The organism is Calorimonas adulescens (assembly GCF_008274215.1).
Taxonomy (GTDB): Bacteria; Bacillota; Thermoanaerobacteria; order Thermoanaerobacterales; family UBA4877; genus Calorimonas; species Calorimonas adulescens.
The window spans coordinates 1-230,686 of record NZ_VTPS01000001.1 but is presented as its reverse complement, the minus strand read 5'-3'; the positions used below and the strand labels follow the sequence as shown (position 1 = coordinate 230,686).

The following is a 230,686-nucleotide window of genomic DNA, read 5'->3' as shown; positions in this document are numbered from 1 at the left end:
AAATCAAAGGTTCAGCTATGCCAGGTTGAACGGTCAGAGGCTCAGTATTACAGGCAGCTCTGGACACACAACTTCGTAGGCTCCTCTGCTCCTATAAATATAGCGGTCCTCATTGACGGGAAAATTGCCGGTGTATTTGGACTTGATAAGTCGGCTCTCACGATGGGAGCTTTCGGTACACAGGTAAGCAATGCGGTATTCCTCATGTATGGAATGACCGTTCCCCATAAAGAGTACCGGCTTAACAGACTATTGACAATGCTGGCACAGAATGAAGACTTCATCCTTAGCCTATGCACTGACCTTGAAAAAGAAAAGGCAAAGACACTGAAAACAGTACAAATGACCAAATATCCGGAAGCAAAGGAAATGAGGGGAATCATGAAGCTTACCAAGAAGGTTCCGGATAAGAAGTACGGATTCAGGCTTACCTATGAATCTGACCTGGTCAAGAGAAACGAAAAAGAAACTCTTAAAGAGTGGTTATGGAGGGAAGAAAGATGGAAGAAGCAACGAGCAAAATCCAAGTCGATAAGTTAGCCGACCTGGGTTCCGGCCTTATTATAGCAAAAGTAAAGATAGCCAACATCAAGGAACAGGACATCAACGCCAGAATAATGAAGCCGGAGATGTTCAAGCAGTTGGTTGACAATATAAAAAAGAGGGGGCAACTTGAAAGCCTCCCTTTGTGCGTTTTGGTCGGAGATAAGATTGAAATTATATCGGGACATCACAGAATACGTGCGGCACGTGAAGCTGGCATGGATGAAGTTGTAGTCATACTGGATATCAGCGGCTTAAGCCGTTCTCAAATAGCAGCAAAACAGATTGCCCATAATGCCATTTCCGGATTCGATGACCAGTCAACACTCAAGGAGATAGTGAAGCTTATTGAGGATGTGGATGACATGCTTGAAAGCTACATCGGCAAAGAAATTCTCGAACAACCGATGGCGGAACTTGAGAAGCTCTTGTCTCCGAAGGTTGAGTTTGACTGGAGGAACATAACATTTACGTTCTTGCCTCACCAGTTAAAAGATCTGGAAAAGCTTATTGCCGCACTGGAAAGCACAAAACCGGACTTTATAGGGGTTGCTCCTATCGAAGAACATAAGCCTTTCATGGAAGCAATCAACAAGTACCAGAAGTTTGCCAATGTCAAAAATACCGGTTCTGCTATTCATGCAATGATACGATGCACTGAGCAGATGTTTGAGGACATTGGATACGAGGAAAGCCAGGAATGGGTACAGCTTACTTCAATATTCGGCAGCAGTGCTGTTCCTAAAGAAGCAGCAGATGTTATCTCGGAAGCTGTCAAAAAGATGTGTGAGGAAGGGATTGTCGGCCAGAAAAACAAGTGGCAGGCTATTGAGTATTGGGCTGCTGATTTTCTTGCCGGAAGGTAGGTGATATAGATGGCTGCACCTAAGAAATACAATCCGAAATATCACGATGCCTGGGCATGGTCACTTGCCATGAAGGGATGTGACAACAAGGAAATAGCTGAGGCGATGGGGGTATCGGTCAGGACAATTCTCAGATGGTCCAAAACAACCGATGCTAACGGAAACGAAGTTCTCACATCGTTCGGCGAAGCGTTGCAGGAAGGGAAGGATGCAGCAGATGCCAAAGTTGAAAAGAAGCTTTACGAAAGGGCACTCGGATATGATGTCGAAGAATCGGAGAACGTTGTTGATATAGACACTAACGGAAATATCAAACCGGTTAGGAGAAAAACAACCAAGAAGCACGTTCCTCCGGACACGATGGCAATTATGTACTGGCTCAATAATCGCAGACGAGGAGAATGGTCTCAGAAGCAGGATGTGAACATAAGCACGGACAATGGAGAGGATGTGGTAATCTACATGCCTGCGAATGGGCGTGATAGTGATGGCTAATAACGTCCGAATACTGAAACCGCAGGAGGGGCCGCAGGAGGCGTTTTTATCGTCCTCTGCTGACATAGTGATATACGGAGGTGCTGCTGGAGGAGGAAAGACCTACGGGTTACTGCTTGAGCCACTGAGACACAAAAACAACCCAAAGTATGGCGCAGTAATCTTCCGAAGAAATGCAATCCAGGTAACGATTGAAGGAGGTTTACTTGACGAGAGCCGTGAAATCTACGCTGGAATCAGAGGAGCGGAACTCAGGATGTCCCCGCGTCCGACGTGGATTTTCAACGGTGGTGCGAAAGTTGGATTTGCCCACATTGAAAGCGACGATGACCTCCCAAAATGGCAGGGAGCCCAGATATGCTATATCGGATTTGATGAGCTCACGCACTTCACTGAGCACCAGTTTTTCTATATGCTCATACGTAACCGTTCGACGTGCGGCGTAAAACCGTATATCCGAGCGACATGTAACCCAGATGCGGATAGTTGGGTGGCTAAGTTCATTGAATGGTGGATAGACCAAGACACCGGATACCCTATTCCAGAACGCTCAGGTGTCATTCGCTGGTTCATCCGAAGAAATGAGGTAGTCACATGGGCAAACACAAAAGAAGAGCTCTGGGAACGCTTCAATCTGGTTACACCGGAAGAACGCAGAGAGCCAAAGTCGGTCACATTCATTGTCAGCACAGTCTACGATAACAAGATACTGTTGGAAAAAGACCCGTCGTACCTTGCTAACCTTAAAGCCCAGTCCCTCATCGAGAGAGAACGTATGCTCCACGGCAACTGGAAGATAAAACCGGCTGCCGGATTGTTCTTTAAGCGAACGCAAGTCAATATGATACCAGCCATACCGGAGGATGTTGTCAGATGGGTTAGAGCATGGGACCTTGCGGCGACCACTGATGAGGAGAGCAAGGAGTCGGCCTTCACAGCGGGAGTTCTTATAGGGAAACGAAAAAATGGACGATATGTAGTAGCTGATGTAATCAATGAACGAATGTCGGCATCAGATGTTAGGACTACCATAAAGAACACGGCGACAACAGACCTTGTTCGTTTCAAGAGGGTTCGGATTAGACTTCCGCAGGACCCAGGACAGGCAGGAAAAGAACAGGCGCAAAGCTACATCAAGTTCCTCGCTGGATTCGACGTTACTGCAATACCGGAATCCGGAAACAAAGAGGTACGTGCGGAACCGATGGCGGCTCAATGGCAAGCCGGAAATTTCGACGTGGTTGTTGGGGATTGGAACGAAATCTATTTCAACCAGCTTGAAAGTTTTCCTGCCAGTAAGTTTAAAGACATGGTTGATGCCAGCAGCTCAGCTTTTGCAGAGCTTGAACTTGAAAATGTATTCAACCTTAACAGCCTAATTACTTAAAGCGAGGTGAGAAAGTGAACGATTATAATGCTCGTAAAATAGCGCAGATGCAAAGATTGGAAAGAGGGAGGCAAATAATTGCCGGTAAGGTTGACAGAGCGGACAGCGCATACCGAAGAGATGGATATGTCAATCTACTTAACAAGTACGGTACTGCGCAGGACAATACGACGGCATACTTTTTTGAGGGAGAGCCGACAGTACCGGATATGGACCTTGCCAGGCACTATGAAGGCGAAGGACTTTTCGCTAAAATTATTGACACGCCCGCAGAAGAGGCTGTGAAGCACGGGTTTGAGCTTGGCATCAACAATCCGGAAATAGAAAGTTTTATCACAGATAGTCTTGACGAGCTGGATTGGGAGGAAAAAGCAGCTACAGCTATCAAGTGGGCTCGGCTTTACGGGGGAAGCCTCATAGTCATGCTCATTGATGATGGAAGGGGGTTGGAGCAGCCATTAGAATGGAAAAACATTCGTAGCATTGATGAGCTGAGAGTGTACGAAAGGGCTGTAGTACAACCGGACTATACCAACATCTACAATTACGACCCGAAGGACCCAGCACGAAGGACGACATCAAAATTCGGAATGCCGGAGTATTACCATGTTTTTAGTGCATACGGCACGTTTACAGTCCACGAAAGCAGGTGCTTGATATTCCGGAACGGCATTCTGCCAGAATACATCACTCAGTCGTATTATCGGTTCTGGGGAATACCGGAATATATAAGAATCAAGAGAGCACTGAGGGAGACAATAACAGCCCATGGAGATGCAGTAAAACTGCTTGAACGTTCAGTACAGGCAATCTACAAGATGAAGAACCTGGCTCAACTCCTTGCCACAAGCGACGGAGAAGACCAGGTTCTTAAGCGTTTGCAGGTAATCGACATGGCACGTGGCATTCTTAACAGCATATCGATTGACGCTGAGGGAGAAGACTACAGCTTTCAGACGTTCCAACTTTCAGGAGTAAAAGATGTAATAGACTCAACCTGCAACATGCTTTCGGCACTTACCAGCATACCACAGACAATCTTGTTCGGACGTTCCCCTGCTGGACAGAACAGCACAGGCGAGAGTGACCTGGAAAACTACTACAACTACGTCGAGAGGATACAGAAGCTAATGCTCAGGGGTAACCTAAAGACATTGATTGATGTTATTCTCAAAGCTGGACTTGCAGGCGGCAAAATACCTGAAATACCTGACTACAAGCTAAAGTTCTCGCCATTATGGAGCATGAGCGACTCTGAGCAGGCTACAGTAGAAAGCACAAAAGCTCAGACCAGTTACACCAAAGCCCAAACAGCACAACTATACGTTGACATGGGAGCACTTGACCCATCAGAGGTAAGGGCAGGACTTGCTAAGACTGAAGAATTTAACGTTGAAGACTTGCTTGACGAACAAGACATTGAAGATGAAGACTGGGGATTGGCGGGTAATGTTCAAGAACAGTTTGGAGCCGAAGGAGAAAAAGGGCCACTTTATGTCCCGACAGATATGTTTGTGGAAAATGTGGAACAGCCCAATATGGATGAATCGGCGTGTACTTCTGCTGCAACCCTGGTAGTGAAAGATGGCGAGATACTCATTGGCAGAAGAAGGGACGGAACCGGATGGTGTGGTCCGGGGGGTGGCATTGAAGATGGCGAAACGCCGGAACAGGCAGCAAGGAGGGAGCTGAGCGAAGAGTTTGGGATAAAAGCAAATGAAATGATACCTGTCGGAGTGATGAACGGTTTACCGGAAAGATACGGAGTGCCGTTCATTTTCTTATGTACGGACTATGACGGAATCCCGAAATGTGACGGTAAGGAAATGGAGGATGCAAGGTTCTGCAAACTTGATGAGTTGCCTGAATTTCATTTGTTCCCACCGTTCATAGGGTCGTTGGAAATGCTGTTAAAGGAAATGAGAAAAAGCAAGATGGCTTTTGATGAAGAGGAGAAATGGATAACCATGAAAGGAACTCATGTTCTTATAGGAGAGGAGGGGACTATTAAAGGAGGGCCTCCCAACCTGGTAGGGAAAGAACATAAACCTAAACAGTCTCAAAATACAAACAACACGGCATCGAAGACACCAAGGAAAATGTATGATGTTGACAAGCCAGAAATAACAGACAAGGACAAAAAAGCTTTGAAGAAAAAGTATAAACAGCAAGAGTTATATGATAAAATGATGAAAGAATATGTTGAGGACAAAAATACTGATGAGATTGCCAAAGAAAAGTTTGGGCCAAATCAAATGACCACGAGCGAATTTGTCCAAAAAGCAAAGGAAGCCACTAAAGAATATAGCGAACAGGAAAGAATGATTGATGCTGCATTTACTGCTGACGCTGCCACCTCTATTAGCGTAAACGCTCAAGCTATAAATGCTAAAATTAGGCAGGGAATTGAGCTTACAAATGAAGAGAAGGCAGTGGTGAATCAAATATCAACATTAGCGAAGCCATTAGGGAAAGATACTGACCTATATAGGATGGTTGGTAAGGGTTATATATCATCTTTAATTGGCTCAGAAGAAGAATACGCAGTAAATCCTTACACCGGAGCCAATATCAATATTTTAAGCGAAAGTTCAAAGAAGGCAGCATTATCATTACAAGGAAAGACCATAGTCAATAATGCACTACAATCAACAGCACCTGGTGTTCATAGTTTTTTTGAGAATAGGGATGTTGCAGTAAAAATAAAAGTGCCAAAAGATATACCTGTTTATATGACAACCAACATCTCAGAGGGCGAAATCGTAATTCCTCCAAACGCTAAAATGAAAATAACAAAGGTTGATATCATACCAAACACTAAACCAATAGAACTTCCAAGGTGGCAAACAGGAAGAGATATTGACCCTAAATCAGACTGGAGAAAAGAAGGCTCACCTGGGATAGGAGGAACAACGTGGAGAGAAATAAACAAAGGAATTACATTTAGCACGGCAACATTTCCTAAAAAACATGGTGTTGGTGATGATTTTGGAGTATATGTTGAAATGGAGTTGATTGGGTATGAGTAATTCGAAAATCATGAGGACATGTTGCGATTTATGCGGCGCGCAGAAAATGTTTCTACAACAAACCGAACAGGGGCACGAAGTGTGCGAATTGTGCGGATGGGTACAGAATGACCATTATTTCCGATACCCTAATGAAGATATTTTAAACAGACCGTACACATCGTTAAACTATTACAGGTTTCTGCACATACTCAAGCAATTTGCTGAAAGCATAGGGTCCAGTGCCTACAATAGATTTAAGGCACCCAAAGCTATTTATGATGTATGGATTAGGAAACATCCTGAATTAAACGGACAATACAACATGAGCGAGTTCAAATTAACCAAACCAGATAAAGACTTGTTCCTTTCTAAAGAGGATTGTTGGGACGAAGACGACGAAGAAGCTGATTAAAAAGATTTATCTGATAGAAAAGTGACCGTTAACTAACGGTCACTTTTCTTGTTGGGGAAGGTGTAACAAAATGAATGACATAGCAATGAAGCAGGCGGTTCAGGCAGCAGTAAAGCCAAAATTTCGAGGCAACCAGAAGCTTAAAAGCAAAGTCCATACTTATTATCCCGAAAGCATAGAAAGAGAGTACCAGAGGGTCACAGACGCTTATATGAAGCTTGTGAAAGATGTCCTCAAGGAATATCTGCCTATGATTAAAGATGCGTTGATGCAGGAAAAAGGCAATGTACGCAAAGACGACATCAGGGACCTGGGACTCGTTGTAAAAGATGCGTTCGATGCTATGCATAAACAGCTTGAGCAAAAGACCGAATCCTTCGGATTGCGCAGGAAGCTCGAAGCCCTTGCTCATCTTACGAGGAAACTGACAATCAAAGAATGGAAAAAGGTGGTCAAACAAACTCTCGGAATTGACATCATGGATGACTACTATATGGGCGAGTTTTACCGTGAAGCTCTCAATGTATGGGTTGAGGATAACGTCAATCTCATCAAGACGATACCGAAAGACTCCCTTGGCAGAATGAAAGAAATCGTCCAGGAAGGATTTAAAGCCGGAAAGACAACGAATTCTATAGTTAAGGAGATACAACGTACCTACGGAATAGAAAAACGTCATGCAAGGCTTATAGCTCGTGACCAGACGGCCAAGCTTCACGGGCAGTTGGCAAAAGCACAGCAGACCGATGCAGGAGTAAATGAGTATACATGGAGCACTTCCGGTGACAGCCGAGTGAGAGAACGGCATAGGGAGCTGAATGGCAAAAGGTTTCGGTGGGATGACCCTCCGGTGGTTGATACCAAGACCGGCAGAAGAGCACATCCAGGCGAAGATTATCAGTGCAGATGTGTTGCGCTGCCGGTCTTTGATATAGATACAATCAATGTTCCGATTGCAAAAGGATAGGAGGTGCTGTGTGTGAAGAAATGACTTGCAAAACGAGAATCTTGGAAGAAAGGAGATTGAGACATGTCGGCAATAGCGATAGCAGCCTTGTGCAGACAGTTGATAGCAGAGGCAGAGGCAATCATCAAATATACCGAAGACATTGAAGCGACAAAAGCAATCGAAGGCGGTGCCGCTGCTCTGTTTGACGAACTGAGGCTTGATGAGCTTGAGCATATCCAGAAACTAACGCTCGAACTCACAGAAGCATTAAGCACAGGCGAAGAGGAAACTGGGGGTGAGGAATAGTGAAAGTCCCCCAATTAAGAAGGGTACTTAGACTCGACAGCATCAAGCTTGACGAAACGTATTTCACAGAAGAAGGGTATCTCATTGACCACCCGATTGTTACATCGTGTGGGATATTTGAGTACACAAATCCGGATGGAACAATCAGAAGGGAGCTAAGATTACCGGAGCATGTATTTGCTCAGAAAAGCCTGGATAGTTACGAGGGCAAGCCTATCATCATAACTCACGACGCAGGTGTCGTAGATAAAAACAATGTTGATAAGGAAATCATCGGCACAATGCTATCCAAGGGATACCAGGACGGAGACAACGTAAGAGTGAAAATAGTCATTCACGATACAGACAGGATGAAAGAGAGTGGGCTTAGAGAACTATCTCTCGGATACAACCTGACTCTTGATGAAACGCCTGGTGTCTGGAACGGTCAACCTTATGATGCCATCCAAAAAGACATCGAAATCAACCATCTTGCACTTGTAGCAAATGCCCGAGCAGGAGAGAAAGCTCGCCTGAATATTGACGGGCAAGAAACTAAATCAATTCTTAAAGGAGGTAAATCCATGAGTACAAAAACAAAAAGAAAGGACGGAGGCTCTATGACTCCAGAAGATTTCGCTGCCGCAGTTGAAGCTTTCAAGGCCAGAAGGGCAGCGAGAAATGCTGCTAAAGCAGGTAATGAAGGGACTGCATCCCAAGCAACACCTGCAAAAGACAGCGATGCAGAACCTGCCGCAGCTCCGGCAACATCTGCCGAGAAAACCATGTCCACAGATGAAACCATTCAGATGGTTAAGGACAGACGTGACAGGAGAGACCAGGAAGGAGACCCTGCTACTCCGGAAGCGGCAATGGGTATTATTGCCCAGCAGGATGAGGACATCGAAACACTGCTTGAAATCATCGAGGCTCTCAAGGCCGAAAAAGACTTTGGAGAGGCTGCACAGGCAGCAGACTGCAACAAAGATGAGGATGCGGAAGAAGGAAAGAAGGACAGCTCCGAAGACCAATCCTGCTCTCTCAATATGGATGCCGCTGATGCACTGTTCAGAACAAGACTGGAACTTGTCCGTATCGGAGACCGCTTGAACATCGATGGAATAGAGAACATGCCAATCATTGATGCAAAGAAGGCCATCATCAAAGCGGTTAATCCTCAAATGAGGCTCGACGGAAAAGGAAAGGCATATATCAACGCAGCCTTTGACCTGGCAAAGGAAACCCTCAATGCCAGAAAGGATACCAATTATCAGCGTTCTCAGATGTTCAATGCTGATAGCGCAAGACCGAATAGAAATGAAATCGGAATGTCTGCCGCAGAGAAGGCAAGAGCCAGGATGATTGAAAGAAAACAGAATGGAGGTAATAGGTAATGAGCGCACAAACAAGTTATGGGTTTGCAACTCCAAAAGGTGTGGCCGGTGGTCTTTTAGACATTGCGCCATATTCCATTGACACCCGTGTCAACAATGAAGCTGCTGCTGACTCCCTTAAATATGGAATGGGAGTCGTGCAGGGGGATACCGCTGGAGTCGGTGTAAGAAAACCGATAAGCACAGATACAGCAGCAGTATTCGAGGGCATAGTCATGACTGGGTTCAGCAACCAGCAGACTATCGAAGGAGACGTAAACATCCTGCCCAACCAGAGTGTAGGTATTCTCCGTTATGGAAAAGCGTGGGCAAGAATCAAAGCTGGAGATACCCCTGCATATGGTGGAAAACTCTATCTGATTATCAACGGAGCTGATGCAGGATTGTTTACTACTACATCGAGTGTCGACACCATTGAAGTCAAAGGAAGATTTATAGGCACCAAGGGCTCTGGTGATATAGCTCCTGTTGAGCTGTTCAACCAGGCTCAAGCCTAAGAAGGAGGAGGACGAACAATATGAGCTATAACGCACAAATGCCATCTACAGGTTACTCTGTAGCAGACTATGAAGCTCTTATGAGCTCCACTATTCCTGCTGCCCTTGTCGGGGTTCAGGGAATGAGATTTGACAGTGCCGAGGATGCGTCCGTATTCTTCGCTCGTGAGCTTGACTATATCAAGAGCCAGTCTTACGACGTAGAATATCCGGAGTTCACCGCACTTTCGATTTTCCCAATTTCCAGTGAAGTTAATCCTGGAGCTGAGACGGTAACTTACTACAGCTACGATAAAACCGGTATGGCTAAGATTATCAGCAACTATGCCACCGACTTACCGAGAGCTGACGCAAAAGGAAAACCGACTACAGCTATTATTAAGTCAATCGGAGCAAGCTACGGATATTCCGTACAGGAGATGAGAGCAAGCCGTATGGCGGGGAAATCCCTCGACGTAAGAAAAGCAGAAGCTACACGTTACCAGATTGACTATCTGAACAATAAGATTGCGTGGGCAGGGGACGAAGAAACGGGCTTAATCGGCGTCCTGTCTGCCGGAAACAACATCCCGTTCTACACCATTCCGGCAAACGGAGAAGGAAGCTCCACTCTGTGGAAGAACAAGACTGCTGCTCAGATTCTCGCCGATATAAACGGAATGCAGGCTCAGGTAGCCAAGAACACCAAGAACGTAGAAAGGCCGGATACATTGGTTCTCCCTGCTGACGTGTACATTGACATTTCAACCAGGCAGATAGACAATACCGGTTACACCATCAAGAGGTTTGTTCTTGAAAACGCTCCATACCTGAAAGAAATCGTTCCTGCTGCCGAATTGCAGTCTGATGCAACCGATACTAACCCATACGCACCGCAGGCAGTTGCATTGCTGTTCAAGAAGGACCCGAGGAAAATTACTATCGAGAATCCACTGCCCTTCTATCAGTATCCTTTACAGCCGCAAGGGCTTGAGGTTATCGTTCCCTGCGAAGCAAGAACAGCCGGAGCGATTATCTACTATCCTCTGTCCCTGTTGATTGCACTGGGAATATAAGAAAGGAGAATGACGCATGAAGGTTACGAACAATTCAGTTAAGATAATCAACATCGGAGAGCTGTCTGTTTTGCCTGGAGCAACTGAAATAGTACCCAAAGATTTCGTCGGCAACCCCGTGCTTAAGTTTTTGGAAAAGCGCGGGGATATTGCTCTTTTCGATGAAGAAGCTGCTGCTAAAGAAGCGGAAGAAGCTAAAGCGAGAGCAGAGGCCGAAGCAAAACTGAAAGCAGAAGCAGAGGCAAAAGCTAAAGCGGAAGAAGCCAAAGCTAAAGCAGCAGATGCAGCGAAAGCAAAGGCAGCCGAGGGGAATACGACTCAGAAGAAGGCGTAAGGAGGGGTGACAAATGACCCCTATTGAAGTCTTGAGGCTTTTGGCACCGGAGTTTTCCTCAATAAGCGATGAAGTTATCACTCAATGGATTGAACTCTTTACGCCTTTTGTAAGCGCAAAACGGTTTGGGGATACCTACAACCAAGCCCTTGCCTTATTAACGGCACATAAGCTGAAAATGGCAGGCTATGGCGACAACACAAACGGAACCATCGGGGACACCCTTCGAGTTGGCTCATACTCGGAGGGTGAAACCTCGATTGGGTATACGGTCAACCAGGGAACAAACCTTCTCAACGATGCGGAGTTGACACTCACAACATACGGTCTGCAATATCTTTCATTGCGCAGGGCAAGGATAATACCTATAGTCTCGGCAGGTGAGGCATAGCATGGCAGGAAAAGCAAAAGACCGCTGGACGGCTGAGGGGAAGAAATTCAAAGCTGAAATAGAAAAACTCAAAAAGTTACAGGTAAGGATAGGATACCAGCAGGGTGATGTGATAACTGAGGATGGAGTTGACATGCTTGACATTGCCATGTGGAATGAGCTGGGAACTATCAATGCACCATCGAGGCCGTTTTTGAGAAAGAGTGTTGACGAAAACGCAGACAAAATAAATTCCTTCTGCAAGGCGCAATTGCAAAGGCTGACAAAAGGTGAAACGGCAGAAGAAATACTTAAGCAAATCGGGGTATTCTCTAAGGGGCTTGTGCAGGAGAAAATCGTTGATGGCGAATTTGAGCCAAATGCTCCGTCTACCATCAGACGAAAGAAATCCGACAAGCCTCTTATTGATACCGGCCTCATGAGGAAATCTGTAAACTATATAATCGTTGAGAAAGGAGGTAGGAAATGAACATCTGGAAGAAACAGTACACAATGCGAAGATACCAAGCGCAAAAGGTTGGCAGAAAAGGATATGTCACCACGGGATATGAGGATATACCGGTAATGCTCAATGTTCAGCCTTTAAGCAACGACGAGCTGGAGGTTATTCCGGAAGGTTCTCGTTCCGTTAAAAGGATAAAATGTTTCGGCGATTTTCCGTTTGCCACAGCAAATCAGAAGACCGGAGTTCAAGCTGACAGACTTTTCTTTGAAGGGAAGTGGTATGAGTGCGAGATGTCCGTTCTCTGGGATCATACGCCGTTAAAGCATTACCGTTCACAGTTTGTGCAGGTATCAGAAGCAGAACCGGATAATGCCGTAGAACCTCCATCCCAGGATGGTGGTAGCTCATGAATCTAAGGACGCTGAGGGATAACCTGTATGAGATAGTAAAGCAGTATTTTGAAGGGGCAACGGTAGTATGGGCAGAGCAGCATATGGTTAAGCCTACATTGCCCCTAATAACGCTTAAAACGGGCTCATTATCGTTGACAACATTTCCTATCGCGGAAGATATAAACGGCGTTCCTACTGGCTATTATCCATCCAGAGTGACGCTTGAGATTAACCTCTATACTAAAGGAGCTCCGGTGGAAATGGAACCAGGGGAAGTTGGGGCAACGGAAAACACGGCAGTAAATGATTTGATGGATTTTTTGAGATATATCAATTCTCAGTATGTAACAGACCTTTGTGAAAGCCTCGACATTGCTATAACTCCAAACGGACCTGTCCAAGATGTCACTGCATTGCTTAACGATACCATGTATCAGTACAGAGCAATGCTGGAACTGAATGTAGATTTTATGCAAGTAGCAAAGGGATATGCTGGAATCATACCCGAGGAAGGTGAATGGACTCAAACACCAAGTGGAGGAGGAACAGAGGTGCTCCTCAACAAAGAAACCGGATACTTTGAAAAAGTAATCATCGAAAAGGAGGATATATGATATGAGCAATCTTAGCGACATAGTAAATGTGCAGATTGATGTACGCACACCTGTCGTAGATAGCGCAAGCTTCGATACAATGCTCATTGTGGGGCCTGGACCAGCTAATACTTCGGCTCCTGGATATGAACCGCCACCGGATGTCGGAGTGTATACTTCTCTTAAAGAGGTTACGGACGCTGGATGGGTAGCATCTGGAGAAAGTGCAGACCCAATCGGCTTGGCAGCAGTTGCGGCATTCTCACAAAGCCCACAGCCTGCAAAAATCTATATTGCTGTCCAGAAAAAAGTCGGAGAAACGCTGGAGCCGGTAACGACAACTCTTGACAGGGCACTTAATTACCCTGGATGGTATGCAGTCGCTCCTGCCGGTATAGCAGAAACTGACTTCCAGGCAATAGCAACATGGGTCGAAGCAAACGAAAAGCTGTTTGCATACACCACGATGGCAACCATCAATCCTGTAGATTTGACGCTGTACCGCAGTTTTGGAATCTATGGCAAAACATCTACGGGCGCAACATCCACGCCGGAAAGCAACAAATATGCTCATGTGGCATGGCTTGCAAAATGTCTTGCTTATGATGCAGGTTCCGAAACCTGGGCTTTGAAGACGTTGGCGACAATCTCGCCGTCCACGCTCAGCGGTACTGAAATGAACGAACTTAAGGCACAGAAAATTAATTACTACGTGACCTACGCCGGAAGGAATGTAACACAGCTCGGTCAGACGTGTGCAGGTGAGTGGATTGATGTAATCAGGTTCAGGGACTGGTTAAAGAACGATATGCAGTTGAGGGTTTTCAACCTGCTCGTGCTCAATCCGAAAATCCCGTATACCAATGCCGGAATCTCACTTGTTCAGAACCAGATGCTTGCATCGCTCAAGCAGGGTCAGGCCAACGGCGGCATTGCCGAAGATGAGTTTGATGAAGACGGAAATGTAATTGTAGGTTATACAGTTACTGTTCCAAATGCAGCAAATATAAGCGACACAGACAAAGCTTCGAGGATATTAAGCAGGTGCAAGTTCACGGCACGACTGGCCGGAGCTATACATGTAGCAAATATCCAAGGTTCTCTCGTTTACTAAGGAGGTGTGAACAATGGGGACTGTAAAGACTTATAGCAGCAGACAGGTAATGATTGCCTTTGGGAATCACTCCGTATCAGGGTACGCCGATGACAGCTTTGTTACCATCGAAGCAAAGGGCGACGGAGTAATGTCTAAGACCGGATGCGACGGAGAAATTGCCAGGGCAATTGACCCTAACGACCAGTACAGTATAAAAGTTGTTGTGCTACAGACCTCTCCTACCAATAAGTTTCTCCAGGATAAATATACCCTGGACAAAAAGACTGGAAACGGAACCTTCCCTGTCCTTATAAAGGACCTGAAAGGCGGTACGCTTTTCTCGTGCGATGAAGCATGGGTAACAAAGCCTGCCAGCAGGGTATATGGGAAGGACACAAATAACCGTGAGTGGACCATAGAAACTGGCGCAGGAGAGCTGAAAGAAGGATAAAGGAGGTTAAACGATGAAACAGTTTGAACCAAAACAGGTGACGATAGGCGGGAATGTGTTTTACATCTTTCCGTTCCCTGCATTTAAGGCCAGCAATCTTAGTGGCGAGCTTGCGGCTCTTGCCATACCGCTGCTCGGAAGCCTTGCTCCCTTCTTGGGAGTAAAGAAGCCGGACGGTTCAGAAACCAGCCTCCTTGATATAGATGTTGAAGATGCAGCCCCTGCGATTGCAGGGGCTTTCAACTCTATTTCAGGGGATAAAGTTGAAAGCTTAATGAAGAAACTTCTCATAACCGGAAAGAACATTACCGTAGAGCTTGAAGACGGAGAAGAACCGCAAAGACTCACCGAGGACCTGGCGAATGAACTTTTCTGCGGTGAAGTGCAGAATATGTTCATCCTTGCATTTGAGGTTATCAGAGTCAACTTTGCAGGTTTTTTCAGGAAGCTCGGCGGCCAATCTGGTGCGGTCGTCGAGAAATTTATGAAACAGATGAAATAAGCAAATATGGAAAGCTTGATGTAAGCCAGTTTACTGAGCTTGAACTGAGGATGTATACCCTCATAAAAGCAAGGCTGGCATCAAAGTATGAACTTGAAACATGCTATACGCTGGATGAGGCATTGAAGCTCTACGCACTGCACAGGATGGATTTGGACATAGAATACGGGAAGACGATGGAATTGAGAGAAGGGAGGTAGCCTATGGTTATAAGAGATATTGCTATTCTTTTCGGATATGAAGTTGACAAGAAAACCGAAAACGCCGCAGAAAACAGCATCAAAGGGCTTAAAGATATGGCTACCAAACTGCTTGGAGCCATCGGAATAGGGTTTTCACTTGTTCAACTTAACGCCATTGCCGAAGAGTTCAATGGTATTAACGACCAGATACGGAATGCTACGAAGCAGCTTGGAAACCAGGAAGAGATACAGCAGAAAATTCTTAAGGCGGCGAACGATACAAGGTCCTCCTACGCAGATATGGCAAACGTGGTAAGCACCCTTATACAAAGTGACCGTTCACTATTTGGGTCGGTTGAGGAAGCTACAGAGTTTGCTACACTGACAACAAAACTCTTTAAGACTGCCGGTAAAAGCAACGAAGAAGTCAAGTCATTGCAGGAGGCACTTAATAAATCGTTCGCAAAAGGGATAGTGGATTCGGAAACGCTCAACCGGCTATACGAAAGAGCTCCGGAGGCCATAAACCTGATATCAAAAAGTCTCGGTGTAGCAAAGGAAAAACTTGCTGATATGGCAAGCAAAGGAACCTTCACTGTAGCAGACTTGAAAAAAGCCTTTATATCCAATGCGGACGAAATAAACGCCGGATTTGAAACACTGGATTTCAGCATTTCGGATGCTCTTCTGAACATTCGGAACCAGTGGGGGCTTTGGGTTGACAGCATGAACAGTTCCCTTGGATTAAGTCAAACAATCGGAAGATTCATGGTCCGTTCTTTCACACAGATAATGGAGGTTCTGAAAAAGGCAACGACATTCGTTGAAAGACTTGCTGACCGTGTAGGAGGGTTTGATAATCTGCTCAAGCTGGTAGCAGTAACGGCGGCAGCGATATTTGTAGCACTCAATGCACAGAAAATCCTTGCATTCCTGCAAACGTTCGGGAAACTATTAACGGGAATCAACTTCAAGATGCTTGCTATAGTAGCAGTCATTGTAGCAGTGTTCCTCATTATCGACGACTTCATAAATTTCATGAAGGGCAATGACAGTGTTATAGGGAAGCTTCTCGAAAAAGCCGGAGTAGACACAGAAAAAGTAAGGCAAACCATCATCGCAGCATGGGAAAGCATCAAGTCATTCTTGCTTGCTGCCTGGGATTTCATTAAACAAATAGCCTCAACGATATGGGGAGGGTTGAAAGATTTCTGGGCACAAAACGGCGATGAAATAAAATCTACCCTGCTTGCAGTATGGGATGCTATTAAATCAACCCTGGGTGCATTATGGGAAGCGTTGAAGGCTATTGCCATAGCAGTATTTGGAGCACTGCAAGATTTCTGGAACCAGTGGGGCGACCAGATTACAGCCCAGTTTGAAATATTGTGGAACTTCTTAAGCAGCCTGGTTATGAGTTTTCTTACGGTAATAAGAGGTATAGCAGAATTCATCGCAGGTGTATTTACCGGAGACTGGGAAAAAGCCTGGAATGGAATAAAGACCATCTTTGAAGGAGTATGGAACAGCATACAGGCTTTCTTCGTGTATATCTGGGATACCATTTACAACTGGTTTGGAGAAAAGATTGACGCAATCGTTGCGAAGGTTACGGGATTTGTAGACGCAATCAAGCAAAAGATACAGGCGGTGAAAGACTTCTTCGGAGGGATAGGCGATGCAATAGGCAAGTTCTTCGGAGGAGGAGACATGAAAGCGACGGTATCTGCTTCTACTGCTGGTGCAGCAGCCGGTGGAGGGAACAGAACCAGCAATGTCAATCAGAATGTAAACATTACAAACAATTTCAACGGCGGCGATGTCTCTGCTCAAAAAGCTGGTGCTAAGGCTATGAGCAAATCTGCCTATGACGCAACAAGCTATATGGCCCGTGGATTGGCATATGGGAGGTGAGGAAGATGAGAGCCACAAGACCAGCAAGCATCAATGGGATTGAATTTGATGTGCTCATAAACCAGACAACAACCTATGAAGCAGACATCCCAGAATATCCGACAGAGAAGGGGTATTCTGTTGAGGATACAATCATCTTGAAGCCGTTGCTGATTGATTTAACCATCTTCCTTACCGATACTCCCGTTACATGGGCAAAAAGATTCGGCAAAAACAGAAACCGTGTAAAGGCCGTTACAGAAGAATTGAAAAGGCTGTATTTCAATAAGCAACCGGTTACTTTCACAACGAGTGAAGGTACATGGAAGAACATGGGTATAGTCAGCATCACGATACCAAAAACTGCCGAGACAGGATACGCCTGCGAGATACCGATTAAGCTCAAGCAGATAAGAGTTACGGAAGCCAAAACGGTAGCAATCCAGGCTTCCTACGGGAAAAGCGGGGCTACCGGAGCCAATGCAGGGACAATCAGCTCTAAGAATGCTACAAATTCCACAAACAAGTCCGAACAAAAAAAAGACTCGAAAAAAGCCGCATCGATTCTATATGGTTTAGCTGATTCAGCTAAGCTGTTTGGTTAGAGGGGGTGTTTTTGATGATGCAATACATTACGCCTCCGGACCTCAATGATAGTTTCTCCAGGGTTGTTCTTGGAGGAAAAGAGTATTTGCTCCGGTTTACCTATAACGACACATTCGGATACTGGTCCTTTGGAATTTACGACCTGGAGGAAACCCCTATCGTGGCGATGACAAAGATTGTGCCCAACTCGCCGCTGACATTCTTTTATGAAAACAGAGACCTGCCTTCCGGAGTTTTTGGAGTAATAACAGACCTTGAAAAGGTTGGGAGAAACGACTTCATTAACGGGAAGGCCGTTTTTGTGTTTATACCCTACGAGGACCTAAAGGAATAGGAGGTGGAGCATGAATAACTTTGATAGGCAATATAGGTTTTCGGCTGGAGTACCTGGAAGGCCAGGCTTTGAAGTTGGCTCCACCGACTTTCCGCATAAAACAGCCCTTCATATCAGTTTTTCTATAGAGAAGTCAGATTTGGAGAGTGCAAACACAGGAAAGATTACGCTTTGGAACTTATCTCCAGCACAGCTTGCCACATTAAATCTCAAGGACTGTGAAGTAGTGCTTAAGGCAGGCTATGGGACGATAATGCCCCTTGCTTTTGTTGGGAATATCACCAATGTTGTTACTACTCAAGACGGTCCGGACACTATGACAGAAATTGAGGCTGTGGATAGCCGAGTAGCTTTACGTGATACCTACATCTCGGTTTCGTATGCCGGTGTTATCAACAGCAAGAAAATTATTGAAGATACTGCCGGACAAATGGGAGTGCCTGTCGTATTTTCTCCCAAAGCAAAGTTTGTTGACCTTCAAAATGGGTTCAGCTATGTAGGTGCCGCAAAAGGAGCTTTGAAAAAAGCCTGTGCTTCGAGCGGGCTTGCATGGTCATTGCAGAACGGGGTCCTGCAAGTTAAGATGCCTAATGAACCTATCAGTACGAGAGCTTTTCTTCTCAGTGCAGAAACAGGATTAATCGGAATACCTAAAAGAATTACTAAGGCATCTCAGACACCAAACGAAGGCAACAGAAATAATACAATGCAGACCGCTCAGACAGGATGGGAAGTACGATACTTCATGAACGCAGCTATCAACGTCAATGATTATGTGAGATTGGAAAGCAAGATTGCAACTGGGAATTTCCGAGTTTCAAAACTGACTATAGACGGAGACAACATCGAAGGCGAATGGACTTGCACAGCCGAATTGCTGGAGGTGAAGTAATTGCTGCAAGAATTTACAGAACAAATAGGAAGGACTATTGAAGAATTCCTTTCTGGCGTTCATACTGCGATGCCAGGAGAAATTAAAAGTTTTGACTCTGCCACATGCACGGCTGTTGTCCTACCGAAAGGACAGTTTAGGTCTCCGGATGGCAGGGTTTTTAACTATCCGGTCATATCCGGTGTTCCAGTGGTGCTGATACAGGGAGGCGGACAGGATGCTACTATTGCATTCCCGATAAAAGAGGGCGACGGATGTCTGCTTATAATCTGCGAGCAGGCCCTTGATTACTGGAGATACGGCGGTGAGACGCAGGCAGAATTGAGGCATGACCTTACCAATGCAGTAGCAATACCAGGGCTTTTTGCAAAGCCAAATGCTGCGGTTAAGGAAGCAATCGACAATGATGCAATAGTGATTAAGAAAGGGGATAGCAAAATAACCCTTTCTCAAAGCGGAATAGCCATCAGGGGCGATTTAACAGTGGAGGGTAATATAACAACTACCACAGGAAAAATAACGGCCTCACAAGGGCTCTCAGTGCTTTCCGGAGATGTAACAGCAGGAAATATCTCATTGAAGAATCATACTCATACATCATCGGAACCTGGAAGCCAGACCTCAGCACCACAGTAAAGGAGGGATGATAATTGAAAGATTTGTTGCTTGATGCTACAGGAGACCTTGCAGTATCCAGTAGCGGCGATATTTCCATTACAGACAGCGTAAGCCAAGCAGTTAAGATACGGCTGCAATGGTTTGCCGGAGAATGGGAGTTTAACGAAGAGCTCGGGATCCCTTACTTTGATGAGGTGCTTGTAAAAGGAGGAAATGACTTCCGGACCGAACAGCTCATTAGAGAGCAGATACTCAGCGTTGATGAGGTAACAGAAGTTACATCGCTTACTATTACTGCAAACAAGGCTGAGAGAACTTTAACTATTTCATTTGAGGCAAAAGCAGGCAGTGAATATATAAGTGAGGAGGTGACGGTTAATGCCTGATTACGGAGTCACTCCAGATGGTTTTGTATTGAAAAGGCTTGATACTATTATGTCTGAAATATACGAAGAGCTTAAAGAAGGCTGGGGATTTGACCCAACGGTTAATCCTCAATCATTGTTAAATGTATTCGTTACAAGCTTTGCTGATAAGATTGCGACTTTGTGGGAAGTTGGACAGGACGTATATTACTCTCAGTATCCATCGACAGCAGAAGGCATAAACCTTGACAATGCAATGCAGTTTGGAGGTTCAAAAAGAGCCAGGGCAACTAAGACATCTTATACTATCCTTTGTGAGGGCGACGATGAAACACCTATACCGACTACATGTATGATTGCATCTGATACTTTACCTGTTGTCAATTTCCTATGCGCTCAGGAATCATCAGTCATAACACGTAGGGCTTTTAACAAAGTTTCTATCAGAGTATTACAGGTTCAAGCTTCTTCGACTTATACCATCGCAATAGACGGAACGATTTACACCTACACAAGTGGAACAAACCCGACAGAATCCTCAATTCTGGAAGGTTTAGCACAAGCCATTACTGACCCTCTCTTTACAGCTACGGTACAAAATGGAGTTTTAATGCTGGAAGATACCAACAAGCTCAGGAGCAGCTCGCTGATATTATCTGAAAATCTGACAACGAAGAGCGTTTATTCTCTCATAAGCTTTTTAAGCGAGGAATACGGTAAATTTGTTCTGCCAGAAGGTTCTATTAACAAAATAGTTACGGGACCGATTGGCTTTCGGAGCTGTAGAAACGTAGGATATGCAGTCTACGGACGACTTGCAGAGACAGATGTTGAAGCGAGACAATCATATATCCAGAAAATCGCTCTCAGGTCTAATACAATGCTCGATAGTATCGTTGGTGCGATTCTTGAGAACGTAGAAGGTGTCGAAAGCGCAAAGGGGTATGAGAACGACGGAGATACTGTGGACGAAGAAGGAAGGCCGCCACATAGTATTGAGATAGTTGTCGATGGCGGAGACAGTACGGAAATAGCAGCTCAAATTCTTGCAAAAAAGGCAGGGGGAATTGGAACATTTGGTTCAGAGGAGGTTATAGTAACCGGTGTTTCCGGAGAACCCATAACAATAAGGTTTAACCGTCCTCAGTATGTCTATGTTTGGCTTAAAGTGACACTTACAATGAATTCCGCACAGCCGATGCCGCCAAATTACGCAGAGCTTACGAGAAACTCAATTCTAAGCGATGTAAAAAGCTTGAAAGCAGGAGAAAGCATTTTTACGCAGAGATTTTACGCTGGTATCTATACCAATGTAAGTGGCGTTGGATACGTTAAAATTCAAGCGTTTGCAACAACAGATGCGGAAGAAACACCAACGGCTTACGACCTGGAAAACGTTGATATTACGAGCAGACAAAAGGCGGTTATAGACAAAGACAGAATAGAGGTGGTCCTGAATGGAACGCCTTGATAGCCTTTTAGCTGACTTTCCGGAACAGTTCAGAAATAAGCACAATATAGAAGTTTTAGCAAATGCACTGGATCATCAGCTTCAAGAAGTCCTTGACATGTTCAACCAGTTACGAACTGAAAGGACATTAGACAAAGCCGTAGGGAAACAATTAGATGGTGTAGGTGATATAGTTGTTTTGAGCCGTAAAGAAGCAGGTTTGTTGTCAGGAAAAGAAATTTACTATCCAGTTATTGATGATGAACGGTACAGGAGGTTCCTGAAATATAAGGCTTTCAGAAATGTTACCAATGGAACCTACTATGACATCATGGAGGCCATGAAGAATGTCTGGGGAGTAGATGATATCTATTACTCAGAAGAACCTTCTCAACCTGCAACCATCATCCTGACAATGCCGACGATTGGTCCTGGAGGAGAACCTATTGTCCTGGGTGAAGTTCCTGCTATAAAACCTGGTGGTGTCGGAATACGATACATGTACCAAATAAAAGCGGAAGTCCAGGTTGGAAAGAATATAGCTTCATTCATCACAAACGTTCCGTTTTGCGGAACGATTTTTTGCGGGACTTATCCGAACGTTGCTACTCTTGGTGCTATCCTTGAAAAAGACGTATCTGTTGGCAGTTCTATAGCAGATTTTATCTACGAGCCAACTGAATGTGGAACCTATCCAGACATCGCTACAATTGGAGTAATTCTCACAAAGGATATTGATGTTGATGGAGCAATAGAAAACTTTCTCTATCAGCCAATGAATTGTGGTGATGAGGTTTGTGGAACCTATCCGTATTTATCTACTGTTGGCACAAATATAGAAAAGCAAGTTGATGTTGACGGAGGTGTATTAGAATACTTCTTCCAGCCGACATATTGTGGAACTGCATACTGCGGTGAATAAAGGAGGTGATTCACATGGGTTTTTGGACAAACGAGTTTCTTGCAAAACAAAGGGAAAGATGGCTCAACTCTCTTCAAAAATTTCAGTATCAGGTTTCAGGTGTCTGGTACGATGCAGAGGTAAACAGTGCTCAAATCAGCGGAAACAGTATCATCATTCTTGCTAATATTCCTAACGTTCCAGCCGTGGCTAACACGGTGACACGCATAAGAATTTATGATGACGCAGGAACATTAGCAGGTGAGCAGGAGGTGAGTATATCAAGAACAGGAGTACAAAGCATTTTAATTAAATTTAATCTACCGATACAGGAGGTGTAAAAAATGGCATACGGCAGGACATTTTGGTTGAACCATGTTGTTGACCCTGCAACCCAGCAGGTGATTCAACAGGGGACTCCTCAAGACCAGGACCGGTTTAACAACATTGAAGAAGGTGTTTTTGCCGGAGATGCGATGGCTCTTGAGGCTATACGAATGGCGAGACTTCTCAAAGACAAGACGGATGGGTTGACTGGAGAGAAAAAGACAGTGGAACTCACAAATACACAGAAATATCCGTTCAACAACAGTATTCAAACCGTATCCCTTGCTACGAGTAGGAACACTCAAGACTATACTGTCTATGCGGAAATAGTCAGCTATGAAAATGGCGGAGTTGGAAGCATAGAAATCACTGAAAAGCTGCTTAACGGATTCAAAATAGCATTTACAGGAGCTGCGTCCAGGGTTGTAGTCAATTGCTATATCCAGGGAGGTATTTAATCATGTCTTTCTGTTACACCGATACAGACAGATGTGTTTGCTGCGGTGAAATAATCCCAGAAGGAAGACAGATTTGTATAAACTGCGAGAAAGGAGTGAACGAAGAATATGGCAAACATAATCATAAAGTCCGAAGAACGAAAACAAGCCGAAGCATACGTGGCTCGCTCTTTCGGAGCAAATCCCAAAAATGCTGCTGACCGTGAGCATGTTGAATGCATTGCTGCAAGAACAGCAGAAGCCTACAAAGAATTAAGAAGAATGGAGGAAAATAGACGATGAACGTTGTTAATAAAAACGAAGGGCCGAAAATTGAGTATTCGGTTACTGGAAATATTATCAGTTTCAGAGATGAGATTATGCTTAATCTTTCAAAGTATGAAAGAGACGACACAAATCATATCGACATCTGTGCCGACAGTATGGGATGCCTGGTTTGCGGTACGGCAGCGGGACTCAGATACGTGGCTGAAATAGACATACCGGCACGGACTTATATTGAAACTCCGGTTGAAAATCCGGAAGAAGGAGAACCTGCTACGAGACTTGAACCGGTTCCCTTTGATATTGATAAATGTACTCTAACATTATGGGATTTGGAGGTGTAAAGAATGGCAAACTTTGATGATTTTAAATTGGCGGTTGAATCTCTTTCTGGAGGGAAAAATACGGTAAAACTCGACGACGTTGGGATGCCCTCAGTGCTTGTTGTTCTTCCTAAAATGTTAACTTCTGAACTATATTCAGGTGCTACATCAACAGTGCATCCTGCATTTGTACTGAATAGTACAGAAAAGGCAAAAGTAGGAGTCAGCAAATATCAAAACATCATTGTAAACAACAGAGCGTATTCACTGCCTATGCAGGACCCGAAGACCTCTATAACCTGGGATGCTGCACTTGCAGCATGCAGACAGAAAGGAAGCTCCTGGGGACTTATGCCGTTTTCTCTGTGGGGAGCAATTGCTCTTTGGAGTAAAAAGAACGGAACAATGCCACGAGGAAATAACAACTATGGTTCTGACCATGGGTATCCTCATGAAAAAGGTGTGGAGACTTACTTTGACAGTGGAGCCGGAAAGACTGGAAGGACAGCTACGGGTTCGGGACCGGCAACATGGAATCACAACTGGCTGCCGGATGGCATTGCAGACCTGAATGGAAACGTTTGGGAATGGTGTGCAGGAATGCGGCTGGTTATGGGAGAAATTCAAATCATTCCTTATGCTGACTGTATGAATGCGACTTCTGATATGGGAGAGAGCTCCACTCACTGGAAAGCTATTTTGCAGGATGGTTCGCTTGTTGCGCCAGGTACAGCCGGTACGCTTAAGCTCGATTATGTTTCAAGTAAATGGACTCTTTGCACATCAATTACCTCTCAGCTTGATTCATCAAGAGGTTGTCTTTTTAAAGATATGACCCTTGCATCTGGCGTTACATGCCCGCAGATTCTTAAAGAGCTTGGTTTATTCCCTGATGGGGCTGTTGTTGATGAAACATACGGCAACGATTACTTTTATGCTAACAATGGAGTAGCAGAGCGGTTCCCCTTTCGCGGTGGCAGCTGGGGCTACACGTCCTACGCGGGAGTCTGCTGCACGGGCTTGGGCAATCCGCGTTCGGGCGTCGGCGCGGGCGTCGGGTTCCGCTCCGCTTACTATGGAGAACTGTAAACTGTATACTGTTAAACTGAATGCGGCCGATAGGCCGCTTTACTATTTCTAAAGAAAGGAGAATAATTGACGGAAATAAATCAATTTCAGAATAATCCAGAGCAAAAACCGGATAAGAAAGCATTCGTTCTCAAAGAGAAAATAGCCGACATGATAAAGTACGGGAAACGAGCAGTGGCTCATTTTCCAAGGAGAGAACGGCAAACTGCGGATGAAATCCGGACATCTATGCTCAGGATGTATCGCCTGTCTATTGAAGTAGAGAAAAAGTATTACAAGAAGACGACGTTACAAGAGCTTGACATAGAACTGGAGGTTTTAAGACATTTTATCCGGTTAGCACAGGATAAAGACTACTACGATAAAAACTTTGCTCCACCTCTGCCTTTTAAAAAGTATGAGTATTGGAGCAGGTTGCTTGATGAAATCGGTCGTATTATTGGAGGATATATGAAATCCCTCAAATAGTACGATTATGGGGAGCAAGCCTATAGCGGTTCCCGATTCGCGGTGGCAACTGGAACAACACGTCCAACGCGGGAGTCTTCTGCACGAGCTTGGGCAATCCGCGTTCGGGCGTCAGCGCGAGCATCGGGTTCCGCTCCGCTCTGCGCCTGTATCGGAGCGATAATGGGCGTATATCTTACGGGAATGCGCACAGTGTACAGGCTCAAAGGGGCTTGCTTCCCTCCCTTTGCTCTGAACGACATGGGGAAAAGATTATATTGCCGTGAAAACGCTCATTATTGAAGCGAGGCGGAAACGTCACGCACGGCGCAAATACAAGGAGGACGCATGAAGGAAATCAAAGATAATTGTGAAGGAATGACCATGATTACAGATGTCTTTGATGATATCTGCGATTACGAAAACCTCTATAATTCATACCTGGAAGCTCGGAAGGGCAAAAGGTACCGGGATGATGTGCTGGCTTATACAGCAAACCTTGAGTCGAACCTCATTATCACTCAGAACGAGCTTTTGTGGGGAACTTACGAAGTCGGCCCATACCGGCCTTTTTATGTTACCGAGCCGAAACTTCGGCTTGTCATGGCATTGCAGTTTAAAGACAGGGTGGTCCAATGGGCAATTTATCGATGCTTGAATCCGGTTTACGACAAACTGTTCATTGAAGACAGCTATGCATGCAGAATCGGGAAAGGAACCCACAAAGCCGCCGACAGATTGCAATACTGGCTACGCCAGGTAAGCAGAAAGGAGGGGAAATGGTATTATCTTAAGCTTGATATAAGCAAATATTTTTACCGCGTTGACCACGCAATTTTGTTTGAAATCCTAAAACGGCGAATAACCGATGAAAGGCTTCTCAATCTTCTTTGGAAAGTCATAAACTGCGAGAATACGAAATTCGGTCTTCCCTCCGGAATGAATCCGGAAGAATGTACAGAGGATATGTGGCTATCGGATGTAGGTATGCCTATAGGCAACCTAACATCCCAGTTATTTGCAAACATATACCTCAACGAGCTTGACCAATATGCAAAGCACGAGTTGAAGCTCCATTACTACATTCGTTACATGGATGATGTTATTATATTGTCCAATGATAAGAAGTTCCTGAATCAAGTTAAGCACGAGATTCAGAGATTCCTTGACGAAGAGCTTCACCTTGACCTCAACAGTAAGACAGCTATACGTCCGATTACACTTGGAATTGACTTTGTTGGTTACAAAATATGGGCTACACATCGTAAGCTCAAGAAACAAACGGCGAGGCGCATCATTAGAAAGGTTAAGCACATGTGCGAAGAATTAAAATCCGGAAGACTGACGAAAGAAGAGTTTATGAGAAGCGCAGCATCTTACAAAGGGATGCTGCAACATTGCAATAGTTATGGTTTACGAAGAAAGCTCAATGAAATCTATCAAAAAGCAGAAAGGAGTGAAGCATTTGGCAATTGATTTTTTATCACTTCTCGCCCTGATGGGGATACCGTCCGCTGTTACAGGACTGTGCTTCTGGGCAATTCAAAAATCAATTACAAGGCGTGATGCCAAAAGAGACAAACAGGAGGAAGCAAGAAAAAAAAACGAGCTCTTGCTTATCAAAGGTGTTGGAGCAGCAATAGCACTCGGTGAAGCTACGGCTCAATCCATAAAACGGCTTGACAGTAAATGCAACGGAGAGATGGAAAAGGCTCTGGAGTATGCACGAGCTGTTAAGCATGAACAGAAAGATTTCCTTAATGAGCAAGGGGTTGACAATTTCCTGTGATTGGGGGTGATTATATGCGAGGCAAGAAAAGAAATCCTCCTGAGTTTTCAAAGAAAATATTCATTGGCGTGTCCATTGTAAACCTATTCGTTCTCATTTTCGCTTGCATCATGATATGGAGAACAATGGACCTCACTCCGCTAAGTTATTTAATCCCCGCAGCAGCCGCAGAGATGGCAACAGCTACGGGTTTTTATTATAACAAGGCGAAGATGGAAAACCAAATCAAGCTTAAGAAATTATACGGTGATAAATACATCCCAGACGAGGACATCGGAAATCAAAATAGTCAAGTTTGAAAGGGGAGATAGACATGAACATAACCCAGAGGCCGTCACCAAACAAATACGATGGTCGTAAAGGCTGGAAGCCTGACATGATTGTGTGCCACATTACCGAAGGAAGTTATGAAGGCGCAGTAAGCTGGCTCTGCAACCCGCAAGCTCAAGCATCGGCTCATTTCGTAGTCGCTCAGGATGGAAGAGTATCACAGCTTGTTCCACTCACGGATGGAGCATGGTGCAACGGAACCAGCACAGACGCAAGTTCGAGTGTGTACTACGGGAAAAGTACCCTTGCAGCCGTTAGAGAGCGTAAGACCAATGCCAATTATTATACCGTGAGCATCGAACATGAAGGGATATGGGCCAAGACAAAGGGTAAGCTCACGGATGCACAGCTTGCTGCTACAATTGAACTGATTAAATTTATCCGAAGCGAGGTAAAACGCATTTACGGCGTTGAAATACCGCTTGACCGTGAACATATTGTCGGGCACTATCAAATAAATCCGGTCACAAAGCCAAATTGCCCAGGCTCCGAATTTCAATTTGATGCTATCATAGCGGCATTGAAAGGCAGCGAATCCTCCACAGGAAATCAAGGCAATTCAGCATCAGGGACCGTTCTTTACAGGGTGCAGGTTGGTGCCTACGGGGTTAAAGCCAATGCCGAAAAGACACTGGAGGCTATTAAGGCTAAGGGATATGATACCATGCTTGTGCAGGTAGGAAACCTGTATAAAGTTCAGGTAGGAGCATATTCCAAGAAAGAAAATGCTGACAACATGGCTGCAAAGCTTAAGGCTGATGGCTTCGATACCTTTATTACCACCCAGGGAGGAACAACGGTCAGTGTAGAATCAGCTTCTGCATCCATAACAGTCGGTAGCAAGGTTAAGATTAAAAGCAGTGCTGCCAAGTATAGTACGGGCCAGGCAATCCCTGACTGGGTAAAAAATAACACATATACGGTGCAGCAACTCGGTGACGGAAAAGTGTTGCTCAAAGAAATAGTTAGCTGGGTGAACATCAGTGATGTTTCGCTCGTATAAAAAAGGAGGAGTGAATTGTGAACGAAATACTTACGACTTTAATTCAGGTAGTAATCATTCCGGCCATACCGGTTTTAGTTACCTTCCTCGTGAAATACTTTAAGACTAAAACAAATGAAGCAATTGCCACCATAGACAACGATACCCTGCAACAGGCTCTCTACGAGGCCGCCGATGCCGTTTATACAGCAGTAACCTACACAGCGCAGACCTATGTTGACAGCCTTAAGAAAGCAGGAACCTTTGATGCAGAAGCACAAAAGACAGCGTTTAACACAGCAAAAGAAATGGCTGTTAAACTGTTATCGCAGAAAACCAAAGAATTGCTTGAGTCGTTATACGGAGACCTCGACACCTGGCTCACTGCAAAAATTGAACAGGCCGTCAAAGAACAAAAGAGCAAGTAACAAGTTAAGCCCTCTCTTGGAGAAAATCCTTGAGGGGGCTTTATTTTTTTGCCAAAAAATCCACTATTTACAAGGCTTACGGGATTTTCGATTTTCAGAAGCTTTCAGACGTTTTGAATATAAAACTATAGGCTTGCATTATCAAGGCTTATAAAGCAACTGGGAAGCTCTCAGAGGCTTTTGCTCCTTTGCCATAAATGTAAAACTTGATAATAAAAAATTTTATAAAAAATAAATTATTTGATTGACACTTACATATTGGTAAGTTAGAATGAAGTCAAGAATTAAAACTTACCAAACGGTAAGTAGGAGGTAGTTGAAATGACAGCAACCAAAGAAATGGAGCGCAAGACTCTTGAAAAAATCAGACAGATGGTAGCAGAGCTTGGAACAGATAGCTACTTGGCAGCAGCATTCGACGGAGCCTTTGAGATAGCAGAACAGAATATTGAAAACGATTTTGGCTGTACGACTCGGTATTACATCAATGAAGTGCAAAAAGCTGAAGATGCAAAATTAGAGATGGCAAAACAGCTTAGTAGTCTTAAAGAAGCATATGAAACAGTTTTAAAAAGAGAGTCAATGTTAAAGACAAACATAGAAGAGCTTAATGAAGCGTTAATGACAGCAAAGAGAGAAGCCGCAGGATATAAAAACCAGGCTGAATCCTACAAAGTAATGATTGAAGACCTTGAGTGCGACGTTATGAAGCTGAAAGCCAAGCTGTATGACTACATGGCAGGGGAGGTGAAATAGTTGCTGAAAGAAGTACCTGGTCATGAGCACCTGGTCCACACTTGCAGACAGGGAACCGGAAAGCCGGAAGTTAACCTGCATGATGTAATGCCCTACATGGTAATAGACGGAAAACTGGTTCCTATAAAGTATTGCCCGTACTGCGGCATCAAGGTTGAAGAGGATGAAAGAAAGTAAACATGAATAGCCGATGGGCGGCGGCGAAACCGCCCAGAAAGGAGTAGAAAGATGAGTAATAGTAGATTTTACGAAGAAGAATGCCTGAAAAGGGTAAGAAAAATAGCCCAAGAGCTTGACGAGTTATCTGCAAATCCGCAAAGCAGGGATGAGCTGGAAGAACGAGCCGAAGAGTTAGAACAAGATATAGCAGATTATGAAGACAAAGATAATGGCCAGTTGACCGAAGCGGAACAAGAAGAACTTCAAGAAATGAAGGAAGAACTCGAAGCAATCCGTGAAAAACTGGATAATGGAGAAGCAACTGATTTATACAGCTACTTTGAAGATGCTCTTGATATCGAATATCATATTGGCGGTGATGGTGAGTACAGAGGTGTTGCGGTGACAATAGCAACCGGAGGACCTCATATCGAAGTTGACACCAGTGACAGAGCCGTGAAGCTCTGGTGGGGCGGCGATAAAGCACAATGGAGCATATGTGGGGATACGGCTGATGCCATCGATGAAATCTTTGAAGAACACTATCAAGCCATACGTTAATCAAGGAGGTAGTGTAAATGTATAAAGTTAGAGGCAAATACAAAGGCCATCCATGGGAGGATATTGATGAATTTGATACTTTAGAGGAAGCTATAGCCATGAGAAATGAATACCGGATTGCATTCGGACCTGACTGGCTGATAAGAGTAGAGGAGGCTGATAATTAACGAGGAGGATGAAAGATGGATAAGATTGTTTTAACCATAAAGGATACCGAGTTTCTCCTTGACTGGAGAGACAAGAACAAGGACATTGTTCGCCGGTATCCTCCGGTTTTACCGGCATGTAAGATAGATTGCACCGAGTCCGGTTATGTTATCAAAGGGTTCCGGAATGAATCGAAGATAAGGCTCTATGTAAGTCATAAGGGATTAAGTCTTGGAATGATGGAATATAGAATACGACCAGACGGACTGCTTGATTTGGTTAAGGATAGAACGGACCTGAGCAGTGAAGATAAGCAATCTGTACTCACCGTTTACTGTTCAGCAATGGCTTTTATGGCATACTGCAAAGAAACTGAGACGGAAGTCCTGGAAGAGAATGAACGAGAGAACAGCGAAGTCCACAGCCTGCGAAAAAATGTTCAGAAAAACCAAAGCAAGAAGAGTAGAAGCTCGGCATCCACAGTTTATCTCATGAAAAGCAGTAGCGGGAAAAGGCACTTTGCTGCATCCGGATATCGAAAATCTCCAAGCGGTCAGTTTACGGTCCGAGGGCATTTCCGGCATTACAAAAGCGGAAAAGTTATTTGGATAGATTCATTCATTAAAGGTTCCGGAAAAGGGAAAGATAAGGTATATAAGATTGGTAACAAAATATAGTTTTTATCAAAATACAGCCCCGTGCAAAAGTCATACGAAACTTTGAATACATAAATACCACATGATGAAAACGGGGCTGTTTAGAGGCAATTTCGGCGGTTGAAAAAGACCGCTATGTTTGTTATAATTAATTACTTGTGATAGTGCATGATGAGCATTCCTCCTGCTTCCCGTGAGCATGGGGGATGCTATGCTTATAATTTAATTGAATGGGGGATGAATAGTGTATAAAAGATCTCTAAAAAAGAGTCTTGTAAATTCAACCCTGCTTTTAGAGATATTTATAGCTTTGTTCATAATCTTGGCCATAATAATAAGTTTTACAGACCTGGCAAAATACATTTATCAGATTATTTTCTTCAATCAGGTTATATCTTATGACCTCTTAACCAACTTTTTAGGTCACGCCCTGTTGATGGCTGTGGGAGTGGAGCTCGTGGTTATGTTAATAAACCACACTCCTGGCAGCATAATTGAAGTGTTGCTTTTTGCTATTGCCAGAAAAATACTGATCAGCAGCAAGGGAATGGGTGATTTTATTTTGGGTATACTGGCAATAGCAGGTGTATTTGCTATTAGAAAATATCTTTTTGTTGAAGACATATCAGGAAGAAAGGGTACGACTTTGAGTGCCAGTACACCTATAAAAGATGTAAATAGAATTGTTGGGTTGAATCTGCCTGAGGATTATGCCAATACCATTGGCGGGCTTCTTTCACGCTATGCACAAGACCATAAGATAGACTTGCGAGAAGGGGTAAAGCTTACGATATACAATGCTAATATTGAAATTGCTAAAATGGAAGATAATTTGATAGAAAAAGTAAAAGTCACCAAGGAATTAGACGAGGAGGAATAACTATATTGGGACAGTTTAGGTATGAGTTGATAAAAGAAGAAAAGAATACCCGTGCAAGGTTGGGTAGAATTTATACACCTCACGGGGTTATTGAAACGCCTATCTTTATGCCTGTAGGCACACAGGCCACGGTTAAGGCTATGACTCCTGAAGAGCTCAAGGATATTGGTGCGCAGATAATATTGTCTAATACTTATCACCTTTACTTAAGGCCAGGCCATAACATAGTAAAAAAAGCCGGCGGACTACATAACTTTATGCATTGGGACAGGCCGATTCTTACAGACAGTGGCGGTTATCAGGTATTCAGCCTGTCAGACCTCAGGGAAATAAATGAAGAGGGGGTATATTTTAAATCCCATCTGGATGGGTCCAGGCATTTTATTGGACCGGAGAAAGCCATGGAAATAGAAAATGCTTTAGGTGCTGACATAATAATGTGTTTCGATGAGTGTGCTCCGTATCCATCAGAATGGGAATATGTAAAGAGGTCCTCGGACATGACAATTAAGTGGGCGCAAAGGTGTAAAAAAGCTCACAACAGGCCCGATGAGCAGGCACTCTTTGGGATACTCCAGGGTGGAATATATGAAGATATAAGGACAGAAAATGCGAAAAGGATGGTAGATATGGACTTCCCAGGGTACTCAATAGGTGGGTTGAGTGTTGGTGAGCCAAAAAATATAATGCTGGACATCATAGAACTGGTGGAGGAGTATATGCCCAAGGACAAACCTAGATACCTTATGGGCGTTGGCAGTCCAGACCTCCTTATAGAAGGAAGCATAAGAGGCGTTGATATGTTTGACTGTGTTTTGCCCACAAGGATAGCCCGAAATGGTACCGTCATGACTAGCCATGGCAAACTTGTTATAAGAAATGCACAGTATGCAGAAGACTTTACTCCACTTGATGATGAATGTGACTGTTATGTGTGCAAAAATTATACGAGGGCTTATATAAGACATCTTTTTAAAGCAGGCGAGATATTGGCCGCCAGGCTTGCCACTTACCACAATATATACTTTTTAATAAGGCTAATGGAGAGGATAAGGGAAGCCATAAAAAACGATTCTCTTCTGGATTTCAGGAAAGAATTCTTTGCAAAATATGGTTATGAGTTGTAAAATAGAAAAAAAGAAGGGAGGGATATTATGAACCAAACGATGGTCCTGATAATTGAGCTGGTGGTTTTCGTAGGTATATTTTATCTCCTTATCATACTGCCACAACAACAGAGGGACAAAAAGGAAAAAGAGATGTTGGCCTCGCTAACACCGGGAGACGAGATCATAACCAAAAGTGGCATTTACGGGAAAATACTCAACATTAAAGACGATGCAGTAACTATAGAGGTTGGTGCAGACAAGGTGAAACTGAAAATAGCCAAGTGGGCTGTTGGTGGTATACTAAATAAGGCGCCGTCAAAAGAGAACAAAGTGGAAAAAGAAGATAAAAAGGAAGGAAACAACCAGTAAAAGACTGCTTCGCAGTCTTTTTTCTGTGGTTATATTTTTTTATTTGAATCATATTTTGTAATATGATTAAGTGTTTAGGGGGTGGATAGTATTGGACAGAGAAATGGCGAGCTCGTTTAGAAGTGTTATCAAAAGCGTGCTTATAGGATATATAATTGCCATAATCATATTTTTAATTTACGGAATGCTACTCAGGTTCACTTCAGTTTCCGAAAGTTCCATGCCGATTGTAACAAGAGTTGTGTCGGCTGCTACCATATTTTTATCTGGCATTCTGTCAGCAAGACAGACAAGAAGCAAGGGATGGATAACCGGTGGACTGGCTGGATTTATATACACAGCACTCTTATTAGTATTTTCAATGATATTACTTAAGGAATTTCAGCCTGATACAAATTTGTTGGTAGACATTGCTGTTGGAATACTTGTGGGAACACTTGGTGGTATCTTAGGGGTAAACCTATAAACTTATTTTCTTATCAGCAAACTTATGATATAATAATGAAGAATTTAAACGTTAGGAGGGGATTGGTTTGAAACATATTAGGACTTTAAATGTACCTCAAAATAAAGTGAATATATCTGATTGTGAGGGATGTCATGCCTCGTGTCAGTCTGCATGCAAAACCTCCTGCACAGTTGCAAATCAAAAATGCCCAAAAAACTGAAAAATGGGCAGCTAAGCAGTAAATATTAGTTGATCTAATATCTACTGCTTTTTAAATTTTTTCCTGGAGGATGGGTATATATATGATTCATAGATTCAAAATTGATGGGCTAAATATAGTGCTGGATGTAAACTCTGGGTCTATTCACCTTGTAGATGATTTGACCTATGATATATTGGAACTTTATCCCAACCATATGGAGGATGAAATAGTTGAACTTTTGAAATTTAAATACGGTGAAGAAGAAATAACAGAAGCAATAAATGAGGTAAATGAGCTTGTTGAAGGTGGACAACTGTTCTCAATGGATCCCGGTATGGGTTACAGTATGAATGGCTATAAACCAGTAGTTAAGGCTTTATGCGTACATCCTGCGCATGACTGCAATTTAAAATGTGACTACTGCTTTGCGTCATCAGGAAGCTATAATCAAGATAGATGCTATATGAGTTTGGAAACAGGGAGACAGTGTGTAGATTTTCTAATAAAAAACTCAGGAAACACTAAATTGCTGGAGATAGACTTTTTTGGTGGAGAACCGTTGATGAATTTTGATGTTGTGAAAGACATGGTGTACTATGCGAAACAGAAGGGCATGGAGCATAATAAAGAATTCAGCTTTACCATAACCACAAATGCAACCCTATTAGATGATGGGGCAATAGATTTTATAAATGAGAACATGTATAATGTGGTCTTAAGTCTTGACGGCAGGAAAGAGGTCAACGATAGGTTTAGACACAATCACGCCAATGAAGGTACATATGACATTGTTTTAAAAAATATAAATAAACTATTAAGCAAAAGAGGAGACAAAGAGTACTACATAAGGGGCACATATACAAGGTGTAACCTTGATTTTACAGAGGATGTAAGAGCCATTGCCGACCTTGGTTATAAAGAGATTTCCTTGGAACCTGTAGTATCAAAAGATGAACGATTTGCATTAACGGAGGATGATCTGCCATCAATCTTTAGTGAGTATGAGAAACTTATGAGATTTTGTTTAGAAAGGGAAAGAGAGGGGAAACCTATAAACTTTTATCACTTTAATATAGACCTAAACGGTGGTCCATGTATACTCAAAAGGATAACAGGTTGCGGGGCAGGGTTTGAATACCTGGCGGTTGACCCATCAGGTAAGATATATCCCTGTCATCAGTTTGTAGGGATGGATGAATACGTTATGGGCAATATTTTTGATGGGATAAAAGATGAAAATATAGGAAAGGCGTTTCTAAACAGCAATATATATACGAAAGAAGAGTGCAGAAACTGCTGGGCAAAATTTTACTGCAGCGGCGGTTGTCATGCATCCAACATAAAGATTGGCGGCGGGCTTGATAAGACGTACAGACTGGGTTGTGAGATAACTAAAAAACGGCTGGAGTACGCAATAGCGATGCAGCTAAAGAAAATGGTAGGTGAATCTTCATGATTTTGCAGTATAATTCCAAAAAACCTGTTATCAGCCCTAAAGCTTATATATTAGAAGGTGCTACTATCATAGGCGATGTACATGTAGATGATTTTTCCAGTGTGTGGTATGGAAGTATAATAAGGGGTGACGTCAACAAGATTACCATAGGAAAATATACAAACATACAGGACGGCTGTGTGATTCACGTAAACGAAAACTCCGAAACACATATAGGGAATTATGTTACTGTTGGACATAAGGCTGTAGTTCACGGATGTACCATAGGTGATTATGTTCTTGTTGGGATGGGTGCCATAATTATAGATAATGTATCAATAGGAGATAATGTCATAATTGGTGCCGGCGCTTTAATAGCAGGGCGTAAAAGCATTCCTTCAAACTGTTTAGTGTATGGCAACCCAGCAAGGATCGTAAGGGAGCTTAATGAAGATGAGATAAGGCATATAAGAGATAGTGCTTTAAATTATAGTAAACTTGCTTTTGAACATATTGCTGCCATTAAATAATATATGTACCATGGTTAAAATAGGCAATATTTATTGAAGTTATAGAAATATTGCTGTAAAATAGTATCGGTCTATATAATTATGGAAAGGGGATTGACTGTTAATTTGTTGACGTCCCCACACAAAAGTCTTATAATGAACTTATGATTTGGAGAAAGGGGTCGTAATTAGATGAGGGTAAAAAATGCAGTAAAATTTGCCATAATTATAGCAATTATAGCTATCGTATCCTTTGTGATGTTGCAGGGTATAACTATAGGAAGCTTTAAGATTGAGCCTATCAAGAACAGTATACGCCAAGGTCTTGACCTGAAAGGCGGTGTTTATGCCATCATGGAGGCACAGGGTAATGTGACTCAGGATGACATATCAAAAGCCATTGTCGTAATAAATGACAGGGTAAATGCTTTAGGTGTTACAGAACCCATTATTGTACCTGAAGGTACAAACAGGATACGGGTTGAACTTCCCGGTGTAAGTGATCCTGAAAGTGCTATTAACTTCCTTGGACAGACAGCCCAGCTTCAGTTTATTGGTCCAGATGGGAAGATAGTTTTAACAGGTGCTGATGTAAAAGATTCAAGGGCTGTACTTGGTAAAGATGAGATGGGAGTGGAAACCCCACAGGTTACACTAAGTTTGACCCCGGATGGAGCCAAGAAGTTTGCTGATGCCACAGAAAAATATTTGAATCAACAGATTTCCATAGTCCTTGATGACAAGGTGATATCTGCTCCTGTAGTTAGGTCTAAGATTACGGGTGGCGAAGCAGTAATCACCGGCCTTGAGAATTTTGATGAGGCATCAAAGCTTGCGATTCAGATAAGGTCAGGTGCTTTGCCTGTACCCCTAAAGCCTATTGAGATAAGAACAGTGGGGCCAACTCTTGGACAGGACGCGCTTACCAAGAGCATACAGGCTGGCATATACGGGGTACTTCTTGTCATGCTATTTATGCTTGCATATTATAAATTGCCAGGATTTGTAGCAGACATAGCATTGGTGATTTATATTATAATTTCATTTATAGTTTTTGCAGCTATCAAGGTTACAATGACACTTCCAGGTATAGCCGGTGTTATACTTTCAATTGGTATGGCAGTAGATGCCAATGTAATTATCTTTGAAAGGATAAAAGAAGAGTTAAAAAATGGAAAGAGCCTCAGGGCGTCAATAGACCAGGGGTTTAGCAGGGCTTTAGTGACTGTTGTGGACTCAAATGTTACGACACTCATTGCCTGTGCTGTCCTTTTCTTCCTTGGGGAAGGGTCGATCAAAGGTTTTGCTATTACCCTTTCCATAGGTGTCCTGGCCAGCATGTTGACCGCAGTGGTCTTAATGAAATATATATTAAACACTGTCGTTGGTATGAATATTACAAAGAACCCGAAGTTATTCGGTCTATAAGGAGGCCTTGGGATGTTTGATTTTATCGGCAAGAGAAATATATTTTTTGTTATATCTCTAGTAGTAATACTGGCTGGTATAGTTGCCACATTTGTCTATGGAGTGCAGTTCGGCATTGACTTTACCGGAGGTACGATAATCCAGATAAATATAGGCAAAGAATTTAATAACAGCGATATCTATGAGATTTTAAACAAGTATAATGTTGGAAAGGATAGTTTTGTACAGCAAGCTGGGGATTATAGGCATGAGGTGATAATTAAGACTGTTGATATGCCTGATGAACAGAGACAGAGTATAATAAATGATATACTTAAAAAATATGACCTAAAGAATGATGCTATACTCTCAATAAATAAGGTAGGTCCAACCATTGGGAGCGAATTACGAAGGAATGCATTGATTGCAGTCGTCGTTACCTCTGTGGCTATGCTCATATATATTGCCATAAGGTTTGAATATAAGTTTGGCGTTGCGGCTATAATTGCATTGATACATGACCTGCTTGTGACATATGCCGTGTATGCCCTTTTTAAGATCCCGATTAACAGTTCTTTTGTTGCAGCGATGTTGACGATACTTGGTTATTCTATAAACGATACTATAGTTATATTTGACAGGATAAGAGAAAACCTCAAGAACAGCAAGAGCAAAATGACTATAGAGGAGCTTATCAACAAAAGCATAAGCCAGACAATGACAAGGTCAATAAATACAGTGCTGACCACGCTGTTTACAATTACAATACTTTATTTCATAGGTCCAAGCTCTATAAAGGAATTCGCATTGCCATTGATTGTTGGTATTGCCAGTGGTGCGTATTCTTCAATCTTTATTGCTTCACCAATATGGTACCTTTGGAAGAGAAATGAAAAGAGCGTAAAATCTACTGCGAAATCGGGTCTGAGGACCACATAAATTATGGGGGTGTAAAATATGTTAAGAGAGGCCATTCTGATGGGGCTGGGGGCTTTATATATGACCAGGGATAAGGCTGAAGAAATATCTCAGGAACTCATCAGACGCGGTGAGCTGGCTAAAGAAGAGAAAAGCGACTTCATATCAAAGTTAATGGATAATGCGGATAAGCAGAAGAACATGTTGAAGGAGAAGCTCGAAAAGGAGTTCAATGCCATGGTGAAGGAAGCAAATCTCATTACCAGAGATGAGTATGAGGAACTGCTTTCGAAGATTAATGAATTAAACATAAGATTGGCAGAACTCGAAAATAAATTTGATAAGGAGTAAAGCATTTGAAGGGTGGCTATAATACAGTAAATGAGTATTATACCACCCTTTAAAAATAGGTGATAGGATGGACATATTTAAGATACATGTAAAAAAAAGGAACTTATTAAGGTTAAGTAAGATAGTAGATACATTTGTCAAATATGGGATTTATGAGATAGCTGACCGTATCACTTACAGGATGCTACCGAGAAATAGAGCGATAGAAAAGATACCCTTTGAAAACAGAGTAAGACAGTGCTTTCAAGAACTGGGTCCAACTTTTATTAAGTTTGGCCAAATTTTAAGTACGAGAACAGATATTATACCAGAAAGGCTAGCATATGAACTTTCGCACTTGCAGGATGATGTGGAACCCTTTGAAACTGCCAAAGCATACCAGATATTTGAGGATGAGATTGGTCAGCCTTTATCAGATGTTTTTGTGAAGTTTGATCCTGTACCAATTGCTTCAGCATCGATAGGACAGGCATATAGTGCTGTTCTTAAAAATGGCAGTGAGGTGATTGTAAAAATCCAGCGTCCCGGAATTGAAGATACCATTGAGAGCGATTTAGACATCCTGTTTGAAATTGCAAGGTTTCTGGACAAGAGAGATGAGGAAGGGTCTGTTTCATATACCGAGGTGATTGAAGAAATATCAAGAAGCATAATGGGAGAACTGAATTATCTTCAGGAGGGGAGAAATACAGAAAAATTTAAGGAACTTTATAAAGATGATCCGTCTGTCTATATACCCAGGATATATTGGGATTATACCAGTAAAAAAGTTCTTACGATGGAGCGTGTTAATGGTATACCAGTAAGAGAGATAGAAAAGATAAAGGGTGCCGGGTATAATATAAGAAAGATAGCTGAGCTGGGCGCCTTTACATTTATGAAACAGGTATTTCTTTTTGGGTATTTTCACGGAGATCCACACCCCTCAAATATTTTTGTTCAATCAGATGAAAGGATAGCCTTGATCGATTTCGGGGTTGTAGGTCATCTGGATAGACATCTTATGAAATTTGTAAGAACATTATTTATGTCTTTTATACGTCAGGATGTAGATATGGTAATAGATGGGCTTGGAGAGCTGCACGCCTTAGATAGCGATACCGATTACATAGGGCTTTCGAGAGAGCTAGGCGCCATGTTTAATGAACTTTATTTAAATCCACTGGAAAATGTGCAATTGGAAGAAATTTTACACAGATTTATGAACATAATATACAAATTTCATGTTCGCTTACCGGCTGACTTTACACTCTTGGTGAAAGCACTTATAACCATTGAAGGGGTTGGGAGACAATTGGATCCCGAATTTAAACTTTCCGAGGCTGCCTCCCAGTTTTTGCTCCAAAATTTATCTGATATTTATGATTATCGGTCAATGATTAAAGAAGGATTTGATAATGTTAAGAACTCAGTATGGAATACCGTTAGGATTCCTAACCAGCTTTCAAAAATATTAAAAAAACTGGAAAATAATGACATGGATTTAAAGATCAAATTCGTTGAGACGCAGAAGATACGCAATGATATTAATTACGCTTCCAATAAGTTATCTTTAAGTGTCCTTGTGGCTGCTATGTCAATATCATCTGCCATGTTTATGCAGATAGACATTAAACCATATATTTTTGGAATGCCGTTTATAGGGTTTTTAACATTTACTATAACTGCGATTTTGGGATTCTGGTTGTTGTTCAGCACAATATTTCACAGGCCAAGATAGAGGAATTTTACGTGGGGTATCGAATTCTATTGGGAGAAGGGGGAATAAAAACGTGAAGGGTCAGTATTATATAATACTTGTCTTGATATTTGCCATTTTAGTATCTATTTTTGCAATCTCTAATGCTGCTCCAGTTGATATTAATTTCTTATACTGGCATTACACTATATCGCAGGCACTGGTAATCTTGCTGTCTGCTGCCACAGGTGCTGTTGCCATAGGGATAGTAGGGGTATTCGGGCAGGTAAGCCATGGTATTAAGGTAAGGGGTTTAAATAACAGGATTAAGAACCTTGAGAAAGAGAATGAGGAATTAAGGGTTCAGCTTCAGGGACTACAAAGAGAGATTGAGGCTGCAACCGGTAGAGATACACATGTATCAAAGGACGAAGATGAAAGCAATAACCAGACATATGGGAAAGAACATCCGAATGAAAGTTGATGTTCATCAATTAACGTTCTTGATATACTATCATTAATAGATTATAATAGTTTAGTTAAAACAAAAATTGATGTTTAGTGGGAGGTTGAAATATGGATCTTACAACTATTAAATCCATGATCAGAATTAAAGAAGATTTTCCCAAAGAAGGTATAAGCTTTAAAGATATTACACCAGTGATAAATGACGCTAAAGCTTTTAGATATGTGATAAAAAAAATGTGCGAGGACTTCTACGGCAGAGATATTGACCTTGTTGTTGGCCCTGAGGCACGGGGGTTTATTATGGGTTCGGCAATGGCGTATGAGCTGGGTACGGGATTTGTCCCGGTACGTAAACCAGGTAAACTTCCAGCCGATGTGGAGAAATATGAATATCAACTGGAATATGGCATGGACGCTCTTGAAATACATCGGGACGCAATAAGGCCTGGCCAGAGGGTGATAATAGTTGATGATCTTTTAGCTACAGGCGGAACAGTTTCAGCCACAGCCCATCTGGTAGAATCATTAGGTGGTATAGTAGAGGCATTTGTTTTTCTCATTGAGCTTACAGAGCTTGGTGGGAGAGAACGCTTGAAAAACTATGATGTAAAAAGTTTAGTGGAATATCCGGTTTAAGATGCTCTCCGCTCATAGGCATTGTGTCCAGGATAGTATGTACATAGTCTGTTTTAATATTACTAAATAATAAATCTTATTAAAAGGGTGGAAATATGTTAGATGACCTGTTATATAAAGTCATGGAGTACAACAAAAATGCAAATATAGAGCTTATTGAAAAGGCATATAACTATGCCGTAGATAAACATGCCAGTCAGATGCGTTTTTCTGGTGAACCATATATAATACATCCAACAGCGGTGGCTGAAATATTGGCTGATTTGCAAATAGATACGCCAACTATTTGTGCTGGCCTGCTCCATGATGTCATTGAAGATACGGATACTACCTATGAGCAGCTCAAAAATGAGTTTGGCAGTGAGATAGCAGACCTTGTTGATGGTGTCACTAAACTTGGCAAATTGAGCAACACTACAAAAATGGATGACCAGACAAAGAAAGAGAATAGGGACAGCTCTACAAGAGTTGAGGAACAGGCAGAAAACATGCGCAAGATGCTGTTGGCCATGTCAAAGGATATAAGGGTAATACTTATTAAACTGGCCGACAGGCTTCATAACATGAGGACGCTTAAATATATGCCTCCGGATAAGCAGAGAGAGAAAGCTCAGGAAACGCTGGAGATTTATGCCCCAATAGCGCACAGGCTTGGTATTTCCAAAATACAATGGGAGTTAGAGGATTTGTCCTTGAGATATCTTGATCCTGAGGGATATTACGACCTGGTAGAAAAAGTTGCAAAAAAAAGGGCACAGAGAGAAGAATATATAAAAAATATCATTAAAGAACTTAAGGGAAAAATGGACGAGGTTGGCATCAAAGCTACCATTGACGGTCGCCCCAAACATTTTTATAGCATATATAAAAAGATGAAAGAACAGGGTAAGAATTTTGAGCAAATATTTGACCTTACTGCTATCAGGGTGATAGTAGATACAGTTAAAGACTGCTATGGGGTACTTGGTATTGTGCACACGATGTGGAAGCCTATTCCGGGGCGATTTAAAGATTATATTGCTATGCCCAAGCCTAATATGTACCAGTCTCTCCATACAACAGTAATAGGTCCGGGCGGAGAAACTTTTGAGGTACAGATAAGGACATGGGAGATGCACAGAACAGCGGAATTTGGCATAGCAGCCCACTGGAAATATAAGGAAGGTAAAAGGAATGAGGATCAGTTCGATGAAAAACTTGCATGGTTAAGGCAACTTTTGGAGTGGCAAGGTGAGCTAAAGGATGCCAGGGAGTTTATGGAGACACTTAAGATAGACCTTTTTACTGATGAGGTCTATGTGTTTACGCCCAAGGGTGATGTCATAAACCTGCCAATTGGCTCAACACCTATAGATTTTGCTTATACGATTCATACTGATATAGGACATAAGTGTGTCGGGGCAAAGGTAAACGGCAAGCTTGTACCACTGGATTATAGGTTAAATAATGGGGATATAGTGACAATCATTACCTCGACAAGTCCTGACAGGGGTCCAAGCCGTGACTGGCTGAGTATCGTAAAAAGTTCTCAGGCAAAAAATAAGATAAAGCAGTGGTTTAAAAAGGAGAGAAGAGAAGAAAATATTGCAAGAGGTAAGGATATAATTGAGCATGAGCTTCTCAGGATACGCAGATTGAAAGATGTTTCCAATGAGGAAATATTGGAAGAAGTGGCGAAGAGGATAGGAATAAAAAGCGTGGATGACCTTTATGCTGCTATAGGATATGGTGGCCTGGCCACTTCTCAGATAATGCCGCGAATACGGGAAATATACAAAGAACGCAAGGAATTAACAAGGGGTGGTGTAGAAGAGGGCCGAACTGAGGCAAGACCTAAAAAAGAAAGAAGAGAAAAGACCGAAAACGGCATACGTGTGCCTGGTGTGGATAACATTCTTATCAGAATCGCTAAATGCTGTAGCCCTGTACCTGGAGATGAGATAATTGGCTATATCACTAAGGGAAGAGGTGTGTCTGTACACAGGGTTGATTGTCCTAATGTAAACGGTCCAAGTGTAGATAAAAGCAAGCTTATAACAGTTGATTGGGGTAGCAGAGTAACTGATACCTATCAGGCTGACATACAGGTTTATGCTATAGATAGATATGGTTTGCTTTCAGAAATTACCGGAGTGCTTTCGGATAATAAAGTTCCAGTAAAGGCCGTAAACGCCAGGACAGGTAGGGATAACAGGGCTGTGATTAACATGACCCTGGAAATAAATACGAAAGATGAACTAGAAAAGATAATGACCCGTCTTAAAGGGTTAAATGGTGTAAAGGATGTATTCAGGATAAATGCTGTTTGAGAGGTGTGGCGATGAGACTTGTTGTGCAAAGGGTAAGGTCAGGTAGTGTTGAGGTTGATGGCAGGATAGTGGGCAGCATTGGTTCGGGGATTGTGGCACTTCTTGGTATAAAAGCTGATGATACAAAAGATGATGCTGATTATCTTGCAGACAAACTAATGAATTTAAGGATTTTTGATGACAGTGAGGGTAAGATGAACCTGTCCCTCCTCGATATAAGAGGAGAACTACTTATCGTTTCACAGTTTACCCTGTATGGTGACTGCAAAAAAGGTAGGCGTCCCAATTACATGAGAGCTGCAGGAGCAGATAAGGCAAGGGAAATGTATGAGTATTTTGTAGAAAAGTGTATGGGATACGGTATAAAAGTGGAAAATGGAATATTTCAGGCAATGATGCTTGTTAAAATAGAGAACGATGGGCCTGTAACCATACTTATGGATAGTGAAAAACAGTTTTAGGAGGCTGTAGCTATGATTTTTGAAAGAGTAGCAGTCGGCATTGGTATGACCAACTGCTATATAATTGGAGATGAAGAGACGAGAGATGCCATTGTCGTAGATCCTGGGGATGAGCCGGAAAAGATATTGGATCTGATAGGCAGGACCGACAGCAACATTGTATACATTGTACTGACTCACGCCCATTATGACCACTGGGGGGCACTTAATGATATTAGGACAGAAACTGGTGTGGATAAAGTCATACTTCATAGACTTGAGGAAGAGGTCTTGGAAAATCCAGAGATGAACCTTTCGCCATGGATATCAGGACAGAGTGTCTCCATGAAAGGTGACAAATGGGTTGAAGATGGCGACATAATCAGTGTTGGTAATATGATGGTTACTGTAAGGCACACCCCTGGGCATACGCCCGGGAGTATCTCACTGATAATTGACAACAAGTGTATATGTGGCGACGCTTTATTTGCTGGTTCTGTAGGCAGGACTGATTTTCCAGGAGGATCTCCTTATGTCCTTAGAAGAACAATTGACGAGGTATTTAAAAAACTCCCAGACCAGATGGAGGTGTGGCCAGGCCATGGTCCCTCTACGACGATAGGCAAAGAAAAAAAACTGAATCTATTTATGAAATAGTGGATAATGATGATTTTTTTATTGACATTATTTAACCTATCCATTATCATATATAGTAACTCACCACATAAGAGGCAATTATTATACGTCAAATATATCAAGTTGCCGTTAAAATTTCATATTGATAAAAATGATGAACAGGAGAGTAGCAGATTGCCTCCTACAGGGAGAAAGGGTCATGACTGAGAGCCCTTTCAGGGAAAGGGAACCTGTGAAGGACACCTGGGAGTTTACAGACTGAAATTTTTTAGTAGGTCTGTACGCATAGTCTGCGTTATTTTAACTGAGATGGGTAAAACCAATCAGGGTGGCACCGCGGGTAACCCCCGTCCCTGGCATATAGTCAGGGACGGGGGTATTTATATATGATTCAGGAGGTGTTTGTAGTGCTTACCAAAGCTCCTCGTGGCACAAAGGATATACTGCCCAGAGACGTGTACAGATGGAGGTTTGTAGAGGAGAAGTTTATCGAAATATGTAGAGACTTTAATTACAAGGAAATACGGACACCAACCTTTGAGCACACGGAACTTTTTGAAAGAGGCGTTGGGGAAACAACAGATATTGTAGAAAAAGAGATGTATACCTTTATAGATAAAGGCGGCAGAAGTATAACATTAAAACCTGAAGGTACAGCACCTGTGGTAAGAGCATTTATAGAAAATAATATATATGCGGAGCAGCAACCATCAAAATTTTACTATATAATACCTGCCTTCAGGTATGAAAGGCCTCAATCAGGCAGATTGAGAGAGTTTCACCAGTTTGGCATTGAATCTTTTGGCAGCAGTGATCCTGCTATAGATGCAGAGGTTATATCACTGGCTGTAAATTTCTTCAGCAGGCTTGGCATAAATGATCTGAAACTCCATATTAACAGCGTGGGATGTCCTGAGTGCAGGAGGACATATAATGCGGCATTAAAGGAATATCTGAAACCGAAGCTTCAAGAACTTTGCACTGATTGCAGGTCCAGATATGAAAGAAACCCTATGAGGGTATTAGACTGCAAGGTGGACAGCGACAGACTGAAGAATGCGCCTATCATGCTGGATTACCTGTGTGATGATTGTAAAGCCCACTTTAATAAGCTCAAAGAATATCTTGATATACTTGGTATTGGTTATGAGATAGATCCGAGAATAGTAAGGGGGCTGGATTATTATACAAAAACGGCGTTTGAGATTATATCAGAAAACATTGGTTCACAGGGTACGGTGTGTGGAGGTGGAAGGTATGATGGACTTGTAAAGGAATGTGGAGGTCCTGATGTACCTGGTATAGGATTTGGGCTTGGAATAGAAAGGCTTTTAAGTGTGTTGGATGCTTATGGCATTAAAATACCCGAACCTAAACCTCTTGATGTCTATGTAGCGCCTGTAGGCGATGAAGTTAAAAAGACAGCCCTCAAGATTCTTTATTTTTTAAGAAATCTTGGCATTGCAGCAGAAACCGATTATATGGGTAGAAGCCTTAAAGCGCAGATGAAATATGCCGGTAAGCTTAATGCAAGGTATGCAATAGTAATAGGTGACGATGAAATAAAAAGCGGAAAAGCAGTTATTAAAAATATGTCAGATGGAACTACGACAGAGATTAATATTGACAATGAAGGACTTATAAAAGTCAAAGAAATAATAGGGGGAAGGTATAATGAGTGAGCTTCTGAGCGGGATGAAAAGGACGGATATGTGCGGTGAACTTGATTTAAAAGATTCTGGGAGAGAAGTAACACTGATGGGGTGGGTCAACAGGAGAAGGGACTTAGGAAGTCTCATATTTATTGACCTGAGAGATAGAACTGGAATTGTCCAGATTGTGTTCAATGAGGAATGGGATTCAAATCTTTTTTCAAGAGCGGGTGAATTGAGGAACGAGTTTGTTATAGCTGTATCAGGTACTGTGGTAGAAAGGGCACCGGAAGCGGTGAATGATAAGATACCTACAGGCAAGATAGAGGTAAAGGTTAAAGAACTTAAGATATTGAGCAGGTCAGAGACACCACCGTTCTTAGTGGATGACAGCACAAAAGCTGCAGATAATGTCAGGTTGAAATACAGGTATCTTGACCTCAGGAGGCCTGTAATGCAAAAGAACATTATCACAAGGCACAGGATAGCCAAGGTTGTTCGAGACTTTCTGTATGATAATGGCTTTTTAGAGATCGAAACCCCTATGCTTACCAAAAGCACACCTGAGGGTGCAAGGGACTATCTGGTTCCAAGCCGTGTGCAGCCAGGCAAGTTTTATGCTCTGCCACAATCCCCGCAGCTTTTTAAGCAGTTGCTTATGATATCAGGTTTTGATAGATATTACCAGATAGTACGGTGTTTTAGGGATGAAGACCTTAGGGCTGATAGGCAACCTGAGTTTACACAAATTGATATAGAGATGTCTTTTGTCGATATGGATGATGTGCTTAATATTAATGAGAAACTTATTGCCACTGTATTTAAAGAGATAATGGGAATAGAAATAAAACTTCCATTAAAAAGGATGAGCTATTATGAAGCTATGAGTAGATATGGTTCCGATAAACCAGATTTAAGGTTTGGCATGGAACTCTTGGAGCTGTCTGATGTCTTAAAGAATTCGTCGTTTAATGCTTTTAAAGAAGCAGTGGCCAATGGAGGGTGTATAAAAGCCATTAATGCAAAAGGATGCTCAGTTTTCGCGAGAAAAGAAATAGATAGTTTGTCCGAGGTGGCAAAGACTTATGGAGCCAAAGGCCTGTTGTGGGTGACGTATACCCATGATGGGGAGATTAAATCATCTCTCACCAAATACCTGACCAATGAAGAGCTTGATGGCATATTGAAGGTTACATCTGCAAAGCCAGGTGACCTTATATTAATTGCTGCGGGTGAATTTGAAAAGACGTGTGATGCAATGGGCCATGTTAGGCTTGAACTTGGTAACAAATTAAACATGATCGATAAGGATAAGTATGAACTACTCTGGGTAGTAGATTTTCCATTATTGGAGTGGAGTGAAGAGGAGGATAGATATGTTGCAAAACATCATCCATTTACATCCCCTAGAGATGAAGATATACCTCTATTGGATAGCGAACCAGGTAAGGTAAGGGCAAAAGCATATGATATGGTTTTGAACGGTACTGAGCTTGGAGGTGGAAGCATAAGAATACATACCAGAGAGATGCAGAAAAAAATGTTTAACATACTGGGATTTTCAGATGAAGATGCTCAAAGCAGGTTTGGATTTTTCCTTGAGGCTTTCAAATATGGTGTGCCTCCTCATGGGGGTATAGCCTATGGGTTTGACCGTATGGTTATGCTTCTTACAGGAAGTGAGAGCATAAAGGATGTCATTGCATTCCCAAAAACCCAGAATGCGTCATGTTTGTTAAGTGGAGCACCTTCCGAAGTGGATACAAAGCAGCTGGAAGAACTTCATATAAAATTAGACCTGTAAGTAGGAAACCTTTTCCCTTGAAATTATAATAAAAAGGTGTTATCATAATAAATGAAAGGTAACCCTGCAGTGTGCGGGAGTTGAGTGAGATATTGGGCCAACACCAATATAAAGGGAGCCCGGTCTCTGGCTGTGCAAACATAGGCCTCCTTAGAGTGGAAATGTGCGGCAGTCAGGAGGGCACCCACCTGTGAGAGAGCAGGTTCAACAACCACTCAATGAGCGGCACTGTGGGGAGCTTTTTTATTGACTTTTATGTTAAGAAATTATATAATCATCATAGATACCCGTAAGGGGTATTATGGGGGGTGACTTAAATGGAAGAGATGGAACATTGTCATAACACTTATTCTTATGAAGATAAAAAGGATGACCTGTTAAAAAGGCTTAGCAGGATAGAGGGACAAATTAAAGGAATACAGAATATGATTAAAGACGACAAGTACTGCGTAGATGTCCTGATACAGGTTGCAGCAGCAAAGTCTGCTTTAGAGAAGGTAGGAGCAATACTTTTAAGAAGTCATGCCATGGGTTGTGTAAAAAACGCTTTAAATACGGATAAGCAGGACGAAATGATGGATGAGCTTGTCGATACTGTCCTTAAATTTATGAAGTGAGGTGATGCATATGCTTGAGAGGGCCCGGGTAGTCAAAACTAATGGTAACATAGCAAAGATTGTGGTTGTACGGAGTGAAATGTGCGGGAGTTGCCATGCGTGCCCTGTGAGCAGGGGTGAGGACTTCTTTCTTGATGTCTACAATGAGGCTGGTGCAAAAGAAGGAGATGAGGTAGAGGTTGAGATGGAGAATAATGGCTTTTTAAGTGCCTCATTAATCCTCTATGGTATACCATTGGTTGCATTCTTCGTAGGAATTTTTGTTGGGTATTTTATTTCGCCATACCTTGGGTTTGATAAACCTAATGAGATAATAGGTGCTGTTTTTGGGTTTACATTTACAATAATTTCATATGTTGTTATCAGATTTTTTGAACCGAGATTCAAAGAGGGCAGCAGGTTTAAGCCAATTATAAAGCATGTTGTCAAATAGCGCAGAGCGCTATTTTTTTATTGACAACAATATTTTGTAAAGGGATAATTAGAATAAACAACCACATTCGGGGGACGATGTCTTAGATGAAAAGATTTTTCCTTATTCTCATGCTGATTGTTGTGTTAGCGGCTGGTTGTAGTGGTAAAAGTGGGACAGATGTCAAGCAGCCTGACAGTGAAAATAAGCAGTCTGATAATATAATCTCTGCTACAGATGACAAGGGGGATTTAAACACATATCCATCAAAGACAACTGGGATTTCAACTACACCACCGGGAAATAGGCTTTTTGCTGTAATTATTGAGAATACGCCGGCGGCCAGGCCGCAGTCAGGTCTTATAGACGCAGACATTGTTTATGAAGCACTGGCTGAGGGTGGTATAACCAGATTTCTTGCCCTATATAACAATACATATCCAGAGATTGTAGGACCGGTAAGAAGTGCAAGGCCCTATTTTGTAGCAATAGCTAAAAGCTGGGGAGCAGAATTTGTCCATGTGGGTGGGTCAGCGCAGGCATACTCAGATATAAAGCGGCTAAAACTGGGAGATTTTGACGCAATGCACATGGATAAGCCATTCTATAAAGATAAGACACGGAAAGACCCTCATGCTACTTACATATCCCTAAACAAGCTTACAGAATTCAATCCTGTGTCTGATGGGTATATCTATAACTTTAATTTTAATGATAACGGCAATACCAGAGAGGTATACTCTATTGGCATACCATACAATAAAGATTTTGATACAAAGTATATTTATGATGAAGAAACCGGACACTATATGAGGTACATAGGTGATAAAAAACATGTGGACAGGGAAAGCGGCAAACAGCTTTATGCTGATAACATAATAGTAGAGTTTCATAAACACAGGGTGCTTGATAAAGAAGGAAGGCTGGAAATTACCATGACTGGCAGTGGCAGTGCAATAATAGTAACTGGGGGCAAGGAGATTAAGGGCAGGTGGATGAGGACTGGAGAGACATCTCCGGCGAAGTATTATGATGAAAACGGCAGTGAAATAGCATTAAATCCAGGGAAGACATGGGTGAATATTGTACCTTCTGAGCTTGATATAAAAATTAAATGATGTTAACTTTTAATAATAGGTGAGGAGGAATTTATATGAGGTATATTGACATCAGAAGCGATACTGTTACACAGCCAACGCAAGCCATGAGGGACGCTATGTACAGGGCAGAGGTAGGCGATGACGTATATGGTGAAGACCCTACAGTAAATAAACTTGAGGAAATGGCTGCCGAGATAATGGGTAAGGAAGCAGCACTTTTTGTTACCAGCGGTACCCAGGGTAACCAGACAGCCGTTCTTTCACATACAAATCGTGGCGATGAAATAATATTAGAAGAGACGGCGCATATATTTACCCATGAGGTTGCAGGTACGGCATTTTTATCTGGTGTACAGGTAAAGGCCGTAAGAGGCCATAACGGAATAATGCAGGTGGAGGATATAGAAAAGGCCATAAGGCCTGAAAACATTCACTATCCTAAAACTGCCCTGATATGCCTTGAAAATACCCACAATAGGGCAGGAGGCACTGTGACACCAGTAGAACACATGAGGGATATATATGAAATGGCTCACAGGCACAATATACCAGTACACCTGGATGGTGCAAGGATATTTAATGCAGCCATATACCTTGGCGTGCCTGCAAAAGAGATTGCAAGGTATGCGGATAGCGTGCAGTTTTGTCTCTCTAAGGGGCTTTGTGCACCAGTTGGCTCTCTACTGGTGGGTTCAGAGGATTTTATAAAAAAGGCAAGGAAATACCGTAAAATGCTTGGAGGGGGTCTGAGGCAATCTGGTTTTCTTGCAGCGGCAGGTATTGTCGCACTTACGGAGATGGTAGACAGATTGGCAGAAGATCATGAAAATGCTAGAGTTTTAGCTGAAGGCCTGGCCAATATAAAGGGTATAGACATAAATATGGAAACTGTGCAGACTAACATAATAGTCTTTAGCATAGAAGGCCTTGGTATAAATGGTGACAGGTTCGCCTCCATGTTGTATGACAGAGGAATTAAAGCTAACGGGTCACCCGACTACGGTATGAGGTTTGTCACGCACAAAGATGTGACAAGGGAGGATATACAGACAGTTTTAAAGGCAGTGCAGGAGATATCGCGAGAATTAGTTGGTATTTAGGGAGGGAATATTCTTATGGACCTCTTTGAGTATTCAAGACAGAAAAATTCAAGGTCTACGATGCCATTGGCTATGAGGATGCGGCCTGACACCCTTGATGAGTTTGTTGGGCAGGGACATATACTTGGAAAAGGGAAAGTCCTGCGCAGAGCTATAGAGGCTGATAGGCTCACATCCCTTATACTTTATGGCCCTCCTGGTACGGGTAAGACGAGTCTTGCCCATATAATAGCCAATACAACTAAATCGCACTTTGAAAGGATAAATGCAGTTACATCTGGAGTAGCTGACATAAAGAGGGTTATACAGGAGGCCAGTGATAGGCTGGGAATGTATAACAAAAAGACCATTGTTTTTATTGATGAAATACATCGTTTTAATAAAGCTCAACAGGATGCTCTTTTACCTGCTGTAGAGGATGGCACAATAATACTTATTGGCGCAACCACAGAAAATCCCTATTTTGAGGTAAACAGCGCCTTGATTTCGCGCTCTCTCGTGGTGGAACTGAAAAAGCTCACAAGGGACGATATTTTAGCCATTATATTAAAGGCTATTAAGGATGAAAATAAAGGGTTGGGCAGGTCAAAAATTAAAATTGATGATGCTGCCATAAAATATCTCTGTGAGATAGCAGATGGTGATGCCAGAGTAGCACTAAATGCACTGGAACTGGCTTACCTCACAACGCCTCCCGATAGCAATGGCGTAATAAATTTGGATGTAAACACCATAGCAGACTCTGCGCAGCATAAGGTATTAAAGTACGATAAGGATGGGGATAACCATTATGATATAATATCTGCTTTTATTAAGAGTATGAGAGGTTCTGACCCCGATGCAGTCTTATACTGGTTGGCCAGGATGATAGAAGCAGGAGAAGACCCAAAATTTATTGCCAGGAGAATAATGATATGTGCATCGGAGGATGTGGGTAATGCAGACCCGAGGGCTATTATAATAGCAACTGCGGCTTCACAGGCTGTAGAAAGGATTGGGATGCCTGAAGGAAGGATTATACTGGCCCAGGCAGCCCTTTACGTGGCCTGTGCTCCAAAGAGCAATTCCACTATTATTGGTATTGATATGGCCCTTGAGGATGTAAAGAGAAGTGCAGGAGGAGAGGTACCTGCCCATCTCAAAGACGCCCACTATGATGGTGCGGGTAAATTAGGCCATGGTGTGGGGTATAAATATGCTCATGATTTCCCAAACCATTATGTAAAACAACAGTATCTGCCCAGAGGTTTTGAGGATAAGAAATATTATAATCCAACAGAGCAGGGATATGAAGCAAAAATAAAACAATGGCTTGAATTCTTAAGGTCAAACTGTTGACTATAACAAATATATATGTTATTTTTAATGTGTAATTCCGAGTATATTAGTAGGTATTTAAAGGTGGTGTTCTCATGAGATTATCGACAAAAGGTCAGTATGGCCTTCGGGCTATGTTTGAACTGGCAATAAATTATGGAGAGGGACCTTTATCGCTTAAAACAATCGCAGACAGACAGTATATATCAGAGCATTATCTTGAACAGCTTATTGCTACTCTGAGGAAAGCTGGACTGGTAAGCAGTACAAGAGGCGCACAGGGTGGATATGTACTTTCAAGATCTCCAGAAGAGATAACGGTCGGTCAGGTGATACGTGTACTGGAAGGGCCTCTGGCTCCAGTTGAATGCGTGATTGATGATGAAGAAAATGTCTGCGACAGATCGGGGTACTGCCCAACCAGGATAGTATGGAAAAAAGTAAGAGACAGCATAAATCAGGTGGTAGACTCTATAACTCTGCAAGACATGGTGGACGATTACAGAAGATTACATCCCGATGAGTCCTATATGTTTTATATATAGGTTGGTGGTATTTATATCATGATATATCTTGATAATGCTGCAACAACTAAGGTAAGGCCTGAGGTCTTAAAGGAGATGTTGCCATATTATGAGGAGTATTATGGCAATCCATCCAGCATATATTATTTTTCGGCTTCATCCAGGGATGCAATTGATAAGGCAAGGCAGAGGACTGCAAGGGCTATCAAGGCCAGGCCATCTGAAATCTTTTTTACCAGCGGCGGCAGTGAAGCCGATAACTGGGCCATAAAAGGCACAGCACTGGCATTAAGAGAAAATGGCAATCATATAATAACGACATCCATTGAACACCATGCCGTGTTAAATGCGGCTCATTTTCTTGAAGAGATGGGCTACAGGGTCACATACCTACCGGTAGATAAATATGGTATGATAAACCCCGATGATGTCAAAAATGCAATAACCAAGGACACAATCTTAATTTCTGTAATGTATGCCAATAATGAGGTTGGAACTATAGAACCCATCAAAGAGATAGGCAGGATTGCTCGTGAAAATGGTATATACTTCCACACAGATGCTGTACAGGCAGTTGGCCACATCCCTACAGATGTGGAAGAATTGATGGTAGACCTTCTCTCCATGTCGGCGCATAAGTTCTATGGGCCCAAGGGAGTTGGCGCTTTGTATATAAGGGAGGGTACGAAGATTTTTCCACTTATTCATGGTGGAAGCCAGGAGAGAAACCGCCGAGCAGGAACAGAAAACGTGCCCGGTATAGTAGGTATGGGCAAGGCTATTGAGCTTGCGGCAGAAGAAATTGAAGGCGAGTATAAAAGGGTTTCAAATATGAGGGATACATTGATAGATAGGATTATTTCATCTCTCCCCGATATCAGGTTAAACGGGCATCCTGAAAGCAGATTGCCCAACATAATAAACATTGGTGTAAATGGTGTGAGCAGTGATACTTTACTTTTGAACTTAGATATGGCAGGCATATATGTATCCGGTGGATCTGCCTGTACAGCCGGCTCGTTAGATCCATCCCATGTCCTTCTTGCTATGGGACAAACTAAAGAGGAGGCAAAGACCTCTATAAGGTTTTCACTGGGGCGGTATAATAGAATTGATGAGATTGATGAAGTGGTTGAAAAATTTACTGAATTAGTTACGAGGCTAAGAAAGAATTAAAAATACGAGGTGAGATATGGACAAGAAGAGGGTTGTGCTGGGTATGAGCGGTGGCGTAGACAGTTCTGTAGCCGCCTACCTTTTAAAGAAACATGGCTATGAAGTTATAGGTGTAACCATGCAAATATGGCCGGATATGCCGGGAGAGATAGTAGAAAGAGAGGGCGGGTGCTGTTCGCTTTCTGCTGCAGAAGATGCAAGGCGAGTCGCATCAAACCTTGGTATAAGGCACTATGTCTTGAATTTTAAGGATATTTTTAAGGGAAAGGTTATTGACTATTTTGTGGATGAATATATAAGAGGACGCACCCCGAATCCATGCATAGCCTGCAACAGGTATATAAAATTTGATGCATTAATGCAGAAGGCATTTGAGCTGGATGCCTTTTATGTGGCTACAGGGCATTATGCAAAGCTTGAATATGACGAGTCAATTGGTAGATATATAGTCAGAAAAGCAAAGGATAAAAATAAAGATCAGACATATGTCCTGTATAACCTTACTCAGTTTCAGTTGGAACATACACTGTTCCCACTGGGTAACTATGAAAAGAGCGAGATAAGGGACATTGCAAGAAGCATAGGACTTCAGGTGGCAGAGAAGCCTGACAGCCAGGAGATATGCTTCGTGGAAGACAATGATTATACTGGATTTGTAGAAAAAGAGGCGGGGCAAAGGTTAATTGAAGGGGACATAGTTGATAAGGATGGTCATATACTTGGCAGACACAAGGGCATAGCCTATTATACTATAGGCCAGAGGAAGGGTTTGGGCATTGCAGTGGGACGCCCACTGTATGTGATAGATATAGACCCTGAAAAAAATCTTGTTATTGTAGGCGATAAGGAAGACCTGATGGGTGATACCCTGATTGCTGATGACCTTAATTTTATACCATTTGATAGGCTTGATAAAGAAATTCAAGTAAATGCTAAAATACGTTACAAAAGTGAGGAGAGTCCCGCCACAATTTCCCCTTCGGAGGATGGCAATGTAATTGTAAAATTTTTCAAAAGACAGAGGGCAATCACGCCAGGCCAGGCAATTGTTTTTTACGATGGTGATATTATGGTAGGTGGAGGTACAATAATAAAAAATCTCCCTTCTCATGTATGAACTCTGCAAAATGAAGAGAAAATAATTCATATAAAAAATAAAAGGGGAAATTAGCTTGAGGCGTTTTAAGGCCCTCTGTAAGAAGGAAGTATATTCATTAAAGAGTAAAAGAATAGTAGGTAGCCTTAGAGATATTTTGGTTGATAATAAGGGGCACATGCGTTATATTGTAGTTAATACAGGCAATATTTTTAATGGCAACTGGATATATGGAATCCACAATGTCAAAAGTTTTACAAAAAATGCAATTGAGATTAAAGATGAAGCAAGGCGTGAGTTGAGAGCTGATGGTGATGCCCAATCTATTATTAATATCTTAGGTAGAATGGTAAAATCTGAGGATAAGATTGTGGGAATGGTGGAAGATGTACACCTCGACCTGCGACACAGGAGCATTATAGGGTTTGAAATAAGCAGAGGTTTTTTAATGGATGTCTGTAATGGGATGCAGATAATTCTTTTTGAGGATATTTTGTTTAAAGATGGATATATCGTTTGTCATTCCCGGAATGGGTTAGAAGTATATAAAGGCGGTATAAAAAATATAATAAATAGGGAGGGGTAAAAGATGAAGAGGATTGCCAAGGGTCTTCTTCTGGGGATGGTTGTTGGGGCAATAGCTGCTAAAAAGGTAATGCCATTGATATGCAAAAGGGAAAAGAAAAGACTTATGAGGAGAGGCAAGAGGTTATATCACAGAATAGTGGATATTATGGATTAAATTTTTTATCGGTGCATAAAAAGAATACTTTTTATGCACCTTTTTCTGATATATTTAAGACGTTTAAAACGACCTGGTGAGGAGAATATATGTGAAACACGATGTTATAAAAATAACAGCAAGATATTTAATAATCATTTTATTAATTATTTTAATATATATTTACAGAAACAATTTATTAAATGTTTTAATGCCATTTATGATAGGTGGAATAATTGCCTACCTGGTTTATCCTTTGATTAATTATCTAGAGAATAAAGGAGTGAGACGCAGCTATAGTATACTTATAATTTTTTTTGCAATTTTGATCGTAATCTTGCTGTTGTTTTTGTTTTTAACACCGCATATAACCTCAGAAATTAACGAATTCATTAGTGAACTACCCAACATCAGATACAGTGCAGAAGAAAAATTAAATGTTTTAGAGGAACGGTTAAGGTCTATACCTGGTGTAGATGAGGCAATTTCTGAATTTTATGATAGGGCAAACGAGTCATTTATAAGTCTTCTGGAGGGGCTGCCTGATAGGGTTGGTTCTATATTTTCGTCGCTTTTAAATATCATACTGGCTCCTATAATTTCTTTTTATATACTTATGGATGGTGAGAAAATATATGCAAACTTTTATCTTTTAATACCTGAAAAAGACAGGCAGACATTGGAATTTATAATGAGAGACGTTGAAGGTATTATAAATGGATATATAAGAGGCCAGTTCTATATAAACCTGTTTGTAGCGACATTTACTGCAGTGGGACTTGCTATAATAGGGGTTAAACTAGCTATAATATTGGGCATATTAACGGGTATATTAAATTTTATTCCCTATTTTGGGCCAATATTAGCTGCAATACCCACAGTCATGATGGCTTTATTAGACTCGCCTCAGAAGGCTATCTATGCCTTAATTATATATCTGGTTGTACAGCAAATAGAAAGCGGCATTTTAGCTCCCAGGATTTTAAGTGAAAATTTAGGATTGCATCCATTAATGGTTATGTTTCTCTTGCTTTTAGGTCAGGAGTTTTTCGGAATAATAGGTATGCTTGTATCAGTGCCACTGGCTGCGGTGATCAGGAGAGTGTTGATACGTTTAGCTCAGTTATAAATAAATTTGCATGTTCCACTTTTAGTCTATCCTGAAACGTTTCCCACAGCCTTTCGATACGGCCTTTAGCTTGAGGGGATCTAGCATTTATGATGGTGATGCCCAATTCACCCATAGCCCTTTCAAACTGAGTTTGATTTACTATTTTACCTTCTAACTGTTCTTCAATAGAGAGCTTGTCCTTATTAGGAGATACAAAAATAGTGTGTCTGTCAGTATAACAAGGGAGCAGCAGTGGAGTATAATACACACAAAGTAAAAAGGGTAGTACAATTAAAGTAATATTAATATTATACGACCTCATGGGGGCCTATATCTGAAAGGAGTAATGAATCAATGAGCAACAGGAAAATCTGGGGTCTTATTTTAACAATGGTTATTGTTTTTCTAATTGTGCTGACTAAGTTTGATATCGTAAAGCCAGTTAACACATTTGTTCCAAATAGGGAAGTTAAGCTAACTATTTTAGCAACTGCTGATTTGCATGGTGCGATCCCCACTAAACTTGTTGAATACGTACAAGAAGAGAGAAAAAAAGATAAAAACCTTATTCTGGTAGATGCGGGGGATTTTTTCGACTCTACTAATAGCGTATTGATGACCCAATGGTTCAGGTTGTCCGGTCCTAACTCAAACCACCAGAGAAGGACACCGCCCATCGTGCGTGAAATGGGCAAACTAGGTTATGATGCCGTGGTGCTGGGAAATCATGAGTTTGTATCTAACGACAAGGATTCTTTAGATGAGCTGGTTTTAGATTTTACCGATTATGGTATACCAGTTCTGTCAGCTAATCTATATGAGACCTCGAATTACCATGCCCACTATGTCAATCCCTATATCATTAAAGAAATCGAAACGGAACAAGGTATTGTAAAAGTAGGTATCTTGGGCCTCACTATCAAGGAGGTGGGTGAATCTAATGGCCCACGGGAGCTGAAAGACTTACTGCAATACAAAGGGACTTTGGAATTAAAGGATATCGTCCAGGAAGTCAATAGCAAGCGATGGCCTGAGTTGCTGAGGTACAACGGGGCAGACATTGTCATTGCCGTTGTCCACTCTGGTGAAGAATCACTAAAGTCAAAGGATACTGGTAACAGGATTAAAGAACTGGCTCAAAGTACGGATGGTATCGATGCTATTGTTGCCGCGCATACCCATGTTAATATACCTGAGCATAAATACAAGAATAAATCAGGGGAAACTGTTATTGTGACTCAGCCGGGGAGGTATGGAGAGTATATTTCCAAAATCAATTTTGTTTTGGTAAAAGAGAATGGCAGATGGACGGTAAAAGACAAAAGCAGCCTTACTCAGAAACCCTAAATAATTTTAAAAGTGGGGGGGTATGTTTTGCCAGACCGTTTTGAAAATGTAACTTAATAAAACAAACTTAATGGGTTATGCCTCCATGACCACATCCTCATCGGAAGGCAGGAGAAGAGGTTAAAATTTGCCCGTAAAAAGGCAAGCGGCATAAACAGTTTCCTTCCTGTAATGCAGGCACCTCCCATTTATTCCACGGTGCCTTGACAACATGGGAATGGAGAACTTTAACTGAAAACTTAAATATCAAGCCATCTTTTTGTATTTACCAAGAGATATCTCACAGAGCATCTCAAGTATGTCTTGGTCGCAGCCTTCAAATGTAACTTGCTTAAACAGACTTTGACCGTATTTATAGTAGTGGGTATCTGGTGGTGTATAAGCAGTAGACTTCCGTTCCTTTGGAGCACTATCCGCAACCTTGTTAGGCTTAATAAATAGTTCCGTTTCATAGACCGCCCCCTTGTATTCCACCTGTACTCCTGATATATGCCCAAATCATGTATATCCATTCAATAATGGTATATATTAGCAATTATTGGAAGGATAATTTACTAAAATTGTCCACAACGCAAAAAGCTTATAAATAAATTTGCATTGACAGATTTCAACATATTTTGTATAATTGAAATCACTACTAAAAGTTATGAAGAGGAAGAGTAGATAGGTGTATGACCTTTCAGAGAGGAAGCGGTTGGTGGAAGCTTCTGGCATACCTATCGAACGCCACCTCGGAGCTGCACCGGAGAACCTGCAGTAACTGGTGCCGGAAATATCCGTTAACCAATGAGAGGCCGTATGGCAAATAGGGTGGTACCACGGGAAACCTCGCCCCTAAAACGATAAAGTTTTAGGGTTTTTTTATTATTATCGAAAGGCAAAAGGAGGATTAAATTATGGAATGGATGTCAATGGACGAAATACGAGAGAAATTTTTGAGTTTTTTTGAGAGCAAAGGACACCTGAGGTTAAAAAGTTTTCCTTTAATACCACATAATGATAAAAGCCTTCTCCTGATAAATTCAGGTATGGCTCCGTTAAAACCTTATTTTACTGGCAAAGAGGTACCACCGCGCAAGAGGGTGACCACCTGTCAGAAATGTATCAGAACTCCTGATATCGAAAGGGTAGGCAAGACTGCAAGACATGCTACATTTTTTGAAATGCTGGGCAATTTTTCCTTTGGGGATTATTTTAAAGAGAGCGCAATACCGTGGGCATGGGAGTTTGCCACACAGTGGCTCAAACTTCCTGAAGATAAGCTATGGGTTACAATATATCAAAATGATGATGAGGCCTTTGAAATATGGAACAAGGTCGTTGGTGTACCTGATGAAAGAATAATAAGGATGGGAAAAGAGGACAATTTTTGGGAGATAGGATTAGGGCCATGTGGCCCATGTTCAGAGTTGTATTTTGATAGAGGGGTTGAAAAGGGATGTGGTAAACCAGACTGTGCACCGGGCTGTGACTGTGACAGATTTATGGAATTTTGGAATCTCGTCTTTACACAGTTCGACAAAGATGAGGCAGGAAACTATAACAGATTAGCCAACCCAAATATAGACACAGGTATGGGCCTTGAGAGAATGGCTGCAATAATGCAGGGAGTGGACAATATTTTTGAAGTGGATGTGGTAAAAAGGATAATGGATGATGTATTAAAGATGAGCGGCACTAAATATAATGAAGACCGCAAGAGGGATGTCAGTATAAGGGTAATAACAGATCATATAAGAGGGATAACCTTTATGATAGGTGACGGCATACTACCATCCAATGAGGGTAGAGGTTATGTGTTAAGGAGGATTTTGAGAAGGGCTGCAAGACATGGCAAACTGCTTGGATTGAATGAGCCGTTCCTTTATAAACTGGTCGATAGTGTAGCTGGGACCTACATAAGTGCATATCCAGAACTTACAGATAGACTTGATTATATTAAAGAGGTTGTTAAGCTTGAAGAGGAGAGGTTTAATGAGACTATAGACCAGGGTATAAGCAAACTTCAGGTTTATATAGATGGGCTGAAGGCAGAAGGTAAAGCAGTTTTATCAGGAGAGGATGCCTTTAAGCTTTATGATACTTACGGTTTCCCTCTCGACCTGACAAAGGAGATACTAGAGGAGCAAGGTATAGAGGTAGATGAGGAAGGCTTTAATAGAGAAATGAGTATTCAGAAGGAGAGAGCGAGAGCGAATAAGATAGAGGACAACTCACTTTGGGCTAATGATGCTCTTATGGAGGAACTAAGGGCCTACAGTACAGAATTTGTAGGATATGAAAGATTGGAGTCCAAGAGCAAGGTTCTTGCCATATTAAAAGACAGAGAACTGGTATCCAGTGCATCAGAGGGAGAAGAGGTAGGTATAATCTTAGATACAACCCCGTTTTATGCTGAAAGCGGTGGACAGGTAGGTGACAAGGGCACAATTTACAACAATAATGTAAATATTATTGTATTTGACTGTAAAAAAGTGTTAAATAAACATATCCATATCGGTAAAATAAGACGAGGAATTATCAGTGTTGGAGATGTGGTGAATGCTGAGGTGGATAAGGGCATTAGAATGAATACAGCAAGAAATCACACTGCAACACACCTGCTACACAAGGCATTGAGAGAAATACTGGGTGAACACGTACATCAGGCAGGTTCTCTTGTGACTCCGGAGTATTTAAGGTTCGATTTCTCTCATTATCAAGGGCTATCCCAGGAACAGCTTGATGAAATTGAAAGAAGGGTAAATGAAAAGATCTATGAATCCCTTCCAGTTGAAATTAGTGTGACAACTCTTGAAGAAGCTCAAAAGATTGGAGCGATGGCACTTTTCACAGAAAAATATGGTGACAGGGTAAGGATAGTAAAGGCTGGGGACTACAGTATGGAGCTCTGTGGTGGTACCCACCTGAAGAATACTTCAGAGATAGGTGTGTTCAAGATTGTTTCTGAGGGTGCGGTTGGTGCAGGACTGCGTAGGATAGAGGCTCGTACCGGACCGGGGGCTTATGAATATCTGAGCGGATATAAGAAGCTTGTATCCAGTATTGCAGATTATCTTAAGATAAATGAGAATGACTTAGAAAACAGGGTAATTGAAATGTTAAGCCTTATCAAAGATAAGGATAGAGAGATAGAAACCTTGAAACAAAAAATAATGAACATGTCTGTCGATGAATACCTTAAAGGAACTATTGATGTAAAAGGTGTAAGACTGCTGACACTTAAACTGAATTCCTATACGAATAAGGACCTTAGAGACTTAAACGACCTGCTCAAATCAAAATTAAAATCTGGCGTATTACTGTTGGCGGGTGTAGAGGATGGTAAGGTAAATCTGGTGGCAAGTGTTACACAGGATATTATTGAAAAAGGACTTAAGGCCGGGGAGATTATAAAAGAGGTCTCCGCCATACTGAATGGAAGTGGTGGAGGTAGGCCAGACATGGCACAAGGCGGTGGGAAAGACAGTTCAAGGTTAGATGAGGCATTCCTGGCGTGCCGGAGATATATAGAAGATAAGATGCAGTAAAGAGGGTGAGTACCCTCTTTACTTTTAATACAATTAAAAAGTAAAATTTTATGATATAACCCTGTCGTTTGATAGTAAAATGTGATAAAATGAAGGCAGATTGGAGGTGCTTATATATGCCGGATAATCAGGATACCATGAAATATAGTATGGAAAAAATGAAAGCGGACCAGGCCAGGGGAATATTAAGAGAGGTATACGATGCACTGAAGGAAAAAGGCTACAACCCTGTAAACCAGATTGTAGGTTATCTGCTTTCAGGAGACCCAACGTATATCACCAGTCACAAAAATGCAAGAGGTCTTATAAAAAAACTGGAGCGGGACGAGCTGGTAGAGGAGCTTGTAAAATACTATCTTCAGGTGAAGGACTAAATGATATATAATCTACTGGGCAACACGGGTATACGTGTGTCAAAGGTATGTTTCGGTTCCCTTTCTATTAGCCCTTTACAGACCTCTATTACTAAAAATGAGGCTGTAAAGGTACTCTCTTGCGCCTTCGATCATGGTGTTAACTTTATAGATACGGCAGAAATATATGATAACTATGATGTGATAGCAGAATTCATAAACAGCTATTATCCGGATGATTTAGTAATAGCTACGAAGTGTTATGCGTATACGGCTGATATGGCCGAAAAAAGCCTTATAAGGGCATTAAAGGAACTGAAACGTGAATATATAGATATTTTTTTGCTTCATGAGCAGGAGAGTATTTACACATTGAAGGGTCATGCCGAGGCTATTGAATACTTTATAAAGGCGAAGGAAAATGGCTATATCAGGGCATTTGGCATTTCAACTCATACAGTAGATGCAGTCAGAGCTGTGGCCGGTATGAATGAGATAGAGGTAATTCATCCTATAATAAATGTGGGTGGTATAGGCATTCTGGGTGGCAGCAGGGATGACATGCTCCATGCTATCCAAAGGGTGCATAGATTGGGCAAGGGCATTTATGCCATGAAGGTACTTGGAGGGGGACACCTTATTGGTGAGGCCAGGCCAGCTATTGATTTTGTAAGCTCCATTAAGGAGATAAGCTCAATCGCCATTGGTATGCAGTCAGAGGATGAGGTTATAGCAGACGTGTGCATGATTAATGGTGAAGATGTGCCCGAAGATATTTCCGCTCGCCTCAACAGGAGGGTGCGTAGACTTGTAATAGAGGAGTGGTGTGATTTGTGTGGTGCCTGCATTGATAGGTGCGTACAGGGGGCATTGAAGGTAGATGGTGATGCTGTTGTGGTTGATATGGATAGGTGTACCCTGTGCAGCTATTGTGTTGGCGCATGCCCGCATTTTTACATTAAGGTGGTGTGATTTTGAGGATACTTGGCTTAGATCTGGGGGATAAGACTATAGGCTTAGCGGTAAGCGATCCCACGGGGTTATTTTCCCAACCGGTAAAGACACTTCCACGAACGTGGACCAAAAAAGACATTGATGCTATAAAAAAGATTATTGAGGAATATTGTATAGAGAAGATAGTCATTGGACTACCCAAAAATATGAATGGTAGTCTTGGACCTCAGTCGGAAAAGAGTATGGAGTTTGCAGATGTATTGAAAAAAGAGACTGGGTTGAACGTTGACTTATGGGATGAAAGGCTTACAACTGTTGCTGCTGAGAGGGCATTATTGGAGGCCGACATGAGCAGAAAAAGGCGGAGAGAAGTGATTGACAGCATTGCTGCATCTATAATATTGCAGAGCTACCTTGACAGCAGGAAATAGAATTTTGAATAGAAATTTCAATATTGACATATATTACTATGTATTATACAATAACAATATCCTAATAAGAGTGAGGTGTAAACCAATGGAAGACGAGACCATAGTTTTGTACGATGAGAACGGTGAAGAGCAGGAGTTCGAGCTAATAGCATCACTGACCGTAGACGACAGAGATTATGTAGTTGTAAGACCGATGGAAGAAGAGGATTCTGAAGACGGTTATATATTGAGGGTGGAAAAGGATGAAAATGGTGATGACGTATTTGTAGGTGTAGAAGATGATGAAGAGTTTGATACTGTAGTTGAGGCATACAATGAACTGGTGGATGAATATGATGAAGACTATGATTATGATGATGAGGAATATGATGAAGAGTTTGACGATGAGGATGAGTTTGACGAGGATGATTTTGAAGACTATGATGATGAAGATTAGGTACTCTTTTTAGAGTACCTTTTTAATTTTATATAGTATATTATGTATATATGGATATTAATTATGTCAATATATGTATATCCGCGTGATACCTTGAAGGCGGCCGGTGTGAGAAGAGGAGACGATGGCCCTATTATATTTGAGAATGAGACTCATTGACAGCAGTTTAAATGTATGTTAATATTAAATCGAGAATGAAATTCATTTACAGGGGGCATGTTACAATGATTCTGGCCAATGCAAAGGTTGGGCAAACCGTTGAGATAGTTGATATTATGGACAGTGATGCTAAGATAAAAACATTGAGATTGGGCATAGGTGAAGGTTCAAAGATAAAATGCGTAGAAAAAATTTCCAATGGACCAGTTGTGATAAGAAGCAGAATGCAAGAACTGGCTGTTGGTAAGAAGTTAGCTGAAAAGATAGTGATAAAACCTGTGGAGTAGGAGGGGCTTTATATGAGCTGCTGTGATATTGGAGTCAAAGTGGATATCCCCGAAGGCTCAAAGGCAATTGTACTGGCTGGCAACCCGAATGTTGGTAAGTCTGTGTTCTTTAATTACCTGACCGGAGTATATGTGGATGTGTCTAATTTCCCAGGTACGACAGTAGACATAAATCATGGAAAGTATCATGATGATGTGGTACTGGATACGCCGGGTGTATACGGAGTTTCTTCTTTTAACGATGAAGAGCGTGTAGCCCGGGATGTAATATTAAATGCGGATATTGTACTTAACGTGGTAGACTCACTCCACATGGAGAGAGACCTGTTTCTGACACAGCAGATTATTGACATGGGTAAGCCCGTAATTGTGGCCTTAAATATGATGGATGAGGCAGAAGCCAATGGTATTTATATAGATGTAGCGAAATTATCTGAGATACTGGGTGTAAAAGTGATTCCAACTGTTGCGATTAAGGGGAAGGGGCTCCAAGAGGTTGCAGAGAACCTCCAGAATGCCCGTACAGGGAAAAAGACACCTGGCATTGATAAGTATATATCTGATTTTATGAGACAACATCCTTATGTTAGCGAAGAAGATGCACTGATGATTCTGGAAGATGACCATTATGTGGCAGAGGAAGCCGGCATTGATGAACTTCCGGGACTGCGGGATAAGATATATAGCCTCAGGCGCAATTATATTAACAGTATGCTAAAGGATGTCATATATGAGGATTTAAGTAAAGCTACCTTTGTAAGCAGGCTGAGCAGCTGGATGATAAGGCCGGCCACAGGGATCCCTATACTTCTCGTTGTACTTGGTATTATGTATTATCTGTTAGGTGTGGGGATAGCTCAAAAACTTGTTGGTATAACTGAAGATTACTTTATGGGAGGAATAGTGAGTCCATTTATAATAGATACAGTTTCAAGATTTGTATCACCTGATTCACTGATAGGTACGGTATTAATAGGTGAATTTGGCCTCTTGACCATGACACTAAACTATGTGGTTGGACTTTTACTGCCATTGGTTATAGGTTTTTACTTGTTTTTATCTATTCTTGAGGATTCTGGATATTTACCGAGGATTGCCACCCTGGTGGACAAGGCTCTTACAGGTATAGGGTTGAATGGTAAGGCTATAATACCTATGATACTAGGGTTTGGATGTGTTACCATGGCTACCATTACTACAAGGATACTGGGTACCAGAAGAGAGAGGGTAATAGCCACAATGCTTCTTGGATTGGCTATACCGTGTTCGGCACAGCTTGGGGTTATAGCTGGTATGATATCCAGGGTAGGTCCTGTCTACTTTTTTGTTTATGTTTTTGTAATATCTGCTGTGTTTGCAGTTGTTGGATATCTTTTGAATAAGGTCTTGCCGGGCGAATCCAGTGACCTTTTATTAGATCTTCCAACACTGAGGATGCCAGAACCGATAAATGTATTAAAGAAGACAATGGCAAAGTCCAAGACGTTTATCACAGAGGCTACCCCATTGTTTGCTTATGGTGCTATTGGCCTTAGCGTGTTGAAATACTTCCATATACTTGACTATATCATAGAGCTTATAAAACCTTTAACTGTAGGCTGGCTACAGTTGCCAAAAGAGACGGCTACAGCTTTCATAATGGGGTTTGTCAGGAGAGATTTTGGTGCAGCAGGACTTTATGCCATACCCATGACTCCAAAGCAGGTACTTGTAGCTTTAATTACCATTACTTTGTTTGTACCGTGTATTGCTGCTACCATGGTGATCTTTAAAGAGAGAAGTAGAAATGAGGGCATATTTATATGGGTGGGTAGCCTTGTTATAGCTTTTCTTGTAGGCGGTATTGTCTCCCATGTAATTATATAGAGGTGATATCATGAGAAAGTGCCCGGTTTGTGGTTTTGTCATAAAGGATGATAAGACTTTTCGTTGCCCACGCTGCAATGCAAGCCTCTTGAGCTGCTTTGGATGTACGGGTAACTGTAAAGCATGTGGTCTGGTCAAAAAATCATGAGAAATTCTCATGATTTTTTGGTATAATAGAGATATGTTAGATAAAATTTGCCAATCTGTTTTTCAAACATTATAATGAGCAGATGGCATACAAAAAGACATTAGCTTTTATTGTGAGATGTTGGAATTTTTTATTTATATCTTTCTGATTTTGGTTGACACGAAAAAACTTAAGTAATAAACTATTAACATGAGTATTTTTTCAAATATGAAGGTGATATTTTGAATATAGAGAAGAATGATGTAAAATATCAGTTGCAGGAAAGAGGTTATAAGTTAACTACACAACGGAGAGCTATATTGGATACGATAATGGAGAATAGTGACAAACATCTATCCAGTGAGGATATATATGACCTTGTACGAAAGAAATGCCCGGAAATTGGATTAGCAACTGTGTATAGAACATTACAGATTTTTGAAGAACTGGGATTAATATATAAATTGGATTTTAACGATGGGAGGGTCAGGTACGATGTATATAATGGTACCAGTGACCATCAACATCATCATCTGATATGTATAGGGTGTGGAGCCGTCATAGAGGTTGAAGAAGACCTACTGGACGATATGGAGAAACACATTACAGAGGTCAAAGATTTTGAGATTGTCGATCACAATGTAAAATTCTTTGGATACTGTAGCAAGTGCAGGTCGAAAAATCACCCTGTAGCCTGAGATACAGGGTATTTTTATATAAAAATATTTGGAGGTGGCGAATAATAGTTAAATCAGAAAATTTAAAACTAAATATTGATGGAGACGAGAGTGATGAAAGGGGAAAGAATGTGACGCATAAGACTTCTAAGATTAGGATTATACCATTGGGCGGATTAAATGAGATTGGAAAAAATATGAACGCTATCGAGTACAGGGATAAAATTCTTGTCCTTGACTGTGGGATGGCTTTCCCGGATGACGAAATGTTGGGTGTAGATATGGTCATCCCTGATATCTCATATCTCATTAAAAATGCCGACAAGGTATGTGGTGTGGTTATTACCCACGGTCATGAAGACCATATTGGCAGTCTACCATATTTTTTGAAACAGATAAATGTGCCTGTATACGGTACGAAATTAACCCTGGGGCTTATCAGTAACAAACTGAAAGAACATGGTATCTTGAAGGACACTACACTGGTAGAGGTTGGGTTTAACCAGAGGATAGATATCGGACCATTTAATGTAGAGTTTATAAGGACAGGCCATAGTATCCCTGATTCTGCTGCAATTGCAATACACACTCCAATGGGGGTGATACTTCACACGGGGGATTTTAAAATTGATTATACGCCTGTAGACGGACAGGTTGTAGACCTTGCAAGGCTTGCCCAGCTGGGCGAAGAAGGCGTACTTGTGCTTATGGCAGACAGCACCAATGTGGAAAGGCCTGGATATACCCCTTCTGAGAAAATCGTCGAAGAAACGTTCAACAGGATATTTCAATCTACAGAGAAGAGGATAATTATAGCTACATTTGCATCGAACGTTCACAGATTGCAGCAAATTTTTAATGCTGCCTTTAAATATGGTCGAAAGGTGGCCATATCAGGCAGGAGCATGGTAAACGTAGTCAGCGTTGCGAGGGAACTGGGCTATCTGGATATACCAGGGGATACCATGATTGACTTGGATGCTGTCAATGACTATGATGACGATAAGCTGGTCATTATAACTACCGGCAGCCAGGGTGAGCCAATGTCGGCACTGGCCAGGATGGCATATAACGAACACAAGGTTGTTGAGATAAGAAAGGGTGACCTCATCATCATATCTGCTTCAGCTATACCAGGCAATGAAAAGACAGTTTCAAGGATAATAAACCAACTGTTTAAACGAGGCGCAGATGTGATATATGAGCCTTTTCAGGATGTTCATGTTTCGGGACATGGTTGTCAGGAGGAAATGAAGCTATTACACCAGCTTACAAGGCCAAAGTTTTTTGTACCAGTCCATGGAGAGTACAGACATTTACGCCAGCATTCCAAACTGGCTGAGTCCCTTGGGATGCCACCAGAAAATATCTTTCTTGTGGATATTGGTACAGTGTTGGAGTTCACAAAAGATACCGGTAAAATTGCAGGCACAGTGACGGCAGGCAAGATCCTGGTGGATGGGCTTGGGGTTGGAGATGTCGGCAATATAGTATTGAGGGATAGAAAACATCTGGCGCAAGATGGCTTGATGGTGGTTGTACTGACAATTTCGAAGGAAAATGGGTCTATTGTTGCTGGCCCTGACATTATATCCCGTGGCTTTGTATATGTAAGAGAATCAGAAGATTTGATGGAAGAGGCAAGAAAAATAGTCAAGGACTCACTTGCTACTTGTGAGAAAGATGGGGTTACTGAGTGGTCAACCTTAAAATCAGTGATAAAAGATTCTTTAAGGGGATTCCTTTACGAAAAGACGATGCGTAAGCCTATGATTTTGCCAATAATAATGGAGATATAGCATTATGTTATATCTCCATTTACTGGAGGTTTCATATGAGTATCCTGAATTTTTTAACTGAATACAACATGTATTTTTACATTGTTTTTATGCTAACAGGTACGCTTCTTGGCTACTGTGGGCGTGTATCGGGTGTATTTAAAAAATATAATGGCAGGATACAGACAGTATGTCTCGGTATACTGCTTTTTGCCATAGGATATGAGATAGGAAACGATCACAGACTGCTTATGACTCTTGGCCCTATAGGGATAAAGGCTGCATTTATTTCAATTATGTCTGTTATAGGCACTGTAATTTTTATAAATATAACCGCCAGGCTTTTAGGCAGTGAGAGGGTGAGGAGCTCTTGATGTATATAATTGTTATCTGCCTGATAGGTGGCATGATATGTGGATATTTCTCAGGGATATCCTCAAGTGGTTTATCTAATCATATTGTCACACTGGGACTACTTATGTTGCTTTTCTCTGTGGGGATTGACTTTGGTAAAAACAGAGAAATCTTAAATAGTATAAAAGAGAATAGGCTTAGATTGTTTATTATACCTATGGGTACAATAATTGGTACAATTGTAGGTTCACTGGTTGCCGGCATAATATTGAGCATGCCAGTTAAAGAATCTGTGGCAGTAGGGGCAGGTTTTGGCTGGTATTCACTTTCAGGTGTGTTGATAACCCAGCTTTATAGTGTAGAGCTGGGTACAATGGCATTTATATCAAATGTGGTAAGGGAGGTTATAGCCCTTCTTATTATACCATTTGTTTCAAAATATGTAGGTAGTATGGAGGCTATAGGGATTGCAGGGGCTACTGCTATGGATACATCTTTACCTGTTATAGTTAAATATACTTCGTCGGATATGGTTATATTTTCTTTCTTGTCTGGATTAATACTCACACTGTTTGTTCCATTATTGATACCTATTATATTAAATTTTTAAAATGTACAGTACAAGGAGGGGTATAAATGAACGTATATGATTTGGCTCATCAGCTCGCAAGAGCCATGGCCGAATCTGATGAGTACAGGAGCTATGTTGAAGCAAAGAAAGCTGTAGAAGCCGATGAGACAAATTCTAATATGGTAAATGATTTTCATAAGATGGAAATGGAACTGAGTGCTAAACAGGCCATGGGCCAGCAGCTTTCTGAGGATGAAATGAAAAAAATTAATGATATGTATCAGCTGATAACATTAAATCCAACAGTTAAGGAATTTCTTGAAAAAGAAATGAGATTTTCCACCATGGTTGCAGATGTGTTTAAAATAATTAATGATGAGATTGGAGGAGTTTGAACATGAATGTTAAATACATAACAAAGGCTGCAATAATTGCTGTACTCTATATAGTCCTCACATATGTGATGGGGTTATTGAGTTTTAATCCGCTTCAGCTCAGATTGTCTGAAGGACTTACTATTTTGCCGCTTTTAGAGCCTGCAGCTATACCAGGACTTTTTATAGGTTGCCTTTTTGCGAATCTGCAAAGCCCCTTTGGAATCATAGATATATTGGGAGGTAGCCTGGTGACATTGGTTGCTGCATACCTTACGAGCAAAGCTAAAAGTTTTTGGATGGGAGCACTCCCCCCGATAATTTTAAATTCCGTTTTTGTTTCCATATGGGTAAGTTACTTTACGAAGGTACCGTATATTGTTACGATGGGTGGCATAGCCCTTGGCGAGGGTATCTCAGTAGTCCTCTTTGGCTACATTATCTACAATATATACAAAAATATAGCCCGTATCTATTTGAAATAGATATTTTTTGATATAATCAGCTTAAGGGGGGGGATGATGAATGAAGAGGAGTTTTACCCTCATTATGCTGATTTTTATAGTTGCTATGGTTTTTGGATATATTTATTATTCAATGCAGCCAGCGTCACCGAGTGATGAGTATATTGTGGTTGTTATACCTCAAAATGTTGGTATAAGAGAGATCAGCGGGATATTGAAAGAAAAAGGAATAATTCGTTCGCCGACGGCATTTGAGCTACGTGCAAGGGTTGAGGGGAAGAGCAGGGTTCTGAAGGCCGGTAAATATGTCATGAGCCCTAATATGAACTTAGACGAGATAATAGATAAACTTGAAAGAGGAGATATTGTAGATGATACTGTAAAAGTGACATTTCCTGAAGGATTTACCGTAAAAGAAATAGCCAGAAGACTTGATGATATTGGATTGGTATCTCAGGAGGATTTTCTCAAGGCTGTAGAAACATATGATATTTCAAAGTATGAGTTTTTAAAAATGATACCAGAAAACAGGCCAGTCAAACTGGAGGGATATCTTTATCCTGATACCTATACATTCAAGCTTGATGCTGACTCAGAGGATATAATCAATACCATGCTCACCAGATTTAATGTGATCTATGAAAACAATATAAAGGAAAACCTGAATGGCAGAAGCTTAGATGATATTATAAAGATTGCATCCATGATAGAGAAAGAGGCAGTTGTTGATACAGACAGGCCTAAAATAGCTTCTGTTATTTACAACAGACTCCGGAAAGGCATGAGACTCCAGATTGATGCAACGGTTCAATATGCATTGGGTAAACACAAGGAGAAGCTTTCTATAAAGGACCTGGAAATAGACTCTCCTTACAATACCTATAGGATTATTGGACTTCCGGAAGGACCAATTTCTAACCCTGGCCTGAAATCAATAACGGCTGCCTTAAAGCCAGCTGATACCAATTATATATATTACGTGGCAAAGGGGGATGGTTCTCATTATTTCACCGATGATTATAATGAATTTCTGAAGGCTAAAAACAGTTATAATTGAGTATAGTGTATTTGAATCCAGAGATGGTTGTAAAGATGGGCGTCAGGTTATGGGTTCTATTGAGGTGTATGCTGGTTGTGGCATGGAAATAAAAGATATTTTAAGGAAGGAGACTGATGATAGAAATAGATAGTGATATTATAGAATACATCAACAGAGTATCCCTTATGGATGATGATATACTCAAAGATATCAAAGGACAGATAAATGGATACTCGCCCATTATAAGGCCTGGTGTTGATCGCTTTATATGTTTTATGCTCGAGCTTAAAAGACCAAAAAGAATACTGGAGATTGGTGCTTTCGTTGGATATTCATCAATACTCATGGCAAGTTACGCTCCATGGGCTGAGGTTACATCCATAGAGGTGAATGAGAAAAATTTTGTAAGTGCCAGAGCCAATGTGGAAAAGAGTGGGTTAAAAAATATAAGACTGATTTATGGGGATGCACTTGATGTGCTTCGATTCTTAAATGAAAAATATGACTTTGTCTTTATTGATGCCTCCAAGGGGCACTACAATGAGTATCTTGACCTCTGTCTTGACCTGATAAGTAAGGATGGCATCATCATTGCTGACAATGTCCTTTTTGGAGGTCGTATAGTAAAAGAGGGGCCTGTGCCACATAAACACAGGACTATTGTGATGCGGATGCGGCAGTTTATAGACAGGATTATGAATGACAGGCAGCTATCCTCATGTATAATTCCGCTGGGAGACGGTCTGGCCGTAATAAGATACAAAGGGAGAGCGACAGATGAGAGATATTGAACTTTTAGCGCCAGCAGGAGACCTGGAAAGACTTAAGGCAGCCATATACTATGGGGCTGATGCTGTATACATAGGTGGAAAGAGGTATGGCCTTAGAGCCGGCACCAACAATTTTACAATAGATGAGATTAAAGAGGGTGTAAGGTATGCCCACGCCAGGGGGAAGAGGGTGTACCTTACTCTCAATATAATACCTCACAATGAAGACCTTGTAGGTCTCGATGAATATATAGCAGCTACACATGATTTGGGTATAGATGCCTATATAGTCTCGGATCCCGGCATATTTACACTTGTTAAAAAGGTCGCACCGAAGGCTGAAATCCACATAAGCACACAGGCCAACAACACCAACTGGATGAGTGCACTATTCTGGCATAATATGGGAGCAAAAAGGGTGGTCCTGGCAAGAGAGTTGTCTATTTCAGAGATTAAAGAGATAAGGAGAAATGTGCCGGATACTTTAGAACTGGAGGCGTTTGTCCATGGAGCAATGTGTATTTCATATTCTGGGCGCTGCCTTTTAAGCAATTTTCTAACGGGGAGAGATGCAAACAAAGGCGAGTGTACCCACCCATGCAGGTGGAAATACTATCTTGTGGAAGAAAAAAGGCAGGGTGAGTATTTTCCAGTATTTGAGGACGATAGGGGAAGCTATATAATGAACTCTAAAGACCTTTGCATGATAGAACATCTGCCGGAACTTATTGATGCAGGTGTTTCCAGCTTAAAAATTGAGGGCAGGAGCAAGGGTATCTATTATGTGGCTGTCACAGTAAATGCTTATAGAAAGGCACTGAACAGCTATATGAAAGACCTGGAAAGCTACAGATTTGATAAGAGTCTGCTGGAAGAGTTGAGTGAGGCCAGTACCAGAGATTTTACAACAGGTTTTTACTTTGGAAGGCCAGGCCCTGAAGAGCATAACTATAACAAGGATATTTGCAGGACAAGCCATGACTTTATTGGTATCATCAGAGGGTATGACAGAGATAAAAAGTTGATAAAGGTAGAACAGCGGAATAGGTTGTTTGCCAATGAGGAGGTAGAAGTGCTTACTCCACATGGGGTATACCCATTTAATACTGGGACGCTGTATGATGCGGATTTTAATGAGATTGACTGTGCCCCCCATGCTCAGCAAACAGTATGGATGAAGTCGGAAAAGGAGTTTGCTGAATTTGACGTATTAAGGAGAAAAAGAGTATAAAAATACCCCGATCGGAAACAATATGAGTAAGATCCGAGAGGGGGTTATTTTTATGCCTGTAAGGATACGTATTTTAAGAGGCTTTATGCTGGTTGGATTTGCTTTTTTGGTTTCACGACTTTTATATATTCAGGTGTTCAGAGGGCAACAATACAGAGAAATGGCTGAGAAACAGATGACTGAAGAGGTGATATTAAAGCCTCAACGTGGTTCCATTCTGGACAGAAACGGCAGGTCTTTTACGGATATTCAGGATGCAGACCTACTTGTAATGGTACCGGCCCAGATAAAAGATAAAGACCTGGCTGCAGGTATAGTATCAAAACTCTGCAGTATGGATCAGGATGAGGTGGCAACACATATAAATGATAAGGGATCTAATATACTTACATATTATATAAAGGATGTGGAACTTTTCAGTCTGATTAAGGATTCACTACCTCATGGGATTTACACATACCATGACACATTAAGATATGCGAAAAATGGCCTGGCCAGGCACTTGATCGGTTATCTGGACGGAGATGGCCAAGGCATGATGGGCATAGAAAAAGACTATAATCAAGACCTAAAGGACGCGGGTAGTACATCTATACGTATATACACAGACAGGACAAAGAGGATACTTCCAGGTATGAAGGCAGAGTTTGTCAATAAGATCAATAAGCCGAGGTTAAATGTAAAGACGACGCTGGATTATAATATACAAAGACTCGTTGAGGAAACAATGGATAAATATCAGGCGAAGGGAGCAGTAGTCGTATTAGATCCAAAAACGGGTGATATCCTGGCAATGGCAAGTAGGCCACAGTTTGACCAGAACAATGTAAGCGAAAGCCTGGAAAGTGACGATGCTCCTTTTATAAACCGGGCGTTAATTGGATATCCGCCTGGTTCTGTCTTTAAAACAATAGTTGCCGCAGCCGCTATAGAAGAAAATAAAGTAGAGGATAATGAAACATTTAACTGTACAGGCAGTATAAATGTTAATGGTACTGTATACAGGTGCTTTGAAAGAGAGGGTCATGGAGAAATAGACTTTAAGAACGCCTATGCAGAGTCATGTAATGTGGTCTTTATACAGATAGGTATGAGGATTGGAGGGGAAAATATACTGGAAATGGCTAAAAGGTTTGGTCTTGGCCAACCAGAGTCTATAGGCATATCTGTTAACCAGAGCATAAACCTGCCACAGAGGGAAGAAACGGTAGGAACGGGGATAGGAAATATCTCTTTAGGGCAGGGGAGTCTGTTGGTATCCCCATTGCAGGTGGCTGATATAACATCAACCATAGCCAATGACGGGTACAGGAATAAGCCAAAGTTAATAGATTCCATAGTGGACGATGATGGCAAAATACTGCGTAGCGTTGGAATTACCGATGGTTACAGGGTTATAGATGAAAATACAGCGAGAAAGATACAGGAAATGATGAGGCTTGTAGTATCAAACGGTACAGGCAAGAAAGCAGATGTCGGAGGTATGGTGGCCGGGAAAACAGGTACAGCAGAATTTAACAAGGGGAAAGGTATATCTCATTCATGGTTCACGGGTTTTTTCCCCTATTACAGTCCACACTATGCAATGACAGTGGTGGTAGAGGGCGGTGGTGTAGGAGGAGGTAAGGCTGCCGAGATATTCCATGATATTGCGGACTATATTATAAAAATAAACGAATAATAATTATTAGACATGCACAAATCCCTGGCTGGACACATAAAATTTTATTATCCAGTCAGGGGGTGTATCCTCGTTGATACCATTTGGGCTTTTCAGCATATTACCTTTATTTTTGATATCCTATGCTTCGGGCTATATTACCAATAATAACTCATTTCCAAAAGTGCTATCTGCAGAGGAAGAAAAACAATATCTTGAAAAAATGGAGAATGGTGATGAAGAAGCAAGAAATATACTTATAGAAAGAAACCTGCGTCTTGTGGCTCATGTAGTAAAAAAATATTCTGCCAACAATAAAGATATAGACGACCTCATATCAATCGGAACCATTGGACTGATAAAGGCTATAAACACCTATGACGAATCGAAAGGCACGAGACTTGCCACATATGCAGCACGATGTATAGATAATGAAATACTTATGGCTATAAGGTCAAACAAAAAGACTAAAAACGAGGTATATCTGCAGGACCCCATAGGAGTAGACAAAGAAGGCAATGAAATATCACTTATGGATGTACTGGGTACAGATGGTAATGAGATTGATGACAAGGTTGAAGAGAAAATGCAAATAAAAAAACTTTATGAAAAGCTTAACAAATGCCTTAAAGGAAGGGAAAAGCAGATAATAGAGCTCCGATACGGCCTTAATAATTGCGCCAGCAAGACGCAAATGGAGATAGCAAAGATGCTTGGTATATCCAGGTCATATGTTTCCAGAATAGAAAAGAAAGCTCTGATGAAACTATCAAAGGAATTGAGCAATTAGTTTCAGGGGCTTTCTTTTTTGATATAATATTAAGAGGGAGGGATATGATGATACTTTTTCCTGATGCGTACATAGATTCTATAGATGAGCTTGATATATGGCAATTAAAAGATAGGGGGATTAGAGCTCTTATAATAGATATAGACAATACCATTATAGAGTGGAATGTGACGGTACCAGACGAAAGGGCAAGAAGGGTTATAAATGAAGCAAAAGCGGCAGGCTTAAAGGTTTGTCTGCTTTCAAATGGGACAAGGAAGAGAGTGATAGATTTTGCCAATGCCCTGAATGTACCATATGTATACAATGCCGGTAAACCGCGAAAGAGTCCATATAGAAAAGCCTTAAGACTCTTGGGTGTCAAACCTGAAGAGGTTGCAGCCATAGGAGACCAGATATTTACTGATGTTTTGGGTGGTAACAGACTAGGGATGTATACCATACTGGTAAAACCAATTTCAACCAAGGAGGCGAAGTGGACAAGATTCATGAGAAAATTTGAGGGAATTGTACTGGACAGGTACAATAGACGGACATGAGAAAATTTTTTAGTAAGATAGTTAATAAATAAAGGATAATTCCAATTTATGTCGAATACATGCATATAATAGGACTAATTTCCCAAAAGGAGAAGCCATGATTAAACGAAAGCTTGGAGATATATTGCTTTTTGCTGGACTCATTACGCAAGATCAACTTAATAAAGCATTGGAAGAACAGAAAAAGACAGGGGAGAGATTAGGTGAGGTATTGACTCGCCTTAAATATGTAACCCCTGAGCAGATAATAGAGGTTCTTGAGTTTCAGTTGGGTATACCTCATGTTGAGCTCTCTCGTTTTTATATAGATCCTGATATACCAAGGCTCATATCGGAAAATTTAGCAAGAAGGCATAAACTCATACCCATAAGAAAGGATCCTGATGGCCTCTGTGTTGCTATGGCTGACCCTCTTGACATCTTTGCCATAGATGATGTCTCTATAGCTACCGGGATGAATGTAAAACCGTATATAGCTACTGAAAATGATATAGAAAAAGCCATTAACAGATATTACGGCAGACAGGAGGCTGAGAGGACAGCTCAGGATTTTAGAAAAGAGTATGGAAGCAACCATGAGGCAGTAGAGGTTTCAGAGGATGTGGTCAATGCACCTGCAGTGAGGCTTGTAAATCTCATCATAGAGCAGGGTATAGAGAGCAGGGCCAGCGATATTCATATAGAACCAACTGAGGAAGACGTCAGGATAAGATTCCGTATAGATGGGAAGCTCCACGAGATAATGAGACCTGGTAAAGACACTCTGGGGCCGATAGTTACGAGAATAAAAATAATGTCCAATCTCAATATAGCAGAGCAGAGGTTACCTCAGGACGGAAGGATAGAGACCGTAGTGAACGGTAAGAAACTGGATATAAGGGTGTCCATATTGCCGACAATCAATGGCGAAAAAGCGGTACTAAGGCTTTTAGATAAACAAAATTTTTTAATTTCGAGGGATAAACTTGGTTTAACTCAGGACGAAATGAATGTATACGCATCATTTTTAAAACACCCCCATGGAATAATACTGGTTACTGGTCCTACAGGAAGCGGCAAGACCACAACTCTGTACACCATGCTTCAGGAACTGAATAATGAAGATAAAAACATAATAACAGTAGAAGACCCTGTAGAGTATACCATAGCAGGAGTAAACCAGATACAGGTAAATGAAAAGATAGGACTTGACTTTGCCAGTGTCTTAAGGTTTGTGTTAAGACAGGACCCGGATATAATAATGGTGGGAGAAATAAGGGACAGTGAAACTGCGGAGATAGCCATAAGGGCAGCGATAACTGGACATCTCGTTCTGTCTACACTGCATACCAATGACGCTGCAGGTGCTGTCACAAGGCTTATGGACATGGGGATTGAGCCATATCTCTTATCTTCATCCCTTGTTGGGGTTATTGCCCAGAGGCTTGTAAGGACCATATGTCCGAGCTGCAAGGTTTCATATGATGCGGATGAAGCAGAGAAGAGACTCTTGGGATTACCGGAAAATACCAATTTAAAGCTATATAGAGGCAGGGGGTGTGCAGCCTGCAACAAAACAGGTTACAGAGGGAGGCAGGGAATATTTGAAATGCTTCCGATAACAAAGCAAATAAAGAGACTTATAAACATGAGGGCTTCTGACGACGAGATAAAAGCGGAAGCTATGAGAGAGGGTAACCATGCCCTGAGGGACAGTGCGAGAGAGCTTGTCTTAAAGGGGGTTACAACACTGGAAGAAATGGAAAGATTAACATATGAGGACTGATGAAGAGAATATGGAGATAGAAGAACTTTTAAGGTATATGGTTGATATAGGAGCCTCTGACCTTCACCTATCTGTAGGTATTCCGCCTGTGCTGAGAGTAAATGGTCTTTTAAAAAAGATTGATCTGCCTATATTGAGGTCTGATGATACCTTAAGGTATGCAAAAGAAATACTGGATGACAGGCAGTTTGAACTTTTAGAAGAGGTGGGGGAGATAGACCTGGCGTATTCCATTACCGGTGTGGCCAGATACAGGATAAACATATTCAGGCAGCGGGGTACATATAGCTTTGCTATAAGGCTGGTATCATTGAGGATACCTTCCATAGAAGAGCTTGGCTTGCCGCCTGTGGTAGGAGACCTGGCCATGAAGTCAAGGGGACTTATTCTGGTGACCGGCCCCACGGGCAGCGGCAAATCCACCACCTTGGCTTCAATGATAGACAGGATAAACCATGAGAGGGATGCACATATAATAACCTTAGAGGACCCCATAGAGTACCTCCACAGGCATGATAAAAGCATCATAGTACAGAGAGAAGTAGGAAGCGACACCAGATCGTTTGCCAGCGGCCTCAGGGCTGCTCTGAGAGAAGACCCGGATGTGATACTCGTAGGTGAGATGAGGGACTTAGAGACCATATCTACAGCTATAACGGCAGCAGAGACGGGTCATCTTGTCATGTCCACCCTGCATACCATAGGAGCTGCAAAGACCATAGACAGGATAATAGATGTGTTTCCACCCCATCAACAGCAGCAGATAAGGATACAGCTGGCCAATGTGCTGCAGGGCATCATATCCCAGCAGCTCTTGACAACTGCAGATGAAAAGGGAAGGGTAGTGGCTGTAGAGGTAATGATAAATACCACTGCCATATCCAACCTGATAAGGGAGGATAAGACCCATCAGATTCAGTCTATTATACAGACAGGAGCAAAGTATGGCATGATATCTATGGATAGTTCCATAGCAGAACTTTATAGAAAAGGTAAAATAAGCAAAGAAGAGGCAGTTATGTATGCAATGGAGTCAGAGAGTTTAAACAGGATTTTGTCGGTAAGTAGGTGATAGTGTGCCTTCATATGAATATAGAGCCAGGGATGAAGCTGGTAAACTTATTACAGGTATATTGGAAGGTGACAGCAGTGCTTCTGTAAAGGCGAACCTGAGGGAGAAGAAACTATACCCTGTGGATATAAAGGAAAAGATTGCAAAGAATGATGTATCTCTTACCCTATTAAAGACTAAGGTGAGAGTGAGGGATATAGCTATATTTTGCAGGCAGTTTGCTGCCCTCATAAGGGCCGGTGTGTCGGTAGTGACATGCATAGATATCTTGAGAGGGCAGACAGAGAATAAGAGGCTTAGAGATACGCTCATGGAGATATATGATGATGTGCAAAAGGGTAAGACGCTTTCTGATACCATGGGCAAATATCCTGACGTCTTTCCGCCGCTTTTAACCAACATGGTGGAAGCAGGGGAGGTCAGCGGTACTTTGGATACCATAATGGATAGGATGGCTGTGCATTTTGAAAATCAGAACAGGATAAACCAGAAGATAAGGTCAGCCCTGACATACCCCATAGTTGTTGCTTGTGTGGCCTTGGGTGTTGTTATATTCCTCATAACCTTTGTGCTTCCTACATTTATAGGACTCTTTCAGTCTGCAGGAGCTGTGCTCCCACTGCCAACCAGGATACTCATAGGCTTAAACAATATACTGCGTAGCTACTGGTATATATTAATCATCGCAGGGGGAGGTATGTATGTTGCTATTCACTCTTATGCCTCGTCGAAGGAAGGGAGAAATAGGATAGACAGATTAAAGTTGAATATCCCTATCATAGGCTCATTGAACAGGAAGATAATAACTGCCAGATTTACAAGGACACTGGGCATACTCATACAAAGCGGCGTGCCGGTGCTGCGTTCTATTGAGGTGACGGATAGGGTTATAGGCAACTCTGTAGTATCAAAGGCACTCTCTGAGGTCTCTGAAGCACTCTCTAAAGGTTCTGGCCTATCAGGACCATTGAAGGCCTCGGGTATATTCCCGCCTATGGTCTACCAGATGATAGAGGTGGGGGAAAACTCAGGTACACTGGATGATATGCTACTTCGCATTGCAGACTTTTTTGACCAGGAGGTAGAGACAGGGACTACCCAGCTCACCACTATGTTAGAACCAGCCATAATACTCTTCATGGCTATAATAATAGGCTTTATAGTAATATCTATAGCACTGCCCATGTTCCAGATGATGAACTATGTAGGATATTGAGACCAGGATAAAATTAGTGTCAGAATCAGTAACTTTTCGTAGCATTATGTATCAAACTATGGTATTATGTAATTAAGATGGTACTCGTTAATAAAATACTGGTTTTCCCGTGGAGGTGGTTTATGGAACAGTACATACAAGAATAAAGGAAACAACTTTAAAAAATAATTGGGAAAGGGGTAATTGAAATGTTAAACTGGATAAGAAAGAGGATGAAAAGGAATCAGAGAGGCTTTACACTCATCGAACTCATTGTCGTCATAGCAATACTGGGAATATTAGCTGCTATAGCAATACCCAATGTGACAGGTTCAATGAACAATGCAAGAGAAAATGCTGATAAATCAAGTGCCACCATATTGGCGGAAGCCACTCAAAGAGCAATAATAGATGGGAAAATTACAGGAACGGGCAATGTAGATCTTGATGATCTATTATCATGGGGATATATTGATAAAATACCAACTCCTCAGTATAATACAAGCACAAATAAAAGTTTCATAGTCGAAGTTGTTAGTAGAAGTGGGAGCAATCCCTTAGGTGTAGAAGTGTACTATGGTACAGGTAATGGAGGAAGCACTAAAGGAGAGGAATTATATCCATAATCCAAAATATAAAAAAGCATAATAGAAAAAGGAAGAGACTAAAATATATTTGCGTTTTATGGAGTTTTATCTGCATGGAATTAGACGTTATATCAATGAGAAATTATACAGAAAGGATTACATTGTCCTATGTTATACCTCATTGTCTTTCTCCTTGGCCTGGCCATGGGGAGTTTCTTCAATGTCTGCATATACAGGCTGCCGAGGGGAGAGTCTATCATCTCTCCCCATTCCCACTGTACTTCATGCAATACTAAGCTAAAGCCCATTGACATGATACCTGTGCTGAGCTATATTTTTCTAAAGGGCAGGTGCAGATACTGTGGCTTTCATATCAGTATAAGATATCCTTTAGTAGAGCTTGCTACCGGCCTTATATATTTATTTACATTTATCTATTTTGGCTTTACATACCTGACGATTAAATACATCATCCTGTTTTCCGGACTTATTATTATATTTTTTACTGACTTGGATGTGCAGATAATACCTGATGCAGTTCTTTTAGCAGTCTTTATACCAGGAATTATTATAAGCATAATATTTAAAGAGAATTTACTCAATAACTTTATAGGACTTGCTATAGGTGGAGGCTTCCTGCTTCTGCTGGTACTTATTGTTCCTGAAGGTATGGGAATGGGTGACGTTAAACTTATGGCTGCCTGTGGGTGGTATCTAGGGGCCTGGCCGACAATACTCTCCCTCTTCTTGAGTTTTATAATTGGTGCTGTGGTTGGGCTTCTACTCATAGCATATAGGAAAAGAAACATGAAGGATGTGATAGCTTTTGGTCCGTTCTTAGCCATTGGCAGTTTTATATCAGTGTTTTACGGCAACAGTATCATAAACTTCTATTTAAATATGCTGATATAATGAGGCGCACATCTGACAACAGGGGTTTTACACTTTTCGAGCTTATATGTATTGTTGCCGTAATGGGAGTTATAATGGCCATATCCTATCCATCCATCAGCGGATATATAAATACAAAGGCCAATCTTGACATGCAAATAACAGCCCAGCAGCTCTTGTTTGACATAAGGGATGTGAGACAGAAAAATATAAGTGAGCCTGATGTGAAATACACAATTTATATCTATGATAACTCATATACCGTTAAAAGAAGCGGCACAGGTATCCCTGTGACACTAAAGACATTCACAGCCACTCAAGGGATTACATTTACTTCGAATATCAGCAAAATAAAAACTGATGGGATTTACTTTACGGCCACTGGTGCGCCAAGCAGTGCTGGCACGATATACATAAACAAGGGCAAAGATTGCTATTACATAACCATACAGCCATCGACAGGTAGGTCAGCCATAAAGAGAAAATGACCCATAAGAGGTGATATTGTGCTCAGGTGGGAGAGGGGCTTTACACTCATAGAAGTTATAGTTGCTATGGCTATACTTGCCGTGACTTCGATAGCCATATTTGGATCTATATATACCTCGCTTGATACAGATTATTCATCCACAATTATGACTGAAGAGAGTATCATTGCTCAGAATATAGTGGAGGGGATTAAATCAGGTGACATAACCGAGGCGCATATTGACGACTATCCTTTTAATGGTAGAACCTACTCGGTTGACATTACAGAAAGCGGACAGACTAATGGCGTATCAAGATATGATATTGAGGTCAATTTAAGAGATAGAAACAACAATCCCTATCTTCTCTCGTTTTATTATAAACCTGGTGTTCTTTCTGGAGAACCAGGCGGAGGCGATGACGGAGGAAATCCGGGAGGCGGAGGCAATAATGGAGGAAATCCCGGAAATGGTGGCAATAATGGGGGAGGTGAGGGTGACTTACCTGATGATGAGGATAGCCTGTGGGCTATTATAAAGAGAATAGTAGAATATCTTCTTGTTATATTGTTTATTGCCGCAGTGGTTATTTATATGGCTTTTGAATGGGGTCCAATCACTACACTAAGGAGGATAGCAATCTGCCTGAATGAACTGAATGCGGAAAATCAGTCAATTACAAGGCAGACACTTTATGATAAACTCCACAGTAAGTATGGTTTCAATCCCTCAAGATTTTTTAAATGGGTATGGGGGCTAAAATGAAAAGAAGAGATGGTTTTACGCTTATTGAGATCCTAGCTGTTGTGGCAATAATGTCTGTAGTTGCAATAGTGGCCACATCATTATTCTATACAGGATCAAATACCTATATCAAAAGCGAAAAAAGTATGGAAATAAAGCAAAATGTGAGGTCTGCTATGGAAGCCATCACAAGTGACATAAAAAGGACTGGAGATGCCTCAAAGATATATGTTAAAGATATTACACGCAGTGGAAAAACTTATAAAGCGTTGTATGTTGGTGACAATGTATACTATTACGACGACAGTAAAAAAAGTATATGCATGAATAATAATAATGGTCAGGAACTGGCCAATGAGATAGACAGTTTTACTTTTTCTATTGATGGAAGAAAAATTACAGTTATTATCACGGGAACTGATGGATTTACACTGAACAATGTGGTTTTTCTACCAAAGTAGGTGATGGAGATGTCAGATAAAAAAGGATTTGCCATGGTGTTTGTCTTGATGATAACATCGCTCCTCTTTATACTGGGCATCTCACTTCTTGGTTTATCACTTTCTGAGTATAGGATAAGCATGGCATATAGCGATATACCAAGAGCCCAATATCTTGCAGAGTCTGGGTTAAATGCCGTAAGGTATGCGTTTGAAGAAAAAAATGCGGATGGTGAATATAAAATAAAGAAAAGTATTGATATGGAAATTGGGAAAATTAAAAGAAATGGTTACAACACGGATAAAGAATGGGTTGAGGCAAAAATTAGCTCAGCCAACAAAGCAATAAAAGATTTTATAAACGGAATTCATTCACTACCATCTACAAGTGGTAGCACTATAGTAATAGATGTTACGTTCGATGATATCATAGATAAAAATAAGACAGACAATAACTATGTGGACGTATATCACGGAATATGGCCGTTTGGTTGGCTGGAGCAAAATGTACTAAAAGATGGTACGGATCACAACAATTATTATAAGTTTACAGTTCATATAGAGTCGGAAGGTATATATAAGAAAATTACACGAAATGGTACAGCGGATATTACATTTGATTTTAGCCAGACTGATCCGGATAATATAACGACTATTAATGGATGGAAAATAGAGTAGGAGGAAAGATGGATGCAGCTTAAAAATTACATGGAAGAGGTTGTGTTTGAAATGCTTGACAAGGTTATGGTGAAAATGGGTGTATGTATGTGTGATAAATGCAGGTACGATGTGGCAGCCATTGCTCTTAACAGTCTACCACCAAAATATGTGGTCACAGAAGAGGGGGAAGTCTATAGCAGAACAAATGAACTGACAACCCAGTTTGATGTTGACGTTGCCACAGCAATAACACGGGCTGCAGAGATTGTATCAAAAAATCCAAGGCATGAGGTGCGAAATGGCTAATAGAAGTAAAAAGCTTCGTGGCAAATACATTGGTATAGACATAGGGAATGACAGTGTAAAGATAGTCAGTACCCCAAGGGATATATCCAATCCCCTGTTCAGGACAATAAAGACGCCAGAAGGGGCAGTTGAGGATGGATATATTAAAAATGGTAATGCACTGCGTGAGGCCATGGCCACATGCTTTAAAGGGAAAAGCCGTTTTGGAAGTTCCAATGTTGTATTTTCTATATTGAGCTCTGCAGTGATTATAAGGGATATAGAGGTACCTGTAGTGCCACCCAAAGAGCTTCCGCCGCTTGTAAACAATATAGCTGATGAGTATATCCCCACATCGCTGGATGAGTATATTATCGATTTCAAGCAAATGGAGGTAACCGGTGAGGGAAGGGAAAAGATGCAAAAGATACTTTTGTTTGCTGCACCTTTGCCTTTGATAGACGGCTATCTCAAGTTGGCGGATAGCTTAAACCTTAGGCTATCCGCTATAGATGTTTATCAAAACTGCATTATAAAAGCTGCAGAGTACATGAGAAATTTTAATTATAAAGACTATCTTATTTTAGATGTTGGTGGAAAGAAAACCGTGGCCTCCTTCTTTTATAGCGGGCACTTTGTTTTCAGTAGGATTTTTGATTTTGGCGGTAATAACATTACACAGCTTATTTCTAATTTCCACAATATCTCTTTAGATGAGGCTGAAGACCTTAAGATAAATCATCCTTCAGAAGAAATAGGTATTGATTCATCCCTTATGTTTGAGGGTTTTGTTGGGGATCTCGCCAGATATTTGGACTATTATATTTCAAGGTACAGGACAGATGGAATAGAGAATGTGGTAATTACCGGCGGCGGTTCACGTTTTGCTCCGTTGTTAGAATATATTTCTGAGAGTCTTAACGTTGAGGTAATGCCTATAAACAATTTTTTACCCGATCCTTATGTGTTTATTTTAAATGCGTTTGGTGCTTCTATTAGAGAGGGAAAAGTATGAAGGATATAAACCTGATACCTGCAGAGTACATGAGGAAAAAGAGGAGAAGCAGAGAGCTTGCTGCCTGGGGTACATGTATTATAGTAGGGATTATATTATTGGTAGTGCTTTTGAGTTTGCCATATTACATGATATTCAGCTTAAGTTCACTGGATAAGAGCCTTGAGTCACAGGTAAAGTCCCTTGAGCCTGTACAGAAAGACATAGACACATTGACTCAGATGGAAAATGAGATAAAAGTCCATAATGATGTGGTAAGGTTGCTGAGCAAAGACAGGGTCTCGGCCTCGGGATTAATTGAGGATATAGGGGGTTGTGTACCTACAAACCTTTCCATAAAGTCGCTCACACTCAATGAGAAAAACATCTCATTGGAAGGCCTGGCCAGAGACAATAGCAGCATAGTTATTTTTGCCCTGAACCTGCGGAGTATAAAGCAGGTAAAGGATGTATCTATAAAATCCTCTACTGCAGACGAAAGCGGGTTATTAAGCTTTCATATAGAGGTAACATTAAAAGGTGGAGGCGAGACTAAATGAAGCTCACCATCAGGGAAAGAAACCTCCTTATATTTGCTGTTATATTCTGCACACTCTTGCTTTATGGTAACTATGTGCTAATTCCGCAATACAGGAAAATACAGCAACTCCAGTCCGATATTGCCCAGAAAGAAGATACCATAAGAAAGTTGCTTTCCAACTCTCCTGATGTAAAACAAAAGATAGCAAAAGCACAGATGGAAATTTCGGACATGCTTGAAGTTATACCATATACTAAGGATACTGAGTCACTTTTAAAGTCCTTGGATAGCATGATTACAGCTAGTGGACTGCAGCAGCAAAACATACAGTTCGGCGAGGAGAATAAGATTACAGAAACCGATGGAAATGATGAAGGTAAGAATATGGAGTCAAGAGCCTCTCAATACACCATAATACCTGTTACTGTGGATCTGAAAGGGAATTACAGACAGGCAATAAACATTCTTGCCCTTTTGGAAGGTTCGAAGAGACTTTTCAACTACAAAAACGTCAGGATGAATGTTGATGAAAATGGCGACATTGATATCAACCTGTCATTAGAATACTACAGCATGGGTAAAAATATGGAGGTAGATTCTGAAAAGATTGAGGGTAGTGGCAAAGAAAACCCCTTTGAGCCATTGATGAAGCCTGAAACAGCTACGCAAGATACTAATGGTGGCAAGGCACCTCAAGGCATTGATGAAACATTGAATCAGGAGTTTAAAAAATTGTTTGAGTCTATGTTTCAAAATATAATCCCAAAAAACGGTGAGGCAAATCCGCAAGCCCCTGAAAGTCAAAATATTCAGCAGAGTAAAAGCAGTGAAAACCAGGGAGTGCAGGTGCAGCAGGATATACAGAATAATCAAGGCCAATAGTGCAAGATTAAGGCAGGTTTTACCTGCTTTTTTGCTTTATGTTGTCATTGCAGGAGAAACTATGTTAGAATGATTATAGAATCTGGATAAGAGTCAATTATCAATCGATAGGTAATATAAGAATTCAACAAAGGTTCTACGGTGAATTTTTTCAAACATAGCAAATAATATCAAAAAGGCGGCTTTAAAGCTAACCATAATGCACTGAAATGTAATTGACATGCTTATATCGGTATATTTATAAAAATCTAATAGAAGGTGATGTTTATGACAGCCCTGTTTGGTCCATCGGGTAACTCTCAGAGCTTTTATGATGAAGGCCACAAATCTACAACTGAGGCACCAGAATGGCTAAAAAAAAGAGGTCTTGATGCTTTTGAATATTCCTTTGGAAGGGGAGTTAGGATAAGGGAAGGTACTGCAAGGGAAATAGGAAATGCATTTGTGAAGGAAGGAATCACTTTAAGTGTACATGCACCTTATTATATCAATCTTGCATCTACTGATGAAAAAAAAAAGAAAAACACTATAAGGTATTTTACTGAAAGCGTGACAGCAGCTCACTGGATGGGAGCCACAAGGGTAATATTTCATCCTGGGGCTGTGGGTAAAGAGGAAAGGGAGACAGCCTTTGGAAGGGCATTGGAGTTTTTTAGTGAGATAATACATGAGGTAGAGTCTCTTGGATATGAAGAGGTGCGACTGTGTCCTGAGACACTTGGCAAGATAAATCAATTGGGCAGTGTGGAAGAGGTATTAAGGTTATGTAGTCTCAATAGGAATGTAATTCCTGCTATTGATTTTGGGCATCTACATGCAAGAACTGTAGGTGGTATTAAGTCAAAGGATGACTATAAAAGGATACTGGACATGATGGAGGAAGGTCTGGCTGACGAGAGGGCCAGAAAATTTCATGTTCATTTCAGCCATATTGAGTACACCAAACAAGGGGAAAAGAAACACTGTGACTTCAAGGATGAAGGATTCGGCCCTGACTTTGAGCCTTTTGCTGAGCTTATGGTTGAGCGCAACCTTGGACCAACCATAATTTGTGAGTCTCCGACTATGATGGCAGAGGATGCAAGGACTATGAAGGATATATACCTGAAAATTAAGAAGGCTGTATGAAGAACTCTATTCAACAGTCAAAATATATGTTAATATATATAAGGTGATTCACAGCTATGAAAGGAGGTTTTAATACGGACAGGATTGGGAAATTAAGGAAAGGACTCGAAGAAAAGGGTGTAGACGCTGTATTGATCTTTGAACCTCATAACATGTATTATATGACAGGTTTTACCGGTGGTGAGGGCTGCGCAGTTATTACCCATGATAAGACTTATCTTGTGACTGATTTCAGGTATATAGAACAGGCAGAAAATGAATCGCCTAATTTTGAGGTGGTAAGGGCAGACAATCAGGCGAAGGAACTGCCGGCGTTCATAAACAGCATTGGAATAAAAACGGCATGTTTTGAAGAGGAGTTTATAAACTACAAGCTCTATAGCGATTTAAAGGAAAATTTGGATGGCATTGAACTGATTCCCTTGGGTGACCTTATAAAAGATATCAGACAGGTGAAAGACGAAGGTGAAATAGAGAGGATATCCAAGGCACAGTCTCTGGCTGAGGAGGCTTTAGGATATGTAAAAGGTCTGATTAGACCAGGGATGACTGAAAAAGAGGTAGCGATAGAACTGGAGATGTACATAAAAAAAGGGGGAGCAGCGGGACTTTCTTTTGAGACAATAGTTGCCAGCGGTTGGAGGTCTTCCTTACCCCATGGTAGAGCTACTGATAAGGTTATAGAGGATGGAGACTTTGTAACGATAGATTTTGGCATTATGTGGGACTGGTATTGTTCTGATATGACCAGAACATACATTGTAGGTCATGCCAGTGAAAAACAAAAAGATATATACAGCGTCGTATTGGAGGCACAAATGGCAGCTTTAGAGGGAATGAAGGCTGGAATGACGGGAATTGAAGCTGATAAGCTTGCCAGGGATGTAATTGAGAGATACGGCTTTGGTGAATATTTTGGTCATGGACTGGGCCATGGTGTAGGTCTTCAGGTACATGAACCTCCCCAGGTTAATAAGCGGGGCGACAAACCATTGAAGGAGAACAGTGTAGTTACGTGTGAACCTGGCATATATATACCCGGATTGGGCGGTGTACGTATCGAAGACCTGTTGGTTGTAAAGAATAACGGTATATTAAACCTTACACATATCGACAAAAAATTGGAGATACTATAAGTTTTGGAGGGGTCATAGATGGTTACAGCAGGAGATTTCAGAAAAGGTATGACTGTAGAGATAGATGGACAGGTGTGTCTTATAGTAGACTTTCAGCACGTCAAGCCTGGGAAGGGTGCCGCTTTTGTAAGGACAAAGTATAAAAATGTTATAACTGGTGCAGTAGTAGAAAGAACGTTTAATCCTACAGAAAAGTTTGAAGAGGTACATATCGAGAGAAGAGATATGCAATACCTTTACAATGATGGCAATCTTTATTACTTTATGGACATGGATACCTATGAACAGTATGCTATAGGCAGCGATAAAGTTGAGGATGCCATACCCTATTTAAAAGAGAACATGATTGCAACGCTGGAATTCTACAAGGGCGAAGTCATATCAGTTTCTCCGCCTACCTTCGTGGAGCTTCAGGTGGTTGAGACTGAACCTGGTGTGAGAGGCAATACAGTATCGGGTAGCACAAAACCAGCCAAGGTAGAGACAGGAGCTGTCATCCAGGTGCCTCTGTTTGTCAATCAGGGAGATGTTATCAGGATAGATACCAGGACTGGGGAATACATGGAGAGGGTATAAACAGTGTACCAAGTGGGTAAAATCTAAAAGTGAAAAGGAGGAATAGAGATGCAGTATTTAAATGAAAAAGTCTCATACCTGAAGGGCTTGGCGGAGGGTTTGGGCGTAAAGGACGATACTAAAGAAGGTAGAGTTATTTTGGCAATAATAGATACCTTGGAAGAATTTGCTGATGCTATAAATGACCTGGATGAGGCTCAGGCGGAACTCAATGATTATCTTGAAGACATGGATGATGACCTGTCTGACCTTGAGGATGACTACTATGGAGAGGAAGAGGACGAAGATGATTATGTGGAGATAGAGTGTCCTCACTGCCATGAGACTTTATTCTTGGATGAGGATACCTATTACGACAATGATCAGATAGAATGTCCCAAATGCCATGAGAATATTGACCTTAATGAGATAAATGATGACAGTCAAGATGAAGACTGAATGGATTATAAAAGATGGGTTTTGAGCCCATCTTTTTTTATTGGCATAATTCTGAAGGTATGAAAATATAAATGTTACAGAAAAGGGAGGACATGTATATGGATACCTATGAGGATATTTTAAATGGACTTTCAATAAGCTTAAGGGAAATAATAAAAAAATATGTTGACACCAGTACCTGGGGAGGTCTGGAGGAAATTCGCATAAGAGAGGGCAGGCCATTAATGATAATAAACAGAGGTACTGATATGATGCTTACATCAAAGGGATTTACAACACAGGACAATAAACGAGCGTATACTGTAAGCCATAAAGATATGGTTGAAACATTGGAGCTTATAAGTGAAAGCTCAATCTATGCTTTTCAGGATGAGTTAAAAAATGGATTTATAACCCTTCGTGGAGGGCACAGGGTAGGCCTGGCCGGAAGAGTGGTAATGGAAAATGGGGATATAAAGACACTTAAAAATGTCACAGGAATAAATATAAGGATAACCAGGGAACTAAAAGGAGTTTCAGATAAAGCGATTGACTACATATACAGACCACCAAGAGGGGTATATAACACCATGATACTATCCCCGCCCATGGCAGGAAAGACAACGCTGTTAAGGGATATGGTGAGGAATATAAGCAATGGAGGGCCGGGTAGGCCAGGACTTAAGGTTGGCGTTGTAGATGAGAGGTCTGAGATAGCTGGTTGTTACAACGGCATACCGCAGAATGACGTAGGTGTAAGGACGGATGTACTGGACTGCTGTCCAAAAGCTCTGGGAATAATCCTTCTTATACGATCGATGTCACCTGAGGTGATATGCACTGACGAAATTGGCAGAAAAAGTGATATTGACGCAATAGAGGAGGCATGTAACGCAGGTGTCAATATCATCACCACTGTCCACGCCTCTGATATTGAGGAATTGAAAAGGAAGTCTAACATTGCCCCGCTAATAGAAGAAAGGCTTTTTGATAGATATATAGTTCTGGGCACATCAATGGGCAGGGGTACCATTGAGGCTATATACGATGGGATGTTAAATAGCCTTATAGATGCTCCTATGAGGAGTGATTGCCAATGATATTTAAGATAACTGGGGCTATACTCATAGTAGCGTCCTGCAGCATGGGAGGCGCACTGTATAGCAACATATATATAAATCGCCTTGAAAATCTTAAGGCTTTCAGTATATGTCTGGAAATGTTAAGAAGTGAGATAGCATACACACATATGACCCTTTCTGAGGCATCGAGTATAATCGGGCAGAAGACCGACGGTCCTGTGGCCGACATCTTTACAGAATTTTCATGTATTTTAAACCTGAAAAAAGGTTATACAGCGCATATAGCATGGGAGGAAGCGTTAAACAAGAATTTGGAGTGGCTTGATTTTAATGATGAGGAGATTGAACTTGTAAAAACACTGGGAGACGTGATTGGCACAAGCGACACGGTAAACCAGGAGAAAAGCTTGACCCTTCTTTCAAAACAGCTTGATATGCTTGTAGAAAAAGCAGCGGCAGAAAAGGATAAAAACGTAAAAATGTATAGGAATCTTGGCCTGCTGGGTGGACTTGGCCTGGCCATACTATTGATCTGAGAAAGGGGAAAACAGATGAATGTTGACATAATATTCAAAATTGCTGCCATTGGTATACTTGTAGCTGTCTTAAATATGGTTCTTGTCAGCTCTGATAGGAAAGAACAAGCCATGATGGTAACCCTTGTAGGCCTGGTGGTAGTCTTGATGATGGTAATAACCATGGTCAGTAATCTTTTTAATGCCGTTAAGACAATGTTTCAGCTATATTGAGGTGCCAATCTATGAGCATTTTTCAGATAGCAATATTCGCAATAATAGCTGCCATTCTCATGGTTTCAATACGATCCGAGCGGCCTGAAATTGCCATGCTCATAAGTGTGGCTGCAGGCGTAACCATATTAATCTTTGTGGTATCGAAAATATCCGCTGTAATAAATGTTTTCAATCAACTGACGGCAAGGACAAACATCGATCTCATTTATTTAAATAACATATTAAAGATAATCGGCATAGCCTATGTGACAGAATTTAGTTCTCAGGTATGTAAGGATGTGGGAGAAGGGAATCTTTCAGCAAAGGTTGAGCTGGCAGGTAAAATCTTTATCTTAATTGAGGCCATCCCAATAATACTTGCCCTTTTAAATGTGGTGGTTTCTATCATGCCATAGGGCGTAAGGCGGGATAAAATGAAAAAGATATACCTTATATTGTTTATTATAACCCTTTTGATTTTGTCCTTTACCCCAAAAGTTCGGGCCAGCATTGGCGATACAGAAAATATTGACACAAAAAGTATTAATGAGGTTATAGACCAGACCGTTGAAGCTCTTGACATGACAGAGGTTAACCAAATGATAGAGGACATAAATAAAGAATCGCAAGGCTTCATGCCTGAAATAAGCTTCAAGGAATTCTTGGATTCTATTCTTGATGGTAAAGAGTACATAAGTTTTAAAGATGTTTTTACTGGTTTTATTAAGTACATCTTCAGAGAAGTTGCTGGCAACCTATTTTTTTTAGGTGAGATCCTCGTACTTGGTGTGGTTGCCGCAATACTTAAAACCATACATGGCGCTTTTAACAGTGAATCAATAAATAATATTGCCTCAATGTCTGTATATGTTATGATTACTATCCTAATAACACGGAATCTGAATATGGCACTGGGAATCGGAAAAGATGCTATAACCCAGATGACAAACTTTATGCAGGCTATGCTTCCAGTTTTGATCACAGTAATGGCATCTACCGGTTCACTTACAGGTGCAGCACTGTTTAAGCCGATGGTGATTGGTTCTGTCGAGATTATTTCCCAGATTATTATGGAGGTAGTAATGCCTCTCATAATTATAATGGCCATCATATACCTTGTAAACAGCATAAGCGAAAGCGTTCAGATATCATATCTTGCAAAACTTGTGCAAAAGGTTGCTGTTGTGCTGGTGGGACTATGCTTCACCATATTTGTAGGGATTGCCACTATTGAAGGAGTAACGTCAAATTCGGCAGACAACCTTATGGTAACCGCAATGAAATTCACGGCAGGGAGCTTTATACCCATAATAGGGCATGTCCTTACAGATACCATTGACGTCATGTTCAGTTCTTCTATGGTAATAAACTCTGCACTGAGGATGATAAGTATTGTAGCATTATTCATGATCATATCCTTGCCGATATCCAAGATTGTAGTCCTTATACTGCTTTATAAATTCACTGCTGCAGTTATACAACCAATTGCGGATAAAAAATTGGTCGACGCATTAGACGGTGTAGGTGACTCATTGACTGTACTCCTGACGGCTGTAATATGTGTTGGAGTAATGTTTTATATATCACTTACCATGTTTATCGGGGCATCATATCCTGGGGTATAGGAGGAAGCAGGTATGAATTTTTTAAAGAGTTGGATAATCAACATATTTGTTGTCATGATATTTATAACTATACTGGATGCAATAATGCCCGGCTCGAACTTTAAAAAATATATAGATATGGTAACTGGACTTATTATAATAATTACCATTTTAAGTCCTGTCATAAATTTTATAAAGGGTGAGGATTTTATACAGAAAGAGGTATTATCCAATACGATAGGATTAAAGTCAGAGGAGTTTTCAAATGACAACAAGTATTTAAAAGTATATGAGGAGGTGTTTAAGAGTCAATACAAAAAGAATATGGAGGATAATATACAACAGTGGCTGAGTAAAAAATATGATGCAGATATAAAAAAAGTGTCAATAGACTACAATTCTGACATTGGGGATACAGAACACTTTGGATATATAAAAAGAGTGGAGATACAACTTGATGACGTCAGCGAAGACTTGAAGGCTAAAATAATAGAAGACATTTCCTCATTCTATAACGTGGATAAAGCGAATATAACTATAAGTGGATAGGGGAATGAGAAGATTGGATAAAGTGTTTGGAAGAATGAGAGAATGGTTTAACAATAAAGACTCAAAAAAATTAAAGTATGATCTCATGATTATTTGTGGTTTGGGTGTGATTCTCATGATAGGAGGTTCGTTATTTACATCCAGTAGTACAGAAACTACAAATACGAAAGAGGTTGTTAAAGAGGTCAGTGACCAAGGGATGTCATATGAAAAACAGTTGGAGGATAAGCTCACAGAAATACTTTCAAAGGTGGATGGGATAGGCCGTGTAGAGGTAATGGTGACGCTTGAATCCCAAGAGGAACTGGTTCCAGCAATGAACACTCAAGAGTCCAATCAGACAATAGATGAAAAGGATTCAGGTGGTGGTATACGGACAACAAATCAGAAAGACATAAACAGCCAGGTGGTTACCATACAGAGTGGTGGCAACAATAGTCCAGTTATAGTCAAGAAAATCTATCCGACAATAAGAGGGGTGGTGATCGTGGCCGATGGGGCAGACGATCCTCAGATAAGGTATGTCATCAGCAGGACCGTTGAAGCAGCTTTGAATGTACCACTGTATAGGATTGAGGTCTTATCACATAATTGAGGAGGGATTTTAATGTTTTTAAAGAAAAAGTCTGTTGCCCTTTGGAGTCTGATTATATTGATAGGTATAGCGGCACTTTTAAACTATCAGTATAATGTAAATTCTGATAGGGCTGTTTCAAAAGAGGCGGATAATGAACAGCAGGGAGCTGTTAACCTTGAGGAAACATCAGGCAACGATAATACAAATACAGAAGAGGTTTCCAAGACAACAGACTCATTTATAGCCTATAAATTGGAAAGAGACAAGATGCGCAGTGAATCCATAGAAACACTCAAGGAGATTGTAGGAAACGAAAAGACAACTGATCAGACAAGAGATGAGGCTCAAAAACAAATGATGGAACTTTTGAAGGAGACGGAGAAGGAGACCATAATTGAAAACCTTATAAAGGCTAAAGGCTTTGAAGATGCCTTGGTGTTCATAGACGATGATTCAGTTAATGTTATAATCGAGTCATCTAAGGACCTTACTCCAGCCGATGTTGCACAGATAACAGATATAGTAAACCGGGAGACTGGCACTGCAATAGAAAACATAAAGATAATGAAAAGGCAATAAAATTGGATCAGCCTTCCACTTATGGAAGGTCAAATTTTTATTAAGATTTGCATCAATTGCAATAAATTGGTATAATGTTATAGAGAGAATTTGGAGGTGTACATATGGAAGAAGAAATAAATGCCACAAATGGTGAGATGGGCAATATCAAGATATCTGATGAGGTTGTAAGCATTATAGCAGGTATTGCTGCCACTGAAGTCGATGGTGTTGCAGGCATGAGTGGTGGTGTGGTAAATGGTATTACTGAAATGCTTGGTCGCAAAAATTTGAGCAAAGGTGTAAAGGTAGAGGTAGGAGAAAAGGAGTCTGTCATCGATTTGTATATCATTGTAGAATATGGGGCAAGAATACCGGAGATAGCATGGAAAGTACAAGAAAACGTCAAAAAGGCTGTGGAGACAATGACCGGGTTGAGGGTGGTGGAAGTAAATATACATGTGCAGGGAGTGAACTTTGCAAAAGAGGAAAAAGAGGAGGAAAGCCAGTCTCAAAAAGCCAAGTAGATATAACCCTCTGAGTAATTCAGAGGGTTATATCATAGAATTAAGTATAGATAAGGAGGCACTGCTGATGAGTTTGTTTGATAGGATTGTACTTACCATATATTCTTTTTTGCTTGCTGTTGCATCAATTTTAGTAATATTTTCGGGTTTTCACATCATACCAGTACATATTATAGAAAGTTATGCAGGCTTGTTGTACGACTATGGCTATATCATAGGCATTGTTGGGTTGCTCTTTTTAATAGTAAGCATAAAGTTTTTACTCTCAGGTGTGAGAGGTGAAAATAACATAAAAAATATTGCAAGGCAGACCCAGCTTGGTGAGGTAAGGATATCTCTTGTAACTCTGGAGAACATATCAGAGAAGGTGGTAAAGGGCATAGACGGAGTTAGAGAGGTTAAGACTAAAGCACTTTTTATAAATGACGGTGCTGTTATTGTGTTAAATCTCATAGTTGCTACAGAAATAAAGATACCGGAACTTGTGGTAAAGATACAGAAACTTGTGAAGGAACAGGTTGAGGCAATCACAGGCATAAATGTGGCTGAGGTTAAGGTATATATTGATAATGTTACTGTAAATCTTAAACCAAGGGTAGAATAGGAGTGAGTTTATATGGATAGGTTTTACGATATACTTGAAAAACATTTTGGAAAAATAGTGGGTATGATTTTAGGTCTACTTTTTGCAGTTCTTGTAATTGCAGTTGGTTTTTGGAAGACTGTATTTGTACTGTTTTGTATTTTACTGGGGTATTTTTTTGGCAAGATTATAGATAACCACGAGGATCTGAGGAGTTTTTTAGATAGAATTTTACCACCAGGTAAAATGTGACCAGGAGGGAATGTATGAACAGGAGGACAGCCAGGGAAGATATAATGAAGATGCTCTACGAATACGAGATTACAGGTGATGACCCCAAGTCTATAATGCAGAAATTTTATGGTGGGGTCATAGATGAAAATCAGAGGGATTATATTACCTCAACTTTTTTTGGTATATTCAGCCATTTGAATGATATTGACAATGTAATAAGGAACAATCTTAAAGGCTGGAAGCTGGAGAGGCTTGCCAAGGTAGACCAGGCGATTTTAAGATGCGCGATCTACGAGGTAATATATGGTAATATTCCAAAAAAAGTTGCTATAAATGAGGCTGTAGAGATCGCAAAAAAATATAGTACGGAAAATTCGGGCTCATTCATTAATGGAGTGCTTGGAGATGTATTTGGCAAGGAAGAAGGAGTAGAATGAGCTCTTATATAACTCAAATTACACCGGTACCAGGTGGTGTCGGGCCTATAACGGCTGCAATGTTTTTGGAAAACACTCGGGAGGCATTTAAAAATGCGCATAAAAACTTTATCAGTAAGTGAGGTCAACAGGTATATAAAAAATATATTGTCAGGGGATATTATACTCAACAACCTGAGTGTACGTGGAGAAATATCAAACCTGAGGCTTGTGCAGCAAAGCAATGCATACTTTTTTAACTTGAAGGATAGCTATGCTGCCATACAGTGCATTATGTTCATGGATGTTGTGGATAATTTAAAATTTATACCCTCAGACGGCATGGAGGTGGCCGTGCATGGGAAGATTTCGCTTTATGAGAGAAATGGAAGTTACAGTATAAATGTTGATAACATGGAACCATGTGGTGTTGGGGCCTATTATATTGCACTTAACAATTTAAAGGAAAAACTGAGGTCAGAAGGCCTATTTGACAGGGAGCACAAGCGTCAGATACCCGAATACCCTAGAAAGATAGGCATCATCACCTCTATAAACGGTGCTGTTATTCACGATATATTGAAAATTATTTCAGATAGATATCCATGTGTGGATATAGACATATATCCAATTACTGTGCAGGGTGACAGGGCTGCAGATGATATATGCACGGCCTTTGAGATAATGAATGACTTGGAAAACATTGACCTCATCATACTGGCACGCGGTGGAGGCTCTGTAGAGGACCTCTGGCCCTTTAATGAAGAAAAAGTTGCACGGGCAATATATTCCTCGAGATATCCTGTTATATCTGCAGTAGGTCATGAGACTGATTTTACCATTGCAGACTTTGTAGCGGATGCACGGGCAGCCACGCCTACCGAGGCTGCTGCCATGGCTGTGCCTGATATGAATTCCATTATGGAAAGGATAGAAAAGTTGGAGGATTATATGACGGGGTATATAAATGATTTGATAACAGTAAACAGCAGACATCTGGAGTTTGTTATGAGATCTTCACCGCTGTTAGAACCTGATATGTTTTTTGAGAGATACAATGTGAAACTAACCCAGCAAAGAGAGTTTTTGATCTATCATATCATCCAATTTATAAATAAAAGATGGATGGATGTAGAATCTTTGGATAAAAGGCTTGGCACATTAAATCCTTTGAGTGTTCTAAAACGGGGTTTTGCGGTTCTTTACGATGAGAACAAGAGTTTAATCACGGATGTTGACATGATAAAAGTGGATGATGAGATAACAATAAGGCTTTACAATGGCATTATCAATTGCCGTGTGGAAGAGGTGAACCAGATTGAATGAGATGGATTTTGAGGGTGCGATGAAGCGACTAGAAGATATCGTAAATATTCTTCAACAGGGGAACCTAGGCTTGGAGGAGTCTGTAAATCTATTTGAAGAGGGTATTAGACTTTCAAATTATTGCAGGGATGCATTGGTAAGAGCAAGGATGAGGGTAAATATCCTGATGGAAGAAAATGGTTTATATAAGGAGGTCAAATACGAGGGTGGTAACGGAGAGAAACTTGGATTTTAAAGAGGAATTTCAAAAAAAGTTATCTATAATAGAGGATGGTCTTAAAACTTATCTTCCACACGAAGATGAAAAACCCGAAATAATTCATCAGGCCATGAGATACAGTGTCTCTTCTGGTGGCAAGAGAATCAGGCCAATACTGGCCATGGCAACCTATGAGATGTTTGATAGGGACGTTAAGTATATACTCCCGGTAGCGTGTGCCATAGAATATATACACACCTATTCACTTATTCATGACGACCTCCCTGCAATGGATAATGATGACTTCAGGCGTGGAAAGCCAACATCTCACAGGGTATTTGGCGAGGCAATAGCTATACTGGCAGGTGATGCACTGCTCACTCATGCTTTTAATGTGATATATGAGTCGGCACTTACATATAGTGAGCGAATGAAGCTTTATGTGTTGGCTGGTAAAGAGATAGCAGAGGCATGTGACAGCAAAGGCCTTGTAGGTGGACAGGTCATAGATATTAACTCTGTATCCATAATAGATACCTCTGAAAAGTTAATGGATATGGACATTAGAAAAACTGGATGCCTGATCAGAGCCAGCGTGGTGGCAGGAGCTATAATTGGCGGTGCTGGAAGTAGTGATATATTATATCTTAATACATTTGGTGAAAAGTTGGGCCTGGCCTTTCAGGTGCAGGATGACATATTGGATTATAAGGAGAATGAAATATTCCCTGATAAACCCACATACACATCCATTTTGGGTATTGAGGGTGCCAGGGAGTATGTAAAAAAGCTTTCAAAGGATGCAATAGATTCATTAAACATATTTGGTGATAAAGCTGCATTTTTAAGGAATCTTACCATGAGTCTTATTGACAGGAAAGCATAAATGAGTATGACCAAAACTGATATATCTATATGGTGATTGTTCTACAAGAAATTCCATACCCATAAAAAATGTATTATTATCAGGCAAATCAGGCTGATAATGACATTGTATAAAGTGAGGATATATGCTATAATTTAAATCCAAAGCGTAGGTGGCGTAGTATTCTAGTCAGCTGAGCCAACCTTGAGGACGGGCCTAAAAATCCGTCAAAGGGCACATCGATGAAGTTCCTTGTATGGGCTTTTAACGCCCAGTTAGGGGCCTGTGCAGGGAGTAAGGGATGGGGGCGATCTGCAATGGCATGCAGGCGTTGACCCTCATCTCGCGGAGACCTGAGGTCCTCATGCAACGTGAGTTGTTCACGTGCCAAGGACCTGGGTGTAACCTATTTGTGGGCAACCGCAAATAGTGTAGCCTGCCTTGAAGTGGAATTGGGAGAGAGGATAGTCCTTGAAACCAATTTTGCAAAAGAGGCTATAGGTTGGGAAAGCTGTCGGGGAAAGCCCCTAGACTAATCGTGCAAGGAGATGCATTGGGGATTACGGTGCAGTCTTAGTGGCGATCCAGTTCTGTCATGGGTGACCAGGCAGATCAGGATTTAAAAGGAAACTGCTGACCTGGCGACAGGCAGTATCCTGATGGGAAATCCTACTGGACCTGAAGCTGCAAAATTTACTCAGTGCATTGCCACCTACGGTTTATTCTGGAGGACTATGAATGGGTAAAAGGGATATACATATAAATTACCGATGGGTGCTGTATGTTTGCATTTTAAGTTTCATATTGTCAATTCTGATAAGCAGTTTATCCAGTCTGTTGCTTGAAGATGTAACCCTCATAATAGCGTTATTAATTCTCCTTGTGATAATTTTGATTGGCATAATATTTGACATAATAGGAGTTGCGGTAACATCGGCGGATGAAGAGCCTTTTCATGCGATGGCTTCCGATAGGGTTTTTGGCGCAAAATATGCCATTAAACTTATAAGGAATGCTGATATGGTATCCAATTTTTGCAATGATGTGGTTGGCGATATTTGTGGAGTGGTCAGTGGCGTATCTATGGCTATAATCCTTGCAAGATTTGGGATGATTTTTAATTTTTTTAAGATGTCATACATGAGCATTATAATGAGTGCAGTTGTGTCTACCTTAACTATAGGGGGAAAGGCCATTGGAAAGTCTGTAGCGATAGATAATAGTCTTTTCATTTGCCTATGGGTTGGTAAAATTTTGAACCTGATATCCGATAGAACAGGTATAGATTTTTTCAATGATAAGAAAAATAAATCTAAAAGGAACAGGAAGGCAGATAGAGATGTATAAGTATCTTGATAAAATAAACTCACCTGCTGATATCAAGAGATTGAAAACTTATGAATTGAATGCCGTTGCAAAGGAAATAAGGGATTTCCTTGTCCAAAATGTATCTAAAACAGGTGGACATCTTGCATCAAATTTAGGTGTTGTAGAGCTTACTATTGCACTATTGACTGTATTTGATTTTCCAGAGGATAAAATAGTCTGGGATGTGGGGCACCAGTCTTATGTGTACAAAATACTGACTGGAAGAAGAGACAGATTTAATACCCTAAGGCAGATGGGCGGTATCAGTGGATTTCCAAAGAGGCAGGAGAGTATATTTGATATGTTTGGGACAGGACATGCCAGCACTTCAATCTCTGCTGCACTTGGGATGGCAAGGGCCAGGGACCTTGAAGGCAAGGATTTTCAGGTTGTGGCAGTTATAGGCGATGGAGCTCTCACTGGAGGCATAGCCCTTGAGGGATTAAACGATGCCGGAAGAAGTAACACAGATATACTCATTGTATTAAACGATAACGAAATGTCTATATCCCATAATGTTGGTGGACTTTCACTGTATTTAAGCCAGTTGAGGGCAGCTCCCGTGTATTCTAAGATAAAAGAGGATGTTAAGCAAAAGCTGAAGCATGTTCCTGTTTTAGGCGACAAAATGACAAGGACTATAGAGAGGGCTAAGGAAGGTATAAAATATCTGATAATTCCTGGTATGTTTTTTGAGGATTTGGGATATACGTATCTTGGACCTGTGGATGGCCATGATATTTCTTCTTTAATAAAGATTTTTGAGGTCTCTATAGATATAAAAGGACCTAAAATAGTTCATGCTATAACAAAAAAGGGATATGGATACGGTCCTGCAGAGAAAAGTCCCGCTAGATTTCATGGAGTGGATCCTTTTGATATAAACACTGGGGAAACGATAGTACATAAAAATGGGAAAACATTTTCGAAAATTTTTGGTGAGGAATTGGTGCAGATAGCAGAAAAAGACAGAAGAATAGTTGCTATTACTGCTGCTATGGAGGATGGCACAGGTCTTGCAGAATTTTCAAAAAAATTTCCTGATAGATTTTTTGATGTGGGAATAGCGGAACAACATGCTGTAACCATGGCAGCCGGCCTGGCCTCACTAGGATTTATCCCTGTCTTTGCTGTCTACTCCACTTTTTTACAGAGAGGGTTTGACCAGATTATACATGATGTCTGTATGCAGAACCTCCATGTGGTGCTTGCGATAGATAGGGCTGGACTGGTGGGCCATGATGGTGAGACTCATCATGGGGTGTTTGATATCTCCTATTTAAGTATGATACCAAATATGACCATAATGTCGCCCAGGAATGGCGCAGAACTTAAGGCTATGCTTAAGTTTGCTGTAAAGCATGAAGGGCCTGTGTCTATAAGGTATCCACGAGGATATACAAATGATGAAGGAAGTGTAGATGATATAAAGTACGGTAAGGCAGAATTAGTTGAACAAGGGGATGACCTCTCTATTATATGCGAAGGTATGATGTGTAATACGGTTTTAAGTATACTGGAAGAGATTAAGAGATTGGGTATACACCCCGATGTTATAAATATTAGATTTATTAAGCCTATTGATGAGGATTTGATTGTATCTTCTATAAAGAAGACAGGAAGGGTGATTATTGTTGAAAATAATGTTGTTAAGGGTGGGCTGGGTAGCAGCATTTTGCAAATTATTGCTGAAAAAAATATAAAAAATGTTAAAATAAAATTGTTGGGCATACCAGATAGGTTTATTTCCCATGGCAGTCAGGAAGAGCTATATAAGTTATGTGGCCTTGATGCTGACTCAATAAAAAAGCATATTCTGGAAATGGTGGACGATAATGAACAATAAAGAAAGACTGGATGTGCTTGTCTTTAATAAAGGCCTGGCCACCAGCAGAGAGGCAGCGAGGAAATTGATAATGGCTGGTAGCGTGCTTGTAAACGGTAAGGTCTCGGATAAACCTGGTATGTCTGTTGATGTAAACTCTGAGATAGAATTAAAGGAAGGTCTACCATATGTGAGCAGAGGTGGACTTAAAATAAAGAGGGCAATTGACGAATTTGGCATTTCAGTACATAACAAAGTGGCTGTAGATATAGGGGCATCCACTGGTGGTTTTACTGACTGTCTTCTGCAGGAAGGAGCAGCAAGGGTATATTCTGTAGATGTAGGTTATGGCCAGCTAGCCGAAAAACTGCGAAGAGATGATAGGGTAAGGGTGGTTGAGAGGAAAAATGCCAGATATCTTACTGAAGACGACATAGGAGAGAAAGTGGATATAATAACCATTGATGTCTCATTTATTTCCCTGGACAAGATATTCAGACCGGCAGCCTCACTCTTAAAAGATGATGGAATTATAATATCATTAATAAAGCCACAGTTTGAAGCCGGCAGAGAACATATAGGGAAAAAAGGGGTGGTAAAGGACAGAAATATACATCTGATGGTAATAGAAAATGTGCTTTTATCAGCCCAAAAAGAAGGACTTTTTATGAAGGACATTACCTACTCACCTATTAGAGGTCCCAAGGGTAACATTGAATTTCTTTCCCTTTTTAGCAAGGTTCCGCCTTTATTGGACATGGATAAAATACGTTGCACTGTTGAAACTGCTCATGAGGAACTTTCAGGAGGTAATTTATGAAAAACATTGGTGTAATATCCAATATACAGAAAGATACGGAGTTCCAGATCACCATTTCCGCTGTTAAATACATTGAAGAGATGGAATGTAAACCTCTCTTAAATGAGTTTATGGCGTACAAAATTGGAAGAAAGGAATTGGGTTTAAAACTATGGGAAATATATAAAAACTGCGATTTTGTTGTGGTATTGGGCGGAGATGGAACACTCTTGAGCGTAGCAAGGCAATGTGCGCCCTATGGTAAGCCTATACTGGGTGTAAATCTTGGCCACCTTGGCTTTTTAACTGATGTGGAGTACGCAGAAATGTATAAGGCGTTGAATAAATGTATCATGGATGATTACTATATTGACGAGAGAATGATGCTGGAGGCTGTGATATTAAAAAATGGGGTGGAGATGGAGAGCTACACTGCACTGAATGACATTGGTATAACCAAAGGTTCATTTTCCAGGATGATACACTTAAAAACATATGTGGACGATGATTATGTCGACACATATTCCGCTGATGGGCTGATCATATCAAGTCCTACGGGCTCTACCGCTTATTCACTATCGGCAGGCGGCCCCATATGTACGCCAAACATAGAACTATTAATAATCACTCCAATATGTCCACATACCTTATATTCGCGGTCAATCATTGCTTCACCGGAAAGTACAGTAAGGGTTACCATCCTTGATGAGAATCAGGATATAATGTTGACTGTAGATGGACAGCAAGGGTATAAACTCAATTTAGGAGATGAAGTCATTGTGAGGAAGTCACAATATGATACAAAATTGATAAAAACCTCAGGAAAATCATTTTTTAATGTTCTCAGGACCAAGTTAAAAGAATGATAGAGAGGTGTGAAAAACATGATGAAAATAGCGCGTCATGCTAAAATTCTTGATTTGATAGAGAGAAAACCGATAGAGACACAGGAAGAGCTTGCAGAGGAGTTGAAGAAAGAGGGAATAGATGTAACTCAGGCCACAGTGTCAAGGGATATAAAGGAATTAAGACTGGTAAAGGTTTTAACTGAAAATGGTCATTACAGGTATGCTCCATTAAAACAGCAGGATGAGGGTATAATGAACAGACTCACCACACTTTTAAGTGAATCTTTGGTAAGAGTGGATTATTCAGGGAATATAGTGGTGCTAAAGACTCTTTCCGGGACTGCTATGGCGGCAGCAGCAGCTATTGATGCCATCAACATGAATGAGATTGTTGGTTCGCTGGCTGGTGATGATACGATATTTCTCATTATCAGAGAAGGTTTTCTCGCCAGTGAGGTCGCAAACCGGTTTAATAAATACATCAAATAAGGTGATCTATAATGTTGCTATCTTTAAGTATAAAGAATTTTGCCTTGATTGAATCGATAGACGTTGATTTTACAGACGGCCTAAATATTTTTACCGGCGAAACTGGAGCTGGTAAGTCTATAATTATAGATGCAGTCAATGTACTTTTAGGTGGCAGGGCTGATAAGGACTACATAAGGACAGGTACAGACTCGGCATACATTGAAGGCAGCTTTGATATACAGATGGCGAACGAGGAACTATATTCAGCAATTACAGAAATAGGTCTAATGGATAGTGATGTCCTTATTATCAGCAGAGAGTTCAATCAGAACGGAAAGAGCGTCTCGAGGATTAACGGTAAACAATATCCGCTCAATGTAATAAAGAATATAAGCAGTAATCTATTAGAAATTGTTGGGCAAAACGAGAATCAGAGTCTTTTAAATGTGAATAATCACTTAAAGCTGCTGGATTCTTTTGGTAAAAATCAAATAAAGCAGCTCGTTAAAAATGTACAGGAACTTTGCAGCAGATTTGAGGAAAAGAATGATAGATTTACAGAGTTACATAATCAGGAAAGGGAAAAAGCTCGTACTATAGACCTTTTAGAGTATCAATTGAAGGATATCCGTTCTGCCAATTTACGCATTGGGGAGGACGAGGAATTAGAAGAGAGGATAAAAATAGTAAAAAATTCGAAGAAGATTTTTGAAACTTTAAAGGATTCTTATGAGAGATTATATGGGGGCACTGCGTCCGTTATTGACAACCTTGGTATTATAATGAATGGATTGGAGAAAATTAAAGACTTTAAGGAGTTTGTGGAGTTTTACAATACAGTGAGCAACAGTTATTATAATCTTGAGGATACTGCTAGAGAAATACGGAGTTATCTTGATACCTTTGAATATAATCCTGACGAACTTACATGGATAGAGGAGAGAATAAATCAGATAAACGAGTTGAAACGTAAGTATGGTGTTACTATAGAAGACATACTGAAATTTAAGGATAAAATCGAAAATGAGCTGTTAAGCTTAAAGAGCAATACTGAGGAATTGAGTAGACTTGGCGATGAGATAAGGGAAATTCAAAAACAGTATTTAGACAATGCATTAAAGTTGAGCGAAATGAGGAAAAAAATAGCTAAAGAACTGGAAATTAGAATCAAAGATGAACTTAAAGAATTAAATATGGGAAACTGCGTATTTAAGGTGGAGTTTAACTCCAATATGAATACAATAAGCCCAACCGGTATAGACAGGGTGGAGTTTTTAATATCGACAAACCCAGGGGAGCCATTAAAACCTCTGTCTAAAGTAGCATCGGGTGGTGAGATGTCGAGAATACTTTTGGCATTGAAGGTAGTCTTTGCGGATGCAGACAGAATCGGTACATTGATTTTTGATGAGATAGATAGTGGCATAAGCGGACATGCTGGACAAGCTGTGGCAACAAAGCTCATGGCTTTATCTAAAAGGCACCAGATAATATGCATAACGCACCTGCCTCAAATAGCCTCTATGGCGGATGAGCATTTTAAAATTGAGAAAATGGTTATAAAAAATTCAACTTTTACCAAGTTGAGGAAGTTAAATCTAAATGAGCGGATAACAGAACTCTCAAGGATGATAAGCGGCAGCAATATAACCGAAACCTCTATTAAAAATTCCCAGGAAATGCTAAAAATAGCACAATCCCTTAAAGATTCAGTTATGTCAAAGTAGTATATATACTACTTTTTTTGTTAGTATAAATCCCACTTTAAGAGGCCATTTTATAAATAGCCTTATTTTTTAAAGAAAAACGATAAGGCTTAAAGTGGGAGAGTGGTGAATTTGAATAAACAGAAAATATCGCAGATATTGGCTGTTTTTATTATTTTTTCATTGATTTTCATTGATCATGTATTTCCATTACGATATATAAATGATATGCCTGACGAAATAAGAGTTATGGAGGGGTCTCAGCAGAGTTTTGGTTTTAAATTACCAAGGGGGATTAAAATAGATTTTGACACAAGCTTCATACAGCTTGAGAGTGAGCCGCTTACTATAAATACAATAAAGGAAGGCAGTTCAAGCTTAGAGTTTTATCTGTTTGGGTTACTCCCACTTAAAAAAGTGACATTAGATGTTTTACCGGGTGTCTATGTGATACCTGGCGGTGAACCTATCGGAGTAAAGTTTAAAACTCGGGGGGTAATGGTTGTGGGACTTTCTGAGGTAATAGGTATTGACGATAGAGTATACAGGCCTGGCCGGGCAGCTGATATACAGACAGGAGATGTGATACTTTCTATTGACGGGCATGAAGTGAATTCTGCTGATGATATCACACTATGGCTCAATAAGGTTGGCAAGGATGAAGCGACATTAGTAGTTGAAAGAAATGATAAAATATTGGAGAAAAAGGTTAAAGCGATAAAGGCTAAGAGCGATAAAAACTTTAGATTGGGTTTATGGGTAAAGGACCATACGGCAGGTATAGGTACCCTTACCTTTGTTACTGGAGATGATAAAATGTTTGGCGCATTGGGTCATCCAATAACAGATTCGTCTACAGGAGAGATTATGACTCTAAGTGAAGGAGAAATATATAAAACTGAAATAACCTCTATAGAAGAGGGTAGAAGGAATAAACCTGGAGAAATTAGAGGGGTGTTCAAAGATGAAGCAACCCCAATAGGTTATATAGAAAAAAATACAGCTTTTGGCATATATGGCTATGTAAACGACTTCACTGGAAATAAAAGAATGATTCCTGTGGCCTTTAAATCTGAGGTGAGGACAGGCCCGGCAAAAATATTAATAGACCTGGACAATAATGGGATAAAGGCATATGATGTGGAAATACAGAAAACTGTTAACCAGAGTATACCCTCATCGAAGAGCATGATAATCAATGTGACAGATAAAGAGCTTCTCAAAAAGACTGGAGGAATAGTACAGGGGATGAGCGGTAGTCCAATAATACAGAATGGGAAACTTATAGGTGCTGTAACCCATGTGTTTGTAAATGACCCTACAAAAGGGTACGGTGTATATATAGAGTGGATGATGAGAGAGATAGAGACGGGTAAATACAAAACAGTTTCAGGATAAGTCGGAAAATTTCCGGCTTATTTTTTTATATAAATTATTTGGAAATCATAGCAGGAAAATACAAGTTATTGTCGAATATCTTAATATTGAATTTTGAATTTTGATTTAGAAAGGGTGCTTTAAAAATGGATAAGAAATACAGAATAGCTATAGTAGATGATAACAAGGAATTCTGTACAATTTTAAAGAGCTATCTTGAAAAAGAGGAGGATTTAGAGATAGTTGGGACTGCCAATGATGGCAATCAAGGACTCAAGATTATACAGGAAATGCAACCTGATCTTGTTATATTGGATATAATTATGCCATATTTAGATGGAATTGGTGTACTGGAAAAGATTTCATCTTTAGACTTGATAAAATTTCCGCGACTGATCATACTGTCAGCGATAGGACAGGATACAATCACTCAGAAAGCGATTTCCATGGGTATAGATTATTACATAGTAAAACCGTTTAACATGGATACATTACTACAGAGGGTCCGCGAGGTACTAAATATAAAAGAATCAAGGACGCTCAAGCTTTATGAGACCTCATCGTCAAAATACAAATGGAGAGAAGAACCAAACCTTGAGATCCTTGTTACCAACGTGATACACGAGGTTGGTATACCTGCACATATAAAAGGGTATATATACTTACGCGATGCAATAATAATGGTAATAGAAAATATGGACCTGCTTGGTGCAGTGACAAAAGAGTTATATCCGGCCATAGCCAAGAAATACAATACTACACCAAGTCGTGTTGAGAGGGCTATAAGACATGCAATTGAGGTGGCCTGGGGGAGGGGCAAGATCGAAACTATAGATAATATATTTGGATATACGATACAAAAGAATAAGGGTAAGCCGACAAATTCCGAATTTATTGCCATGATAGCCGATAAATTAAGACTGGAATTAAAAGTGAGCTGAGTTTTATCAGCTCATTATTTTTTACGTTTTTTATGTTATAATATATTCCTGATGGGGTTATTTTTACATGGGTGTGATCGCTGTGATAAAAGGGAATGCAAAAGTAGATAGAAGGACTAAAAACCTGGTCAAAAGGTTGAAAGCCGGTGATATTGCTGTAATCTATCACCGCGATTTGGATGAGGTTTCGGCAGAGGCCTTGGTAAAGGCAAGGGTAAAGGCTGTCATTAATGCAGATAGGTCTATCAGTGGTAGATATCCTAATGAAGGCCCTAAAATTTTAGTAGAAAATGGGATTAAGCTCTTTGATGGTGTTGGAGAGGAAGTTTTTTGCAAAATTAAAGACGGAGATCAGTTAGTTATAGATGAAGAAGAAATCATTTGCAATGATGTACCTATAGGTAAAGGTACAATTCTCGATATGGAAAAAATTGAGAATTTAATGGAAGAATCATACAAAAATCTTGACCGGGAGCTGGACAGGTTCATTGAAAATACCCTGGAATATGCAAAAAAGGAAAAGGAGTTTTTTATAAAGAAGGTTAAATTTCCAAAACCTGTAATAAATCTATCTAAGAGGCATGTACTTGTAGTGGTTAGAGGTAAAGATTTCAAAGAGGATCTCAATGCTTTGCATGCCTATATAGATGAGATGAGACCGGTACTGATTGGTGTAGATGGCGGAGGAGATGCCCTCTTAGAGAATGGGTATATTCCCGACATAATTGTTGGTGACATGGACAGTGTTTCAGACAAGTGCCTAAAAAGCTGTAAACAGATAATTGTACATGCCTATCCTGACGGGAGGGCGCCAGGGCTTCAGAGGGTCAGGGAACTTGGGCTTGAGGCAGATGTAGTGCCAATGCCTGGTACCAGTGAAGATATTGCATTGCTGATGGCATATGAGATGGGTGCGGACCTGATTGTGGCTCTTGGCACACACTCGAATATGATAGATTTTCTCGAAAAGGGTCGTAAGGGTATGGCAAGCACTTTTCTGGTAAGACTAAAGGTTGGGTCCAAACTGGTGGATGCCAAAGGCGTTAACAAGCTGTACAGGTCAGGGGTTAAAACAAGTTATATACTGGGGATAGCCTTATCAGCACTTCTGCCTATAACTGTAATATTTTTAATGTCTCCACCCATGCAGCAATTTTTGAATATTATAAGACTCCGATTAAAACTAATTTTAGGTATATGAAGGGATGATCATGTGATTGTAAATATAAAGTTCTATGTCATAACAATAGCTTCCATATTTCTTGCACTGGGGGTTGGCATTTTCATTGGATTTAATTTAGACAGTCAGGAACTTTATGTTGAACAACAGAATTCATTAATTGAGGAAATGACACAGAGGTTTGATGAGATAAAACAGGAGAATATAGACCTAAACAATAAGTTAAATGATCTTCAAAATAACCTTAACCTATACGAAAAATACACAAATACACTTTTCCCGATGTTTGCCAAAGATAGGCTTAATGGCCTCAATGTGGCTATCATTGAAACGTCTGATGACTATATTTATTCTTCACTGAAAAATACCCTTACAAGTGCAGGTGCAGCCGTGACAAATATAACATCTATACATAGCAAGGTTAAAGACTCTGCCTCAGACCAGGTTTTAAAGGACATGATTAAAAAGAAACTTCAATTTGATAGTGTAGATGATAAGGATATGCCAGGTCTTGTAAGTCAGATAATAGCTGACAATATTGCTACCAACAAATATGATGATATTATGAAGTACCTGGCATATAATGGGTATATTGAAACATATGGAAATTATTCTCAAGCGATAGACTATGTTATAATTGCCGGAGGAAGTCTTGATGAGGATGATAACCTTTCCGCACTGATTGATATTCCGGTGATAAGGACAATTAAAAAGTATCAGATACCGGTCATAGGAGTCGAGAGGAGTGATGTTAAGATATCGTATATAGATAGTTATAAGAAGGAGAAGATATCTACCGTAGATAACGTCGAACATGTGATTGGTGAGACCTCACTGATTCTGGTTATGCAGGGTATGGATGGAAATTTTGGGATTAAAGAGTCGGCTTCTGCGCTGATGCCATCGGCAAATTGAGGTGGTATTTTTGAAGATAGGTGTTATTATTCCCTGTTATAATGAAGGGGATACAATAGAAAAGACAATAAGATCACTAATGGAGACAGGCATCTTTAATGAAATAATTGTAGTTGATGACGGGTCTGACGATGACACATCTGTAAAAGCGAGGGAAATGGGCGTTAAATGTATAAGATTGGATAAGAACACTGGAAAAGGCGGGGCAGTGAGGGAAGGACTTAAGGCTATTGACTCTGAGATAGTGGTACTTATAGACGGGGATGTTGGTGAATCTGCCGGTGAGATATATAAGGTGGTAATGCCAGTTATGAATAATGCTGCAGATGTAGCGATTGCTGCTTTTCCAAAGGCCAAAAAGAAGGGCGGTTTTGGATTAGTAAAGGGGTTAACCCGTATGGGTATTAAACTTTTAACCGGAAAAGAGGTTCACTCTGCGCTTTCGGGACAAAGAGCATATAAAAGGGAAGTGCTGGAAAAACTGTGGATTCCCGACGGATATGGGATGGAATTTGCAATGACTGTAGAGGCGCTCAGGAATGGCTATAGGATTGCTGAGGTAGAGGTTAATATGACCCACAGGGTTACTGGTAGGAGCTTGAGAGACTTTTTGCACAGGGGAAGGCAGTTTTTAGACATATTTAGGGCACTTATACACGAAGTTTTGAGGTGACGGTTATGGGGTATATTATTTCCCTGGTAATATCTGTAATTGCATCTTTGGTGTTTAAGCCGTTAATTAGAAATTTGTTAGTGGAAAAAGGATGTGTGAATAAAAATTACATGGGCAATTATATACCTGTGGGAATGGGGCTGATGTTTATTCCGGTTGTTGTATTGAGCTCCATACCACTTTATTTTGTCATAAAAAGCAATAGCCTGCTTGAGGCCTACATTATTGGTATAGCAGTAATGGGTTTGACAGGTTTTATTGATGATGTACTGGGAGATGCAAGTGCAAAGGGTCTTAAGGGACATATTTCCAGGCTTTTAAAGGGGGAACTGACTACAGGCGGGCTGAAAGCTATAATGGGATTGCTGGTAGCTGTTTTTATTTCCGTAAGTTTAAGCAGGTCTATGCGTGAATTTATTGTGGATACTATGATAATTACCCTCACTACAAACTTTTTAAATCTGCTTGACTTAAGGCCAGGCCGTTCTATAAAAGGATTTTTGCTTATTATTTTATTTGTGGTAGCAACCTCTTTTACAGGGAACATGGTTATAATAATGCCACTCTTGTGTGCAGTTCTCATATACATGTTAGATGACTTAAAAGCTAATTCTATGCTTGGGGATACCGGATCCAACATGCTGGGGGTATCAGCAGGCCTGATCTTTGCTGCCTTTGGGTCATGGTCAGCAAAGCTTATATGGCTTGTGTTCTTGATTTTTATTCATATATATACGGAGAAGTATTCTCTTTCAAAATTGATAGAGCATAATAAAGCTCTGAGGTTTTTAGATGATTTAGGAAGATAAATGGCATATATTCCTCCCTTCAAGTGTAAATATTTTATAGATTTGTTTTTAGGGAGGAACGTATGATCAAGGGAAGAATTCTATTAACAATGTTGACATTAGCCTTGCTGTTACTTATTATATCTCCTTTGGTGATACATGGAAAAGACAACAATGGTCCTGAATATAAGATATTGATAGATATAGAGGAGGCTAAACTTTACCTTTTAAAGGATAATGTACTTGTAAAGTCTTACCCCATTGCTACAGGGAAATATGATACCCCATCGCCAATAGGATATTTCAGGATAATACATAAGGCAAGATGGGGTGGGGGATTTGGAACAAGATGGATGGGGCTTGATGTACCATGGGGAAAGTATGGGATACATGGTACAAATAATCCAGGTTCCATTGGATGGGCAACGTCCCATGGCTGCTTCAGAATGCGAAATAAGGATGTAGAGGAACTCTATGAAATTGTGTCTGTAGGGGTACCAGTAATTATATATGGCGGGCAATATGGTTTGTTGGGGAATGGTTATCGTAAACTTATACCAGGTGACAGGGGTTCCCATATCTTAGCTGTTCAGATAAAGTTGAAACAGTTGGGGTATTATACAGGAAATCTTGATGGCATTTATGGTGTGGGTATGGAAAGGGCGCTATTGAAGTTTAAGCGGGATAATGGCCTTCCCTATGATAAGGATATAACTAAGAGTACTTACAGGGCATTAGGGTTAGAACTCTTTGAATAATAGAGGGATGATTTATGATAAGACTAAGGACTGGCATCATTACGCAGGTGGTTTATGATAGCAAAGATATTCAAGAAATCCTGGTCAATACAGAAAAAGAAAATGTAAGGGCGATAAACTATCCTTCTCTTACCGGGAGGGTAGAGGTAGGAGAAAGTGTTGTTTTAAATGCTACAGCTACCTCCTTGAAGTTAGGAACTGGAGGGTATGATTTTGTGGTAGCCAACATCAGCAGGGATAAACTTGACGAGGCATTGGGACCAGGTCACATCATGAAGCTAAGATACACACCCTTGCAACACAGTATACTCAGTGTGGAAGAGGATGAGAGCCCGTGGAGAGATGCTATATTGCATTTTAAAGACCTTGCAGGGTCTTATGTAATCATATGCCCGTTGCACAGCATGATGGCTATAACCGCTGTATCAATAAAGTATATCTCAGACCTTAAGATAACATACATAATGACTGACGGAGGAGCACTGCCCATATCATTTAGTCAGTTGGTGAGAGAATTAAAAGGTAAGGGCATAATTGATAATACTATAACGGTTGGTCAGGCTTTCGGTGGAGACTATGAAGCAGTTAATATATACACTGGCCTCATCACGGCTAAGGATGTCTGCAAATCCGATGTAATACTTGTGTCTATGGGACCAGGCATAACAGGCACAGGTACTAAATATGGATTTTCGGGGGTTGAAGCTGGGTACATCATCGATGCAGTCTATGGTTTTAAGGGGGTTCCTGTGTATTTGCCGCGTCTGAGCTTTGCTGACAGCAGGGATAGACATAGAGGTGTCAGTCACCATTCCATGACTGTCTTAAAAGAACTGTGCCATTCTCCCTGTGATATTATATTTCCTTATATGGATGAACCTTTTTTAAAAATGATAGATGGACAGATAGAGGATTTACGGTCTGTGGGAAGATATAGAATCTTCACAGAAGATGGGGGCTATATAAAAGAAGCGATGAACTATTTTGACATTAATATCAGTACAATGGGCAGAAAATATGAGGATGACCCGTATTTTTACGAGCTGTGCGCAGCCTCTGCGAGATTTGTAGTTAATAACATAAAATTAAACCATAATGAGGGTGAGGAAAATAAATGGACAAAAGAGAGATAACCATAAAAAGTCAAAAAATATATGATGGCAGAATTATAAACTTGAGAGTTGATGAGGTGTTGCTACCCAACGGAAGGGTAGCAGGTAGAGAAATCGTGGAACATAAAGGAGCTGTTGCTGTTGTACCCATTACCATTGACAATAAGGTCGTAATGGTAAAACAGTATAGGAAGCCTGCTGAGGATGAGTTATGGGAGATACCGGCCGGCAAGCTGGAGGCTGGGGAACAACCAGAGGAATGTGCTAAGAGGGAATTAGAAGAGGAAACTGGATACTCAGGGGAGATAAAAAAGATATATGAGTTTTATACGTCACCAGGCTTTTCTGACGAATATATATACCTCTATCTTGCGACTGGACTTGTCCCTGGCAAGCAACACCTTGACCCTGATGAGTTGCTTGATATGCAGGAGTTTAGTATGGAAGAGATAAAGGATATGCTAACCTCGGGTGCGATTAGGGACGCCAAAACCATAATAGGAATAGAGTATATTTTAATGGAGTCAATGGGCTAAAAATCCTCCATTGACTCTATTAATTCACCCCATCTTGCATAGTAGTCTTCCAAGTCTGCTTTAAGCAGGTTATATCTTTTTACAGTTTCTATGGCAGTGTTTTCATCCTGGTAAATTTTAGGGTTACCCATCTTTTCTTCCAGTATTCTGATTTCAGTTTCTGTATCTTCTATCATCTGTTCCATTTCCTTTAATTTTTGTCTTAATTCTCTTCTTTCATTTATTGATTCTCTCTGCTTTTTAAACATGAGGGAACGCTCTGTTTTGCTCAGCGTATCTGTCTCTTTTTCTGGATTATTTAGCCTGTGTTTTTTATCAATGTAGTAAGAATAATTTCCAAGATATTCTGTAATGCTGCCATTTTCCAGTTCAAAAATTTTATTTGCTATTTTGTTTATAAAATATCTGTCATGAGATACAAATAATATGGTGCCGGTATATCTTTTTAGGGCGTCTTCTATCACTTCTTTGGATGGTATGTCTAAATGGTTTGTTGGCTCATCAAGCAGTAAAAAATTAGCCTTTGATATAACAAGTTTTGCCAGAGATAGCCTTATAAGTTCACCACCACTCAAAGTAGAAACTTTTTTAAAAACATCGTCACCGGTAAAGAGAAAATAACTTAGAATGCTTCTAACCTCGAACTGTCTTAGTGAGGAATCTGCAGACCATATCTCCTCCATGAGGTTGTTGTCAAAATTAAGATCTGTCCTTTCCTGGCTGAGGTAACCGATCTGAACCCTGTTTCCAAATATTATTTCTCCCCCTGTCTGCTTTAATTGACCAGCAATTATTTTTAAAAGGGTACTCTTGCCTGTACCATTCGGACCAATAAGTGCAATTTTTTCACCTTTGCCTATAGTGAAATTAATATTTTCAAATATTCTGTTTTGATCAAAATACATTGACAGGTTGCTTGATTTGACCACTATATTGCTCGATTCAAACTGCAGTTTAAGATCAAGCCGCATCTTTGACTGTTCTTGTGGTTTTTCAATCTTTTCTATTTTTTTCAGCATCTTTTCTCTGCTGGAAGCGATTTTGATGCTCTTTTCAGTGCCTCTATTTCTCTGGACACTTATGATATTCATAAGTCTGTTTATTTCCCTTTGTTGGATCATATAGTTTTTTTCAAGTTGTTTTCTTTTTTCTTCTTTTAATTTAATAAAGGTATCGTAATTTCCATTATATGTGTCAAGGGTATGGTGATGTATATCAAATATTTTATTTACAAAACTGTTTAAAAAGTACCTATCGTGAGAGACAACTATAACCGCCCCATTGTAATTTTTTAGATAATCCTCCAGCCATTCACAAGAAGGTATATCAAGATAGTTTGTAGGCTCGTCAAGGAGTAAGAGGTCAGGCTTTTTCTGCAGTATTTTTGCAAGGTTTATTTTATTTTTCTGGCCACCACTAAACTCAACAATAGGTCTGTTGTAGTCATTTTTGGGAAAACCCAATCCGTCAAGAGTTTTACGTATAATACTTTCATACGCATATCCATTTCTATTTTCATATTCTGTCCTGAGGTACTCATATTCATCAAACAGCCGGTCATTTATTTTGCCTTGAAGACCCAGCTCAGATATTTTGTTTTCAATGTTTTTAAGCTGTCTCTCTATTGTTTTAATGTCTTCGTATTCATTGAACATCTCTTCCCAGAGCGTATTCTCTGAAGTTATTATTGTATTTTGTTCGAGGTAACCTATAGATATGTCTGAGGCAAAAATAAGATTGCCTGAATTATAGTCCATATGTCCTGCAATAATTTTTAAAAGAGTGGACTTGCCGCACCCATTATTTCCAACCACGCCGATATGGTCATTTCCCTCAACAACAAAGCTTACATTTATTAGCACATCATTGATGCCAAAACTTTTTGTTAAATTTTCACACCGTAATATTGCCATTGTCTATACCCCCAATAAGAAAATTTTATCAGATTGTTTAACTTTTTTAAACCATATCTTAAGGTAATATTGTCCATTTTATATTCATATCTATTATAGGGATAGGGGGTAATTCGCTTGGTAGGACAACTTTGGAGTGTGTTTGTCAAACATTTTAAAAACCATATATATTTATACTTTCTATGTACACTTTTTACATATATTGGTATTATTACCGGCTATATGAGTACCGGGTCGCTATCTGATATTCAGCGCAGTGAGCTCCTAAACTATATTAACGGTTTTTTTCAATTGTTTATTGACACTGATGTGAGCAGCTCGGAGGTTTTTACCCAGTCCCTGATAAACAATTTTCAGATAGCTTTTATTATATGGATTCTCGGGGCTACATTTATCTGCATTCCTCTTATCTTAATTGTCATGGGAATCAGGGGGTTTGTATTCGGCTTTACCCTTTCCTTTCTTGTAAATAATTTGCAGAAAAACGGTATTGCCTTTGCTCTTTTATCCCTGCTACCTTCCAATATATTTATTATTCCCGGGTTAATTATTATGGGTGTGATATCAATTAATTTTTCTCTGTACATATTCAGAAACAGATCCAGTGGCATATCCAATATTTTCAAGGATTTTATTGCATATACGCTTGTTATGGCAGCGGTTTTTATGATAATAGTTATAGGTTCGCTGATAGAGGGTTATTTCTCAATATATTTGATTAAAGTTGTTATCAGTTGACAATTCCATATTCAAAGTGTTAATATATACAAGAGTAATCCTTTAAGTTGACCCTGTGAGGTCGATAAGGAGTGAAGAACGGAATACCGTTATTAAACTTCTTATCGGCTCGGATAAGAAGTTTTTTATTAGAGGAGGTGAAGGTAAGTGAGGTTTAAAGCTGAAATAATGGATGAAAAGGCGATGAACAGGGCTATAACCAGGATGGCACATGAAATAATTGAAAAGAATAAGGAAGTTTCAGACGTGGTTCTGGTTGGAATTAAAAGGAGAGGCTATCCGTTGGCTCAAAGGATTGGCCGGGAGATATTTAATATTGAAGGTGAGCTGGTTCCTATAGGGGCAGTTGATATAACATTTTATAGGGATGATCTGAAGGAAGCATATAAGGACCCGAGGGTGCATAAAGAGGAACTCGATTTTGACGTTAATGATAAAATAGTTGTGCTGGTAGATGATGTAATTTATACAGGAAGGACAGCTAGAGCCGCCATGGAGGCATTGATTCATCACGGGAGACCGCAGAAAATTCAGCTGGCTGTTCTGGTGGATAGAGGGCACAGGGAGTTGCCTATAAGGCCGGATTATGTTGGTAAGAATGTGCCTACATCAAAGAGTGAGATCATAGCAGTAGAGGTAGTTGAGATAGATGGGATCAATAGGGTAACAATAAACGAGATGTAAAAAACTTTAATTTAGCCCTTGAGAGGCTAGAAAGGGGAAATCTTATGGAAAATATTATTAAAGCTACAAAGGCAAAGGAAAGTGTAGAAGAAATCAGTGGAGTTAAGTTACTCATAGTGGGCATCCAACATCTATTCACTATGTTTGGAGCCACTGTGCTTGTGCCACTTACTACTGGTATGAATGTTTCTGTTGCACTTTTTACTGCTGGAGTAGGAACACTGCTTTTTCATCTGATTACCAGGTTTGAGGTGCCTATATTTTTGGGGTCTTCCTTTGCGTATATTGCACCTATTATATTGGTTTCAAAGAACATGGGTGGATTGCAGTATGCTCAGGGTGGCATAATTGTAGCAGGTCTTCTGTATGTAGTATTTGCGGCACTGGTAAAGATTATCGGGGCAGAGAAAATAAAAAAATTGTTGCCACCGATAGTGACTGGTCCAATAATTATGGTTATTGGTTTGAACCTAGCACCGACTGCTGTTAATATGGCAAGCGAAAACTGGCTTTTGGCCGGTATAGCATTCGCAACTGTAGTTGTTGTCAACATGTATGCGAAAGGATTCTTTAAGGTTATACCTGTGCTGTTTGGACTGGCTGCAGGTTATATTGCTTCAGCTATTCTTGGATATGTAGATTACACGCCAATCATTGAGGCTAAATGGTTTGCAATGCCTGCCTTTACTTTTCCAAAGTTTAGCTGGGATGCAATAGCTGTAATAGCGCCTGTGGCTCTGGTAACTGCAATTGAGCATATAGGGGATGTGCTTTCTGTCAGCGAGACTGTGGGAAAAGATTTTATAAAGAGGCCTGGCCTTAGTGTTACTCTTTTGGGAGATGGTCTTGCAACCGCACTGGCAGCTCTATTAGGTGGGCCTGCAAATACCACATATTCTGAGAACACCGGTGTACTGGCTCTTACGAAGATCTACAATCCTGTTGTTATGGAGATAGCTGCGATATCCGCTATATGCATATCAGTTATAGGAAAGTTTGGCGCTGTTATTTCTACAATTCCTCAGCCGGTAATAGGGGGTATTTCCATCGTATTGTTTGGTATGATTTCAAGTATTGGAATAAAGACCATTGTTAATAACAATCTTGATTTTGGCAAGACAAGAAATTTGCTAATAGCAGCAACAATACTCGTTCTTGGAATCGGAGGAGCCGTATTTGACCTTGGTGGAAATATAAAGCTGGCAGGTATGAGTTTGGGTGCTATTGCGGGCATTATTTTAAATCTTATACTGCCTGAAGAATAAAAGAGAGAGCGATTTAACTCTCTCTTTTTACCTTACTTCTAATATTGCAAATTTCAAATAGTTGGTCTCTCTTGAGGCTGGCAAAATTGGGTGGTCTTTGGCCTGGCCGCGAAACTCTATCAATCGCAACTTTCTTTTGGTATCCCTTGCTGCATCGACTATGATATTTAAAAATTCCTCGCGATTTATATGCTGGGAACATGAGGATGTGATTAAAATTCCTCCGGGTGGCAACAGTTTCATGGCCCTTAAGTTGATTTCTTTATAGCCACGATACGCATTCCCTACTGTTTTGCTGCTCTTGGTAAACGCCGGCGGGTCAAGAATGATTACATCATATTTTTTCCCCTCTTCATCGTATTCCTTGAGCATATCAAATACGTTTGCTTCTTTGAATGTGCAGATTTCCGATACATTGTTGAGCTCAGCGTTTTTCTTTGCAATTTCAAGTACATTTGGTGATATATCTATCCCCATTACGCTTGCAGCACCAAAGAAGGCTGCATGTACTGAGAAAGAACCGGTATTGCAAAAACAGTCAAGTACATTAGCACCCTGTACAAAGGATTTTATCGACATTCTATTTTCTTTTTGATCTAAAAAATATCCTGTTTTCTGGCCATTTTTCATATCCACCCAGAATTTTAACCCGTTTTCTTCAAATTGCTGCATTGGATCAAAACTGCCGTAAAGATATCCGCTTTGCTGTTTTATACCTTCCAGTTCCCTTACAGGAACATCATTTCTCTCATATATGCCTTTAGGGGCTATTATGTCTATGAGTACATCAACAACAACCTGTTTAAATTTTTCAATTCCTATTGTAAGTGACTGAAGTACAAGATAGTCACCAAACTTATCCACTATAAGACCGGGGAGGCCATCTGCTTCGCCATAAATCAAACGACAGGAAGATATATCCATAATTCTCTTTCTATATTCACATGCCTCAACAACTTTATTCCTGATGAAATTTTCATCGATATTTTCATCTTTATTTCTGGTAAGCAGCCTGATACGTATTTTAGACTTAGGGCTTATAAAACCCTTCCCAATAAACTTCTTTTTGTAATCGTAAACCTCCACCACATCACCCGGAGAATATTCCCCTTCAACCAGAGATATTTCATTATCAAATATCCATGGATGTCCATTTAATATCCTATCAATATTTATTCTTTTTAAATATAATTTTGCCATACTACCCTGATTCAAAAACATGACCGTATTTTTGACAGTTAAACGGTCATTTCTCAGGTTTTCACTCCCTTCGTATTGAATTTACTGTTGATGAGAAATTTTGTCACTTTGAGTTATGTCCGTTATGGTTACCATGCATAATTGAGAAACAGGTTATTGCAGGTTTAATTTCTCTGCTATTTCTCATTATGGCATTGCTCCTGTAGTCAATTACCGTAGTGATTTTTATCATGGACGGTTGCTATCCCGTACTATTTACTCCCCAAAATTTTCATAGCATATTATTTTTGATATAATTAATTAAGGGTGATAAAAATGGAAATAATTGCTCTTGTGCCAGCATTCAATGAGGCTCCCAGAATCGCTAAGGTGCTTGATATATTAACGGATATAGATTACATAAATTCAGTGTATGTGATAGATGATGGATCTATTGATAAAACCTCAGAGGTAGCAGAACAATATAATGTAATTCTCCTAAGACATATCCAAAACCTCGGTAAAGGTGCTGCGCTTCAAACAGCCATTAGACTCACCAGTGCTGACTACTACCTGTTTATAGACGCTGACCTGATAGGGCTAACAGCTAAACACATAGATGCTTTAATAGAACCACTTTTCAAAGATGATAAAACGGTAATGAGCATTGGCACGTTTAAACGAGGCGGTAAGACATCCGTCAATTTAGCCCAAAAATATTTTTACATATTGAACGGGCAAAGATGTCTTAGAGGAAGTTTTGCAAAAGAACTCCCAGACATATCATGGACTCGATTCGGCGTTGAGGTTTTTATTAGCAAATATGCTGCGATGAAAAATTATAAAGTATGCTATCCTGATCTTACAGGACTTACACACTATCGTAAAGAGGAAAAAATGGGTTTCATGCGAGGATTTCTATATAGATTACAGATGTACAGGGAAATTCTGCATACCTATAAAGAATTTCAACATCATGTTTAATCCTCAATTCTTTTCAAGGATTTAATTTTTTCTTCTATAGGTGTTATAAAAATAGTTTTCTGGTTAGTGTAAATTACCCTTCCTGGTTTTGCACCAGAGGGCTTCTTTACAAATTTCTTTAATGTATAGTCTACAGGGACATTGCTGGAGTGTCTTGCCTTGCTATAATAAGCCGCCAGTGTTGCCGCCTCATCTAGGGTCTCGTCTGTTATATTGTTCCCATTTGTTTTTATAATTACATGGGAACCTGGGATATCTTTTGTATGAAGCCATATGTCATTTGCCGATGAGAGCCTCAGCGTAAGTTCATCATTCTGATAATTATTTTTGCCCACATATATATCGTAACCGTCAGAAGACAAAAAATGGCGCGGCTTTGATTTGATTGTCAACACCTTCTTTTTACTGTCCTGCTTAATATAGCCAATAGCTTCCAGTTCGTTTTTTATCTCTTCAATTTCATTGATGCTGTCTATATTTTGAAGGTTATTTAACTCAGATTCGAGGAATTCTATCTCTTCTATTGTCTCTTCTATCTGTTCCTCAATGTACTTAATTGAATTTTTAAGTTTATTGTATTTTTTATAATAGCGCTGGGCATTTTCTACCGGGCTCAATGATGGGTCTAAAGGGATTTCTATTGGGCTGGTGGATTCAGAAAATATATTAACCACATTTATAGACTTCATTCCCTTATGAATATTGCTCAAATTTGCCATTATAAGGTCTGCATATTCCTTGTATTTATCTCTTTCTTTGCCAGAAGCGAGTTCATCTTGGAGGTTTTCTAACTTTCTATAACACCTGTCGAGGTTACTATTAATTATCTTTAAAAGTGAACTGGACCTGTCGTTTATAAGTCCTTTAAGTTCTTTTATACTATAAAACTCATCGACCATAAGCGACATACTGTTAAATCTTATGGAATCGAACATATCAAAATTAAAGGGCAAAAAGTCTTTATATTCATTTTTTTCCAGATAAAGGGTTGGTTCATACTGGTTGTTCTGGAGTTTATTTTTTATCTTAATAATCTCATCAATTACTCTATCCATATTTTTTATATCCACATTATCTGAAGGATTGAGTTTACAGGACATTAAAATGGCGTTGGCAAGAAAACCGCTAAAACCCTCAAGGCTTTTAACTATATGATTTGACATAGATCCAGTCGATGGTATATTTAGGGCTCCTATAATGTCTTCATTGTTTGATGAAAGCAGATTAAGTTTGTTCTGGGGTGGTGGATATACATATTTTTCACCTGGCATTACCCACCTTACTCTACTCATCTCTGGGTCTACATGTCTTAGTGAGTCAATGATTTTGTATTCTTTATCGGTTAATATTATGTTAGAGTATTTTCCCATAATCTCGATATATAGCATTAATATTTCATCTTTCCAACTTTTAAAGGTAATCTCTATAATCCTATCCAATCCCTTTTGCTTTATATCAATTATTTCCCCACTTTCGAGATATTTCCGAAGAAGCATGCAAAAAGGTGGCGGATTAACCGGATTCTTTTTGTCAGTTGTTGTAATGCAGATTCTTGAAAGCACAGGGTGAGAATTTATTAACAGTTTTATATTTTCCTGTGGTTTTCGCAGATGAAGTAAGATTTCATATCTATCAGGTTGGTATATCTTTTCTATCTTACTGCCTATAATAGTATTTTTAAGTTCGTAAACCAGAGCATGTAGACCTAATCCATCCAGTGGCATTAAAACACCTCCCATACGTATACATAGTATATCACGGGTTATCCATTTTTAAAAGTTTAAGAAGATAAACTTTAGTGTATGGCAAAATTGTTTTAATGAGCCCGTTGAGTTTTGTGCTATTCAGGTAAATTTTATTAATAAAATCTACTTTTATAATAACTGTGTTTGGGATATAATTTTCTACAAAAGGATTTGGGAGGTTTGTTATGGAATTTGTTAAAATGCATGGAACTGGCAACGACTTTATTTTAATAAATGAAGTTGAGGTAGGATGGCAAGACATAGGCAACATTGCTAAGAGGTTATGTGATCGGCATTTCGGAATTGGGGCAGACGGACTTATATTGGTATGTAAATCAAATAAATTTGATGCACGTATGAGAATAATTAATGCTGATGGTAGCGAAGCAGAGATGTGTGGGAATGGGATAAGATGCTTTGCAAAGTATGTATATGATAGAAAAATTGTAACAAAAAAGAAAATGGAAATAGAGACCTTATCCGGGGTTGTCAGGCCTGAGGTTGTTACTGATGATAATGATAAGGTAAGAATGGTACGGGTGGATATGGGGGTACCTCACTTGGAGCCAGACAGTGTTCCTGTTAGATGGGAGGGCCGTTTGATAAATGAACCAATAGCATTTGGTGATAAAACCTTACATATTTCATCTGTGAATACAGGTGTACCGCATACTGTTATTTTTGTCAGTGATATCGACAGCTTTCCAATAGAAGTTTATGGTCCTGTAATAGAGAAATATAATATATTTCCTGTAGGAACAAATGTAAACTTTGTCCAGGTAATGAACAGGAAGAGGTTGATGGTTAGGACATGGGAAAGGGGAGTCGGCATGACTATGGCATGTGGCTCAGGAGCCTGTGCCTCGGCTTTTATTTCAAATGTCTTAGGATATATTGAGAGGGAAGTAATTGTATCCCTGCCTGGAGGCGATCTGTTTGTGGAGGTTAACAATAATATATATATGACAGGGCCATGCGTCGAAGTATTTCATGGAGACATTAGTTTGTGGTCTTAAAAATCAATATTGCATTAAGTAACAATAATGAGTAAAATAGATATAAGATAAGCTTGGGGGATTATTAAAGAGCAAATCACATGTATTTGCCGTGAATAAAATAATTTGCCTTAAAATAATTGGAGGTTGTTTTATGAATATAAAACTTATTAATATTGGCTTTGGCAATATAGTTTCTGCCAATAGATTGGTAGCCATAGTGAGTCCCGAATCTGCCCCAATAAAGAGGATAATTCAAGAAGCGAGGGATAGGGGTATGCTCATTGATGCTACATATGGTCGCAGAACAAGGGCAGTTATTATAACCGATAGCGACCATGTAATACTTTGTGCAGTTCAACCAGAGACAGTGGCCAACCGTTTAAACTCAAAGGATGAAGAAATAGAAGAGAATGAGAGTCTTTCAGATGAATAAGGTGAAAATATCATGAACAAGGGTATATTGATAGTCATATCTGGGCCCTCAGGAGCGGGAAAGGGTACCATTTGCAAAGAGGTACTCAAAAGGGACCCGTCGTTATGTCTCAGTGTGTCAGCCACAACACGTAAGCCCAGGTCAGGGGAGAAGGAGGGCGTAAATTACTATTTTTTAGATAAGGCTGAGTTTGAAGAAATGATAAAAAACGATCAATTCTTAGAATGGGCAGAAGTTTATGGAAACTATTATGGTACCCCTAAATCATATGTGGAAGAAAAATTAAAAGAAGGCAGGGAAGTGATATTGGAGATTGATATACAGGGTGCCATGAAGGCAAGAGAGAAATTTCCTGATGGGGTATTCATATTTATTGTACCACCATCAATGGACGAACTGGAAAAGAGGATTAAAGGTAGGGCTACGGAGACAGATGAAGAAATCAAGTTGCGTTTTTCGAAAGCTTTTTCAGAATTGAAGTATATTACGAAGTATGATTATATAGTGGTAAATGACGCAGTAAGTGAAGCGGCACAGAAAGTATTAGCGATTATAACAGCTGAGAAATGCAAGGTAGAAAGGAATCTGGACTTATATTTAAGACTTGAGAATGTATAGGGAGGGAAATTCATCATGATTTATCCTGCGATTAATGATTTATTAGAGAGGGTTGACAGCAGATATACACTGTCTACACTTGTGGCTAAGCGCGCTAGACAGTTGGTAGATGGAGCACCAAAGTTTGTTGATATAGATTCTACCAATCCTGTAACTATTGCAACCTATGAGGTTTACGAAGGTAAAATTACTTATGAAAGGCAGAAGTATGGTATAAAATGATTGGTGTAGATGTTTTAAACAATAAAAATATTGTACTGGGCGTAACAGGTAGCATAGCTGCTTATAAAGCAGCTGATATTGTCAGCAGGTTAAAAAAATTAAAGGCTAATGTTAATGTCATTATGACAGAAAGCGCTACGAAATTTATCAGCCCCTTGACATTGCAGATCCTCTCATCAAATTATGTCGCTGTTGGTATGTTTGATGAGGTGAAATCATGGGAGATCGAACATATTTCACTGGCTACGAAAGCCGATATTTTTGTTATAGCTCCAGCCACAGCAAATATAATTGGAAAAATTGCCAATGGCATAGCTGATGATCTGTTGACAACCACCGTTATGGCTACAAAAGCCCCTGTTTTAATTGCACCTGCAATGAATGTGAATATGTATGAGAATAAGATTACTCAAGAGAATATCAACAAATTAAAGTCTCTTGGATACAAATTTATAGAACCAGCTACAGGGATTTTGGCCTGTGGGGTATATGGGAAAGGAAAGCTGGCAGATGTGGATGATATAATTAGTGGTATTGTAGAAACATTATCTGTGACTCAGCATAAAGACCTGGCCGGCGTCCATTTGATAGTTACTGCAGGTCCTACTCAGGAACCCATTGATCCTGTAAGATATATAACTAATCGGTCATCAGGCAAGATGGGCTATTCTATAGCTGAAAGAGCACATAAGAGGGGCGCTGAAGTTTTGCTTATTACAGGGCCCACAGGCCTACCGGCTGTGGATGGGATAAAGACCATAAATATAAAGACGTGCGAAGAGATGCTTGAACAGGTGAGGCATAATTTCGAATGGGCAGATGCAGTTATTATGGCTGCAGCAGTTGCGGATTACAGACCGGAATATGTTTCAGAACAAAAGATTAAAAAAGATGATGATGCCATCATGTTGAAACTTGTTAAGAATCCAGACATTCTGGAACAGCTTGGTAAGATAAAAGGGAATAAAAAACTTGTGGGTTTTGCTGCAGAGACAGAAGCTCTCTATGAGAATGCTAAGAAAAAGATAGACAAAAAAAATCTGGATATGATAGTTGCAAATGATGTAACAGAAAAAGGTGCTGGTTTTGAGGTTGATACTAACATAATAAGCATAATTGACCGCGATGGCAAAGTCACAAAGTATCCGCTCATGAGCAAGATGCAGGTTGCGGATGCCATTTTAGACAGAATGTTGGACATATTAAAATAACTGGGTAAATCCCAGTTTAATTTTTTGGGTGATGATATGAGCTGGATAGCAGGTGTGATTGTAAATTTATCTGTTGCCAAAGTGGATAAAATTTTTGACTATATAGTGCCCGATGAGTTACAAGAGACCATTGATATAGGTTCAAGGGTAGTTGTACCTTTTAACAATAATCTGGTTGATGGTTTTGTTATTGAGAAAAAATATATTGCTGATACAGCTGTTGAGCTGAAAAATATAATTGAATCAATAGACGATATAAAGTATTTCAGTGCCAACATGGTTATTCTCGCAAAGTTCATCAAGGAAAGATATAACTGTCTTTTTATTGATGCATTAAAGTGCTTTATACCCCCAGAGGTCAATATTAGCTTAAAAAAGAAAATTATAATAAGTGGCACTGCAGATAATACTAATTTAAATGATAAGGAAAGGGCTGTCCTGGAGAAAATTATTACAAGCAAAAAGACCATGTATACAGATGAGATGGATGGGGATAAGAAAATTATTGATAGGTTAAGGAAAATGGGTATAATAAGTTATTTCCCTGAGATAAATCGTGGTACCAGACATAAAAGGGTCCGAATGATAAAGCTTAAGGAGGGAATGTTTGATGATGACTTAAAGGAAAAAGAAAAAGATTTTATTGATTACCTTAAAGAAAAAGATTGGGTGCTGGCTTCGAAAGCAGTTAAGGATACAGGAATTGACTACTCCTTTATAAGAAGATTGTATAAAAAAGGTGTTATAGATTATGAGTACAGGGAATTGAGACGTATTGTTAAATTTCCAAGGATTAACGAAAAGAAGTATGAGCTAAATTCCTCTCAATTAAAGGTTGTAAGTGATTATTATATGGCAAGAAAAAACGGGAAGAGCAAGTTTTTGCTGTTTGGCGTATCTAACAGTGGAAAAACAGATGTATACATGAATATTGCAGAACAGATGTTACAGGATGGCAAAAGCGTCCTCATACTGGTTCCAGAAGTGTCACTGACCCCACAGGTTTTTGCCAGATTTGTCAATAGATTTGGTGATATGGTATCGGTTTTTCATAGCAGATTATCAAATGGTCAACATTTTGATGAATGGGACAGGGTGAGACGGGGCGAGGTAAGGATTGCTGTTGGCACACGCAGTGCAGTTTTTCTCCCTATGAAGGACCTTGGTCTTATTGTTATAGATGAGGAACATGATACGGGTTTTAAACAATCAGATATGCATCCATATTATGACGCAAAAGAGGTTGCCATAAGAAGATGTGAGTTAGAAAATGCTTCTATTATATTGTCGAGTTCTACACCTTCGGTTGAGACCTATTACAAAGCGCAATTAGGTGAATACGAGTTGCTAAACCTATCAACAAGAGTGAATGATACTGGTATGCCTGTATTTGAGATAGTGGATTTGAGAGGGGAATTAAAGAAGGGAAATAGAGGTATTTTAAGCCGCAAGCTTATATCTGAGCTTGGCACATGCTTAAAAAATGGAGATCAGGCCATACTTTTTTTGAACAAACGAGGTTATGCAAGTTTTGTTATGTGTAAAAATTGTGGTAATATACTTAAGTGCCCTCATTGTGACATACCGTTAAAATATCACTCCGACAAAAAAATCCTGACATGCCATTATTGCAATTACAATGAGACGGTTATGCGTACATGCCCCAAATGTGGTGGTACAGAGATGGAGTTTGGGGGATTTGGTACACAGAAGATAGAGAGGGAGATCAATAAGTTTTTTCCAGATGCCAGGGTTTTGAGGATGGATAGGGATTCTATAAGGGGGCTAACCAGTATAAACGATATTTTTTCTAATTTCAGGGATGGGAAGGCTGACATTCTTATAGGAACCCAGCTTGTTACTAAAGGGTTTGATTTTCCTGGTGTTACATTGGCAGGTGTAATCCTTGCGGATATAAACCTTAATCTACCTGATTATAAATCTTCTGAAAATACCTTCCAGCTCTTAGTTCAGCTTGGGGGTAGGGTAGGAAGAAGAGGCAAAAAAGGCAAGGTTATCATTCAGACTTTTAACCCGCAGAATTATAGCATCCAATATGCGGCACGTAATGATTATATTGGATTTTATCAGAAGGAGATTGAATTCAGAAAGCAATTTGGATATCCGCCTTTCATGAGGCTTGGAAGGGCGTTATGTTCGGGTCCTGAAAGTGAACAGGTTAGAAAAGCGATAGAAATATGGTATAATGATATAAAGAGGTTGACAAAAAATGTTGGTGCAGTCGATATAAAACTGTTACGACCTGTACCCAGCCCAGTTGCAAGGATAAATGATCTATACCGGTGGCAGTTTGTTTTAAAAGGAACTGATGACAGAGAAATAGCAGTGCTTTTATCTGATAGTCTTCGCAATATAAAAAAGTTGGATGGAGTAAAATATATGATGGATGTAAATCCAGTTAGTTTAATGTAGGAGGTAGAAAATGGCATTAAGAGAGATTAGAAAATATGAAGATGAACTATTAAGAAAGAAAAGTAGGACCGTCGAAGAGGTTGATGATAGGATAAGGTTATTGATAGATGATATGGCTGAGACCATGTACAAAGCAGATGGGGTTGGCCTTGCGGCTCCCCAGGTAGGTGTGTTGAGGAGAGTAATAGTCGTAGATGCTGGAAGCGGTCTCATTGCATTGGTTAATCCGGAGATAGTTGCGTCAGAGGGTGAACAGATAGGCGTTGAAGGGTGCCTTAGCATTCCGGATGTGGCAGGAGAAGTGGCCAGGCCAAAGATTCTCACTGTTAGAGGACTTAATAGAGATGGGGAACTTATAGAAATCACCGGTGAAGATTTGCTGGCTCGAGCATTATCCCATGAGATTGATCACTTGGATGGGGTATTGTTTATAGATAGGGTTATTAGATACGTTGACGCGGAAGAGGAAGGTGGTATAAAAGAATGAAGGTTGTGTTTATGGGAACACCCGAGTTTGCCGTACCTATATTAAGGGCACTGATTTTATCTCATGATGTGGGCCTTGTAGTTACACAACCAGATAGGCCAAAAGGACGTGGCAGGAACATATCTTCTCCTCCTGTTAAATCCTTGGCGATAGAATACAATATTCCTGTAGTTCAACCAACCAAACTCAAAGGTAACATTGAGGCCTATAATCTAATTAAAGAGACAAAACCAGATATTATTGTTGTGGCTGCTTATGGCAATATATTACCGAAAGAGATTCTAACGTTGCCGCCTATGGGATGCATAAATGTTCATGCCTCGTTACTCCCTAAATATAGGGGAGCAGCACCAATAAACTGGGCGATCATAAATGGTGAAAAGGTTACAGGTATATCAATAGTAAAAATGAGTGAGAAGCTCGATGCAGGGGATATTATTTTAATGAAACCAGTGGAAATATCTGATAAGGATAATGCACTTACCCTTAATTCAAAACTTTCTCAGGTTGGTGCTGATGCGCTGATAGAGGCATTAAACATGATAGAAAACGGTACAGCTCAATATTTAAGTCAGGATGAAGATGAAGCAACATATGCTCCTATGTTGAGTAAAGATGTTGGTCATATTAATTGGGGAAAAACTAAGAAAGAGATAGTAAACCTTGTAAGAGGCACATGGCCATGGCCTGGAGCATATTTTTGTATGAATGGGAAGGTTATTAAAGTGTTGGAGTGCAGTATAAACAATGAAGAAATAAATGGCAGGCCAGGAGAGGTGGTTAAGGTGGATAAAGAGGGTTTATGTGTAGCATGTGCTGATGGCAGTATAAGGATAACCATGCTTCAACCAGAAGGTAAGAGAGCAATGAGCGTCGATGAATATATCAGGGGAAATAGGGTAGAAGCAGGTACTATTTTAATATAGGGAGTGAAATTTTGTACGGGAAAAAGAGGGTTTATATTGGTGTATTAACCATACTAACATCAGCTGTTATTATATTCTATCTTACCTTAATTTATGTATTATTGACACACAATGTGGGACTTTATTATTATATCTTAATAGGAATAGCTGCTCCATTAACGGTGTTTTTATTGATTCTTGTTGTGGGAACTCTTGCGGTTGTATTCTCTTTACTCAAGAAAAGACCAATAAGGAAATTGAGCGACTTTATGTCCTTTGCTTTAAATACCATTTATCCGGAGGTATTGTTCGTTGGTGGGCTTTTGGGAATAGAAAAAGAGCAGATGATGAGGTCGTTTGCAGAGATAAATAATAACCTTGTTGCGGCAAGAAATGTTAAAGTGGCTCCGGATGATATACTGATCCTGTTACCACATTGCTTGCAAAGGTCCACTTGTGTGTACAGGATAACCACCAATATAAACAATTGCAGAAGATGTGGTAGATGTGATATAAAAGGACTAATAGAAATCTCGGAACGCTATGGTGTGCGTATAATTGCTGCTACAGGAGGAACCCTGGCAAGGAAAGCGGTTAAGGATTATAAACCCAAGGCAATAGTTGCAGTGGCTTGTGAAAGAGATCTTACAAGTGGGATACAGGATGTCAATGGGATACCGGTCTATGGTGTTATAAATATTAGACCAGAGGGTCCGTGCTATAACACGAGGGTTGATCTTAATCTTGTTGAAAGTGCGGTAAAAAATTTTATCGACGGGAGGTACTATCAATGATATTCGATTCCACCTTCATAATTTTGATACCTGCTATGATTCTCGCAATATATGCGCAAGGGAAGGTACAGAGCACATTCAATAAGTATCTAAAGTATAGAAATGCTCATGGTTATACGGGTGCTGATGTGGCAAGGAGGCTCCTTGACATGAATGGTCTTTATGATGTGCCAATTGAGGTTATAGGTGGTACACTTACTGACCATTATGATCCATCGACAAAGGTTATGAGGCTATCAAGGGATGTGTATTCAGGGACATCTGTTGCTGCTATTGGAGTTGCAGCCCATGAAACGGGTCATGCGATACAACATAAGGAAGGATATATACCGCTGACGGTTAGAAATTTAATTGTGCCAGTTGCAAATTTCGGATCAAATCTGGCCTGGCCGTTGTTTTTAATTGGTTTGATAATGGGTATTCCATCACTTTTAGATTTTGGGATAATATTATTTTCGGCTGTTGTTATATTTCAGATCATAACGCTACCTGTTGAGTTTAATGCAAGCAACAGGGCTATCAGGTTGCTCTCCTCAGAGAATATTCTTACAGATGCTGAAATTAAACCTGCAAGAGAGGTATTAAATGCTGCTGCATTGACATATCTCGCTGCTACACTTACAGCCATATTGCAGCTTATACGCTTAATCGTTTTAAGGGAGGAAAGAGATTAAATGTATTTATTTTTTCTCTTATTCTTTCCCATTTTGGTTTTTATATTATTAAATCTAATAATATTACCATTTCAGTTTACAGTTAGATCTCTTTTGAATATTGTGACGATTCCGGTAGAGATATATCGTATTGCTGTTAATAAAGTAGTAAGGCAAAATCATGCTTTGGAACATGCTACTATAAATGTAATAGAAGAGAAATATGATGGTATCTTTAATCTTAGTGGATACGCCTTAACAGATGGATTCATCATTAGGGGTAATGCTCCAGCTGATATGGTTTATGAGGCTGCTAAAGTTGGAAGCATGAGGCTTAAAAGAGGAGAGAGGTACCTGGCTGTGCACAAGAGATGTGGCACCAGTATTGCGGTTACAAATTTTATTTCTTCAATTATATTTTTAGTACTCTTATTTAAGTATGGCTATTTTAATCTATTTAACATTATCATTGCGATTGTATTAGCCAGTTTAATTGGCCCGCTGTTTGGTAAATATGTCCAGCTATATCTGACAACTGCACAGGATGTAAAAAATATGGACATAATAAATATAACAGATAATACTCAGCCAGTTTATTTTTGGAATACATCAAATGAATACTATATACAAACCCGGAGGATTTAAGTGTGGAAAGTGCAAGAGAAGCAGCATTAAATATAATAAGTGATGTGTTAAAACCAAGAGGATTCCAGTCTTTTGATCCAAACAAAGAGCTCAATATAGATGTTGATGATGAACGCGATAGAAGATTAGCTTTAGAAATTGCCTATGGCGTGATTGAGCGAAAGAATACCCTTGATTATATTCTGGAGCAATACCTGTCACGGGCCATAGATGAGGTAGACATAGTAGTTATCAATATATTGAGGATGGGCCTTTATCAGATTATTTATCTTGACCGGATTCCTCCATCAGCGGCTGTAAACGAATCTGTAAACCTTGCAAAGAAATATAGCAATGCAGGTGCTGCCAGGATGGTAAATGCTGTTTTAAGAAATTTTTTACGTAATGGCAGATTTTATAAACTGCCCCCAAAAGATGATAGGGTTAAATATCTATCCATAGTGTATTCTCATCCTGAATGGGTGGTAAAAAGATGGCTTGATGAATTTGGTTACGAGTTTACTATTGATTTACTGGAAGCAGATAATAAAAGGTTGCCCATTGCTATAAGGGCAAATACATTAAAGATGGAACCAAAGTTCCTTATAAATAAATTGAAAAATGAAGGTATAGAGGCAGAACGTGGCAACTACCTTGATGAGGCCATAATAATAAAAAAATTTAATCGTCTGGAAAATCTTCAATCCTATAAAGAGGGTTTGTTTTACATTCAGGATGAGGCATCCATGCTGGTATCACATGTATTAAATCCAAGGGAAGGAGAATTTATTGTTGATGTTTGCAGTGCTCCGGGTGGAAAGACAACTCATATCGCTGAACTTATGAAGAATAAGGGGCATATTATAGCAAGAGATGTGCACAAACATAAGTTGAAAATTGTAAATGAGAATGCGGAAAGGCTTGGCATTAAGATTATTGAAACACAACTTTATGATGCTACAACAGTTGATGAGAACTTAATTGAAAAGGCTGATAGAGTTTTAGTGGATGCTCCATGCAGTGGTTTGGGGACAATAAGACACAGACCAGATATTAGATGGAATAAACACATTAGTGATATACACAAGATATCAGCACTGCAAAAAATAATTCTTAGAAATGCATCACAGTATGTAAAAAAGGGCGGCATATTGGTGTATAGCACATGTACTATCGAAAAAGAAGAGAATATAGACGTCATAAACGATTTTTTAGAGAAAAATAGTGATTTTAGATTAATTGATTTTAATGATTTGTTACCATCCAATTTGATGTTAAGGGATTCTGGCACAGGCTATATCACCCTTTATCCATCATTAAATCAGACCGATGGTTTTTTCATAGCAAAAATGAGTAGATTGGGTTAGGGGCAATTGTCCATATAAAAGTTAATTAATCATAACAAATATAATGGTGGTATGAGATGAATAAAGAAGATATTAAGGATTACACAATTGAGGAGTTAAGAGGAATAGTGGTAGAGCTCGGTGAACCAGGGTACAGGGCGGATCAGGTATTTGAATGGATTTACAAGGATGTGAATGATTTTGACGATATGACCAACCTTCCTAGGAGTTTAAGGGGGAGATTGAGTGATCGGTATTTTATATTTAAATCAAACGTAATGAAAGAAGAAAACTATAAAGATGCGTGTAAATTCTTGGTTTCACTTGAGGATAGCAACTCAATTGAAACAGTGCTATTAAGCTACAAATATGGTTACACCCTTTGTGCGTCAAGCCAGGTGGGGTGCAAAATGGGGTGTAGCTTTTGTGCTTCAACAATAAATGGCTTTGTTAGGAACTTAAAACCTGGGGAAATGGTTGAACAAATAATGGCTGTACAAAGATTAAAAGGCGTACGGATTTCTCGTGTTGTACTAATGGGAAGTGGAGAACCACTGGATAATTATGATAATGTCTTGCGTTTTGTAAGAATAATAAACGAAAAGAAGGGGCTGAATATAGGGGCAAGACATATTACAATTTCAACCTGTGGGATTGTACCTGGTATCTATAAGCTTGCTGATGAAGGATTACAATTGACCCTTGCTGTGTCGTTACATGCAGCATCGGATGAGAAGCGAATGTCGATAATGCCGATCAATAGAGCTTATCCAATAAAAGATATAATTGCTTCAATAAAATATTATATAGAACACACTAACAAAAGGGTCACCTTTGAATATTCTATGATAAGAGACTTTAATGATAAAGAAGAAGATGCTGAAACACTTGCTCTGTTGATAAGGGGGCTCCTTTGCCATGTAAACTTGATACCAGTTAATAGGATTGAAGAGACTGAGTTTTTACCGTCTACAACAGAAAGGGTAAAACGGTTTAAAGAAAAGCTCGAAAAATTCGGTATTAATGTTACTGTTCGCAGGTCTCTGGGAGGGAAAATCAATGCTGCATGTGGTCAGCTGAGAAGAAGTTATTTAGAGAAACGGGAGTGATTTGTATGATGAGCAATGCTGTTTCTAATATCGGTATGGTGAGAGACAAGAATGAAGACAGTTTTTATGTTTCTGGCTGTGATGATCCTTATAAACTTTACATTGTTGCTGATGGCATGGGTGGGCATAATGCGGGTGAAATTGCCAGTTCCCTGGCTGTTGATGCGGCAAAACAATTTTTTGATAAGTATTATGTCTCTTTGCAAAAGACGGATGACATGATAGAAAAATTTATACGGGAAGCTATAGCAAATAGCAATACAAGAGTTTTAAACGAATCACAGCTTCATATCGATGAGAGCGGCATGGGCACAACAATGACACTACTTCTGATTGAGAATAACAAATTTTATATAGGACATATTGGAGATAGCAGGGCATATCTGATTAGAAATAATACAATAGAGCAAATTACTGAGGACCATTCTTTAGTAACTCAAATGGTAAAAGAAGGCAAACTATCAATTGCAGAAGCAAAATATCACCCGTTAAAAAATATAATTACACGGGCTATTGGTGTTGATATGGATATTAATATAGATGTATATATACGGCAGGCTGTACAAGGTGATATTGTAATTTTATGCACAGATGGACTGTCAAATATGGTGACGGATGCCGAGATACTTGAGGAATATACAAAATGTGATATAGTAACTGCCAGCAATAATCTAGTTGAATGTTCCAATGCTCGCGGTGGATATGATAATATTACAATAGTTGCAGTCAAGTGCTGATTGAGGTGATTTAATTGATAGGGAAAATGTTGGGTAACAGATATGAGATTCTGGAAGAGATTGGACAGGGCGGTATGGGTATTGTGTATAAAGCTCGTTGTCATTTGCTTAATAGATTTGTAGCTATAAAAATCTTACGCCCAGAATTTTCACACGATGAAGAATTTATAAAGAGATTTAAATACGAATCACAATCAGCGGCAAGCCTGTCGCATCCGAATATAGTGAGTATTTATGATGTTGGTAATGAAGGCAATATCTATTATATTGTAATGGAGTACGTGAAGGGCAAGACGTTGAAACAAATTATAAAAGAAGTGAATGGGCATCTATCAGTGGATGAAACAATATCAATTGCCAGTCAGGTTCTAAGAGCATTGGACAATGCTCACAGACATAATATTATACATCGTGATATTAAACCACATAATATTTTAATTACAGAAGATGGTATAGCAAAAGTGACTGATTTTGGCATAGCAAGGGCAGCTACAGATTATACTCTAACATACAATAAAAATATCATAGGTACGGCCCAATACTTTAGCCCTGAACAGGCAAAGGGCGGAATCGTTGATGAAAAATCTGACATATATTCACTGGGTATAGTTATGTATGAAATGCTTACAGGACAGGTGCCGTTTGAGGGGGACAGCCCCATCTCGGTAGCTCTAAAACATATAGAAGAAGAGCTGGTTCCACCTTCAAAAATTAACAGAGATATTCCGAAAGGGATTGAAGATATTATTATAAAAGCCACTCAGAAAGATCCTACTAAAAGGTACTCTACAGCAAAAGAGATGCTTAATGATATAAATAAATTTGTGAGTGATCCTGTTAATTTTAGGATTATCAAAATAGATGAGGATGCACCTACTAAGATTATGCCCACGATAGATTATAAAGGGAATGAAAGAGAAGACAATAAACCAGTAAAGAGTAGACGGAACAAAATTGTTTCTGCCATAATTACAACAGTTATTGTTTTAATAATAATGGCTGGCATAGCCGGAGCAACATTCATTTTTATAAACCGTCAAACAGCAGAAGAGATCGATGTGCCCCCAATAGTCGGTATGCAGGTAGATGATGCAAAGAAGCTGCTAGAAAAAAATGGCTTATCTTTAGAAATTGTTGGAGAGGATTATAGCGATGAAGCGGCGGGTATTGTCTTGAGTCAGTCTCCTGAGCCAGAAATAAAAGTAAAAAAGAACTATAAAATAAAGGTTAGAATAAGTAAGGGGGTTGAATTAGTAAAGGTACCACTTGTAGAAAATCGGGAAATGGATGAGGCTGTTTCTATTTTAAAAGATGCCGGTTTAATACCGATTGTAAATTATGCATATGACAACATTGTTCCTGCAAATAAGGTTATCTCCCAAAATCCCATGGCTAATGAAGAAGTAGAAAAAAATACTCGGGTGGATATTTACGTCAGCCGGGGAAAAGAGCAGGTAACCATGATAAATATTATTGGTAAGACCCTGGATGATGCAAAGAAAGTTTTGAATGAAAATAATTTAACACTTGGAAATGTAACAGAACAGGAGCAGGATGGACCAGAGGGTGTAATTATATCACAGAGCGTCAAACCAGGTGATCCAGTAGAAAGCGGGTCAGCTATAGATGTCGTAGTTAGTAAAAAGCCTTCTCCACCGGTCTTGAAAAATGTGACTATTCCTTTACCTGATATACCTGGAGAGATGAAGGTTGTTGTAGTTAAAAAAGATGCTCTGGGTGAGACTACTATATATTCAGGTATGAATACTTATCAGGATAGCCCGTTAAATATCTTAAATGTGCCTACAAAAGGCCATGTAATTATTGAGGTGTATATTAACGATGAAAAAGAGCCCTATGCTAGATATGAAGATAATACTTAGGAGGAATCTATGCCAGAGGGTAAAATAATAAAGGCAACTGCAGGATTTTATTATGTGCTGGTTGATGGTAAAATATATGAGTGCAGGGCAAGAGGCCTATTTAAATTGAAGGATAAGACGCCTCTTGTAGGTGATAATGTAATAATTAAAGCTATTGACGAGAGAGATGGCTATATTCTGGAAATACTTGACAGAAAAAACAGGATAATGAGACCTCCAGTGGCCAATGTGGATGTGGTAGTCTTGGTCGCATCTGCTAAAGCTCCTGAACCAAGTTTTCTATACATTGACAGGATTTTAGCAATGTGTGAGTATGGGGGAATAGACTGTATAATTTGTGTAAATAAAATTGATATAGACTATGAAGGGGAATACAAAGAGTGGTCAGAAATTTATTTAGATATTGGCTATCCTGTTTTTTATACCAGTGCAAAGTTAAATATAGGTGTTTATGAATTAAGCGAATACCTAACAAATAAAATATCTGTATTTGCGGGAAATTCAGGGGTAGGGAAGTCCTCACTTTTGAATGCAATGAGGCCTGGATTAAAGTTGAATGTTGGTGACATCAGTTCAAAATCTAAAAAGGGAACTCATACTACAAGGCATATAGAGCTAATAAAGATATATGAAAATAGTTATGTGGCTGATACGCCAGGATTTAATGAGCTTTCTATAGACTTTATCAATAGGTATGATTTAAGCTCATGTTTTAGAGAATTTAATAGTTATGAGTGTCGTTTTTCCAACTGCCTTCACCAGAATGAACCAGGTTGCAGCGTTAAAGAGGCCGTAAATGAAGGTAAAATACACATATCAAGATATCTTAATTATCTGAAGCTATTGGGGGAAATTGTTAAATCGGAAGGGGAGTTGTATTAAAATGGCTATACTAGCTCCATCTATTTTGTCGGCGGATTTTTTGAATCTTGGTGACAATATAAGAAAATTGGAAAACGCAGGGATAGAAATGCTGCATATTGATATTATGGACGGGCATTTTGTCCCAAATCTTACTTTTGGGCCTGCTTTGGTAGAATATGTTCGTAGGTTTACTCGACTTAAACTTGATGTTCACCTTATGATGACCAACCCGCAGGACTATATTGATGAGTTTTGTGACGTTGGGGCTGATTATATTACTGTGCATCAGGAAGCTTGTATGCATCTAGACAGGGTTATAAGCTTAATTAAGAAAAGAGGAGCTAAGGCTGGGGTGGCGTTAAATCCAGCTACTCCCCCATCTACGCTTCAATATGTTCTCGATGATGTAGATATAGTATTGGTAATGTCAGTAAATCCAGGATTCGGTGGGCAGAAGTTTATAGAAAGAATGCTGTTTAAAGTAGCCGAACTGGATAGATTACGAGGAGATAAATATGGATATCAAATAGAGGTAGATGGTGGAATAAATAATAAGAATGTAAAAAGTTTGGTAGAGTCGGGGGCTGATATAATAGTGGCTGGAACTGCCGTGTTTAGGGGCGATATAATAGAAAATTGCAAGAAAATAGGAGCGATTATAAAATGAAGGCTGTGATTCTATCCAATGGAAATGTAGAGAATATTGAATTTTTAAGGTCATATATAGAAAGTTCTGATATATTTATATGTGCAGATGGTGGCGGCAATTATGCTAAATCTTTGGGTATTAAGCCTGATATATTAATTGGTGATTTTGATTCTATAAAAGAGGAAATTTTGAATTATTTTCAACATCTTGGTACAGAGATTATTCGATATCCGCGAGAAAAAAATTATGTTGATACCCAATTGGCTGTGGACAGAGCCATAGAGCTTTCCGCAGATAAAATAATTCTACTTGGGGCTACAGGAAATAGATTAGATCATACCCTGGCCAATATAAACATGCTTTATTATATTTATAAAAAAGGAGTAACTGCCGAAATCGTAGATGAACATAACAGGTTGATGCTACTTAAAGGAGAAAATTTTTTGAGGGGACAAATGGGGGATACGGTTTCTTTTATCCCGTTCTTTGGAGACGTTAAAAAAATCGTTTTAAAGGGCTTCTATTATCCACTTGATGGTGTTACTCTCACCAAAGACACATCGCTGGGTATCAGCAATGTGTTTACAGAGGATGTGGGGTATGTAGACAGTGGAGATGACTTCGTTCTGGCTATTTTTTCATATGGTCAGTAACATTTATTTTTTTTCATCATATTATAAATAAGGTAGGCTCAAAGAGGGGATATAAATGAATAGAACCTTCCGTAATGTTCGCTTTAGCAGACGGAATATAAAGAGGTTGATAGGATTTACTCTTGTGATTATTGGAGCTGCTGTTGCAATCATAAATATACCTGTATGGTTTTGGTTTAGTATGGCTGGTATAATAATACTTATCATAGGACTTTTATTTTATAATCAAAAATGAGTGTAAGGAGGTGTTTTATGAAGGTCTATGTAATTAAAGCTCCTCGCTTTATTAAAAAACTTTTAAGTGTTTTTATTAAAAAATAAAAGGAACGTGCTGACATGTAATCATCAGCACGTTCCCTTTATATTGCTCTTACGACCTTACCAGACCTCAAACAACGTGTACATACATATATACTCTTATTTTCTCCATTTACAACCGCTCTGACTTTTTTGATGTTTGGCTTCCATATCCGCTTTGACTGTCTATGCGAATGACTATATTGTATACCAGTAACAGGCCTTTTACCACACACTTCACATACTCTTGCCATATTAGAGCACCTCCTAACTTGAGTTGAATTCAAACAAGTAAATTCTAACACAAACCTATACATGATTTCAACAACAAGTTTATTTATATTGTATTGATTGATGAGGAGATATCTATTACAATGTTTAATGTTAGGTGTGTGATTATATGCTTTTCTGGAGGTAATTATGTCAAATCTGGAAATGCCTGTTAGGTATATAAAAGGTGTAGGGCCAGGCCGCGAAAAGATTCTTAACAGCATGGGTATATTTACGGTTTTTGATTTATTAAATTATTTTCCCCGGGATTATGAAGATAGATCTAAAGTAACACCGATCATAAATATAGTCAGTGGACATAAAGTATTGGCAGCCGTAAAATATACCGGAAGATATAAAGTGTTAAGACCACGAAATGGTTTAAGTATAACTAAGTTGTATGTAACTGATGACACAGGGTATGCCACTTTGGCCTATTTTAATCAAGATTATATTATTAAAAATTTTATTGCCGGAAATTATTATCTTATTTATGGCGATGCTGAACTATCATTTGGAGAAATTCAAATAAAAAATCCGGATGTTGAACCGATAAGAAAGGACATAAATCACTATCTTTGCATATATCCTGTATATAGTCTGACAAAAAATATTACTCAGAAAGTGATGAGAGGCATTATAAAAGAGGCCTTTTTATATCTGGATGAAATTTATGAAATGCTTCCTCAGGAATTGCTGAGTAAATTTAAATTGATAGATGTAAAAACGGCTTATAAAAACATACATTATCCTGACAGTATGGAAAACTTAGAAAGAGCTAAGAGAAGGCTTGCTTTTCAAGAACTGTTTGAAGTCATGCTTTATTTAAACATATTGAAATTAAAGAGGGAAACAATAAAAAAGGGTATCTTGTTTAGTCCATGTGATGAGGATGAATTTGTTAAGTTATTGCCGTTTAAGCTTACTAATGCTCAGATAAAAGCGTGGAGTGATATAAAACAGGATATGGAGTCGGAAAGGCCAATGAACAGACTTTTACAGGGCGATGTAGGATCTGGTAAGACTGTTGTTGCCGCAATGGCTGTATATAAGGCTGTTAAAAATAATTATCAGGCGGCTTTTATGGTACCAACGGAGATATTAGCTGAACAGCACTATTCAACCTTGACCCGGTTATTAGCAGGACAGGGCATAAAGGTTGGACTTCTGATCAGTTCACTCTCAGCAAAAGAAAAAAATAATATTCTCGATAAAATTGCTAAAGGAGAAATAGATGTTGTAGTAGGGACTCATGCACTTATTCAGGATAATGTAATATACAAAAATCTTGGACTGGTAATTACAGATGAGCAACATAGATTTGGAGTTAGACAGAGATCGATGCTTGAACAAAAGGGCGATAACATTGATGTGCTTGTAATGACAGCAACACCGATTCCCAGGAGTTTAGCACTTATTATATATGGTGATCTAGATATTTCTATTATAGATGAGTTGCCGCCTGGAAGGAAACCGGTTAGAACCTATCTGGTTGATAAGGGAATGCGAGAACAGGTATTTAATTTTATAGAAACGCATTTAAAAAATGGAGAACAATGCTATGTTGTAGCGCCGTTGATTGAAGAATCAGATAAGTTAGATGCAGCATCAGCTGAGAAAATTTATAAAGAATTGAGTGGAAAATTCACTGGTTTTAACGTGGGAATATTGCATGGTAAAATGTCAAAAGAAGAAAAAGATTACATGATGAGACAGTTTAAGGAAAATAAGATTCATGTGCTTGTTTCTACCACAGTAATCGAGGTCGGCGTTGATGTGCCCAATGCAACCGTGATAGTTATAGAAAATTCAGAGAGATTTGGTCTGGCGCAGCTTCACCAGCTTCGTGGGAGAATTGGTCGTGGGGACAAAGAGTCATACTGTTTCCTTATCTTAGGGAATAATAACTCTGAAGTTAAGGACAGATTAAAGATTCTAACACAGACCAATGATGGATTCAAGATAGCGGAACACGATTTAAAATTGAGAGGGCCAGGTGACTTTTTAGGATTCAAGCAGCATGGTATGCCGGCTTTTAAGGTGGCGAGTACCTATTTAGACAATGACATCTTAGAGGATGTTTTTAAGGCAGTCAGATATTTTATAGAAACATATGGGCTTGATACTTTAACTGCAACAAAGATGGTAAGGATTATAGAGGATAAGTGGGGTTTTAATGAGGAGGATATTGCTTTAAATTGAAAATGGAAGTTAATTTCTTAGATACAATATTAATATATTTTACCTTCAATTACATGTTTATAAACTATTAAACGGGTTATATTAATAATGCAGCGACAAATTAGGAGGTGAGAAGGATGGCAAGAGGTTCAAATACTAGTAATATCATTGTTGTAAGAGAAGCAAAGAAAGCTATGGATCAATGGAAATACGAAGTTGCAAACGAGATAGGCGTTCAACCTCCTGCTGATGGCTATTGGGGCAATCTTTCTTCTAGAGATTGCGGAGCTGTTGGTGGGCATATGGTCAGGAAAATGATAGAAATGGCTGAAAGAAGTATAGCCAATACCCCACAAAACAGATAATCGGATATAATTAATTTCATGAATAAAAAGGAATGACTCTCTTCTATAGAGCCATTCCTTTTTATTGGGAGAGGAGAAATTGAAGGAAGAATTTTGGGGAATTTATTTCCCATATATGATTTTAACCTTAAATAAAAACTTTATACATATTTTAATAAAATTATGTTAAAATGTAATTAAATAATACCAGGAGAGTAGTGTATGAGAGTAATATCGGGTATAAATAAAGGAGTAAAGCTTTTTGGCCCTGATGGCATGGATATTAGACCAACTTCAGATAGGGTCAAAGAGGCATTGTTTGATATAATATCTTTTGATATTAGTGGTTCTGCAGTCTTGGATTTATTTTCTGGCACTGGAGCTCTTGGTATAGAGGCATTGAGCAGAGGTGCTGATCTGTGTGTTTTTGTTGACAACTCAAAAAAGAGTATAGAATTATTGCGAAAAAACCTTAAAAAGACCCATATGGATGGAAATAATAGGTTTTTAATCTTAAATATGGATTTTGAAAAAGCCATATGTTATTTAAAACAAAAAGAAATTCTTTTTGATTTTGTATTTATTGACCCACCCTATCATGATAATTTATATTATAAAGCAACGGAGCTATTGCAAGAATTTGAGATACTCAAAGATAACGGTAAAGTTATACTTGAACTGGGTTCTGATATACATGTAGATAATAAAATAGGAGGTCTAATCTGCTATAAAGAAAAGAGATATGGTAATACCTTACTAAAATTTTATACTAAGGGGAATTTATTATGAAAATTGCAGTATATCCTGGGAGTTTTGATCCCATAACCTTCGGACACTTAGATATTATTGAAAGGTCATCAAGTATATTTGACAGGTTAATAGTAACTATATTAGAAAACAGCTCAAAAAAGCCACTTTTCTCTGTTGAAGAAAGAAAAGATATGATAATAAAGACTACTTCTGCATTTAAAAACGTAGAGGTAGATTATTTTTCGGGGCTGCTTATGGATTATATGAGACAAAACAACTATCACATTATAATCAAAGGATTGCGCATGCTGTCTGACTTTGAATATGAATTTCAAATGGCTTTAATGAACAAAAAATTAAATGACGACGTCGAAACACTCTTTATGATGACGAGCAGTAAATATGCATATCTCAGCTCCAGCATAGTTAAAGAAGTAGCGAGTTTCGGTGGAGATATAGACGATTTAGTGCCTGCATATGTCGCTTCAAAGCTAAAAAGTAAATTAGAAGGGAGATAGAGATGGAGGTTTTAGAACTTCTTCAAAAGATAGAGGATTATCTTAACAAGTCTATGAGCATACCCATTTCAGGTAAAGTACTTGTTGATAGGGATGTATTTTTAAAGATGATCCAGGATGTAAGGTTAATGCTTCCTGATGACATTAAAAAGGCAGAATGGATAGAAAGTCATAAGCAGGAGATACTTTTGGAGGCTCAACAACAGTCAGATGTAATTGTTTCAGAGGCAGAAAAGAAAATCAAGCTTATGGTCAGTGAAGAAGAGATTGTAAAAATGGCCAAGGTTGAAGCGGAAGAAATAATTGCTGCTGCACAGAAGAGTGCCAAGGAGATTCGTTTGGGTTCAAAAGAATATGCTGATTCTATCCTGGAAAAGCTGGAAAAGGATCTAACAGAGATTTTAAAAATCCTCAAGGAAAACAGGGAAGAGCTCAAAAAAAGTTAATAAGGGTCTCTAAATGCTAAACTGTTTATTATTGCCATGGATACTATAACTGCTATGACAATTATTATAATTGCCAATGAAAACTCAACGTTGGATAACCAGCTATTATTAAAACTTATTGCTTCTGTAGCACTTGGCTTTATTATCAGTGGATAGATAAAATATACATAAGTTGCAGTTAAAATGCTGTGTGCAATCTTTGCGCAAAAATAGGACATATAGCTGATGTCAGTATGTTCAATCACATTCTGTATCTGAGCATGTGTTGATAAACCACCCCAGGATATAATTAAGCCTGCGAGAATAGTTTTTTGATAAAGAGAAATTGACAATTCTTTTAAAGTGTTACAACCTATGGTCATTTCAAAAATACCATTGATTATGCCAATGGCAATTTCTTTAGATATCAACCCTTTAGAAATTATGTTTATAACATTTGAAAGAGAGGTGGTTAGCCCGGTTATGTTAATCAGCCTCACAATAACAGAGAATATTATTATATATCCTCCGATTGTCAACATCAGGTTAATTCCATCTTTAACAGAATCAGAAAAAAGATAGTTAAAATTTCTTCCATCTTTTTTTTGTGCTGCTTTCATGTTCTGTATGGCCCTCTTGAATAGGTTATTATTATTTAAGTGTATAATATTTTTATGTTCGATGGTTCCATGTATTCTGAACAACAAACCGGTACTTAAAAGGCCTGCATAATTACATAAAACTAATAAATAGCCAATCACAGGGTTATTAAAAATACCGATACCGACAACACCTATGATAAAAAGAGGACCAGCACTATTACAGAAAGACATAAGACGTTCTGCTTCATACTTTGTACATGAATTTATACTTCTCAATGATGAGATGAGTTTGGCGCCCATTGGATACCCTGATGCTATGCCAAGTGAAAAACATAGTGCACCTTCGCCTGGTACGTTTAAAAGGGGTCTCATTATTGGTTCGAACAGTGTCCCTATAAAATTTACAATGCCGAACCCTATCAAAAGCTGGTTTATAACATAGAATGGAAATAGTGAAGGAAATACATTATTTGCCCATAAGAACAATCCTTGTCTGGCAGCATCGAGAATCTGTTGAGGAAATAAAATCATGGATATCGTCATTATCCCTGCTGCTAAAGACAGCAAGCCAAAAAACCATTTTTTGATTTTCATGGTAATCACCTATAATAAGTTTATAAATATTTCTTTGCTATTATTACAACTTTTAAGTGACATCATATAATAACCATCTTAAAACAATACCTCAACTGGTATACCAGTGTATGATGAAATTACACTGTTATATTTACTGAATTTATTATAAAATGAGTAGGGTTTCGTATCTTGCTATGCTTTATGTTGTAATAACTACAGGTCCCCTTACGTAATCCTGTCCTATATTAATATCATTGGAGCTCAATAAAGAATATATATCTGTAGAAAGAATGTCCTTATGCATCATCTTTTTAGCTGTCTCACTCAAATTATTATATTGTTTTCCTAAATTGGTAATTATAGGAAGTGCACATTTGTCTTTCATTTCCCTTATTATTTTCCTGCCTGTATTGTCAAAACCCAGTATCCTTACATATAATGGACCGGTTTGATTAAAAGAATTCGCTTCGTTTTTGGTATATTTAATTAAAATATGAAATAGTATCCGCGAAAGCCTGCTGTAAGCGTAGCGTTTGGTTTTGATTCCCAGCAATAATTCGTCTAAGGATTGAGATTGGTAAATTCTATCTTTTATTCTTTTGTGCAAACCTTCTGATACATCAAAAATCTCTTCTATCTTATCGTTCTTGATAAGTTCATAATATATTAACCTTTCCATATCACTTTTAAACAAGGGTTTTTGCCCATTTAAAAGAGCATTTCTAATTATTTCATAACTACTGTATGGTAAATGTTGCAAGACTTTTTCAAGATCACCATTTTTTAATGTATTCCTAATGGATGTGGCGCTTGAAATATGATTGGCTTCATTTAATTCCTGATCGTTGTATTCGGGACCGAGTCTTTTGATTGTAACTGGGACAATTTTACTTTCTAATCTAATTAGCCATTTTAAATATTCAATACCTAATATATTATTAGGCGATGTAATAAGTTTTTTATTAAAACTTTCCCTATCTATAGCCAATTGACGTGCCCTTGCGAAAGAGTAACCGGCTTTTAAGAAATTTTTTAGTCGAAACTTAAAATCATTGTCTTCGGTTGATAATAATTTGGCAATTTCCATTAATTCTTTAATATCACCGTTTTCACTGCCAAAAGATATATAGTCCACTATTCCAATGCTATTCAATAGGCTTACTGCCCCAAATGCAAAAAGTTCCGCACTGGATGTGCTGTAACATACGGGTAGTTCGATGACAAGGTTAATACCACTTTTCAAGGCTGCTTCAGTCCTTATCCATTTGTTAAATAGCGCGGGTTCACCTCTTTGAGTAAAGTTGCCACTCATGACAGTTACTATTGCATCGGCTTTAGTAACTTCAATAGATTTTTTTAAATGGTATAGATGTCCATTATGAAATGGGTTATATTCGGAAACGATACCTAATACTGTCATAAATTTGCCTCCAATTACAAAATTTTAATAAATAAAACCACATTATGATATACAACTAAATTAAATTGTTTTTAATATTATTATTTTATCATCTTAGGCAGGAATTTAACATTATGAATAGAATATCAAATAGGTGATAAATATACAGAAAGGAGAGATTGTATTATATGGAAATATTAAAAGGAATTATAGAGAAAGCAAAAAGCGATCGGCGGAAAATAGTTCTGGCTGAAGGGACAGAACCACGAACCGTAAAGGCTGCTGAAATGATTATTAAAGACGGAATAGCAGAGATTATATTACTTGGCAATAAAGATGAGATTAAAAGTAAGGCGAAGGAGTTAAATGCAGATATTGAAGGTGCAGAAATAATAGACCCTATTTCATCACCACTTTTTGAAAGCTATGCAAAAAGGTATTATGAGCTGCGCAAAAATAAGGGAGTAGATTTAAATAAAGCATATGAAATCATCAAAAATCCTTTATATTTTGGGTGTATGATGGTACAGAACGACGATGCTGATGGGATGGTAGCAGGTGCTATAAATACCACCGCAGACCTGTTAAGAGCGGCATTCCAGATCATAAAGACTGCACCAAATATATCCATTGTTTCAAGTGCTTTCATAATGATTGTGCCAGATTGCGGTTATGGTTCGGATGGAGTTTTCTTATTTGCTGATTGTGCAATAAATCCTAATCCTAATGCAGAAGAACTTGCATCTATAGCGGTCGCTTCTGCTAAAACAGCCAGTACATTACTTGGAATAGAACCAAGAGTAGCTATGCTTTCTTTTTCAACAAAGGGAAGTGCCCAACATGAACTGGTGGATAAGGTTGTGAACGCTACCCGAATAGCTAAAGAAATGGCACCGGAAATACTTATTGATGGAGAATTGCAGGCGGATGCTGCAATGGTACCAAGTGTTGCTTCGCTAAAATCGCCAGGCAGTAAAGTGGCTGGCTCAGCGAATGTTTTAATTTTCCCTGACCTACAATCGGGTAATATAGGATATAAACTTGTGCAGAGGTTAGCAAAGGCTCAAGCCATTGGACCAATTTCTCAAGGGCTTAACAAGCCTATAAATGATCTTTCAAGAGGATGCAGTACTGAAGATATATATAATGTAGTGGCAATCACTGCTGTCCAGGCACAGGCAAATAAATAAGGAGGGGAGAACAGGTATATGAATATATTGGTTATTAATTGCGGAAGTTCATCATTAAAATATCAATTAATTGACATGTCAAAAAACGAAGTGCTGGTTAAGGGTATAGTAGAAAGGATAGGGATAGATGGATCTCAGATTAAATACGAAAAAACCGGCGCTGAAAAAAAAGTATTTTCTAAAACAATAAACAATCATAAGGAAGCATTAAAGGAAATGCTGGACCTGATTCTGGACGAGCAGTATGGTGCCATAAAAAGTTTAAAAGAAATTGATGCTGTAGGACATAGGATAGTACATGGGGGAGAGAAATTCTCGGGTTCTGTAATTATTGATGATGAGGTAATAAAAGCGTTAAATGATAGTATTGACCTTGCCCCACTTCACAACCCACCGAATATAATGGGGATCATGGCTTGTAGAGAACTTATGCCTGATGTTCCTATGGTTGGTGTATTTGATACAGCATTTCACCAGACTATGCCGCCGGAGGCGTTTATTTATGGGATACCTTATGAATTTTATGAGAAATATAAGATAAGACGATATGGCTTTCATGGGACATCCCACAAGTATGTTACATCTAGGGCAGCTGAACTACTTGGGAAAAAAGTAGATGATGTTAATCTTATAACATGTCATCTTGGAAATGGGTCCAGTGTTACTGCGGTTAAGAAGGGTAAATCTATAGATACTAGCATGGGTTTTACCCCTCTGGAGGGTTTGATTATGGGCACGAGATGCGGAAGCATCGACCCATCAATTGTTTCCTACTTAATGGATAAGGAATCGCTAAATATCTCTGAAGTAATGAATATACTGAATAAAAAATCTGGTGTACTTGGTCTATCAGGTATAAGCAGTGATTTTAGGGATATAGAAGACGCAGCGGCAAATGGCAACATTAGGGCATCTATCGCATTAAAGGCATTTACCTATGGCGTCAAGAAGTATATAGGCTCATATTATGCAGTACTTGGAACCGTAGACGCAATTGTATTTACTGCAGGAGTAGGTGAAAACTCTGACATAGTCAGGGAAATGATACTGGATGGTTTGGAAACACTCGGTATCATTCTTGATAAGGAAGCGAACAGGGCAGGAAAGAAGGAAAGGGAAATATCAACAAGAGATTCAAAGACTAGGGTATTTGTAATTCCTACCAATGAAGAGCTTATGATTGCAAGCGAAACGGCAGCCTTGGTAAGTAAATAGTAATTTAAATTATTGACAGCACGGGATTAACACCTTATAATGTATATGTCTTACTAATAAGGTGGTGTTTATGAGGTTTGATATTTCTAAAATCAAAAACACTTTAGATTCACAAATTAATTTAAACTTCGATATAACGCTGGAGGATGACGATAACAGTGAAATTTATTTTACTGAGCCAGTCCATGTCAATGCAGTAATAACCAGTACTGAAGAGGGCTATGATATTGATGGCTTTATGGATGTGTCCTTAGATGCAACCTGTTATAGATGTTTAAGGCCATTTCATTATCATGACATAATTGAACTTCATGATAACATTAATAATTATGAAGAAGAGTCTGGGGAAAAAGTGTTTTTTAATGGAGGGAATCAGGTTTATCTTGATGACCTCATAAGAACAAATCTGCTGTTATCGCTTCCGGCAAGATATTTATGTGATGAGGCATGCCGTGGAATATGTCCTGATTGTGGTACTAATTTAAATGATAGTAATTGTTCATGCAGCAGTGAACCTATTGATCCGAGATTAGAAGTGTTAAAGAAATTTTTGAAGTAACAGAGAGAGGAAAAAGGGAGGTGTCAGGATGGGGGTTCCAAAGAGGAGATGGTCAAAGGCTAGAACAAGGAGCAGGAGAGCCCACTGGAAATTGAGTGGCCCTACTCTGGTAGAATGTCCTCAGTGCCATGAATTGATGATGCCGCATAGAGTTTGCAAAAATTGTGGTTTTTATGATGGCAAAAAGGTAATAGTAAACGAATAAAAAAGTAATAGGCCCATGCCTATTACTTTTTTATAGGTGGTTGATTTTGGATTTTTTTTATGATATTCTTATATCACTAAGTCATTAAACATGGTCATAAAATAGGGGGTGAGGTTTGTGCCCTCAGGCAGCTTTACGAAACTAAATAGGCAAAAACAGTTAAAATTAAAGCTATCTGAAGATCCTTTTTTAACTGATGAGGAACTGGCGTGTCTTTTCAATGTGAGTGTGCCAACCATAAGGTTAGATAGAATTGAACTTGGGATCCCAGACCTGCGTGGCAGGATAAAGGAAGTAGCTGAAACCAATTATAATAAACTAAAATCAATAAAAGGGACAGAAATAGTAGGAGAGCTTTTGGACCTTGAGCTCGGGAAGGGTGGCATTTCAGTTTTTGAACCCACAAAGGATATGGTATTTGAGAAGAGCCACGTAGTTAAAGGGCAGTACATATATGCTCAGGCTGAGTCACTTGCAATTGCTGTGATAGATGCGGATGTGGCTTTAATAGGGGTAGCAAATATCAAGTACAGGCAACCAGTAAAGCTTGGTGATAAGTTGATAGCAAAGGCTGAGGTGATAAGACAACGAGGCAACAAGTATTTTGTTTGGGTAAAAATAAAGGTACAGAGACAAGAGGTATTTAGAGGTAAATTTATTCTTGTAAGCCTTGACACTGGAGAGGGAGATGGCGCAGAGGATGAAAATAGGAATTGATGCCATGGGTGGAGATTATGCACCAAAAGAAATAATAAATGGTAGTTTGATGGCTGCGGAGAAATTTAAAGACATTGAGCTGGTATTTTTTGGTGATGAACTCCAGATAGTGTCGGAAATTAATACTCACGACTCGGCGTTACACGACAGGATAGAGATTGTACATACAGACGAGGTTATATCTAATGATGATCCGCCAGTAGCTGCAATTAAGAATAAAAAGAATGCATCTCTGTCTAGAGGGCTTGATTATTTAAAAGAAAATAAAATAGATGTTTTTATTTCTGCAGGTAGTACAGGGGCTTTAATGGCAGGTGCATTATTAAAGCTTGGCAGGATTCCTGGTATTGACCGCCCTGCACTGGTACCTTCCTTGCCGACTGCTACAGGACTGGTTGCTCTTATTGATGGCGGTTCTAATACAGACTGTAAGCCAATAAATCTTATACAATTTGCCATGATGGGCTCAATATATGCAGAAGAGGTGCTGGGTGTAAAAAATCCACGCATAGGTCTTTTGAATATAGGTACAGAGGAAGAAAAAGGGAACGAATTAGCAAAGCAAACATATGGACGTCTGAAGGAACTTCCATTGAATTTTGTTGGTAATATAGAGGGACGGGATGTGCCCTATGGCAAATGTGACGTTTTGGTATGCGATGGTTTTGTTGGGAATGCTGTTTTGAAATCCATGGAAGGCATTGCTTCGTTGATTATAGATATGTTGAAGGCAGAAATGAAGAAAAATTATCTAACTAAATTTGGTGCATTACTTTTAAAGAGTGGATTTAAAAATATATTAAAAAAAATGGATTATAAGGAGTATGGTGGTGCTCCACTTCTTGGCATTGATGGTATAATAATCAAAGCGCACGGAAATTCTGATGCAAGAGCCTTTTTAAATGCCTTAGTACAGGCGAGAACATTTGTAGAGCATGATGTTCTTAATCATTTAAGGACTCAAGTTTCAAATATAGGGGTGGATTAGAATTATGGAACATTTTTATTCGTCGGGTATAATTGGGATTGGAAGTTACGTCCCTGAAAAGATTCTTACTAACCATGATTTGGAAAAAATGGTTGATACATCTGATGAATGGATTACAACGCGTACAGGAATTAAAGAAAGGCACATTGTAGCAGATGATCAGGCGGCTTCTGATCTTGCGACAATTGCTGCTTTAAGAGCTTTGGAAGATGCATCTATTGGAACTGCAGATATAGATTTGATTATAGTTTCAACAAATTCTCCTGATTATATGAATTTCCCAGCTACAGCCTGTGTGGTCCAGGATAACATTGGAGCAGCAAAAGCTGCGACTTTTGATGTCGAGGCAGGTTGTTCCGGTTTTATCTATGCTGTTACCATAGCTGATCAGTTTATAAAGACTGGTATGTATAAAAATGTGCTTGTGGTAGCTACTGAGATAATGTCCAAAATAACCAACTGGGATGACAGGGAAACATGTGTGCTTTTTGGCGATGGAGCGGCTGCCGTTCTATTGAGCCGGGTAGAAGAGGGATTGGGTATAAGTTCATCATTTCTTGGGGCGGATGGCAGTGGTGGTAAGTACCTCCTTTTGCCTGCTGGCGGTTCAAGAAAACCTGCAAGTTATGAAACTGTTGAGAAGAAGCTTCATACTATTCACATGGACGGTAAGGAGGTTTTTAAATTTGCGGTTAGGGTCATGGGTGAAGCAGCACTTAAAGCATTAGATATTGCAGGCCTTAAGCCAGAGGATGTAGATATATTTATACCGCATCAAGCCAATATAAGGATTATTGATGCTGCAATGAAGAGGCTTAATCTTTCCAAGGAGAAAGTATATGTGAATATAGACAGGTTTGGCAACACCTCATCAGCAAGTATTCCAATTGCGTTGGATGAACTTTATCGCAATGGTAAATTAAAGAAAGGTGATTGCATATTATTAACTGCCTTTGGTACGGGTTTGACATATGCTTCCATGACGATGAGATGGAGTAAATAGGGGGTAATAGTAATGCATACTAAGTTATGTGATATTCTTGGCATTGAGTATCCGATAATTCAGGGCGGCATGGCATGGGTTGCTACTGCAGAGCTGGCAGCTGCTGTGTCTAACGCAGGTGGGCTTGGTATTATAGGTGCAGGGAATGCGACAGGAGAATTTGTCAGAGAACAGATAAAAAAAGCAAGGGCTTTAACTGACAAACCATTTGGTGTTAATGTGATGCTAATGTCACCGTTTGCTGAGGATGTAATGAAGGTGGTATATGAGGAAAAGGTTCCTGTAATAACTACTGGTGCCGGTAACCCTGGTAAATACATTGATAAACTAAAAGGTGCAGGTATAAAAGTGCTTCCCGTTGTACCATCGGTTGCACTGGCAAAACGGATGGAGAAAGAGGGTGTGGATGCGGTAATTGCAGAAGGAACAGAGTCTGGAGGACATATAGGAGAATTAACCACTATGGTGCTTGTTCCTCAAGTTGTTGATGCAGTAAAAATACCGGTGATTGCTGCAGGTGGGATTGCTGACGGCAGGGGACTTGTTGCTTCACTGGTATTAGGGGCGTGCGGTGTGCAGATGGGGACGAGGTTTGTTGCCTCTGTTGAATGTACTGTTAATGAAAATTACAAAAGAGCAATTGTAAAAGCAAAAGACAGGGATACAATTGTCACAGGGAGACCAACGGGCCATCCTGTGAGGGTATTAAAAAATAAACTGACGAGAGAATATGAAAAGCTTGAGGAGCAGGGTGCATCACCAGAGGTTTTAGAACAGCTTGGGGCGGGCAAGTTAAAAGCTGCTGCTGTTGATGGTGATGTTGAGAATGGTTCAGTGATGGCAGGACAGATTGCTGGTATGATAGAAAGCATAAAACCATGCAAAGATATAATTGATGATATAATTAAAGAGGCAATGGAATTACTTAACAAAATGAAGGAATGGGGGTAAGTATCCGTGAGTAAAATTGCAATAATATTCCCTGGCCAAGGTGCACAGTATCCTGGTATGGGCAAGGACCTTGCGGAAAATTTCCCGGAGGCTATGGAGGTTTTTGACATTGCCAATGAGGCTCTTGGGTATGACATTAAAAAGCTCTGTTTTGAAGGGCCAGAAGATGAATTAGTTAAAACGGAGATTACGCAACCAGCCATATTGACTATGAGCATTGCAGCGTATAGGATACTGGAGTCAAGGGGAGTCATTCCATCTGTAACTGCTGGATTAAGCCTTGGAGAATATTGCTCCCTTGTAATTGCTGGTGCGCTTGACTTCAAAGATGCTGTGAAATTGGTATCTAAACGTGGTAAATATATGCAGGAAGCTGTACCGCAAGGGCAGGGCGGTATGGCAGCAGTTATGGGGCTTGATAGGTCTGTAGTGGAAGAGATTTGTATTGAGGCATCAAGTGTAGGAGTAGTGGAACCAGCAAATATTAACTGCCCTGGACAAATAGTCATCTCTGGCGAGCTAAAAGCGATAGAGAAAGCAGCTGAGATTGCTAAAGAAAAGGGCGCAAAGAGGGTAATAAGTTTGGCAGTGAGTGCACCTTTCCATTGCAGTTTATTAAGACCAGCAGGAGAAAAATTATCTGCGGATTTGAGGCAAACAGAGTTTAAAAAGTTAAATATTCCTGTTATATCTAATGTAACCGCTGAATATATTAGGGATGAATTTGAGATTGTAGATTTGTTAATCAGGCAGGTAAGTAACCCTGTTTTATGGGAGGATTCGGTGCGCCTAATGATAAAAGATGGTGTGGACATATTTATAGAAGTTGGCCCGGGGAAATCATTGAGCGGGTTTGTGAAAAAAATTGATAAGAGCGTCTCTGCTTTTAATGTAGATAACTTAGATTCGCTCAACAATACTTTAAGTGAATTAAATTTATAAGAGGTTGGTGTTTGTATGTTAGATGGTAAAGTTGCTATAGTAACTGGTGGTTCAAGAGGTATAGGCAGATCTACTGCAATAAAGCTTGCAAGTTTAGGTGCAGATGTGATTATCAACTATACAAGCAGACCTGATGCGGCAGATGAGGTCATAAGGCTAATTAAGGGAAATGATGGTAAGGCAATCGCTATAAAGGCCGATGTGTCTAATCTACATGAGGTTAAGGATATGATGAAACGTGTTGTGGATACTTATGGTAAGATAGATATTCTTGTAAACAATGCTGGAATAACTAAAGATAATCTGATACTCAGAATGAGTGAAGAAGATTGGGATGATGTTATAAATGTAAATCTAAAGGGTGCTTTTAATTGTATAAAAGAAGCCTCAAGATACATGATTAAGAATAGGTATGGGAAGATAGTAAATGTAGCATCGGTTATAGGTGTGGTTGGCAATATCGGCCAGGCCAATTATGCCGCATCAAAGGCTGGTATTATTGGTCTTACTAAATCAGCTGCCAAGGAACTATCATCAAGGGGAATAAATGTAAATGCAGTTGCTCCAGGGTTCATCGATACAGAAATGACTCGGGTTTTAAAGGATGACATAAAAAGTGAAATGTTAAAGGCCATACCGCTTGGCCGGTTTGGCACCCCCGAGGATGTATCAAATGTCATTGCTTTTCTGGTATCATCTTTTTCTGACTATATTACAGGACAGGTTATACATATTGACGGGGGAATGGTTATGTAATATATTTTATATGTATTTAAGTTATTTCCGTTATCCTGGGAAGGAGGTGAAAAGATGATATTTGATAAGGTAAGAGAGATAGTCGCCGAACAGTTGGGTGTTGAGTCTGATGAGATTACCCTAGAATCTTCTTTTATAGATGATCTGGGAGCTGATTCTTTGGACATAGTTGAGCTTATTATGGCATTGGAAGAAGAGTTTGATATTGAGATCCCTGATGAGGATGCAGAAAAGATAACTACAGTGAATGATGTCGTAGAGTATATAAAGGCTCATACGGATGAAGCAGAGTAATATAAGTCCCGCCTTAGTGCGGGACTTTGAATAGTCAAGTATAAAGCGTTAATTTTTAGGAGGATTACCTATGGAGAAAAAAAGAGTAGTAATTACCGGGATGGGCGTTATAACTCCTATCGGTATTGGTTTGGATGAGTACTGGAATGCTTTGAAAGAAGGCAAGTCTGGAATAGATTATATCACAAAATTCGATGCCTCTGAATATTCTACGAGAATTGCTGGTGAGGTAAAAGCTTTCGATCCAGTTGATTATATAGATAAAAAAGAAGCCAAAAGAATGGACAGATTTACACAGTTTGCAGTTGCAGCTACTAGTATGGCAATAAAAGATGCATCACTGGATTTAGCAAAAGAAGATAGTGAAAGGATAGGTGTAATACTGGGTACCGGCGTCGGTGGAATTGAAACACTGGAGGACCAGTTCCGTGTATTTTACGAGAAGGGGCCCGGCAAGGTTAGTCCATTTTTTATACCGATGATGATAGCGAATATGGCCGCAGGGCAGGTGGCAATTATTTTTGGTGCAAAAGGGGTAAATGAAACTACCATCAGTGCTTGTGCATCTGCAACCAATGCTATTGGTGATGCATTTAGATTTATACAGAACGGTGAAGCTGATATAATAATAACAGGTGGCGCTGAAGCACCTATCACACCTACCGCTTTTGCAGGTTTTTGTTCCATGAAAGCAATGAGTACACATAATGATAATCCAAAAGAGGCTAGCCGACCGTTTGATGCTGAGAGGGACGGTTTTGTAATGGGTGAAGGTGCCGGTATTTTAATATTGGAGGAATTAACTCATGCATTGAGGAGGGAAGCAAGGATATACGCTGAGATTGTTGGTTACGGACTTACTGCTGATGCATACCACATCACTACACCTGCACCAGAAGGAGAAGGTGCAGCAAGAGCCATGAGAAATGCGTTAAATGATGCCGGTATATCACCAGAAGAAGTACAATATATCAATGCTCACGGGACATCAACCGATTATAATGACAAATTTGAGACGATGGCAATAAAGACTGTTTTTAAGGATCATGCTTATAAACTTGCTGTTTCTTCAACCAAATCAATGACAGGACATCTTTTAGGTGCGGCAGGTGGAATAGAGTCAGTTGCAACTGTTCTCTCAATCTATGATGGTTTTGTGGCACCAACAATTAACTATAAAACACCTGACCCTGAATGTGACTTGGATTATGTACCAAATACAGGAAGACATATTGACATCAATTATGCGGTAAAAAATAACTTTGGCTTTGGCGGTCAGAACGCCTCGCTGATATTTAAGAAATACATTGATTGAATGGATGATGGATTTGTCGGATTATAATATATTAGAAAAAGACATTGGTTATAAATTCAAAAACAAATCACTCCTTAAACTTGCACTTACCCATAGTTCGTATGCTAATGAACAAAAAGAAGACGGTTCCAATGAACGACTGGAATTTTTAGGAGATTCAGTTCTCAGCCTTGTAGTAAGCGAGTATATTTATAGGCAATTACCTGAAATTGACGAGGGGTCCCTTTCAAAGCTTCGTGCATTAATTGTCTGTGAGCCAGCCCTTGCAAAAAAAGCGAGGAATATAAAATTAAGCAGTTATCTCAGGTTAAGTCATGGTGAAGAACTAAGCGGTGGAGGCAAACGTGCTTCTATACTTGCCGATGCCTTTGAAGCCCTTATAGGGGCGATCTATCTTGATGGTGGAATTGAAAGCGTTGGTTCATTTATTAAAAGATTCGTCCTTGATGATTTTGATGAGGTATATCGGGGAATAAATGGATTTGATTATAAATCAAGACTGCAAGAGTACGTTCAAAAAAATAATTATACTATATCCTATATAGTCATCAATGAATCTGGTCCAGACCATGATAAAACTTTTGATGTCCAAGTTACTATAAATGAGAAAATAATGGGCCGTGGTGTTGGTAAAACAAAAAAAGAAGCGGAACAAAACTCTGCAAAGGAGGCTTTGGAGAAGCTCCATCTAATATGAGAAATAGACATTATACTATACCTATTTTTGTTCCTCAGGAGGGTTGCCCGTTCAAGTGTATATACTGTAATCAGTATACTATAACAGGTAGTAAAGAAGACATTAATCCAGATTACGTTGAAAAAACCATTAATGGGTTTTTAAAAACCATTCCTGAGAATTCTTATGTGGAGGTAGGTTTTTTTGGTGGCAGTTTTACTGGGATACCTGTTTCAAGGCAGATTGAACTATTATCTGTAGCAAAAAAGTACATGGAATCTGGTGTTGTAAAAGGTATAAGGTTGTCTACAAGACCTGATTATATTGACAATGAGATATTGGAAAATTTACAACGCTGTGGCGTGACCGCAATCGAACTTGGTGTCCAGTCAATGGATGATGATGTGCTCAGTGCCTCTTACAGAGGACATACATCAGAAGATACGATGAGAGCTGTAAATCTTATTAAGAAGTACCCATTTAAGCTCGGTTTACAAATGATGGTTGGTTTGCCAAAAGATAACTACTATAAAGATATAAAAACTGCGAAAGATATAATAGCAATGCGGGCAGATTTTGTGAGAATATATCCAACCCTTGTTATTAAAAATACTTATCTTGAGAAACTCTATAGAGAGTATAGATATAAACCGCTAACTATCCCGGAAGCGGTAAAAATATGTAAGGATATTATGCTTCTTTTTACTGCCAATGATATACCAATTATAAGGTTAGGTCTCCAAACCAGTAAGAATATAAATCAAAATTCAGATGTAGTTGCAGGTCCATTTATACCAAACTTTGGCGAACTGGTTGAATCTGAACTTATACAGGATATGATACTGTACTATTTGCATGGTGATATGAGAGGAAAAGTTTTATTTTTTACCATAAATCCTTTGATGATGTCTAAGTTTGTAGGTTATAAAAAGCAAAACATTGAGGTTATAAAACAAGTACTGGACTGTGAACTGACGATTTTATTAGACAAACAGCTTGGAGAAGATGAAATAAAGGTTGAATACGGTGATTCATGTGATATTTTTAATAAAAAAAAGTACGCAATGGATGTAATAAAAGAAGGAATTATTGATTTGGCATAGAATATTAATTATAGCCAACACAGTTTAAAATAATCTATTATTCGCAAAAATCAAATACTTATTAAGGAGGAGTTTGAATGGAAGTATTAAAGGTATCAGCTAAATCTCAACCCAAATCTGTAGCTGGTGCTCTCGCGGCTGTATTGAGAGAAAAAAATGTAGTAGAGATTCAAGCAGTGGGTGCAGGAGCAGTAAATCAGGCAGTGAAGTCCATAGCAATCGCCAGGGGTTATGTTGCACCAAATGGGATAGATCTTATTGCCATACCGGCTTTTTCAGAGATAGAAATAGATGGAGAGGTCAGGACTGCAATTAAGTTTATTGTTGAACCAAGATAAAGAATCTGCTGATACCTGCTGTCTGATGATAGCAGGTTTTGTTATGTATGGAGGTAACGTATGTATCTGAAAAGACTGGAGATCTATGGTTTCAAGTCATTTGCCGAAAAGACTGTGTTTGATTTTGAAAAGGGGATAACGTGTGTAATAGGACCGAATGGTACAGGGAAAAGTAATCTAGTCGATGCAATCCTCTGGGTTTTGGGCTCACAGAATCCGAGGGATTTACGTGGCGGTAAAATGGAAGATATCATTTTTAATGGTACCGACAAACGAAAACCGTTAGGGTTTACCTATGTTACTATCGTGCTTGATAATGCTGACAGATTAATCCCCATAGATCATTCTGAAATTTCTATAACCAGAAAATTTTATCGTTCAGGTGAAAGTGAATTTTATATTAATAATGTGGAATGCAGGTTGAAGGATATTGTAGATTTGTTTACCGACACAGGTTTGGGGAAGAATGGCTATTCCATAATTGGACAGGGTAAGATTGAAGAAATATTGAACAGCCGTCCTGATGAAAAAAGGGGTCTTTTTGAAGAGGCAGCGGGTATTGTGAAGTATAAAAATAAGAGGTATGAATCACTTAAAAAACTAGATATGACTCAGGATAATTTGAGCCGTTTAAATGATATTATAAGTGAGCTTTATGGGCGCCTTAAACCTCTTCAAGAAGAATCTTTAAAGGCCAGTGAGTATCTGAAGCTTTCCCAAAGGTATAAGACTTTCAAGATAAATCAATACTTATTAAACTATGCGAGTATGGAAAAGGAGAGCACTTTAGTTGGCAGCGCAATAAGCACAGAAAGGGATAAACTTGAGAACCTGAGCGCTCGTTTTAAAGAGGTAAAAATAGAGCACGATGAATTAAGAGGCGAGCTGGAAAACTTAAAAAACGACAGGACATCTATAAGAACCAATCTATATGATGCAAATACAGAACTTGAAAAAAATAGGGGAGAAATCAAATTAATAAACTTACAGTTATCTGAAGAATCTAAAAAGTTGGATGAAACAGATCAGAAAATTTTAGGTCTTATAAGTGAAATAAGAAAAAGGAAGGCAGAAAGGAATGAACTTATCCAAAAGGTTTCTAATCTAAGTTCAGCCGGATTAAAAATTGACATACGGCTAAAAAATTATATCACGAATATGGAAATAATATCAGGAGCTATTGATAAAATAAGTGAGTTCCACAAGAATGTCATTCAAAGAAAAGACCTTATGGAAAGAGAGGTTCTTATTAAAAATAATGAAATTAAACATGTTAATCTGAATATATCCGAAAAAATCAATAGAAACAATGCATTGACTGAGCGGCTGGGCAAACTCAGGAGCGAACACGAGACTATTAAACAGGAACTATTAAGGTGTTTTAATGAAAGAAGAAGTCTAAATCGTGCTATAAATACTATAAAGAATAAGATATCTCAAAATGATAGAAAATTAAATGAACGGAAGGATATTTATTTAAGGTATATAGACGAGTCCAATAGAATCAAAAAGAGTATTCAGATAATAAACACTCGAATTAAAGCATTAGAAGACATGAAAAAAAATAATGAGGGATTGAATGATGGTGTAAGATATGTTCTGGGTTTAAAAGATCCAAATGTTTATGGTTTTGTTGGAGAACTTATTGAATTAGACAAGAAATACGAAAGGGCAATTGAAACTGCCCTTGGTAATTCTGTGGAATATATAATTGTAAAGACCGAAGATGACGCAAAGAGATTAATAACCTTGCTGAAATCGAAAAAGGCAGGTAGGGCAACTTTTATACCACTATCTTCCATTAAGCCGCGCAAATATATAAAAGTAAACAGCCACGGTTTTCTTGGCAGGGCTGCAGAACTGGTAAAATATGATTTGATATTTAGAGATGCCATTGAGTTTTTACTTGGGAATATCTATGTTTATGATAATGTGGATAATGCTATAATTTCTTCCAAAAAGTATAATTATTCCATACGAGCAGTAACCTTAGATGGTGATATTATATCTCCCGGTGGTTTAATTACAGGTGGTTTTTATAAAAAGGGATATAACTTCCTCTCAAGAGAAAATGAGTCAAAGAAATTACGCAAGGATATAAGCGAGAGTATTGTAAAGTTAAAGGATAATAATGAACGAATCACTAAGTTAAGCACCGATTTAAAATCAATAGAAGAAAATTTAAAAAATTTGGATGATACACTATTTGAATTGACAAACAAAAAGTCATATGTGGACGAGCGTATACGGGAACTAATTCATAATTATAAAAATATAGGTCAAAATATTAGTACTCTTTCCTATGAAATTGATCTAAATAACCATGAAATTAGCGAAAGATATAATGAACTTAATACATTAGAACATGAAATACATGAATTGGAATCAAAAATTGAACAAAGTGTTCTACTTGACAAGAATTTCGTTGAGGTTGAAAGTGAGTTAAAAAACAAATATGAGGAGATTAAAAATAAGTTTAATGACTTTAGAATTGAGAATGCTCATGCTGTAGCTGAAAAAGATAATATGGAAGCACAACTTAAGGAGATTGAGGTTAGACTGAACGAAGATATCAATAGTTTACAATTGCTTTTAAATACTAGATCTTATTTAAGAGATCATATTAAAAATTTAAGAAGAAATCTTACAGATGAGAAAGTTAAAGGACAAAACTTGAGTTTAGAGATAGAAAAATTTGAAAAAGAAATAGTGGAGATAGAACAAAAAATTGTTATTACAGAGGAAAAGATTAGGAATATCTCGTCAATTAAAGAAAATTTGAGCAACGAGCTTGCCTTGGTATCGAACAATCTGAGTGATTTGGAATTAAAATATGAGCGTATTAAACTAGGTATAGAGAATTTACATGACAGGTTAAAGGATGAATTTAATCTTACAATAGAAGAGGCTCTTTCCTACAGGGATGAATCGATCGATTACAAAAATATCCAGAAAGAAATAAATTTTATGAAGGATAAATTAGATTCATTAGGAACTATAAACATTAACTCTATAGAGGAATATAAAAACACCAAAGAGCGATATGATTTTTTGCTGTCACAGTATAGGGATGTACTTGAGTCCAAGAACTCGCTGGAAAAAATAATTAGAGAGACAGATAGGATAATATATGACCGTTTTAACAGCTTTTTAAAAAGGGCAAATAATACCTTTAGAGAGAACTTTATTAAACTTTTTGGTGGCGGCCAGGCCAGTATTGTGCTTACAGATGCAGATCATCCCGACGAAAGCGGTATTGATATTATTGTGCAGCTACCTGGTAAGCGGCTGCAAAGTATGTCTCTATTATCAGGTGGTGAACGAACTTTGGTTTCAATAGCTTTATTATTTTCACTTTTACAGTTGAATCCATCACCGTTTGTTGTATTAGATGAAATAGACGCCGCATTGGATGATGCTAATATAGATCGATTCATCAACTTTTTGAGACAGTTATCCAGGGAAATACAATTCATTTTAATAACTCACAGGCCAGGCACCACAGACGCTGCTGACGTTCTTTATGGTATTACAATGGAGGAAAAAGGAGTAACCAAGAAAATATCTATAAAACTTAGTGATGCTGCAAATTGGAGGTAAAAACATGTTTGATTTTTTTGGTAGCCAGTTTAGTAAGCTTAAAACAGGTTTAACAAAAACAAGGAACAATTTATCTAAGAAAATACAAGATTTAATCAGATTCAACAAAGAATTAAATAGTGAGTTTTATGAAGAGTTGGAAGAAATTCTTATACTGTCAGATGTAGGTGTTGATACTACTCAAAAGATAATAGAACAATTAAAAAAGGATATACGTTTAAGAGGCATTAAGACATCTGACGAGTGTAAACAACTTTTAAAAGAGATCCTTATACAATTTCTCATTGAAAATCAAGATGAATTTGTTATTACAAGTCCAACGGTTATTACAGTTGTGGGGGTAAATGGTGTAGGTAAAACTACCACCATAGCAAAACTAGCTTCAAAGTATAAGGCAGCAGGGAAAAAGATAATTTTGGCCGCTGGAGATACCTTTCGGGCAGCAGCGACTGAGCAGCTTGAGATATGGGGTCAAAGATTAAATGTTGATGTTATAAAGCACAAAGAGGGTTCAGACCCATCTGCTGTGATTTTTGATGCCATAAATGCATCCAAAGCAAGGGGGGCAGACATATTAATATGTGATACTGCCGGCAGGCTTCATACAAAAACAAATCTGATGAATGAGCTTAGTAAGATAAAGAAGGTAATCGATAGAGAATATGTAGATGCACAGAAAGAGGTTTTCCTTGTATTGGACGCCACAACAGGTCAAAACGCCTTGCAACAGGTTAAAATTTTTAGAGAAGCGACTGACATAACAGGAATAGTACTCACGAAGCTGGATGGCACTGCAAAGGGTGGTATAGTTGTGGCAATCAAGAGTGAGTTCAAATTCCCAATAAGATATATAGGTATTGGAGAACAAGCCGATGATCTTCAAGAATTTAATGCCCAGGATTTTGTAAATGCACTCTTAGATTTTTGATGTTGACAAAAGCGTGGATTTATAATATTATCTTACTGTCAAGGTTATCACCTTAACAGGCGGTGAGACGATAATGAATGATAATCCTGGTCTTAAAAAATCTTCTGATATTAACGGAACGACAGAGATAAACATGCTATATGATTTTTACGGAGGATTATTATCTAAGAGGCAGGCAGATGTTATTGAACTATATTATGAGGAGAATCTTTCACTGGGCGAGATAGCAGAACAGCTTAAAATATCAAGACAGGCTGTATATGATACTTTAAAAAGAGGGGTTAAATTACTTAAAGGTTATGAAGATACGCTAAATCTTGTTAAAAAGTATGAAAGGGAAAAAGAGATCTATAAATCTATACTGCTATTATTAAACACCTTGGAGGTTCAACTTGTCAGTAATACCGGGGATAAGGAAAACTTTATTAATATACTGGAGAACATAAAAGACCGGATTGAAGATATAATTAATAATTAGTTTGGGAGTGAAACAACAATGGCTTTTGAGAGCTTAGCATCAAAACTGCAGGAAACCTTCAAGAAATTACGGAGCAAGGGTAAACTTACAGAAAAAGATGTCAAAGAGGCTATGAAGGATGTGAAAATAGCTCTCCTTGAAGCTGATGTCAATTATAAAGTAGTTAAAGATTTCATTAATAAAGTTAATGAAAAAGCTGTAGGCCAGGAGGTGTTAGAAAGTCTGACACCGGGGCAGCAGGTAATAAAAATTGTACATAATGAACTTGTAGAATTAATGGGAAAAACCAATACCCATATAAATTTTGCATCCAAACCCCCTACTGTAATTATGTTTGTAGGATTACAGGGGTCTGGTAAAACTACTACCTGTGGAAAACTTGCTGCAAATATAAAAAAACAGGGCAAGAGGCCCCTTCTGGTTGCGGCAGATGTATATAGACCCGCTGCAATAAAACAACTCCAGGTTTTGGGCCAGAATTTGGATGTTCCAGTCTTCACGATGGGTAATAATATTAATCCAGTGGACATATGCAAGAATTCAATCAATGAGGCTGGAAGAATTGGCTCTGACGTTATAATTATAGATACTGCAGGTAGACTTCATATAGACGATGAAATGATGAACGAGTTAAAAGAAATAAAAGAAGCTGTTAAACCTCATGAAGTTTTACTTGTAGTGGATGCCATGACCGGTCAGGATGCAGTAAACGTGGCACAGAACTTTAATGAACAGATTGGGATAGATGGTTTAATACTTACAAAGCTCGATGGTGATACAAGGGGCGGGGCTGCACTTTCAATACGTGCTGTCACGGGCAAACCTATTAAGTTTGTAGGAACTGGTGAAAAAATGGATGCACTGGAGCCGTTCCATCCCGACAGGCTGGCTTCAAGAATACTTGGAATGGGCGATGTTTTAAGCCTAATAGAAAAGGCCCAAGAAAATTATGATATTAAGAAGGCTGAAGAACTTCAAGAGAAACTATTAAAACAACAGTTTACTCTGGAAGATTTCTTGGATCAATTGCAGCAGATAAAAAGAATGGGGCCATTAAGCCAGTTGGTGGAGATGATTCCGGGATTATCACCCAAACAACTTGCGGGTGTTAACATTAATGATAGAGATGTTTCTAAAATAGAAGCCATAATAAATTCCATGACAAAGGCAGAAAGAAAAGATCCATCAATAATTAATGGGAGCAGGAGAAAAAGAATTGCAATGGGTAGTGGCACTTCTATTCAAGATGTCAACAGATTGTTAAAAGAGTTCAGTGAAACTAAAAAGATGATGAAAATGTTTGGAAGTGCAGATAGCATCAAAAAAGGTAAGTTAAAATTGCCATTTATGCATTGAAAGGAGGTGAGAAACTTGGCTGTAAGGATACGTTTAAGGAGGATGGGGGCAAAAAAGAAACCATTTTATCGTGTAGTGGTAGCAGACTCCAGGTCTCCAAGAGATGGTAGGTTTATAGAAGAAATTGGTTATTATAATCCCATTTCAGAACCAGAGGAGGTAAAGATAGATTCTGAAAAAGCCATATCCTGGTTAAAAAAAGGTGCTCAACCATCAGACACCGTAAAATACCTGTTAAAGAAGAGTGGCGTATATGACCTGTATCTAAAAAACTCATAAGGAGAAAGGGTTGGTATGAAAATGAGCGAGTTAGTTGAAATTATTGCTAAAGCTTTAGTAGATAATCCGGATCAGGTTGAGGTAAAAGAGGTAGAAGGCGAACAATCAGTAATTATAGAACTCAAAGTTGCTCCGGAGGATATGGGCAAAGTTATAGGGAAACAGGGAAGAATTGCAAAAGCTATCAGGACTGTGATAAAAGCAGCCGCTTCTAAAGAGCACAAACGTGTAATGGTTGAGATAATATAGGTGGTGGAATGCTGGATTATCTGATAATCGGGAAAATAGTTGGCACAAAGGGTCTGGCAGGAGAGGTCAAAGTCTATCCTATGACACAATACCTTGAAAGATTTGATGACCTTGAGTTTGTTTATGTAGAATTTGATGGGCGAAAAGAGCGATACGACATTGAGCATGTGAGTTACAGCAAAAAAATTGTGGTAATAAAATTTATAGGAATTGACAGTATAGAAGCAGCACAAAAATTATGTGGTAATTATTTGTATGTGGATAGAGCTCATGCCATTAAATTAACCAAAGATGAATACTTTTTAAGTGATATAATTGGATTGAAAGTATATGATATAGATAATAATTACCTTGGTATAATTAAAGAGATATATACACCAGGAAGCAATGATGTATATGAAATTGTCAATCAGAATGGTGATACAATATTGATTCCAGCAATAGCAAACGTAATAAAGGAAATAAATCTTGACGGTGGATACATGATTGTGGAACTTCTTGAGGGGCTGATGGGATGAAATTTGATATTTTGACCTTGTTTCCAGAGATGTTTAGCTCTGTTTTTTCCTATGGAATTATAAAGAGGGCAATTGATAATAACCTGATTGACATTAATCTTCATAATATAAGAGACTTTAGTGAAGATAAATTTGGCAGGGTTGACGATTATCCTTATGGTGGCGGGCCTGGTATGGTTTTAAGGCCAGAACCATTATACAGGGCAATTAAAAGTTTAAACCTTGACAATGAGGTGCCGATTATATATCTGAGCCCTTCAGGGATTCCTTTTAACCAACAGAAGGCGAAAGAACTTGCGACAAAAAAACATATTGTCATTGTCTCAGGTCATTATGAAGGTATTGATGAAAGGATAATAACAACATGTATTACTGAAGAAATATCAATAGGGGATTATATTTTAAATGGTGGAGAAATTGCAGCTATGGTAGTCATAGATGCTGTAGCAAGGCTTTTACCTGGGGTTTTGGGCAACTTAGCATCCACTGAGGAGGAAAGTTTTAACAATTATTTACTTGAGTATCCCCAATATACCAGACCTGCAGTTTTTAATGGTATCTCCGTACCCGAGGTTTTGTTATCAGGTAACCATGCGTTGATTAAAGAATGGAGAAGAAAAAAATCATTGGAAAAGACATTTTATAATAGACCAGATCTGCTTGAAAAAGCTGTGCTTGATGATAGTGATAAAGCTTTTATTGAGTCATTAAGACGGTTAGAAAGGAGGGACAAGGATGAACATCATAAATGAAATAGAAAAAGAACAAATGCGCACGGATCTTCCTCAATTCAATGTTGGCGATACAATCAGGGTGAATTATAGAGTTGTGGAAGGTAACAAGGAAAGGATTCAGCCTTATGAGGGCGTAGTTATAAAGAAGCAGCATGGAGGATTGAATGAGACTTTTACCGTAAGAAAGATTTCATATGGTATAGGAGTGGAGAGAACATTTCCTATGCACTCTCCTTTAATTGATAGCATCGAGATCATAAAAAAGGGTAAGGTTAGGAGAGCCAAACTTTATTATTTAAGGAGTAAGGTTGGCAAAGCCTCTAAAATAAAAGAAATATAATTTTTGGGGACGTTTTCGTCCCTAAATTTATAGGGAGATCTTGGTATGGACAAAAAAACTATGAATGAGGTATTAAGCTGGATTGAGGTTATAGTTGTAGCTTTTGTTATAGCTTTTTTAATCAGGGGATTTATATTTGAACCGATTACTGTAAATGGAGATTCTATGATACCTACACTTCATAACGGCGATGACCTGATAGTGTTTAAATTGCCTTATAGGTTTTCTCCTCCAAAATATGGGGATATAATAGTTTTTAAATATCCGTCGGATCCAAGATATCATTATATTAAAAGAGTTATTGGACTCCCTGGAGACAGCATTGAGATAAAAGATGGGGAGGTATATGTTAACGGTAAAAAGTTAATTGAACCTTATATTAATGAAAAGACACTTATGGATTTTAAGTTAGATAAGGTCCCTGATGATACTGTTTTTGTTTTGGGTGACAATAGAAACTGGAGTAGGGATAGTCGTTATCCGGATGTTGGTCCTGTTCCGTTTAAAAATATTATTGGTAAGGCTACTATAAGGATATGGCCATTAAATAAATTTGGACTGTTGAGGTAATATGATATGGTTATAAATTGGTATCCTGGTCATATGGCAAAAGCAAAAAGGCAGATAACAGAGCAACTCAAGCTTATAGATGTAGTGATTGAGGTATTAGATGCCAGAATACCATATAGCAGCAGAAATCCAGATATTTCATCTTTTGTAAAAGATAAGCATCATATCATTGTGTTAAACAAAGCAGATCTGGCTGATTGCACCATTACTGATGAATGGGAGAAAATGTATAAAGATAAATATGGAATTGAGGCAGTTTCTGTAAATGCGGTAAACGGGGATGGTATAAAAGGGCTGTTACAATATCTAAGGGAGGTAAGAGATGAGATATCAGGGATTAGAGCAAAGAAGGGCCTGCTGGCAAGACCGGTAAGGGTAATGGTGCTGGGAATACCCAATGTTGGGAAGTCAAAACTGATCAACAGAATAGCAGGTATAAACAAGGCACGGGTGGAAAACAGGCCAGGAGTGACCCATTCGCTTTCGTGGTTGCGTTTAAAAAATAATATTGAGTTAATGGATACACCTGGCCTGTTGTGGCCCAAACAAAATGATAGAAATGTGGGCATAAATCTTGCACTGACCGGTACAATAAATCCCAATATAGTAGATGTTTATGAGCTTTCATTGCATCTTATCAATAAACTTTTGGAGATAAAACCTGCGGCATTTGTGGACCGTTACGCAGTAAGTGATAGTAAAGTACCTGAAGATGTCTTTTTTGATATAGCAGATAAACGTGGATGTAAATTGAAAGGCGGCGAGATAGATTTCGAGAGGACGTCCAAGTTGATTCTTAATGATTTTCAAACGGGAAAGCTCGGCAGGATTTCGTTAGAAAGGCCGGAGTGGTTTTGAATGAAGATAAATCCGTACGTGATTATTTCAAATAAAGAAATTAATAGAACCTTCTTGGCTGGAATAGAATTTGGTCAACCTATAAAAGGTCAGATTATTTCAAACGATGGTGGTAATTTTTTGAAGTTTAATGGGCATATGATTAGATTGAGCCAGATTGATAATTTTTTGAATACTGATAAAGTGGATATCATCTTTTATCCTATAGCCTTAGTTGATAACAAACTTTATATTAAAATTATCGATTTATATAAAAATGGACGGTACGTCCCATCATCTATAGATGAAGTGGAAATAGCTAAAAAAATGCTTGAAAAGATGGGACTGGAGGACAATAAGGATAACCTGAGATTTATGCTTAAGATATTTCATATGAAACTTTTGAGTGACAATTATCTATCTTTGAATAAAGAACAGATGGAGTTACTTGAACGGCTTGCTTCTCATTTTTCTATATATCAGACCGGTTATGCAGATGGTCTTCCTGCTTCACTGATAAAAGTAGAGGGATATGTTAATGGAAAGGCAGCTAATGCTGAAAATGATAATGTTTTTAAACTTGTTATAGTGTATAACTCTGATATGCTTGGAAACATAAGCATACGGATGAGGTATAATAAAATGGCAAAGATTATAGACATGGAATTTTATACTGAAAAATCAGCAACCTTAGACTTGTTATTTAAAAACCGCAGTGAGATAAGAAATTGCTTAAAGAGAATTGGCTTAGGAACAAGGTTGCACTTTATAAAGGGGAGTATATCAGCTGATATTTTTGGCTATCCATTGGGTGGTAATTTTAGTGAGAGGGTTTAGGTATGGGTATAAATTTTAAAAAGGCTGTTGCACTTAAATATAGGGCTGAACTACCTGCACCGGTAGTAATAGCAAAGGGCAGGGGAAGTGTTGCTGATAGGATTATTGAAGAGGCAAATAAAAATAATATACACATCATAGAAAACCAGGACCTTACAGATCTTTTAATGAAGGTTGATGTTGGCAATTACATTCCACCTGAACTTTATAAAGCAGTGGCTGAGATATTGGTGTATATAAAGAAAATTGAAGAAGAGGTATAGAATATGTTATCTAAGGTTAAATCTTTCGCCTTGCTTGGGGTAAATGGCTATATGGTGAGTGTAGAGACTGATATATCCAATGGTTTACCTGGCACTGACATAGTTGGCCTTGCAGACACGGCAGTAAAGGAAGCAAGGGAACGTGTGAAATCGGCAGTCAAGAATAGTGGTTTTGAGTTTCCGGCATCCAAGATTGTGATAAATCTGGCACCTGCTAATACAAGAAAGGATGGTGCCTCCCTTGATTTACCAATAGCAATAGGTATATTAACTGCAATGGGGAGAATAACACAGGATAGGGTAGATGAGTACATATTTATAGGTGAACTGTCTCTTGATGGCACATTAAGATGGGTGCCAGGAATTTTGCCTATGGTCCTTGAAGCATATGAACTTGGCTATAGAGACTTCATAATTCCTTATGAAAATGCTCCTGAAGCTGCTGTTGTAACTGGTATCAATGTCTGGCCGTTTAAGAATTTAAGGGAAATTTATGAATTTTTATCTGGTAAACTTATTTGTGAGAGGTATTTAAATAATAAAAGTAAAGACAGTGATACTTACTATGATGTTGATTTTAATGAGGTGAGGGGTCAGGAACTGGCTAAAAGAGGTCTTGAAATAGCTGCAGCAGGTAGCCACAATTTGATGATGATTGGCTCACCTGGCACGGGGAAAACAATGCTTGCGAGAAGGTTGCCAACTATTTTGCCGGACCTTACATTTGAGGAATCCATTGAGGTTACTAGGATATATAGTGCTGCTGGTCTTCTCAAGGGCCAGTCTTTAGTTAAGGCCAGGCCATTCAGGGCACCTCATCACACAGTGTCGGCTACATCTCTCATAGGTGGAGGTTCCTATCCGAAACCTGGGGAGGTCAGTCTTGCCCACCATGGTGTGCTATTTTTGGATGAAATGCCAGAGTTTAAAAGGGATGCCTTAGAGGCATTGAGGCAACCTATGGAGGATGGCATAGTTACTATTTCAAGGGTGAATGCCACAATCAGTTATCCTGCGAATTTTTTACTTCTGGGTTCAGCCAATCCAACACCCTGCGGTTATTATCCCGGTGATCCATATCACATGTGCAGGTGTACGCCATTGGAAATAAAAAGATATCAAAATAAAATATCAGGACCGATCAGGGATAGGATTGATATATATGTGGATGTTGACTCAGTTGAATTTGATAATCTCTCGAGCAATGGCCAGGTTGAATCTTCAAGAGAAATAAAAACAAGGGTTGACAAGGCCAGGGCTGTGCAGCTTGAAAGATACAAAGGTTTAAATATATTTAATAATTCTCAGCTAAAAACATCAATGTTATCAATATATTGTAAGTTAGACAATAACTGTAAAAAATTAATGAAGGATGCCTATGAGAGTTTTCATCTTTCAGCAAGGTCGTACAACAGGATATTAAAAGTTGCAAGGACAATAGCGGATTTAGATGGTTCGGATGATATTAAAGATATTCATATATTAGAAGCCCTCGGGTTTAGAGAGGCCAGGCCTGTATCTATATACTAAAAGGCATTAACTATCTGTTTTATTTCCTTAACATTAAAATTACCATCTAAAATTATTTCAATAACGTCAAAACGGATTCCATTAAATCGGGGTTTATTTTGATGAATAAATACAATTGCAGTATTCTTTATATGGGTCTGTTTAAAGCGTGTAACTGACTCTGCCGGTGTTCCATAGCTTGTGCCTCTCCTTGTTTTAACCTCATAAAAAACAAGTATACCTTTATCAAGGCCTATAATATCTATTTCTCCCGACCTAACTCTATAATTTTTACTAATGATATTAACCCCATGTTTTATCAGATATTCAGCAGCAAAATTTTCACCCATATTTCCTATCTGCCTTTTATTCATTCAGCTCACCTACAAATTTTTTGCAAAAACTCAGTCTATGAATATCGCAAAGACCATAATATTTAATTGCCTCTATGTGTTCTCTGGTACCATAGCCCTTATTTTTTTCAAACCCATAATGCTTATAAATATTTGAATAACCTGTCATTATTCTGTCTCTGATAACCTTAGCAACAATAGAAGCGCATGCAATATTGTAAGATAGACAATCTCCTTTAATGATTGATGTTTGAGGTATATCAAGTGAATCAAGTCTTTCAGCATCAATGAGGAGATGTTCAGGACATACCTTTAAATTCTGTACTGCCTTTTTCATAGAAAACCTTGTGGCATTTAATATGTTGACAGAATCAATAACTTTTTCATCTACTATGCCAATTCCATAACTTATACATTCATTTAATATCAACTCAAAGAGAGTTTCCCTTTTCCTGGCTGTTAACTTTTTAGAATCATTTACTCCCTCAATATAACTTTCATAAGGCATAATAATGCAGCAAGCCACCACTGGCCCGGCCAATGGACCTCTCCCAACCTCATCAATTCCTCCTATATACCTGATACCATTTTCAACTAACTTTTTCTCGTATGCCTTTAATTTAGTAAGTCTTTCATACTCTATATTGTTCATTTGATTCACCCAATTATATAATTCTACACAAACTTTAATTTTCCTTTATTGCATATGTAACATTACTTGTGCTAATATATGAAAGAAGTTTATCAAGATTCAGAAGGTGGTTAAACTGGATAAATCATGGATAAAACTAAGCCTTGTTCCTCAAGTTGGCCCTCAAAGGTTCTTTGACCTTATAGAATATTTTGGATCAGCAGAGGAAGTATTTAAAACAGATCGACATGAACTGAAAAATATTGGATCATTAAATGACAACCTAATAGAAGAAATCCAAAAATGCAGAGATATAGATATCGATGTTTATATTAACAAAGTAACTTCTATGGGCATAAAACTAATAACATATAATGATAACGAATATCCAAATAACTTAAAAAATATTCACTATCCACCACCTGTATTGTATTTGAAGGGGAATGTGGAACTGTTAGACGGTATGAATATAGCCATAGTGGGGTCAAGAAACTGCTCATATTATGGTAGCCAGATTGCTTATAATTTCGCAGCTCGGCTTGCTGCTGCCGGTTTTACAATAGTAAGCGGTATGGCCCGTGGTATTGATTCAATGGCCCATCAAGGGGCAATATCTGCTAATGGTAAAACCATAGCAGTAGTTGGATCAGGACTTGATATCATTTATCCACGCGAGAATAAAGAATTATACAGGACGATAGCAAAAAGTGGTGCATTGGTAAGTGAATTTCCCCTTGGTACAGAACCATTAAAACAAAACTTTCCAAGACGTAATAGAATTATAAGCGGTCTTAGTGTGGGCGTCCTGGTAGTTGAAGCGGGTGTAAGAAGTGGTTCACTGATTACTGCTGGTTTTGCTCTTGAACAAGGCAAAGATGTCTTTGCTATCCCAGGCAATATCAATTATGAGTCAAGTATGGGTACTAATAACCTTATAAAAGAAGGAGCTAAACTGGTCACATCTGTTAATGACATAATAGAGGAATATGAATTACGAATAGATTTAAAGGAAAAAATAGAGAATCAAAGAGTAAATAATCTTTCTGAAGGTTATAAAAAAATTTTAGACTATATTGACGATAAGCCAATAAGCATTAATAGTATATCAAATATATCCGGTGTTAGTATCAATGAATTAATAGCTGTATTAAATAAATTGGTTTTATTAGGTTATATTAAAGAGCTTCCAGGGAAGTTCTATGTTAAGGTTTAGGAGTGATGTTATGGGCAAAACTCTTGTTATTGTTGAATCTCCATCAAAAGCAAAGACGATAAGCAAATTTCTGGGTAAAAATTATCATGTTGAGGCTACAGCAGGACACGTAAAAGACTTGCCAAAAAGTCAGCTTGGCGTTGATATAGAGAATGATTTTACACCAAGGTATATAACTATACGTGGCAAGGGATCTATTATAGAAAAAATTAAAAAAGAAGCCAAAAAAGCCGATAGTATATTGCTAGCTACCGATCCTGACCGTGAAGGAGAGGCAATATCGTGGCATATTTCCAACATATTGAATATGGACGATAATAAAGATTGCCGAATTGAGTTCCATGAGATTACAAAGGATGCAATAAAGAATGCAATAAAAGCTCCGAGAAGAATAAATCAAAATCTTGTTAATGCTCAGCAAGCTAGAAGAATACTTGACAGATTAGTTGGATATAAAATAAGTCCATTGTTATGGGACAAAGTCAAATACGGCCTAAGTGCTGGCAGGGTCCAGTCTGTTGCAGTGAGGATAATATGTGACAGAGAGGAGGAAATAAATAATTTTAAACCGGAAGAATATTGGACTTTAGCTGCAATTTTAATTGACAACAATGGAAGAATGGTTCAAGCAAACTTTTATGGAGATGAAAAGGGTAGAATAGAATTAAAAAATAAGGACATGGTGGATGATATTTTAAACCAGATAGAAGGCAAGGATCTTTATACAGTTTCAGTAAAAAAAGGGCAAAAGAAAAAGAATCCACCTCTTGCTTTTACTACCAGTACCCTTCAGCAGGAAGCATATAAAAGGCTTGGTTTTACTGCGAAGAAAACCATGGCATTAGCACAGCAACTTTACGAAGGGGTGGAGGTTGCAGGAGAAGGGGCCGTAGGCCTGTTAACATATATAAGAACTGATTCTACTCGTATCGCAGATGAAGCAAAAAATGAAGCAAAGAAATATATATTGGAAATTTATGGGGACAACTATCTGGGTGATACAAAAATTGTAAAATCAAAAACAAAGATTCAAGATGCCCATGAGGGTATAAGGCCTACCTCTATATATAGAACGCCTGAGAAGATAGCTACGTCACTTTCTAAGGATCAATACAAGTTATACAAGCTTATCTGGGAAAGATTTTTAGCAAGTCAGATGTCTCCGGCAGTATACAATACCGTGACAGTCGATCTAAAATGTGAAGGTTATATATTTAAGGCGTCAGGCTCTATGCTTATTTTTCCCGGTTATCTTGTAGCATATAGTGATGAAGAAGATGAAAACAGTGAATATCCAGAATTTAGTGAAGGCAGTATTTTAAAAGTGATATCTTATGACCCAAAGCAACACTTTACTCAACCACCCCCAAGATATACAGAGGCATCTCTCATAAAAGCTCTGGAAGATAATGGGATTGGCAGGCCGAGCACTTATGCTCCAATTATCAGTACAATACAGGAGCGGGGTTATGTGAAAAAAGAAAAGAAGTATCTTGTTCCGACTGAATTGGGGTTTATTGTAACAGACATTATGAAGAACTATTTCAAAGATATTGTTGACATTGAATTTACTGCTGAATTGGAGTCAAAACTTGACCAAATAGAAGAAGGCAATATAGAATGGGTGGAAATTGTAAGAGAATTTTACGAAGAGTTTAATAAAGCCTTGGAATATGCTAAGGAGAAAATGGGGAATGTGACGCTGGAGGAAGAGGTCTCGGATGTTATATGCGAGAGGTGTGGAAGAAACATGGTTATCAAGCATGGAAGATATGGAAAGTTTCTTGCATGCCCTGGTTATCCAGAGTGTAAAAATACAAAACCATATTTTGAAAAGATAGGTATTAAATGCCCAGTGTGTGGCGGTGAAATAGTGAAAAAGCAGAGCAAAAAAGGCAGACCTTACTATGGATGTATAAATAATCCTGAGTGCGGTTTTATGACATGGGATAAACCTATAGATAAAATTTGTCCAATATGTGGAAGTATACTTGTTGAAAAAAAGCGGGGTGGAAAGAACTATTTTAAATGTTCAGACAAATCCTGTAAATACAGTGAAGTGTAATATAGAAAGTATAATTTTTCCAGTTATATAAAATATAAATAAAATTTAGAATGGTTTCTTGCAATTAATTTGATTTTGTGTTAATATTATTAACGCAAGACGATAGGGGGTCTAAATCTTGATTAAAGGAACCACGATTGTTGCAGTCAAGCAAAAGAATGAGGTAGCAATAGCTGGTGATGGTCAGGTGACCATGGGGGAGAATGCCATAATAAAACAGACTGCTAAAAAGGTCAGAAAGATATACAATAATTCTGTCCTCGTTGGTTTTGCGGGTTCTGTAGCAGATGCATTAACCCTTTCTGAAAAATTTGAAGAAAAATTAGAGCAATACAGTGGAAATTTAAAGAGGGCAGCGATGGAATTGGCAAAGGATTGGCGTAGGGACAAGGTCTTTAGAAAATTAGAAGCTCTAATGATTGTGGCAGATAAGGAAACCCTTTTAGTAATCTCCGGGAATGGTGAGGTGATCGAACCTGATGATGACGTAATTGCTATAGGCTCTGGTGGTTTCTATGCACTTGCTGCGGCGAAAGCTTTGAAACTTAATACTGATCTATCTGCCAGAGATATTGCCTATAAGGCAATGGAAATAGCTGCTTCCATTTGTGTTTATACAAACAACAATATTGTTTTGGAAGAGCTATAGGGGGGGATATAATGGAGTACTTTACACCCAAAGAGATAGTAAAAGAACTGGACAAATATGTAGTTGGACAGGCAGATGCTAAGAAAGCAGTAGCTGTTGCATTGAGGAATAGATACAGAAGAAGCAGGCTCTCTCAAGAGATGATGCAGGAGGTAACACCTAAGAATATTTTAATGATAGGTCCAACTGGTGTTGGAAAAACTGAAATAGCAAGAAGGCTTGCAAGACTTTTGAATGCCCCGTTTGTGAAGGTTGAAGCGACAAAGTATACTGAGGTAGGTTATGTAGGCAGAGATGTAGAATCTATGGTAAGGGACCTTGTTGAGGAAGCAGTACGCATCGTAAAAGATGCAAAATATAAAGAGGTAGAAGCAAAAGCTGCGGAAATGACAGAGGGTTTACTGGTGGACTATCTCATGCCTGGCAAGAAAAAAACGGGTGTAAAAAATCCAATGGAATTTCTATTAAATATGGATTTTAATTCTCAGGAAAAGGTGGAAGAACCTGGATTGGCAGAAAAGAAGCAACAGCTGTTGCAAAAACTGAGAAATGGTGAGCTTGAGGACGCAACAATTGAGATTGAGGTTGAAGAGGCATTTAACCCTATGGTACAGATGTTTTCAGGTTCTGATGAGCTTAACATCAACTTTCAAGATATATTTTCAAACTTAATGCCAAAAAAGAGAAAAATGAGAAAAACTACGGTAAAAGAAGCAAGAGAGATACTCAAACAGCAAGAGGCAGAGAAACTTATTGATATGGATGAGGTGGTTAATGAGGCCATCAAAAAAGCTGAAAATGAGGGGATTATTTTCATTGATGAAATTGATAAAATAACAGGTAGTTATCAAGGTGAAGGCCCTGATGTTTCACGGGAAGGGGTACAAAGAGACCTTCTACCAATAGTAGAGGGGACTACAGTTATGACTAAGTATGGCCCTATAAAGACGGACTATATTCTCTTTATTGGGGCTGGTGCATTTAATGTTGGCAAGGTTAGTGATCTGATACCTGAGCTTCAGGGTAGATTTCCTATCCATGTTCAGCTACAAAGTCTTAACAAAGACGATTTTAAAAGGATACTTACAGAACCACAAAATGCAATAGTAAAGCAGTATAAAGAGCTGTTAAAGACAGAGGGAATTGATGTAGAATTTTCTGAAAGTGCAATTGATGAAATAGCTAAAATAGCAGCGGATATGAATGAGGAATCAGAAAATATTGGAGCCAGAAGGCTTCATACTGTAATGGAGAAGTTATTGGATGACCTTCTCTTTGAGGCTCCAGACTGTGAAGATCATATTTTAATTGATGACAGCTATGTAAAGAATAAATTAAAGGACAGCGTCAGGTATTATGATATTAAAAAATATATAATTTAACAGGTAGGAGGATTTAATATGAGTTTGCTTGAAAAAACGAGAAAATTAAACAAGATACTTCAAACATCTGCTGGACAGGCAGTGGACTTTGACGATATCGCTAAGATCCTGAGTGAAGTTTTAAGTTCAAATGTTTACATTGGTAGCAGAAAGGGGAAAGTGCTTGGTTATGCCCTAATGGAGGGGTTTAAGTGCAATGTTATAGAAGAGAATATTATTCAGGATAAAATGTTTCCTGAAGACTATAATGATGAGCTTATGGATGTTGATGATACAAAAGCAAATGTGCCTATGACAGATAAGAATTGTGTTTTTACTGATGATAAAATATGTGAATATGATGATAAAATTACCACTATTGTTCCTATAAATGGTGGCGGTGAAAGACTGGGAACGCTTGTGCTTGCAAGATTTGGAGAGAAATTTAATGATGATGACCTTGTTCTTGCAGAGTATGGGGCTACAGTTGTAGGGATGGAGATATTGAGAGCTCATAATGAAGAAATAGAAGACGAGGCAAGGAAGCGTGCTGTTGTTCAAATGGCTATTGGTACATTATCATATTCTGAATTGGAAGCCATTCAGCATATTTTTGAAGAATTAAATGGAAAAGAGGGGCTTCTTGTAGCAAGCAAAATAGCGGATAAGGTTGGTATAACCAGGTCCGTTATTGTAAATGCGTTGAGAAAATTTGAGAGTGCAGGTGTGATTGAGTCAAGGTCACTTGGAATGAAAGGGACATATATTAAGATTTTAAACGATAAACTTCTAGAAGAATTGGAAAAGATTAAGTAAAAATAAAAATATAGTATAATTTATAAACTTAAATTAAAGAGCCTTTGAAAAAAAGGCTCTTTAATTTAAGTCTTTTGACCTATTGTAGAAATTTGTTAAAGATTGTATTATAATGAAGAAAACAGAAATTATTCTCTTGTATCAAGAGGAAAATTGGTTTTTTTGTCGAATAGTTGAATAAAAGGAGTATAGTATTAAAGGGTGGGACTTATGATGGATGAAAATTTCTCTGTTTCATTAAACCTCATGAAAAGAGCTTTAGATACATATTGGCTTAGGAATTCACTTATTTCCAACAATATAGCCAACGTTGATACTCCAAATTATAAAAGATATGATGTCGATTTTTCTAAGGTCTTTGATGCCGCCACGACTATGAGACTTAAAACAACAGATGATAGACATATAGATACCTATGCAAATGCAGAAGAAAATGGGGTAATTGTTAGAGATAATAGTACTTCTCAAAGATTGGATGGAAATAATGTCGATATTGATGAGGAGATGTCTCTTCTGGCACAAAACACATTGTTGTACAATTCTCTTGTCCAGCAGCTTGGTAATGAGTACAGAAGAATAAGACTTGCAATTAACGAGGGGAGAGGATAAGCATGGGCATGTTTGACACCATAAATATCAGTGCCAGTGGTCTTACAGCTGAAAGGTTAAGGATGGATATTATAGCTGATAATATTGCCAATGCTAACGTGACACGAACCCAAGACGGTGGACCATATAGAAGGAAAATAGCTATATTTTCAGAAAAAGACAATTTTTCGGGAATACTTAATGAAGAGATGAATGGGTTTTCTAAGGGCGGCGTAGAAGTGAAGGAAATAGCTGAAGATCAAAGTCCATTTAAGCTTGTGTATCAGCCTGGACATCCGGATGCACGGGCTGATGGATATGTGGAGTATCCCAATGTGGATGTAGTATTAGAAATGGTGGACCTGATTTCTGCCAGTAGGGCATATGAGGCGAACATGACTGTCATAAATGACACTAAAAATATGTTGGTAAAGACCCTTGATCTTGCAAAATAGGGGAGGTGGATTAAATGGTTAATCCAATCAATTCAATTGACGATATGAGCACTTTATTAACACAAAAAAACTCTGTTAGTGATAACAGTTTTGCTGATATCTTGAAAGATGCTGTCAAGAAAGTAAATGAACTTCAAAATAAGGCTTTAGATAGTGACTTGCGTTTAAGCATGGGTGATGCAGGTCAACTGCATGATGTAATGATTGACAGCGTTAAGGCCGATCTGGCGCTTGAACTTACTATTGCCATTCGTAATAAAGCTCTGGAGGCTTACCAGGAAATAATGAGAATGCAGGTTTGAAAGGACGAAATATAGATGGCAGAAGGTCTTAAGAAAATCTCTGATAGAATAAATGAATTCTGGGCAAGCCTTAACAAAGAACAAAGAATCAGGATAATAGTCTCTTTTGTTGTTTTATTAGTTGCTATTACTCTGCTTGTGTATTTCTTAAATAAACCATCCTATGTACTTTTATTTAGTGGCCTGAGTTCAAAGGATGCTGGTAAGGTTGTTGAAGCTCTTGAAAATGATTATAAGGTGCCTTATAGACTTGAAAATGGTGGTACGACAATATATGTTCCTAAAGAATATCGGGACAAGTTGCGCATAGAGCTTTCTTCCAGTGGCCTGCTTGATGACGGTTTTACAATTGATGACGCATTTGCTGGAAACTTGAGTACCACTGATATGGAAAGACAGAAAAAGTACCAGTATTTTCTTCAGAAAGAGATTGAAAATGCCATTAAAAGTCTGGATAATGTTCAGGATGCATATGTGGTATTGTCCATACCAGATGAACAACCATGGGCACTAAATACAGACACAAAGGCAGCTACGGCAGCCATAAGAATAGATATGGCACCTGGTACAACCATATCTCAGGAACAGGTTAACGGCATTATACAGTTTGCTACTAAAAGTGTGGCTGGCTTAAAGCCAGAGAACGTAACGGTTATTGATAACAGGGGGAATATCCTGTCTTATGATACAGGTGATTTGACGGGGACCGTAAACAGCCAAATGAACTTAAGGCGTGAGGTTGAAGAAACCCTGAAGAAAAACCTACAGAGTATGCTTGAAAAAATTTATGGTCCGGGCAATGTAATTGTGAACGTATCAGCTCCATTGGATTTTGACTACGATAAGACAGTCAAAACCACATACGAACCTAATTCCAATGAAAACGGTGATGTAATAAATGCTAATAGTGCCATACGAAGTTATCAACAGTTAAAGGAAAGTTCTACAGGTCAGAATGCAGGAGGAGCAGCAGGAACAAGCTCAAATGTAGCTTCAACATATCCTGCTGGTAATAACAATACTTCTAGCTCAGATAGGGAAACTACAACAATAAACTATGAATTGAACGAGATAAAAAATGAATTTGTTAAGGCTCAAGGTCAGATTGATACAGATAATATATCTGTGTCTGTGGCCATAAATCCACCAAAAGATGAAAATGGCCAACCAGTTGCTATTGATGAAGGGTCAATTAGAAACCTGATTAAAAATTCTGTAGGCCTTACCGGAGATCCTGAACAAAACATAACGATTATAGCCCAAGCATTCGATCAGTCTTTGCAAGAAGAAATGCAAAATGCTATGAATGAAAGTAATAGACAGCAGCAGACTCGGATGTATATAATCTTAGGATTGATCGCAGCAGCCATTGTTGGTGGCCTCCTTATAGGAAGAAGATTATTAATCTCAAGGAAAGGTACTGTGGTTGAACCTGTTAGCCCGGTGGCACAGCCGATGCCAATTGAAGAAATAGTCGTCAAAGAAAATGAGAATGATCCGAAAAAGCAGATCGAGAGGTTGATAAAGCAGAAGCCCGATGTGGTGGCACAGCTTATCAGGACGTGGCTCAATGAAGAGTAGGAGTGGTACATGTGGCAAAGACAAGGACTGGCTTGAGTGGTAAGGAGAAAGCTGCTATGCTTCTCATAGCGCTGGGCCCAGAGGCATCAGCCCAGGTAATGAAACATTTAAGAGAAGACGAGATTGAGGAGTTAACACTGGAAATTGCAAATATTAACAAAGTGGATCCTGAAGACAAAAAGAAGATAATAGACGAATTTTATCAGCTGTGTGTGGCACAGGAGTATATATCTGAGGGTGGTATTGAATATGCCCGAGAGGTCCTTGAAAAGGCACTGGGCACGCAGAGGGCAATTGAGATAATAAATAGCCTTACTACCAGCCTCCAGGTGAAGCCTTTTGATTTTGTTAGGAAGACTGACCCCTCACAGGTGTTGAACTTTATACAGAATGAACATCCACAGACCATAGCTCTGGTGCTGTCCTATTTAAGGCCGGACCAAGCAGCTGTTATCCTTTCTGCGCTTCCACAGGATAGGCAGGTAGATGTGGCAAAAAGAATTGCCAGATTGAATAGTGCTTCACCGGAGGTAATCAAAGAGGTAGAAAGAATTTTGGAGAAAAAACTATCCACACTGGTTTCACAGGACTATACAACAACGGGTGGTATTCAAACAATTGTGGATATTTTGAATGCTTCAGACAGGAGTACTGAGAAAAATATTTTAGATAACCTTGAGGTTAATGACGTGGAACTGGCTGAAGAGATAAAAAAACGTATGTTTGTGTTTGAGGACATTGTACATCTGGACAACAGGTCTATACAGCGAGTATTGAGAGAAGTAGATAATCATGACCTTGCCCTTGCACTTAAAGGCGCCAGTGAAGATGTTGCTAAGGTGTTATATGCCAATATATCGAAGAGGCTGGCAGAGATGATCCAGGAAGATATACAATACATGGGCCCAGTACGTTTGCGGGATGTGGAAGAGGCTCAGCAGCGGATTGTAAATATCATACGTTCACTGGAAGATGCTGGTGAAATCATTATCTCAAGAGGTGGAGGCGATGAGATAATTGTCTAAGGTATTTAAAGGGGCACAAGTAATAATTGACAGTGAGTATGATTTAAGCATAATACCGTTTGATATGTTCCCATCTTCTGCAAAACAATTAACGACTATCGAAAAAGAACAACAAGATTTTGATGAATTATATGAAAAATTTATGAAAAGGGTTGAAGCAGAAAAAGCGGATATACTGAAAATGGCAAGACAAGAAGCTGAACAAATTAAGAAAGAGGCCTATGATGAGGGGAAAAACCAGGGATATAAGGCAGGGTATGCAGAGGGTAAAAAAGATGCTTATAAAGAGTATGAATTAAAATTATCAGAGATTAATGCAATAAAGGATGAAATTATAAAAGAAAAAGAGAAGTTGTATGATATTGTTGAAGAGGATGCAATAAATTTAGTCGTAAAAATATGCGAAAAGGTGCTTTGCGATGATATTGGAAATTTAAAAGACTCCATATCAAAAAGGGTAGTCGGGGCTTTAAAGGAAATGAAAAACAGCAAAGTTATCAATGTTAGGGTAAGCTACGATGATGCTGAAACTTTGAAAGGACAATTCAGTGAAGAATTCAAGATAATACCAGAACTTAGATTATCAAAGGGTGACTTTATAATAGAGACACCTAATGGACTTATAGATTATTCCATGGTAAATATGGTGAATAAAATAAAGGATATTTTAATTGAGGTTTTGAAAAATGGTAAACCTAGATAAATATTTTACAGCAGTTGAGACCACACCGTTTTATACCATAAAGGGAGTAACAAAGGACGTAATAGGCCTTACAATAGTTTCTCAAGGGCCATCTGCTAAAGTTGGAGATGTTTGTGATGTGTTTTCATTAAACGGTGAGAGAGCGATTCCGGCTGAGGTTGTAGGTTTTAAGGATGGAAATACAATTTTAATGCCGTTAGGGGAGATGGATGGCATAGGACCTGGTTCTGAAGTGATTGCAAGAAATTTACCATTGACTGTTGGAGTAAGTGAAAAAATGCTTGGGAGGATTCTGGATGGTCTTGGTAGACCTATAGATGGAAATGGAGACATCTACTATACCGACTATTACCCTATTCAAAATCATGCACCCCGACCTTTGGAGCGTGAAAGGATAAATAAACCACTTACTGTTGGAATTAAAGCGATTGATGGATTGCTTACAGTTGGTAAAGGGCAAAGGATAGGAATATTTGCCGGGAGTGGTGTGGGCAAAAGCACTCTTTTAGGAATGATGGCAAGAAATACTAAAGCTGACATCAATGTAATTGCTCTCATTGGTGAGAGAGGGAGGGAGGTCAAAGATTTTATTGAACGGGACCTGGGTGAGGATGGGTTGAAGAGGTCCGTCTTAGTAGTTGCAACTTCTGATGAACCTGCACTAATTAGAGTTAAAGGGGCATATGTAGCTACAGCTATTGCTGAGTATTTTCGTGACATGGGTTTTGATGTCCTTTTCATGATGGATTCAGTGACACGATTTGCTATGGCACAGAGAGAAGTTGGTTTGGCCATAGGTGAGCCACCTGTGTCGAGGGGGTATACTCCATCGGTATTTTCGAATCTTCCGAAGTTGTTAGAAAGAGCTGGCAATCTCAAGCGTGGCTCTATTACAGGTTTTTATACTGTGCTGGTGGATGGAGACGACCTCAATGAGCCTGTAACCGATGCATGTCGCAGTATTTTAGATGGACATATTGTTTTATCAAGGCAGCTTGCAAATCAGAATCACTATCCGGCCATCGATGTATTGGCCAGTGTAAGCAGGGTGATGAATGACATTGTGACTGATGAACATAAGAGGATTGCTGGTGAGATTAAGGATAGTATGGCTGCATACAAGGAGGCAGAAGACATAATCAATATTGGTATGTATAATGCTGGCTCAAATAAAAGGATTGATCGGGCAATATACCTGCATGATAAAATTGAAAGCTTCCTAAGACAGGGAGCAGAAGAAAATTTTAGTTTTGATACCACATTTAGTTTACTAAAAGCGTTGGTTTTAGAATAAAGAGTGTTAGAAGATGAAAAAATTTAGATTTAATCTCGAATCAGTGTTGAAGATAAAAGGGCAAGAAAAGAACATAAAGAGAGAAGAATTGACAAAAGAAATAAATAAGTTGAGGGAAAGCCAGGATATGCTGTCTAATATAATTCAAGAAATTTATCGTTATTCGGATTTTTGTATTAAGATTGGTGAAAATGTCATCACAGTGTGGAATTATAAGTTTTATAAGAATTATCTTATCAATCTAAATGCTATAAAAGTTGATCTTGATAGGAAAAAGGCTGAGCAAGAAAAGATAGTAAGAAAAAAACAGGAAGAATATTTAAGGCTTAAAAGGACGGTTGATGCCCTTGAGAAGATGAAAGCAGCTAAGCTACAGCAATACATTTCGGAGTTACAAAAAGAAGATTATACACTGATGGATAACCTGGCTTTGACAAATCACTTCAGGCAGGTGGGCAGTAATGATAGAGAAGGCTGAAATAAGGAAAAAAGGTAGCAAATTTCCAGTTATAATTACTTTAGTGGTTACTTTGCTGCTTAGTATACTTGTTTATTTTGGTTTCTTCACAAAATCACCTAATATAGTGAAGGATTTGTTAAAAGACATGCCAGTGGTTAACAATCTTATACAAGAGGCACCAAAGCAGAATCCAGCAGAAGACCTTTTGGCGCAAAGGGAAAAATCTTTAAACGCTTTAGAGGAGCAGTTACAGCAAAGGGAAGAGATACTCAATGAAAAAGAGGCAAAACTCAATCAAAAAGAGGCAATGCTAAATAATGCTGTCGGAACCACAAATACAAAGCAAAATTCCCAGTTCAATGATATAAAAAGCATATCAAATCTTTATAGTAAAATGAACTCACAAGCGGCAGCGAATGCTCTACTCAATCTAAAAGATGTTACTCTATCAGCGCAGATACTGATGAACATGAACCCAGATCTTGCTGCTAAAATAATGAACAATATGAATTCTCGAGATATTGTTAGTATTACAGAGGTTCTTGCACTTGGAGATGTAAAGAATATATCAAACCTTTATAGCAAAATGAACTCCCAAGTGGCAGCAAATGCTCTGGTTGATTTAAAAGACGTTACTCTATCAGCACAGATACTGATGAACATGAACCCAGATCTTGCTGCTAAAATAATGAACAATATGAATTCTAAGGACGCAGCAAGGATTACAAAGGCATTTTCACCAATGCAATAAATTATGGATTGAAAGGAGGTGAGCGCGTGAATGCGGCATTGCAAAATGTGAATATTTCTAACTTATTATTTCCTGAAAATAAATTAAAAGGTGGTGCTGAAAAAAATGATACCTTTAAAATAACTCTGGATAACATATTGAAGAAGATCATAAACGAGAATGATTTAAGTATTTTATCAGTACTTATTGGCTCAATCAATCCTGTTAATATTCTGCAAACCGATATAAATGGAACTGCCGAAAGTGAAAGTGTTAAACCATCAATGAGTTTAGATAACAATATGGAAAAACTCAACGTTAATTTGTCAAATTTATTAAAGACAGTTGAGTCTATACTTGATAAATTGACATTACCCAATGCCAATGGTGCAGATACCCAGGGTAAAATTGAGACAACTTTAGGGGTATTTCTGGACAAGAATGGTGCAGATACCCAGAGTAAAATTGAAACAGCTTTAGGGGTACTTCTGGATAAGAATGGTGCAGATACCCAGAGTAAAATTGAAACAGCTTTAGGGATACTCTTGGACAAGAACAAAGCGGCTGATGAAACAAAAATACAAAATATATCGCAAGATAAATTGCTAAAGCAAAACATAGACAGTATGGGACTCGTCTCAACTTCTGATGATGGGGTTAATATTGCGGATATGCAACAAATGGGTAATGACAAAGTTTCTGATACTTCAGGTGCTGTGGAGAATGGAGAACATGCGATTTTAAATGCTGAAAACAATAGTGAAGAGTTAGTCAATAAGAAACAGGAGTTTAGGCCTGGCCAATTTCAAAATGAATCCCAAAATGTAGACAGAATGATGGATTATTTTAGTGTTTCTCATATGTCTGATGCTGCCTTTAAATCAGAAAATGAATTAGCCGTACCTGACAAAGTCCAGACAGGTACGACCATAGAGAACATCTTTAGTCAGATTGTAGATGGGGTAAGGTTGATATTAAAAGACAGTGAGAAAAGTGAAGCTCTTATAAGCTTAAAGCCACCAAACCTTGGCAAGCTTGTCATGCAGATTGTAGTAGATAAAAATGTAATCACAGCAAAGATTACTACTCAGAACCAGGATGTAAAAAATATGATAGAAACAAACATAGACCAGCTTAAAAATTCACTAAATCAACAAGGTATACAGGTGGACAATCTTTCAGTATCAGTTGACAGCGGTGGATTATTCAATAATGGTCAGCATCGAACCCCTGAGAGGCGACATCAGATATTTTTTACAAATGTCGAACAGGAGTATAAGGATTATGAATTTGTATCATTTATCAATAAGGAGCATGTAGATTGCATTGTGTGAGGTGAAACTAATGCAGCAGGTCAGTATGAATGTGGAAAATTTTCTCGTAGAGCCGACAAAAGATGTCAAGAGCAATGACACCCTTGACAAAGAAGCATTTTTAAACCTTCTTATAACGCAACTTAAAAATCAGGATCCATTGCAACCTATGGATGACCAAGAATTTATTGCTCAGATTGCTCAGTTTAGTACTCTGGAAAGTGTTCAGAATGTATATTCTGGAGTAAACCAATTAAAAGCAATAGATCTTATTGGCAAGAGTATATCTGCCAATTCATCTTCAGGAGATGATACAATATCTGGAATTGTGCAGGGCATACGGGTAGACAAGGGAAACGCATATATAATAGTCAACGGTATCGATATTCCAATAGATAATGTCATAACGGTAGCACCTTCAGAGTGAGGTGGTCTAAAATGATTATAAATAAAATATTACCTGAACAGTTAACAGGGCCAGTCAAAAGTGAAAACCATGAAGCTAAAGATAATTCTTTCAAAAAAGTTTTAGATGAAGAATTAAAAACTACAGAATATCTTAATTTTTCGAAGCATGCCAGCGAAAGGATAGAAGGCAGAAACATCTATCTTTCGCAAGATGACATCAATAAATTGAGTTCTGCTGTGAAAAAGGCTCAGGATAAAGGCATAAAGAACTCGCTTGTGCTCATGGACGATCGTGCCTTTATAGTCAACATAAAGTCAAGGACGGTTATTACGGCCGTAGATGGACAACATTTAAAGGAAAATGTATTTACCAATATAGACGGTGCTGTGATAGTATAGCTGGACCCTTTATGGGAGGCTAAGGCCTGGATTTACTGAAAGGTCTCATCACGGTGCCTCAAAGGAGGGAGTAATTATTATGATGCGTTCAATGTTTTCAGCCATTTCTGGGTTAAAGGCCCATCAGGCAATGATGGATGTAATTGGCAACAATATTGCCAATGTAAATACCCCTGGGTATAAGACTGCCAGGATAACATTTAAAGATGTGTTCAGTCAGACTTTAAGAGGAGCTACAGGGCCTCAGGAAGGCAGGGGTGGTACCAATCCTCAACAGATAGGACTTGGTGTATCGGTAGCTTCTATTGACAACCTGTTTACCAATGGCAGTTCACAAAGAACTGATAACCCACTCGATCTGTCAATAAGCGGAAATGGATTTTTCGTAGTTGGCGACAACAGTGGCAGATATTTTACCAGGGCTGGAAATTTTGGGCTTGATAGCTCAGGTAATCTTGTAAATTCTTCAGGTTACTTGGTTCTCGGTTGGCAGGCAGATGTGGATGGCAATTATGATACTGCAACAGAACCTGCAGCCTTGAACCTGTTTAATAAATTGACACTGGGGGCCATGCCTACAACCAATATAACGATGGGAGGCAACCTGGATGCAGGAACACCCGATACCTCCCCGGACAATGAAATTTCATATAATGTATCTATATATGATTCATTGGGGAATGAGCACATTTTAACTCTGCATTTTACTCGTACTGGCTCTAATACATGGGATGTCAGTCTGACTACAAATGATAGCTCAATAACCTCTACTTTCCCTGCTGCTGTTACGTTTACATTTGATGCAAATGGTAAGCTTACTGACACTGATACTGTAGCAACAGATGGCATTATGACATTGCCAATAACTGGCATAACTTATAACAATGGTGCTGCAACTCAGGATATAACAATATCATTTCCAATCGATAACTTTACAATGTTTGCTGGAGATACAACAGCCAAAGCTGTAGACAAGGATGGTTATGCAGCAGGCACATTGGAAAGTTTTACAATTGACCAATATGGTAAGGTGGTTGGTACCTATAGCAACGGGGGCAGACAGCTTCTTGGTGTCCTTGCTATTGCGGATTTTGCCAATGAGGGTGGTCTTCAAAAGATTGGCGACAACCTTTTTATAGACACAAATAATTCAGGGAATCCGGAAATTGGCCAGGCCGGAGGTAGAGGACTAGGTGTGATAAATCCAGGCACTCTTGAAATGTCCAACGTTGACCTCTCACAGGAATTTACAAACATGATTATAGCTCAGAGAGGCTTTCAGGCAAACTCACGTATAATAACTGCAGCCGATGAGCTTTTACAGGAATTAGTTAATATGAAGAGATAAACTTTATGCCACAGGGTTTTCCCTGTGGCATATAGAAAAGAGGATTTTTAAAAATGATACATCTTACCAGATTAAATGGAGTGGAATTTGTATTAAACAGTGAATTAATTGAATATATAGAGTCTACTCCTGATACCGTCATAACCTTGACTAACGGACACAAGTATGTTGTCTTAGAGTCAATGAATGAGGTCGTTGATAGGGTTATTAAATATAAATGGGAAATTTTTTCGAACATCAACCTTAGAGACAATTGAGGTGATAAAATGGACATAGCATCCTTTATTGGAATAATATCAGGAGTTGCTTTAATTATTATATCCATTTTATTAAATGGATCCTTAACAACATATATTGATGTGCCATCACTTATGATAACTATTGGTGGTACAATTGCAAGTACATTGATTTCATACCCACTTAGCAAGGTATTGGATTCATTCAAGGTAATGAAGTTTATATTTTTTAATAAACCAGTAAATAACAGTGAAGTAATAAAACAGATCGTTTCCCTTGCAAATACTGCCAGAAGAGAAGGATTGCTGGCATTGGAGGATATAGCAGAAAATTTGGAAGATCCCTATCTTAAAAAGGGAATTTTGTTGGTTGTAGATGGGACAGATCCAGAGTTAATAAGAAATATCATGGAGACAGAACTAGATTTCCTTGAAGATAGGCATAAGCAAAGTCAGGGTGTATTTGAGACGTTTGCTACTTTTGCTCCCGCCTTTGGTATGATAGGTACCCTGATTGGCCTGATAAATATGTTGAAAAACTTGAACGACCCATCAAAGGTTGGCCCTGGTATGGCTGTTGCTTTAATAACTACTTTCTATGGTTCACTAATGGCCTATCTGGTATTTCTGCCTATGGCAAGGAAGCTTTCTTATCTTACAAAACAAGAAACACTGCAAAAAGAGTTGATGCTAGAAGGGATACTTTCCATACAGTCTGGTGAGAACCCAAGGATAATAGAAGAAAAATTAAAAGCATTTTTGTCTCCAAAGGTAAGAGAGTTATATGACAGAGCCACAAGCCAAGCAGGAGAAGGTGAATTAAATGTCACGAAAGGGTAGGCGTTCGAAGAATGATGATGGACCTCAAGACTCAAAGGAATGGATGAACACATACGCCGATCTGATGTCACTTTTATTGACTTTTTTCGTCATGATTTTTTCATTATCGACTATTGACATGAATAAATATCAAGCACTTATTCAGTCTCTTCAAGGATATTTAGGTATTGTAAAGGAGGGACATACCCTTCAAAATACTGCTGCTCAGTTAGAAACTCAAGGAAGTGCTGGATCCAACGTAGCAGCTACAAACACAAATTTTGAGGATATTGCCGATGTATATAATGATATTCAGACATATATAGAGCAAAGCAATTTAAGCAACTCTGTACAGGTTACTATTAATGAGAGAGGAATACTTATAAGATTTGTAGATACTGCTTTGTTCGATACTGGCAAGGCAGATATAAAGCCAGAAGCAAAAGAAATATTAAAAAATGTAGGTGAGATAATAAAGAGAGCTGATAAACCAATAAGGGTGGAGGGCCATACAGATAATGTGCCTATACATAATGAAAAATTTCCCTCAAACTGGGAACTTTCTACAGCAAGAGCTACAAATGTTGTTAAATATTTTATTGAGAACGTGGGGATGGATCCATCAACTCTTTCTGCTGCCGGATATGGTGAATACCATCCTGTTGCTGATAATCAGACAGAAGAGGGGAGAGCAAAGAATAGACGTGTTGATATAATAATAGTAAATGGTTCCAGTAATAAATGATCAATGAAGGGGAGAATATGATGAAAAATCTTGTAAATATTTTGCTTGTGGTATTGATTATAATAGTTTCAGCGATTGCAGCTTATCTTTACTTTTTTGTAATGAATGCGGATTCTTTGCCTTCACATGATACAAAAAACGTGGTATATTATTCACCGGGTGATTCATTTATAACAAATCTGAAAGGCAGCAGAAGGTACATCAAAGTTGATATACAGTTGGAGCTTTCCAATAAGGCGTTGATTTCTGAATTTAATAAACGGAATGCAGAAATGAGGGATGAAATATATTCTACTTTACGAGATTCAACAGTTGAGGAGATTGATGGTGCTGAGGGACAAGATAAGTTGAGAATGAAGTTAGTAGAAAGGCTTAATAAGTTATTTAATACAAGCGACATTATAAATGTATACTTTACTGATTTTGTTGTCCAGTAAAGGTGGTGAGAGAGTATGTCAGATGTGATGAATCAGCAGGAAATTGATGCATTACTAAATGCATTAAACCGTGGGGAACTTGATGTAAATGAAATAAAAAAAGAAGAAGAAAAAGTAGAAATAAAGGTTTATGATTTTAGAAGGCCAAATAAGTTTTCCAAGGAACATTTAAGGACACTGCAGATGATATTTGATGAGTTTTCCAGATCTGCTGCTACTTTTCTCTCAGGTTATTTAAGAACTATGGTGCAGATAGATGTTATTTCTGCCGAACAATTAACCTATTATGAGTTTAATAATTCTATTACAAATTCAATGATACTTGGTATAGTGGATTTTTCACCATTAAATGGTTCTATAATAATAGGGTTTTATAGTAATACTGCTTATAGTTTGATTGACAGAATATTGGGCGGTAGTGGGCAAGGTGACTATAATTCTAAAAATTTTACAGAGATAGAGCTAATATTGATGGAACAGATAATAAGGGAACTGGTAAGTTACCTAAAAGAGCCATGGTCTAATTTTCTTGATTTAAAACCATCACTCCAAAAAATTGAAACCAATACGCAATTTGCTCAAATAGCTGCAGCAAATGAGACTGTTGCTCTGTTTACCATGAATATAAAGATAGGTAAAAATGAAGGGTATATGATTATATGTATCCCTCACATGGTAATTGAACCAATTATACCTAAATTAAGTACACGATTCTGGTACTCCACTCCAAACACGCAGACTGGTAAGCAGGATATGAAAAATATTGAAAAGAGATTAGAATCCACATATGTAACTTTAATCGGTGTCCTTGGGAAAGCTGAATTAAAAATTGCTGATATATTGAACCTATCACCAGGTGATGTGATACAGCTTAATAATAGCGTCACCAGTGGAGTGGATGTGTATGTAGAAAATAAGAAAATGTTTAAGGGTATTCCCGGCAAAAACCGCGGAAAATTAGCTGTGAAGGTCTTAGGGCAATATGAAGGGGGAGAGCATGGTGTCTGATAATATACTTTCTCAGAAAGAAATTGATGCATTGTTACATGGGGTATCAGCTGTAAATAGCCAATCAATGGAGTCCGAGGTGTTAACACCATTTGAGATTGATGTACTGGGCGAGATTGGAAATATAAGCATGGGCACGTCTGCCACAACTCTTTACACTTTATTGAGAAATAAAGTTTCAATAACTACTCCGAGTGTTTCGATAGTGACATGGGAGGAACTAAAGGTCAATTATCCAGTACCCTATGTGGGAATTCTTGTAGAATATACCAAGGGAATTACAGGATTTAACCTTTTAATTCTTGAAGTAAAAGATGTAATGATAATGACAGATCTTATGATGGGAGGGGACGGTACAAATATTAATGGTGAAATAGGTGATTTACAGCTAAGCGCCGTATCTGAGGCGATGAATCAGATGATAGGCTCTGCTGCAACATCTCTAGCAACCATACTCAAAAAGGATATTAATATATCGCCTCCAAAAGCATTTATAGTGGATTTTCCTTCTGATGTACCTGGTGACTTGCCTCTTCACCAGGACAAGCTGGTACAGATATCCTTTGATATGGTTGTTGGCAATCTGATAAACAGCAAAATCATGCAACTAATGCCAATTGATTTTGCAAAGGAGATTGTAAGCAGCCTTACACCAAATACTGATGAGCATACTAAAGACGATGAACCCATTCAGAAAGAAGATGTGAAAAAGACTGGTGCAATCAACGACACAGAAATGAAAAACACGCGAGGGAAGGTTGAGGTAAAACCAGCAATATTTCAGGAACTCAGTGAGACACCTGGCGCTGTTACATCTAATATTGATCTTATTATGGATGTTCCTCTTGATGTGACAGTAGAGTTGGGAAGAACAAGAAAAACTATTAAAGAGATATTGGAGATTGGTACGGGGTCTGTCATTGAATTGGACAAGATAGCCGGAGAACCAGTTGACATACTTGTCAATGGGAAAATAATAGCAAAAGGTGAGGTAGTAGTAATTGACGAGAACTTTGGTGTTAGAATAACAGATATTATAAAGAATGATAAAAATGAATTAATCAATTCTTATAGAAATATGGAGGTATAATATGGGCAAAAATATATTAATCGTTGATGATGCTGCTTTCATGAGGATGATGATCAGAGATATTCTTACTAAAAATGGGTATACGGTTATAGGAGAAGCCGATAATGGTGCTACTGCCTTGGATAAGTACCAGGAATTAAGTCCAGATCTTGTCATTATGGATATTACCATGCCTGAGGTTGACGGTATACAGGCAGTAAGGGAGATAAGGAGAGTAGACCCTAATGCTAAAATAATAATGTGTTCGGCTATGGGACAACAGGCAATGGTTATAGAGGCAATCCAAGCAGGTGCCAGAGACTTTATTGTTAAACCATTTCAGGCCGAGAGGGTAATAGAGGCAGTTAAAAAGATTATAGGATAGATGATTATGGGGATTCAATCATTTTTGTGGTTTTTGTTTGTATTTGCATTAATACTTTTAATGGCATACTACGTAACCAAATATTTTGCTGCTTTTTCAGTATCTACAAACAGGACAAAACATATAAAAGTTATAGACAGGTATATTATTGCCAGAGATAAATATATACTTTTGATAAAAGTGGGTAAATATCTATATCTTATAGGTGTAACCAATAATGATATACGAATCATTTCACAAATTGATTATTTAAATGACAGCGAACATATTGAGGCAGACGATTCCAGTGTTCATACCAATGGACTAGCAGTAAGTAATTTCAGGGAAATTCTGGGAAAATATTTTAAGAACAAAAAAGGGTCTTAAGGTGAAATTAAATGCAGAATACAATACCTCCAAATATAAGTATAAATATAAGCCCAGGCAGTACTTCGGGGTTGGCGCCATCATTATACATTTTGCTTATTTTAACCATAATTACATTATCTCCATCATTACTTATAATGCTTACTTCATTCACAAGAATAATCATTGTACTTTCCTTTACCCGAAGTGCCCTTGGGACGCAGCAGGTTCCATCAAATCAGGTACTAATTGGACTGGCATTGTTTTTAACTCTTTTTGTAATGTCTCCTGTAATAAGTCAAGTAAACAACAATGCGGTTCAACCATATATAAATGGTCAAATAACCGAAGAGCAGGCCTTAGAGCAAGGTATAAAACCCATACGGGAGTTTATGCTAAAGCAGACGAGAACAAGTGATTTAAATTTATTTTTAAGCCTTTCTAAAGAAAATATCCAGGAAGGTGTAGATAACTTACCTCTAAGGATTGTGGTTCCTGCTTTTATATTAAGTGAGATTAAAACAGCTTTTGAGATGGGCTTTCTCATTTATATACCATTTTTAATAATTGATATGGTTGTATCCAGCGTGCTCATGTCGATGGGTATGTTTATGTTGCCACCGGTAATGATATCATTACCTTTTAAGATACTACTATTTATACTCGTAAATGGTTGGGATCTTATTATAAAATCCCTTATTGTCAGTTTTAATTGAGAGGGAGAAATATATATGAGTCAAGAATTTGTAATGGATATAGGGAGACAAGCTTTATATGTTTTCTTAGAATTAAGTGCACCAATACTTATTATAACATTGGCCGTTGGTTTGTTAGTAAGTATAATTCAGGCTACTACGCAGATACAGGAACAGACATTGACGTTTATTCCGAAGATACTTGCTGTTATTTTAATATTGATATTGCTCGGACCGTGGATGCTCAATGTTATTACATCATATACCAATAATCTTCTTTCAAATATTATTCAGTATATAAGATAGGTGCTTAAATGAATGACACTGTTGTTATTACATGGGTTGTGAATTTTCTGTTATTGTTTTCAAGGATTCTTGGGATAACTATCTTGAATCCTATCTTCAGTAGAAGAGAAATACCATATGTTGTGAAGATCGGGTTAAGCTTGTTTTTAACTTTAATACTTAAAAATTTAATACCAGAAATTTCCATTACTGATAATATTGTAGAATTTTCGGTTATCCTGATAAAAGAATTTTTAATAGGACTTATAATTGGCTTTGTGAGCTTTCTTTTTTTCCATGCCATCTATATAGCCGGAGAACTCATCGATATGTCAATGGGATTTGGGATTGTCAATGTATTGGATATACAAAACAATGTTCAGGTACCTATAATGGGCAATTTTCTATATATATTAAGTTTATTAATTTTTATTATGATTAACGGGCATTATTATTTCATAAGTGCCATTTTTGACAGCTATAAATTCATACCAATGGGTGTGCTGGTTGTAAATGATAATTTTTTACAGTTTTTCATTAATGCTTTTATTAAGGTTTTTTCAATAGGCTTTAAGCTAAGTGCACCAGTGGTAATAACAATTTTGCTTGTTGACATTGCCTTAGGTATCTTGTCCAGGACAGTGCCACAGATGAATGTGTTCATGGTAGGTATGCCATTGCGGGTGTTGGTAGGTATAATAACAATGATGATTGCGCTACCCGTATTTATATTTTCATTAAATGCATTGTTTGATGGTAGTTTTGAGGGAATTTATAACATTATTAAGATAATTGGGGGAGCCTCTTGATGTCAAGGATATATAATCTGCAACTTTTTGCTGAGGAAGAAAAGACTGAGCCGGCGTCACCTAAGAAAAGAGAGGATCTACGAAAAAAGGGACATACCTTTAAGAGCAATGATATTGTTATGGGTTTTACATTATTGACAGGATTTGTTCTGTTTCACGTTATGTCGGGGTATATAGCGAATGGGATGTATAATACTCTGCGATTTTTTTTCAATTTGTTAAGTAATCCATCGCAGTATTTAACAATATCAGGAGTAAAGAATATATTTGCATATATATTCATAAAAATTATTAGTCTTACTTTTCCAATGGCTTTAATTATTTCATTTACAGGCATAATGATGAATGTTTTTCAAACTGGGTTTATTTTTTCTACTGAATCTTTGAATTTTACTTTGAATAACATAAATCCATTAAATGGATTTAAACGAATTTTTTCAAAAAGGACAGTTGCTGAATTTGCAAAATCGTTACTAAAAATTATATTGGTAGGTTATGTGATATATTCATATCTGTCAAAGAGTTATAACCACATTTTTAATGTGTTAGACATGGAAATGCCACAGATTCTTTCATTTATCAATAGTTCAATATATAATATAGGTTTGGAAGCAGGCCTAACTTTACTTGTCATAGGAGTCGCTGATTATTTTTATCAAAGATGGGATTTTGAACAGAGTATACGAATGTCAAAACAGGAGGTTAAAGAAGAATTCAAAGAAACTGAAGGTAATCCTCAGACAAAATCACGGATTAGAGAAGCTCAGAGGAGAGTTTCTACGAGACGTATGATGGAGGATGTGAAAAAGGCCCAAGTAGTTGTTACTAACCCTACCCACATAGCTGTTGCGTTAATGTATGATGAATTAAAAAATAATGCCCCTGTGGTTGTTGGTAAAGGGATAAATGACATTGCCTTAAGGATCAAAAAGGTTGCAGAAGAAAACCGTATACCCGTTGTAGAAAATATTGAATTAGCTCATTTACTTTATGACAAGACAGAGATTGGTTCAGAGATTCCTCCAGAATTATATAAGGCGGTTGCAGAGATTTTAGCGTTTGTATATAGTTTAAGAAATAAGTAGGTGATTTGATGAAAATTGGTAACATTGTTGTAAGCATCTTTGCATTGGGCATAGTTATTATGATTATCGTACCAATACCACCATTTTTACTGGACATTTTGCTGGTATTTAATATATCTTTGTCAGTAATTATATTATTGCTATCAATCTATGCACATAATTTTAATGAGTTTTCGGTCTTTCCTTCATTACTATTGCTCACTACCTTATTGCGTCTTGGACTAAATGTATCAACCACAAGACTGATATTACAGACAGGCAATGCAGGCAATGTAATAAGAGCATTTGGGAATTTTGTGGTTGGTGGTAATGTTGTAACAGGCTTGATTATGTTCCTTATAATTTTCTTGATTCAATTTATAGTTATCACCAGAGGAGCTGAGAGAGTCTCAGAAGTGGCCGCAAGATTTACGCTGGATGCAATGCCGGGTAAACAAATGGCAATAGATGCTGATTTAAACACCGGCCTCATTGATGAAGACGAAGCAAAAAAAAGAAGGTTATTAATTCAGCAGGAAGCTGATTTCTATGGGTCAATGGATGGTGCGAGCAAATTTATAAGAGGAGATGCTATTGTTGGTCTTATAATAGTTATCATAGATATTATTGCAGGCCTTATTATTGGAATGGTACAAAAAGGAATGAGCATTGACCAGGCATTTACAACTTATACAATTTTAACTGTTGGAGATGGATTGGTGAGCCAGATACCAGCCCTCCTTATTTCAACTTCTTCAGGAATTCTTGTTACTAAGTCTTCCTCAATCCATGATATGGGAGAAGATATCATTAAACAACTAACTCAGCAGCCTATAGTACTTATGCTTGGCGCAGTTATCATTGCTATACTTGGGTTAATGCCATCTCTTCCTAAAATACCTATGTTTTTAATTAGTAGCATAATCGGATACCTGGGTTATACGATGTATACTTCTGCAAAAGAAGAAAAGTTAGAGGAATCTGTTTCTGTGAAAAAATCTGAAGAAATTAAGAAGCCAGAAAATGTTCTTTCATTGCTACAGGTTGACCCAATTGAGATTGAATTTGGCTATGGTATTATACCATTGGCAGACTCGAGCCAAGGTGGAGATTTGCTTGATAGAATAGTGATGATTAGAAGACAATTAGCTGTAGAACTTGGAATCATCGTGCCGATGATAAGACTCCGAGATAATATCCATTTAAAGTCAAATGAGTATATAATTAAATTAAAAGGAATTGAAGTAGCACGAGGGGAAATAATGTTTGGACGTTATCTGGCCATGAATCCAGGAGGAGAAATAGAGGGTGGAGGCATTGATGGTATCCCTACAAAAGAACCGGCTTTTGGCCTTCCAGCAATTTGGATAGATGAAAACAATAGGGAACGAGCAGAAGCATTAGGATACACGGTGGTAGATCTATCGTCTGTAATTGCAACACATTTGACATCTATATTACGTAAATACGCATATGAAATATTGTCCCGACAGGATGTACAAACATTAATTGACAATATAAAGGAATCAAATAAAGCTCTTGTCGATGAAGTTATACCAAAAGTTATATCGCTTGGTGAGTTGCAAAAAATTTTAAGTAATCTTTTGCGTGAGGGTTTATCAATAAGAGACCTGGCAACTATTTTAGAAGCTATTTCCGATAATATAAATTTGACAAGAGATACTGATATTCTAACTGAATATGTTAGGCAATCTATGGCTCGATATATTACTTCTTTATATACTACAAATAGAAAGATTAATGTCCTAGCGGTTGACCAAGACATTGAGAACAAAATATTAAACTCCATTCAACAGACAGAAAGAGGATTGACTGTTAGTATTGAACCAGAATTTGTTAATAATCTTTTGCGCGCGATATCTAAAGAAATACCCAAGTTCAACGCATATGGTGGACAACCTATTATACTTACTCAGCCAATTGTGCGTTTTGAAATTAAACGGCTCACGGAGCAAGCAATACCGGAACTAGTGGTCTTATCGTATAATGAACTTACTTCAGATGTCCAATTAAACATTATAGGGACTGTGAGGGTGTAAAATGAAAATAAAGAAGTATATTGCTGATGATATGCAAAAAGCATTTATTATGATAAAAGAAGACCTTGGAAAAGACGCTGTTATACTCTCTTCACAGAAGGTAAGAAAAAAAGGGATTGCAGGTTATTTTTCACGCCCAGTTTTTGAGGTGATTGCCGCCGTTGACGAGGAGGCAGGCAAAAAAGAATTCCATGAAGAGTTAAGTATAAAAAAACTGGAGTATAAAATAAATGAACTTCAAAATATGTTGAAAAATAATACTAAACCTGAAGAGTTAGCTATTCAAGAGCATAATTTGATAAAAAAAATAAGGAATGCAGGAGTATCAAATGATATAATAGAATTAATTAAAAATAATATTATTCTCGATGATAGTGAATCATCGATATATAAAGTGGGTGATATGTTTCTTAATATATTGAAAAAGCCAGATTTAATAAAGATTGAGAACAAGCCAACTTCTGTATTATTTGTTGGTCCCACAGGGGTTGGGAAGACCACAACCATTGCCAAACTTGCCTCAAATATGGTGCTTAAAGAAAAACTAAAGGTTGCCTTATTGACGATGGATACATATAGAATTGCTGCAGTGGAACAAATAAAAAAATATGGTGATATACTTGGCATTCCAACAAAGGTAATAAATAATCCCTTAGAAATTACAGCTGCACTTAAAGAATATAAAGATTTTGATCTTGTGCTTATTGACACTGCAGGAAGAAACCATAAGAATGATTATCAACTTGATGAGATAAAGTCACTTTTAAAAATATATCATATATCCAGAGTATATCTTGTATTGAGCCTTACTACTAAGGACGATGACCTAAAGGAAATAGTAGATAGATATAGATTTATAGAAAATTATTCACTTTTATTTACAAAACAGGATGAAACAACAAATATTGGGGGTATAATTAATGTGTGCTATGCTTCAGGAAAAAGTCCTTCATATGTAACAAACGGTCAAAGGGTTCCAGATGACATAACTGTTTTTAATCCAGAACAATATGTAAAAGAGCTGTTAAGGGGATAAACATATATGGATCAAGCAGAATCTCTAAGAAGAATAGTCCAGGGCAATAACGGTATTAAAAAAGCAAAAATTGTAACTGTGACCAGCGGAAAGGGTGGAGTTGGCAAAACGAGTTTTAGTGTTAATCTTGGTATTTGTATGTCTCAAGCAGGTTATAGGGTAATAGTTTTTGATGCGGATATTGGCCTGGCAAATGTTGAGATTGAACTAGGATTTGTCCCAAAGTATACAATAGAAGATATAATAGACCAACGTAAAAATATTCTTGATATATTAACTGATGGACCTGAAAATTTAAAATTTGTCTCAGGGGGTAATGGTGTAGAAAGATTAATAAATTTAACCACAGAACAGTTACAATTTGTAATACAAAATTTATCTCTGCTTGAATATTATGCAGATTATATTATTATAGATACGGGTGCTGGAATCAATAATATAGTCTATGGTTTTAGCTATATAAGTGATATTGTTATTCTTGTTATAACCCCTGAGCCAACTTCTCTTGCTGATGGTTACAGTCTATTAAAGTATATGAAAAGTGATGTATTCGTCTCAAAAAAATTATTTTTAACAATAAATAAAGTAAAGAAGAACACCAATCACAATCAGATAGCAGAAAATTTTATAAATACTGTAAATGAATACTTAAATATGAAAGTTGATTATCTAGGACCAATTTCTTACGATGATAATGTTACCAAAAGTATATATGAGCAGTCTCCAATAATTTTACGTTATCCGCACTCTAATGCATCACGTTGTATTAGAGATATAACTGAAATCTTGTTGAATCAGAAATCAAAAAAGGGTTATGGTTTTAAATCCTTGTTTCAGTTATTAAGAGGCCGGGGGGTTTAGACATGGCAAATAATCTGGAGTTGGGGCAAAATATAGAATTAATTTTTGATGGAAAATCTTACAAAAGTAAAATAGAAAATATCATTGATGATCAAACTTATGTTGTAGGAGTTCCTATCATACATCACTCTTACGTATTTATTCCGTTAAACGAAAGTGTAAAACTAAGATATATTGCGAAAGATTGTATATATCAATTTGACGGTAAAGTTGTTAAAAAATCGGTTGACCCTGTTTATACGATTACTATCGCTCAGATAGGCCCTTTTGAACGAATTCAGCGCAGAGAAAATTTTAGATTAGAGGTTTCCATAAAGGCTAATTTTAAGATAAAAGATGATGAGACTATGTACGAGGGGATAATTAAGGATATAAGTGGTGGGGGTGTTAAATTAGCGACTAATAAAAGATTAAATATCAATGATGAGGTTTTAATTGAATTTACACTTCCAGGTTCAGTGAATTTTAGTTTGAATGGAGTTGTAACCAGAAATGTAAAAAATGGGGCAAATTTTGATGTAGGTATTTCATTCAAGGACATTGACACTAATAGTAGAGAAAAAATAGTTAGTTTTATTTTTGCCGAACAGAGAAAATTGTTAAAGAGAGGTCTTATGGAGTGATGTCTACATCTAAAGTTAAGGTAATGGTGGTTGATGACTCTGCTTTCATGAGGAAATTCGTTTCAGATATTGTAAATTCTTCCGAAGACATGTATGTTATTGATACCGCAGTCAATGGCCTGGAAGCAGTTAGCAAGGTTGTCGATAGACGTCCTGACGTTGTATTGATGGATGTCGAGATGCCTATCATGGATGGATTGACAGCAGTTAAGAAAATAATGGAAGTTAGACCAACACCAATTATTATGTTGAGTGCGCTTACAAAAGAAGGTGCAGAAACTACCCTAAAGGCTCTTGAGCTGGGGGCAATAGATTTTGTTTTGAAACCCTCTAATTTTATTTATTTTAAAACTCAGAATATTGATCAGTTATTGATTGAAAAAATATTGATGGCCAGCAAAACTAATCTATTTAATTTGTCACCTGTTTCCAGAGTTGACCATCTACACAAAGCCACACAAACCATGAACTTAAAAGACAACCTCAAAAATTTAGTTGCCATTGGTGTTTCAACTGGTGGTCCAAAAGCTTTGCAGTACGTCGTACCGCAATTACCGGCAGATCTGCCGTCTGCTGTTTTGATCGTGCAACATATGCCAGCTGGTTTTACTAGATCTCTGGCCAACCGATTGAACGAAATCTCTAATATGCTTGTAAAAGAAGCTGAAGACGGTGAAAATATTAATCCAGGTACGGTTTATATTGCACCAGGAGGCTATCATATGAAAGTCTATGCTAAAGACAGAAAATATTTTATAGGATTGAGCAATGAACCACCTGTCAAAGGTCTGAAACCCTGTTTTGACATACTGCTATCGAGCCTTTCAAAAATTGATCTAAAGATTATAGCTGTAATAATGACGGGGATGGGAAATGACGGTACAAAGGGATTGATAGAGTTGCGTGACAGAGAAGTATATATGATTGCACAAAACGAAAAGACGTCTACAATATATGGAATGCCGAAATCTGCTATAGAAACAGGTCTTATTGATGAAGTGCTTCCATTGGATAGGATAGCTGAAAAAATTGAAAAGATAGCAAGGGGGTTCTAATTATGGATTTAAATCAATATTTAGAAATTTTTGTTGAGGAAAGCAAGGAACATATTGAGGATCTGAATACACTACTGTTAGAAATAGAGAAAAATCCTACAGATAGAGAATTAATAGATAATATCTTTAGGGCAGCCCATACCTTGAAAGGTATGGCAGCAACAATGGGGTTTACAAAAATGGGTGATTTGACTCATAAAATGGAGGACGTGCTTTCTGAGGTTAGAGCTGACAAATTAAAGGTTAGCCCCGATTTGATTGATGTGCTTCTGAAGTGTTCAGATGTACTAGCACTTCTTTTAAATAATATTGAAATCTCAGGTAGCGAGGGTGATGCTGACATCTCATCGTTATTTGACACCCTTGAAAAATATTTGAGTGTCTATAACACTCTGAAAGAAAACAGAGAAGTTTTGACTGAATCAGTTAATACTGAAGTTTTTAATGAATATGATAGAGACATAATGAAAAAGGCCTTTAATGGTGGTTTTAAGTGTTACCACATTGAAGTTTTTATTAGTAAAGATTGTGTGCTAAAATCAGCCAGAGCTTATGTTGTATTCAATATATTGGAAAAAATTGGTGATATATTTAAGTCTATTCCGTCGGTAGAGGATATTGAAGATGAAAAATTCGAAAACCAATTTACGGTTTTTTTAATCTCGAAAGCATCTAAAGAAGATATCTTAGAAAAAATAAATTCTATAGCCGAGATAGAAAAATGCATCGTGGAAGAAATAAATCAAGAAAGTATAAATGCTATTCCGAATTTACAGGATAATTTAAATACTGTAAAGGAAGATGTAGAAGATGGAAATAAGTCAAAAAAAATAGTTGCATCGCGTACAATTAGGGTTGATACAGATAGACTTGACAAACTCATGAATTTGGTTAGTGAATTGATAATAATAAAAACACGGCTTTTAAAGATACAAACATCCATTCAAGATACAGAGTTAAATACAACCATTGAGTATCTCGATAGAATAACCACAAATTTAAATGATGCTGTAATGAAAGTACGTATGGTACCGATAGAACGAGTCTTTAATAGATTTCCACGTATGGTGAGGGATTTGTCAAAAGAACTTAATAAGGAAATAGAGTTAAAGCTTTCAGGAGAGGATACTGAGGTTGATAGAACTGTAATTGATGAAATAAGTGAACCTTTGGTTCATTTGATTAGGAATGCTATTGATCATGGAATTGAAGCGCCAGAGGTAAGAATAAAAAAAGGTAAACCATCAAAAGGTACTGTGTATTTGAGGGCGTTTCATGACGGCAATAATGTAGTTATTGAAGTAGAAGATGATGGCGAGGGAATTAATTTCCAGAATATTAAGAAGAAGGCTATTGAAAAGGGGCTGATTTCCAGTAGTGATGCTGATAACCTAACAGATAACGAAATGATCAACTATCTTTTTATGCCTGGATTTTCAACATCAGAAAAGGTTACTGATATATCTGGCAGAGGTGTAGGACTTGATGTTGTAAAAAACAAGATAGAATCCTTAGGTGGGTTTGTTGATGTAATTTCTAATAGTGGGAAAGGTACAATTTTTAGCATAAAATTGCCTCTTACGTTGGCAATAATACAGGCACTTCTTGTTAATTTAAAAAATGAAATTTATGCAATACCATTAAATTCAATCAAAGAAATTGTCACTATTGAAAGAAATGATATAAAATTTATTCAAAACAAAGAGGTAATGATATTCCGCGGAGAGGTAGTGCAATTAATCAGGCTTGGAGAGCTTTTGGGTGTTCCTGAATATTCTCTTCCTCAAAAAGAATTAACTGTAGTTATTACAAAAAGAGGAGAAAAATACAGTGGCATATTGGTTGATTCTTTAATAGGTCAACAGGAAATAGTAATCAAATCCCTCGGAAAATACCTATCTGGCATAAAGAGCATAGCAGGGGCCACAATACTTGGAGATGGAGATGTGGCGCTTATAATTGATACAAACTTTTTAATCAATTAGGAGGTTTGGAATAATGGACACAAGTGAATATGTTATTTTTTCATTAAATGATCAGGAATTTGGAATTGATATTAGGAACGTCAAGACAATTGAACGTCCGAGTAAAATTACACGTGTTCCCAAAGCACCGGATTATATAAAAGGAGTAATTAATTTAAGAGGTGAAATTATCCCTATAGCTGAAACAAGAAGACTATTGAATTTTTTACCGAAAGATATTGATAGCTCAACAAGAATTATAATTACTGAAATTGGAGAATTCTCTATGGGATTAATTGCAGATAGAGCTTATGAGGTGGAGCGGATATCTATTGCCAACATAGATATCTCTCAAAAATTCTTTGATAACAATAATCCTTATATCAAAGGCGTTGCAAATATAGATGGAAGATTGATAATAATATTGGATCTGGAAAAAATGTTCTCGATTCAATAAGAGAGGTGCCATTACTTGATGGATATAGATAAGATAAACGAGATGGTTCTTGATATTCTTAAAGAAGTGAGCAACATTGGATCTGGCAATGCCATAACATCTCTTGCCAAAATCGTAGGTAAAAGAATAAACATGAATGTGCCACAGGTAAGAATTTTAGAGTTAAATGAGGTTACTGACATACTTGGTTCTGCAGAAACAGAGGTGTGTGGCGTATACTTTGACATTATAGAAGGATTAGATGGCAACATTCTTTTTATATTTCCTATGAATTCCGCCTGCTATCTTGTAGATATGTTGATGAATAGACCTTATAATGGTATCTATCATTTAAATGAAATAGAACTTTCTGCTCTCTCGGAAATTGGTAATATTCTTGCCGGATCATACATAACAGCCCTGTCTACGCTGATTAACATTAAGCTCCTTATTTCACCCCCGGCTATATCAATAGATATGGCTGGTGCTCTCCTGAGTGTGCCAGCAGTATCCTTTGGAGAGGTCAGTGATAAAGTACTTTTTATTCAAACGAGTTTCATAGAAGGCGAAAACAATGTCGATGGATATTTCTTTTTGATCCCGCAAATAGATTCATTGAATAAATTACTAAAAGCATTTGGAGTTGAAATTAATGGAAAGTAAGCTTGTCAGGGTTGGGATGGCAGATATGAAGATTGCATATCCACCGGATAAATTAGTTACTGTAGGGCTGGGTTCATGCGTGGGTGTAATTATATACGATATGAATCATGAGTTTGCCGGAATGGTTCACATTATGCTTCCGAAGAGTAAAGAAAATATGGCTGGACAGAATATTTATAAATTTGCGGATACAGGAATCTATGCACTTTATAACAATTTGATTAAGATTGGTGCCCAAAAAAATAAATTACTTTCCAAGATTGCCGGGGGAGCGCAGATGTTTACATTGAAAAGCAATAACGATGTGCTAAAAATAGGCAGACGGAATGTTGATGCAGTTAAATGCATACTAAACGAACTTAATATACCGATTATATCTGAAGATGTGGGTGGTAATTATGGTCGTACTATTGAGTTTGACATAGAGCATGGAACTTTAAATGTGAAGACAATTGGTTTTGGAGAAAAATCAATATAATGGGATAGTGATAGCTATGGTTAATTCAAGAAATATGAGAGAATTACTTTATATGGGTCTTGAGTCCTATATAAATGGGTCAACACTTAAGTCTATAATATATATGAAGACAATTACTTTTTTTCCCATCCTTCATTATAAAAGAAATTTATTAATGAGGGGTGAATAAATGTGGCAGCAAATGTGCAAAAAAATGTTTCTAATTATAATAATGAGGACTTATCAAATATAATTGATGAAGAATTTATAATAAGTTTTATACCACTTGTAAAAAAGATCGTAAACAAGTTAATAGTATCTGGAATTCCTAGGAATGAGTATGACGATTTGGTAGAACAAGGTATTATGGGGTTAATAAATGCATATCTTAACTACAACCCAGATAAGAGTGTAAAATTTGAGACATATGCAAGTATCAGGATAAGAGGAGAGATATTAGATTATTTGCGGAGTAAAGATTGGATGCCACGTAATTTGAGAAAAAAAATTAAGGATATATCAAAAATAACGGATTTTACAGATATAAGTGGCGAGGATATAGATGCACTTTGTAATAAACTGAATATATCTAAAGAAGATTATTATAAACTACAGACTCAGATAGTGGCATCTAATATATCATCGTTGGACGATATATTAGAAAACAATTTAACTGCAGTAATTTCTGTAGACGACTTGCCTGAAAGAGAAACATTGATAAAAGACGAAAAAAGAATAATCAAAGAATCAATTGATAATTTAAATGAGAGAGAAAAATTAATAATCACTTTATACTATTATGAAGAATTGAGTTTGAAAGAAATATCACATGTTTTGGATGTTTCGGAGTCGAGAGTTTCTCAAATACATTCTAGAGCACTGGCCAAATTAAGGCAGATGTTACAAAACTATTATACAATCTAAGGGTGATCTTATGCCTGAAAATGATAATTTTAATCCGTTAGTTAATGCTTCTATAAAATTTGATATCAATAAAATGAAAGCTCATTTACGGCTTCATATCAATGATAGTGGCAGACCCTTAGAAGCCAGCCTGGTTGAAGAACTTATTAAACAATCAGGGATAGTTTATGGTTTAAAGGAAAACATTATTGATGAGGTGATAAAACATCCTCTATTTGATGAAGATATAGAGATAGCAAAAGGTAAGGAACCGATTAATGGAGAAGATGGCAAAATTCAGTATTTTATCCAACATGATTCTTATATACCAAAGGTCTTACCAAATGGTCATGTAAATTATCAAGATCTTGGTGCAGTCTATAATGTAAAAAAAGGTGAAGTGCTCGCCGTTTTAATTGATCCCAAGCCAGGAGTTGATGGCATAAATGTGTTGGGAAAAGAAATTAAAGCAAAAAATGGACGTAAGGTAAACCCTCCTTTAGGTAAAAATGTAGTTTTAATTGATAATAAAATAGTTGCTGATATCGATGGCCAACCAGTTTTAGTTAATGGTAAAATAAATGTATATCCTGTATTTGAAGTTAAAGGAGATGTCGATTATTCTATAGGTAATATAGATTTTATTGGTTCTGTCCACATCCGAGGAAATGCAAATATGGGATTTACTGTAAAAGCTAAGGGAGATATAATTATAGATGGCATTATGGATTCTTCTACTTTAATAAGTGATGGAAATATAATTGTAAAAAATGGTATACAGGGTGAAGGCAAAGGTTTTGTCAGGTGTACTGGTGATTTAACAACGAAATATATAGAAAATTCTAATATAGAGGTTGGTGGGTCAATATACTGCGAGGCTATACTTTACAGTAAAGTTACCTGTAAAGGTGGTATATATATGAAAGGTAAACGTGGAGTCATAATAAACAGTACGGTCAAAGTCAAAAATGAGATTATAGCCAATAGTATAGGCTCGCCTATGTACACATCAACAGAGATTGAAATAGGTGTTGACCCTGAAAAAAAGACTACATTGATAAACATAAAAAATCAAATTGAGCATTTAACTGGAGAACTAGTGAAACTTAATAAAATAATAAATTATTTTCGACAGACAGAACTTAATAAAATTGATGATCATAGAAAATTATTGTATGAAAAATCGTTGGCGACCAAAAAAAATATTGAGCAACAGCTTATTGAGCTAAATGAAACTTTTCAGAAATTGTCAAGCGAAATGGAGATATCCGAGAGGGCAAGCATTAAAATTAACAATATTTTGTATCCTGGTGTTAAGGTTACCATAGGAGATAGCACAGTGTACATACATCAGGAATATCGTCATGTAATTTTAAGAGAAAAAGACAGACAAATTGTTTTTTTGCCAATCTAAGGGGGTGGGTTGGATGCCCGTAGAAAATCTAAATCTGCAGATTATCATACCCAAACTTAGTGAAATGGAAGGTTATAAAAACACACTGCATAATATTAATCAGAACACACGAGATATTGAAATGTTTCTGGATATTAATAATATAAACAATCTTTATAAAAAAGTATACTCTACAAGTAATTCTGCTAAAAATAATATGTTAGTTATCACTGATAATAATGGCCATAGTGAACAAGAAAAAAGGAAATACAAATATAACAGTACAGGTAGATCCGAAGCAGAGAAAGTGGATAATGTTGCTGTTTTGGAATCAGGTCACTACATCAATATAAAAATATGATGCAATTTATTTATGAGTACAGTGCACCTTTTTTAAATAAATTGTTGATAACTTTTAATCTTTATGATATATTAGATGAGGTAAAATTATTACACACGGCTTTAAGCTTCAAAGGTTGCCAATACTGGTTTTATGAAGCGATGAAAAGCCGGAGGCTAAAACCAAAAAGAGGAGGATATAAATGTCAGTTATTTCAATGAAACAGTTGCTTGAAGCAGGCGTCCATTTTGGCCATCAAACGAGGAGATGGAACCCTAAAATGGGAGAATATATATATACCGAGCGTAACGGTATATATATAATTGATTTACAAAAGACCGTGAAAAAAATTGAAGAGGCGTATGCTTTTGTAAGAGATGTTTCAGCCAATAACGGTACAGTACTATTTGTGGGCACAAAAAAGCAAGCTCAAGAATCCATCAAAGAAGAGGCTGAAAGGTGTAATATGTTCTACGTTAATGAGCGTTGGTTGGGCGGGATGCTAACTAATTTTAAAACAATCAGGTCAAGAGTTTCCAGGTTGGTAGAACTTGAAAAGATGGAAAAAGAAGGGCATTTTCAGCTATTACCAAAAAAAGAAGTAACAAAACTTCTTAAAGAGAAAGAAAAATTGCAAAAATATCTTGGTGGCATAAAAGAAATGGATAGGTTACCAAGTGCTATCTTTGTTGTGGATTCCAGAAAAGAAAAAATAGCAGTAAAAGAGGCACGCAGTTTAGGAATACCTATAGTAGGTATCGTTGATACTAATTGTGATCCTGATGAAATAGATTATCCTATACCAGGTAATGATGATGCAATAAGAGCTGTCAAACTAATTGCATCAAAAATTGCCGATGCTGTACTTGAAGGAAAACAGGGTGTTCAAATGGAAGTGGCCGAATAATTTTCTCAAAGAAGGTAAGGGTTTCTGCTCTTACCTTTAAAAATGAAACAGGAGGGTATGAAATATGACTATTACACCGGATATGGTAAAAGAACTTCGTGAAAGAACAGGTTCAGGGATAATGGATTGTAAAAAAGCATTGCAAGATGCGAATGGAAACATCGAGGAAGCAATAGTTTTACTGAGGGAGCGAGGACTAGCTGCAGCATCCAAAAAGTCAGGGCGGACTGCTTCTGAGGGTATTGTAGAATCTTACATACATGGTGAAGGAAGAATTGGTGTCTTAATTGAGGTGAATTGTGAAACAGATTTTGTTGCAAGGAATAGTGAATTTAGAAATTTTGTTCATGAACTTGCAATGCAGATTGCTGCTGCTAATCCACAATATGTAAGAAGAGAGGATATTCCAGAAAGCGTGATTCAAAGAGAAAGGGAAATCATTAGAGCTCAAGTTATGAATGAAGGTAAGCCTGCTAATATTGCTGATAAAATAATTGAAGGCCGGTTAGAAAAATATTATAAAGAGAATTGCCTTATGGAGCAAAGTTATATTAGAAATCCAGATATTACTATAGAGGATTTTCTTAAAGAGAAAATAGCCAAGCTGGGTGAAAATATTATAATAAGAAGATTTACCAGATATGAAGTTGGAGAAGGTCTTGACAGTGAGGAATAAAAGGGAACACTTGGTGTTCTCTTTTTTAAAAGCAAAATAATAGGAGGATTTTTAAATGGATTTGATATATAATAGAATCATATTAAAGATATCGGGAGAGGCACTTGCAGGAAAGAAAGGATTTGGAATAGATTTTGATGTGGTAAATATTATATGTGATCAAATCAAAGAAGTTAAAGAAATGGGGGTGGAAATGGGGGTAGTAGTAGGCGGTGGCAATATTTGGCGAGGCCGAAACGGTATAAGCATGGATAGAACTACAGCTGATCATATGGGTATGCTGGCGACTGTAATCAACGCATTGGCTTTACAAGATGCTTTGGAAAGTAGGGGCGTTCCAACGCGGGTGCAGACAGCGATAGAAATGAGGCAAATTGCAGAACCTTATATCAGACGGAGAGCTATACGTCACCTTGAAAAAGGGAGGATTGTGATTTTTGCTGCTGGGACTGGTAATCCATTTTTCTCCACTGACACTACTGCTGCATTAAGAGCTGCAGAAATTGATGCAGAGGCTATACTCCTTGCAAAGCGTGTGGATGGCATATATGATTCAGATCCACTTATTAATCGAAATGCTAAAAGATTTGACAGTTTATCCTATATTGATATTTTGAATATGAACTTAAGTGTTATGGATTCAACTGCAACATCATTATGCATGGATAATAAAATTCCAATTATTGTATTTGACTTAACACAACCAGGTGTGAATAATATAAAGCGAATTTTGATGGGAGAAAATATAGGTACTATAGTAAAGGAGTGATGAAAAGTGGTTAATGAGTTAACTAAGAGAGCTGAAGAGAAAATGAAAGCAGTGGTTAGCAACTTAAAAAACGAATTATTGACGATCAGAGCTGGTAAAGCAAGCGCAGGGGTATTGGAACGTATAAAAGTAGAATATTATGGCACCAAGCTTCCTGTTAATCAGGTGGCAAATGTATCAGTACCGGAACCAAAAGTTTTATTAATACAACCATGGGATGTGTCTATCACATCAGAAATAGAAAAGGCGATCAGAAATTCTGATCTTGGCATTAATCCTGTCAATGATGGTAAAAATGTTCGATTGGTTTTTCCTGATTTAACCGAAGAACGTCGAAAAGAATTAGTAAAAACAGTAAAAAAAATAGGAGAAGAAAAAAAGGTTGCTATAAGAAATATACGGCGTGACTATATAGATGAAATCAAAAAATTAGAAAAATCCGGAGAAATTTCAGAGGATGATAAGTATGACCTTGAAGAGCAAATACAAAAATTAACTGATAATTATATTGATGAGATTAACAATCTAATTAGCTTAAAGGAAAAGGATATAATGGAAATATAAGCATTATGGGGTGATTTGTTGAAAACTGAGCGATTCAAAATGAGCGAGCATAATAGTTTACCATACCATTTAGCTATAATCATGGATGGAAATGGCAGATGGGCTTTAAATCACAATTATGATAGAACCCATGGACATAAAAGAGGCATTGAAACCCTTAAAAACACAATTACGGAATGTAAGAAACTCGGTATTAAAATATTATCGGTATATGCCTTTTCAACAGAAAACTGGAAACGTCCAAAGGAAGAAGTAGATTTTTTGATGACTCTACTGGTTTATTATTTAAAAAATGAGATTGATGAAATAAATAAAAAAAATATAAAAATAAGATTTATTGGCAGAATTAATGAATTGCCATCGTATGTTATAGATGAAATAATTAGAGCTGAAAATTTAACATCGTCTAATAACGATTTTATTTTAAATGTTGCAGTAAACTATGGTGGTAGGGCAGAAATAATAGATGCTGTAAACAGTATAATCGCTTCAGGCATTAGTGAAATCGATGAAAATAATTTTAAAAATTTTTTATACTTCAAAGACATTCCTTATCCTGATCTGATTATTAGAACAGGAGGAGAAAAAAGAATAAGTAATTTTTTGTTGTGGGAAATGGCATATTCTGAACTTTATTTTACAGATGTTTTATGGCCTGATTTTTCTAAGGAAGACCTCTATAAAGCCATATATGACTATGCACAAAGAGAAAGAAGATATGGGGGTATTTAATATAAAATGAAAATAAGGGTTATTAGTGCATTATTAGGTCTTCCTTTTTCGATTTTTATAATATTTCTGGGTGGTAATATATTTAATTTTTTCGTGCTTTTTATAACTATTTTAGCTATGCATGAGTTTTTTAATGCTTTAAAAGCCGGAAACCATACACCCTATGCCCTTACAGGTTATATAGCTATTGTTATTTTATTTTTGTTTGTAACATATGCTCCATCTTTCTTATTTTTTTATTTTGTGTGTTTAATTCTATTTTATTTAATATATCTTGTATTTCATTATTCGGCCAGATTTGAAGATGTAGCCCTGAGTTTGTTTGGCATATTATATATTGGCACACTTTTTAGCTCATTAATTTTATTGAGGCAGAGTGAATATGGGCTTTTAATGACATTTTATTTGTTAATACTATCTTGGGGCACAGATACCTTTGCTTTTTTAATTGGTAGATTTTTCGGTAAGCATAAATTGGTTCCTAAGATAAGCCCAAACAAAACCGTTGAAGGTGCAATTGGTGGTCTAATCTGCTCATCGTTATTATCTTTATTATATGTCATATATGCTATTAACTATATCAATATACCAATGCCTAACATGCCTGTTGTGTTTGCTATAAGTTGTTTTGGCAGTTTATTTTCACAACTTGGAGATTTGTCTGCATCGTTGATCAAAAGGAAATGTGGCATTAAGGATTTTGGTAACATTATACCTGGACATGGAGGCATCCTTGATAGGTTTGATAGTTTGATTTTTGCTTCAGCATATCTTTATTTGTTGTTATTTTTGAATAACAGATTTATGTTTATTTGACTATTGAATTGAGGTTATGAAAAATGAATCAAATAAAAAAAATTGTTGTTCTGGGTTCTACCGGAACTATAGGAAGATTAACATTAGATATAATAAGGAATAACTCTGATAAGTACAAGTTAATCGGGATCTCCTGTAAGACTAATATTGATCTACTTATTAAGCAAATAAATGAATTTAATGTACCATCAGTACATATATATGATAAAGAAAATTTATATAAGTTAACAAATAATTTTAATAATCTAGACATTTATGTTGGAGAGAGTGATATTGGTAAATTTTTACAACAAGACTGCGACATTATTGTTAATGCTATTTCAGGTTTTGCAGGTTTAATACCTACTATAGAATCATTAAAACTTGGGCGCAGACTTGCTTTAGCAAATAAAGAAAGCCTGGTTGTTGCAGGTCGTCTGGTGAAAAATTATGAGAAACAATATAGATCTCATATAATACCAGTAGACAGTGAACACTCAGCTATATTTCAGTGTATTAATGGCCAAAATAAATATATTAAAAAAATAATTTTAACTGCTTCTGGTGGCCCATTCCGCGGATATAATAAAGATATGTTAAAATATGTAACACCAGAAGCTGCGTTAAAACATCCTACGTGGAAAATGGGAAAAAGAATCACGATCGACTCTGCCACTTTGGTTAACAAGGGCATGGAAATGATTGAAGCAAAATGGCTATTTGGGTTAAACCATGATCAGATTCAAGTTATTGTACATCCGCAGAGCATTGTTCACTCAATGGTCCAGTTTATTGATAACAGTTATACAGGCTTACTGAGTATACCAGATATGAGGATTCCAATTGGATATGCGTTGTCATTTCCTGAGAGGATTGAAAATTATTGTGGTGAACTAAACCTGTTCGGTTTGAACCTTTCTTTTGAAGAAGTAGATATGGATACCTTTGAAGCAATAAAATTGGCGTATGATATAATGAAAGAAGATGGCACATATCCCGCTGTGTTTAATGCTGCTGATGAGGTTGCTGTGGATGCCTTTTTAAGGAATATCATTGGCTTTTTAGATATTATAGATGTAATAAAATATGTGTTGGATAAAAATAAAAACATAAAAAATCCAACAATAGCTGATATTATTGAGGCAAATAATTGGGCAAGAACTGCTGCTAAACGGTTTATAAGTGGAAGAACTTATTAGCGAAACAGGTGATGTAGCTTGAGTACATTAATTATCTCTTTAATTGTATTTGCGGTATTAATTATTTTCCATGAATTTGGTCATTTTGTAGTGGCAAAGATCACTGGAGTAAAGGTCATTGAGTTCTCCGTAGGTATGGGTCCACAATTATTAAGTAAGGACTATGGAGGTACCAAATATTCTTTGAGATTACTTCCTATTGGCGGTTACTGCCAAATGTATGGTGAAGATGGAAAGGAAAAAGATGAGGGAAGTTTTACATCTAAATCGCCTTTCAATCGCCTTTTGATTATATCTGCAGGACCTGCAATGAATTTACTGCTGGCTGTACTCCTTTTTTTCATAATAGGCATGTATTTAGGGGTACCTACAACTACCATAAAGGGCGTTATGCATAATTATCCAGCTGACAAAGTTGGATTAATAGCTGGTGATACGATTATAGCAATCAATAATACGCGAATAAATAACTGGGTTAAACTGTCAGATGAAATATCAAGAGATGATAATGAAAAGAAACTCACCATTCTTAGAGACAATGAGCTTATTAATTTGCGTATAAAACCAATTTACGATGAAGAAACCAAGAGGTATATAATTGGCATTGAACCTGAAATATCAAGAAAGCCTTTATTGGTATTGGCATGGGGTTTGCAGCAGGTATATACAGTATCTAAATCTATAATCCTAACGCTTGGTAGTTTGCTGTTGACCGGCCTCAACTTAAGTGGATTTGTAGGACCTGTCGGTGTAATTAACTTAATAGGTCAGGTTACCAAAACAGGGTTTATAAATCTTATGAATTTAGCTGCAATTATCAGTATCAACCTTGGAATATTTAATATTTTTCCTATTCCACCTTTAGATGGAAGCAGGATATTATTTATATTTATTGAAATGGTAAGAGGTAAACCTATTGAACCAGAGAAAGAAAATGCGGTTCATTTTATTGGTTTTATACTTCTTATGATTTTTTCTGCTATAATAACATATAGAGATATTATTAATTTGAGTAGGTGAATTATGTGTGAATAGAATATACACGAAGGAGATAAGGATAGGCAATAAAAGTATTGGTAATTTCAAACCTATTGCAGTTCAATCCATGACCAACACAGATACAAAAGATATAGTATCAACCATCAACCAAATTAATAGACTATCAGACCTTGGGTGCGATATAATAAGAGTAGCAGTGCCCGATGAAGATGCTGCAAAGGCCTTAAGAAAAATAAAAGAAAATATTGATATACCATTGGTAGCAGATATTCATTTTAATTATAGGCTTGCTATACTTGCCATAGAAAATGGTGCTGATAAGATAAGGATAAATCCCGGAAATATAGGAGATAGAGGAAGAGTAAAGGAAATAGTAAATGTAGCAAAGGAACATAAAATACCTATAAGGATAGGAGTAAATTCAGGTTCTCTAGACGAAAGGGTATTGACAAAGTACAAAGGGAAAATACCAGAAGCGATTGTTGAAAGTGCCAGTGAATACATTAAAATATTAAATGATTTTGGTTTTGATGATATCGTGGTTTCATTAAAATCAAGTGATGTACCTACGACGATAGAAAGTTATAGAATGTTTTCGAAAAAGTTTACTTACCCTTTGCATTTAGGTGTTACAGAATCTGGTACTTTGTGGAGTGGCACAATAAAATCATCAATTGGAGTAGGAACATTGCTTTCTGAAGGAATTGGCGATACAATAAGAATATCTTTAACTGCTGATCCTTCAGAAGAGGTGAAGGTCGCACTTCAGATATTGAGGTCTTTAAATCTGTTACAAAGAGGAATTGAAATAATATCCTGTCCTACTTGCGGTAGGTGTAACATAGACATAGTTGGACTCGCAGAAGAACTGGAAAGAAATTTACCTACAACACAAAAGCATATAAAGGTTGCAATAATGGGATGTGCAGTTAACGGGCCAGGTGAAGCAAAGGATGCTGACATTGGAATCGCAGGTGGACATAAATCAGCTCTACTGATAAAAAAAGGTATAGTTATTGGCAAGATACCTGAAGACAGGATTATAGAAACACTGACTGAAGAAATAAATAATTTAATAAAGGAGGAAACAGAGGCGTGACTGTAAGTGCCTTAATTCCTGCATTTAATGAAGAAAAGACTGTTGGCAATGTTGTTGATGTTTTGAAGCATTGTGAGAGAATAGATGAGATTATTGTTATAAATGATGGTTCAAGTGATAATACATCTAAAATTGCTAAATCGCACGGGGTTCATGTAATAGATTTAGAACAAAATATTGGCAAAGGAGGGGCCATATGCAGAGGGCTTCAGGTTGTCAATGGTGATATAATATTGATTTTAGATGCTGACTTGATTGGTTTAAAAAAGAACCATGTTAATGATATGATCAACCCTATATTATTTGAGAATGTGGATATGACCATAGGAATTTTTACCAAAGGTAGGACTGCAACTGATCTGGCTCAAAAATTTGCACCTTTTTTATCCGGACAAAGGGCAGTTAAAAAAGCTGTACTTGATAGCATTGATAACCTTGAAATTAGCCGGTATGGATTTGAAATCGCTTTGACGAAATACGCCGATAAACAAGGTCTGGATGTAAAAGAAGTATACTTAGAAAATTTAACACATATTATGAAAGAAGAAAAAATGGGGTTATATAAAGGCATGAAAGCACGAGTTAAAATGTACTTTGAAATAATCAAGTCTTTTAACAACCTTTAGGAAGGAATTGTTATGGGAGCAGAAAGCTTGACGTTTGAATTAAAGGAAAGAATACACAAGGTATTGATATGGCCAGAAAGTAAAAGAATAAAGATACTATTGAAATCTAATAAAATATATAGTAAGGAAATATTAAATGAGTATTATTCCTTTTTCACAAATCAATTTAGAAACACTAATAGTTTAGAGATTAGAGTGCTATATGATTTAGAAGATAGTGACTTAAATAAAATTATGCCGACATACTGGGATAATATTGTTTTTTATGTAAATAAATGTTATCCTGCTCTGATTGGTTGGTTAATTTTTGCAAGTTGGGAAATAATAAAAGGAAATTATTTAAATATTTATATAAAAGATATGATGGGTTACAATATTCTCTTAGAAAAACATATTGGTGACTTTATAGAGGAACTCATTAAGGAAGAGCTTGATATAGACGCAATTGTCAATATATTCCTTTCAGAAAGACCATTTGAGAATCAGATATTTGATGATGAAATGAAATTGATTAACCAGTTAATTGCATCTGATGATTCATCCAATAATCTAGATTTGGTTAAAACCAGTAATAAAATGCTTGTTGGAAAGGTTATTAATACATCTCCTAAAAAAATTTGTGAAATATCACATGATTCTGGTAGAGCAACAATTGCTGGCAAAGTTTTATGCATCGAGGAAAGGAAATTAAATAGCAGTAAAATCATGTATAAGTTTGATGTTACAGATTATACTGATTCAATAAGCTGTAAATACTATTGTTCTGGTAAAGACTGTTTAACAGAGATAAAAACTGGTGAGTGGTTGCTTATAAGAGGTGATATACAGTTTGATAGATATGAAAATGATATAGTAATGATTGTCTACGATATTAATAAATATGAGCATAGTGAGAGGACTGATAATGCTGAAATCAAACGAGTAGAATTACATCTTCATACACAGATGAGTGCGATGGATGCCGTGAGTTCAGCAGAGGACTATATTAAAAAAGCAAAAGAATGGGGGCATAGGGCAATTGCCATAACAGACCACGGAGTTGTTCAATCATACCCTGATGCGTATAATGCATCTGCAAAATATGGTATTAAGATATTGTATGGAGTTGAAGCTTACATTGTGGATGATACAGGTAAAGTTATCCCTAATGCTGATGATACCCCATTAGATTCAGAATTTACAGTTGTGGATATTGAAACTACTGGTCTGTCATCAAATAATGACGAAATTATTGAAATTGGGGCAGTAAAAGTTAAAAATTATGAAATTGTTGCACGTTTTGATATTTTTGTAAAACCTTCAAAAGCAATACCTGTTAACATCACGAAATTAACAGGTATAAGTAATGATATGGTGAAAAATGCCCCTTCAATAAAAGATGCTATAAAGATGTTTAAAGATTTTTCAGAAGATACCCCTATTGTTGCACACAATGCAAATTTTGACATATCTTTTTTAAAAAATGCTGCCCAAAAACATCATGTTGAGCTAAGTAATATAATAATTGACACCCTTACATTGACTAGGATATTATTTCCAGGTTTGAAAAACTATAAACTAGATACATTGACAAAATACTTAAATGTAACTTTAGAAAATCACCATAGGGCATCTGATGATGCAGAAGCAACCGCACATATTTTTGTGAAATGTCTCAGAACAATGATGGAAAATAGTGTTAAAAATCTGAGAGATATTAATAACATATATTCTGCAGCAAATGATGTTAACAGCCTTCCTATGTACCATTGTACTATATTGGTTAAAAATCAAGAAGGCATCAAAGATTTGTACAGGCTTATATCGGAAGCACACTTAAATTATTTTCATAGAAAACCAAGAATACCAAAAAGCCTACTTTATAAATATAAAAATAATATTCTGATAGGCTCAGCCTGTGAGGCAGGAGAGGTATTTCAGGCAGTACAAAATAAGGTTGAAGACAATGAGTTAGAGCGTATTTTACAATTATATGATTTTTTAGAGATAATGCCAATTAAAAACAATATTTTTCTAGTTGAAGAAAAAAAGGTTCGTGATATTGATGAACTAAAAGAGATAAATAGGACAATATATGAAATTGGTAAACACCATAACAAATTGGTTGTAGCAACCGGAGATGCACATTTTGTAAATCCAGAGGATGAAGTGTTAAGAAAAATTATTTTAACAGAGAATGGCTTTGAGAGAGCAGATAATGATTCTGGGCTTTATTTCAAAACCACTGAAGAGATGCTTGATGAATTTACCTACTTAGGAAAAGATATCGCTTATGAGGTTGTAGTTGAGAATACAAATAAGATCGCAGATATGATTGAAGATGGTATAAAACCAATACCTGATGGAACATTTCCGCCTGTAATTGAGGGTGCAGAACAAGAGTTAATAGCGAAGGTTTATAAAAAAGCTGTTGAAGTATATGGTGACCCCTTGCCTGACATCGTTAAAAACAGATTAGAAAAAGAGTTAAATTCTATAATTAATAATGGGTATGCTGTACTGTATATTATTGCTGAAAAGCTTGTAAATCAATCTTTGAGCGATGGTTACCTTGTTGGCTCTAGAGGCTCTGTGGGTTCATCTTTAGTAGCTACTTTTAGTGGTATAACAGAGGTTAATCCTTTACCGCCTCATTATATTTGTCCAGAGTGTAAATATGTTGAATTTCCTAATTATGCAGATATTGATACAGGAGTAGATCTTCCTGATAAAGACTGTCCTTCGTGTGGGCATAAACTTAATAAGAACGGTTTTGATATACCATTTGAAGTTTTTTTAGGTTTTAATGGTGAAAAGGAACCTGATATAGATCTTAATTTTTCAGGGGAATATCAACCTAAAGCACATAAATACACTGAAAGACTCTTTGGCAAGGGGCATGTATTTAGAGCTGGCACTATAGGAACTATGGCAGAAAAAACAGCCTACGGGTATATAAGAGGGTATATGGATAAAAAGAATATAACCTTAAGGAATGCTGAAATTAAAAGGCTTGTAAGTGGGCTTACCGGTATAAAAAGAACAACGGGGCAGCATCCTGGCGGTGTTATGATTGTACCTAACGATAAGGAAATATATGAATTTACTCCTATTCAACATCCTGCAGATGACAAAAATTCTGATATTATAACAACACATTTTGATTATCATTCTATTAGTGGCAGGTTACTAAAACTGGATATTTTAGGTCACGACGATCCTACTATGCTTCGCATGTTGCAGGATCTGACTGGTGTTGATCCTAAAACCATACCTTTAGATGACAAGGAGACAATGGCAATATTTTCGGATATCAAGGCCCTTGGTTTAAATGGTGCTGATTTTGATACTACTGTGGGTACAATTGCTCTGCCAGAATTTGGAACAAAATTCGTTAGGCAAATGTTAGAGGAAACAAAACCTAAAACCTTTGCCGAATTGGTTAGGATTAGTGGATTGTCACATGGCACCGATGTCTGGCTTAACAATGCACAGGATATAATTAAAAGCGGTAAAGCAACCCTTAAAGAAGTTATTTGTACAAGAGACGATATAATGCTCTATCTTATTAAAGCTGGCGTTGAGCCATTAGTTGCTTTTAAAATAATGGAAAATGTACGTAAAGGGAAGGGTTTATCAGATTCTGATGTTGAGACAATGAAAGCCCATAATATACCAGATTGGTTTATAGAATCATGCAAAAAAATTAAATATATGTTTCCAAAGGCACATGCATGTGCTTATGTTATAATGGCTTTTAGAATTGCCTATTATAAGGTACACTATCCAAAGGAATTCTATGCTACCTATTTTACAATCCGGGGTGATGATTTTGATGCCGACATAGCCCTTAGTAGCGAAGAACATATTATTGAAAAAATGAATGAATTATCTAAAATTGGGAACAAGGCTACTGCAAAAGAAAAGGGGTTTTATACAGTATTAGAAGTAATTCTTGAAATGTATAAAAGAGGCATAAGATTTTTACCAGTGGACTTGTATGAATCGGATGCCACCAAATTTATTATAAAAGATGAAGGAATACTTTTGCCATTCAACTCCATACCAGGAATAGGAATTACGGCTTCACAAAATATAATTAAAGCCAGAAATGACGGAAAGTTTTTGTCTATTGAAGACTTCAGAATCAGGACAAAAGTATCTAAAACCGTTATTGAACTTTTGGATCGTCATGAAATATTTAAAGATTTACAAAAGACGAACCAGTTGTCCTTATTTGGTGGATTATAAAAATTATTTTTGGTTGAAAAATAGCTTTAACAACTCCATATTATGTCTTGAACAACCCGTCGTAATATGTTAAAATTATCATAAGAGGTATGACTACAGGAGAGTGGGGAAACCCACTCTTTAATATTTATATTTAATTAATTATGGAAGTGATACTTATATGGGGAAAAGTCAAATTATTAACACTGTATCAGAGTTTTCCAAAAGTATAATTGAGGGAATGGGATATAAGCTTGTAAAAATAGAGTATGTAAGAGAAGGAAAAGTTTGGGTTCTACGGTTCTGTATTGATAAGAAAGGTGGAATAACTATTGAAGATTGCGAGCAAGTAAGTAATGTTATAAGCAGAGAACTTGACATTAGAGATCCCATACCGCAACAATATATACTGGAGGTTTCATCTGCTGGATTGGAGAGAGAATTAAAAGATGAGGATGATATCCGGATTCACATAAATGATAATGTCATAATAAGGTTGAATAACAAAGAGATCGTTGAAGGAACAATTTATGATTTTGAAAGTAAGAATATTTATTTAAAAGTTGGCAGTAACATCGAGAAAATTAATATGAACGATATTGATAAAATTAAGCTTAAATTTAAATTTTAGGAGGAAAAGGAATTAAATGGATGAAAATTTAATGTCTGCTTTAAATGAAATTGAAAAAGAAAAAGGTATATCTAAGGAAATAATGTTTGAAGCAATAGAAACTGCTCTAATATCTGCTTATAAAAAAAATTTTGGCACTGCCCAAAATGTAAGAATTGAAATAGATAGGGAGTCTGGTAAAGTTTGTACATTTGTTGAAAAAGTAGTAGTTGAAGAGGTTAATGATGAAAATACTGAGATTTCTATACAGGATGCTCATAAGATAGACCCACGGTTAAAATGTGGAGATATAGTTAGAATTGAGATTACACCTAAGAGCTTTGGTAGGATAGCAGCACAAACAGCAAAACAGGTGGTCATTCAAAGGATAAGAGAAGCAGAAAGAGAAATGATGTATAAATATTTTATTAATAAAGAAAATGATATTGTAACCGGAATAGTGGAAAGGATAGATAAAAAAAGTGTATTGATTGATCTTGGGAATGCCGAAACAACAATGCCGTTGACAGAAAAGTTACCCAATGAAACTTTGAGACCCGGAGATAGAATAAAGCTCTATGTTATGGAAGTAAAAAAGACAACTAAAGGACCACAGATAGTCGTTTCCAGGACACATCCAGGCTTGGTAAAGCGATTATTTGAGCAGGAAGTACCTGAAATTTATGATGGAACTGTAGAAATAAAAAGTATTGCAAGAGAAGCTGGTTCAAGAACAAAAATTGCAGTACATTCTAATGATAAGAATGTGGATGGTGTTGGTGCATGTGTTGGATTCAAAGGCAACAGGGTACAGGCAATTGTCGATGAGTTAAAAGGAGAGAAAATAGATATTATTAAATGGAGCTCTGACATAAAAGAATATATAGCTGCGGCTTTAAGCCCAGCAAGGGTCCTGTCTGTGGATATAAACAATGTAGAGAAAATTGCAAGAGTCTTGGTCCCTTCTCATCAGCTATCACTTGCTATTGGGAAGGAAGGCCAAAATGCCAGGTTGGCTGCAAAATTAACAGGATGGAAAATCGATATTAATGGTACTGATATAGAGAATGAGGGTGGAAAAGAAATATGAGAAAGATACCAATGCGTATGTGTATAAATTGTCAGCAAATGTTCCCCAAAAAAGAGCTTATTAGAATAGTAAGAAGAGCATCGGATGGGACTGCTGTAATTGACAGTACTGGTAAAGTTTCAGGGAAAGGCGCTTATGTATGTCACAATAAGAATTGCATTAAAGCAGTAATTAAAGACAACAAACTTGAGAAGCATCTTGGAATAAAAATTCCTGAAGATATTTATAGGGAATTGGAGAGGGTATTGACAGTACAAGATGATGGATAGGGTATATAATTATATTGGGCTTATGTATAAAGCAAATAAGATTAAAATAGGGTTTAAAGCATTTAAGAATTTAAGCAAAGGCGGCAGGGTATTTTTAGTTGTATATACTTCCGATGCTTCAAATAAGATAAAAAAATATATTGAACGTTGGAGTTTATATAATAATGTCCCGTGCATTGAATTTGGCACTAAGTATTTTTTGAGTAAATTTTTAGGAAAGCATAAAGATGTAGCGGTAATTTCCATTATAGATTATGGAATTTCAGTAAAACTTAAAAAATTAATAGAGCAAAGCGGGGGTGAAATTATTGGGGAAAATAAGGGTTTATGAGTTATCAAAAGAACTTGGTATTTCCAGTAAGGACCTAATTAAACATCTAATAGATCTCGGAATAGATGTTAAAAATCATATGAGTACTTTAGAAAATACAGAGGTGGAGATGATAAGAGATTTGTTCAATGTATCTAAACAGAATATTGATATGGAAGAAGATGGATCAAAAAATAAGGGACATGATAATTATAAAAACAAGTTAAATAAAGGAACAGATATGAAAAAAGGTTCCAATGTGCAGAAAGCAGTTAAAACAATTAAAATTCCATCATCAATATCAATAAAAGAATTATCAGAACTTTTGGGAATCAAAGTAAATGACATATTAAAATTTCTTCTTTCTCATGGAATTAGCTCCAACATAAATAGTAACGTTGATTTTGAAACAGCAACAATGATTGGAGCAAAATACAATATTGAAGTAATTTTAGAGGAACAGCAGGATATCGAATCTATATATCTTACTGAAGAGCCAGACAGAGAAGATCAGATGGAACCAAGACCACCGATTGTCACAGTTATGGGACATGTAGACCATGGAAAGACAACACTTTTAGATGCTATAAGAAAAACAAATGTTACATCAAGTGAAGCTGGTGGGATAACACAGCATATTGGAGCATATACTGTTGAACTGAATAATAGGAAAATTGTGTTTATCGATACACCCGGCCATGAAGCTTTTACTGCGATGAGGGCGAGAGGAGCACAAATAACCGACATAGTTATTCTGGTCGTTGCTGCTGATGATGGTGTTATGCCACAGACAATTGAAGCAATAAATCATGCTAAAGCAGCAAATGTCCCGATTATTGTTGCTGTTAACAAGATTGATAAGCCAAATGCCAATGCTGAGCGAGTGAAACAAGAACTTTCAGAATATGGACTCATCCCGGAAGAATGGGGCGGGGACACTATATTTGTACCTGTTTCGGCATTAAGAAAACAGGGAATTAACGAATTACTTGAGATGATATTACTGCTTTCAGATCTCCTTGAGTTAAAAGCAAACCCAAATAAAAGGGCAAGTGGTGTAGTAATTGAGAGTAGACTTGATAAAGGCATGGGATCTGTTGCAACCGTTCTGGTTCAGAGCGGTACTTTAAAAGTTGGCGATATCGTCATTTCTGGAACAAGTTTTGGCCGTGTAAGGGCATTGATTGACGATAAAGGGCGCAGAGTTAAAAAAGCTACCCCCTCAATACCAGTGAGTGTGTTAGGATTATCAGAAGTACCGAATGTTGGGGATAAATTTTATGTTGTTCCTGATGAGAAGATAGCGAAAGCAATTTCTGATTATCGGAAGGATAGATTAAGGCAGCAACAGTATAATAATATCAATAAATTATCTTTTGACCAACTATTTAATCAGATCCAAGAAGGTAAAATAAAAAATTTTAATATTATACTTAAGGGCGACGTACAGGGCTCATTAGAAGCAATAAAACAATCCCTTTTGCGACTGAGTAATGATGAGGTGCATCTTAATATTATTCACGATGGTGTAGGGGCAATATCAGAAACCGATGTAATGTTAGCCTCTGCTTCTAATGCTATAATTATTGGCTTTAACGTTGCTGCTGATGCTAAAGCGCGTACGCTTGCTACTAAAGAAAAGGTTGAAATAAGAATTTACAGAGTCATATATGATTTACTGGATGATATTGGTGCAGCAATAAAGGGCATGCTTGCGCCAAAAGTAGAAGAGATAATTTTAGGACGGGCTGAAGTCAGGCAGGTATTTAAGGTTCCTGGTGCTGGAATGATTGCCGGTAGTTATGTTCTAGAGGGTAAAGTGACACGTAATGCTCAAGTTAGAATAATAAGAAATGGTACCATTATTAATGACGATAGGATATCTTCGTTAAAGAGATTTAAAGATGACGTCAGGGAGGTTGCACAGGGCTATGAATGTGGTATTGGCCTTGAGCGTTTTAACGACATAAAGGTAGGAGATATATTAGAAATATACGCTTTTGAGGAAATCCCACGATGAGATGAAAGGTGATCTAAATGAGTATAAAAAACGAGAGGGTCGCGGAAGAAATAAAAAGGGATATAGGTATAATAATAAAAAATGAACTTAAGGATCCACGAATATCAGAATTGTGCAGTATTACTAAGGTGAAACTCAGTAATGATTTTAGTTATTCGAAAATATTTGTAAGCGTATATGGAGATGAGGTTGTTAAAACTAATACATTACAAGGACTTAAAAACGCTAGTGGATATATTAGAAGGGAATTATCAAAAAGATTGAAGATAAAGCATGTTCCAGAAATCAATTTCATTCTTGATGATTCTATAGAAAGCGGCATACGGATTTCTAAAATTATCGACGAGTTGAAGGAGAAAGAAAATGATAGTAAATGATATTTTAAATATCATAAACAGTGCCCAAAAGATATATATATCTACACACATTATGCCTGATGGGGATTGTATTGGCAGTTCTTTGGCTTTGTATATAGCCCTAAAAAGAGTTGGGAAAAACGTAAAGGTCATATTAGACGATGAAATACCTCTTCATTACAGGTTTTTACCTTATTATGAAGAAATTATATCCCCTGACATTTGCGAAAATGATAGTCCTGATCTATTCATAACGCTGGATAATAATGATATTGAAAGGCTTGGAAGAAGCAAGAATATATTTTTTAAGGCCCCAAATTCGCTGTGCATCGATCATCATCCTTTGGGGAAAGTAATGTTTAGCAAATTTAATTATGTAGATACAAATGCATCTGCAACAGCCGAAATCGTATATGTTATAATTAAATCTTTATCTGTGGAGATAGATAAGGACATAGCAAATTGTTTATTAACTGCTATCATAGCAGATACAGGCGGATTTAAGTTTGATAATGTTACACCATATACACTTAATATCAGTGCTGACTTATTGGCCAGTGGTGCGGATATTAAAAAAATAAACGAGATCATCTTTGATAAAATGAGTATAGAGAAAGTTAAATTACTATCAAAAGTATTATCCACACTTTCGGTGATCGAAAATGGCAAAATAGGTTATATATACTTAAATAAAGCAATGTTGGAAGATTGCGGTGCATCTGTTAGCGATAGTGAAGGATTTATCAACTATGTAAAAAATATTGATAGTGTAGAAATAGCTGTTATGTTTAGGATAGAGGATAATGGTGTCCGTGTGAGTTTGCGTTCTAAAGATTTTGTTGATGTAAATAAAATAGCTAATAAGTTTGGAGGGGGTGGACATAAAAAAGCTTCTGGTTGTTTTATAGATAATAATTTTGATGCTGTAAAAAACGTTATTTTAGATGAATGTAGGAGGAGTTTATGGCTTGAATGGCATTCTGAATGTATACAAACCTGAAGGAGTTTCATCAAATTATGTAGTACAAAAAATAAAGAAGATGTTTAAATTAGCAAAAGTCGGTCATGGGGGTACCCTTGACCCGTTTGCAAGCGGTATATTACCAATATTTGTAAATAAAGCTACACGATTAAATAATTATATCCATTCTTTTGATAAAGAATATGTAGCATGTATAGAATTAGGTACAGCAACAGATACAGCCGATTATACTGGTAAAGTAGTTAAGCGAATGAGTGTACCTGATATAAGCGAGGAGAAAATTAAAGAATCTTTAAAAAATTTTGTTGGACAGATTGAACAAGTGCCACCTGCTTATTCGGCAAAAAAGTTAAATGGCATAAGAGCATACGATCTTGCGAGAAAAGGGGTGCATTTTTCTCTAGTACCTATAAAAGTAATAATATATTCATGTGATCTCCTTTATTACGAGGGAGATAAAATATATATCAGGGTAAAATGTGGAAGCGGAACATATATTAGAACTTTATGCGAGGATATTGCGTGCAGTTTGGGTACCGTTGGATATGTTTCATATCTCGAAAGGATAAGGTATGGGCCATTAGAAAAATCTAACGCAATAGCATTTGATGACTTGTTTAGCAAGATAGAAATAAATATAAGTGATCAATTACTGCCATTAGATTTTTTATTACACAATTTTCCATGGGTTGTCATCAAAGGCAGTGCATTGAAAACAGTATTAAATGGTGGCATGTTGAGTGAAGATCAAATTGAATTTTTTTCGATCCCTATAAATGTAGAAAGTTTTGTAAGGGTATATAGTATTGATAGAAAATTTATTGGTATTGGCAAATTCAACGGCAATAAATTAAAGATATCATTGTTTTTACAGTAGAGAGGAAAAGTAAATATGGAAGTGATCAGGGATATTTCTAATTTAAAATTCAGTAACAGAACCGGTGTTGCCTTAGGTAATTTCGATGGGATTCATTTAGGTCATGCAGTCCTTATAAACAAATTAAAAAATCTTTCTGAACTTTATGGATATAAGTCTGTATTATTTACTTTTGATGATCACACGTTAAAAATTATTAATCCAACAAGAGCTCCTCAATTATTGACCGATGCCGAAAAAAAAATAGAACTTTTAAGTAAGTACGGTATTGATTTTGTTGTTATGATAAAGTTCGACAAGGATTTTTCTTTAATGACTTATGAAGAATTTATTGATAAGATTATAATTCAAACGTTGAATGCTGGAATTATCGTTGTTGGATACGACTACAGGTTTGGACGCAATGGAGAGGGGAATACGGATAAGTTAAGAGAGATTGGCAAAAAATGTGGCTTTGATGTTGAAATTGTATCACCAGTAGTGGTAGATGGAATAAAAGTTAGCAGCAGTTATATAAGAGAGTTAATTAAAAAGGGAATGGTTGATGTTATACCAAAGTATTTAGGAAGATATTATTCCCTTAAGGGAAAAGTAGTACGAGGTATGAACTATGGGGCGAGACTTTTAGGTTATCCCACTGCTAATATTGATATAGATGAAGAATTGTGTATTCCTCGCAAGGGTGTGTATATAACAAGGACCTGTGTTTACGGACAATATTATATGAGTGTGACCAATATTGGATATAATCCTACCTTTTCCGACAAGTCTTTGAGCATCGAAACTTATATAATTGATTATGAAAATGGTGAATTATACGATAAGATAATTGAGGTAGAATTTATAAAATATATACGAGACGAAATAAAATTTAGCAGTGTCGAGCAACTAAGAAAAAGGATAAATGAAGATATAGTGTTGGCTGTAGATTACTTTCGTGGGATAGATACTGTCAATATCTTTTAAAAATGTCACCTAAAAATAGGCCAAAATGTGGTTAATTATCGCATGAAAATGTCACCTTAAAGAATCAAAATATGGGGGGCTTTGCCCCCAAACCCCCATCCTCGCCGGAAGGCAGAGGGGCAGCCTTAAACTGCCCCTGAAGACAAAAGGATACCTGTCCAAATGCTGTCAAGGCCTTTCGCGGCATAATTGGATAAATGAAGATAAAACAGACTTTATAAAAATCAGGCAAATTTTTTGTATTTACCAAGGAAGATTTCTTGAAGCATTTCAAGAATCTCGCGATCACTTTCCTCGAAAGTAACAGGTTTAAAGAGACTCTGGCCATATTTGTAGTAGTGAGAATCAGGTGGCCTATAAGGTGAATTCGGTTCTTTAGGGCTATCACCGGCAGCAAACTTTTTTGGCTTAACAAATGGCACAGTTTCATAAATTCTCCCATTGTATTCCACCCATACACCTGTT

Annotated in this window: 268 protein-coding genes, 1 other RNA gene, 3 pseudogenes and 2 other annotated features (1 of these 274 cut by a window edge); of the genes and pseudogenes, 261 read left to right on the top strand and 11 right to left on the bottom strand. The window is 38.3% G+C overall.

The genetic code is table 11. The annotated features are described in order from the left end of the window. The 74 genes from FWJ32_RS01330 to FWJ32_RS00990 form a co-directional block, all read left to right on the top strand. A protein-coding gene (locus tag FWJ32_RS01330) for a putative antirestriction adenine methyltransferase (protein WP_149544169.1) crosses the window boundary here: on the top strand, positions 1-540 show its final stretch. Its footprint begins 894 nt before the window's first position; 540 of the gene's 1,434 nt are visible here — the last part of the coding sequence; its start codon lies off the left edge, out of view; its stop codon occupies positions 538-540. Then, entirely contained in the window at positions 501-1,409 is a 909-nt protein-coding gene (locus tag FWJ32_RS01325; RefSeq protein WP_149544168.1) for a ParB N-terminal domain-containing protein, read from the top strand. Before FWJ32_RS01330 ends, FWJ32_RS01325 begins: the two co-directional genes overlap by 40 nt. 9 nt (positions 1,410-1,418) lie before the next feature. Next, complete coding sequence (locus FWJ32_RS01320; protein ID WP_149544167.1) at positions 1,419-1,904, top strand: helix-turn-helix domain-containing protein; 486 nt, start codon at positions 1,419-1,421, stop codon at positions 1,902-1,904. After that, entirely contained in the window at positions 1,897-3,291 is a 1,395-nt protein-coding gene (gene terL, locus FWJ32_RS01315; protein ID WP_149544166.1) for a phage terminase large subunit, read from the top strand. The genes FWJ32_RS01320 and terL overlap by 8 nt, the downstream gene beginning before the upstream one ends. Positions 3,292-3,305: 14 nt before the next feature. After that, complete coding sequence (locus FWJ32_RS01310; protein WP_149544165.1) at positions 3,306-6,320, top strand: anti-CBASS protein Acb1 family protein; 3,015 nt, start codon at positions 3,306-3,308, stop codon at positions 6,318-6,320. Positions 6,321-6,399: 79 nt separating this feature from the next. Next, positions 6,400-6,714 (top strand): hypothetical protein, encoded by a 315-nt coding sequence (locus FWJ32_RS01305; protein ID WP_162523460.1) that lies wholly within the window; start codon positions 6,400-6,402, stop codon positions 6,712-6,714. Between the two features lie 70 nt (positions 6,715-6,784). Further along, the gene (locus tag FWJ32_RS01300; protein ID WP_149544163.1) at positions 6,785-7,681 is read left to right on the top strand and encodes a phage head morphogenesis protein; all 897 of its coding nucleotides are present in this window, start codon (positions 6,785-6,787) and stop codon (positions 7,679-7,681) included. A 63-nt stretch (positions 7,682-7,744) separates the two neighbouring features. Continuing rightward, positions 7,745-7,969, top strand: coding sequence for a hypothetical protein (locus FWJ32_RS01295; RefSeq protein ID WP_149544162.1), 225 nt, complete (start codon positions 7,745-7,747; stop codon positions 7,967-7,969). Next, a complete protein-coding gene (locus FWJ32_RS01290) occupies positions 7,969-9,342 on the top strand; it encodes a DUF2213 domain-containing protein (protein WP_149544161.1) in 1,374 nt (457 codons plus the stop codon). The genes FWJ32_RS01295 and FWJ32_RS01290 overlap by 1 nt, the downstream gene beginning before the upstream one ends. Then, positions 9,342-9,839, top strand: coding sequence for a structural cement protein Gp24 (locus FWJ32_RS01285; protein WP_149544160.1), 498 nt, complete (start codon positions 9,342-9,344; stop codon positions 9,837-9,839). The genes FWJ32_RS01290 and FWJ32_RS01285 overlap by 1 nt, the downstream gene beginning before the upstream one ends. A gap of 20 nt (positions 9,840-9,859) precedes the next feature. Beyond that, complete coding sequence (locus tag FWJ32_RS01280; RefSeq protein WP_203227534.1) at positions 9,860-10,894, top strand: DUF2184 domain-containing protein; 1,035 nt, start codon at positions 9,860-9,862, stop codon at positions 10,892-10,894. Positions 10,895-10,910: 16 nt separating this feature from the next. Continuing rightward, positions 10,911-11,228: a hypothetical protein gene (locus FWJ32_RS13400; protein ID WP_203227533.1), complete on the top strand. Its 318-nt coding sequence runs from the start codon at positions 10,911-10,913 to the stop codon at positions 11,226-11,228. 13 nt (positions 11,229-11,241) lie between these two features. Next, entirely contained in the window at positions 11,242-11,619 is a 378-nt protein-coding gene (locus FWJ32_RS01270; protein ID WP_149544159.1) for a DUF4054 domain-containing protein, read from the top strand. Position 11,620: 1 nt separating this feature from the next. Beyond that, positions 11,621-12,088, top strand: a complete 468-nt coding sequence (locus FWJ32_RS01265) for a hypothetical protein (protein WP_149544158.1) — start codon at positions 11,621-11,623, stop codon at positions 12,086-12,088. Further along, on the top strand, positions 12,085-12,474 hold the full coding sequence (locus FWJ32_RS01260; RefSeq protein WP_149544157.1) for a hypothetical protein: 390 nt from the start codon (positions 12,085-12,087) through the stop codon (positions 12,472-12,474). The genes FWJ32_RS01265 and FWJ32_RS01260 overlap by 4 nt, the downstream gene beginning before the upstream one ends. Next, positions 12,471-13,070, top strand: a complete 600-nt coding sequence (locus FWJ32_RS01255; protein WP_149544156.1) for a phage neck terminator protein — start codon at positions 12,471-12,473, stop codon at positions 13,068-13,070. Before FWJ32_RS01260 ends, FWJ32_RS01255 begins: the two co-directional genes overlap by 4 nt. Position 13,071: 1 nt before the next feature. Beyond that, on the top strand, positions 13,072-14,163 hold the full coding sequence (locus FWJ32_RS01250) for a DUF3383 family protein (protein WP_149544155.1): 1,092 nt from the start codon (positions 13,072-13,074) through the stop codon (positions 14,161-14,163). Positions 14,164-14,176: 13 nt separating this feature from the next. Then, positions 14,177-14,596, top strand: coding sequence for a phage structural protein (locus FWJ32_RS01245; protein WP_149544154.1), 420 nt, complete (start codon positions 14,177-14,179; stop codon positions 14,594-14,596). A gap of 13 nt (positions 14,597-14,609) precedes the next feature. Next, entirely contained in the window at positions 14,610-15,098 is a 489-nt protein-coding gene (locus FWJ32_RS01240) for a phage tail assembly chaperone (RefSeq protein ID WP_149544153.1), read from the top strand. Between the two features lie 50 nt (positions 15,099-15,148). Further along, positions 15,149-15,298 (top strand): hypothetical protein, encoded by a 150-nt coding sequence (locus tag FWJ32_RS13245; protein WP_162523459.1) that lies wholly within the window; start codon positions 15,149-15,151, stop codon positions 15,296-15,298. A gap of 96 nt (positions 15,299-15,394) precedes the next feature. Continuing rightward, positions 15,395-17,194 carry a tape measure protein gene (locus FWJ32_RS01235; RefSeq protein ID WP_162523458.1) on the top strand — a complete coding sequence of 600 codons (1,800 nt, stop codon included), beginning with the start codon at positions 15,395-15,397 and terminating at the stop codon, positions 17,192-17,194. Positions 17,195-17,199: 5 nt separating this feature from the next. Next, positions 17,200-17,778, top strand: coding sequence for a phage baseplate protein (locus FWJ32_RS01230; RefSeq protein WP_149544151.1), 579 nt, complete (start codon positions 17,200-17,202; stop codon positions 17,776-17,778). 14 nt (positions 17,779-17,792) lie between these two features. After that, a complete protein-coding gene (locus FWJ32_RS01225; protein WP_203227532.1) occupies positions 17,793-18,113 on the top strand; it encodes a phage baseplate plug family protein in 321 nt (106 codons plus the stop codon). A gap of 10 nt (positions 18,114-18,123) precedes the next feature. Next, complete coding sequence (locus FWJ32_RS01220; protein ID WP_149544150.1) at positions 18,124-19,005, top strand: phage protein; 882 nt, start codon at positions 18,124-18,126, stop codon at positions 19,003-19,005. Then, positions 19,006-19,641 (top strand): Gp138 family membrane-puncturing spike protein, encoded by a 636-nt coding sequence (locus FWJ32_RS01215; protein ID WP_149544149.1) that lies wholly within the window; start codon positions 19,006-19,008, stop codon positions 19,639-19,641. It begins immediately after the preceding gene. 14 nt (positions 19,642-19,655) lie between these two features. After that, positions 19,656-20,009, top strand: a complete 354-nt coding sequence (locus FWJ32_RS01210; protein ID WP_149544148.1) for a contractile injection system sheath initiator — start codon at positions 19,656-19,658, stop codon at positions 20,007-20,009. Then, positions 20,002-21,459, top strand: a complete 1,458-nt coding sequence (locus tag FWJ32_RS01205) for a hypothetical protein (protein WP_149544147.1) — start codon at positions 20,002-20,004, stop codon at positions 21,457-21,459. Before FWJ32_RS01210 ends, FWJ32_RS01205 begins: the two co-directional genes overlap by 8 nt. Next, positions 21,446-22,360, top strand: a complete 915-nt coding sequence (locus FWJ32_RS01200) for a DUF2612 domain-containing protein (protein WP_149544146.1) — start codon at positions 21,446-21,448, stop codon at positions 22,358-22,360. The genes FWJ32_RS01205 and FWJ32_RS01200 overlap by 14 nt, the downstream gene beginning before the upstream one ends. A gap of 14 nt (positions 22,361-22,374) precedes the next feature. Continuing rightward, a complete protein-coding gene (locus tag FWJ32_RS01195) occupies positions 22,375-22,680 on the top strand; it encodes a hypothetical protein (RefSeq protein WP_149544145.1) in 306 nt (101 codons plus the stop codon). 3 nt (positions 22,681-22,683) lie between these two features. Beyond that, on the top strand, positions 22,684-23,124 hold the full coding sequence (locus tag FWJ32_RS01190; protein ID WP_149544144.1) for a hypothetical protein: 441 nt from the start codon (positions 22,684-22,686) through the stop codon (positions 23,122-23,124). 108 nt (positions 23,125-23,232) lie between these two features. Then, positions 23,233-23,406, top strand: coding sequence for a hypothetical protein (locus FWJ32_RS13395; RefSeq protein ID WP_203227531.1), 174 nt, complete (start codon positions 23,233-23,235; stop codon positions 23,404-23,406). Next, the gene (locus FWJ32_RS01185; protein WP_149544143.1) at positions 23,403-23,732 is read left to right on the top strand and encodes a hypothetical protein; all 330 of its coding nucleotides are present in this window, start codon (positions 23,403-23,405) and stop codon (positions 23,730-23,732) included. The genes FWJ32_RS13395 and FWJ32_RS01185 overlap by 4 nt, the downstream gene beginning before the upstream one ends. A 3-nt stretch (positions 23,733-23,735) precedes the next feature. Further along, positions 23,736-24,800, top strand: coding sequence for a hypothetical protein (locus FWJ32_RS01180; RefSeq protein WP_149544142.1), 1,065 nt, complete (start codon positions 23,736-23,738; stop codon positions 24,798-24,800). Positions 24,801-24,866: 66 nt separating this feature from the next. Continuing rightward, on the top strand, positions 24,867-25,268 hold the full coding sequence (avd, locus tag FWJ32_RS01175) for a diversity-generating retroelement protein Avd (protein WP_203227530.1): 402 nt from the start codon (positions 24,867-24,869) through the stop codon (positions 25,266-25,268). A gap of 327 nt (positions 25,269-25,595) precedes the next feature. Next, entirely contained in the window at positions 25,596-26,723 is a 1,128-nt protein-coding gene (locus tag FWJ32_RS01170) for a reverse transcriptase/maturase family protein (RefSeq protein WP_238988751.1), read from the top strand. After that, on the top strand, positions 26,713-27,036 hold the full coding sequence (locus FWJ32_RS01165) for a hypothetical protein (RefSeq protein ID WP_203227529.1): 324 nt from the start codon (positions 26,713-26,715) through the stop codon (positions 27,034-27,036). Before FWJ32_RS01170 ends, FWJ32_RS01165 begins: the two co-directional genes overlap by 11 nt. Positions 27,037-27,050: 14 nt before the next feature. Then, on the top strand, positions 27,051-27,335 hold the full coding sequence (locus tag FWJ32_RS01160) for a hypothetical protein (RefSeq protein ID WP_149544141.1): 285 nt from the start codon (positions 27,051-27,053) through the stop codon (positions 27,333-27,335). A 14-nt stretch (positions 27,336-27,349) separates the two neighbouring features. Continuing rightward, positions 27,350-28,369, top strand: a complete 1,020-nt coding sequence (locus tag FWJ32_RS13390) for an N-acetylmuramoyl-L-alanine amidase (RefSeq protein ID WP_203227528.1) — start codon at positions 27,350-27,352, stop codon at positions 28,367-28,369. Positions 28,370-28,386: 17 nt separating this feature from the next. Then, positions 28,387-28,776 carry a hypothetical protein gene (locus FWJ32_RS01150; RefSeq protein WP_149544140.1) on the top strand — a complete coding sequence of 130 codons (390 nt, stop codon included), beginning with the start codon at positions 28,387-28,389 and terminating at the stop codon, positions 28,774-28,776. A 321-nt stretch (positions 28,777-29,097) separates the two neighbouring features. Beyond that, a complete protein-coding gene (locus FWJ32_RS01145) occupies positions 29,098-29,532 on the top strand; it encodes a hypothetical protein (protein WP_149544139.1) in 435 nt (144 codons plus the stop codon). Then, positions 29,533-29,709: a hypothetical protein gene (locus FWJ32_RS13240; RefSeq protein ID WP_162523457.1), complete on the top strand. Its 177-nt coding sequence runs from the start codon at positions 29,533-29,535 to the stop codon at positions 29,707-29,709. 51 nt (positions 29,710-29,760) lie between these two features. After that, positions 29,761-30,252, top strand: coding sequence for a hypothetical protein (locus FWJ32_RS01140; RefSeq protein WP_149544138.1), 492 nt, complete (start codon positions 29,761-29,763; stop codon positions 30,250-30,252). Positions 30,253-30,269: 17 nt separating this feature from the next. Then, positions 30,270-30,419 carry a hypothetical protein gene (locus FWJ32_RS13235; protein ID WP_162523456.1) on the top strand — a complete coding sequence of 50 codons (150 nt, stop codon included), beginning with the start codon at positions 30,270-30,272 and terminating at the stop codon, positions 30,417-30,419. Positions 30,420-30,434: 15 nt separating this feature from the next. Beyond that, positions 30,435-31,076, top strand: a complete 642-nt coding sequence (locus FWJ32_RS01135) for a hypothetical protein (RefSeq protein ID WP_149544137.1) — start codon at positions 30,435-30,437, stop codon at positions 31,074-31,076. 223 nt (positions 31,077-31,299) lie between these two features. After that, on the top strand, positions 31,300-31,935 hold the full coding sequence (locus tag FWJ32_RS01130) for a transporter associated domain-containing protein (protein WP_149544136.1): 636 nt from the start codon (positions 31,300-31,302) through the stop codon (positions 31,933-31,935). A gap of 5 nt (positions 31,936-31,940) precedes the next feature. Continuing rightward, positions 31,941-33,062 carry a tRNA guanosine(34) transglycosylase Tgt gene (tgt, locus tag FWJ32_RS01125; protein ID WP_149544135.1) on the top strand — a complete coding sequence of 374 codons (1,122 nt, stop codon included), beginning with the start codon at positions 31,941-31,943 and terminating at the stop codon, positions 33,060-33,062. A 27-nt stretch (positions 33,063-33,089) separates the two neighbouring features. Then, on the top strand, positions 33,090-33,413 hold the full coding sequence (yajC, locus tag FWJ32_RS01120) for a preprotein translocase subunit YajC (RefSeq protein ID WP_149544134.1): 324 nt from the start codon (positions 33,090-33,092) through the stop codon (positions 33,411-33,413). A 91-nt stretch (positions 33,414-33,504) separates the two neighbouring features. Further along, positions 33,505-33,879, top strand: a complete 375-nt coding sequence (locus FWJ32_RS01115; protein WP_149544133.1) for a TIGR04086 family membrane protein — start codon at positions 33,505-33,507, stop codon at positions 33,877-33,879. A gap of 67 nt (positions 33,880-33,946) precedes the next feature. Continuing rightward, positions 33,947-34,081 (top strand): six-cysteine ranthipeptide SCIFF, encoded by a 135-nt coding sequence (scfA, locus tag FWJ32_RS01110; RefSeq protein ID WP_149544132.1) that lies wholly within the window; start codon positions 33,947-33,949, stop codon positions 34,079-34,081. Positions 34,082-34,163: 82 nt separating this feature from the next. Next, positions 34,164-35,519, top strand: a complete 1,356-nt coding sequence (scfB, locus tag FWJ32_RS01105) for a thioether cross-link-forming SCIFF peptide maturase (protein ID WP_149544131.1) — start codon at positions 34,164-34,166, stop codon at positions 35,517-35,519. Next, entirely contained in the window at positions 35,516-36,028 is a 513-nt protein-coding gene (locus FWJ32_RS01100) for a gamma carbonic anhydrase family protein (RefSeq protein ID WP_149544130.1), read from the top strand. Before scfB ends, FWJ32_RS01100 begins: the two co-directional genes overlap by 4 nt. Before the next feature lie 171 nt (positions 36,029-36,199). Beyond that, the gene (gene secD, locus FWJ32_RS01095; RefSeq protein ID WP_149544129.1) at positions 36,200-37,435 is read left to right on the top strand and encodes a protein translocase subunit SecD; all 1,236 of its coding nucleotides are present in this window, start codon (positions 36,200-36,202) and stop codon (positions 37,433-37,435) included. A 12-nt stretch (positions 37,436-37,447) separates the two neighbouring features. Continuing rightward, positions 37,448-38,353, top strand: coding sequence for a protein translocase subunit SecF (secF, locus tag FWJ32_RS01090; RefSeq protein ID WP_149544128.1), 906 nt, complete (start codon positions 37,448-37,450; stop codon positions 38,351-38,353). 18 nt (positions 38,354-38,371) lie between these two features. After that, on the top strand, positions 38,372-38,683 hold the full coding sequence (locus tag FWJ32_RS01085) for a phasin family protein (RefSeq protein WP_149544127.1): 312 nt from the start codon (positions 38,372-38,374) through the stop codon (positions 38,681-38,683). Positions 38,684-38,750: 67 nt separating this feature from the next. Further along, complete coding sequence (locus FWJ32_RS01080) at positions 38,751-40,403, top strand: ABC1 kinase family protein (RefSeq protein ID WP_149544126.1); 1,653 nt, start codon at positions 38,751-38,753, stop codon at positions 40,401-40,403. Between the two features lie 52 nt (positions 40,404-40,455). Continuing rightward, positions 40,456-40,845: a lipopolysaccharide assembly protein LapA domain-containing protein gene (locus FWJ32_RS01075; protein WP_149544125.1), complete on the top strand. Its 390-nt coding sequence runs from the start codon at positions 40,456-40,458 to the stop codon at positions 40,843-40,845. 92 nt (positions 40,846-40,937) lie between these two features. Beyond that, the gene (locus FWJ32_RS01070) at positions 40,938-41,465 is read left to right on the top strand and encodes an adenine phosphoribosyltransferase (protein ID WP_149544124.1); all 528 of its coding nucleotides are present in this window, start codon (positions 40,938-40,940) and stop codon (positions 41,463-41,465) included. A gap of 95 nt (positions 41,466-41,560) precedes the next feature. After that, the gene (locus FWJ32_RS01065) at positions 41,561-43,774 is read left to right on the top strand and encodes a RelA/SpoT family protein (protein ID WP_149544123.1); all 2,214 of its coding nucleotides are present in this window, start codon (positions 41,561-41,563) and stop codon (positions 43,772-43,774) included. Between the two features lie 11 nt (positions 43,775-43,785). Further along, the gene (dtd, locus tag FWJ32_RS01060; protein WP_149544122.1) at positions 43,786-44,235 is read left to right on the top strand and encodes a D-aminoacyl-tRNA deacylase; all 450 of its coding nucleotides are present in this window, start codon (positions 43,786-43,788) and stop codon (positions 44,233-44,235) included. A 12-nt stretch (positions 44,236-44,247) separates the two neighbouring features. Next, complete coding sequence (locus FWJ32_RS01055; protein WP_149544121.1) at positions 44,248-44,871, top strand: MBL fold metallo-hydrolase; 624 nt, start codon at positions 44,248-44,250, stop codon at positions 44,869-44,871. A gap of 124 nt (positions 44,872-44,995) precedes the next feature. Further along, positions 44,996-45,208: a binding site (T-box leader), on the top strand. Positions 45,209-45,257: 49 nt separating this feature from the next. Continuing rightward, entirely contained in the window at positions 45,258-46,532 is a 1,275-nt protein-coding gene (gene hisS / locus FWJ32_RS01050) for a histidine--tRNA ligase (protein WP_149544258.1), read from the top strand. Then, on the top strand, positions 46,525-48,306 hold the full coding sequence (gene aspS / locus FWJ32_RS01045) for an aspartate--tRNA ligase (protein WP_149544120.1): 1,782 nt from the start codon (positions 46,525-46,527) through the stop codon (positions 48,304-48,306). Before hisS ends, aspS begins: the two co-directional genes overlap by 8 nt. A 58-nt stretch (positions 48,307-48,364) precedes the next feature. After that, positions 48,365-48,547: non-coding RNA, 6S RNA (gene ssrS / locus FWJ32_RS01040), on the top strand. A 76-nt stretch (positions 48,548-48,623) separates the two neighbouring features. After that, positions 48,624-48,923: a metal-sensitive transcriptional regulator gene (locus tag FWJ32_RS01035; RefSeq protein WP_149544119.1), complete on the top strand. Its 300-nt coding sequence runs from the start codon at positions 48,624-48,626 to the stop codon at positions 48,921-48,923. 10 nt (positions 48,924-48,933) lie between these two features. Beyond that, a complete protein-coding gene (locus FWJ32_RS01030; RefSeq protein ID WP_162523455.1) occupies positions 48,934-49,356 on the top strand; it encodes a SoxR reducing system RseC family protein in 423 nt (140 codons plus the stop codon). 86 nt (positions 49,357-49,442) lie between these two features. Beyond that, a complete protein-coding gene (locus FWJ32_RS01025; protein WP_149544117.1) occupies positions 49,443-50,453 on the top strand; it encodes a DUF3048 domain-containing protein in 1,011 nt (336 codons plus the stop codon). A 35-nt stretch (positions 50,454-50,488) separates the two neighbouring features. After that, the gene (ltaE, locus tag FWJ32_RS01020; RefSeq protein ID WP_149544116.1) at positions 50,489-51,535 is read left to right on the top strand and encodes a low-specificity L-threonine aldolase; all 1,047 of its coding nucleotides are present in this window, start codon (positions 50,489-50,491) and stop codon (positions 51,533-51,535) included. 15 nt (positions 51,536-51,550) lie between these two features. Beyond that, positions 51,551-52,873, top strand: coding sequence for a replication-associated recombination protein A (locus FWJ32_RS01015; protein ID WP_149544115.1), 1,323 nt, complete (start codon positions 51,551-51,553; stop codon positions 52,871-52,873). Between the two features lie 74 nt (positions 52,874-52,947). Further along, positions 52,948-53,397 (top strand): RrF2 family transcriptional regulator, encoded by a 450-nt coding sequence (locus tag FWJ32_RS01010; protein WP_149544114.1) that lies wholly within the window; start codon positions 52,948-52,950, stop codon positions 53,395-53,397. An 18-nt stretch (positions 53,398-53,415) separates the two neighbouring features. After that, positions 53,416-54,552 carry a cysteine desulfurase NifS gene (gene nifS / locus FWJ32_RS01005; protein ID WP_149544113.1) on the top strand — a complete coding sequence of 379 codons (1,137 nt, stop codon included), beginning with the start codon at positions 53,416-53,418 and terminating at the stop codon, positions 54,550-54,552. Positions 54,553-54,568: 16 nt separating this feature from the next. Next, positions 54,569-55,669: a tRNA 2-thiouridine(34) synthase MnmA gene (gene mnmA, locus FWJ32_RS01000; protein ID WP_149544112.1), complete on the top strand. Its 1,101-nt coding sequence runs from the start codon at positions 54,569-54,571 to the stop codon at positions 55,667-55,669. 55 nt (positions 55,670-55,724) lie between these two features. After that, a complete protein-coding gene (locus tag FWJ32_RS00995) occupies positions 55,725-56,234 on the top strand; it encodes a PRC-barrel domain-containing protein (protein WP_162523454.1) in 510 nt (169 codons plus the stop codon). Positions 56,235-56,237: 3 nt separating this feature from the next. Then, positions 56,238-56,390 (top strand): hypothetical protein, encoded by a 153-nt coding sequence (locus FWJ32_RS13230; protein ID WP_162523453.1) that lies wholly within the window; start codon positions 56,238-56,240, stop codon positions 56,388-56,390. Between the two features lie 91 nt (positions 56,391-56,481). Continuing rightward, positions 56,482-57,498, top strand: coding sequence for an AI-2E family transporter (locus tag FWJ32_RS00990; protein WP_162523452.1), 1,017 nt, complete (start codon positions 56,482-56,484; stop codon positions 57,496-57,498). Positions 57,499-57,511: 13 nt separating this feature from the next. Here the strand turns inward: FWJ32_RS00990 and FWJ32_RS13790 are convergent. Further along, positions 57,512-57,718 (bottom strand): annotated as a pseudogene (locus FWJ32_RS13790) (ISNCY family transposase); the annotation flags it as partial. Between the two features lie 116 nt (positions 57,719-57,834). Between FWJ32_RS13790 and FWJ32_RS00980 the strand changes: the two are divergent. Then, the gene (locus FWJ32_RS00980) at positions 57,835-58,827 is read left to right on the top strand and encodes a metallophosphoesterase (protein ID WP_149544109.1); all 993 of its coding nucleotides are present in this window, start codon (positions 57,835-57,837) and stop codon (positions 58,825-58,827) included. A gap of 246 nt (positions 58,828-59,073) precedes the next feature. On the opposite strand, the gene FWJ32_RS00975 is transcribed toward FWJ32_RS00980, so the two are convergent. After that, positions 59,074-59,301, bottom strand: a complete 228-nt coding sequence (locus tag FWJ32_RS00975) for a hypothetical protein (protein ID WP_149544108.1) — start codon at positions 59,299-59,301, stop codon at positions 59,074-59,076. A gap of 163 nt (positions 59,302-59,464) precedes the next feature. Beyond that, positions 59,465-59,666: a binding site (T-box leader), on the top strand. Between the two features lie 57 nt (positions 59,667-59,723). Between FWJ32_RS00975 and alaS the strand changes: the two genes are divergently transcribed. The 67 genes and pseudogenes from alaS to FWJ32_RS00640 all read left to right on the top strand — a co-directional run bounded on the left by alaS (position 59,724) and on the right by FWJ32_RS00640 (position 115,545). Continuing rightward, complete coding sequence (alaS, locus tag FWJ32_RS00970; protein ID WP_149544107.1) at positions 59,724-62,357, top strand: alanine--tRNA ligase; 2,634 nt, start codon at positions 59,724-59,726, stop codon at positions 62,355-62,357. Positions 62,358-62,473: 116 nt separating this feature from the next. Continuing rightward, the gene (locus FWJ32_RS00965; RefSeq protein ID WP_149544106.1) at positions 62,474-62,731 is read left to right on the top strand and encodes an IreB family regulatory phosphoprotein; all 258 of its coding nucleotides are present in this window, start codon (positions 62,474-62,476) and stop codon (positions 62,729-62,731) included. After that, a complete protein-coding gene (locus FWJ32_RS00960) occupies positions 62,732-63,682 on the top strand; it encodes an aldo/keto reductase (protein ID WP_149544105.1) in 951 nt (316 codons plus the stop codon). 2 nt (positions 63,683-63,684) lie between these two features. Further along, the gene (ruvX, locus tag FWJ32_RS00955) at positions 63,685-64,095 is read left to right on the top strand and encodes a Holliday junction resolvase RuvX (protein WP_162523451.1); all 411 of its coding nucleotides are present in this window, start codon (positions 63,685-63,687) and stop codon (positions 64,093-64,095) included. Positions 64,096-64,180: 85 nt separating this feature from the next. Further along, positions 64,181-64,531, top strand: coding sequence for a DUF1292 domain-containing protein (locus tag FWJ32_RS00950; protein ID WP_149544104.1), 351 nt, complete (start codon positions 64,181-64,183; stop codon positions 64,529-64,531). Between the two features lie 224 nt (positions 64,532-64,755). Continuing rightward, entirely contained in the window at positions 64,756-64,977 is a 222-nt protein-coding gene (locus FWJ32_RS00945) for a FeoA family protein (protein WP_149544103.1), read from the top strand. 12 nt (positions 64,978-64,989) lie between these two features. After that, the gene (feoB, locus tag FWJ32_RS00940) at positions 64,990-66,843 is read left to right on the top strand and encodes a ferrous iron transport protein B (RefSeq protein ID WP_149544102.1); all 1,854 of its coding nucleotides are present in this window, start codon (positions 64,990-64,992) and stop codon (positions 66,841-66,843) included. 366 nt (positions 66,844-67,209) lie between these two features. After that, a complete protein-coding gene (locus tag FWJ32_RS00935) occupies positions 67,210-67,668 on the top strand; it encodes a Fur family transcriptional regulator (protein ID WP_149544101.1) in 459 nt (152 codons plus the stop codon). Between the two features lie 110 nt (positions 67,669-67,778). Then, the gene (locus FWJ32_RS00930; RefSeq protein ID WP_149544100.1) at positions 67,779-69,446 is read left to right on the top strand and encodes a ribonuclease J; all 1,668 of its coding nucleotides are present in this window, start codon (positions 67,779-67,781) and stop codon (positions 69,444-69,446) included. Between the two features lie 35 nt (positions 69,447-69,481). Continuing rightward, entirely contained in the window at positions 69,482-69,799 is a 318-nt protein-coding gene (locus tag FWJ32_RS00925; protein ID WP_149544099.1) for a LysO family transporter, read from the top strand. After that, on the top strand, positions 69,799-70,389 hold the full coding sequence (locus FWJ32_RS00920) for a LysO family transporter (RefSeq protein WP_203227527.1): 591 nt from the start codon (positions 69,799-69,801) through the stop codon (positions 70,387-70,389). The genes FWJ32_RS00925 and FWJ32_RS00920 overlap by 1 nt, the downstream gene beginning before the upstream one ends. A 26-nt stretch (positions 70,390-70,415) precedes the next feature. Next, positions 70,416-70,745 (top strand): YlbF/YmcA family competence regulator, encoded by a 330-nt coding sequence (locus FWJ32_RS00915; RefSeq protein WP_149544097.1) that lies wholly within the window; start codon positions 70,416-70,418, stop codon positions 70,743-70,745. A 2-nt stretch (positions 70,746-70,747) separates the two neighbouring features. Next, positions 70,748-71,209 (top strand): QueT transporter family protein, encoded by a 462-nt coding sequence (locus FWJ32_RS00910; RefSeq protein WP_149544096.1) that lies wholly within the window; start codon positions 70,748-70,750, stop codon positions 71,207-71,209. Positions 71,210-71,249: 40 nt separating this feature from the next. Beyond that, positions 71,250-72,245: an endolytic transglycosylase MltG gene (gene mltG / locus FWJ32_RS00905; RefSeq protein ID WP_149544095.1), complete on the top strand. Its 996-nt coding sequence runs from the start codon at positions 71,250-71,252 to the stop codon at positions 72,243-72,245. A gap of 116 nt (positions 72,246-72,361) precedes the next feature. After that, on the top strand, positions 72,362-73,018 hold the full coding sequence (locus tag FWJ32_RS00900; RefSeq protein ID WP_149544094.1) for an O-methyltransferase: 657 nt from the start codon (positions 72,362-72,364) through the stop codon (positions 73,016-73,018). Continuing rightward, entirely contained in the window at positions 73,005-74,228 is a 1,224-nt protein-coding gene (locus FWJ32_RS00895) for a peptidase U32 family protein (protein ID WP_149544093.1), read from the top strand. The genes FWJ32_RS00900 and FWJ32_RS00895 overlap by 14 nt, the downstream gene beginning before the upstream one ends. Before the next feature lie 52 nt (positions 74,229-74,280). Then, positions 74,281-75,909: a peptidoglycan D,D-transpeptidase FtsI family protein gene (locus tag FWJ32_RS00890; RefSeq protein ID WP_162523450.1), complete on the top strand. Its 1,629-nt coding sequence runs from the start codon at positions 74,281-74,283 to the stop codon at positions 75,907-75,909. A 73-nt stretch (positions 75,910-75,982) separates the two neighbouring features. Continuing rightward, positions 75,983-76,678, top strand: coding sequence for an RNA polymerase sporulation sigma factor SigK (gene sigK, locus FWJ32_RS00885; RefSeq protein WP_238988750.1), 696 nt, complete (start codon positions 75,983-75,985; stop codon positions 76,676-76,678). 47 nt (positions 76,679-76,725) lie between these two features. Next, positions 76,726-77,217: a YqeG family HAD IIIA-type phosphatase gene (locus tag FWJ32_RS00880; RefSeq protein WP_162523449.1), complete on the top strand. Its 492-nt coding sequence runs from the start codon at positions 76,726-76,728 to the stop codon at positions 77,215-77,217. Positions 77,218-77,314: 97 nt separating this feature from the next. Beyond that, entirely contained in the window at positions 77,315-78,982 is a 1,668-nt protein-coding gene (locus FWJ32_RS00875) for a GspE/PulE family protein (protein WP_149544090.1), read from the top strand. Between the two features lie 10 nt (positions 78,983-78,992). Beyond that, positions 78,993-80,054 (top strand): type IV pilus twitching motility protein PilT, encoded by a 1,062-nt coding sequence (locus tag FWJ32_RS00870; RefSeq protein ID WP_149544255.1) that lies wholly within the window; start codon positions 78,993-78,995, stop codon positions 80,052-80,054. 4 nt (positions 80,055-80,058) lie between these two features. After that, the gene (locus FWJ32_RS00865) at positions 80,059-81,270 is read left to right on the top strand and encodes a type II secretion system F family protein (RefSeq protein ID WP_149544089.1); all 1,212 of its coding nucleotides are present in this window, start codon (positions 80,059-80,061) and stop codon (positions 81,268-81,270) included. Positions 81,271-81,458: 188 nt separating this feature from the next. Then, positions 81,459-81,875, top strand: a complete 417-nt coding sequence (locus FWJ32_RS13660; RefSeq protein ID WP_149544088.1) for a type II secretion system protein — start codon at positions 81,459-81,461, stop codon at positions 81,873-81,875. Between the two features lie 129 nt (positions 81,876-82,004). Beyond that, a complete protein-coding gene (locus FWJ32_RS00855; RefSeq protein WP_149544087.1) occupies positions 82,005-82,748 on the top strand; it encodes a prepilin peptidase in 744 nt (247 codons plus the stop codon). After that, positions 82,748-83,215: a prepilin-type N-terminal cleavage/methylation domain-containing protein gene (locus FWJ32_RS00850; protein WP_149544086.1), complete on the top strand. Its 468-nt coding sequence runs from the start codon at positions 82,748-82,750 to the stop codon at positions 83,213-83,215. Before FWJ32_RS00855 ends, FWJ32_RS00850 begins: the two co-directional genes overlap by 1 nt. Positions 83,216-83,233: 18 nt before the next feature. After that, positions 83,234-83,959 (top strand): type IV pilus modification PilV family protein, encoded by a 726-nt coding sequence (locus FWJ32_RS00845; RefSeq protein ID WP_149544085.1) that lies wholly within the window; start codon positions 83,234-83,236, stop codon positions 83,957-83,959. Continuing rightward, positions 83,956-84,399 carry a type II secretion system protein gene (locus FWJ32_RS00840; RefSeq protein ID WP_162523448.1) on the top strand — a complete coding sequence of 148 codons (444 nt, stop codon included), beginning with the start codon at positions 83,956-83,958 and terminating at the stop codon, positions 84,397-84,399. The genes FWJ32_RS00845 and FWJ32_RS00840 overlap by 4 nt, the downstream gene beginning before the upstream one ends. Positions 84,400-84,408: 9 nt before the next feature. Further along, positions 84,409-85,056, top strand: coding sequence for a PilX N-terminal domain-containing pilus assembly protein (locus FWJ32_RS00835; RefSeq protein ID WP_149544083.1), 648 nt, complete (start codon positions 84,409-84,411; stop codon positions 85,054-85,056). Between the two features lie 12 nt (positions 85,057-85,068). Beyond that, positions 85,069-85,344: a late competence development ComFB family protein gene (locus FWJ32_RS00830; RefSeq protein WP_149544082.1), complete on the top strand. Its 276-nt coding sequence runs from the start codon at positions 85,069-85,071 to the stop codon at positions 85,342-85,344. Continuing rightward, positions 85,337-86,338 (top strand): pilus assembly protein PilM, encoded by a 1,002-nt coding sequence (gene pilM / locus FWJ32_RS00825; protein WP_162523447.1) that lies wholly within the window; start codon positions 85,337-85,339, stop codon positions 86,336-86,338. Before FWJ32_RS00830 ends, pilM begins: the two co-directional genes overlap by 8 nt. Beyond that, positions 86,335-86,877, top strand: coding sequence for a PilN domain-containing protein (locus FWJ32_RS00820; RefSeq protein WP_149544080.1), 543 nt, complete (start codon positions 86,335-86,337; stop codon positions 86,875-86,877). The genes pilM and FWJ32_RS00820 overlap by 4 nt, the downstream gene beginning before the upstream one ends. Next, positions 86,874-87,740: a type IV pilus inner membrane component PilO gene (locus FWJ32_RS00815; RefSeq protein WP_149544079.1), complete on the top strand. Its 867-nt coding sequence runs from the start codon at positions 86,874-86,876 to the stop codon at positions 87,738-87,740. Before FWJ32_RS00820 ends, FWJ32_RS00815 begins: the two co-directional genes overlap by 4 nt. 267 nt (positions 87,741-88,007) lie before the next feature. Further along, complete coding sequence (locus FWJ32_RS00810) at positions 88,008-88,868, top strand: TIM barrel protein (RefSeq protein ID WP_149544078.1); 861 nt, start codon at positions 88,008-88,010, stop codon at positions 88,866-88,868. Positions 88,869-88,924: 56 nt separating this feature from the next. Continuing rightward, complete coding sequence (locus FWJ32_RS00805) at positions 88,925-90,004, top strand: M24 family metallopeptidase (protein WP_149544077.1); 1,080 nt, start codon at positions 88,925-88,927, stop codon at positions 90,002-90,004. Between the two features lie 18 nt (positions 90,005-90,022). After that, the gene (gene efp / locus FWJ32_RS00800) at positions 90,023-90,580 is read left to right on the top strand and encodes an elongation factor P (protein WP_149544076.1); all 558 of its coding nucleotides are present in this window, start codon (positions 90,023-90,025) and stop codon (positions 90,578-90,580) included. A gap of 48 nt (positions 90,581-90,628) precedes the next feature. Beyond that, the gene (locus FWJ32_RS00795) at positions 90,629-91,018 is read left to right on the top strand and encodes a CD1247 N-terminal domain-containing protein (protein ID WP_149544075.1); all 390 of its coding nucleotides are present in this window, start codon (positions 90,629-90,631) and stop codon (positions 91,016-91,018) included. A 98-nt stretch (positions 91,019-91,116) separates the two neighbouring features. Then, positions 91,117-92,097, top strand: a complete 981-nt coding sequence (gene spoIIIAA, locus FWJ32_RS00790; protein ID WP_203227526.1) for a stage III sporulation protein AA — start codon at positions 91,117-91,119, stop codon at positions 92,095-92,097. Continuing rightward, positions 92,094-92,615 (top strand): stage III sporulation protein AB, encoded by a 522-nt coding sequence (locus FWJ32_RS00785; protein WP_149544073.1) that lies wholly within the window; start codon positions 92,094-92,096, stop codon positions 92,613-92,615. Before spoIIIAA ends, FWJ32_RS00785 begins: the two co-directional genes overlap by 4 nt. Positions 92,616-92,630: 15 nt before the next feature. Continuing rightward, on the top strand, positions 92,631-92,828 hold the full coding sequence (spoIIIAC, locus tag FWJ32_RS00780) for a stage III sporulation protein AC (RefSeq protein ID WP_149544072.1): 198 nt from the start codon (positions 92,631-92,633) through the stop codon (positions 92,826-92,828). Between the two features lie 11 nt (positions 92,829-92,839). Next, positions 92,840-93,226 carry a stage III sporulation protein AD gene (gene spoIIIAD, locus FWJ32_RS00775; RefSeq protein ID WP_149544071.1) on the top strand — a complete coding sequence of 129 codons (387 nt, stop codon included), beginning with the start codon at positions 92,840-92,842 and terminating at the stop codon, positions 93,224-93,226. 18 nt (positions 93,227-93,244) lie between these two features. Further along, positions 93,245-94,435, top strand: coding sequence for a stage III sporulation protein AE (spoIIIAE, locus tag FWJ32_RS00770; RefSeq protein WP_149544070.1), 1,191 nt, complete (start codon positions 93,245-93,247; stop codon positions 94,433-94,435). A 12-nt stretch (positions 94,436-94,447) separates the two neighbouring features. Then, positions 94,448-94,963 carry a stage III sporulation protein AF gene (gene spoIIIAF / locus FWJ32_RS00765; RefSeq protein WP_149544069.1) on the top strand — a complete coding sequence of 172 codons (516 nt, stop codon included), beginning with the start codon at positions 94,448-94,450 and terminating at the stop codon, positions 94,961-94,963. Between the two features lie 4 nt (positions 94,964-94,967). Continuing rightward, positions 94,968-95,558 carry a stage III sporulation protein AG gene (gene spoIIIAG, locus FWJ32_RS00760; protein ID WP_149544068.1) on the top strand — a complete coding sequence of 197 codons (591 nt, stop codon included), beginning with the start codon at positions 94,968-94,970 and terminating at the stop codon, positions 95,556-95,558. Between the two features lie 12 nt (positions 95,559-95,570). Then, positions 95,571-96,119: a SpoIIIAH-like family protein gene (locus FWJ32_RS00755; RefSeq protein ID WP_149544067.1), complete on the top strand. Its 549-nt coding sequence runs from the start codon at positions 95,571-95,573 to the stop codon at positions 96,117-96,119. Between the two features lie 104 nt (positions 96,120-96,223). After that, complete coding sequence (locus FWJ32_RS00750) at positions 96,224-96,625, top strand: Asp23/Gls24 family envelope stress response protein (protein ID WP_149544066.1); 402 nt, start codon at positions 96,224-96,226, stop codon at positions 96,623-96,625. 67 nt (positions 96,626-96,692) lie between these two features. Continuing rightward, positions 96,693-97,229, top strand: a complete 537-nt coding sequence (gene amaP, locus FWJ32_RS00745) for an alkaline shock response membrane anchor protein AmaP (RefSeq protein WP_149544065.1) — start codon at positions 96,693-96,695, stop codon at positions 97,227-97,229. A gap of 12 nt (positions 97,230-97,241) precedes the next feature. Further along, positions 97,242-97,460, top strand: a complete 219-nt coding sequence (locus FWJ32_RS00740; RefSeq protein WP_149544064.1) for a DUF2273 domain-containing protein — start codon at positions 97,242-97,244, stop codon at positions 97,458-97,460. A 14-nt stretch (positions 97,461-97,474) separates the two neighbouring features. Beyond that, entirely contained in the window at positions 97,475-97,879 is a 405-nt protein-coding gene (gene nusB, locus FWJ32_RS00735; protein ID WP_149544063.1) for a transcription antitermination factor NusB, read from the top strand. A 17-nt stretch (positions 97,880-97,896) separates the two neighbouring features. Next, positions 97,897-98,001 (top strand): annotated as a pseudogene (locus FWJ32_RS00730) (bifunctional methylenetetrahydrofolate dehydrogenase/methenyltetrahydrofolate cyclohydrolase); the annotation flags it as partial. Beyond that, positions 97,973-99,184 (top strand): exodeoxyribonuclease VII large subunit, encoded by a 1,212-nt coding sequence (gene xseA / locus FWJ32_RS00725; RefSeq protein WP_149544061.1) that lies wholly within the window; start codon positions 97,973-97,975, stop codon positions 99,182-99,184. The pseudogene FWJ32_RS00730 and the gene xseA, both read left to right, overlap by 29 nt. Position 99,185: 1 nt before the next feature. Further along, entirely contained in the window at positions 99,186-99,419 is a 234-nt protein-coding gene (xseB, locus tag FWJ32_RS00720) for an exodeoxyribonuclease VII small subunit (RefSeq protein ID WP_149544254.1), read from the top strand. Further along, entirely contained in the window at positions 99,391-100,269 is an 879-nt protein-coding gene (locus tag FWJ32_RS00715) for a polyprenyl synthetase family protein (RefSeq protein WP_238988749.1), read from the top strand. Before xseB ends, FWJ32_RS00715 begins: the two co-directional genes overlap by 29 nt. 717 nt (positions 100,270-100,986) lie before the next feature. Beyond that, the gene (locus tag FWJ32_RS00710; RefSeq protein ID WP_149544059.1) at positions 100,987-101,595 is read left to right on the top strand and encodes a hypothetical protein; all 609 of its coding nucleotides are present in this window, start codon (positions 100,987-100,989) and stop codon (positions 101,593-101,595) included. Next, positions 101,588-103,462, top strand: a complete 1,875-nt coding sequence (gene dxs / locus FWJ32_RS00705; RefSeq protein ID WP_149544253.1) for a 1-deoxy-D-xylulose-5-phosphate synthase — start codon at positions 101,588-101,590, stop codon at positions 103,460-103,462. The genes FWJ32_RS00710 and dxs overlap by 8 nt, the downstream gene beginning before the upstream one ends. Continuing rightward, entirely contained in the window at positions 103,452-104,261 is an 810-nt protein-coding gene (locus FWJ32_RS00700; protein ID WP_149544058.1) for a TlyA family RNA methyltransferase, read from the top strand. Before dxs ends, FWJ32_RS00700 begins: the two co-directional genes overlap by 11 nt. Further along, a complete protein-coding gene (locus tag FWJ32_RS00695; protein ID WP_149544057.1) occupies positions 104,258-105,106 on the top strand; it encodes an NAD(+)/NADH kinase in 849 nt (282 codons plus the stop codon). Before FWJ32_RS00700 ends, FWJ32_RS00695 begins: the two co-directional genes overlap by 4 nt. A gap of 18 nt (positions 105,107-105,124) precedes the next feature. After that, the gene (locus FWJ32_RS00690; RefSeq protein WP_149544056.1) at positions 105,125-105,577 is read left to right on the top strand and encodes an arginine repressor; all 453 of its coding nucleotides are present in this window, start codon (positions 105,125-105,127) and stop codon (positions 105,575-105,577) included. Between the two features lie 11 nt (positions 105,578-105,588). Further along, entirely contained in the window at positions 105,589-107,286 is a 1,698-nt protein-coding gene (gene recN, locus FWJ32_RS00685; protein WP_149544055.1) for a DNA repair protein RecN, read from the top strand. Between the two features lie 111 nt (positions 107,287-107,397). Continuing rightward, on the top strand, positions 107,398-108,663 hold the full coding sequence (gene spoIVB, locus FWJ32_RS00680; RefSeq protein WP_162523446.1) for a SpoIVB peptidase: 1,266 nt from the start codon (positions 107,398-107,400) through the stop codon (positions 108,661-108,663). A 125-nt stretch (positions 108,664-108,788) separates the two neighbouring features. Further along, positions 108,789-109,583 (top strand): sporulation transcription factor Spo0A, encoded by a 795-nt coding sequence (gene spo0A / locus FWJ32_RS00675; protein WP_149544053.1) that lies wholly within the window; start codon positions 108,789-108,791, stop codon positions 109,581-109,583. A gap of 67 nt (positions 109,584-109,650) precedes the next feature. Further along, positions 109,651-110,784, top strand: a complete 1,134-nt coding sequence (gene steA / locus FWJ32_RS00670) for a putative cytokinetic ring protein SteA (protein ID WP_149544052.1) — start codon at positions 109,651-109,653, stop codon at positions 110,782-110,784. 12 nt (positions 110,785-110,796) lie between these two features. Next, positions 110,797-111,678 (top strand): copper transporter, encoded by an 882-nt coding sequence (locus FWJ32_RS00665; RefSeq protein WP_149544051.1) that lies wholly within the window; start codon positions 110,797-110,799, stop codon positions 111,676-111,678. 1 nt (position 111,679) lies between these two features. Continuing rightward, complete coding sequence (locus FWJ32_RS00660; protein WP_149544050.1) at positions 111,680-112,351, top strand: glycosyltransferase family 2 protein; 672 nt, start codon at positions 111,680-111,682, stop codon at positions 112,349-112,351. A 5-nt stretch (positions 112,352-112,356) separates the two neighbouring features. Continuing rightward, positions 112,357-113,160 (top strand): hypothetical protein, encoded by an 804-nt coding sequence (locus tag FWJ32_RS00655; protein ID WP_149544049.1) that lies wholly within the window; start codon positions 112,357-112,359, stop codon positions 113,158-113,160. 62 nt (positions 113,161-113,222) lie between these two features. Beyond that, entirely contained in the window at positions 113,223-113,897 is a 675-nt protein-coding gene (locus tag FWJ32_RS00650; RefSeq protein WP_149544048.1) for a L,D-transpeptidase family protein, read from the top strand. Between the two features lie 14 nt (positions 113,898-113,911). Next, positions 113,912-115,030, top strand: coding sequence for a DUF3866 family protein (locus FWJ32_RS00645; RefSeq protein WP_149544047.1), 1,119 nt, complete (start codon positions 113,912-113,914; stop codon positions 115,028-115,030). Then, positions 115,012-115,545: an NUDIX hydrolase gene (locus FWJ32_RS00640; protein WP_149544046.1), complete on the top strand. Its 534-nt coding sequence runs from the start codon at positions 115,012-115,014 to the stop codon at positions 115,543-115,545. Before FWJ32_RS00645 ends, FWJ32_RS00640 begins: the two co-directional genes overlap by 19 nt. Here the strand turns inward: FWJ32_RS00640 and abc-f are convergent. Further along, positions 115,542-117,458 (bottom strand): ribosomal protection-like ABC-F family protein, encoded by a 1,917-nt coding sequence (abc-f, locus tag FWJ32_RS00635; RefSeq protein ID WP_149544045.1) that lies wholly within the window; start codon positions 117,456-117,458, stop codon positions 115,542-115,544. The two genes, FWJ32_RS00640 and abc-f, sit on opposite strands and share 4 nt — an antisense overlap. A gap of 117 nt (positions 117,459-117,575) precedes the next feature. On the opposite strand from abc-f, the gene spoIIM reads away from it, so the two are divergent. The 3 genes from spoIIM (at position 117,576) to FWJ32_RS00620 (ending at position 120,145) form a co-directional block, all read left to right on the top strand. Beyond that, complete coding sequence (gene spoIIM, locus FWJ32_RS00630; protein WP_162523445.1) at positions 117,576-118,196, top strand: stage II sporulation protein M; 621 nt, start codon at positions 117,576-117,578, stop codon at positions 118,194-118,196. 147 nt (positions 118,197-118,343) lie between these two features. After that, positions 118,344-118,880 (top strand): bifunctional pyr operon transcriptional regulator/uracil phosphoribosyltransferase PyrR, encoded by a 537-nt coding sequence (gene pyrR, locus FWJ32_RS00625; RefSeq protein ID WP_149544044.1) that lies wholly within the window; start codon positions 118,344-118,346, stop codon positions 118,878-118,880. Between the two features lie 44 nt (positions 118,881-118,924). Beyond that, entirely contained in the window at positions 118,925-120,145 is a 1,221-nt protein-coding gene (locus FWJ32_RS00620; protein ID WP_149544043.1) for a uracil-xanthine permease family protein, read from the top strand. 27 nt (positions 120,146-120,172) lie between these two features. Here FWJ32_RS00620 and FWJ32_RS00615 read toward each other — a convergent pair whose 3' ends face one another. Further along, entirely contained in the window at positions 120,173-121,345 is a 1,173-nt protein-coding gene (locus tag FWJ32_RS00615) for a class I SAM-dependent rRNA methyltransferase (protein WP_149544042.1), read from the bottom strand. Between the two features lie 315 nt (positions 121,346-121,660). Between FWJ32_RS00615 and FWJ32_RS00610 the strand changes: the two genes are divergently transcribed. Continuing rightward, positions 121,661-122,308, top strand: coding sequence for a glycosyltransferase family 2 protein (locus tag FWJ32_RS00610; RefSeq protein ID WP_149544041.1), 648 nt, complete (start codon positions 121,661-121,663; stop codon positions 122,306-122,308). Here the strand turns inward: FWJ32_RS00610 and FWJ32_RS00605 are convergent. Beyond that, positions 122,305-124,032: an Rqc2 family fibronectin-binding protein gene (locus FWJ32_RS00605; RefSeq protein WP_162523444.1), complete on the bottom strand. Its 1,728-nt coding sequence runs from the start codon at positions 124,030-124,032 to the stop codon at positions 122,305-122,307. The two genes, FWJ32_RS00610 and FWJ32_RS00605, sit on opposite strands and share 4 nt — an antisense overlap. 206 nt (positions 124,033-124,238) lie before the next feature. Here FWJ32_RS00605 and dapF point away from each other — a divergent pair, with 206 nt between their 5' ends. The 19 genes from dapF to FWJ32_RS00510 all read left to right on the top strand — a co-directional run bounded on the left by dapF (position 124,239) and on the right by FWJ32_RS00510 (position 140,907). Next, positions 124,239-125,069, top strand: coding sequence for a diaminopimelate epimerase (gene dapF / locus FWJ32_RS00600; protein ID WP_149544039.1), 831 nt, complete (start codon positions 124,239-124,241; stop codon positions 125,067-125,069). Between the two features lie 133 nt (positions 125,070-125,202). Continuing rightward, a complete protein-coding gene (remA, locus tag FWJ32_RS00595; RefSeq protein ID WP_149544038.1) occupies positions 125,203-125,484 on the top strand; it encodes an extracellular matrix/biofilm regulator RemA in 282 nt (93 codons plus the stop codon). Between the two features lie 12 nt (positions 125,485-125,496). Next, entirely contained in the window at positions 125,497-126,102 is a 606-nt protein-coding gene (gene gmk / locus FWJ32_RS00590; protein WP_149544037.1) for a guanylate kinase, read from the top strand. A 15-nt stretch (positions 126,103-126,117) separates the two neighbouring features. Continuing rightward, a complete protein-coding gene (gene rpoZ, locus FWJ32_RS00585) occupies positions 126,118-126,324 on the top strand; it encodes a DNA-directed RNA polymerase subunit omega (protein WP_420837930.1) in 207 nt (68 codons plus the stop codon). Continuing rightward, the gene (coaBC, locus tag FWJ32_RS00580; protein WP_149544035.1) at positions 126,321-127,535 is read left to right on the top strand and encodes a bifunctional phosphopantothenoylcysteine decarboxylase/phosphopantothenate--cysteine ligase CoaBC; all 1,215 of its coding nucleotides are present in this window, start codon (positions 126,321-126,323) and stop codon (positions 127,533-127,535) included. Before rpoZ ends, coaBC begins: the two co-directional genes overlap by 4 nt. Positions 127,536-127,571: 36 nt before the next feature. Next, complete coding sequence (priA, locus tag FWJ32_RS00575; protein ID WP_149544034.1) at positions 127,572-129,968, top strand: primosomal protein N'; 2,397 nt, start codon at positions 127,572-127,574, stop codon at positions 129,966-129,968. Between the two features lie 10 nt (positions 129,969-129,978). After that, on the top strand, positions 129,979-130,455 hold the full coding sequence (gene def, locus FWJ32_RS00570) for a peptide deformylase (protein ID WP_149544033.1): 477 nt from the start codon (positions 129,979-129,981) through the stop codon (positions 130,453-130,455). Beyond that, positions 130,452-131,381, top strand: coding sequence for a methionyl-tRNA formyltransferase (fmt, locus tag FWJ32_RS00565; RefSeq protein ID WP_149544032.1), 930 nt, complete (start codon positions 130,452-130,454; stop codon positions 131,379-131,381). Before def ends, fmt begins: the two co-directional genes overlap by 4 nt. Positions 131,382-131,392: 11 nt before the next feature. Then, entirely contained in the window at positions 131,393-132,154 is a 762-nt protein-coding gene (locus FWJ32_RS00560) for a DUF116 domain-containing protein (RefSeq protein ID WP_149544031.1), read from the top strand. Further along, positions 132,151-132,828 (top strand): zinc metallopeptidase, encoded by a 678-nt coding sequence (locus FWJ32_RS00555; protein WP_149544030.1) that lies wholly within the window; start codon positions 132,151-132,153, stop codon positions 132,826-132,828. Before FWJ32_RS00560 ends, FWJ32_RS00555 begins: the two co-directional genes overlap by 4 nt. Then, positions 132,829-133,452, top strand: a complete 624-nt coding sequence (locus FWJ32_RS00550; protein WP_149544029.1) for a DUF6391 domain-containing protein — start codon at positions 132,829-132,831, stop codon at positions 133,450-133,452. Between the two features lie 2 nt (positions 133,453-133,454). Then, positions 133,455-134,798 carry a 16S rRNA (cytosine(967)-C(5))-methyltransferase RsmB gene (gene rsmB / locus FWJ32_RS00545; protein WP_149544028.1) on the top strand — a complete coding sequence of 448 codons (1,344 nt, stop codon included), beginning with the start codon at positions 133,455-133,457 and terminating at the stop codon, positions 134,796-134,798. Positions 134,799-134,854: 56 nt separating this feature from the next. Beyond that, positions 134,855-135,886 carry a dual-specificity RNA methyltransferase RlmN gene (gene rlmN, locus FWJ32_RS00540; RefSeq protein ID WP_149544027.1) on the top strand — a complete coding sequence of 344 codons (1,032 nt, stop codon included), beginning with the start codon at positions 134,855-134,857 and terminating at the stop codon, positions 135,884-135,886. 5 nt (positions 135,887-135,891) lie between these two features. Continuing rightward, complete coding sequence (locus FWJ32_RS00535) at positions 135,892-136,623, top strand: Stp1/IreP family PP2C-type Ser/Thr phosphatase (RefSeq protein WP_149544026.1); 732 nt, start codon at positions 135,892-135,894, stop codon at positions 136,621-136,623. 14 nt (positions 136,624-136,637) lie between these two features. Beyond that, positions 136,638-138,506 carry a Stk1 family PASTA domain-containing Ser/Thr kinase gene (gene pknB / locus FWJ32_RS00530; protein WP_149544025.1) on the top strand — a complete coding sequence of 623 codons (1,869 nt, stop codon included), beginning with the start codon at positions 136,638-136,640 and terminating at the stop codon, positions 138,504-138,506. 9 nt (positions 138,507-138,515) lie between these two features. Beyond that, positions 138,516-139,388, top strand: coding sequence for a ribosome small subunit-dependent GTPase A (gene rsgA, locus FWJ32_RS00525; RefSeq protein WP_149544024.1), 873 nt, complete (start codon positions 138,516-138,518; stop codon positions 139,386-139,388). Between the two features lies 1 nt (position 139,389). Then, the gene (gene rpe, locus FWJ32_RS00520) at positions 139,390-140,037 is read left to right on the top strand and encodes a ribulose-phosphate 3-epimerase (RefSeq protein ID WP_149544023.1); all 648 of its coding nucleotides are present in this window, start codon (positions 139,390-139,392) and stop codon (positions 140,035-140,037) included. Then, the gene (locus FWJ32_RS00515; RefSeq protein ID WP_149544022.1) at positions 140,034-140,672 is read left to right on the top strand and encodes a thiamine diphosphokinase; all 639 of its coding nucleotides are present in this window, start codon (positions 140,034-140,036) and stop codon (positions 140,670-140,672) included. Before rpe ends, FWJ32_RS00515 begins: the two co-directional genes overlap by 4 nt. A 55-nt stretch (positions 140,673-140,727) precedes the next feature. Next, entirely contained in the window at positions 140,728-140,907 is a 180-nt protein-coding gene (locus FWJ32_RS00510) for a hypothetical protein (RefSeq protein ID WP_149544021.1), read from the top strand. A gap of 124 nt (positions 140,908-141,031) precedes the next feature. Here FWJ32_RS00510 and rpmB read toward each other — a convergent pair whose 3' ends face one another. After that, the gene (rpmB, locus tag FWJ32_RS00505) at positions 141,032-141,223 is read right to left on the bottom strand and encodes a 50S ribosomal protein L28 (RefSeq protein ID WP_149544020.1); all 192 of its coding nucleotides are present in this window, start codon (positions 141,221-141,223) and stop codon (positions 141,032-141,034) included. A 166-nt stretch (positions 141,224-141,389) separates the two neighbouring features. Between rpmB and recG the strand changes: the two genes are divergently transcribed. The 5 genes from recG (at position 141,390) to FWJ32_RS00480 (ending at position 145,478) form a co-directional block, all read left to right on the top strand. Next, positions 141,390-143,441 carry an ATP-dependent DNA helicase RecG gene (recG, locus tag FWJ32_RS00500; RefSeq protein ID WP_149544019.1) on the top strand — a complete coding sequence of 684 codons (2,052 nt, stop codon included), beginning with the start codon at positions 141,390-141,392 and terminating at the stop codon, positions 143,439-143,441. A gap of 116 nt (positions 143,442-143,557) precedes the next feature. Further along, on the top strand, positions 143,558-143,785 hold the full coding sequence (locus FWJ32_RS00495) for an alpha/beta-type small acid-soluble spore protein (RefSeq protein WP_149544018.1): 228 nt from the start codon (positions 143,558-143,560) through the stop codon (positions 143,783-143,785). Between the two features lie 201 nt (positions 143,786-143,986). Further along, complete coding sequence (rsmD, locus tag FWJ32_RS00490; RefSeq protein ID WP_149544017.1) at positions 143,987-144,553, top strand: 16S rRNA (guanine(966)-N(2))-methyltransferase RsmD; 567 nt, start codon at positions 143,987-143,989, stop codon at positions 144,551-144,553. After that, positions 144,550-145,032: a pantetheine-phosphate adenylyltransferase gene (coaD, locus tag FWJ32_RS00485; protein ID WP_149544016.1), complete on the top strand. Its 483-nt coding sequence runs from the start codon at positions 144,550-144,552 to the stop codon at positions 145,030-145,032. The genes rsmD and coaD overlap by 4 nt, the downstream gene beginning before the upstream one ends. Positions 145,033-145,034: 2 nt before the next feature. Next, entirely contained in the window at positions 145,035-145,478 is a 444-nt protein-coding gene (locus FWJ32_RS00480) for an ATPase (RefSeq protein WP_149544015.1), read from the top strand. Here FWJ32_RS00480 and ylbJ read toward each other — a convergent pair. Both ylbJ and FWJ32_RS00470 read right to left on the bottom strand, forming a co-directional pair. After that, positions 145,475-146,653 (bottom strand): sporulation integral membrane protein YlbJ, encoded by a 1,179-nt coding sequence (ylbJ, locus tag FWJ32_RS00475; protein ID WP_149544014.1) that lies wholly within the window; start codon positions 146,651-146,653, stop codon positions 145,475-145,477. The two genes, FWJ32_RS00480 and ylbJ, sit on opposite strands and share 4 nt — an antisense overlap. A gap of 181 nt (positions 146,654-146,834) precedes the next feature. Beyond that, positions 146,835-148,055 (bottom strand): nucleotidyltransferase, encoded by a 1,221-nt coding sequence (locus tag FWJ32_RS00470; protein WP_149544013.1) that lies wholly within the window; start codon positions 148,053-148,055, stop codon positions 146,835-146,837. A gap of 167 nt (positions 148,056-148,222) precedes the next feature. Between FWJ32_RS00470 and pta the strand changes: the two genes are divergently transcribed. The 29 genes from pta (at position 148,223) to FWJ32_RS00325 (ending at position 172,805) form a co-directional block, all read left to right on the top strand. Continuing rightward, the gene (gene pta / locus FWJ32_RS00465; protein ID WP_149544012.1) at positions 148,223-149,224 is read left to right on the top strand and encodes a phosphate acetyltransferase; all 1,002 of its coding nucleotides are present in this window, start codon (positions 148,223-148,225) and stop codon (positions 149,222-149,224) included. A gap of 18 nt (positions 149,225-149,242) precedes the next feature. Further along, entirely contained in the window at positions 149,243-150,439 is a 1,197-nt protein-coding gene (locus tag FWJ32_RS00460) for an acetate/propionate family kinase (RefSeq protein ID WP_149544011.1), read from the top strand. 70 nt (positions 150,440-150,509) lie between these two features. Continuing rightward, positions 150,510-150,998 (top strand): YceD family protein, encoded by a 489-nt coding sequence (locus FWJ32_RS00455; protein ID WP_149544010.1) that lies wholly within the window; start codon positions 150,510-150,512, stop codon positions 150,996-150,998. Positions 150,999-151,026: 28 nt separating this feature from the next. Continuing rightward, a complete protein-coding gene (gene rpmF, locus FWJ32_RS00450; RefSeq protein WP_149544009.1) occupies positions 151,027-151,203 on the top strand; it encodes a 50S ribosomal protein L32 in 177 nt (58 codons plus the stop codon). Between the two features lie 117 nt (positions 151,204-151,320). Then, positions 151,321-151,920 carry a transcription factor FapR gene (gene fapR, locus FWJ32_RS00445; RefSeq protein ID WP_149544008.1) on the top strand — a complete coding sequence of 200 codons (600 nt, stop codon included), beginning with the start codon at positions 151,321-151,323 and terminating at the stop codon, positions 151,918-151,920. Further along, positions 151,904-152,908 (top strand): phosphate acyltransferase PlsX, encoded by a 1,005-nt coding sequence (gene plsX / locus FWJ32_RS00440; protein WP_149544007.1) that lies wholly within the window; start codon positions 151,904-151,906, stop codon positions 152,906-152,908. Before fapR ends, plsX begins: the two co-directional genes overlap by 17 nt. Positions 152,909-152,912: 4 nt before the next feature. Then, a complete protein-coding gene (locus FWJ32_RS00435) occupies positions 152,913-153,911 on the top strand; it encodes a beta-ketoacyl-ACP synthase III (protein WP_149544006.1) in 999 nt (332 codons plus the stop codon). Between the two features lie 12 nt (positions 153,912-153,923). Beyond that, positions 153,924-154,862 (top strand): enoyl-[acyl-carrier-protein] reductase FabK, encoded by a 939-nt coding sequence (gene fabK, locus FWJ32_RS00430; protein ID WP_149544005.1) that lies wholly within the window; start codon positions 153,924-153,926, stop codon positions 154,860-154,862. 6 nt (positions 154,863-154,868) lie between these two features. Continuing rightward, positions 154,869-155,804, top strand: coding sequence for an ACP S-malonyltransferase (gene fabD / locus FWJ32_RS00425; RefSeq protein ID WP_149544004.1), 936 nt, complete (start codon positions 154,869-154,871; stop codon positions 155,802-155,804). Positions 155,805-155,819: 15 nt separating this feature from the next. Further along, complete coding sequence (fabG, locus tag FWJ32_RS00420) at positions 155,820-156,560, top strand: 3-oxoacyl-[acyl-carrier-protein] reductase (protein ID WP_149544003.1); 741 nt, start codon at positions 155,820-155,822, stop codon at positions 156,558-156,560. A gap of 54 nt (positions 156,561-156,614) precedes the next feature. Beyond that, entirely contained in the window at positions 156,615-156,854 is a 240-nt protein-coding gene (acpP, locus tag FWJ32_RS00415) for an acyl carrier protein (protein ID WP_149544002.1), read from the top strand. Positions 156,855-156,924: 70 nt separating this feature from the next. Next, entirely contained in the window at positions 156,925-158,169 is a 1,245-nt protein-coding gene (fabF, locus tag FWJ32_RS00410) for a beta-ketoacyl-ACP synthase II (protein WP_149544001.1), read from the top strand. A gap of 7 nt (positions 158,170-158,176) precedes the next feature. Beyond that, positions 158,177-158,866 carry a ribonuclease III gene (gene rnc, locus FWJ32_RS00405; RefSeq protein ID WP_149544251.1) on the top strand — a complete coding sequence of 230 codons (690 nt, stop codon included), beginning with the start codon at positions 158,177-158,179 and terminating at the stop codon, positions 158,864-158,866. Further along, positions 158,863-159,948 (top strand): elongator complex protein 3, encoded by a 1,086-nt coding sequence (locus FWJ32_RS00400; protein ID WP_149544000.1) that lies wholly within the window; start codon positions 158,863-158,865, stop codon positions 159,946-159,948. Before rnc ends, FWJ32_RS00400 begins: the two co-directional genes overlap by 4 nt. Before the next feature lie 77 nt (positions 159,949-160,025). Then, positions 160,026-160,286, top strand: a complete 261-nt coding sequence (locus tag FWJ32_RS00395; RefSeq protein ID WP_149543999.1) for a stage V sporulation protein S — start codon at positions 160,026-160,028, stop codon at positions 160,284-160,286. Positions 160,287-160,346: 60 nt separating this feature from the next. Beyond that, positions 160,347-163,886: a chromosome segregation protein SMC gene (gene smc, locus FWJ32_RS00390; protein WP_149543998.1), complete on the top strand. Its 3,540-nt coding sequence runs from the start codon at positions 160,347-160,349 to the stop codon at positions 163,884-163,886. Positions 163,887-163,890: 4 nt separating this feature from the next. After that, positions 163,891-164,814: a signal recognition particle-docking protein FtsY gene (gene ftsY / locus FWJ32_RS00385; protein ID WP_149543997.1), complete on the top strand. Its 924-nt coding sequence runs from the start codon at positions 163,891-163,893 to the stop codon at positions 164,812-164,814. A 73-nt stretch (positions 164,815-164,887) separates the two neighbouring features. Then, positions 164,888-165,292, top strand: coding sequence for a YlxM family DNA-binding protein (gene ylxM, locus FWJ32_RS00380; protein WP_149543996.1), 405 nt, complete (start codon positions 164,888-164,890; stop codon positions 165,290-165,292). Positions 165,293-165,310: 18 nt separating this feature from the next. Next, positions 165,311-166,648 carry a signal recognition particle protein gene (ffh, locus tag FWJ32_RS00375; RefSeq protein WP_149543995.1) on the top strand — a complete coding sequence of 446 codons (1,338 nt, stop codon included), beginning with the start codon at positions 165,311-165,313 and terminating at the stop codon, positions 166,646-166,648. A 15-nt stretch (positions 166,649-166,663) separates the two neighbouring features. Further along, positions 166,664-166,927 carry a 30S ribosomal protein S16 gene (gene rpsP / locus FWJ32_RS00370; RefSeq protein ID WP_149543994.1) on the top strand — a complete coding sequence of 88 codons (264 nt, stop codon included), beginning with the start codon at positions 166,664-166,666 and terminating at the stop codon, positions 166,925-166,927. Positions 166,928-166,948: 21 nt separating this feature from the next. Beyond that, entirely contained in the window at positions 166,949-167,176 is a 228-nt protein-coding gene (locus FWJ32_RS00365; RefSeq protein ID WP_149543993.1) for a KH domain-containing protein, read from the top strand. Between the two features lie 8 nt (positions 167,177-167,184). Further along, on the top strand, positions 167,185-167,694 hold the full coding sequence (gene rimM, locus FWJ32_RS00360; RefSeq protein WP_149543992.1) for a ribosome maturation factor RimM: 510 nt from the start codon (positions 167,185-167,187) through the stop codon (positions 167,692-167,694). Further along, positions 167,691-168,446 carry a tRNA (guanosine(37)-N1)-methyltransferase TrmD gene (gene trmD / locus FWJ32_RS00355; RefSeq protein WP_149543991.1) on the top strand — a complete coding sequence of 252 codons (756 nt, stop codon included), beginning with the start codon at positions 167,691-167,693 and terminating at the stop codon, positions 168,444-168,446. Before rimM ends, trmD begins: the two co-directional genes overlap by 4 nt. Beyond that, entirely contained in the window at positions 168,430-168,768 is a 339-nt protein-coding gene (rplS, locus tag FWJ32_RS00350) for a 50S ribosomal protein L19 (protein ID WP_149543990.1), read from the top strand. The genes trmD and rplS overlap by 17 nt, the downstream gene beginning before the upstream one ends. Before the next feature lie 60 nt (positions 168,769-168,828). Continuing rightward, complete coding sequence (gene lepB / locus FWJ32_RS00345) at positions 168,829-169,338, top strand: signal peptidase I (RefSeq protein WP_275266197.1); 510 nt, start codon at positions 168,829-168,831, stop codon at positions 169,336-169,338. Positions 169,339-169,344: 6 nt separating this feature from the next. Next, a complete protein-coding gene (ylqF, locus tag FWJ32_RS00340; protein WP_149543988.1) occupies positions 169,345-170,196 on the top strand; it encodes a ribosome biogenesis GTPase YlqF in 852 nt (283 codons plus the stop codon). After that, the gene (locus tag FWJ32_RS00335) at positions 170,197-171,012 is read left to right on the top strand and encodes a hypothetical protein (RefSeq protein WP_149543987.1); all 816 of its coding nucleotides are present in this window, start codon (positions 170,197-170,199) and stop codon (positions 171,010-171,012) included. A 2-nt stretch (positions 171,013-171,014) separates the two neighbouring features. After that, complete coding sequence (locus tag FWJ32_RS00330; protein WP_149543986.1) at positions 171,015-171,275, top strand: EscU/YscU/HrcU family type III secretion system export apparatus switch protein; 261 nt, start codon at positions 171,015-171,017, stop codon at positions 171,273-171,275. Between the two features lie 3 nt (positions 171,276-171,278). Continuing rightward, on the top strand, positions 171,279-172,805 hold the full coding sequence (locus FWJ32_RS00325; RefSeq protein WP_149543985.1) for a YifB family Mg chelatase-like AAA ATPase: 1,527 nt from the start codon (positions 171,279-171,281) through the stop codon (positions 172,803-172,805). Here the strand turns inward: FWJ32_RS00325 and FWJ32_RS00320 are convergent. Next, positions 172,802-173,158, bottom strand: a complete 357-nt coding sequence (locus FWJ32_RS00320; protein WP_149543984.1) for a YraN family protein — start codon at positions 173,156-173,158, stop codon at positions 172,802-172,804. The two genes, FWJ32_RS00325 and FWJ32_RS00320, sit on opposite strands and share 4 nt — an antisense overlap. Beyond that, complete coding sequence (locus FWJ32_RS00315; protein ID WP_149543983.1) at positions 173,151-173,789, bottom strand: ribonuclease HII; 639 nt, start codon at positions 173,787-173,789, stop codon at positions 173,151-173,153. The genes FWJ32_RS00320 and FWJ32_RS00315 overlap by 8 nt, the downstream gene beginning before the upstream one ends. 106 nt (positions 173,790-173,895) lie before the next feature. Here FWJ32_RS00315 and dprA point away from each other — a divergent pair, with 106 nt between their 5' ends. The 62 genes from dprA (at position 173,896) to FWJ32_RS00005 (ending at position 230,221) form a co-directional block, all read left to right on the top strand. After that, positions 173,896-174,981, top strand: coding sequence for a DNA-processing protein DprA (gene dprA / locus FWJ32_RS00310; protein ID WP_238988748.1), 1,086 nt, complete (start codon positions 173,896-173,898; stop codon positions 174,979-174,981). A 10-nt stretch (positions 174,982-174,991) separates the two neighbouring features. Continuing rightward, a complete protein-coding gene (gene topA, locus FWJ32_RS00305) occupies positions 174,992-177,046 on the top strand; it encodes a type I DNA topoisomerase (RefSeq protein ID WP_149543982.1) in 2,055 nt (684 codons plus the stop codon). 118 nt (positions 177,047-177,164) lie between these two features. After that, the gene (gene hslV, locus FWJ32_RS00300; RefSeq protein ID WP_149543981.1) at positions 177,165-177,695 is read left to right on the top strand and encodes an ATP-dependent protease subunit HslV; all 531 of its coding nucleotides are present in this window, start codon (positions 177,165-177,167) and stop codon (positions 177,693-177,695) included. 11 nt (positions 177,696-177,706) lie between these two features. Continuing rightward, the gene (hslU, locus tag FWJ32_RS00295) at positions 177,707-179,077 is read left to right on the top strand and encodes an ATP-dependent protease ATPase subunit HslU (RefSeq protein WP_149543980.1); all 1,371 of its coding nucleotides are present in this window, start codon (positions 177,707-177,709) and stop codon (positions 179,075-179,077) included. Positions 179,078-179,095: 18 nt separating this feature from the next. After that, positions 179,096-179,872 (top strand): GTP-sensing pleiotropic transcriptional regulator CodY, encoded by a 777-nt coding sequence (codY, locus tag FWJ32_RS00290; RefSeq protein ID WP_149543979.1) that lies wholly within the window; start codon positions 179,096-179,098, stop codon positions 179,870-179,872. 210 nt (positions 179,873-180,082) lie between these two features. Beyond that, positions 180,083-180,481 carry a flagellar basal body rod protein FlgB gene (flgB, locus tag FWJ32_RS00285; protein WP_149543978.1) on the top strand — a complete coding sequence of 133 codons (399 nt, stop codon included), beginning with the start codon at positions 180,083-180,085 and terminating at the stop codon, positions 180,479-180,481. Between the two features lie 2 nt (positions 180,482-180,483). Continuing rightward, positions 180,484-180,915, top strand: a complete 432-nt coding sequence (flgC, locus tag FWJ32_RS00280; protein ID WP_149543977.1) for a flagellar basal body rod protein FlgC — start codon at positions 180,484-180,486, stop codon at positions 180,913-180,915. Between the two features lie 14 nt (positions 180,916-180,929). After that, positions 180,930-181,217, top strand: a complete 288-nt coding sequence (gene fliE, locus FWJ32_RS00275) for a flagellar hook-basal body complex protein FliE (protein WP_149543976.1) — start codon at positions 180,930-180,932, stop codon at positions 181,215-181,217. A 15-nt stretch (positions 181,218-181,232) separates the two neighbouring features. Then, on the top strand, positions 181,233-182,798 hold the full coding sequence (fliF, locus tag FWJ32_RS00270; protein WP_149543975.1) for a flagellar basal-body MS-ring/collar protein FliF: 1,566 nt from the start codon (positions 181,233-181,235) through the stop codon (positions 182,796-182,798). A gap of 11 nt (positions 182,799-182,809) precedes the next feature. Then, positions 182,810-183,823 (top strand): flagellar motor switch protein FliG, encoded by a 1,014-nt coding sequence (fliG, locus tag FWJ32_RS00265; RefSeq protein WP_275266196.1) that lies wholly within the window; start codon positions 182,810-182,812, stop codon positions 183,821-183,823. Beyond that, positions 183,816-184,526 (top strand): FliH/SctL family protein, encoded by a 711-nt coding sequence (locus tag FWJ32_RS00260; protein ID WP_149543974.1) that lies wholly within the window; start codon positions 183,816-183,818, stop codon positions 184,524-184,526. Before fliG ends, FWJ32_RS00260 begins: the two co-directional genes overlap by 8 nt. Then, the gene (fliI, locus tag FWJ32_RS00255) at positions 184,510-185,820 is read left to right on the top strand and encodes a flagellar protein export ATPase FliI (RefSeq protein ID WP_149543973.1); all 1,311 of its coding nucleotides are present in this window, start codon (positions 184,510-184,512) and stop codon (positions 185,818-185,820) included. The genes FWJ32_RS00260 and fliI overlap by 17 nt, the downstream gene beginning before the upstream one ends. A gap of 13 nt (positions 185,821-185,833) precedes the next feature. Continuing rightward, complete coding sequence (locus FWJ32_RS00250; protein ID WP_149543972.1) at positions 185,834-186,298, top strand: flagellar export protein FliJ; 465 nt, start codon at positions 185,834-185,836, stop codon at positions 186,296-186,298. After that, a complete protein-coding gene (locus FWJ32_RS00245) occupies positions 186,282-187,031 on the top strand; it encodes a MotE family protein (protein WP_149543971.1) in 750 nt (249 codons plus the stop codon). The genes FWJ32_RS00250 and FWJ32_RS00245 overlap by 17 nt, the downstream gene beginning before the upstream one ends. Positions 187,032-187,057: 26 nt before the next feature. Continuing rightward, the gene (locus tag FWJ32_RS00240; protein ID WP_149543970.1) at positions 187,058-188,344 is read left to right on the top strand and encodes a flagellar hook-length control protein FliK; all 1,287 of its coding nucleotides are present in this window, start codon (positions 187,058-187,060) and stop codon (positions 188,342-188,344) included. Between the two features lie 10 nt (positions 188,345-188,354). Then, positions 188,355-188,750, top strand: a complete 396-nt coding sequence (locus FWJ32_RS00235; protein ID WP_238988747.1) for a flagellar hook capping FlgD N-terminal domain-containing protein — start codon at positions 188,355-188,357, stop codon at positions 188,748-188,750. An 11-nt stretch (positions 188,751-188,761) separates the two neighbouring features. Next, positions 188,762-189,130, top strand: coding sequence for a TIGR02530 family flagellar biosynthesis protein (locus FWJ32_RS00230; protein ID WP_149543969.1), 369 nt, complete (start codon positions 188,762-188,764; stop codon positions 189,128-189,130). Between the two features lie 79 nt (positions 189,131-189,209). Then, on the top strand, positions 189,210-190,478 hold the full coding sequence (locus FWJ32_RS00225; protein WP_149543968.1) for a flagellar hook protein FlgE: 1,269 nt from the start codon (positions 189,210-189,212) through the stop codon (positions 190,476-190,478). A 53-nt stretch (positions 190,479-190,531) separates the two neighbouring features. Then, a complete protein-coding gene (locus FWJ32_RS00220) occupies positions 190,532-190,735 on the top strand; it encodes a flagellar FlbD family protein (RefSeq protein ID WP_149543967.1) in 204 nt (67 codons plus the stop codon). A gap of 9 nt (positions 190,736-190,744) precedes the next feature. Then, positions 190,745-191,554 (top strand): flagellar motor protein, encoded by an 810-nt coding sequence (locus FWJ32_RS00215; RefSeq protein ID WP_149543966.1) that lies wholly within the window; start codon positions 190,745-190,747, stop codon positions 191,552-191,554. Next, positions 191,538-192,278 carry an OmpA/MotB family protein gene (locus FWJ32_RS00210; protein WP_149543965.1) on the top strand — a complete coding sequence of 247 codons (741 nt, stop codon included), beginning with the start codon at positions 191,538-191,540 and terminating at the stop codon, positions 192,276-192,278. The genes FWJ32_RS00215 and FWJ32_RS00210 overlap by 17 nt, the downstream gene beginning before the upstream one ends. 20 nt (positions 192,279-192,298) lie before the next feature. Further along, a complete protein-coding gene (locus FWJ32_RS00205; protein ID WP_162523443.1) occupies positions 192,299-192,715 on the top strand; it encodes a flagellar basal body-associated FliL family protein in 417 nt (138 codons plus the stop codon). Between the two features lie 15 nt (positions 192,716-192,730). After that, positions 192,731-193,723, top strand: coding sequence for a flagellar motor switch protein FliM (fliM, locus tag FWJ32_RS00200; RefSeq protein ID WP_149543963.1), 993 nt, complete (start codon positions 192,731-192,733; stop codon positions 193,721-193,723). Continuing rightward, positions 193,716-194,813, top strand: a complete 1,098-nt coding sequence (fliY, locus tag FWJ32_RS00195) for a flagellar motor switch phosphatase FliY (protein ID WP_238988746.1) — start codon at positions 193,716-193,718, stop codon at positions 194,811-194,813. Before fliM ends, fliY begins: the two co-directional genes overlap by 8 nt. 1 nt (position 194,814) lies before the next feature. Beyond that, positions 194,815-195,177 carry a response regulator gene (locus FWJ32_RS00190; RefSeq protein ID WP_149543961.1) on the top strand — a complete coding sequence of 121 codons (363 nt, stop codon included), beginning with the start codon at positions 194,815-194,817 and terminating at the stop codon, positions 195,175-195,177. Positions 195,178-195,183: 6 nt separating this feature from the next. Continuing rightward, entirely contained in the window at positions 195,184-195,543 is a 360-nt protein-coding gene (locus tag FWJ32_RS00185; RefSeq protein ID WP_203227523.1) for a flagellar biosynthetic protein FliO, read from the top strand. 11 nt (positions 195,544-195,554) lie between these two features. Beyond that, positions 195,555-196,238 carry a flagellar type III secretion system pore protein FliP gene (gene fliP, locus FWJ32_RS00180; RefSeq protein ID WP_149543959.1) on the top strand — a complete coding sequence of 228 codons (684 nt, stop codon included), beginning with the start codon at positions 195,555-195,557 and terminating at the stop codon, positions 196,236-196,238. Positions 196,239-196,253: 15 nt separating this feature from the next. Next, a complete protein-coding gene (fliQ, locus tag FWJ32_RS00175) occupies positions 196,254-196,523 on the top strand; it encodes a flagellar biosynthesis protein FliQ (RefSeq protein ID WP_149543958.1) in 270 nt (89 codons plus the stop codon). Positions 196,524-196,531: 8 nt separating this feature from the next. Further along, positions 196,532-197,311, top strand: coding sequence for a flagellar biosynthetic protein FliR (gene fliR / locus FWJ32_RS00170; RefSeq protein WP_149543957.1), 780 nt, complete (start codon positions 196,532-196,534; stop codon positions 197,309-197,311). After that, complete coding sequence (gene flhB, locus FWJ32_RS00165) at positions 197,311-198,396, top strand: flagellar biosynthesis protein FlhB (RefSeq protein ID WP_149543956.1); 1,086 nt, start codon at positions 197,311-197,313, stop codon at positions 198,394-198,396. Before fliR ends, flhB begins: the two co-directional genes overlap by 1 nt. An 8-nt stretch (positions 198,397-198,404) precedes the next feature. Further along, a complete protein-coding gene (flhA, locus tag FWJ32_RS00160; RefSeq protein ID WP_149543955.1) occupies positions 198,405-200,435 on the top strand; it encodes a flagellar biosynthesis protein FlhA in 2,031 nt (676 codons plus the stop codon). Position 200,436: 1 nt separating this feature from the next. Continuing rightward, on the top strand, positions 200,437-201,471 hold the full coding sequence (locus tag FWJ32_RS00155; protein WP_149543954.1) for a flagellar biosynthesis protein FlhF: 1,035 nt from the start codon (positions 200,437-200,439) through the stop codon (positions 201,469-201,471). Positions 201,472-201,477: 6 nt separating this feature from the next. Next, positions 201,478-202,332: a nucleotide-binding protein gene (locus FWJ32_RS00150; RefSeq protein ID WP_149543953.1), complete on the top strand. Its 855-nt coding sequence runs from the start codon at positions 201,478-201,480 to the stop codon at positions 202,330-202,332. Between the two features lie 2 nt (positions 202,333-202,334). After that, a complete protein-coding gene (locus FWJ32_RS00145; RefSeq protein WP_149543952.1) occupies positions 202,335-202,955 on the top strand; it encodes a flagellar brake protein in 621 nt (206 codons plus the stop codon). After that, positions 202,955-204,010 carry a protein-glutamate methylesterase/protein-glutamine glutaminase gene (locus tag FWJ32_RS00140; protein WP_149543951.1) on the top strand — a complete coding sequence of 352 codons (1,056 nt, stop codon included), beginning with the start codon at positions 202,955-202,957 and terminating at the stop codon, positions 204,008-204,010. Before FWJ32_RS00145 ends, FWJ32_RS00140 begins: the two co-directional genes overlap by 1 nt. Positions 204,011-204,012: 2 nt before the next feature. Then, positions 204,013-205,995, top strand: coding sequence for a chemotaxis protein CheA (locus FWJ32_RS00135; RefSeq protein ID WP_149543950.1), 1,983 nt, complete (start codon positions 204,013-204,015; stop codon positions 205,993-205,995). Between the two features lie 13 nt (positions 205,996-206,008). Then, positions 206,009-206,431 (top strand): chemotaxis protein CheW, encoded by a 423-nt coding sequence (locus FWJ32_RS00130; RefSeq protein WP_149543949.1) that lies wholly within the window; start codon positions 206,009-206,011, stop codon positions 206,429-206,431. A gap of 18 nt (positions 206,432-206,449) precedes the next feature. After that, positions 206,450-207,073, top strand: a complete 624-nt coding sequence (locus tag FWJ32_RS00125; RefSeq protein ID WP_149544247.1) for a chemotaxis protein CheC — start codon at positions 206,450-206,452, stop codon at positions 207,071-207,073. After that, complete coding sequence (locus FWJ32_RS00120) at positions 207,063-207,551, top strand: chemotaxis protein CheD (protein ID WP_149543948.1); 489 nt, start codon at positions 207,063-207,065, stop codon at positions 207,549-207,551. Before FWJ32_RS00125 ends, FWJ32_RS00120 begins: the two co-directional genes overlap by 11 nt. Positions 207,552-207,722: 171 nt before the next feature. Continuing rightward, positions 207,723-208,454: a sigma-70 family RNA polymerase sigma factor gene (locus FWJ32_RS00115; protein WP_162523441.1), complete on the top strand. Its 732-nt coding sequence runs from the start codon at positions 207,723-207,725 to the stop codon at positions 208,452-208,454. A 10-nt stretch (positions 208,455-208,464) separates the two neighbouring features. After that, the gene (locus tag FWJ32_RS00110) at positions 208,465-209,847 is read left to right on the top strand and encodes a DUF342 domain-containing protein (RefSeq protein WP_149543946.1); all 1,383 of its coding nucleotides are present in this window, start codon (positions 208,465-208,467) and stop codon (positions 209,845-209,847) included. A 13-nt stretch (positions 209,848-209,860) separates the two neighbouring features. Continuing rightward, the gene (locus tag FWJ32_RS00105; protein ID WP_149543945.1) at positions 209,861-210,187 is read left to right on the top strand and encodes a hypothetical protein; all 327 of its coding nucleotides are present in this window, start codon (positions 209,861-209,863) and stop codon (positions 210,185-210,187) included. A 181-nt stretch (positions 210,188-210,368) separates the two neighbouring features. Continuing rightward, entirely contained in the window at positions 210,369-211,073 is a 705-nt protein-coding gene (gene rpsB / locus FWJ32_RS00100) for a 30S ribosomal protein S2 (protein ID WP_149543944.1), read from the top strand. A gap of 64 nt (positions 211,074-211,137) precedes the next feature. Beyond that, complete coding sequence (tsf, locus tag FWJ32_RS00095; RefSeq protein WP_149543943.1) at positions 211,138-211,749, top strand: translation elongation factor Ts; 612 nt, start codon at positions 211,138-211,140, stop codon at positions 211,747-211,749. 55 nt (positions 211,750-211,804) lie between these two features. Further along, positions 211,805-212,518, top strand: coding sequence for a UMP kinase (gene pyrH, locus FWJ32_RS00090; protein WP_149543942.1), 714 nt, complete (start codon positions 211,805-211,807; stop codon positions 212,516-212,518). Positions 212,519-212,560: 42 nt separating this feature from the next. After that, positions 212,561-213,082 (top strand): ribosome recycling factor, encoded by a 522-nt coding sequence (gene frr / locus FWJ32_RS00085; protein WP_238988754.1) that lies wholly within the window; start codon positions 212,561-212,563, stop codon positions 213,080-213,082. 39 nt (positions 213,083-213,121) lie between these two features. Then, on the top strand, positions 213,122-213,814 hold the full coding sequence (locus FWJ32_RS00080) for an isoprenyl transferase (RefSeq protein WP_149543940.1): 693 nt from the start codon (positions 213,122-213,124) through the stop codon (positions 213,812-213,814). 6 nt (positions 213,815-213,820) lie between these two features. Next, a complete protein-coding gene (locus FWJ32_RS00075; RefSeq protein ID WP_149543939.1) occupies positions 213,821-214,630 on the top strand; it encodes a phosphatidate cytidylyltransferase in 810 nt (269 codons plus the stop codon). A gap of 23 nt (positions 214,631-214,653) precedes the next feature. Beyond that, on the top strand, positions 214,654-215,808 hold the full coding sequence (dxr, locus tag FWJ32_RS00070) for a 1-deoxy-D-xylulose-5-phosphate reductoisomerase (RefSeq protein WP_238988745.1): 1,155 nt from the start codon (positions 214,654-214,656) through the stop codon (positions 215,806-215,808). An 18-nt stretch (positions 215,809-215,826) separates the two neighbouring features. Further along, a complete protein-coding gene (gene rseP / locus FWJ32_RS00065) occupies positions 215,827-216,828 on the top strand; it encodes an RIP metalloprotease RseP (protein WP_149543938.1) in 1,002 nt (333 codons plus the stop codon). 7 nt (positions 216,829-216,835) lie between these two features. Beyond that, the gene (gene ispG, locus FWJ32_RS00060) at positions 216,836-217,906 is read left to right on the top strand and encodes a flavodoxin-dependent (E)-4-hydroxy-3-methylbut-2-enyl-diphosphate synthase (RefSeq protein ID WP_149543937.1); all 1,071 of its coding nucleotides are present in this window, start codon (positions 216,836-216,838) and stop codon (positions 217,904-217,906) included. Then, the gene (locus FWJ32_RS00055) at positions 217,903-218,532 is read left to right on the top strand and encodes a glycosyltransferase family 2 protein (RefSeq protein WP_149543936.1); all 630 of its coding nucleotides are present in this window, start codon (positions 217,903-217,905) and stop codon (positions 218,530-218,532) included. The genes ispG and FWJ32_RS00055 overlap by 4 nt, the downstream gene beginning before the upstream one ends. Before the next feature lie 12 nt (positions 218,533-218,544). Further along, positions 218,545-222,762 carry a PolC-type DNA polymerase III gene (locus FWJ32_RS00050; RefSeq protein WP_149543935.1) on the top strand — a complete coding sequence of 1,406 codons (4,218 nt, stop codon included), beginning with the start codon at positions 218,545-218,547 and terminating at the stop codon, positions 222,760-222,762. A gap of 160 nt (positions 222,763-222,922) precedes the next feature. Then, positions 222,923-223,372, top strand: a complete 450-nt coding sequence (locus FWJ32_RS00045) for a ribosome maturation factor RimP (RefSeq protein ID WP_149543934.1) — start codon at positions 222,923-222,925, stop codon at positions 223,370-223,372. A gap of 16 nt (positions 223,373-223,388) precedes the next feature. Continuing rightward, positions 223,389-224,441, top strand: a complete 1,053-nt coding sequence (gene nusA / locus FWJ32_RS00040; RefSeq protein WP_149543933.1) for a transcription termination factor NusA — start codon at positions 223,389-223,391, stop codon at positions 224,439-224,441. Further along, positions 224,438-224,710, top strand: a complete 273-nt coding sequence (gene rnpM, locus FWJ32_RS00035) for an RNase P modulator RnpM (protein ID WP_149543932.1) — start codon at positions 224,438-224,440, stop codon at positions 224,708-224,710. Before nusA ends, rnpM begins: the two co-directional genes overlap by 4 nt. Continuing rightward, complete coding sequence (locus tag FWJ32_RS00030; RefSeq protein WP_149543931.1) at positions 224,700-225,041, top strand: L7Ae/L30e/S12e/Gadd45 family ribosomal protein; 342 nt, start codon at positions 224,700-224,702, stop codon at positions 225,039-225,041. Before rnpM ends, FWJ32_RS00030 begins: the two co-directional genes overlap by 11 nt. Next, positions 225,019-227,040 (top strand): translation initiation factor IF-2, encoded by a 2,022-nt coding sequence (gene infB / locus FWJ32_RS00025; protein WP_149543930.1) that lies wholly within the window; start codon positions 225,019-225,021, stop codon positions 227,038-227,040. Before FWJ32_RS00030 ends, infB begins: the two co-directional genes overlap by 23 nt. A 17-nt stretch (positions 227,041-227,057) precedes the next feature. Then, the gene (gene rbfA, locus FWJ32_RS00020; protein ID WP_149543929.1) at positions 227,058-227,417 is read left to right on the top strand and encodes a 30S ribosome-binding factor RbfA; all 360 of its coding nucleotides are present in this window, start codon (positions 227,058-227,060) and stop codon (positions 227,415-227,417) included. Next, complete coding sequence (locus tag FWJ32_RS00015; protein ID WP_149543928.1) at positions 227,404-228,396, top strand: DHH family phosphoesterase; 993 nt, start codon at positions 227,404-227,406, stop codon at positions 228,394-228,396. Before rbfA ends, FWJ32_RS00015 begins: the two co-directional genes overlap by 14 nt. Next, complete coding sequence (gene truB, locus FWJ32_RS00010; protein WP_162523440.1) at positions 228,365-229,255, top strand: tRNA pseudouridine(55) synthase TruB; 891 nt, start codon at positions 228,365-228,367, stop codon at positions 229,253-229,255. The genes FWJ32_RS00015 and truB overlap by 32 nt, the downstream gene beginning before the upstream one ends. A gap of 15 nt (positions 229,256-229,270) precedes the next feature. Further along, positions 229,271-230,221: a bifunctional riboflavin kinase/FAD synthetase gene (locus FWJ32_RS00005; protein WP_149543926.1), complete on the top strand. Its 951-nt coding sequence runs from the start codon at positions 229,271-229,273 to the stop codon at positions 230,219-230,221. 224 nt (positions 230,222-230,445) lie between these two features. Here FWJ32_RS00005 and FWJ32_RS13225 read toward each other — a convergent pair. Further along, positions 230,446-230,686, bottom strand: a pseudogene (locus FWJ32_RS13225) (hypothetical protein); the annotation flags it as partial.

Bases quoted from the DNA above. Each gene is read 5' to 3' on its own strand.
- FWJ32_RS01325 (WP_149544168.1), top strand. From the start codon at position 501: ATGGAAGAAGCAACGAGCAAAATCCAAGTCGATAAGTTAGCCGACCTG.
- FWJ32_RS01320 (WP_149544167.1), top strand. From the start codon at position 1,419: ATGGCTGCACCTAAGAAATACAATCCGAAATATCACGATGCCTGGGCA.
- terL (WP_149544166.1), top strand. From the start codon at position 1,897: ATGGCTAATAACGTCCGAATACTGAAACCGCAGGAGGGGCCGCAGGAG.
- FWJ32_RS01300 (WP_149544163.1), top strand. From the start codon at position 6,785: ATGAATGACATAGCAATGAAGCAGGCGGTTCAGGCAGCAGTAAAGCCA.
- FWJ32_RS01295 (WP_149544162.1), top strand. From the start codon at position 7,745: ATGTCGGCAATAGCGATAGCAGCCTTGTGCAGACAGTTGATAGCAGAG.
- FWJ32_RS01285 (WP_149544160.1), top strand. From the start codon at position 9,342: ATGAGCGCACAAACAAGTTATGGGTTTGCAACTCCAAAAGGTGTGGCC.
- FWJ32_RS01280 (WP_203227534.1), top strand. From the start codon at position 9,860: ATGAGCTATAACGCACAAATGCCATCTACAGGTTACTCTGTAGCAGAC.
- FWJ32_RS13400 (WP_203227533.1), top strand. From the start codon at position 10,911: ATGAAGGTTACGAACAATTCAGTTAAGATAATCAACATCGGAGAGCTG.
- FWJ32_RS01270 (WP_149544159.1), top strand. From the start codon at position 11,242: ATGACCCCTATTGAAGTCTTGAGGCTTTTGGCACCGGAGTTTTCCTCA.
- FWJ32_RS01265 (WP_149544158.1), top strand. From the start codon at position 11,621: ATGGCAGGAAAAGCAAAAGACCGCTGGACGGCTGAGGGGAAGAAATTC.
- FWJ32_RS01260 (WP_149544157.1), top strand. From the start codon at position 12,085: ATGAACATCTGGAAGAAACAGTACACAATGCGAAGATACCAAGCGCAA.
- FWJ32_RS01255 (WP_149544156.1), top strand. From the start codon at position 12,471: ATGAATCTAAGGACGCTGAGGGATAACCTGTATGAGATAGTAAAGCAG.
- FWJ32_RS01250 (WP_149544155.1), top strand. From the start codon at position 13,072: ATGAGCAATCTTAGCGACATAGTAAATGTGCAGATTGATGTACGCACA.
- FWJ32_RS01245 (WP_149544154.1), top strand. From the start codon at position 14,177: ATGGGGACTGTAAAGACTTATAGCAGCAGACAGGTAATGATTGCCTTT.
- FWJ32_RS01240 (WP_149544153.1), top strand. From the start codon at position 14,610: ATGAAACAGTTTGAACCAAAACAGGTGACGATAGGCGGGAATGTGTTT.
- FWJ32_RS13245 (WP_162523459.1), top strand. From the start codon at position 15,149: ATGTATACCCTCATAAAAGCAAGGCTGGCATCAAAGTATGAACTTGAA.
- FWJ32_RS01235 (WP_162523458.1), top strand. From the start codon at position 15,395: ATGGCTACCAAACTGCTTGGAGCCATCGGAATAGGGTTTTCACTTGTT.
- FWJ32_RS01230 (WP_149544151.1), top strand. From the start codon at position 17,200: ATGAGAGCCACAAGACCAGCAAGCATCAATGGGATTGAATTTGATGTG.
- FWJ32_RS01225 (WP_203227532.1), top strand. From the start codon at position 17,793: ATGATGCAATACATTACGCCTCCGGACCTCAATGATAGTTTCTCCAGG.
- FWJ32_RS01220 (WP_149544150.1), top strand. From the start codon at position 18,124: ATGAATAACTTTGATAGGCAATATAGGTTTTCGGCTGGAGTACCTGGA.
- FWJ32_RS01205 (WP_149544147.1), top strand. From the start codon at position 20,002: ATGCCTGATTACGGAGTCACTCCAGATGGTTTTGTATTGAAAAGGCTT.
- FWJ32_RS01200 (WP_149544146.1), top strand. From the start codon at position 21,446: ATGGAACGCCTTGATAGCCTTTTAGCTGACTTTCCGGAACAGTTCAGA.
- FWJ32_RS01195 (WP_149544145.1), top strand. From the start codon at position 22,375: ATGGGTTTTTGGACAAACGAGTTTCTTGCAAAACAAAGGGAAAGATGG.
- FWJ32_RS01190 (WP_149544144.1), top strand. From the start codon at position 22,684: ATGGCATACGGCAGGACATTTTGGTTGAACCATGTTGTTGACCCTGCA.
- FWJ32_RS13395 (WP_203227531.1), top strand. From the start codon at position 23,233: ATGGCAAACATAATCATAAAGTCCGAAGAACGAAAACAAGCCGAAGCA.
- FWJ32_RS01185 (WP_149544143.1), top strand. From the start codon at position 23,403: ATGAACGTTGTTAATAAAAACGAAGGGCCGAAAATTGAGTATTCGGTT.
- FWJ32_RS01180 (WP_149544142.1), top strand. From the start codon at position 23,736: ATGGCAAACTTTGATGATTTTAAATTGGCGGTTGAATCTCTTTCTGGA.
- FWJ32_RS01170 (WP_238988751.1), top strand. From the start codon at position 25,596: ATGAAGGAAATCAAAGATAATTGTGAAGGAATGACCATGATTACAGAT.
- FWJ32_RS01160 (WP_149544141.1), top strand. From the start codon at position 27,051: ATGCGAGGCAAGAAAAGAAATCCTCCTGAGTTTTCAAAGAAAATATTC.
- FWJ32_RS13390 (WP_203227528.1), top strand. From the start codon at position 27,350: ATGAACATAACCCAGAGGCCGTCACCAAACAAATACGATGGTCGTAAA.
- FWJ32_RS01145 (WP_149544139.1), top strand. From the start codon at position 29,098: ATGACAGCAACCAAAGAAATGGAGCGCAAGACTCTTGAAAAAATCAGA.
- FWJ32_RS01140 (WP_149544138.1), top strand. From the start codon at position 29,761: ATGAGTAATAGTAGATTTTACGAAGAAGAATGCCTGAAAAGGGTAAGA.
- FWJ32_RS13235 (WP_162523456.1), top strand. From the start codon at position 30,270: ATGTATAAAGTTAGAGGCAAATACAAAGGCCATCCATGGGAGGATATT.
- FWJ32_RS01135 (WP_149544137.1), top strand. From the start codon at position 30,435: ATGGATAAGATTGTTTTAACCATAAAGGATACCGAGTTTCTCCTTGAC.
- yajC (WP_149544134.1), top strand. From the start codon at position 33,090: ATGAACCAAACGATGGTCCTGATAATTGAGCTGGTGGTTTTCGTAGGT.
- scfB (WP_149544131.1), top strand. From the start codon at position 34,164: ATGATTCATAGATTCAAAATTGATGGGCTAAATATAGTGCTGGATGTA.
- FWJ32_RS01100 (WP_149544130.1), top strand. From the start codon at position 35,516: ATGATTTTGCAGTATAATTCCAAAAAACCTGTTATCAGCCCTAAAGCT.
- secD (WP_149544129.1), top strand. From the start codon at position 36,200: ATGAGGGTAAAAAATGCAGTAAAATTTGCCATAATTATAGCAATTATA.
- secF (WP_149544128.1), top strand. From the start codon at position 37,448: ATGTTTGATTTTATCGGCAAGAGAAATATATTTTTTGTTATATCTCTA.
- FWJ32_RS01085 (WP_149544127.1), top strand. From the start codon at position 38,372: ATGTTAAGAGAGGCCATTCTGATGGGGCTGGGGGCTTTATATATGACC.
- FWJ32_RS01080 (WP_149544126.1), top strand. From the start codon at position 38,751: ATGGACATATTTAAGATACATGTAAAAAAAAGGAACTTATTAAGGTTA.
- FWJ32_RS01070 (WP_149544124.1), top strand. From the start codon at position 40,938: ATGGATCTTACAACTATTAAATCCATGATCAGAATTAAAGAAGATTTT.
- FWJ32_RS01065 (WP_149544123.1), top strand. From the start codon at position 41,561: ATGTTAGATGACCTGTTATATAAAGTCATGGAGTACAACAAAAATGCA.
- dtd (WP_149544122.1), top strand. From the start codon at position 43,786: ATGAGACTTGTTGTGCAAAGGGTAAGGTCAGGTAGTGTTGAGGTTGAT.
- FWJ32_RS01055 (WP_149544121.1), top strand. From the start codon at position 44,248: ATGATTTTTGAAAGAGTAGCAGTCGGCATTGGTATGACCAACTGCTAT.
- aspS (WP_149544120.1), top strand. From the start codon at position 46,525: ATGAGTGAGCTTCTGAGCGGGATGAAAAGGACGGATATGTGCGGTGAA.
- FWJ32_RS01035 (WP_149544119.1), top strand. From the start codon at position 48,624: ATGGAAGAGATGGAACATTGTCATAACACTTATTCTTATGAAGATAAA.
- FWJ32_RS01030 (WP_162523455.1), top strand. From the start codon at position 48,934: ATGCTTGAGAGGGCCCGGGTAGTCAAAACTAATGGTAACATAGCAAAG.
- FWJ32_RS01025 (WP_149544117.1), top strand. From the start codon at position 49,443: ATGAAAAGATTTTTCCTTATTCTCATGCTGATTGTTGTGTTAGCGGCT.
- ltaE (WP_149544116.1), top strand. From the start codon at position 50,489: ATGAGGTATATTGACATCAGAAGCGATACTGTTACACAGCCAACGCAA.
- FWJ32_RS01015 (WP_149544115.1), top strand. From the start codon at position 51,551: ATGGACCTCTTTGAGTATTCAAGACAGAAAAATTCAAGGTCTACGATG.
- FWJ32_RS01010 (WP_149544114.1), top strand. From the start codon at position 52,948: ATGAGATTATCGACAAAAGGTCAGTATGGCCTTCGGGCTATGTTTGAA.
- nifS (WP_149544113.1), top strand. From the start codon at position 53,416: ATGATATATCTTGATAATGCTGCAACAACTAAGGTAAGGCCTGAGGTC.
- mnmA (WP_149544112.1), top strand. From the start codon at position 54,569: ATGGACAAGAAGAGGGTTGTGCTGGGTATGAGCGGTGGCGTAGACAGT.
- FWJ32_RS13230 (WP_162523453.1), top strand. From the start codon at position 56,238: ATGAAGAGGATTGCCAAGGGTCTTCTTCTGGGGATGGTTGTTGGGGCA.
- FWJ32_RS00980 (WP_149544109.1), top strand. From the start codon at position 57,835: ATGAGCAACAGGAAAATCTGGGGTCTTATTTTAACAATGGTTATTGTT.
- alaS (WP_149544107.1), top strand. From the start codon at position 59,724: ATGGAATGGATGTCAATGGACGAAATACGAGAGAAATTTTTGAGTTTT.
- FWJ32_RS00965 (WP_149544106.1), top strand. From the start codon at position 62,474: ATGCCGGATAATCAGGATACCATGAAATATAGTATGGAAAAAATGAAA.
- FWJ32_RS00960 (WP_149544105.1), top strand. From the start codon at position 62,732: ATGATATATAATCTACTGGGCAACACGGGTATACGTGTGTCAAAGGTA.
- FWJ32_RS00950 (WP_149544104.1), top strand. From the start codon at position 64,181: ATGGAAGACGAGACCATAGTTTTGTACGATGAGAACGGTGAAGAGCAG.
- FWJ32_RS00945 (WP_149544103.1), top strand. From the start codon at position 64,756: ATGATTCTGGCCAATGCAAAGGTTGGGCAAACCGTTGAGATAGTTGAT.
- feoB (WP_149544102.1), top strand. From the start codon at position 64,990: ATGAGCTGCTGTGATATTGGAGTCAAAGTGGATATCCCCGAAGGCTCA.
- FWJ32_RS00925 (WP_149544099.1), top strand. From the start codon at position 69,482: ATGAGTATCCTGAATTTTTTAACTGAATACAACATGTATTTTTACATT.
- FWJ32_RS00920 (WP_203227527.1), top strand. From the start codon at position 69,799: ATGTATATAATTGTTATCTGCCTGATAGGTGGCATGATATGTGGATAT.
- FWJ32_RS00915 (WP_149544097.1), top strand. From the start codon at position 70,416: ATGAACGTATATGATTTGGCTCATCAGCTCGCAAGAGCCATGGCCGAA.
- FWJ32_RS00910 (WP_149544096.1), top strand. From the start codon at position 70,748: ATGAATGTTAAATACATAACAAAGGCTGCAATAATTGCTGTACTCTAT.
- mltG (WP_149544095.1), top strand. From the start codon at position 71,250: ATGAAGAGGAGTTTTACCCTCATTATGCTGATTTTTATAGTTGCTATG.
- FWJ32_RS00900 (WP_149544094.1), top strand. From the start codon at position 72,362: ATGATAGAAATAGATAGTGATATTATAGAATACATCAACAGAGTATCC.
- FWJ32_RS00895 (WP_149544093.1), top strand. From the start codon at position 73,005: ATGAGAGATATTGAACTTTTAGCGCCAGCAGGAGACCTGGAAAGACTT.
- FWJ32_RS00890 (WP_162523450.1), top strand. From the start codon at position 74,281: ATGCCTGTAAGGATACGTATTTTAAGAGGCTTTATGCTGGTTGGATTT.
- FWJ32_RS00880 (WP_162523449.1), top strand. From the start codon at position 76,726: ATGATACTTTTTCCTGATGCGTACATAGATTCTATAGATGAGCTTGAT.
- FWJ32_RS00875 (WP_149544090.1), top strand. From the start codon at position 77,315: ATGATTAAACGAAAGCTTGGAGATATATTGCTTTTTGCTGGACTCATT.
- FWJ32_RS00870 (WP_149544255.1), top strand. From the start codon at position 78,993: ATGGAGATAGAAGAACTTTTAAGGTATATGGTTGATATAGGAGCCTCT.
- FWJ32_RS13660 (WP_149544088.1), top strand. From the start codon at position 81,459: ATGTTAAACTGGATAAGAAAGAGGATGAAAAGGAATCAGAGAGGCTTT.
- FWJ32_RS00855 (WP_149544087.1), top strand. From the start codon at position 82,005: ATGTTATACCTCATTGTCTTTCTCCTTGGCCTGGCCATGGGGAGTTTC.
- FWJ32_RS00850 (WP_149544086.1), top strand. From the start codon at position 82,748: ATGAGGCGCACATCTGACAACAGGGGTTTTACACTTTTCGAGCTTATA.
- FWJ32_RS00840 (WP_162523448.1), top strand. From the start codon at position 83,956: ATGAAAAGAAGAGATGGTTTTACGCTTATTGAGATCCTAGCTGTTGTG.
- FWJ32_RS00835 (WP_149544083.1), top strand. From the start codon at position 84,409: ATGTCAGATAAAAAAGGATTTGCCATGGTGTTTGTCTTGATGATAACA.
- FWJ32_RS00830 (WP_149544082.1), top strand. From the start codon at position 85,069: ATGCAGCTTAAAAATTACATGGAAGAGGTTGTGTTTGAAATGCTTGAC.
- pilM (WP_162523447.1), top strand. From the start codon at position 85,337: ATGGCTAATAGAAGTAAAAAGCTTCGTGGCAAATACATTGGTATAGAC.
- FWJ32_RS00820 (WP_149544080.1), top strand. From the start codon at position 86,335: ATGAAGGATATAAACCTGATACCTGCAGAGTACATGAGGAAAAAGAGG.
- FWJ32_RS00815 (WP_149544079.1), top strand. From the start codon at position 86,874: ATGAAGCTCACCATCAGGGAAAGAAACCTCCTTATATTTGCTGTTATA.
- FWJ32_RS00810 (WP_149544078.1), top strand. From the start codon at position 88,008: ATGACAGCCCTGTTTGGTCCATCGGGTAACTCTCAGAGCTTTTATGAT.
- FWJ32_RS00805 (WP_149544077.1), top strand. From the start codon at position 88,925: ATGAAAGGAGGTTTTAATACGGACAGGATTGGGAAATTAAGGAAAGGA.
- efp (WP_149544076.1), top strand. From the start codon at position 90,023: ATGGTTACAGCAGGAGATTTCAGAAAAGGTATGACTGTAGAGATAGAT.
- FWJ32_RS00795 (WP_149544075.1), top strand. From the start codon at position 90,629: ATGCAGTATTTAAATGAAAAAGTCTCATACCTGAAGGGCTTGGCGGAG.
- spoIIIAA (WP_203227526.1), top strand. From the start codon at position 91,117: ATGGATACCTATGAGGATATTTTAAATGGACTTTCAATAAGCTTAAGG.
- FWJ32_RS00785 (WP_149544073.1), top strand. From the start codon at position 92,094: ATGATATTTAAGATAACTGGGGCTATACTCATAGTAGCGTCCTGCAGC.
- spoIIIAC (WP_149544072.1), top strand. From the start codon at position 92,631: ATGAATGTTGACATAATATTCAAAATTGCTGCCATTGGTATACTTGTA.
- spoIIIAD (WP_149544071.1), top strand. From the start codon at position 92,840: ATGAGCATTTTTCAGATAGCAATATTCGCAATAATAGCTGCCATTCTC.
- spoIIIAE (WP_149544070.1), top strand. From the start codon at position 93,245: ATGAAAAAGATATACCTTATATTGTTTATTATAACCCTTTTGATTTTG.
- spoIIIAF (WP_149544069.1), top strand. From the start codon at position 94,448: ATGAATTTTTTAAAGAGTTGGATAATCAACATATTTGTTGTCATGATA.
- spoIIIAG (WP_149544068.1), top strand. From the start codon at position 94,968: ATGAGAAGATTGGATAAAGTGTTTGGAAGAATGAGAGAATGGTTTAAC.
- FWJ32_RS00755 (WP_149544067.1), top strand. From the start codon at position 95,571: ATGTTTTTAAAGAAAAAGTCTGTTGCCCTTTGGAGTCTGATTATATTG.
- FWJ32_RS00750 (WP_149544066.1), top strand. From the start codon at position 96,224: ATGGAAGAAGAAATAAATGCCACAAATGGTGAGATGGGCAATATCAAG.
- amaP (WP_149544065.1), top strand. From the start codon at position 96,693: ATGAGTTTGTTTGATAGGATTGTACTTACCATATATTCTTTTTTGCTT.
- FWJ32_RS00740 (WP_149544064.1), top strand. From the start codon at position 97,242: ATGGATAGGTTTTACGATATACTTGAAAAACATTTTGGAAAAATAGTG.
- nusB (WP_149544063.1), top strand. From the start codon at position 97,475: ATGAACAGGAGGACAGCCAGGGAAGATATAATGAAGATGCTCTACGAA.
- xseA (WP_149544061.1), top strand. From the start codon at position 97,973: ATGCGCATAAAAACTTTATCAGTAAGTGAGGTCAACAGGTATATAAAA.
- xseB (WP_149544254.1), top strand. From the start codon at position 99,186: ATGGATTTTGAGGGTGCGATGAAGCGACTAGAAGATATCGTAAATATT.
- FWJ32_RS00710 (WP_149544059.1), top strand. From the start codon at position 100,987: ATGGGTAAAAGGGATATACATATAAATTACCGATGGGTGCTGTATGTT.
- dxs (WP_149544253.1), top strand. From the start codon at position 101,588: ATGTATAAGTATCTTGATAAAATAAACTCACCTGCTGATATCAAGAGA.
- FWJ32_RS00700 (WP_149544058.1), top strand. From the start codon at position 103,452: ATGAACAATAAAGAAAGACTGGATGTGCTTGTCTTTAATAAAGGCCTG.
- FWJ32_RS00695 (WP_149544057.1), top strand. From the start codon at position 104,258: ATGAAAAACATTGGTGTAATATCCAATATACAGAAAGATACGGAGTTC.
- FWJ32_RS00690 (WP_149544056.1), top strand. From the start codon at position 105,125: ATGATGAAAATAGCGCGTCATGCTAAAATTCTTGATTTGATAGAGAGA.
- recN (WP_149544055.1), top strand. From the start codon at position 105,589: ATGTTGCTATCTTTAAGTATAAAGAATTTTGCCTTGATTGAATCGATA.
- spo0A (WP_149544053.1), top strand. From the start codon at position 108,789: ATGGATAAGAAATACAGAATAGCTATAGTAGATGATAACAAGGAATTC.
- steA (WP_149544052.1), top strand. From the start codon at position 109,651: ATGGGTGTGATCGCTGTGATAAAAGGGAATGCAAAAGTAGATAGAAGG.
- FWJ32_RS00655 (WP_149544049.1), top strand. From the start codon at position 112,357: ATGGGGTATATTATTTCCCTGGTAATATCTGTAATTGCATCTTTGGTG.
- FWJ32_RS00650 (WP_149544048.1), top strand. From the start codon at position 113,223: ATGATCAAGGGAAGAATTCTATTAACAATGTTGACATTAGCCTTGCTG.
- FWJ32_RS00645 (WP_149544047.1), top strand. From the start codon at position 113,912: ATGATAAGACTAAGGACTGGCATCATTACGCAGGTGGTTTATGATAGC.
- FWJ32_RS00640 (WP_149544046.1), top strand. From the start codon at position 115,012: ATGGACAAAAGAGAGATAACCATAAAAAGTCAAAAAATATATGATGGC.
- abc-f (WP_149544045.1), bottom strand. From the start codon at position 117,458: ATGGCAATATTACGGTGTGAAAATTTAACAAAAAGTTTTGGCATCAAT.
- FWJ32_RS00620 (WP_149544043.1), top strand. From the start codon at position 118,925: ATGGAAAATATTATTAAAGCTACAAAGGCAAAGGAAAGTGTAGAAGAA.
- FWJ32_RS00615 (WP_149544042.1), bottom strand. From the start codon at position 121,345: ATGGCAAAATTATATTTAAAAAGAATAAATATTGATAGGATATTAAAT.
- FWJ32_RS00610 (WP_149544041.1), top strand. From the start codon at position 121,661: ATGGAAATAATTGCTCTTGTGCCAGCATTCAATGAGGCTCCCAGAATC.
- FWJ32_RS00605 (WP_162523444.1), bottom strand. From the start codon at position 124,032: ATGCCACTGGATGGATTAGGTCTACATGCTCTGGTTTACGAACTTAAA.
- dapF (WP_149544039.1), top strand. From the start codon at position 124,239: ATGGAATTTGTTAAAATGCATGGAACTGGCAACGACTTTATTTTAATA.
- remA (WP_149544038.1), top strand. From the start codon at position 125,203: ATGAATATAAAACTTATTAATATTGGCTTTGGCAATATAGTTTCTGCC.
- gmk (WP_149544037.1), top strand. From the start codon at position 125,497: ATGAACAAGGGTATATTGATAGTCATATCTGGGCCCTCAGGAGCGGGA.
- rpoZ (WP_420837930.1), top strand. From the start codon at position 126,118: ATGATTTATCCTGCGATTAATGATTTATTAGAGAGGGTTGACAGCAGA.
- coaBC (WP_149544035.1), top strand. From the start codon at position 126,321: ATGATTGGTGTAGATGTTTTAAACAATAAAAATATTGTACTGGGCGTA.
- priA (WP_149544034.1), top strand. From the start codon at position 127,572: ATGAGCTGGATAGCAGGTGTGATTGTAAATTTATCTGTTGCCAAAGTG.
- def (WP_149544033.1), top strand. From the start codon at position 129,979: ATGGCATTAAGAGAGATTAGAAAATATGAAGATGAACTATTAAGAAAG.
- fmt (WP_149544032.1), top strand. From the start codon at position 130,452: ATGAAGGTTGTGTTTATGGGAACACCCGAGTTTGCCGTACCTATATTA.
- FWJ32_RS00555 (WP_149544030.1), top strand. From the start codon at position 132,151: ATGATATTCGATTCCACCTTCATAATTTTGATACCTGCTATGATTCTC.
- FWJ32_RS00550 (WP_149544029.1), top strand. From the start codon at position 132,829: ATGTATTTATTTTTTCTCTTATTCTTTCCCATTTTGGTTTTTATATTA.
- rlmN (WP_149544027.1), top strand. From the start codon at position 134,855: ATGAATAAAGAAGATATTAAGGATTACACAATTGAGGAGTTAAGAGGA.
- FWJ32_RS00535 (WP_149544026.1), top strand. From the start codon at position 135,892: ATGATGAGCAATGCTGTTTCTAATATCGGTATGGTGAGAGACAAGAAT.
- rsgA (WP_149544024.1), top strand. From the start codon at position 138,516: ATGCCAGAGGGTAAAATAATAAAGGCAACTGCAGGATTTTATTATGTG.
- rpe (WP_149544023.1), top strand. From the start codon at position 139,390: ATGGCTATACTAGCTCCATCTATTTTGTCGGCGGATTTTTTGAATCTT.
- FWJ32_RS00515 (WP_149544022.1), top strand. From the start codon at position 140,034: ATGAAGGCTGTGATTCTATCCAATGGAAATGTAGAGAATATTGAATTT.
- FWJ32_RS00510 (WP_149544021.1), top strand. From the start codon at position 140,728: ATGAATAGAACCTTCCGTAATGTTCGCTTTAGCAGACGGAATATAAAG.
- rpmB (WP_149544020.1), bottom strand. From the start codon at position 141,223: ATGGCAAGAGTATGTGAAGTGTGTGGTAAAAGGCCTGTTACTGGTATA.
- recG (WP_149544019.1), top strand. From the start codon at position 141,390: ATGTCAAATCTGGAAATGCCTGTTAGGTATATAAAAGGTGTAGGGCCA.
- FWJ32_RS00495 (WP_149544018.1), top strand. From the start codon at position 143,558: ATGGCAAGAGGTTCAAATACTAGTAATATCATTGTTGTAAGAGAAGCA.
- rsmD (WP_149544017.1), top strand. From the start codon at position 143,987: ATGAGAGTAATATCGGGTATAAATAAAGGAGTAAAGCTTTTTGGCCCT.
- coaD (WP_149544016.1), top strand. From the start codon at position 144,550: ATGAAAATTGCAGTATATCCTGGGAGTTTTGATCCCATAACCTTCGGA.
- FWJ32_RS00480 (WP_149544015.1), top strand. From the start codon at position 145,035: ATGGAGGTTTTAGAACTTCTTCAAAAGATAGAGGATTATCTTAACAAG.
- ylbJ (WP_149544014.1), bottom strand. From the start codon at position 146,653: ATGAAAATCAAAAAATGGTTTTTTGGCTTGCTGTCTTTAGCAGCAGGG.
- FWJ32_RS00470 (WP_149544013.1), bottom strand. From the start codon at position 148,055: ATGACAGTATTAGGTATCGTTTCCGAATATAACCCATTTCATAATGGA.
- pta (WP_149544012.1), top strand. From the start codon at position 148,223: ATGGAAATATTAAAAGGAATTATAGAGAAAGCAAAAAGCGATCGGCGG.
- FWJ32_RS00460 (WP_149544011.1), top strand. From the start codon at position 149,243: ATGAATATATTGGTTATTAATTGCGGAAGTTCATCATTAAAATATCAA.
- FWJ32_RS00455 (WP_149544010.1), top strand. From the start codon at position 150,510: ATGAGGTTTGATATTTCTAAAATCAAAAACACTTTAGATTCACAAATT.
- rpmF (WP_149544009.1), top strand. From the start codon at position 151,027: ATGGGGGTTCCAAAGAGGAGATGGTCAAAGGCTAGAACAAGGAGCAGG.
- plsX (WP_149544007.1), top strand. From the start codon at position 151,904: ATGAAAATAGGAATTGATGCCATGGGTGGAGATTATGCACCAAAAGAA.
- FWJ32_RS00435 (WP_149544006.1), top strand. From the start codon at position 152,913: ATGGAACATTTTTATTCGTCGGGTATAATTGGGATTGGAAGTTACGTC.
- fabK (WP_149544005.1), top strand. From the start codon at position 153,924: ATGCATACTAAGTTATGTGATATTCTTGGCATTGAGTATCCGATAATT.
- fabG (WP_149544003.1), top strand. From the start codon at position 155,820: ATGTTAGATGGTAAAGTTGCTATAGTAACTGGTGGTTCAAGAGGTATA.
- acpP (WP_149544002.1), top strand. From the start codon at position 156,615: ATGATATTTGATAAGGTAAGAGAGATAGTCGCCGAACAGTTGGGTGTT.
- fabF (WP_149544001.1), top strand. From the start codon at position 156,925: ATGGAGAAAAAAAGAGTAGTAATTACCGGGATGGGCGTTATAACTCCT.
- rnc (WP_149544251.1), top strand. From the start codon at position 158,177: ATGGATTTGTCGGATTATAATATATTAGAAAAAGACATTGGTTATAAA.
- FWJ32_RS00400 (WP_149544000.1), top strand. From the start codon at position 158,863: ATGAGAAATAGACATTATACTATACCTATTTTTGTTCCTCAGGAGGGT.
- FWJ32_RS00395 (WP_149543999.1), top strand. From the start codon at position 160,026: ATGGAAGTATTAAAGGTATCAGCTAAATCTCAACCCAAATCTGTAGCT.
- smc (WP_149543998.1), top strand. From the start codon at position 160,347: ATGTATCTGAAAAGACTGGAGATCTATGGTTTCAAGTCATTTGCCGAA.
- ftsY (WP_149543997.1), top strand. From the start codon at position 163,891: ATGTTTGATTTTTTTGGTAGCCAGTTTAGTAAGCTTAAAACAGGTTTA.
- ylxM (WP_149543996.1), top strand. From the start codon at position 164,888: ATGAATGATAATCCTGGTCTTAAAAAATCTTCTGATATTAACGGAACG.
- ffh (WP_149543995.1), top strand. From the start codon at position 165,311: ATGGCTTTTGAGAGCTTAGCATCAAAACTGCAGGAAACCTTCAAGAAA.
- FWJ32_RS00365 (WP_149543993.1), top strand. From the start codon at position 166,949: ATGAGCGAGTTAGTTGAAATTATTGCTAAAGCTTTAGTAGATAATCCG.
- rimM (WP_149543992.1), top strand. From the start codon at position 167,185: ATGCTGGATTATCTGATAATCGGGAAAATAGTTGGCACAAAGGGTCTG.
- trmD (WP_149543991.1), top strand. From the start codon at position 167,691: ATGAAATTTGATATTTTGACCTTGTTTCCAGAGATGTTTAGCTCTGTT.
- rplS (WP_149543990.1), top strand. From the start codon at position 168,430: ATGAACATCATAAATGAAATAGAAAAAGAACAAATGCGCACGGATCTT.
- lepB (WP_275266197.1), top strand. From the start codon at position 168,829: ATGAATGAGGTATTAAGCTGGATTGAGGTTATAGTTGTAGCTTTTGTT.
- ylqF (WP_149543988.1), top strand. From the start codon at position 169,345: ATGGTTATAAATTGGTATCCTGGTCATATGGCAAAAGCAAAAAGGCAG.
- FWJ32_RS00335 (WP_149543987.1), top strand. From the start codon at position 170,197: ATGAAGATAAATCCGTACGTGATTATTTCAAATAAAGAAATTAATAGA.
- FWJ32_RS00330 (WP_149543986.1), top strand. From the start codon at position 171,015: ATGGGTATAAATTTTAAAAAGGCTGTTGCACTTAAATATAGGGCTGAA.
- FWJ32_RS00325 (WP_149543985.1), top strand. From the start codon at position 171,279: ATGTTATCTAAGGTTAAATCTTTCGCCTTGCTTGGGGTAAATGGCTAT.
- FWJ32_RS00320 (WP_149543984.1), bottom strand. From the start codon at position 173,158: ATGAATAAAAGGCAGATAGGAAATATGGGTGAAAATTTTGCTGCTGAA.
- FWJ32_RS00315 (WP_149543983.1), bottom strand. From the start codon at position 173,789: ATGAACAATATAGAGTATGAAAGACTTACTAAATTAAAGGCATACGAG.
- topA (WP_149543982.1), top strand. From the start codon at position 174,992: ATGGGCAAAACTCTTGTTATTGTTGAATCTCCATCAAAAGCAAAGACG.
- hslU (WP_149543980.1), top strand. From the start codon at position 177,707: ATGGAGTACTTTACACCCAAAGAGATAGTAAAAGAACTGGACAAATAT.
- codY (WP_149543979.1), top strand. From the start codon at position 179,096: ATGAGTTTGCTTGAAAAAACGAGAAAATTAAACAAGATACTTCAAACA.
- flgB (WP_149543978.1), top strand. From the start codon at position 180,083: ATGATGGATGAAAATTTCTCTGTTTCATTAAACCTCATGAAAAGAGCT.
- flgC (WP_149543977.1), top strand. From the start codon at position 180,484: ATGGGCATGTTTGACACCATAAATATCAGTGCCAGTGGTCTTACAGCT.
- fliE (WP_149543976.1), top strand. From the start codon at position 180,930: ATGGTTAATCCAATCAATTCAATTGACGATATGAGCACTTTATTAACA.
- fliF (WP_149543975.1), top strand. From the start codon at position 181,233: ATGGCAGAAGGTCTTAAGAAAATCTCTGATAGAATAAATGAATTCTGG.
- fliI (WP_149543973.1), top strand. From the start codon at position 184,510: ATGGTAAACCTAGATAAATATTTTACAGCAGTTGAGACCACACCGTTT.
- FWJ32_RS00250 (WP_149543972.1), top strand. From the start codon at position 185,834: ATGAAAAAATTTAGATTTAATCTCGAATCAGTGTTGAAGATAAAAGGG.
- FWJ32_RS00245 (WP_149543971.1), top strand. From the start codon at position 186,282: ATGATAGAGAAGGCTGAAATAAGGAAAAAAGGTAGCAAATTTCCAGTT.
- FWJ32_RS00235 (WP_238988747.1), top strand. From the start codon at position 188,355: ATGCAGCAGGTCAGTATGAATGTGGAAAATTTTCTCGTAGAGCCGACA.
- FWJ32_RS00230 (WP_149543969.1), top strand. From the start codon at position 188,762: ATGATTATAAATAAAATATTACCTGAACAGTTAACAGGGCCAGTCAAA.
- FWJ32_RS00225 (WP_149543968.1), top strand. From the start codon at position 189,210: ATGATGCGTTCAATGTTTTCAGCCATTTCTGGGTTAAAGGCCCATCAG.
- FWJ32_RS00220 (WP_149543967.1), top strand. From the start codon at position 190,532: ATGATACATCTTACCAGATTAAATGGAGTGGAATTTGTATTAAACAGT.
- FWJ32_RS00215 (WP_149543966.1), top strand. From the start codon at position 190,745: ATGGACATAGCATCCTTTATTGGAATAATATCAGGAGTTGCTTTAATT.
- FWJ32_RS00210 (WP_149543965.1), top strand. From the start codon at position 191,538: ATGTCACGAAAGGGTAGGCGTTCGAAGAATGATGATGGACCTCAAGAC.
- FWJ32_RS00205 (WP_162523443.1), top strand. From the start codon at position 192,299: ATGAAAAATCTTGTAAATATTTTGCTTGTGGTATTGATTATAATAGTT.
- fliM (WP_149543963.1), top strand. From the start codon at position 192,731: ATGTCAGATGTGATGAATCAGCAGGAAATTGATGCATTACTAAATGCA.
- FWJ32_RS00190 (WP_149543961.1), top strand. From the start codon at position 194,815: ATGGGCAAAAATATATTAATCGTTGATGATGCTGCTTTCATGAGGATG.
- FWJ32_RS00185 (WP_203227523.1), top strand. From the start codon at position 195,184: ATGGGGATTCAATCATTTTTGTGGTTTTTGTTTGTATTTGCATTAATA.
- fliP (WP_149543959.1), top strand. From the start codon at position 195,555: ATGCAGAATACAATACCTCCAAATATAAGTATAAATATAAGCCCAGGC.
- fliQ (WP_149543958.1), top strand. From the start codon at position 196,254: ATGAGTCAAGAATTTGTAATGGATATAGGGAGACAAGCTTTATATGTT.
- fliR (WP_149543957.1), top strand. From the start codon at position 196,532: ATGAATGACACTGTTGTTATTACATGGGTTGTGAATTTTCTGTTATTG.
- flhB (WP_149543956.1), top strand. From the start codon at position 197,311: ATGTCAAGGATATATAATCTGCAACTTTTTGCTGAGGAAGAAAAGACT.
- flhA (WP_149543955.1), top strand. From the start codon at position 198,405: ATGAAAATTGGTAACATTGTTGTAAGCATCTTTGCATTGGGCATAGTT.
- FWJ32_RS00155 (WP_149543954.1), top strand. From the start codon at position 200,437: ATGAAAATAAAGAAGTATATTGCTGATGATATGCAAAAAGCATTTATT.
- FWJ32_RS00150 (WP_149543953.1), top strand. From the start codon at position 201,478: ATGGATCAAGCAGAATCTCTAAGAAGAATAGTCCAGGGCAATAACGGT.
- FWJ32_RS00145 (WP_149543952.1), top strand. From the start codon at position 202,335: ATGGCAAATAATCTGGAGTTGGGGCAAAATATAGAATTAATTTTTGAT.
- FWJ32_RS00140 (WP_149543951.1), top strand. From the start codon at position 202,955: ATGTCTACATCTAAAGTTAAGGTAATGGTGGTTGATGACTCTGCTTTC.
- FWJ32_RS00135 (WP_149543950.1), top strand. From the start codon at position 204,013: ATGGATTTAAATCAATATTTAGAAATTTTTGTTGAGGAAAGCAAGGAA.
- FWJ32_RS00130 (WP_149543949.1), top strand. From the start codon at position 206,009: ATGGACACAAGTGAATATGTTATTTTTTCATTAAATGATCAGGAATTT.
- FWJ32_RS00125 (WP_149544247.1), top strand. From the start codon at position 206,450: ATGGATATAGATAAGATAAACGAGATGGTTCTTGATATTCTTAAAGAA.
- FWJ32_RS00120 (WP_149543948.1), top strand. From the start codon at position 207,063: ATGGAAAGTAAGCTTGTCAGGGTTGGGATGGCAGATATGAAGATTGCA.
- FWJ32_RS00110 (WP_149543946.1), top strand. From the start codon at position 208,465: ATGCCTGAAAATGATAATTTTAATCCGTTAGTTAATGCTTCTATAAAA.
- FWJ32_RS00105 (WP_149543945.1), top strand. From the start codon at position 209,861: ATGCCCGTAGAAAATCTAAATCTGCAGATTATCATACCCAAACTTAGT.
- rpsB (WP_149543944.1), top strand. From the start codon at position 210,369: ATGTCAGTTATTTCAATGAAACAGTTGCTTGAAGCAGGCGTCCATTTT.
- tsf (WP_149543943.1), top strand. From the start codon at position 211,138: ATGACTATTACACCGGATATGGTAAAAGAACTTCGTGAAAGAACAGGT.
- pyrH (WP_149543942.1), top strand. From the start codon at position 211,805: ATGGATTTGATATATAATAGAATCATATTAAAGATATCGGGAGAGGCA.
- frr (WP_238988754.1), top strand. From the start codon at position 212,561: ATGAAAGCAGTGGTTAGCAACTTAAAAAACGAATTATTGACGATCAGA.
- FWJ32_RS00080 (WP_149543940.1), top strand. From the start codon at position 213,122: ATGAGCGAGCATAATAGTTTACCATACCATTTAGCTATAATCATGGAT.
- FWJ32_RS00075 (WP_149543939.1), top strand. From the start codon at position 213,821: ATGAAAATAAGGGTTATTAGTGCATTATTAGGTCTTCCTTTTTCGATT.
- dxr (WP_238988745.1), top strand. From the start codon at position 214,654: ATGAATCAAATAAAAAAAATTGTTGTTCTGGGTTCTACCGGAACTATA.
- FWJ32_RS00050 (WP_149543935.1), top strand. From the start codon at position 218,545: ATGGGAGCAGAAAGCTTGACGTTTGAATTAAAGGAAAGAATACACAAG.
- FWJ32_RS00045 (WP_149543934.1), top strand. From the start codon at position 222,923: ATGGGGAAAAGTCAAATTATTAACACTGTATCAGAGTTTTCCAAAAGT.
- nusA (WP_149543933.1), top strand. From the start codon at position 223,389: ATGGATGAAAATTTAATGTCTGCTTTAAATGAAATTGAAAAAGAAAAA.
- rnpM (WP_149543932.1), top strand. From the start codon at position 224,438: ATGAGAAAGATACCAATGCGTATGTGTATAAATTGTCAGCAAATGTTC.
- FWJ32_RS00030 (WP_149543931.1), top strand. From the start codon at position 224,700: ATGATGGATAGGGTATATAATTATATTGGGCTTATGTATAAAGCAAAT.
- rbfA (WP_149543929.1), top strand. From the start codon at position 227,058: ATGAGTATAAAAAACGAGAGGGTCGCGGAAGAAATAAAAAGGGATATA.
- FWJ32_RS00015 (WP_149543928.1), top strand. From the start codon at position 227,404: ATGATAGTAAATGATATTTTAAATATCATAAACAGTGCCCAAAAGATA.
- FWJ32_RS00005 (WP_149543926.1), top strand. From the start codon at position 229,271: ATGGAAGTGATCAGGGATATTTCTAATTTAAAATTCAGTAACAGAACC.